The organism is Renibacterium salmoninarum ATCC 33209, assembly GCF_000018885.1.
GTDB lineage: Bacteria > Actinomycetota > Actinomycetes > Actinomycetales > Micrococcaceae > Renibacterium > Renibacterium salmoninarum.
Map to the genome: position 1 here is coordinate 2846565 of NC_010168.1, position 228713 is coordinate 3075277.

The following is a 228713-nucleotide window of genomic DNA, read 5'->3' on the forward strand; positions in this document are numbered from 1 at the left end:
CTGAATAAGACAAGTCATCAAAGCCAGTGACAGCCAGCTTGCGGGGTACTTCCAGGTCCAGCGCCTTGGCTGCTTGAAGCACACCATAGGCGTGTGTGTCGGTACAGCACACGACGGCGGTTACGCCGGCTTTGAGCAGCTCGGGCCACGCGGCCAAAAAGGAACCAGCCGCCGCGCCCATATCGATTGTGCTAGCTGCCAAGACACCCTCGCAGATCTCGATGCCGCGTACCTGAGCCTGTTGAGAAAATGCTTCGCGGCGTAAAGCGAAAGTCAATGTTCCGGTGACCGAATCCAAATACGCAACTTTCCGGTGTCCTCGAAAATGCAAGTGCTCTGCGAGCTGAATGGCACCGGCCTCAACGTCCAAGTTGACTGTTGGCGCAGCAGTGGAAATTCCCTGCGCATCGAGTAAGACGATTGGACCCTCTACGGCTAGCTCGGCCAGGAACTGGGCACTTGGCGCATCCACTAAAAGGCCCGCCGGACGGAGCGCGAAGAGTTTGCGTACATCGTTGACATCAGGGAAATGTCCGTTATCCGTTACCGAGAGCAGGAGTTGGAAGTTCGGGCTAATTGCCTGCCGAATTCCGGTAATCACCTGCGAGTAAAACGCATTTGAGATATCAGGAGCAACTAAGATGACGAAGTTTCCCGCACCGGTGGCCAGCGAGCTCCCCGCGCTGTCCACGATGTAGCCAAGTTCCTCAATAGCACCTTGAACCCGGCTAACGATCTCCGCCGAAACCCGCCCTGCGGTTTTGCCGTTGACCACTAGCGACACTGTCGCGGTGGAAACCCCAGCCAAGGCAGCCACGGTTGCCGCGGTGACGGGCTTCGGTGGTTGAAGAGAAGCCATAGAGCGATGTTAGCCCGAACTTTGCATAAGTTAAGCGCTTGACGCGCTTCGTGCTCGAATGCGAAACTGCCAAAGGACTACCCCAAAGAAGTGGAAAGAGCGCAATGCCTGAACTGAATCTCAACCCGACCCCTCGAAAAATCATCCTGGACTGCGACCCAGGGCATGACGACGCCGTCGCCCTGCTCCTGGCGCATGGCAACCCGGAGATTGAGCTGCTCGCCGTAACCACCGTGGTGGGTAATCAAACGCTGGAAAAGGTCACCCGAAATGCGCTGTCAGTTGCCGCGATTGCCGGAATAACCGGCGTCCTTTTCGCCGCCGGAGCGGCCCGTCCACTACTGCGAGAAATCCAGGTAGCTCCTGACATCCATGGTGAATCCGGCCTCGATGGACCCGTGCTACCTGTGCCGGAAATCGAGCTGGATCCCCGGCACGCCGTCGACCTCATCATCGACACCGTGCTGGCACATGATCCCGGTACCGTCACACTGGTACCCACGGGAGGGCTAACTAATATTGCGCTCGCGGCGCGCCAAGAACCAAAAATCATTAGCCGAGTCAAAGAGGTTGTGTTGATGGGTGGCGGCTACCACGTGGGCAATTTCAGCGCCGTCGCCGAGTTCAACATTGCCATTGACCCAGAAGCTGCCCACATCGTTTTCAACGCTGGTTGGCCAGTAGTCATGGTCGGCTTAGATCTAACCCATCAAGCGCTGGCCACCCCCGAGGTTGCCACAAAAATTGCCGCGGTCGGCACCAAGCCAGCCAAATTCGTTGGTGAGCTTTTAGAGTTCTTTGGCAAGACTTACAAAGACATTCAGGGCTTCGACTCACCCCCGGTTCACGACCCTTGCGCCGTGGCCTATGTCATCGATCCGACCATCGTAAAAACTCGGAAGGTTCCGGTGGACATTGAGCTCACCGGCACGCTCACGTTAGGCATGACGGTGGCAGACTTCCGTGCGCCCGCGCCAGCAGATTGCAAAACGTCAGTCGCCGTCGAGCTGGACCATGAAGGATTCTGGGCGCTCATCGTGGACGCGCTGGAACGAATTGGGGAAAAATGAGTCTCACGATGAACACCCGAACTCGCTCCGTTGCTACCTTGATGGTGGCGCTGCTGACCGCTTGTATCGCTTTCCAGCTCAACGCCAGCATGCTCAGCCCCGCGTTGCTGAGCATGGGCCAGGAGCTGCACACTGACCAATCAGTCATTGGGCTAACGCAAACCTCGTTCTTCAACCGCGGCTGCGGTATTTTCACTCTTTCCTGCCCCGACTGAGCGACATTGTGGGCAGACGTAAAATCCTGGTCGCGATGATGGTGCTGATGGCCTTCGGTTCCGTGGTCAGCGCTCTTGCACCAGATGTCAGCTGGCTTTTTGTCGGCCGCATCATCCAGGGCGTCAGCGGGCCGACGGTACCGCTGTGTTTGATCATGTTGCGTAGCGAAGTCAAAGACGCCAAGAGCTACGGCACCTTGCTGGGCGTCATCACGGCCGTGAACGGCGGTGTGGCCGGCGTCGATTCGTTTATTGGCGGCTTTATGGTGGAGCACTTCGGTTTCCGTAGCATCTTCTGGCTGATGGTGGTTCTTGCCGCAGTGGCCGTGCTGCTAGTGCTGACTTTGACACCGGAATCAAAACCCGGCGCGGGCACCAGGATGGACTGGGTGGGCGTGTTCTTCATCGTGGTTGCCGTGGGCGCACTGCTGACCGCGCTCAACGAGGCGGCGAAGCTTCCTGGCGCGTTCGACGGCGGTACACTGGCGCTCGCCCTTGTGCTCTTGGTCATTGCCCTCGCTAGCTTTGCCGGATTCTGGCTAACCGAAAAACGCTCCTCACACCCGATGGTAGAAATTCAGCACCTCCGCCAGCGCGCAACGTGGGCACCGCTGCTCACCACCACACTCACCATGACCGGCATCTTCGCGATCATCAACGGAATCGTGCCCGCTTACGTCCAAGCGAGCAGCCCCGGATTTGGTGTTGGCCCAACCGAAATGCCACTGATGATCTTGACGCCGTACGCCCTGCTTGGCTGGATCGTGGGGCCCTTTAGCGGCCGACTCGCGCCACTATGGGGTTACACCAAAGTGTTGCGAATTGGCTTGATCGGCTCACTGATTGCCTTGGCCGTGATCGGAATCTTCGGCTTGAATAATCTGCCGCTGATGATTGTTGGCACTGCTCTGCTGGGCATCGCGTATGCCGGCTGTGTAAACATTATGCTCAACGGTTTGGGCGTACTGCTCTCGCCAAGTGGAAATCCCGGATTTTTACCTGGTATGAATGCTGGCGCGTTTAACCTCGGCGCTGGGCTGAGCTTCCTCGTGAGCCTGGCACCAGTAGGCGGCAGCGGCGCCTACCTTGCCGTCGTAACCGTTGGCATGGTGATTACCACGGTAGCGCTAGCTACCTCATTCTTGATCCCCCAACCGGCATCCGCCGAAGTACAGACCGGAGTAACTGCGTGAGCAAGAAAAAAATCCTAGTTTTTGGTTCACTCAATGCGGATCTGACCATCTATTGCGAGAAGTTACCGCAGCCTGGTGAGACCATCCACGGCTCCGATTTTGGCGTGAAACCCGGCGGTAAGATTGCCAATCAAGCAGTGGCTGCCGCTCGTCTAGGTGGGCAAGTAACTCTTATTGGCGCCGTGGGCGACGACGCCAATGGCCGAATGCTGCAGGATTCTGTTCAGGCGGCCGGCGCGGACATCAGCCAATTGCGCACCGTAACCGAACCAACTGGGGTTGCCGTGATTTCAGTGGATAGTCACGGCGAAAATAGCATCATTATTTCCGCAGGCGCTAATGGCACCCTGAGCCCCGCACACGTTGCCGCGGCCGACTTCTCCGGGGCCGGCGTCGTCTGCCTTTGTTTGGAAGTCTCATTGGAGACCGTTCTTGCTGCGGCTAGGGCCGGGCACGACGCCGGGGCCACCGTAATGCTCAATCTGTCCCCTTATGGTGCGGTACCGGATGAGCTGCTTGAGTTGACCGATATTTTGTTGCTCAACGCGCACGAGGCCGCCGACCTTCTGGGTGCCGACCATCAGGGCGATTGGATTGCCGCCGGTGCGCATTTCGCGGAACGTGGACTGCCTAAGGTCTTAGTAACGCTCGGCGGTGAGGGCTCGGTAGTGCTCGATTCGACGTCGGCCGAACCCGTAACAAAAATCGATCCGCTCAAAGTCTCACCTATCGACACCACAGGTGCAGGCGATGCCTTTACCGTTGCGGTTGCTGCGCAATTGGCTTCTGGAGCCTCGCTTGTGGCTGCCGCCCGCTTTGCCTCGGTTGCTGCGGCAATCGCAACTACCCGCAAGGGCGCTCAAGCTTCCTACCCGGACGCGGCCGAGGTAGCCGCAGAATTGAATCGCTAGCCGGAAGTGCCATCGATATTGGTGTTTAACCGGCGATGAGCGGAGTGTTGTCGATCAAACACACTGGACCAATTTTGGCCGCGAGTATCGCAAGTGCTTGCCCCGTAAAGGGAGTCTCCCGGCAATTCTCACCAAGCGCGGCGAAGGTCAACGGGTCAATGACCTCAAAATAATCAAGCTCCACTAATGGCTGGCTCCGCACCATTTCGACGACGGAGTCTAGCTCGAGCGGTTCGCGGTTCGAAGCCCGCGCGGCAAGTAAATTCAAGGCCCGGGAAAGCACCAACGAGGCTTCATGCTCGGCATCTGACAAGAAGCGATTCCGGCTAGAAAGCGCTAACCCGTCATTCGCCCGCACTGTTGGTACACCAACAATTTCCAACGGGAAATTCAGATCCGCCACCATCCTGCGCACCAAGGCCAGTTGCTGCGCGTCTTTTTGACCAAAATAGGCTCGGTATCCGCTACGCACCGCTGGTTGCGCGGCGTGCAGCAGTTTGGCCACCACGGTCAGCGCACCATCGAAATGTCCGGGCCGTGAAGCCCCTTCGAAGACTTCACCTAGCGCACCAGCAGATACCCGAACCATCGGTTGATCGCCTGGATACATTTCCGCTACCGACGGCGCAAAAACCAGATTGACCCCCACCGATGATAAAAGTTCAACATCGGTTTCCAGGGTCCGTGGATAACGTTCCAAGTCGCTGGGATCCGCGAACTGCAAGGGATTGACGAAGATCGACACTGCGGTAACAGACTCTGCGGCCACCGAGGTGGCCGCCAACCGAGCGTGCCCAGCATGCAATGCACCCATAGTTGGTACCAGGCCAAAAGAAGGTTGCTCGCGCTGGGACAACAAATCCGCCGAGGCCTCACGCAACTCCGCAATCGTGCGGACCACGGCAATACTCACGTGCTCTCCTGTTCATCATCGGAATCTTGCGACCCTGCATCCTCAAGCTCTTCGGCCTGAGCGGAGCTGCCGGCCAATGCGTTTTGCAGCAAACCGAGTTGCTCAATACTCAGTTTTCCCCGCTCCACGGCCCGCGCCGCCGTCGTGCTTGCCATCGCTCGGTAAGCGGCCAGGATCTCAGCTGATGACTCAGCCAGCGCGTCGATATGAGCGCGAACCGTACCTACGTCACCGCGGACCACGGGTCCGGTCAGGGCATTTTCACCTGACGCGAGCGCGTTATCCAAGGCTGCCCGAAGCAACGGCCCTAACAACCGTTCAGCTCCCACAACGCCAATGCTGCCGAGCAGCTCTGCGGATTGCGCCACTAAAGTTGCCAAGTGATTAGCTCCGTGCGCCAATGCTGCGTGATAAAGCGGCCGATCGGCTTCAGCAATTACTACTGGCTCAGCCCCCATCTCCACAACCAATGCTTGCGCGATAGGCAGCATTGCGGCATCGGCAGTCACACCAAAACTCGAATCTGGCAACCTGGCCAAATCCATGCTCAATCCGGTGAAAGTCATCGCCGGGTGAATAGCCAACGGGATCGCGCCCGCCGCGCGTATCGGCGAAAGAACGCCCACACCGAACCGTCCAGAAGTATGCGCAACAATTTGGCCAGGCTGCCAGGCACCGACGGCGGCTAAGCCGGAAACCAATGGCTCAAGCGCATCATCTGGCACCGCGAGTAACACTAGCTCCGCGCGTTCCACCACGTCTGGGATAGTCAGCACCGGAACCTGTGGCAGGAGCAGCTCAGCTCGTTCCTTTGACGCTTCGGAAACAGCAGAGACACCCACGACAGCGTGGCCAGCCGCACGCAACGCCGCACCAAGCACCGTGCCTACTTTGCCCGCACCGATAATTCCAATACCGAGCCGACCAGGCTTCTCTTGCGGCCCATAACTCATAGTGGTGGTTCCTATTCTTGCTCCTGCATCCAACGCTCCGGCTTAGCGATCCGTCGGGCTTTCGCTGCGCGCGCCGACTGGGCCACGAACAATTCGCGAGCTGTTGAAATATCCATGTGGTGAACCAGCGGCTTCACCGGCCCCGGCGTCGAATGCAGCACAAAGTCGGTCAATCCGAGCGCGCGCTGCAAAGGTCCTTGGTTTAGCTGCAAAGACTGCGTACGTTCGTGCGGCACAACCTGCAAATGTCGAGAAAACACGCTGTGCCGGCACAATAATGCAGTATCGGTTGCGCGGTAGGCATTGCGCCGCAAGGCTAAAGGATCGATCCAACGCGCCCGCCCAGGCGAATGCTGAAAACCGCCAGCCGTGCCCTTTCCATTCAAAGCAGCGGTAAAGACCTCTTCAGGATTGGCAACGCCCGGATCCGAAAAGATCAGCGATAGCACCGCGAAAACTTCTGGCATCTTTCCTACCGGCAGCAGAGTGCTCCGGCTTTCGTGTTCCGAATCTCCGTAACCGGCTACGTTCACGTGCACTCGATACCAACCAAACAGGCGCCAAACCGGACCCTGGCTAATCCCGACAGCTTGGATTCGGCCCGGCGGAATTGTTTGGGAACGAGTTTCTAACAATCCATAGTGCAACCTGATGCCGTCCGGTGAGGTGGCAATCCGGAAATTGAAGTCTTTTGAAAACCGCTGCCAATAACCACCGCCAAGACCCAAAATCACTGGCAATAAACCAATCAATGCGCCCCACCAACCAAGGGACGCCATCACGATCAACACGACCGCGACAATCATGAGCACCACGGTCAGTTCGGAAGCCACAATTGAGCCGAGAATCCGGGGTGGCGCAATCTGAAGTACTTGCTGTTCTGGGGCCTCTTCGACCGCAGTCGGATTTTCCGGGTCTACTTTCACGCCAGCGGCCCGGGCAAGGATCGCAGCCCGCAACCGATTCGCCTCATCGAGCTTCAAGAATGAGAGCTTCATCGCGGATTTTCCAGCATCCGCGACTTCAAACTTCAGCTCCGCCAGGCCAAGCAGTCTAGCCAATAGCGGTTGCACAACATCGATAGCTTGCACTCGGTCAATCCGCGCCTGGCGCTGCTGCCGGAAAATAAAGCCAGAGTTGATCCGCACGTGGTCATCGGTCACCTGATAGCGCGTGAAGAACCAGGAAAGCACAAAAACAGTGCCGAAAACGACGACAGCGCCGCCCACCACCAGCGCGACAACCCACCAGGGCAAACCCTCGCCGCCACCACGGCCGGAAATCCCCTGTTGGAAAAGTTGTTCGAAGAAGTTACGGCCAAACACCACCGCGACTGCGACTACCGCTACCCAACCACGAACCGCGGGCGACGCGGGATGCACCCGATGCCACTCTTCGACTGAATCCGTGTGGAATCCGCGACTATTTTGCGGGCCGGACTCGTTTATCGGAAGGGGTTGAACGGTCACAGCCCCGCCAATTTCGACTCTCCGAGCGCGGAAAGCTTCTCCCGGAGCCGAGCCGCTTCCTCGGTCGGTAAGCCTTCGATCAGCGCATTCGTGCCCGGCGAAGCAGTATGCAATTTGAGCGTAGCCAAGCCCAAGGCGCGTTCCAGCGGCCCCACGCCGACGTCGACGTACTGCATCCGTCCGTAGGGGACCACTAAAACTCGTTGAAAGAACAAGCCTTTACGAATCAATAAATCTTCATCGCATTCAGCAAAGCTGATCGCACGAACTTGGCGAGGCACCAACAACAATCGCCATATTCGAATCACCGCTGCGCCAATAAGCAAAATCCAGGCCAGCCAAAGCGGAAACCCTGGCCACCAACCGATTCGCTGGAATACCAGCGGCATGGCAAAGAGAATCAACACAAATAGCGGGCCCAGGCTTTCACGCAAGATTCGCAAAGTCACCAGTTTTGGCGAAACGCGCAACCACTGGATTCCGACCGGATCGATCGGCTCTCTCATGTTTTGCTCCTTCTGAATCGCCAACGGGGACTTCAAACAACCTTACCGGGCGAATTCTTCGCCATCTGCGCTGCCCTCTTCGCCCCGTGGGCCCTTAGCACTATCGCCGCCGTTCTCGGGTGGCACCCGGCAAAACCGCTCTGTCATCAACCCCGCAGCCACCATCAGCGCCGAGCCGCCCAGCAAAGCAGCTGGCAAAGCCAAAACCCCGGCACTTGCACCGTAAGAAATCACAATCAATCCGTCAATCAAAACGCCCAAATGCCAGCCAAACAAGAGCGCGCCGGCGTAGGTGCTTGCCTGCGCCAAGACTAAGGTCCTAGCGGCCATAATCGGATCCAGCGATCTATCTCGATTGCCGTTGCGCCAGCTGCGCACTCCTAACCCAAGGACCACAACAGCTAAAATCACTAGCCCTAAAGTAATCAAGGAACTATAAGGCAGGGCCGGCGTCGGCAAGCCAACTCGCCTCAGCAGCATCGATATCAGCCAGCCAGCCACAGCACCAAGCAGCACCACAACGGCTAGCCAGAGCGGCCGAATGGTGCGTAACTGCGACTTCATCTTTTCCTTCACAGATATCTACTGGGTCTTTGTTTCAACGGTACCAATGCCAGAAGACTCAGGAGGGATATCCGTCAAAGTCTTCGACGCCGTGCAAATCATCCGCTGCGGCAGCGAGCTCACGCACCGTGCGGCCAGCCAATGTTGCCTGTGGATTCATCAATAGCCACGGCACAAGCACAAAAGCTCGCTCGGCCGCCCGTGGATGCGGCAACGTGAGCTCCGGATCGTCCTGCTGCAAATCGTTGTAGGTAATGATGTCCACATCAAGAGTGCGCGGCCCCCAGCGCACAATTCGCTCTCGGTGATGCTGGGCCTCGACTGCCTGGCAATGAGCCAATAGCTCGGTCGGGCTTAGCTCAGTTTCAATTTCCATCACCATGTTGAGATACAGCGGCTGTTCCGCCGGACCACCTACCGGCTGCGTTTGCACCACTGGCGATACATCGACCAAACGAACCAAGGGATGCTCGACGACGTCTGCAACACCCTCGGCGAGCGTTTCAAGGCGCTCGCCAAGGTTTGAGCCGAGCGCCAGTACCGAGTGCACCGGCAGCTTACTCAAGTCCGCTCCCGGTAGAGCGTTACCGAAACATCACCGAACGGAACCTGAATCGGAGCTTTGGGTTTGTGCACCGTAATCTCTACGGCATCTACCGCGAACTCCTTGAGGAGCTTTTGCGCCGTCCGTTCTGCCAGAGTCTCAATCAGATCAAATGGCTCACCGGTGATCATCGCCTTGATTTCTTCAGCCACCTCAGCGTAGTTCGAGGTCTTTTCGAGCTCGTCGTTGGCCGAGGCTGGCCGAACATCAGTGAAAAGCACCGCATCGACAATAAACGGTTGACCATCACGTTTTTCCCGTTCAAAAACACCGTGATGACCAATAGCGCTCACACCGGTCAAAGTGATTCGATCAGGACGGTTTAGCGCCTTAGCTGCCACTTTCAGACTCCGCTGTCTGCGGCGAGAGATACTTTGGCCGAGCTAGCTGCGGCGGCGATCCGGGCCGCAACCTTAGCTGCGTGCAGATTGCCCACTACGTCATGCACCCGAACGGCCCAGGCACCCTGCGCGGCAGCTAGTGCGGTAGTTGCAATCGTGGCTTGATCTCGCTCAGCTGGTGCAGCGGCTTTGCCGGCGGTAGTCAATAAGGAGCCAAGAAAGCGCTTCCGTGAGGTGCCAACAAAAACTCGGTGCCCTAGCTCGTGGAAGCGGCTCAAATTGCCCAACAGTTCCCAATTCTGATCCGCGGTCTTGGAGAAGCCCAGGCCCGGGTCCACGATGATGTTCTCTTTGGCAACCCCGGCGGCATAGAGCTTCTCCAGGGCAGCCTTTAGCTCAGCTAAAAAGTCGTCAATCAGATTGTTGTAACGAATTAGCGAGTCCATGGTCTTAGCATCGCCGCGACGGTGCATCAGCACGTAAGGGACCTGGCGTTCAGCCACCAACGTGACCATCTCGGCCGAGACGCTCATGCCCGAAATGTCATTGATAATGGCGGCACCGGCGTCGAGCGCCTTCGCTGCGGTCTCAGCATGTCGAGTATCCACGCTGACCAACGCACCCGCTTTGACCATGGCCTCAACCACGGGCATGATGCGTTCCTGCTCAGTAGTCGGATCGACTTCCTCGGCACCTGGTCGAGTCGACTCGCCTCCGATGTCGATGACGTCTGCCCCGGCGTAAAACATCCGGAGCCCATGCGCGATCGCTGTGTCTAGCGAGTTGTATGAACCGCCATCACTAAACGAATCCGGCGTGACGTTGAGAATGCCAAAGATTACCGCACGATCGGTGGGCAGCTTGTCGTATCGGGCAGCTGCCCGTGGTGGCCGAAGGGTGGGCAGCGGCGAAGTGGCCGGGCCGGTTCCTGGTGCGGCGGCAAGGGAGTCCATAGTTACCTTCTGTCGTTTTGGGTCATTTGCCGAGAATCAAGCTCATGGCTTCGGCGCGAGTTGCCGGGTCGTGCAGTATGCCACACACCGCCGAGGTAACGGTCTTCGCGCCTGGTTTACGAACACCGCGCATCGACATGCACATGTGCTCACACTCGACGACGACAATAGCGCCGCGCGGCTTGAGGTGCTCGACAAGTGCATCCACGATTTGCGTCGTAAGTCGCTCTTGGACTTGCGGACGCTTAGCAAAGACATCAACCAAACGGGCAAGTTTGCTCAGCCCAGTCACTTTCCCGTCGGCTGACGGGATGTACCCAACGTGCGCTGAGCCGTGGAACGGAACCAAATGATGTTCACACGTTGAGTAAAACGGTATGTCTTTGACCAGCACAAGTTCCTGATGCGAGATGTCAAAGGTTCGTGAAAGAACTTCTGCCGGGTCTTGGTTTAGTCCGGAAAAGACTTCCGAGTAGGCTCGGGCCACTCGCTGCGGGGTTTCCATGAGTCCGCTGCGATCTGGGTTTTCACCAATCGCAATCAAAATCTCTCGTACCGCAGCTTCAATTCGCGCTAAATCCACAACCGATTTGGCGGGTACTTGCGCTTCTTCGTCGACATCACACACGACAGTGATCCTATCTGGAATCCCTGGAGCTTCGTTGCGCCAGCCTCACGATCCGCAATCTAGCACGGCGCGTTTAGCGACTTCGGAGGCTAGCTTCCTTTGCCATCCTGAGTTTGACCTTCACCCGAGGACTCGGACGAAGAACCGCCAGTAGCTCCCCCGCCTGGGTTACCCAGCGTTCCACCGGTAGCACCGCCGGGCGCATCAGAAGGACCAGAAAGGTTTGCGGAAGCGATTTGTTCCTGCGGCGTCACAGTATCCGGATCCGGTTCGCCAGCTTCGATTGCGTCGCGACGCTCCTTAGCTGAAACCACCGGTGGAATATTCGACACTGGACGAGAATCTGCTGATAGCCAAACGTCACGCAACTCGCGCTTGCGAATGTCGTGGAAAATCTCTGCGATCTCAGCTTGGTTGAGCGTTTCGCGCTCCAACAATTCCAAGGCCAGGCGATCCAAGACATCGCGATTCTCAATCAAAACCGCATAGGCCTCGTCATGAGCTTCTTCGATGAGCTTACGTACTTCCTCATCGATCATCGCTGCGACGGCCTCTGAGTAATCCCGGTCCCGGCCGGCGTCGCGCCCCATAAAGGGTTCGCTGCTGCCGGAGCCAAGCTTGACCGCACCAACGCGTTCGCTCATGCCGTATTGGGTGACCATCGAGCGAGCCGTTGCGGTGGCCTTTTCGATGTCATTTGAAGCACCAGTGGAAGGATCGTGGAAGACGATTTCTTCAGCAACTCGGCCGCCCATTGCGTAGGACATCTGGTCCAAAAGCTCGTTCCGAGTGATTGAGTACTTGTCGTCCTCGGGAACCACCATGGTGTAACCCAAAGCGCGGCCTCGGGGCAGAATGGTGATCTTGGTGACCGGCGCCGAATAGCGTAATGCAGCAGCAACTAGGGCGTGGCCGCCTTCGTGGTACGCAGTAATTTTCCGTTCGCGCTCTTTCATCAAACGAGTGCGTTTCTGCGGCCCCGCCATCACACGGTCAATAGCTTCGTCAAGGGCACGATCGTCGATCAGCTGAGCGTTCGAGCGCGCGGTCAGCAGCGCCGCTTCGTTCAAGACGTTAGCTAAATCAGCGCCGGTGTAGCCCGGAGTCTTTTTGGCGACTGCGTTGAGATCAATGCCAGGAGCCATCGGCTTACCTTTAGCATGTACATGCAAGATTTGCTCACGGCCAATTCGGTCCGGAGCCTCCACAGGAATCTGCCGATCAAAGCGGCCTGGTCGAAGCAAAGCCGGATCAAGTACGTCGGGGCGGTTAGTTGCCGCGATCAAGATCACGTTGGTTTTGACATCGAAGCCATCCATTTCAACCAGGAGCTGGTTGAGGGTCTGCTCACGCTCATCGTTACCACCGCCGATTCCGGCACCACGGTGACGCCCGACGGCGTCGATCTCATCAACGAAGATTATGGCCGGTGAGTTCGCTTTAGCCTGCTCGAACAAGTCGCGCACACGGCTGGCACCAACGCCAACGAACATCTCGACGAAGTCTGAGCCGGAAATAGAGTAGAACGGCACTCCAGCCTCACCAGCGACTGCGCGGGCAAGCAGCGTCTTACCTGTTCCTGGCGGGCCGTACAAAAGCACGCCCTTGGGAATTTTGGCGCCAACAGCTTGGAACTTTTGCGGTTCCTGCAAGAATTCTTTGATCTCGTGGAGCTCTTCAACGGCCTCGTCCGCACCGGCGACGTCGTTGAAGGTGACCTGCGGATTGTCTTTGGAGACAAGCTTCGCTTTGGACTTACCAAACTGCATGACCTTGGAGCCGCCACCCTGCATCCGGGAAAGCAAGAACCAGAAGATCACACCAAGGATCAGAATCGGCACGATGAGCTGCAGGAAGCCCACGAAGAAGTTGTTCTGAACGGGTTGGTCATCGAAGTTCGAGACCTTTGCATCGTTCAGCGCAGCGATGACGTCCTTTTCGCGAGCATCAACAACGTAGAACTGAACACTCTTGCCAAGGTTTTTATTGTCCTTGTTGAAGTCGTCCTTGAGCATCAGGTCTACTCGCCCTTCGGCGTAGACCTTCGCAGACTGGACTTTAGAGTCCTTGATCAACAACATACCGTCTGAGGTATCCACGCGCGACGAGCCGCCAGCGTTGAGCAGCGAGAACCCAATGGCCCCCAAAACCACCACAATGATTATCCAGACAATCGGACCCTTAAGGAGTTTCTTGATATCCATGTACCCCGGGGACTAGCCCCGTCCTTCCTGCTACGTTCTTCGGCGCCTTCGAGTTTGAACCCTACTTAGCTATACACCGTCCGCAGTCATTCACGCACAACGAGTCCCCGAAGTTCCATTCAGAGCCCGAATGTTCCCTCAGAGCAGAACGGCACTCCAGTAATTTTGCCACCGATATTGGACGGAGCCGCACAAATTTCAGCGGCTCCGTCCAATATCGGTGGGTTCTAGCCGGAACTTTGGCCGAGTTATCCACATTGGGTGCTAACGCTTCCCGGACCGATTCCGCTGATGTGAAACTCGGAACATGGACAGACCCACCATCATTTACGCCGCTGATCAAACCAGGACTGGCCGGGACCCAACGCGGCTGGCATTCCTTGCCAAGCGTGGGCACCTAGTTCGAATTCGACACGGCGCCTACGTGTTGAAGGAACAGTGGGAATTGTTATCCGAGCAGCAAAAATACGGGCTCAAAGCAGATGCCTTGGCAAGATTCGTCAAGTCTGAACCAGAGTTCTGCGGCTTCTCAGCGGCAATGCTTTGGGGACTTCCGCTGCTGAACATTCCCCATGAACTCCATATTCTGAGTAACGCACCGAGGCGCGGTCGATCGCGCAACGGCGTCCAAACTCATTACGCAGCGCTCACCGGAAACATCAGCAAACTGTCCGGTTATCAGCTGACCGATAAGGCCCGGACAGCAATTGAACTAAGCCTCGAATTGCCGTTTATCGAAAGCGTGGGAATTATGGACGCCGCTCGACGTCCTACCTGGTCCAAACCTGTTGACAATTGGTCGGCTTGGACGGAGTCTTTGCCACGGGGATTTCCCGTGTCCGTGGCCGAACTCATCTCTCTCGCCGAATCATTGCCCACCGCGGCCTCGCGAAAGCGGGCCCAGTTCGTCATCGAGTTCTCCTCGCCGCTCGCCGAATCGCTTGGCGAGTCGATCAGCAGGGCACAAATGCACCTTGAACGTTTTCCGCCGCCAACGCTACAAAACGTTTTCACGACGGCGTCAGGACGCCGGTTTCGACCAGATTTTTATTGGAAAGAAGCCGGTTTGGTCGGTGAATTTGATGGTAAAGAAAAGTACTTGCGGCAAGACTGGTCAGGCGGGCAAAGCCCCGGCGATCGGGTCTTTGCCGAGAAACGACGCGAAGATGCGCTCCGCTCAATGGGCCTCAAAGTCGTGCGGTGGACTTGGGCCGAGGCGATCAGTAGGCCACGGTTGCGTAAATGCCTACTCGACGCCGGTCTTGAGCCGGCGTGATGCTCGGTTACCGCAATTTTGCCATCGATATTGGACGGAGCCGCACAAATTTCAGCGGCTCCGTCCAATATCGATGGCAAAGAGCTAGCCCGGAGCAACCTTAGATGCAAATGATTCTCATTTAAGTTTAGACTTGATGGCATGTAACCACCTCGAACCCTTGTCCCAGCTGCGCTAGCTGCTGCAGCGCTGATCGCGTTGACCGGTTGTGGGACCGGCCAGCCAGCACAAAGTTCCGCACCAACAATCACCGCGGGCGAGCATAACCACGCCAAACCAGAAAATGCGAAAGAGCAGGCGGGTCCCACGGCGCGCCTGCTACTTACCACCTCGCAAGGCTTGCTTACCCTCGATGCCAAAACCCTCAAACCAGTAGGCGATCCCCTCTCCTTAGACGGGTTCATTCGCGTCAACCCGGCCGGAGATGGGCGGCACGTTTTGATCTCCACCGAAAAGGGCTTTGAAGCGTTCGACGCCGGAAGTTGGGAATTCCCGCACGGTGATCACTCACACTTCTATACGATGCCGCCAAAGCTAACCGGCACAGTGTTCCCTGCCGACCATCCCGGCCACGTAGTGACTCACGGCAAAACGGCGCTTTTTGCTGATGGAACTGGCGAAGTGACAGTTTTCGACCCCGCTGAATTAGGCGGCAAAGAGGAGCCAAAAACTGAGAAACACCGCACCCCAGAACCGCACCACGGCGTCGCCGTCGCGCTGAAAAATGGGAACCTACTGACCACCCGCAGCAACGGTAAGGATCGAGTAGGCATCACCGTTCTGGACAAAATCGGCGACGGCGCGAAGGAAATCGCGCACGCGGCAAACTGCCCCGGCACACATGGTGAGGCGGTTGCGCAGGGCGAGGCCGTCGTCGTCGGCTGCACGGATGGTGCCTTGGTTTATCAGGACGGAAAAATCCACAAGGTGCAGGCTCCCGATGCGTACGGCCGGATTGGCAACCAAGCCGGCTCAGACAAGTCACCGGTAGTGCTGGGCGATTACAAAGTCGACAAAACCGCGAAACTGGAGCGGCCTAGCAAAATCAGCCTGATTGACACCCGAACTGCGACGCTAAAACACGTCGATCTTGGCGCCAGCTACTCGTTCCACTCCTTGGGTCGCGGCCCGGCAGGTGAAGCTCTGGTTCTTGGCACGGACGGGTCTCTGCACGTCATTGACCCGGAATCCGGCAGCGTCCGCAATAAGATTCCAGTCATTCCAGCTTGGACTGAACCCGAAGCGTGGCAAGAGACGCGCCCGGCGCTATTTGTCGACGGCGCGACCGCTTATGTCACCGAACCTAGCCAGCAAAAAATTCACGCAGTAGATCTCGCGAGTGGTGCCGTGCTAAACACCGGAAATCTGCCATCAATCCCGAATGAACTGACCGGAACCAGCGGAAAATTTTACTCGTAAACGTGCGGGGCCAAGGTGCCCACGAAGTCGAGGTTGCGGTACTTCTCAGCAAAATCTAGACCGTAGCCGACCACGAATTCGTTGGGAATGTCATAGCCGACGTATTTCACGTCAATTTCCACCTTGGCCGCCGCAGGCTTACGCAGCAACGTGCAAATTTCCACCGAAGCCGGGCCGCGTGAAATCAAATTGGCGCGTAGCCAAGACAGTGTCAAACCTGAGTCGATGATGTCCTCGACGATGAGCACATGCTTGCCCATCAGATCGGTTTCCAGATCCTTCAGAATTCGCACCACACCGGAAGACTGAGTGCCTGAGCCATAGGAAGAAACAGCCATCCAATCCATCGTGACATGGCTATGTAGCGCCCGCGCAAGATCGGCCATGATCATCACCGCGCCCTTGAGCACACCAACCAGCAATACATCCCGTCCCGCATAATCTGCGTCGACCTGAGCGGCGAGCTCAATGACTCGACTTTGGATTTGCTCCTTGGTGTAGAGAACGTGCTTGAGATCTGCTTCGACGTCGCTTGAATCCACCCGATGCTCCTGACTGGGTTAGAACCTAATTGGCTTGGTTTGGCTGAGAAGGTCGTTTCAGTACTAGTTTCCCATAGCTTGGGCCGGAGTTTCGCGCCTGCCGATAGGCGCTGACTTTGCCCGCAAGTTGAACAGGCCCAGCCGAGCCATGCCGCCGCAATAACGCCTCCGCAGCTCGCAACCTTTCAAAGCTGGGCTGGGTTCCACCTAAGTGCACGACGGCGAGCGCTAAGACTCGGTGCCGCAACGCGGGTGCTAACTGGTTGAGCTCCGCTTCGGAGAGCAGTACCTGCTCGGGCGCGAGCTCAGCAATCCGGTCAAACTCCGCTTGCGCGAGCTGATCCAGGAAGTCTGCGTCTTGGGCCAGGATCGAAGCTGAGCGGTAAAACGACTCCGCAATTCCGGGGCCAAGCTCAACTTCGAGATACGGCAAAACATCGTGCCGGATTCGCGAGCGAGTAAAGCCCGGATCAGAATTACTGGGATCGCGCCAAGGCTCTAGCGATTCGACGGCGCAGATTGCCTCGGTCTCTTCGCGGCTTAGCGGCAAGAACGGGCGCAGGTGCACGCCACCGGGAAATTCACGCCGGGCGGGCATGCCGCTGAGCGATCGTGTTCCGGAACCGCGGGCCAGGCCAAGCATTACTTGTTCGGCCTGGTCATCCAGGGTGTGACCGAGCAATACTGCCACAGCACCGTGTTCGACGGCGGCCGCCTCCAGGGCACCGTAACGCGCCACCCGCGCGGAGTCTTCCGGCCCGCCCGGGCCAGCGACGACGTCGACCGTTCGGATCTCTACTGGCGCCAAGCCGAACGCTCGCAGCTTCGCAGCAGTCTGCTGTGCCACCGCTGCGCTGCCGTCTTGCAGGCCGTGATCGACGATGATGGCACCGACACGGAACGACTTCCGATTGTTGAAAAATGCGGCAACCGCCGCGAGCGCGAGCGAATCTGGCCCACCGCTGCAAGCCACCAGCACTAAGTCCGTTGCCTCCAACTCCGGCAATGCCTCGCGAAGGATCTTGCGCGCCTTACCCACCACTGGTTTGAGTCGACGGCGCGGGCCAGCGAAATCCGGTCGAGCCGAGACCGGACCGATTGATTCAGAGGATGACACGAATCAGATACCCATCCGCTGCACCCATAAGGCGGGCTCGTGGATCTCAGTCTCAGTGGGAAGGTTTTCCACTGACTCCCAGACCGCGTTGAATCCAGACATGCCAACCTCGGCAACGACGGCACGGACAAATCGCGCACCGTCGCTGTACTGGCGCATCTTTGCATCCAAGCCAAGCAAGTTGCGAATGAACTTCTCCACTGCACCGCGGTCTTTGCCACGCGCATTGAAGCGCTGCCGAATGGTTTTCACGGTAGGCACGATTGACGCATCAACTGCATCCATTACGACGTTTGCGTGCCCTTCAAGCAAGCTCATGACCGCGGTCAGATGCGATAACGCAGCCTTCTCTTGCGGGTCCTGCAGAAGCCCCAGCAGCCCCCCGGACTTTTGCGGTTCGCTGCTGCCGGAACCGCGCACCGCGGAACCCAGGCGCCCACCCAGCGTGTCGATGTTTCCCAATAATAGGCCGCTTAGCTTGTCTACTTCAGAGAGCATGTGGTCTCGAAGCCACGGCGCAGCAGCAAATTGCACCCGATGTGTTTGTTCATGCAGGCAGACCCAAAGCCGGAAGTCGCTGGGGTCAACGCCCAGCTCGCGCTCGATCGAAATAATGTTTGGTGCCACTAATAACAGCCGCCCAGCCCTGGGTGCTGTTGAGCCGGCAGCCATCGCGGCGAAGGGATCGTATTGCCCCAGCACCTTTGAGGAGAGAAACGCCAGAATTCCACCCAATTGCGCGCCGGTCACGGTGCCACTGACCGCACGAGCAGCAGGCTTCAACACTTTTTCGGTACTTGCTTTTTCTTCAAGCCTGGCCAGCGTGGAAGCCAGCATCACGGAGAAGCTCTGGGTATTGGCTTTAGCCCAAGACGCCCTGTCTACGATCAGCACTTGCGAATCCCGCAGATCTGCGGCGGCATCCAAGCCGGTGATCTGATGAACATGCGGCACTGATTTGTCCGCCATTCGGCGCAGATCTGCGACGGCAGCGCCGATTTCGCTGCTACTCAGGGTGGGTCCTGCTGGGGAGAGTCTTGCCGCCGTCGACGCTGCAAGCTCCCAGTTGATCAGATTCTGTTTCTGCAAAGCGTTCACGGAACCATCACATCACAGATACTTCCGTCCAGACCGTCCTGCCGCTATCGGCTGAATTTCAACGGCAGCCACAACCGGCTAGCACGGCAGCCGCCTTGTCTAAAAGTGGTTGCGCGGCTGCACTACCAGCATTGAAGTCGTTGGCCATCAAAGAGAAGATCAATAACCGCCCATCCAGATCGACCACGTAGCCAGTCAACGTCATCACGGTGTTGAGTGTGCCGGTTTTCGCCCTAATGAGACCTGCTGCATTTGAAGTTGCCGCGGTTCCATATCGGTTTTCCAAAGTCCCGCTCAAGCCTGCGATCGGCAAGCCGTCCACCGCGCGTCGAACATTCGCGTCAGGGCCCTGAGTCATGAGACGCATTACTTGGCCCAGAAGTGCCGCACTGACCCGATCAGCGGGTGCCAGACCACAATTGTCAAAGATTTTCAGCCCCTCGGTGGCCAGGCCCAGCCCCTTGACGGTTGATTCGGTCACGGCAATTGAGTCGTCGGAGCTGCCAGATTTTTGCTGCGAGATTGCGCTCATCCGAGCCAGCACTTCGGCAACGAAATTGTCCGAATTTTGCAACATGTAACCGACTTGCTCGGCGATTGTCGCTGACTGTACCGAGGCTAAGACATTCTTGGTCGTGTCATTGAGCGTCAAATCTGCCCCGGCGGCTCGAACAGAATCCACGCTGGCGGGCAGGCCAGCTTGGCTCAAGGCGGCGGCAAAAGCTTGTGCGGAGGCAAAAGCTGAGTCTTTTGGCCGGCCAGCGACTGATTTAACGTCAGCACGGGCCGAATTGACGGCAAGCGGAAAAATCGGTGCAATCTCGCCCACGGCAACATCGCCTGGATCCCACGCCGGGTTGAGTGCTGGACCGGTGAAGATCGAGTCATCAATTATTACGCGTAGCGGAGCTGGGCCGGCGGAACCAGCGAGCGCGGCAACTACTCGCTGCGCAAGCGTGGCTAATCCGGCATGGCCGTTGACCGCGCCAGCTACGGATTCACCGGCAGCCAAAAGCGAATCGCCACCGGCGCGGAGCACAATCGTGCCCGGCTCGGTACCGCGAAAAACCTTGGTTTCCAAACGTGAGTCTGCGCCAAGATTTTTCAACACGGCGGCGGCAGTTAGTAGCTTCAAGTTGGAAGCAGGAATCGACGGCGCCTCTGATTTACGATCAAAAAGCACCGCTCCGCTGGCCGCATCCAGCACTTGGGCGGTGAAATTCCCTTGATCCGACACCAAAATTGAATCCAGTAACGGGCCCAACTTTGCGGCATCCACCTTGGCAGCATCTGGCTTAAGCGATCCGGCAAGAGTTACTTGGCTGAGCGCGGACGGCGGCTGTTGCAAGGCAGGCAGGTTAGCGAGTTGAGCCTCTGCTGGCGGTAAAAAAGCTGGGATCGCGTTGACCACAACGGGGATTGAAAGCGCAGCGAGTGCCAATGTCAACAACCCGGTTTGCAGGATGCGGGCCGTTCGGCGCATCAACTGTCCTTACTTCAGGCCCTCTAGCTAAGTCGCGCAGAAGGTCAATTCAATTCTTTGGTGCGGCTTATACGCCTATATCCTCATAATAGACGGAGCCGAAGGTTCCCATGGCATTTTTCGAATCCTCAGAAGGAGCGCAAATGAAGCATGATGTGACAATCGAGATCCCCCGCGGCTCACGAGTCAAGTATGAAGTGGACCATGAGACCGGCCGAGTGCGCCTGGACCGGATTCTGTTCACGGCAATGCAGTACCCCACGCATTACGGCTTCTTTGACAACACGCTTGGCGAAGACGGCGACCCGTTGGATGCACTCGTTTTGCTGCAGGAATACGACCTGCACCCCGGCGTGGTCTTGGAAGCACGCCCGATTGCGGTCTTCAACATGACCGACGACGACGGCGGAGACGCCAAAGTTCTCTGCGTACTTGACGATCCGCGTTACGCGCACATTCAAGAGCTGTCCGACGTCGAAGAATTCTTGGTCAAGGAGATCGAGCACTTCTTCACGCATTACAAAGACTTGGAGCCGGGTAAGTGGGTCAAGGCTGAAGGCTGGGCGGACAAGGCAGCTGCCGAGGCAGAGCTTGAAGCTTCGATCAAGCGCTTCGCCGAGACCGAAGGTCACTAGCGCACGCTGAACGGGCACGCACGTCTAATTTGCACTTTGCGGGTAGGAAGGTTCCTGCCCGCAAAGTGCATCGATTGGGTGTGCGTGCCCGTTCAGGTTTAAGCGAATCTGGCTGGGAGAATTTAGAGCAGGCTGCGCAATACCTGGGCCGCGCCGTCGTCATACACAGTGCCGGTGATTTCGGTCGCCGCTTCCTGAACACCTTGCGGTGCTTGCCCCATGGCAACGCCTCGGTGCGCCCAACGAAGCATTTCGACGTCGTTGAACCCGTCCCCGACGGCGACAGTCGCTTCCCTGCCCAAAGCAAGATCTGCTCGGAGCTTTTCTAGCGCGGACGCCTTTGTTACACCTGCGGCGGCAATGTCGAGCCAAGACGACCAACCAACTGCGTAGTCGACGCCGGGCAGACCAATACCTTGCACAGCTGCCTCAAAATCCGCCAGTGGCAGGTCTTTGCTATGCACCACTACCCGCACGGCTTCTGCATCGAGAAGCTCCTCGAAATCAACGCTCCGCGCCTGGATGCCAAAGCTCGCGTCTTGAAAGCTGCTGGTGGAAAGGAACTCGCCGTCAGCAATTTCGACCGCAAACAGTGCAGCTGGCAGGATGCCCCGCAAAGCGGTCAGAGCTGTTCGAGGCGAAAATGTCTCCCTGCGGACCACTTCAAAACCTGAGGGCAGCTCGGGGTTTAGTTTGATGGTGACGCCACCGTTGCTGCAGACGCCATAGCCGGTTTGCAGGCCAATTTTCTCAATCACCGGCAACGTGGCTCCGAGCGAACGTCCCGTGGCGATAATTACCTGATGGCCGGCGTCGACGACGGCGCGCGCCGCATCGCGAACCTCATCCGTCATAGCGCCATCGTGGTCTACCAGCGTGCCGTCAACGTCCAAGGCGACGAGTTTTTGATCAGTTTTTCTCCGGTCTTCGATGCCAGAGGCTGAATATTCAGTCATAGTTTCCATAATCCCAGTGAAACAGATCGACGGGCGTGCTCCTAGGACTCAGGGCACAGCGACCGTGAACTAGAGGTGAATATTCACAGCTTCATCCCCAGTGTGAGTGTTAACCTTCGACACTTTTACACACCGGGTTCACCACTTTTAGACGTCCTCTGCCTCAGGTACAACCCAAAAAGGTAGAAAATTACTCAAACAGCCACAGAAAGTGGTGAACCCTGTTGCAGAAAATCCTTAGACCAGCTCGATGGTCGCCAGTCCGCCCAGGTAAGGACGAAGCTTTTCCGGGACGGTCACGGTACCGTCAGCGTTCTGGTGGTTCTCCAGAATCGCCATAATCCAGCGCGTCGTAGCCAAAGTACCGTTGAGCGTAGCCACTGCTCGGGTGCCTTTGGCATCTTCGCCGGGAATACGCTCGCGAATATTGAGCCTGCGCGCTTGGAACCCAGTGCAGTTGGATGTTGAGGTGAGCTCCCGGTACTGACCTTGGCTGGGCACCCACGCCTCACAGTCGAACTTGCGCGCTGCAGACAAACCCAAATCGCCAGCAGCAGTGTCAATTACCCGATACGGCACCTCCAGTTTGCCCAGCATTTCCTCTTCCCAAGCAAGCATTCGCGCGTGCTCCGCTTCAGCTTCTTCCAAGGGGATGTAAGCGAACATCTCAAGTTTGTTGAATTGGTGCACCCTAATAATCCCGCGGGTGTCTTTTCCAGCCGATCCAGCCTCGCGACGGTAGCAGGAGGACCAACCGGCGTAGCGAATTGGGCCTTTGCTCAGATCAATAATCTCGTCGCTGTGATAACCCGCAAGCGCAACTTCGGAGGTTCCAACAAGGTAAAGGTCGTCCTTTTCCAGCCGGTAAATTTCATCATCATGCTTGACATCAAATCCGGTGCCAGCCATTGTTTCCGGTCGAACCAAAGTCGGGGTAATCATCGGAATGAAGCCGTAGCTAGTCGCCTGATCTAGCGCCATATTCATCAGCGCGATCTCCAGCCGAGCAACCGGGCCCTTCAAGAAGCTAAAGCGTGCGCCTGAAACTTTTGCTCCGCGCTCCATATCGATGCCACCAATAAGCTCGCCGATTTCTAGATGGTCGCGCGGCGCAAAGCCAGCCGCGGCAAAATCGCGAGGCTCTCCGACTGTCTTAACCAGCGCAAAGTCGTCTTCGTCACCGGTGGGCACGCCGTCGATAATCAGGTTGGGAAACGCCCGCACCAACTCGTCTTGTTCGCCCTGAGCCAGATCCGCCGCCGCCGAGGACGCTTTCACTCGCGCGGCGAGATCCTTAACCTGGGCCAGCAATTCCTGTTTTTCCTCGCCTTTGGCCGCGGCCACTCTCTTGCCAAAGGCATTTTGCTCGGCCCGCAGTGCTTCGAACGAGGTGATAGCGCTTTTACGAGATTGGTCGGCGGAGATGATCGCATCCACCATAGATTCCTTGTCACCGCGCGCACGTTGGCTAGCACGGTACTTTTCCGGGTTCTCGTTCAAGTCTTTGACGTCGATCATGAGCACAAGCCTATAGCTTGGGCGGGCTATCGAGTCAGTCGTCATTTCAGGGCCCAGCACCCACTAAGGTTTAAGAACCATGACACCTACCCTTTGGATCGCGATCATCGCCATCGCTGCGATCGCCATATTCATCGTGAGCTGGTGGGGTGTGGGCAAGTTGCAGCAGAAACACACTCGAAGTGCCGTCGGCGAAGCCGCGCAGATAATACCGGCCGGTAAGCAAAAGGTCGCGGTAATTCTCAACCCGGTCAAAGCTCAAGCCGCCCAAGCTCAAGCCTCCATCCGCGAAGCCGTTGCTTCGGCCAATTGGCCAGAGCCGCTGTTCCTCGAAACGACCGTTGCGGACCCGGGCTACTCGCAGGCAAGAAAGGCCTTGAGCTGGGGCGCCGACGTCGTTCTGGTAGGCGGCGGCGACGGCACTGTGCGCGTTGTTGCTGAAGTGCTCAAACATACCGACACTGCGATGGGCTTAGTGCCACTGGGCACCGGGAATCTGTTGGCTCGCAATTTGGAGTTGAGCATCAATGATCTCGAATCCAACGTGCAGACCGCATTATTTGGGCTGCAAAGGCGCATCGACACCGCCACGATGGAACTGGAAAACTCGGTGTCAGGTGCACATTCGGTGCACACCTTCCTAGTTATTGGCGGCGTCGGACTCGACGCCGAGGTTGTTGGCGACACCAATGACGATCTCAAAAAGTCTGTCGGCTGGCTCGCGTATAGCGAAGCAGGCGTCCGGCATTTACCCGGGCGTCGGAAAAAGATCGCGATAGCAATGGACGGCGCACCGGCTCAGCAACGCAAGGTTCGCTCGGTACTTTTCGCCAACTGCGGACTTTTACCCGGCGGAATTGATTTCATTCCGGGTGCGCTAATCGACGACGGAATTCTTGACGTCGTCGTGATGAGCCCGCGCAGCGCCCTTGGCTGGATGGCCATGATGGGGAAAGTCGTCTTCAAACACAATCGAAAACTGCCAGTGATCGATTTCTATCGCTCACAAAACGTGGTTTTACGGACTGCCGTCCCGGAAGAGACACAGCTCGACGGCGACCCCTCGGGTAAAGCCACCAAAGTCACCGTAGCGGTTGAGTCACAAGCGCTCTTAATAAGAGTGAAGTCCTAGCGCCGTTATTTTTCCGGCGCACTCTCAGCAGCGCCAGCCTGAGCTTGATTTCGAATCAACTCTTCTTCTTCGGTGAAACGAAGATCATTGGCCTCATCCACGGCATCGCCTACCGCGTTAATAGTCCAGCTCAGGGTCAAATGTGGCGCCCGGGTTGACGATCGTTCCGTCGTCATTGCTGTCTGACATGATGCCTCCTAAGTTAGTGATACTTGAGGGCAAGCATAGGCCCACAGACTGTTCAGACCCTAACATTTACTCATCGGCGAGCAGGTCATCAAGCCAAAGCTGTGCCGAATCAAAAGCGTCATCGGTGGTATGCCTGGGAACCGTTGGGTACAAGGAGTCTGCGCGGGGATACGAGCCCATAAACCGAATTTGCGGGCTGAGCCGGTGCAAAGCGCGTAGCGCGTCAGCCATCCGGGAATTCGCAATATGCCCCTCAGCATCAACACTGAAAAAGTAGTGGCCCAAAAACTGTCCTGTTGGCCTGGACTCAATCCGGCTCAAGTTAACTCCGCGGGATGAGAACTGATCCAGAATCTCCATCAAGGCGCCAGGATGATCGGCAGGCAAAGGAATCGCCACCGTAGTCTTGTCCGAACCGGTGGCGGCCGGTAGCGGGCCAGGTCGGGAAACCAAAACGAATCTGGTCACCGCACCAACGTTGTCCTCGATTCCTTCTACCAGGATTTCCAGTCCCAGTTGCTGTGCCACCAGCTTCGCGCAGATTGCCGCTTCATAAGCCGGAACGGGCACGGACAACTCGTGCGCTGCTGCCGCCGTTGACGTTGCCGGAACATATTCTGCTTCCGGAATATTTACGCCCGCCCAGATTCTCGTTTGCGCCCAAGCGTGTGGATGAGTACCAACGCGCTTTACCTCGCTAAGTTCAACCCCAGGCCGGGCAGCAAAAACAAAACTCACCGGAACAATAACTTCCCGAATGATCCGTAGTTCTTGCCCCGTAGCAATCGCATCCAGTGTTGCCGAAACTCCACCCTCAACAGAGTTCTCGATCGGCAACATCGCGGCGTCAACCTCACCTGAACGAACTTTCACCAAAGCAGCCGCAGCGCTGGTAGACGGCACTCGATTCGCCTTATCGACGCCTGGGACCTGCAACAGCGCCATCTCGGTGAAGGTGCCTTGCGGGCCCAAATAGGTGTAACTCTGCATTGATATATTCCGATCAGAGGATGTTTCTATCTAACGTTTGGCGGTTCGCCATTTTCCGAAACCATTGGCTTCTCCGCATCTTGCCAAGCGCCCATGCCACCGATGACATTGAGCGCCGAATAACCCTGCGCATTGAGCCATTGCGTTGCGCGGGCCGAGCGGCCACCCGAGCGGCAGATCACATAGAGATCCTCATCAGGATCGAGCTCCTCGAAGCGAGTTGGCAATTCTTCGAGCGGAATGTGTACCGCTCCGGCAATATGGCCTTCATCCCATTCATAGTCCTCACGGACGTCGAGAATTTTCGTACCGTCATTTAGCTCAGTGACCGCTACATTTTCGAACTCGCTCATTGCCACGCTGCCTTCCGCTTTCTTCAGCCAGTTGAGGTTAGGCCCAGCTTATAGTGAGACGATCCACGCCTGAGAAACTGCATCGAAAGTGACGAGTCACAAATGCCAGCTCTTGAACCAACTATTTTGGCTACCTCCGGTGGCTACCGCGAGGGGCACCGCACCGAGCTTGAGCTCAGCGCGCTAGTGCAGTACGCCGTCGAACTCTCCGGTAGCACCGGCCGCGCGCCGAAGCTAACCCATCTGTGTACCGCATCCGGAGATCAACACGCCTTCGCTGGACGGCTTTCAGATGCCGCCCGCGTTGCCGGCTTCGAGCTGATCAACCTGAACCTCTTCGGCATGCCAAATGTCGACGACGTCGAGGCGCACCTACTGGATCAGGATGTGATCTGGGTAGGCGGCGGATCGGTAGTCAATCTACTTGCCGTCTGGCGTGCGCACGGCCTGGACCAGATCTTTCGACGAGTTTGGCAAGCAGGAGTTGTCTTAGGTGGCGTTTCAGCCGGATCGATTTGCTGGTTCCAAGGTGGGGCAACCGACTCATTCGGACCAGAATTACGGGGCGTAACCAACGGCTTAGCCTTACTTCCTTATGGCAATGGCGTGCACTATGACTCGGAAGCTCGCCGCCGACCACTCATTCATAGCATGGTCGAATCGGGTGAACTGGCTGAGACGCATTGCACAAACGACGGCGTCGGCCTGCTTTATCGCCGCACAAAGTTGGTAGAGGCGGTCACTGAGACAGAGAAAAGGGGTGCCTATATTGTGCGCAATGTTGACGGAACCGTGACGGAAGAGCGATTGGAGCCGCGCTTTTTGAGCTGAAATCGAGCGCAAAACTTCGTCAGAAAACGCAGTCAATATGACAGGTTCCTGCCGTAGTGCCAAAATAGAGCAAGTGAGTATCAACACAGACAACGCCGTCACGCCTGAGAAACCAGCTGGCCGCACCTTCTTTGGCCAACCGTTCCCGCTTTTCAACCTATTCAGCATTGAGCTGTGGGAACGCTTCTCCTACTACGGCATGCAGGCCATCCTTGCCTTTTACATGTATTTCTCGCTCACCGATGGTGGGCTGGGAATCGATAAAATCACGACCACTGGCCTGGTTGGTTCGTACGGCGGCGTGGTCTACTTATCCACAATTCTTGGCGCTTGGGTAGCCGACCGCATTCTGGGTTCGGAACGAGTGCTCTTCTTCTCCGGCGTGCTGATCATGGCGGGCCATATTGCGTTGACCCTGATCCCCGGCGCCCTGGGGCTGGGAATCGGCCTGTTGCTAGTTGCGATTGGCTCAGGTGGGCTGAAAGCAAATGCAACCTCGATCGTTGGGGCCCTCTATAGCGAGAAAGACGAACGTCGCGATGCCGGGTTCTCGATCTTCTACATGGGCGTCAACACCGGTGGTTTCATTGGCCCGCTGATCACTGGCTGGCTCATGAACGACTTCGGTTTCCACTGGGGCTTCGGTGCCGCCGCCGTCGGCATGGCACTCGGACTGATCCAGTACACCCTGAAGCGCAAGTCCCTGCCTGATGAAGCACGCGCCGTCCCCAATCCGTTGCCGAAGAAGCACCTTCCGCTGGTGTTTGGCATCGCCGTAGTCGTAGTGATCGTGCTTGCGGTACTTCTGGGCTGGATCACCGCGGGGAACCTTAAATGGGTAGTCGTGACGGTAGTGGTAGTGGCTGCGATTGCCTACTTCAGCGTGATTCTCAGCAGTGCGAAAGTCTCCGGAACTGAGCGCAGCCGGGGCTACTCATTTATTCCGTTGTTCATTGCCAGCGCGGCCTTCTGGTCGCTTTTCCAGCAGCAGTTCACCGTTTTGCCGATCTACGCAGACGAGCGCCTGAACCGCAGTCTGTTCGGCTGGGAGATGCCTGCCGCTTGGGTGCAGTCGATCAATGAATCGCCCCGGTGTGTCCGGAGGGTTTCTCAGACGATGAGCCTGTCGGCGGCTGCCGTGCTCTGGTAGTGATTGTAGTAGTGGTTTTCTAGCTCTACTGGTGGGATGTCTCCGCAGTACTGGTAGAGCCTTCGGTGGTTGTACCAATCGGCCCATTCAGCGGTGCCGATTTCGACTTCTTCTAGAGTCCGCCAGGGCTTGCCGGGTTTGATCAGCTCGGTCTTATAAAGCCCGTTGATGGTTTCCGCCAAGGCGTTGTCGTAACTATCACCCACAGAACCGATCGAGGGGCGGATACCGGCCTGGGCCAGGCGTTCGGTGAAGGCCAAGGAGGCGTATTGAGCCCCGGCATCGTGATGATGAATCACCCCGGAAATCTCAGCCCCGGCCCGTTCACGACTCCAGATTGCCTGATTAACTGCGTTGAGCACTAGCACGGTGTTCATAGAAGCACTCGCTGACCAGCCCAGGATCCTCCGAGAGTAAGCATCGATCACGAAGGCAACATAGACCCACCCGGACCAGGTCGAAACATAGGTGAAATCATCTACCCATAGCCGATCCGGTGCCGTTGGTGTGAAATCACGGCGGACCAAGTCCTTCGCTCGGGCCGCCTTCGAGTCTTTGATCGTGGTGCGTTTGACCTTGCCACGGACCGCACCCTGTATGCCAAGTAACCCCATGAGCCGTTCTACCGTGCACCTGGCCACCGGCACACCTTCACGGTTCATCGCCAACCAGACTTTCCTGGTGCCGTACACCCCGTAATTAGCGGCATACACCTTCTGGATCACGGGCTTGAGCACCTCATCACGTTGTTCTCGGTGAGATCGTGTTTTATCCACCCATTCGTAGTACGTGGACGGGGTGGTCTTCACCCCGTCCCAGTAAGCACCTGGCAGATCGACTCGACACCCCACCGCAATCCATTATTCTCGCGGTGACCGGCATGGTCCTTGATGTATTTCACGATCAGTGTTGTGGCGGTCGAGTTCGACCGCGAAAAAAGCTGAAGCACTCCGAAGGATCGCGTTCGCCCGTTTCAGCTCAGCGTTCTCACGCCGTAACCGTTTCAGCTCGGCCGATTCCGTGCTCGTTGTTCCAGTTCTAGTACCAACATCGATCTCGGCTTGCCGGACCCATTTACGCACCGTTTCCGGCACACCCACACCCAAAAGCTGGGCAACTTTTTGCATCGCCGCCCACGCCGAAGACGCACCCTCCATCTCCGCCACCATGCGCACCGTACGATCCTTCAACTCCTGCGGATACCGTGTCGTAGTTTTCCCTGCCATGTCCTGATCCTCTCAAACAAGAAAGTCTCCGGACACACCGGGGCGATTCACACCCATAAAGATGGTGACTTTATCTCGCTCAATGATCTCTAAAGCCTTCGCTGGATCAAACCGCGGCAATAAGGTCAGCGAAGATCCGGTTCGTATTGCGGCGTTGAGTCCACAGGTCAGACCAAAGATATGAAACAGCGGTAAACCTCCGAAGATCACGTCATTTTCGTTGATCTTGAACATGCCTACACTGACATCGCAATTGCTCAGCAAATTGTCGTGAGTTAGCTCCGCACCTTTGGGATTGCCGGTGGTTCCAGAGGTATAAAGTACGACGGCGGTGTCCCCGGCCGTCGTGTCGGCCATCGCTGGTAGCGCCTCCGTAGCGTCCAATAAAGTCATGAAATTTCCGTCAAGAGGCACTACCTCAACGGGTGTATGTCCTGATTCATCCGCTGCCCTGGCCGCGCCGGCTTGAACCTCCTCAACCACTCCTTCCCAGGCAAAGGCAATTGAGGCGCCCGAGTTTTCCAGATGGAAAGCGACCTCACGCGATTTGAGCAAAGGGTTCATCGGTACGACGATCGCACCAGCTCGCAACGCGCCATAAAAAACAACTGGCATGTACGGCAAGTTCGGGCAGATGAGGGCAATTCGGTCGCCGCACCCCACACCTTTTGCGGCTAGCAGCCCGGCAAGTTTCTGACTGAGCTGATCCAGATCGGTATAGCTGAGCTCGACGTCGTCCATCTTGATAGCCGTGCGATCCGGAAATTTTTCCGCAGAGGAGGTCCAAATTGAGGCGAGGTTCATTGGCTCATTCGGAGCCACTACAACTTCATTCACCGCTAAGCTCCTTTGCAAGCGAGAGACGTTACTGATCAGTAGCTTAGCGTTCACTGCAGAAAATTGCGCTAACCCGACGCCGCCGCTTGGCGCAATCTCAGGCTATGCCAGGGCTGCCACAGTGGCCGATTGATTGGAGCGTAGAAGCGATTGCGCAATGAATCCGCTGCCTTTCAAATCTTCAATAAACTCACGCAGGAACGCCACAGTTTCTGGCCGACGACTCTTACTAGTTCCGAGCGCTTGCTGGATTTCCATAAACCGCTCATCAAGTAATCGATACCCTGAATGCGAGGCGACAAATTCGGAAACGGGTTCTCTAATTCCCGCCCCCACTTCCAAGCCAAGGTTTTCAAAGACCTCAGTACCTTCTTCGTCGCGAACCACTTCAGCCCTTACTAAGCTTCGGCTCAGAAACAGGTCATAGGCCGATCCCTCTTTGACGCCGATCCGAACGCCGCGCTGGTCAACGTCCGCGAGCGAGGAAATCCTGGACTTTTCTGGCACCACATAGACTCCCTCAATCACCACGTAGGGTGCGGTGAAGGCTACTTCAGCCGAGCGAGCGGGATCAATCGCCAAGAAACAAATATCAGCTTGGCCCGAAGCCATCGCTTCAAAAGACTTCCTCGCCGCATCAAAACAGATCAGCTCCAGAGGAACCGTCAGCCTGCTAGCTAGCTCCCGAGCGATGTCCACGGCGACCCCCGTGGGGTGCCTAGCGGCTCCCTGGGCAAACACAGGGTTGCCCAAATTAATCGAAGCTCGTAATGAACCTTTTTGCGCCAAATAAGCGGAGATCGAGACAACATCCATAGCAGCCAGTCTAGACATAGGCCCCAGCAAGCCTTTGACTAATATGCCACCTCGCCAAGCATGTATAGACAACTATTGACAGGTGACTCAAATCACTTTACGGTTTGTTACTGGCTAGTAACTTACTAGCTCTTATCTCTGCAGCATCCTTCAACGACGAAAGATTCACCATGCGGAAAGATAACCAAGCTCGCTTGCTGGGCGCCATTGCACTAACTGCCCTAGTCAGTTCGCAACTCTTTGGCACACTGCCCGCGGAGGCTACAGCAGCAGCTGGCCTACGCGCACCCGCGTCTTTCCTAAGCAATCAAAAACCATTGACCGGGCCGATCGACCGATATGTCGCAATGGGTGATTCCTATGCGGCGGGACCATTGATTCCCAGCACCCGAAGCTCTAATTGCATTCGCTCCACCAACAACTATGCAACCTGGCTGGCCTACAACCGCGGACTCGTGGGTTGGTCGGGCTGGATGAATGATCAATTCCAGGACGTCTCCTGCAGCAGCGCAACCACCGATGCCGCAGCCAACCGTGCCGTCTTCAATCAAGCCAGCCTGCTTCCTGTCGATGAAGCACCCGAACTTGATGCGGTGACCGCAAATACCAATCTCATCACCATCACGATGGGCGGAAACGACGAGGGCCTCTTTGACTCGCTAGTCAGCCAATGTCCTGCAGTAAAAGACCGAGCTCCGGAGGGTTCGCCGTGTCGTGATTTCTTTCGGACTAAAGACGGTCATGATCAATGGGAAGGCACTTTAGCTCGAACCCAGGACCGACTAAGCGATGTTCTGGCAGCTATTCGGCTAAAAGCCGCGCCAGGCGCCAGAATTCTTGTCGTCGGCTACGGCCTACGTTTGCCGGACGACGGGACGGTCTGTAGCGCGGTTGATATTGCCAAGGGCGACTACAGCTACCTTAACGAGCAATCATTCAAGCTCAACCGAGCCCTAGCTGCCGCCGCTAGAGCGCAACAGGTTGGTTTCGTGGATACCTATACCGCAACAGCCGGGCACACCGCTTGCGACCCGAACCCCTTTATTCAGGGATCTTCAACCAACATCTTTTCGGCGGTGTCGAATCATCCGACCAAAGCAGCCATGGTTTCGACGGCGGACCTGATCGACCAGGTCTTACGCGGCAATGCTGCCGCCTCGCCGTCGCAACCAATTCCCATTCTGACAGGAACCCTTGGTCAACCTGTCAGTAGTTCGCAAGCCGAGGTAAATGAGCAGCTGGCCGATCGGCTCAACAACTCAACCGCTGAAAACAGCTCCCTACTGCCAAAATAGGCATCGCCTGGGCCACGTAATCAATGCAGCAGCCTTGCGCGGTTTAGGCGGAAGGAATTACCGGCAACAGCAAGTAGGAAGGCTGCTCGCCGCCGCTATGAATCCGGTGAGTACCGGCGAACACCGCTAAGTCACGATCAACTGGGTCGTTATGCAGGAATTCTGTTGGATCGTTTCGGTCGGCCGCTTGAAGCACTAGTCCCAAACGATGACCTTTGCCAAAGACCCTGCTTGTCGGCAAGATTTCCACGACCGCTGGAACTATTTCATCCGGCACCAAGAGCTCAGGGACTTCGTGTCGGTGCATCGGACGGTACGGCAGCGATCGCTCTTCATCCCAAGCTCGATGCGAGAGCCGCAACCATCCGCGAGCTACCGGGTCACCTAATTGCCCCAAGGTTCCCTCGGACGTTACTTCCTTGCCTTGCTCGTCCAGATCAATGATGATGACAAAAAGATCCATATCTTGCGTGTCAGCACTGACTCAAACGTAAAGCGCCGCCGGCCCGGTAATTTCGACATCGTGCTCAAATGGCGCAGTGAACAGCGTACTTCCACCAGCCGGCGCTGGGTAACTTGTGACAGCCGTTTCAGCCGGTGGCGTCGTATCGAGCGAACCACGAGCAACATCCAGGTGGGACTTCGTCCATTCAGTCCGCGCAATTGGCCATTCAGCCTCTGTTCGCTCAAAGGAACCATCGGGGCCGGAAATGGTTAGGCGAACCGGCGGTTCGTCCTGCCAAGCGGTCTCGTCTCCGGCCAGAAACCGATCAAAAAACCGCTTTTGATATTCACGACCGTGTTCAGAGTGAAATGGTGCATAGTGGTTTCCCTCGTGGATTTCCAGCCATTTATCTGTTGAACCAGCAGCCAGGTAGCCCTCAATATTTCCGCTTAGGTGAAGACCGTAAGCTCGCCAATTCCCAGACGATAACAATGGCACCGTACTCTGAGACAAATCAAGATCGCGCTCCTGGTAATACTCGTCCCGGACCCGATGCTCACGCAGCTCTTTGGTGATGTCTGCGTTGCCAGCAATTGCAGTACGGGGGTTTGGCTCACCAGCCGTCAGTGAAGCCATTACTGAGAATGCCACCGTGGTAGGCCCAATCACGGTAGATGTCCACAGCACCTTCCCACGGCACCATGGCAGCCAAGTGAGGCGGCTGCTTGGCCGCAACATGCCATTGTCCGATTGCGTAGTACGAGATGCCGAGTAAGCCAACCTTGCCGTGACTGCAACTTTGAACGCCGGTCCATTCGATAGCATCGTAGAAGTCGTCCCATTCTTGCGGCGAAAATAAAGCCATCCGACCAGCAGAATTCCCAGTACCTCGTTGATCTACTCGAACCAGTGCATACCCACGCGGCACCCACCAGTCAGGGTTTGGCGTCTCCCACGTCATGTATGGACCATGCTCCGCGATCGCCGCATATGCCTTCGGGTTGAAGTCCGAGAAATGAATATCTTTGCCATACGGTCCATGCACCAGAAGAACCGAATGGCCCAGGTCCGGTTGGGCGAAAGAAATCTGCGCGAAGCACGACGCCGTCACGCGTTGTTACTGCGAGATCTTTTTCGATGGTCAATGCTGTCTGAACTGGCATGAGATCCCCACTTTCGTGTATCAATCGTGATATCAATTCCTTATATACACTAATTGACTATAACGACAAAGGAGCACCCAACCATGGATGCTTTCGATGTCATAGTTGTTGGCGGTGGGCAGGTTGGCATGATGACCGCAGCGCTTTTGGATTCAGCGGGAGTTCGGGTGGCTGTTTTCGAACGCAATAGCGAACCAAGCCATCAAACCCGCGGTTCCACGATGCACCCACGCACGCTTGAGATGTGCAGTACCCTCGACGCCGGCGACGGCCGTCGGGTGAGCGATGTACTGCTCGCCCAAGGTCTAAAGGTCTCAGGTCTTCACTACGGAACGCTTCCAGACTTTCTCGACTATCACGGCCTGGACTCCCCCTTTCCTTTCGGATTGATGATTGCGCAACACCGCACAGAGGCCGCACTCGCAGCACTTCTACGCCACCGAGGGGTGCCGGTATATCTTGGCGCCGAGGTGACCGAGGTGGAACAAACAGAAGATCAAGCGCGAATTCGTTGCAATGATCTTTGGTACTCCGCGAAATATCTGGTCGGAGCCGATGGTGCACGCAGCACTGTACGCAACTTCGCAGGAATTGAATTTTCTGGCACCACGCCCGATGAGATCGGCTACGTTGCGGACGTGTTCATGACAAATCCGCCGCAAGAAACCATTCATTATTGGAATCAGGACTTCGGTCCAGCCAGTGTCGTCCCGCTAACTGACACCACAACTCGGGTATTTGGCATCCTGGCTCGCGACATCCACCTAACGGCTGAAGAGGTGCGCGCTCGGCAGGCCGTTCCGCTAACCACCTCCGATGTGCGTAACGCACTCATCGGCGTCACCGGCCAAGATTTTGGCATGCAAAGCGCGTCTTGGTTATCTAAGTCAAGCCATTCAGCTCGACTCGCGACGAGCTTCCGGAACGGTCGCATCTTTCTCGCTGGCGACGCTGCTCACGTTCACTTCCCAGCTGGCGGCCAGGGGCTCAATGTTGGCATTCAGGATGCTGCCAATCTTGCCTGGAAGCTGGCGGCCGAGATCCAGGGCTGGGCGCCAGAGCGCCTGATCTCAGGTGCCGAAAGTTACGACGCCGAGCGTCGCCCGATTGCCGAACACGTCGTGTTCGACACGCAGGTACAAGATGCCCTGATGCATACATTTAGCCCGGCCGGCGCCGCATTGCGTCAGCTGTTTAGCAGCTTTATTGCCCAAGGTGGCGAGGTTGCCCGGAAATTAGCGGGCTCGGTGTCCGGAATTGCGGTGGCCTACCCTCAGCATCATGACGTCCACGAGCTAGTTGGCACCCGCGCGCCTGACCTTGTCTTGACTGAAGGTAATCTGCAACGCCAACTACAGCCTGATCGTTTCCTGCTCCTCGATTTCGCTTCGAATGCTTCGTTGGAGAGCTTTGCTTCAACGCACGTGGAGGTACGGACTGCCCCACTACCGGCTGGCTCCCACCGAGCCAATTGGGCCGACGTGCAAGTGGCATTGATCCGGCCAGATGGATACATTGCGCATGCCGGGTCCTCGACGACGGGGCTAGCAGAGGTCATTGCGAGCTGGACTGAACCGAGCCTGCAGCCCCTGAACGGGCAGCTAGCGTAAGGCCACAACAGGTTGATCGAAAACAAGAAAACACTGGCCCGCCAATAGGCGGACCGGTGTTTTGTATCTATCGTATGGTGGAGGTAAGGGGATTCGAACCCCTGACCCCTTGCATGCCATGCAAGTGCGCTACCAGCTGCGCCATACCCCCATATTCAGTTGTTTTGCTGCCGGAGTAACTTGTCTATCTTAGAACAGTTCTAAGACCCTTGCCAAATCCAGCACCGGCTGATCCGAGCTATGCAGCTAGCCTTCTTGTTGCACGGGCCGCTCCGGTAACGAACCGGCATTATGCTCGGTAAGTCGCCAGCCAGCGAGTTCGGATCGTTCTTCGATAACAGACCAATGACAATTGGCCAGACCCGACAGAATTCCCCAAGATTCTGGGGCTAGGCCAAGGATCTTGGCTAATCCTGATCTTGCTGCGCCGCCGTGCGTGACCACGACGAGCAGGCCGTCGTTAGAGAGATCCTCTACCGCCGCCAAAACCACCTCGACCATCCGCTCCCCTACTTCAGTAGGGGTTTCACCGCCACCGGGCCGAACGTCCACCGCACCAGATTTCCATTGCGCGGATTCTTCAGGGAAGGCGAGGTCAATTTCAGCGAAGCTAGATCCTTCCCAGCTGCCAGCAAAAGTTTCTCGGAGCCGTGCGTCAACTCCAGGCGTCAGACCAACAGCCGTCGCCAGATACGAAGCAGTTTCGCGAGCTCGGGAGAGATCCGAGCTCAAAATAATCTCTGGCTCAAGTACCGCGAGCAAAGTGGCTGCCCGCTGCGCCTCTAACTTGCCGACGTCGTCAAGCGGGATATCTGCTTGGCCTTGAAACCGGCCACTAGCGTTCCACTCCGTCCGACCGTGCCGAAGATACAGGACTCGCTTCATGAATCGAGTTGCAGATCCACCACTGGGCAGTCTTTCCACAGCCGATCGAGGGCATAGAAGACCCGATCTTCTTCATGCTGAACGTGCACCACAACTTCGATGTAGTCCAGTAATACCCAACGTCCTTCAGAACGACCTTCGCGACGAACCGGGCGGAGGTTTTGCTTGAGCATTTCCTCCTCGATTCCGTCCACGATGGCGTTGACTTGCCTTTCGCTGGGCGCGGAGGCAATCAAGAAAATATCCGTGATAGCTAGTTGATCGCTCACATCCAATGCGACGATATCTAGGGCCAGTTTCTCGGAAGCAGCGTGCGCAGCGGCACGTGCTAGGGCGAGAGAACTATCAGTAGCGGTCAATGTGCTCCTCAAATGGGTGGCTCAACGAGCCATCAATGTAATGATGATCATGCTTACTCCTGCAATCAATGCGCCGAGGCCAATAACAGCCACACCCCATTGCAAAAATCGGTTTCGCTGGACCCGGCCAAGGCCTGCGGTAACGGCATCCAGCGGTTCTAAACCATGCGCGCGCTGCGCAGGCATTGGCGCAACTTCGCCGTCTTTCAAGGCAAGGGACTGATCAGCATTATTTTTGCCGATTACCGCTGGACGAACTCGCGCTGCCTGTTCCGCTAACCGCAGCACTTGCGCGCGGCTGCGTTGGTTCGATTCATCCGCAGCCGAAGCTTGGTCTGCGGTTGGCGCGGCCACCGCTGGCATAGATTTCGGTGGCCGATTGGGCCGAAGCAAGGTTGGATTGGATCTGGTCACAACCGGAACGTGTGAAGTTGCTGGCGCTTGTAAAACTGGACGCTCAACGCCGGGTACCTTCACAAACTGCAGTGGAGTCACCATCGCGAGGTTATACGCCGTTGTGGGGTCATTGAGTTTCTGTCTGGCGTCAGCGCTTTCTTCGGCGAGCCGAGCACGCGCTTGAGCCCGTTCGTTCAGAATAGCCGCCCGCTCTGCCAAAGCTTTTTGCTGTGCTAAAACTTCAAGATCTACCGTCAACGGATCCCCGTTTGGCGGCATCGACTCGAGCTGTGTTCGAGCATCGTTGACGAGCGCATCGCGCTCAGCTAGCGCGGTCGCCATCGACGACGATGCTTCTGCGTTATCGCTAGGCATTGGTTTCGCTGCCGCCAAGGAATCGGCGTCGAGAATTTGCAGCGGATTTGTGGCTGGCGCACGATCGGCGTCAATCTGCTGCTTCCGCAATAGCTTTCGTGAAGGTAGCGGTGCTTCAACTTCAACCGCATCGACAACTTCCCGATATGCTCTGAGCGCCGCTCGATCACGGGCTCTGACTTCGGAGCTTCGTTCGACACGATCTGGAGCTGTACCGTCTGCTGGCACATCGAGCGCGCGGCGGCTCCTTCGTTGTTCGTTGGCTGCCAGCTCGACCCCCTCGGGCAGGTCAGTACCGGATGAAGTAGCAACCGGCGACGCGGCAGCGGAGGTCGACGGCGGTTTTGTTGGAGCTTCAGGCAGCGCAAGTGGCAGTGGAGCTACCGCAGCATTTCGAGCTCGTTCTTCAGCCCGTCGAGTCTGTCTTGTTGACTCCTGCGCGCGTCGGCTTCGCGCGGTGCTCTGAGTGGACTCTACAAGCTGACCTTCGGCAGGCTCTGAATTGCCCGTCAAGGGGGCCGCATGCGAACCATGGTGGCGTACCGGAGCGACTTCTTGAACCGGTTCAGCAGAACTTTCAGGGCTGGGAAACAACGGCACCGAAGGATACGCCGGTGCCTCGACCTCGTTTGACGAGGTGGAAAGCTGCGCACGCCGCAAGTCTTTGCGGCTTCGTGGCTGCTCGGCGTCCTGGCTCATACTTGCGTCTTCCACTGTTCGTTCGTGCTGGTCACTGGTTTTCTTGATCTTCGCCCTGCTGGTACAGGCCGTGCTTGCCGATGTATTGCACGACGCCGTCTGGCACCAAATACCAGACGGGACGCGCCGAAGCCACACGATCGCGACAATCAGTCGAAGATATCGCCATAGCGGGCACCTCCAAAAGGCTTACGTCCTTGCGTCCTGCGTCATCCAATACATGCCCTGGTCGAGTGACGCCGACAAAGTGCGCCAACGACCAAAGCTCATCACTATCTTTCCATGACATGATCTGAGCCATAGCGTCCGCGCCGGTAATGAAGAACAAATCCGCATCCGGCCGCCTTTGACGCAAATCTCGCAAGGTGTCGATCGTGTAGGTCAACCCGGGTCGATCAATATCCACCAGGCTCACGGTGAAACGCGGATTTGCCGCAGTTGCAATGACCGTCATGAGATAACGATGCTCAGCTTCGCTGACCTGACGTTTAGCCTTCTGCCAAGGTTCCCCCGTTGGCACGAAGACGACCTCGTCCAGTTCGAACCTGGCAGCGACCTCACTTGCTGCAACCAGGTGGCCGTGATGAATCGGGTCGAACGTGCCACCCATAACACCCAGCCGCACCCGGCGATTCGGATCACCATGCGGAATCGTGCCGAGTCGCACTTGCTGCTCAGTGATTGGAGGTCGCCTTGACCTCGCCGTGATCGTGGTTATTCGTGTGTTGGCGATGCGGATCTGGCTCTTCTTCATGAGCTTCATGACGGTTACCGAGGTTGGTAAACGACATGGTGATGAACATGAGCAAGAGCAGCACCAGAATTGCCACCACGCCGAACATCCAGAACGGCATAAATAAGGGGGCCGGCTCCTCATGCTCGCTTGCGGCAATGACGGCTGCTCCGACGAGCTGGGTCAGCATTTTTCTCCCTGTAATCGATTCTGGGGAATTTTCTTATCGACACCATGTTACGCGGCTTAGCCGCGAACTTGGCCCTCGCCATGCACAATCCACTTGGTTGTGGTCAATTCGGCCAATCCCATGGGCCCGCGGGCATGCAACTTTTGGGTAGAAATACCCACTTCGGCGCCAAGTCCAAACTCACCGCCGTCGGTAAATCTGGTCGACGCATTCACGATTACTGCCGCCGAATCAATCTCAGCGACGAACTTCTCGGTGTTGAGCAGATTATTCGACAAGATTGCTTCGGTATGACCTGTGGTCCAGCGACGAATGTGCTTGATGGCCTGATCAAGCGAATCGACCATCGCCACGGCCAGATCAAGATCCATATATTCAGTGGCCCAATCATGATCGTCAGCCAGCACCGCCACTACCCCGGCTGGGAGCTTTGCCATGATGCGCTCATCGACGTGCAATCGCACGCCAGCAGCGGCCAAAGCGGACAGGACTGGCCCAAGTGCCTTGGAGCCTTCGTGCACCAAAAGTGTCTCTACCGTGTTGCAAACACTGGGCCGCTGTGTTTTGGAATTCAATAAGATTTCGACCGAAGACTCGACGGCGGCAGATTCGTCGATGAAAATGTGCACATTACCCTCACCGGTTTCGATCACCGGCACCGACGAATTGTCAACGACCGTCTGAATCAACTCATGGCCACCACGTGGAATCAGCACATCCACTCGTCCACGAGCTCGCATCAAGGCAGCAGCACCCTCGCGTCCAAAGGAATCGACGCTTTGGACCGCGTCAACCGATAGCCCCACCTTCTCCAAGGCATCCCGCATGACATTCAGTAATGCCGTGTTCGTTTGCGCCACCGCGCTACCGCCACGCAAAATCACGGCATTGCCGCTCTTGAGCGCCAAACCGGCAATATCTATCGTGACGTTGGGCCGCGCTTCGTAAATCGCGGCTATTACGCCCATCGGCACGTTGACCTGTTGCAGCCGAAGTCCGTTTGGCAGGGTCTGCCCGCGAACAACTGTGCCCACTGGATCAGGCAGTGCGGCAAGGTTTTCCAATGCCACCGCAAGTTTCTTTATCCGCTCCTGATTCAGCGACATCCGATCCAGCAATGCGTCCGAAGTGCCGGATTCCTTGGCCGCCGCGATATCAGCCGCATTCGCTGACAGCACATTGTCTTGGCGGGCCAACAGTTCATGAGCAATAGCTAACAGGGCACGGTCTTTCCAGGCTCGATTAGCGCGACTAAGTTTGCGGGCTGCAGTCCTTGATCGGTCCGCGATCGCAAAGACCGCAGCTTCGACCGGCACGTTATCCGCCGGAGACGAATTCTGCACGCCGTCCTGCTTGGCGTCATCTGCCGTGGAGGCGGTCGCTGAACTGATGAGCTCTGTCATGGATCAAGTGTAATCGCGCGCAGTAGACGAGCAGAAGTTGGGGATCAAATGAGAACTAAGTCATCCACATGGACGACGGCGCGGACGTAGTCTCGGCCCAATTCTCCGGCTAGATCCTTAGTTTTCTTGCCCAGCATCGTTGGCAATTCCGCGGCGTCATAATTGACCAAGCCGTGCGCAAACGTGCGGCCCGCTAAGTCAACTAATTCAACGGCGTCGCCCGCTTCGAACTCGCCGGACACTGCTTTGATTCCGGCTGGCAATAAGGATTTATGTCGTTCCCGGATGGCAGCAACGGCGCCGTCGTCCAGAGTTAACTTTCCGTGGGTGCTAGCCAGATGTGCCAGCCATAGCAACCGAATCGGACGTCGTTCGCCATGCAAACTAAACCAGGTGCCCACATCGGCACCGGCCAAAGCCGCCTCGGCATTCGCTGCTGAAGTAACTAAAGCTGGTGTGCCAAACCCTGCCGCGATGGACGCAGCTTGGACTTTGGTCGCCATTCCGCCAGTACCCACTCCAGCGGAACCGACCGAGCCAATCTTGATTCCGGCAAGATCCTCAGGGCTGCTTATCTGCTCAATTCGCCGGGCTCCGGTGTTTGGCGGCCCGTCGTAGACCGCATCGACGTCGGAAAGCAGCACCATTGCGTCGGCCTTGACGAGGTGCGCCACCAGAGCTGCTAATCGATCGTTGTCACCAAAGCGAATCTCGTGTGTTGCCACGGTGTCATTTTCATTCACGATGGGAAGTACACCGAGATTAAGTAGGCGCTCCAATGCTCTGTACACATTGGCATATTGGGTGCGTCGGGTGAGATCTTCTGCTGTGAGCAGCACCTGACTAACCGTGACATTGTGGCTACCAAAAGCGGCACCGTAGCGGGCCATCAACAGGCTCTGCCCCACGCTCGCAGCCGACTGCTGCGTCGCTAGATCCTTAGGACGTCGGGCCAAGCCCAAAGGGGCTAACCCGGCCGCGATCGCACCTGAGGAGACTAAAATAATCTCGGCGCCTTGCTTCTTTCGAGCCGCCAATACATCGACAAGCTGACTAAGCGCCTGCTCAGATATGCCGCCACTTACCGAGGTGAGTGAGGAAGACCCGACTTTAACGACGATTCGAGAGGCAGTTTTTAAGAGCTCTCGACCGCCGACGACGACGCTATCAGAGCGCATCGCCGTCGTCCGTGCTGGCAGCTTCTCGACTTTCATGCGCTTCGCGGTCACGGCGAGCAGACACAGATTCGGTCCAAATGCCTGCTTTTCGCTCTGACTCAAGCTCAGCTCGCGCAGCAGATTTCGCGTCCCGCCGCTCTTGATACTCTTCACGTTTTTGCGATCGGGTTGGACGGTCGCCCAGATCCGTAAAACGAGGATCGGTGCCACGAGGCCCGCTCAGCAATTCGGCACCGGCCATCATGGTGGGCTCCCAATCGAAGACCACGGCATTTTCGCCATCTTCACCGATTACCACGGTGTCGCCGGGTTTAGCGCCCTTTTTGAAAAGTCCGTCTTCAACACCTAATTTGTTCAGGCGCTCTGCCAAGTAGCCGATTGCTTCTTCGTTAGTGAAGTCCGTTTGCTTCACCCAACGCACTGGCTTAGCACCAAGAACTCGGAACAACGGCTCCAAATTGCGCTCTTCGGGGCGAATGGTGAATTCTTTGCGATTGACCGCACGTGGCCGAAGGACTGGCGGGGTAATTTTGGCTGTGACGACAGTTGCTCGCGCCCGCGCTGCGGTGACTAGTTCTGCCATGGCAAAGGAAAGCTGGCGCAATCCTTCATGGGAAGAAGCGGAAACCTCGAAGACGCGGTAGCCGCGACCCTCTAATTCGGCGCGAACGAACTCTGCCATATCTTTACCGTCAGGGGTGTCGATCTTATTCAACGCCACGAGCTTTGGCCGCTCGTTAAGCGGAATAACTTCGCCGTCAACACCCGCGTAGCTCATATCAACCGCGTACTTTTCAAGCTCCGCTTCAATAATCGCTAAATCGCTAAGAGGATCTCGATCTGATTCGAGCGTCGCAGTATCCAACACATGCACAAGTGCGGTACAACGCTCAACGTGGCGCAGGAAGTGGTGGCCAAGACCTTTGCCTTCACTAGCACCTTCAATAAGCCCAGGCACATCGGCAATGGTGAAGCGAACTTCGCCCGCTTCCACGACGCCAAGATTTGGAATCAAGGTGGTGAAGGGGTAATCCGCAATTTTGGGTCGTGCGGCGCTCATCGCAGCGATGAGGCTGGACTTACCAGCCGATGGGAAGCCAACGAGTGCGATGTCTGCAATCGATTTGAGTTCCAGTACGATATCGGAGGCTTCTCCGTCTACGCCGAGCAACGCGAATCCTGGCGCACGGCGTTTCTGTGAGGACAGCGAAGAATTACCCAAGCCACCTTGGCCACCGGCTGCAGCAACATACTCGGTACCTTCACCAACCAAGTCAGCCAAGACTTCACCGTCTTTAGTTTTCACCACGGTGCCGTCAGGGACCGGCAAGATCAGCGTTTCGCCTTGCTTGCCGCCACGCCAATCGCCCATTCCTTGGCCACCGTTACTCGCGTGTCGGTGCGGTGCGTGGTGGTAGTCCAAGAGCGTGGTTGTTTGGTGCGAAACCCGCAGGATGACGTTACCGCCGTCGCCACCATTGCCGCCGTCGGGACCACCCAGGGGCTTGAATTTTTCGCGCTTGACCGAAACGCAACCGTGGCCACCAGAGCCACCTGAGACGTGGAGCACCACTCTGTCAACAAAGCTTGCCATCGTGATCTCCTTGAATTCAGGGGGCTGGTATCTATAATCTAGGACCAGCTTAAAACAGCGGTGGAGCGAGCCGTTCGGCCCGCTCCACCGCAAAAAATTGTGCTTAGTGCCGAAATTACTCGGCTGCTGCAGCTACAACGATGTTCACAACGCGGCGTCCGCCACGTGCGCCGAACTCAACTGCACCAGCTTCCAGTGCGAAGAGAGTGTCATCCTTGCCACGGCCAACGCCTGCGCCGGGGTGGAAGTGGGTGCCGCGCTGGCGGACGATGATCTCGCCTGCTTTGACGACCTGGCCGCCGAAACGCTTCACGCCCAAGTACTGTGCGTTGGAATCCCGACCGTTACGAGTCGAACTCGCGCCCTTTTTATGTGCCATTGTTTTTCCTGCCTTGAGTCTCTAAGGATGCTTACGCGATCGAGGTGACTTTGACCTTGGTCAACGCCTGGCGGTGGCCCTGGCGCTTCTTGTAACCGGTCTTGTTCTTGAACTTCTGAATGACAATCTTCGGACCACGGAGGTCTTCGAGGATCTCTGCCTTTACCTTGACCTTTGCCAGGTCTTTCGCATCCGAGGTGATCTTCTCACCATCAACCAGGAGAACAGCAGGCAGCTCAATGGTGCTGCCAACTCCACCGGGGACGCGGTTCAGGGTCACGAAGTCTCCAACGGAAACCTTCTCTTGGCGGCCGCCTGCGCGGACAATCGCGTAAACCACTGGGTAACTCACTTCTCTCGACGATAAAAAACTAAAGTTTGCGTGCGGAAACTGATTGCTTCCGTTCTCAGGATCTGCTTGTGCCACTCGCCGAGGGAATCTGAGCATCTTCGCTGTGATTTTCACTGCGAAAGACACGACCCAATAACTGCGTATGCACCGACAGTCCAGAATACGCCATGAAGCGCTGACACTGCAAATGCACGAACTTCTCGATACTTCGAATTAACTCAGTTTCACCAAGAGCTCGAATGGCTGCGCGGCGAACCGTGCCTGTCCATACTACCGGGCGCTGAGCGCGCTACCAAGCAGGGCGCGCTGTGCGTCGAAGAAATCCAGTTCATGCTGGCTCGCTTCGAAGAAAGCGTTCCGCATGGATTCCAGCGATTTAGGGCCCGCTACTGCGGCTGCCTGCTCCGCATATCGAATTGCTAACGCGGTAGAAGCGAAGAACTCTGCATCGGAATACGTTGCCAACCAAGCTGCATAGGGATGGTCATCTTTTACCGGTGCCAGCGCGGATAGCTCTGCCCCAACCCAGGCATAGAGCCAAAAACAAGGCAGCACGGCAGCTACTAAGGTGCCATAGTCGCTGGCGCTGGCAGCCAATAGATGATCAACGTATCGCTTGGTCACCGGGCCCTGTACCAGCTGCGCGGGATGCTCACGCAACCACGTCCGATGCATTTCCGACTCGACACTCTAGCGCGTTGGCGGCGCTCTTGGCCAAAAACAGCTACTCCCCTTCGGTGGGCGCAAGGGCGCTTGCTCTGGCTAAAGCGCGAGAGTATTCCTTCAAATAAAGTGCATCTTGCGCCAAATAGTAAGCAAAGTCACTTTCGGCCAGCTCTCCGGAGCGCAGATCTTTGATCAAAGGCAACGCCAGAATGCCGGCTCGGATCGGTTCGATCTCCTGCCACCAACTTTCAGTCACCGACGCCGTTTGCCATTGATGAAAATGATGGACCGGGCCGTATCCATTGCCTACGTTGAGCTCCGAACCCCTACGAATTGCGCCGTGCAGCCAGGTTGTTGCTCCCCGAAGACTTTCGTGCCAATTACCAACAAGCGCCTGGCGAGTAGCTATCGCAGCGGAGAGCGAACACCCGGTGCCGTGTGTGTTGTTCGTCTCAATTCGACGAGCTTCAAAGACAACCGGCGCTTCTCCGACCGATATCAGTGCATCTTTGACAATTTCATCAGTGAAATGTCCACCTTTAAGCAGCACCTTAGTGTCATATGCTGCGGCTAAATCGAAGGCCATCTGCACCGCGGTGGCCCAGTCCTTAGGTTCAGGTTTACCGAGCAAAGCGCCCATCTCCGGCAAGTTTGGCGTGATTAGATCAGCTTGGTGAAGTAAGCCTCGTAGCGCGATCTCCGCCGCTGGGTCCAATAGTCGAGCACCACTGGAAGCGATCATGACAGGATCTAAAACTACGAGTGGTGGCTGAGCCTTTCGAAGCCAAGCACTGACGGCGCCAATCACCGCGGCATCTGCCAACATGCCGATTTTGACGGCGTCGACAGTAATGTCTTCGCTAATTGCTTCAAGTTGGCTAACCAAGAATTCGATCGGTGGCACGTGCACCGCCCGCACTCCCCTGGTATTTTGCGCCGTCAGAGCGGCGATAACTGCCATGCCGTAACCACCATTGGCACCGATACTTTTCAGATCTGCTTGAATCCCAGCCCCACCCGCAGGATCCGAGCCGGCGATAGTCAGCACTCTGGGTACCTGCTTTGTGGGCACTGGTTCTAATAGCAAGTGGTTTGGCGTGAGCGGCAGCATCTGACATCCCTCCGCCGGTGCTAACCGGACAGGTTCAACGGGTATCGATTCTCAGCCTGCCCTCCTGGCCTGGCACCCCGTGTCAGCTCTTGAGTCTACCGTTCGCCACGGCAGTGCAGAATTCTCAGCCGTAGATTAGATCCGAGATAGCAAGAGCGCTTTGCGTTAGCCAGAAAACCTGTTTTCTGGCTAACGCAAAGCGCTCTTGCTATCTGAAATCGAGGTTAGAGCTCTGAAGCAGGAACCCCTACGCCCAGAATCATTGGCTCATTAGCCGCCGGCTTCTTCGATTCCGGATCAACCTTTGCCGATGGCGCCTTAGCCACTGGCACAGTTTTTCCACCGGCCGACTCGCCCTCAATTGACTGAATCTCGTTGCTGTTAGCAGCCCCCTGCGCACGTCCAGCGGCACGATGACGACGCGGTCGCCGAGAGCGCGATTTTGGCTCTGAATCTTCTGGAACAAGGTGATTGAAGACATCTGCAAGACCATCAAGAGTGAGCTCAGGCATATGCGGAGCGTCATCAACGTGCTCACCGCGCGGAATCTCCACCTTTTCACCACCGATAGTCAAAACGGCGGCGTCATGGCTTGCTTGCGGCTTAACAACGCTGTCAACTGCATCGATCGGCTCTTCACCGTCGTGCTCATGGGCAGCTTGCGCCGCGGCAGCAATATTGGCCAAAGCGGCCCTAGCAGCTGAAGCCTTCGCGGATTTCTCATCCTCGGTCAATTCCTCGGCCTCAGGCTCAACCTGATTCTGCTGGCGATTCCGATTACGCTTGCGCTCTCCACGACTTGGCCGCTGATTTTCGGCGCGCGGATTGTGTTGCTCCGCAGCGATCGTGTGCGTGGTCCGTCGGTGTTCAACTGGCTCTTCGTGTGTCACCACGCCGCGTCCAGCACAAGCTTCACACTGCTCGCCAAATACCTCGAGCAGACCGGTACCCATCCGCTTGCGAGTCATCTGGATCAACCCAAGCGAAGTCACTTCGGCCACCTGGTGTTTAGTGCGATCACGCCCCAGGCACTCCACTAGCCGCCTGAGCACTAGATCCCGGTTGGATTCCAACACCATGTCAATAAAGTCGATGACGATGATGCCACCAATATCGCGCAAACGTAGTTGCCGAACTACTTCTTCGGCGGCTTCCAAGTTATTCTTGGTCACCGTTTCTTCAAGGTTTCCGCCGGAGCCAGTGAACTTCCCAGTGTTAACGTCGACGACGGTCATCGCCTCAGTACGGTCAATCACCAAGGATCCACCAGAGGGAAGAAAGACCTTACGCTCAAGAGCCTTGGAGATTTGCTCATCAATCCGATGCGCAGCAAAAATGTCTTCGTTACTGGTCCACTTTTCTAGCCGGTCCACCAAATCTGGCGCTACGTACGTGACGTAAGCCTCCACGGTGTCCCACGCTTCCTCGCCGGAGACAATCAACTTGGCAAAGTCTTCGTTGAAGACATCGCGAACCACTTTGATCGTCAGGTGAGGTTCGCCGTACAGCATTTCCGGCGCAAGCGTCTTGGTCGAGGAAGCTTGTGACTCGATGCCTTCCCACTGCACACGTAAGCGATTGATATCGTGCGTGAGCTCCTCTTCACTTGCCCCTTCGGCAGCGGTGCGAACAATAACGCCAGCATTCTCCGGCAGATTGTCTTTGAGGATCCGCTTGAGACGATTCCGTTCAACATCCGGCAGCTTGCGCGAAATGCCCGTCATGGACCCGCCCGGAACATAGACCAGGTACCGACCTGGCAAAGAAACCTGGCTGGTCAACCGAGCACCCTTATGCCCAACCGGATCCTTGGTTACCTGTACCAAGACCGTGTCACCTGATTTGAGCGCATTTTCAATTCGACGCGGCGCACCGTCAAGTTTGGCGGCATCCCAATTGACTTCGCCCGCATAAAGGACCGCATTGCGTCCGCGACAGATATCTACGAACGCCGCTTCCATACTGGGCAAAACGTTTTGGACTTTGCCTAGGTAGACGTTGCCAATGAGCGAATCTTGTTGCGTTTTAGAGACGAAGTGCTCCGCAAGAATTCCATCTTCCAGCACACCAATTTGAATCCGTTCGTCCCGCTGACGAACCACCATGACTCGTTCAACTGACTCACGTCGAGCTAAGAATTCTGCCTCGGTAATGACCTGGCGACGCCTTCCCGTGTCACGAGACTCCCGTCGGCGTTGCTTCTTGGCTTCGAGTCGAGTCGACCCGCGCAACGACGTTACCTTGTTGGAAACATTCTCCGAAGGCTGCCGCGGTGCGCGCACCCGGGTCACCGTGTTGGGCGGATCATCCTCTCCGCCACCAGTCAGCTCTAGATCTGCGTCACCGCGGCGCCGACGTCGGCGCCGGCGTGAGACCACGCCGTCGCCTTCTTCTGTTTCGGTTTTTTCGCTAGATTCGGCTTCAGTTCCGCTGTCTTCTGCTGCCGCTTCAACAGCCCGAGGTTTCCGCGACCGTGAACGACGACGACGGGGGCCCGAGTCATCTAGCTCAGCATCTTCATCGGGTTCAGCGGCCACAACTGGCTCACGAACTACCGGCGCGAGTGAAAGGTCGGGGGCTTGAAACAACAACGACGCCGCTGAAGCCGGCACCGAGAACGGCGAAGCAAAGGGACTTGAAGTAACTTCCTCGGCTTGAACCGGTTCAGCCTCGACTACCGCAACCGAGTCAACCGGCTCGGCAGTCACTTCTGAGTTTGCTTCAACTACGGCAGGCTTAGTTGCGGCCCGGCGCGGGCTACGTTGCCGGGTCGTTTTCTTCTCGGCCAAGGGCAGTGCTGCGTTGGCATCTTGGGCTGCTACCGGTTCCAAACCGGCTAGCGTCGGTTGATCTATTGACGCTTCTGCAACTGCCTTTTTGGCCCTACTTGCCCTTTTGGGCTTCTTTGCTGCTTCTAGTTCTGAGACTTCTACGACCTCTTCAACAGCAACTTCTAGGGTTACCGCAGCGGCTTTGCCTCGTTTTGCCGGAGCTTTTTTCTCCGAGGCTTTTTTCTCAACCGGCTTTTTTACCGTTGCCTTCTTCTCAGCGGTCTTCTTGGCTGGGGATCGTTTTGCAGCAGTGCGCGATTCTGTCTCGGCAGCCTCATTTGTTACTGCTGCAGTTTCATCAATGTCCATTTATGGCTGTGCTCCATCCCGTGCAGCGCCGCCACATCCGACTCCCGCAAGGGCTTAAGTGCCAGCACCCGCAGGCGCCGACCGAAGTCAATGAATTACGTCCCGGGTGGCACCAACGCTTGGGTGCTGCATCGCCAGGTCGCCAACAGCAGGGATTCTCAACAACTGGCAACGGTGGATGCCGAATTTGTGGTTTTCTGGACCGAACAAACCAATCATCAACACCTGCTGGCAGGAGAACTTACTGTCGGACCGAACGTTGCATATGGATCAAAGTCCAGCCAAAAACATTGTCTCATACCGTCTCACTACCCTGTGGTATTGAGACGGTAACTGTGCGGCGACCTCAGATCGACAGGCTAGAATCGGGCCATGGACAAGCCGAAGATACCCGCCACCATCGATCCTCGACCTGCTAAAAGGTCCGATGAAGATCGGATCTCTGCTAGCTCAGCGCAGGAAAGCGCGCTCCCTTGGATCACCAGAAGCAAACCCTTCGCTGGCTTGCTCTTGGTAACTAGCCTGGTTGCTTTTATTGGCGCTTTTGCCTTGGTACTAGACAAGCTTGAACTGCTTGAAAATCCCACCGCGAAGCTCGGCTGCGACGTCAATGCCTTTGTCTCATGTGGCGCAGTCATGGGTAAATGGCAGGCCTCGCTATTCGGCTTCCCTAATCCTTATATCGGAATCGTCGGATTCGGCATAGTGTTCGCCATCGGAATGTCAATCCTGGCCGGAGCCAAATTTGCTCGATGGTACTGGATCTGCTTTCAGCTGGGTATCACACTCGCCATGGTTTTCATCGTCTGGTTTTGGTCTCAAGCGCTTTATTCGATAACTATCCTTTGCCCCTACTGCATGGTTGTTTGGGCGATGATGATTCCGCTATTCATCTGGACCACGATTCGGAATATGGTACACGGCATTATTCCGGCACCGGCCGGTCTAGTGAAATTCGCTACCAGTTGGGGCTGGACGATCGTGGTGTTGCTGTACTTGGGTGTTATCGCCAGCATCTTCTTCCGATTCATCAACCTTTTCGTCGCCAGCAACGGCTAGCGCCTCAGTTATGCCCTTCTGGGATGTATTTTCGGCTTGGGGATGGGACTTTTGCGGCGAAAGTCCCATCCCCAAGCCGAAAATACATCCCAGAAGAGTTGAGGGTGAGCACGGCTTCAGTAGGACATCCCCATTGCCTTTCGAACACGGTCCAACGCCTGTTCGGCGATAGCATTCGCTCGAGCGTTTCCGGTGGACAGAATCTGCGTGACGGCCTCCGGCTCTAATTCAAATTGCCGACGTCGAGCGCGGAACGGCGCAAAGTAATCGTTAACCGCTTCGATGGCCAGCTGTTTCAGCTTTCCAGCCCCAGAATCGCCCAATTGCTCCGCCAAGGTTTCCACCCCCAAGCCCAGACAAACAGCAGCTGTGTCCAATAAGGCCGAAATACCGGGCCGCGCTAACGGGTCATAACTAATCAGTCTTTGGCTATCTGTGGGGGTCTTACGAATGGTTTCAGCAGTTTCATCTGCCGATAGTCTCAGCGGAATGCTATTTCGATAGCTTTTGGACATCTTCCGCCCGTCAAGTCCCGGCAACTCCGGAGTCTGCGTCAGGATCGCTTCCGGGATGGGAAACACCTCAGAATATCTATCGTTGAAACGCCGAGCAATACTCCGAGTCAATTCAACGTGCGGCAGATTATCCTTACCTACTGGCACCAGATTTGCGCGGCAGAACAGGATGTCTGCAGCTTGATGGACTGGATACGTTAGCAACAATCCGCTCAAGGCGCGCCCCGAAGCGGCAGACTCAGACTTGACCGTTGGATTTCGGCGCAACTCAGCTTCGGTCACCAAACTCAAAAATGGCGATATCAGCTGATTGAGCGCCGGTACAGCCGAATGCGTGAATATTGTGCTCTGCTCGGGGTCCATTCCCGCCGCCAGATAATCCAAGACGACTTCGTGTACATTCTCTCGAATATCGCCAGCGGTGTCCCGAGCAGTGATCACTTGATAGTCGGCGATCACTACAATGATTTCGACGCCGAGTCGTTGCAACCGGGCACGCTCAGCCAAGCTACCAAAGTAGTGGCCTAGGTGTAACGGCCCGGTGGGGCGTTCGCCCGTGAGAACCCGGTAGTAGTCAGCATGCGCAACAACGTCTCGTGCCAATTGTTGGCTTCTAGCGGCCGTAATTTGGAACGAATCCATAGTGTCTTTCCTTTATTCAAGGACTACATCTACAGCCGTCTCAGGATGCCAACTAGATTCTGGGCATGAAAAAACGGGCTGCAATGCAGCCCGTCAGCAAAAAAGCGTGAACGATAAAGCGGGCTGCTAAGGCAGCCGCCGCCACTGGGTAAGGTTTGTGTTCACCCCTTCATTCTAACCTGAAATTGGGTGGACGTTGCGCAGCCAGGAACTTCAGCCACGCAACGTCCGCCCAACGAGCAATCTAAAACCAAATACCAATTTCACGTTCTGCTGATTCCACTGAATCTGAACCGTGCACCAAGTTCTGCTGCACTTTCAGTCCCCAGTCACGACCAAAGTCACCACGAATAGTGCCAGGAGCGGCAACGGTTGGGTCGGTGGCACCGGCTAATGAGCGGAACCCTTCGATAACCCGCTCACCTTTGAATATTGCCGCAACTACCGGCCCAGACAACATGAACCCAACCAGCGGCTCGTAGAACGGCTTGCCTGCATGCTCTGCGTAGTGTTCTTCGAGCTGCGCACGAGTCGCTTGAGTCCTTTTCAACTCAGCCAAGCGATAGCCTTTTGCTTCGATTCGGGCCAAAATGGCGCCGGAAAGGTTGCGGGCCACGCCGTCGGGCTTGACCAGAACAAGGGTGCGTTCGAGGCTCATAGATGTCTCCTGAAAATTGAAAATGGATTGAGTTCAGTCTAAGCGTTACAAGGAGTCACTAGACAAACCATCGGACTCCCCCGGGTGCTCCTTGTCCCATTGCAACTGATCTTGCTCGCGTTTGAGATTTTCTCTGTCCAGTCTCGCTCCTGTGCGCAGCGCGTACCACCAAGAGATGGCAAACAATGGGCCAATCACAAACATCATTGGCTCCAAGAAGCCGACGGCGATCAGCACCAGTTGCAAGATCCAGCCAAGCCAGAGTCCCCATTGTTTGGTGAGAAACGCACAAGTACCAATAAGCACCACGCTCAGCGCAATCCCGACAGTCAGGATTGCGATCGGAGAAATTTCTCTTGAACGCAGACCAAAAATCACCAAAGTGGCAAAAAACGCTACGAACCCTTCTAAGGCAAGCACCGTCGAGGCAAACATGACTTTGGTTGAACGGCGTTTCTTCGGGGTACCCGGCCGCCAGCCGCGTTGCGCCTTCGTCTGCCGCGCCATCCTATTCCTTGCCTAACAGGATTCGAGCCTCGGCCACAAGCGTGATCGAACCGGTTACTAACACGCCACCAGCCAAATCGTCGTTAGCCTCCGCCCGCTGCACAGCCCACTCCAGCGCGTCGTCGAGCTTTTCAGCGATGTGCACGTTTTCTTCTTCGAAACCCGCGTCCAAAGCCAATTCCGCCAGCTCTCCCGCCGGAATGGCTCGTGGAGAATTCGATTGCGTGAGGCAGATTTCCTCCGCATTTTCGCCCAACGAAGCGCGCAATTGAGTCAAGATCTCTAAGGCGTCTTTCTCACGCAAAATGCCAATGACCAAGACCAATTTGCTGAAGCTGAAGGCTTCGTCAATCGCCGCAACGGTAACTTTGATCCCCGCAGGGTTGTGCGCGGCGTCGACAATAACAGTAGGTGCGGTACGGACTACTTCAAGCCGACCCGGCGAAGTTACCTGGGCAAAACCTTCCTGGAGCACTTCCAAATCAAGTTCTTTGCTACCGCCGCCAAAAAACGCTTCCAAAGCCGCTACCGCTACCGCGGCGTTTTCTGCTTGATGTTCGCCGTGCAATGGCAACATCAGATCCGGATATCGCCCAGCAAGACCGCGCACGGTAAGAATCTGGCCGCCCACCGCAATCGATCGATCTTCTACGCCAAACTCAACGCCTTCGAAGCGATATTCAGCGCCTACCTCGCGAGCCTTTTCCAACAAGACCTGGGCAGCATCGCTTGGTTGCGCCGCTGAGACCATAAAGGCACCCGGCTTGATGATGCCTGACTTTTCCACGGCAATTTCTTCAGTGGTATCGCCGAGCAGCTCCGTGTGATCTAAGGAAATTGGCGTAATGACCGCCACCGCACCATCCGCGACATTGGTGGCATCGGTAATTCCGCCAAGCCCCACTTCGATGACGGCAATATCAACTGGTTCATCAGCGAAGATCGCGAAGCCAAGAATCGTCAGTGCTTCGAAATACGTCAGTCGTGGCTCACCGGCGGCATCCAGTTCGGCATCAACCATCTGCAGATAGGGATGAATCTCTTGCCAAATCCGCACAAAGGTCTCATTTGATACCGACTCACCGTCAATGCTGATCCGTTCGGTGACCGAGCTCAAATGCGGGCTAGTCAAGCGGCCAGTACGTAGATTGTGTGCGCGCATCCCGGACTCGATCATTCTGGCTGTCGAGGTCTTCCCGTTTGTACCGGTCAAATGGATCACCGGGTAAGCCTTTTGTGGCTCACCCAAAAGCTCCATTGCCCGCCACAACGGGGCCATCCGGGGCTCCATCTTGTTTTCTGGCGCGCGGCTCAATAGATCAGCATAAACACTTTCAACGGAAAACTCTTCGCTCATGCTTGCGCTCCTTCAACTTTCTCAAACGCACTGCGTGCCACAGTGATCAGCGTTTCTTCATCGCCAGGCACTAGCTCTAACCGCAGCGACAAAGTCTCCTGTCGCACCAGTTCTGCATTGACTTCCAGCGCATCGATGATTTCTTGCGGTGCACTGATCGTGGTGACAATCCGATCGCTGACCATCAAGTCTGCATCTTTTCGGGCTTGTTGGATGCTGCGCACCATATCCCGCGCAATGCCCTCCGCTTCAAGGTCAGCGGTAACTTCAGTATTCAGTACAAGGAATCCGCCCGGCAACAGGGCCACCGAGAAACTACCGTCATGGCTTTCGGATACCGCCGTCTCTAGGCTGTACTCGCCAGCCACTAAGGCGAGCCCGCCCGAGGTAACCACGCCGGCGTCGTCAACTGACCAGTCGCCATTCTTGGCGCCCTTGATCGCCAGCTGAACATCCTTGCCCAAACGCGGCCCGGCGGCCCGGGCGTTAACTGTCAGACGCTGCTCGATGCCAAACTCAGCAAGCGAAGCATCCGCCGCATCTTCGAATCGAACATTCTTCAGGTTCAGCTCATCCGCGATGATTTCGGCAAAGGGCAGCAAGGAAACCGCCGACGGCACGACGACGGTTAGCTCCTGCAGCGGTAACCGAACCCGAAGCTTGGCAGCTTTACGCAACGACGAGCCGACCGAACAAACCTGCCGAACAACTTCCATCGCTGAGACTAGCTCGGCATCGGCATGGAAATCTGCTGGCGAGGGCCAGTCAGAAAGGTGAACTGAGCGCTCACCAGTCAGGCCGCGCCAGATTTCCTCGGTGACCAGCGGCAGCAATGGCGCAGCAACTCGGCACAGTGCTTCTAATGCTGTGTAGAGCGCGTCGAAGGCGTCCTGATCCTCGTCGAAGAAGCGCTGGCGAGAACGTCGTACGTACCAGTTGGTCAGCATGTCCAGATAATCGCGCAAGGCGTCACAAGCATCAGAAATCTCGTAGCCGTCCAGCGCAGTGGTCATAGCTTCAACCATTGAGGCAGTGTTTGAGACCAAGTAGCGGTCCAAACTATCTTGATAGCCGTCGTAGCGGAGCTTGGCCACATAGCCTTCGCCATTATTTGCCGCGTTGGTATAGAGCGTGAAGAAGCTGTAAACGTTCCATAATGGCAGGATCACCTGACGAACGCCGTCACGAATGCCTTGTTCGGTGACCACCAGATTTCCACCGCGCAAAATGGGTGACGCCATCAAGAACCAACGCATGGCATCGGAGCCGTCCCGGTCCAAGACATCGTTGACGTCCGGGTAGTTTTGCAGACTCTTAGACATCTTTTGTCCATCTGAACCCAGCACAATTCCGTGGCTGATCACGTTCTTGAATGCTGGTCGATCAAAGATCGCGGTTGCCAAGATGTGCAACATGTAGAACCAGCCGCGAGTCTGACCGATGTACTCGACAATAAAATCTGCCGGGTGATGCGTGTTGAACCATTCCTCGTTCTCAAATGGGAAGTGCACCTGGCCATAGGGCATCGACCCGGAGTCAAACCAGACGTCCAGCACGTCTTCGACGCGACGCATCGTTGATTTACCCGTTGGATCGTCTGGATTTGCTCGGGTCAGTTCGTCGATGAATGGTCGGTGCAGATCTACATCGCCCGCAGTGTTTCGGGGCAGTCGGCCAAAATCAGCTTCGATTTCGGCCAATGAACCATAGACGTCAGTACGAGGGAATTCCGGGTCATCCGATTGCCAGACCGGAATCGGGCTCCCCCAATAACGGTTCCGACTGATCGACCAATCGCGCGCGTTAGCCAACCACTTACCAAATTGACCGTCTTTGACGTTGCCCGGAATCCAGTTGATTTCCTGGTTGAGCTCCAGCATCCGGTCTTTGAACTGAGTAACTTGAACGTACCAAGAGGAGACAGCTTTGTAGATGAGTGGGTTTCGGCAACGCCAGCAATGCGGGTAGCTGTGTTCGTAGCTGGCTTCACGAATCAATCGACCCGATTCGCGGAGCACTTTGATGATGGGCTTATTCGCTTCAAACACCTGGAGCCCAACAATTCCAGCCAGTGGGGTCTCACCGTTGACCGGGTTGCTAAACATTGGCAAAAAGCGCGCGCCTTCATCAACTGAAACGATCACCGGAATGCCGTGCTCTTCGCTGCTGCGCTGATCCTCTTCACCGTAGGCGGAGGCTTGGTGGACAACTCCGGTACCGTCGGTGATGGTCACGTACTCTTCAACTAGCACCTCCCAGCACGTACCAGTCCCCCACTTTTCGACGTCGGCGTAGTACTCCCAGAGCGGCTGATACTTCAGCCCGCCCAGCTCTGCGCCCTGGTAAAGCTTAACGACGGCGTCGGCAGCCGCTTCGGCGGATTCGAAACCGAGGTCTTTCGCGTAACCAGCCAAAAGCGCCTCGGCCAGCAGGTACTTTGATCCGGCGCTCTCGACGACCACATAGTCAATTTCCGGCCCAACAGCGACAGAGAAGTTGGTCGGCAGCGTCCAAGGCGTGGTGGTCCAAGCCAACATCTGCACGCCTTCAAGCTCGCCGCTCAAGGCATGTTCCGTTTTGGTGATAGGGAACGAGACCGTGACAGTAAGATCCTGACGCATCTTATAGACGTCGTCGTCCATCCGCAGCTCGTGATTAGACAGCGGCGTCTCGTCTTTCCAGCAATAGGGCAGCACCCGGAAGCCCTGATAGGTCAAACCCTTGTCATGCAGCTGCTTATAGGCCCAGATGACGGATTCCATGTACTCAACGTTGAGCGTCTTGTAGTCGTTGTCGAAGTCCACCCAACGAGCCTGGCGGGTTACGTACTCGCGCCATTCTTTGGTGTATTTCATCACTGACTCGCGGACCGCATCGTTAAACTTATCGATGCCCATGGACTCGATTTCTTGCTTCTCGGTCATGCCGAGCTGCTTCATCGCTTCGAGTTCAGCGGGTAGTCCGTGCGTATCCCAACCAAAGCGGCGCTCAACTCTGCGGCCGCGCAGCGTTTGATACCGGGCGACTAGGTCCTTGGCGTAACCGGTCAATAAGTGTCCGTAGTGCGGCAGACCGTTGGCAAAAGGTGGACCGTCATAGAAGACGAATTCGTTGCTGCCGTTTTCACCGGCCGGGCGAGCATCGATGCTCGCTTGAAATGTGCCGTCTTCCTGCCAATATTTGAGGATGCTTTCCTCAAGGCCGGGGAAGGATACATTTGCGGGCACGCCGCCACGGTCGGCGCTGGTCTTCGGGTAGTACGGCATCATGTCATCCTGCGGCTCGGATCCAGTATGCAAGGACGGCGTTTGCCCATGAGGACAATCTCCGCGGTACCACCTCGCTTGCGGGATCGTTGACATTCGCCAACGATCCCGCCGCTCTTTGCTGCTATGACGGGCTTACCCGTCCGGTTCTACTTACTTCGTTGCACTAGCTTCGAAGCGTTCTTCCGGAAGCTCACCGGTGATTGCCGGATCATTGCTGATAACAAATATCCTAACGCCTCTGCGGCTAAGCCAGCCACTCAGCGAGCCGAGTTTACCCTCAGGACTCCCTGATGACCTTATGTGCGGCAGCTTGCGCAACCGGTCGCATCACAATTTCGTCCAGATTGACGTGGTGTGGCAACGAAACCGCAAATCTAACGACCTCGGCAACATCTTCAGCCACCAACGGCGCAGTAACACCCTGGTACACCTTTTGCGCAGCCTCAGCGTCTCCGCTGAGTCGATTCAGCGCGAATTCTTCGGTCTGGACCATGCCCGGCAGAACTTCAATGACTCGGAGGTTGTGTTCGGCTTCCTCAAGTCGAAGCGCTTGCGTCATCGCTCGTTGTCCGAATTTAGCCGCGTTGTAGCCAGCTCCACCTTCATACGCGACGAGCGCCGCCGTCGAGGTCAAATTCAGTACCGTGCCTTTTCGCCCCTGGCGAAGCATCGGCAAAAAGGCCTTAATGAGGTTTAGCGTACCCAAAACGTTCGTGCGGAACATCCAGTCCCAATCTGCACTGTTTCCCGCGCCAACTCTATCCGCTCCTCTTGCGCCGCCAGCAATATCTATCAGTGTATCGATGCCCCCCGCGGCCGAAATCGTTGCCAACAGGTCCACGACCTCAGCGTCGTTGGTGATATCGACAGCCAACGGCACAACACCGGTCTCTGCTGCCAATTTTTCCAACCGATCAAGACGCCGCGCAACGGCAAATACAGTCCATCCTTGGCTAGCTAAAGCTCTGGCTGTCGCCTCACCAATTCCGGTGCTAGCGCCGGTAACTAGGGCCCGTCGAGCACCCTCGCCGGGCAAGTTTCCGGCAGCTGATCCATTTTGTCCATTTTGCTGATCCACAGCGCCAGCTTAGTCGGCTTTGGAATGAATTCTGGCTCAGTACGTTTGCGCAAAATGTTGCCGGCATCCCTTGCAGGCAGAAAATTCAGAGCTCACGAAGGAGAAGACATTGAGGATCTTATTGATCGGCCACACCGGAACCGTGGGATCGAATGTGGCGTCCACGCTTGCAGCACGAGGGCACGAAGTCCTTGGAGCCAGTCGAAAGACTGATCCTGCATTAGACATCTCAGATCAAGCTTCAATCGAAGCCTATTTTGCCGAGGCCAGGGCAAAGGGTGATTTATTCGATGCAATAGCAATCGCCAGTGGAAATGCACCATTCAAACCGCTTGCGGAGCTCAAAGCCGCAGATTTTGCAGTCGCGTTGGGCAGTAAAGGGCTGGGGCAGATTTCAATTGTTCAAGAAGCAACGAATTTGCTCGTTGATAACGGCTCCTTCACGCTCATCTCCGGAATCCTCAGCGAGCACCCGGTCCCCGATGGCATCGCCGCTTCCACCGCCAATGCAGTAGTTGACACTTTCGTTCGAACGGCCGCTGGTGCGCTCCCCCGCGGTCTACGAATCAACTCGGTTAGCCCAAACCTTTTGGCCGAATCGTGGCAGGCTTACGGACCGTCATTTCCTGGCTACACCGCGGTGCCAGCGCGGTTGGTCGCGGAGGCATATGTACGTTCCATCGAAGGAATAGATACTGGCCAAGTTCTCAAAGTCTGGTGAACCCTGGCGGCGGCCGACTGGCAGTTCCGCGTTGATGCACGTAAAAGCGCAAGCAACAGTTTGTAGCTCGCGATTCCGCGAGCACCCGGTTTTTAGCCGAGCAGCCCTCGCACATGGAACAATTGAGGCATGGCTGAAAACATATCGGGTACAGACACGCCCGCATCGACATTTGAATCCGGTTCTCGCAACGGAGTACCTGACAAACCAGTATTAGAAGGTTTGGAGAAAAAGCTCGCCGCACGCTGGCGTGAAGGTGGCACCTACGTCTTTAATCCCGAGACCAGCAGGTCCGAAGTTTTTTCAATTGATACTCCTCCGCCCACAGCATCCGGCTCGCTACACGTCGGCCATATGTTTTCCTACACTCAGACCGACGTCATCGCTCGGTTCCAACGCATGCGCGGAAAAAACGTCTTTTATCCCTTGGGTTGGGACGACAACGGACTACCCACTGAACGCCGTGTGCAGAACTTCTACGGCGTTCGATGCAATCCGGCGACTCCTTACGACCCTGATTTCACTCCGCCAGCAGAACCAGCAAAAAATGATCGCGACTTCATTCAAGTATCGCGCCGAAACTTCATTGAGCTCTGCGAGGAACTCGCGGTCGATGACGAGAAGATCTTCGAAGACCTTTTCACAACTCTTGGCCTCTCAGTCGATTGGAATCTGACCTACCGCACGATTGACGACGTTTCACGCGCGGTTAGCCAGCGGGCGTTCTTAGCCAACTTGGCTCGCGGAGATGCGTATATGGCCGAGGCGCCGACCCTTTGGGACGTCACCTTCCGCACTGCCGTGGCACAGGCAGAGCTTGAAGACCGTGAGCGGCCAGGCGCCTTCCACCGAGTAGCTTTCCACAAGCCCGACGGCGAACGCGTCTTCATCGAGACCACGCGGCCAGAACTGATCCCTGCTTCAGTGGCATTGGTTGCGCACCCTGACGACGTTCGCTATCAGGCGCTTTTTGGCACGACAGTCACCTCACCCTTGTTCGGCGTCGAACTCGAAGTGAAAGCGCACCCGCTAGCTAAACCTGATAAGGGCTCTGGGTTGGTTATGGTTTGTACGTTTGGTGACCTGACAGATGTCACCTGGTGGCGCGAACTTGACTTGCCCACGCGCGCCATTGTGGGCCGTGATGGCCGAATACTGGCTGACACGCCAGAATGGATTACCGGCGACGGCGTAGCCAACTATCAAGCGCTCGCTGGCAAGACTACTTTCAGCGCAAAAGAGACAATTGTTCAGCAGCTCCGTGAGAGCGGCGACCTCGACGGTGAGCCGAAACCGATTGTGCACGCGGTCAATTTCTACGAAAAGGGCGATAAGCCCCTTGAAGTAGTGACTAGCCGGCAATGGTATTTGCGAAATGGTGGCCGGGACGCTCAGCAGCGTGAAGCCCTTATTGAACGCGGCAAAGAGATTTCCTTCCATCCGGCGTTCATGCGCTCTCGCTATGAGAACTGGATCGAAGGCCTCAACGGCGATTGGCTCGTTTCTAGGCAACGTTTCTTCGGTGTACCCATTCCGGTTTGGTATCCGCTGGACGCTTCTGGCGAGCCCGACTACACCAATCCGATTCTGCCGGGCGATTCAGCACTTCCGGTTGATCCAGCGGCAGAACCTGCCCCTGGTTTCAATGAAGAGCAGCGTAATCAACCTGGTGGCTTCAGCGGAGATCCCGATGTCTTGGACACCTGGGCCACTTCGTCGTTGACTCCGCAGATCGTTGGCGGCTGGAGCCGTGACGAAAAGCTATTTAGCTCGGTCTTCCCATTTGACCTCCGTCCACAGGGCCACGACATTATTCGGACGTGGCTGTTCTCGTCGGCGGTTCGGGCGGATTCGCTGCAAGCAACTGCGCCCTGGCACAACGCGGCGATCTCCGGCTGGATTCTAGATCCGGATCGCAAAAAGATGTCTAAGTCCAAGGGCAATGTTGTTGTGCCTGATGCGGTTCTGCATGAATTTGGCGCGGACGCGGTTCGTTATTGGGCTGCATCTGCAAAGCTGGGCGCAGATACGGCCTATGAAATCGCCCAAATAAAAATTGGACGCCGACTCGCAATCAAACTTCTCAATGCTTCGAAATTTGTTTTGAATTTGGGCGCAACGGAAAGTAATGTCGTCAATTCGGCTGACCCCGTTTTGACCAACCCGCTGGATAAAGCGCTCTTGGCGCAGCTTGCCGATGTGGTCGATCAGGCGACCAAGGCTTTCGATTCTTATGACTATGCCAAAGCACTCCAGCTGACGGAGAGCTTCTTCTGGTCCTTTACCGACGATTACGTCGAGCTCATTAAGGATCGAGCCTATGGCGCGGCTGGCGATGCCGAAAAGGCCAGTGTGCTGGCCGCCCTGGCCACAACGTTGGATGCCCTTTTACGCCTGTTTGCGCCGTTCCTGCCCTTCGCGACCGACGAGGTTTGGTCTTGGTGGCGTAGCGATTCTGTTCACCGCGCACCATGGCCCACAGCAGTCAGGCTCGGTGAAGGTGACTTGAGCATGCTCGCCACACTTGGTTCGGCATTGAGCGGCCTCCGCAAGGCAAAATCCGAAGCAAAGGTGAAACAGCGTACCGAGGTGCTCAGCGCGACCGTTTCGGCACCGGCAGGGCAGCTCCGGCAACTTGAAGACGGCCTCGGAGATCTCAAAGCAGCCGCGAACGCGAAAACTCTGCTGCTAACAGAAGGCGACGAGCTGGCGGTCACTGGTGTCACCTTGGCCGAACCAGAAGAAGCGTAGCCGCCCGGCCAATAACTCGTGAAATGAAAAGTGCGCCCGACATTTAGTTGGGCGCACTTTTCATTTCACATTGAAGCGATTCGCTATTAGTCGAATTGCGGCGATTCAGTACGAGTCCGCTTGATTTCGAAGAAATACGGGAAGCTAGCCAAGGTCACCGAGGTATCCCACAACCGGCCAGCATCTTCGCCGCGCGGAATTCGAGTAATCACTGGGCCAAAAAGGCCGTACCGTTAAAAGCCACAACCGGCGTGCCAACCTCTTGCCCGACCGGTAAAATACCATTCTCATGGCTAGCCTTGAGCTCAGCATCATAAGTATCTTTGTGCGCGTATTCGGCAAGCTCAGCAGGCAATCCAGCGGACGCTAGGCCCAACCGAATGGCCTCATCATAGTCCTCAACGCCATTGTTATGGATTTGAGCGCCAATGGCATCGTAGAGCGGCTTCACTACCGCTTCACCGTGCAGCTGCTGCGCTGCAATAACCACGCGAGCTGGACCCCAGCCCTTGTCCATCAGGCCTTTGTATTTCTCCGAAAGGCCGTCACGCCCCGAATTCAGCACGGAAAGGCTCATCACGTGCCAATCCACCTGAATTCCGCGAACCTTTTCAACTTCGCCAATCCAGCGTGAAGTCACCCAAGCAAAGGGGCACAGCGGATCGAACCAAAAATCTGCTTTGGCCGGGTTGGACACATTTTCGCTGGCAGTTGCTACCGCGGTTTCAGTCATTGGATCTCCTTGTGAGGAACTCTGTCAGTTTCATAACGCATTGCTTGGCCCACGCATTCCTGCCCGCAGTCTCTCAAAGAGAACGTCCAGAATTGCTTCAAGATGCACAGTACTACCGGTGGTCCTCAGCACTACAGCGCCACCCTGCACACCAGCAACAAGCGCTGCCGATTCATGCTCGACGTCGACGTCCGCGGCCAGCTCTCCTTGGTCACGAAGCGCAATCAAGCCGCTGCGCAGATAGTCTTGCCATCGATTCAACAGCACCATCGAAACAGCAGCAGCGCCCGGAACCCGACCAATTTGGCTCATAAGCGAAGACAACGCACAGTTCGGGCCCTGCGCTCGATAGCGCCGAATCACTAGTTGTCGCCATGCTTCCCATGATTGCCAAGAATCAAGTTGACCAAAATGCGGCTGTTGTTCGTCAAGAACAAGTTGTGCCTCATACTCAGCGACGGCAAGAAACAGCTCTTCCTTGCCTGCCGGGAAATAATGAAACAACTGACTTTTGCTCGTTCGCGTCGCTGCAAGCACGTCGTCTAACGTGACCTCTCCGCCATGCTCACTCCGGATAAGTGCGGCCGCTCCCGCGATAATCCGGCCTCGCGTCGCAACACCTTTCGGCGTGAAGTTCGTCATTGCCGAGTTCATCAAGAAAACATATCCTTTTTGGACTTGCTGGTCCAAAAATCCCTTTCTAAGGTCATTTCCATGACACAACGATTAGCAGGCCAAACAGCACTCGTCACTGGTTCCACCAGCAATATTGGACGTTCCATTGCACAGAGGTTCGCCCAGGAGGGTGCGAAGGTCATAGTTTCAGGCCGTGACGGGATTAAGGGCTCTGCGGTTGTAGCGGCGATCCGCAGCGCGGGAGGTGCGGCATATTTCATCCAAGCCGATTTGGACGGCACCCCATCAGCTAGCAGGCTCTTGGCCGAGGAGGCGTTGGCCGCAGGCGGCGGTCGGATCGATATTTTGGTGAACAATGCGGGAATCTTTCCGCCAGCGACAACATCAACCACCGATGAGCCCACTTTTGACCGAGTGTATGCCGTGAATGTGAAAGCACCATACTTCTTGGTCCAAGCGCTAGCCCCGGTGATGACTGGTGCCGGAGGCGGCGTAATCATCAATCTCGGCAGCTGGGTGGCGCGGCTGGGAGTTTCCTCAGGGGCGCTCTATGCCTCAACCAAAGGGGCCATGGAGACGCTCACTAGGTCTTGGTCTGCAGAGTTTGCGAGCCAAAACATTCGAGTCAATGCGATCTCGCCCGGCGTCATTCGCACTCCGGATTTGGGCGATGCAGTCCATCCTGCTGAGTTCATGATGCACGGTACTCCCGCCGCAAAGACTGGACACCCTGACGACGTTGCTGCCGCAGCGGCCTACCTGGCTTCTGACGATGCAAAATTCGTACACGGCATTATTCTCGACGTCGACGGCGGTCGTACCGGGGTCGCCTTTATCGCAAAACCCTAATGGGTGCCCCGGTCTACGTGGTGAGAGTTTCGCCCCCCCTTTGACGTTGATTATGCGGACTTATTCCGCCGTTTGGCCACAACGTCGTGTGGAATCAACGTCGGCTGACCGCCTTCACGAACAACCTCAGCAGTGACTACCGCCGAAGCAATATCTTCTCTGCTTGGCAGCTCAAACATCACCGGAAGAAGTACCTCTTCCATAATGGCGCGCAAGCCACGGGCACCGGTGCCCCGCTCCAACGCCTGATCAGCGATTGCCTCTAACGCATCATCTTCAAAGACCAGATCAACGCCGTCTAGATGGAACATCTTTTGGTACTGCTTGATCAAGGCGTTTTTCGGTTCGCTCAAAATCTGCATGAGCGCAGGCCGGTCCAAATGCGACACCGTGGTGATCACCGGCAAGCGGCCAATAAATTCTGGAATCAGACCAAACTTAAGCAAGTCTTCTGGCATGACATCGCCGTAGCCAAGTTCGTCGCCGGAGAGCGCGCCAAGCGGAGCACCAAACCCGATGCCCTTCTTACCTGCTCGAGCGCCAATGATTTCTTCCAAGCCGGCAAAAGCTCCAGCCACAATAAACAACACATTTGTCGTGTCAATCTGGATAAATTCCTGATGCGGATGCTTTCGGCCACCTTGTGGCGGCACCGAGGCAACGGTGCCTTCCAGAATCTTCAGCAGGGCCTGCTGCACGCCCTCACCGGACACATCTCTAGTGATAGAAGGGTTTTCGCTCTTGCGCGAAATCTTATCGATTTCATCGATGTAGATGATGCCCTGCTCAGCCTTTTTGACGTCGTAATCGGCGGCCTGAATGAGCTTCAAAAGAATATTCTCAACGTCTTCGCCAACGTAGCCGGCTTCGGTAAGCGCGGTGGCATCAGCTACTGCAAAGGGTACATTGAGCCGACGTGCCAATGTCTGCGCTAGATAGGTCTTACCGCAGCCTGTTGGACCAATCAACAAAATATTCGACTTGGCGATTTCAACATCGTCGTGGTGGTTCCCATCAGCCAAAGCCGAGCCCTTAGAGCCTGCCTGGATCCGTTTGTAATGGTTGTATACCGCTACCGAGAGCGAACGCTTGGCGGGTTCCTGGCCAATGACGTATTCCTGGAGGAAGTTGAAGATCTCTTTTGGCTTGGGCAACTCAAACTGTCCCAGATCAGCGACTTCGGCCAATTCTTCTTCAATGATCTCGTTGCACAATTCGATGCATTCATCGCAGATGTACACACCGGGACCAGCAATGAGCTTGCGCACCTGCTTCTGACTCTTTCCGCAGAAAGAGCATTTGAGCAAGTCTGTGCTCTCACCCATTCGAGCCATCGTTTTTCCCTCCAGAACTGTTGACGACTAGCTTCCACTCTATGGCAAAACGTCGCCGATGGAACGCCAAACGCCGGGGCGTCCAACAAATATAGACGGCCCCGGCGTTCGTTATTGACTAGTGCGCCTTATTACTTGGTAATCGCGCTTGCTTTGATCTTTCGAGATTCAAGAACCTGGTCAATCAAGCCGTAATCCAGCGCCTCGGCGGCGGTGAGGATCTTGTCCCGCTCGATGTCGTTATTGAGCTGCTCTGGAGTGAGACCTGAGTGCATCGCCAAGGTATCTTCCAGCCATGAACGCATCCGCATTACTTCATTTGCCTGGATCTCCAAGTCAGAAGCTTGGCCACCTTGACCACCAGAAAGTGCCGGCTGGTGAATCAAAACGCGTGCGTTCGGCAACGCCAAACGCTTACCCGGAGTACCGGCCGCGAGTAATACAGCAGCAGCACTGGCCGCTTGACCCAGACAAACAGTCTGAATTTCCGGGCGGATGTACTGCATGGTGTCGTAAATCGCCGTCATCGCGGTGAACGAGCCACCTGGCGAATTGATGTAAAGCGTAATGTCACGGTCTGGGTCGGTTGATTCCAAAACCAAAAGCTGCGCCATAATATCGTCAGCGCTAGCGTCATCCACCTGGACACCCAAGAAGATAATTCGATCTTCGAAAAGTTTCGTGTAGGGATCCTGACGTTTGAACCCGTACGGAGTACGTTCTTCAAACTGCGGCAGGATATAACGCGATGTCGGAAGGTTTTCTGCTGCTCCCCAAGCATTGGGCGAGCCTGCAGCGGTGAAATTGAAGCTCATGATGTTCTCCTGTTGTCCGGCTTGGCTGTCTTGCCGAGTTACTTCGCGTTAGTTCCGCCGCCGCCGGCAACCGAGCCCGCGTGTGCGCTGATCTTGTCGAAGAATCCATAAGCCAAGGCTTCTTCTGCGGTAAACCACTTATCGCGGTCGTTGTCTTTGAGGATTTGTTCCACAGTCTGACCGGTTTGTTCCGCTGTCAGCTCAGCCATGACCTTCTTCATGTGCAAGATCAGTTCTGCTTGGATCTTGATATCAGAGGCCGTGCCGCCAATTCCGCCAGAAGGCTGGTGCATCAGGATACGCGCGTTGGGCGTTGCGTACCGCTTGCCCTTCGCGCCCGAGGAAAGCAAGAACTGCCCCATCGAAGCCGCCAGGCCGGTCGCAACAGTGACTACATCGTTGGGGATGAACTGCATCGTGTCGTAGATGGCCATCCCCGCAGTTACTGAACCGCCGGGAGAGTTGATGTAGAGATAAATTTCCTTGTCTTGATCTTCAGATGCCAAGAGCAAGAGCTGGGAACAGATCAGGTTCGCATTGTCGTCCCGGACTTCTGAACCGAGCCAAATAGTGCGCTGCTTGAGCAACCGGTTGTAGACGTAATCGTCCTGACCACCCGGACTTACGGTGGCCATCTGCGGTGCTGCAAATTCTGAGTTTGCCCGTTCAGTCATGTTTACGCTTCCTTCATTCCGGACCAATGTCGCTATATGGACAGTAGCTGTTTCGCGGGCCGATATCTTCCGCAAAACCGCACTGTTCGCTGATGGCGCATAGCAACTGCTCTGAGCAGATCGGTAGAAGAATACTGTGAACAAAAACAGACGCCGTCGTGATCCACGAGGGAATCACGACGGCGTCTACACCTAAGACTTCAGTCTTAGTGAAAAGCGTTTCTTAGAAACGGGCTGCACCCGGGTCATCTGCTGATACGGTAACCCTCTCTTCTTCAGCCTCGGTGTCGTCATCTTCGCCGGTAACGCCAGCAGCTTCATTGAGCGCGGCTTCCAGCTCTGGATCAACGGCTGGCTTGACGAAGTCGCTCAAGTCAACGGCAGCGCCCTCGGTGTCGGTCACAGTGGCTAGACCAAGAACGTGAGCCAGAGCCTTACGACGTCGAACCTCAGAAACCACCATCGGAACCTGACCGGACTGGTCAAGCATCTGAGCGAACTGGTTCGGGTCCATGCCGTACTGGCTGGCCGAGTTCACGATGTAATCGATCAATTCAGCCTGCGAAACAGAGATTTCCTCTTTGTCCGCTACCGCATCGAGAATGATTTCGTTCTTGAAAGCACGCTCGGTGTTCTCTCGAACTTCAACTCGATGCTCTTCGGTGTCGTGATCTTCTTCGCCGTGTGCATTCGCGGGATCGAAGTGCTGTTCAAGCTGTTCTTCGATGACCGACTCCGGTATCGGAACCTCGATCAGTTCAACAAGTTTTTCCATTACCTTGTCGCGAGCCTCAACGCCCTGCTCAACCGTCTTGGATTGGTTGACCTGCTTGACTAGATCTTCACGCAGTTCAGCGATGGTATCGAACTCACTTGCCAACTGAGCGAAATCATCGTCGGCTTCCGGAAGTTCACGAACCTTGACCGCAGTCAGTTTTACCGTAACCTGAGCCGCTTCACCAGCGTGCTCGCCGCCAACCAACTTGGTGTCGAAAATTGCTTCTTCGTCAGTACTCAGGCCCTCAACGGCTTCGTCGAGACCTTCCAGCATGGTTCCTGCACCTACTTGGTAGGACAAGCCAGTGGCCGAATCGACGTCTTCATCGGCGATCTTCGCGTTGATGTCGATTGTGATGAAGTCATCTTTAGCTGCCGGGCGATCCGCAGGCTTGAGCGTACCGAAGCGGCCGCGCAGATCGTCAAGCGCCTTCTGCCGATCCTCATCGGACTGCTCGGCCGGTGCAACCTCGACGGTAATGCCAGCGTAATCAGGCAATTCAACCTCGGGACGAACGTCAACCTCGACCTTGAACTTCAGTTCGCCGTCGGTAGCTGCCGGGTCCGGAACCTCGGTGATCTCGACCTCAGGACGAGACAGCGGGCGCAAACCCGTTTCAGCAACTGCGTTTTGGTACCAGCCATTGAGGCCTTCGTTAATTGCAGTTTCCAGAACGTAGCCACGTCCCACGCGCTGATCAATCAGACGGTTAGGAAATTTTCCCTTGCGGAAGCCCGGGATTTGAACCTGCTCCGCGATGGTTTTATAAGCCTCGGCAATGCTCGGCTGCAGTTCCTCGAAAGGAACCTCAACGTCAAGCTTGACCCTGGTGGGTGAGAGGTTTTCGACAGCGCTTTTCACCGCTTAATACTCCTGAGATCAACTATGGATGGGGTGGTACAGATACTGCTGGTAATACCGAGTCGGGGCGACAGGACTCGAACCTGCGGTCTCCTGCTCCCAAAGCAGGCGCGCTAGCCACTACGCTACGCCCCGTAGTGCTCGAGATAGTCTACGGGTTCCTGGCGCTGGACGCACATCGGCCGGAAATTCGCGGCGATTCGCGCCTGCATTTGCCGTTCTCGGGCTCCGTATGATGTAGTTATATCCGGTCTTCCGGCAGCAGCGAAAGTTTCTGCGGGCTGGCACAGCGGGGATGTAGCTTAATGGTAAAGCCTCAGTCTTCCAAACTGATTACGCGGGTTCGATTCCCGTCATCCCCTCGCAAGAAAGCCTCGACTTCGGTCGGGGCTTTTGCATTTCCTGGCCAGACTAGCCGAGCTGGCAGCTTGGGCAAAAAAACAGGTTGCGGCCGGCTAAGACCGAACCCGCAATCTCAGTTCCGCAGCTGAAACATGGTTGGCCGACCCGTTTGTATACATAGTGCACATCCGCTGGTTCGTCACAATCTCCAGGCTCGGTAGTGATGATTCGGCCATCCGTCACGCCTCGGTTCAAAAGCACGACGGCGTCGAGCCACAGCTCTCGCGCTTTGGTAATGCTGAGCTGCTTACCGCTGAGCATCGGGTTAATTTTGGCCCGGAAGAGCAATTCCGCGCGATACACATTGCCGATCCCTGCTACAACGTTCTGGGCCATCAGCAGCACTGCTACCGGTCTTGCACTCGAGCGAACCCTACGCAGAAATTCTGCTTCGCCGGCCAGCGTTGCCTCCTGGCCGGAATTCAACGGATCTGGTCCAAGCTTGGCTTGAATGGCGCGTGCTTCAGCCGCTGTGAGCACCTCGCAGGCGCTTGGACCGCGCAGATCCGCCCAGCCGTGCTGCGAAACCAGTCGAAGCCGTACAGCACCTATTGGTTCCGGTGGCCCTTTATACGGCAGGTCCTCAGATGCTAGTTCCCGCTCGCCAAGCCGCCGTGGGGCTCCGATGCTCGACGCTCCCCGAAAGGTCGCGTCACCGCCAAAGTCCCAAGCTCCGTATAAACCTAGATGAACGCGCAAAATGGCTTGATTGCTAAATTGAACAAAAAGCTGCTTGCCGTGCGCCCTGGCTGCTACCAGAATCTCGCCATCAATTCTGGCGGCACCAGCCGCAAACCGACCTTGCGGGCTCATAGCGTTGAGTTTTTGTTGAGCGAAGACGTCCTGCAACTGGGTGGCTAAGCGATGAATAGTGTGACCTTCCGGCACTTTATCCGCCTTTCAGTTCGGTACAAAAAAGTCGATGGCGGACCAGATGATTTGGGTCCGCCACCGACTTTATCAACGCAGCTTAGATGCTGTTGTCTGTGTCAATTTCAAATCATGCTTCTCGACGCCGCCGAGCGAAGAAAACTGATGCTGCACCAGCAACCAACAGACCGCCGCCAACAGCGAATCCGATGATTGTTCCGGCTGCCCCGGTATTGGCCAATACCGCCGACGCCGGAACCATATCGACCGAGCCGCATCCCAGCACCTGAGAACCCTGTTTGAAGATGCCAACGTTCATTTTCAAATCTTGCCCCGAGTTCAAACTGAACACCGGTGTCACTCCGTTCACATCCGCGTCGGAACCTGGCTTACCTGTACTTGGGTCAATACACTGCGGCGAAAATTCATAGCCAGCAGGTAAACGAAACCGAAACTGGTAAGTAGTGGCGACCCTTAGATCTTGGTAGAAATAGATATCGGTAAATGACGACGCATTTACGCGGCTCCAGGGCTGGTCAGGTCCGGTCCGAACGTCGTAGTCCGGCGAATTAGCGCCGGCTTCCCCCGGATCGCGTTTCCCATTCCCGTTGTCATCAATGAAGTAGCTTCCCTGGATCGTTGCAAACCTCTTTACGCCGACTTCCCGCACCGTCGCTTGACCTTGGACTGGAACTTCAAACTTAGCCGTAGAAACGGACCCAGGTTCGGTGGTCAGGACCTCAGAACGACCTAGAAAAAATCCAAATTGATAATACCCAACTGGCAGGCCCGAGAAGGAAAAACTTCCATCCGCCCCGGTGGTCGTTTGGAAATCCATAAAAGGGCTCCCGCTCGAATCAAGCACATTAACTTCGACACCGGGAAGGCCACTCTCGACCTCGTTTCGAATACCATCACCATTTTTATCTTCAAATAGCAGACCCAAGGCGACAGGTGTCCTGGCCTTCACCAACGCGAAATTTACATTTTCGACCTTGCTGGGCGAACCGAGTGTCAGTTTTGCCTGGGCAGAGACCGGACTAAGAAGGCTAATGTAGCTGCCTTGAGCCGCTTGATTGAATTCATACCCGGTCGGCGCTAAGGCAGTTACCCAACAAGCGTCAGGAGCCAGGTATTTGAAGCCATAGAATCCGTCTGCGTTAGAAACTTGCCAAGGCAACCCTCGCCCAGCAACATCAGTTGCCGAATCACCAACCTGTTTGCTCGCGTATAAAAGTGTTTTCACGCCTGCCACAGTTGGCTCACCCAAGTCCAAGACACCGTTGCGGTTCAAATCTTCAAAATAGACACCGCCGAAAGCCACATCTCCCAGAAGTGCTGGGTAATTGATCTTTCCTGTTTCACCAGCCTTGACGTCCAGGAAATTAATGATGCCCTTGTAGCGCTCATCGCCAGGATCCGTATATTCCGGAGTGGTATAGGTGTCGCTGACCGGCAACACGGTTTTCACGACGTAACTGCCTGGCGCTAAGTCTGGAAAGTGGTACCTGCCATTGTCATCAGTTAGTTGCTCAGCAACTGGATTCTTTTTAGTGTCGAGTGCCGCATTCCCCTGGCGATCGATAGGCAAAACTCTCGACCCTGCGATTCCTGGCTCTCCAGGATCAGGATCGCCATTTCCATTTTTGTCATCAAAGACAAATCCGGCAATCGATGCTGGTGTTTCCGCAGCGCTGGCGCTCGGCGTGGCCTCATCAAACTTCGCCGAAACATCAGTAGCCGGCGGCTTCTGAACTTCAGGTTGCATGGAAGGAGACGGCGATTCCGTTGCGCTAGCGCTCGGCGTAGCCTCATCAGGTTTCGCCGATGCATCAGTGGCTGGCGCCGTCGCGGCCTGCGACGTGCTCGACTCTCCCAATGGTGGAACCTCCGCCTCGGCAGGGATCGCGGCTCCCATCAGAGAAAACGCTACCCCCAACGAAGCAACTAAAACTGTGGCCCGACGGAATCCTTGTCCGCAACGCCCCTCGCTGTTCAAGCTTTCGTCTTCTCGACGGTAAAAGAGGGATTTCATATCCCGCACTCCTGTGCTCTTATTGCGATACCAAGGCCTATCCAGCTCATATCGCGTACTTGATATCGGTCCTTGCTGGTCCGACTCTTCAATTATCCATCGAATTTATCAAACGATTTGATAACGACTTGGGCGAAATTTCTCAGCTTTTATTCCGTCAAAATCAGAGGGAGTGCAAGTTGAGCCAGTCAGGCCAGCCGAGGATTAACCACTCGGGCAAAACACCTAGCCTGCGCACGCCAATTACCTGAATCATCCACCGATGATTCAGGTAAAGCAATCTTATTTAGAAAACGATTTGATAAAGGCCCAGCTCCACCATCAGCATGGCTGGGACACAGCTAGTCTTGGACCTGACCGGTTTGTTCGAAATGAGCGATTTTGCCGATGCGCCGCACATGCCGCTCACCATCGCTAAACGGCTCCGCAAGGAACGCTTCGATGAGGCCAGTTGCTTCATCGACGCTGTGTTGACGCCCACCAACTGCGACCACATTTGCATCATTATGTTCGCGGGCCAGCTTTGCGGTCTCTAGGTTCCAAACAAGCGCCGCTCGGATGCCTTCGACCTTGTTAGCCGCAATCTGTTCACCATTTCCAGAGCCACCCAGAACAATTCCTAATGCGAAAACACCAGCTTTAGTGTCCGCCATCGCTGCCTGCGCCGCATGGATACAAAACGCCGGGTAGTCGTCCTCCGGGTCGTAGGAACTTGGTCCGTGATCAATCACTTCATAGCCGCGATCGCCAAGATGCGAAATCAGGTGAGCGCTAAGCTCAAGGCCGGCGTGATCAGTGGCAATGTGAACGCGGGGGGTAGACATAGTTCTCCTCGGATTAGTAATTGATTCTGTATCGAGCGTACTAGCTTTCGGCACCAGTCGTCCCGCGCCGTTTCAGTAAATAACTGGCGAGCTCGTTTGCGCCCTGGCTCCTTGGCACGCTGACAAGCAGCCCGGGCCCAGCGCTCAGCTTGATGTGCAATGCCAAGCCATTGGTGGTGAGGAATTGACGCGTGCCGTTGATCCAACGCCAGCCTGGGCCGCCCCGCTGCCAAAGCGCCACTTCTTCCGCCTCGGCGCTCTCAATCTCTTCGAGCCCGAGATGGACCACGGTGAGAACTCCAACCAGCTTCAGCCGTAGTTGAGGCCGCTGGCGCTCTCCGCCGTCGATAGTCACACTGCCAAAGAGCAGCAACGCCAGTAACAGCAGGATCAGCACTAGCGTCAAGGAAATCCAAGGGCTCATTAGCAGCAGTAATCCCCCGACCAAAAAAGCGATCATCGCCAGCAGCACAAAGCTAGAGCTTCGCATATGGACCCAATACTTTATTCGTGGCATACCAGCGAGTGCGGCGCTCTCTGTCGCAAGCGCTCGTTCATCATTTTGATTCCAGCGCGGGATCGGTTGAAAGACAAAGAACATTACGATGCCGAGCGCTAAGGCAGCGCCCGAACCTAGCGCAAAAACTGTGGCATCGAAACCGCCATCATCAGCAGAACTAACTCCTTGCTGACCCATTAGTAATCCGGCCGAAATTGAGGCAATAAGCAAGCTCCAGAAAATAGCCGCCGCCATAAAAACCCTACGCAACCACCGTCTGTGCAATCTTGCGCCCGCCAGAGCCCCCAAAACTGAACCAACGACACCTATCAATAGTGCGGCGAGCAGCACAAATGCCGGAAAGGCGACGCTCCAATCGGCACGGTGCCCTTGCCAGTGCACTCCCATGGGTTCCGGTGCATTGCGTCGTAATATCAAGGCAACCGCGGCAAAGCAGAAAGCCACGGCCCACGGAAATCCGATGCCGAAGGCCGTGAATCGCCTGTCGAAACGTTCGGTCATCAGATAAACATCCCATTCGGCTGAGCTAATCGACGAAGCCCTGAATAGAGCGAACGCGCCGTCAGTCCGCTGCTGCGCGGCTGCTCCGGATCTGGCTCATTTCGAATAAGAAACTGATACTCACCGGCGCTGCCCGAGGCCGAAATTCGATGCTCAGTCAACACTGCGGCAGGATCGGCCAGCAGTTCAATTTCTACCGAGACTTTTGGGCCAACCGCAAGCGATAAGGCGAAAGCCACATTGAGCGAAGCAGGAAATTTACCCACAGCCTGTTCGGGAGATCCGTTGAAGAGCCGAATAGGCGCCGTTGCCTCACGTAGTTGTGTCTGTTCATTGGCGCTCATCCAGCTCTGAAGTAAGGCACGCGGCAATTTACGTGTCTGCAAGGTGACGTTTTCGAGACCACCCGAGGCAGAGGCAGCCTGTAACAAATCTAAGCCGCCAATCGCGCCGATCGTCGGAAAATGTCGCCCGGGACCTGCCGAAAGTTTCATGCGTAAATCTTGGTTCGCCAGCGCGCCAATCGAGCTAATGAGAAAGTCGTTACCGTGAGCGATGACCGTCGGACCGAACTCAGCAACCGCGTCGATGCCGGCCGCTTCCACTACTGTTTCCGCGCCAGCTAACGCGGCATAAACATCCGGCGAAAGGGCGCCTGAAGACTGGCGGCTAAGTACCGCAACGACGTCGAACGCGGCGTCCGAGGCAAGGTGACCGCGCAGTCTTCTGGAAATCGCACCGTCACCGATGATCGCAACAGAATGAACCATGGAATCAGTCTGTCAGGTCAACATGACGCAGCGGCTCTTTTGACTGCAAAGCCGTGGAAGAATGGTCCAATGTCAGCCCGGTCACATTGCGGGAGAATTCGGTATGCCCCGGAGGCCCACTTTGCCAGGAATGAACCTGACCCGTTCGGAAGCACGTACCCGTGCCGAAAATATCGTCGTCGAATCCTATGCCGTCGAGCTCGATCTGACCCGCGGTGCGCGGGTCTTTGGTTCCACCACCACCGCGCGGTTTACCGCTACCGCTGGCAGCGCCAGCTTTATCGATGCCATTACGGACGCCGTGCACTCAGTTACTCTCAACGGCACAGAACTTGACCCGTCGGAAGTTTCCGACGGGGTTTTTATCAAGCTTCCTGGTTTGGCCGAGCACAACGAGCTCACCGTTGTTGCCGATGCGCTCTATACCAATACTGGTGAAGGCTTGCACCGATTCGTTGACCCGGTAGACGACGAAGTCTATTTGTACAGTCAATTTGAGGTACCCGACTCGCGTCGAGTTTTTGCTGTGTTTGAACAGCCAGACCTCAAAGCGACCTTTCAATTCACCGTAACTGCGCCGGCTCACTGGGACGTTGTTTCCAATTCAACAACGCCGGAGCCTTCCGAAACCAGCTCCAACTCTCAGGGCGGCGCTAAGCGAACTTGGGCATTTGAACCAACTGCGAAAATCTCCTCGTACATCACTGCCTTGATCGCCGGACCGTACCAAAGCGTACGTAGCGAACTAACCAGCTCGGACGGACGGATCATTCCACTCGGCGTCTTTGCCCGCAAGTCACTTATGCAATACCTGGACGCAGAGAATATCTTCGAATTGACTCGCCAGGGCTTCGAATTTTACGAAAAGCAGTTTGGCGCTCCCTACCCGTTCAGCAAATACGATCAGCTCTTTGTGCCAGAATTCAACGCTGGCGCAATGGAAAACGCTGGCGCCGTGACTTTCTTGGAAAGCTACGTCTTCCGTTCCAAAGTTACCGAAGCTTTGATCGAACGCCGTGCTATTACCATCCTGCACGAACTGGCGCACATGTGGTTTGGCGATCTGGTCACCATGCGTTGGTGGAACGATTTGTGGCTCAATGAGTCCTTTGCAGAGTTCATGTCCACGCTGGCCGCTGCCGAGGCGACTGAATTTACCCAGGCCTGGACCACCTTCACTTCAATGGAAAAGTCTTGGGCCTACCGGCAGGATCAGCTTCCGTCCACGCATCCAATCGTCGCGGAAATCCGGGATTTGGAAGACGTTCAGGTCAATTTCGATGGCATCACCTACGCCAAGGGTGCCTCAGTCTTGCGCCAGTTAGTTGCTTGGGTGGGCCAAGAAGAGTTCATGGCGGGCGTGCGCGCTTATTTCGAAAAGCACTCTTGGGGTAACACCGAGCTCACAGATCTGCTCGGCGAGCTAGAAGTCTCTAGCGGTCGCGACCTCAAAGAATGGTCCAAACTTTGGCTAGAAACCGCGGGCGTAAATACCCTACGCGCACAGTTCGACGCGGATGCCGACGGCGTCATTACCGCTTTCGCAATCTCGCAAACTGCGATTGCTGACTACCCAACAATTCGCCCACATCGCCTGGCCGTTGGCTTTTACAACTTGGACGCGACGGGAAAGCTTGTGCGAACCCATCGCGTTGAACTAGACATCGACGGCGAGCGTACCGAAGTTGCCAAGCTAGTCGGCTTGGCTCGACCAGATCTAGTGCTGCTCAACGATGATGACCTTGCCTACGCAAAGATTCGTCTCGATGAGCACTCGCTGGCCACCGCGACTAAGCACGTCAAGGATTTTGCCGAGTCCTTGCCCCGGACTTTGGCTATGGCCTCGGCTTGGGACGCTGCGCGTGACGGTGAGACGCCAGCTCGGGCCTATGTCGACTTGATCCTGGCCAACATTGGCGCAGAAACTGACTCCTCCGTGATCACAGTCCTGTTGCGCCAGTTGGCTAAAACTTTGACTTTCTACGTCGCACCCGAGGCGCAGCATGAAGCCAAAATCAATGCTGCCGAGCGGTTGTGGGCGTTATTCACCGCAACCGCACCAAGCTCCGACTCACAGTTGCAGTTTGTGAAGACTTTTGCTCAGCTAGCCCAAATCTCTGGGCACTTGGACTTGGTCACTGATCTGCTGAGCGGTGACTATCGCGTAGATGGACTCGATATCGATCAAGATCTGCGCTGGGAACTGGTGAGTTCACTGGTCGCTGGCGGCCGTCTCGACCAGACCGGAATTGACGCCGAGCTGGAGCGAGATCATACCCAAACCGGGCAACTCGCTGCCGCCAGCGCAACTGCCGCGATTCCCACTGCCGAGGCAAAACAAGCCGTCTGGGACGCCGTTGTGGTTGATGGCAGCATGCCAAATGCGGCTCAGCGGGCGGCCATCGGCGGATTCGGCCGGGTACATGACAGCGCCTTGCTGGTACCCTTCCGCGCAAAGTACTTTGCCTCGATCCGCACGGTTTGGGAAGAGAAATCTCACGAAATCTCCTCATCCATTGTCAACGGGCTCTTTCCCGCGCTGCCGGTCTCGGCGGAGACTATCGCTGCCACTGACCAGTTCCTGGCTGAATTGGGCACTCAAACACCGGCGCTACGTCGTCTGGTCCTAGAAAACCGGGATGGTGTGGCCCGCGCTTTGAAAGCACAAGCTGCGGATAACTAAGGTCTATCCAGCAAATTGTTTATTTGACTAGACTGCTGCAATGACAAACGCAGGCCAGCTCCGCCCCCGATCATCGTCGGGGTTGCGAGCTGGCCTGCGTTCGTTGACAACCGTGAGTCAGGCGGCTGGCGCATTTTGTCGGACTCGGTGGGGCTACAGATTCGGATCCCGCGCTAGATTCTTGACCTGGCAGCATCAAAAGCTGAGACGAATGCTCGCAGCTCGCGCTGGCGGTATTGAACTTGCCAAGCTGCCGATTATCGACAAGTCCGTAATGCTTGCCAACTTTGAACGCTATAATTCGCTGGGTATTGAGCTCAACCAGGCACTCACGGTTGCGACGGCGGCCGAGCGAAGCCGAGACTTTAGCGCCGAGATTGACGGTCTCACTGTGGGCCTATCCAGTGGAACCTCAGGTCAGCGTGGCGTTTTTCTTATTAGTCGCAACGAACGCGCTATTTGGGCGGGTACCATTTTGGCTCGACTTCTGAGCAAAAAGGCCTTACGTCAAGTCATTTTGCCGTGGGCTAGACCATTGCAGATTGCCTTTGTCTTGCGCGCTGACAGCAAGCTTTACCAGCAAGTGCGCAGCCAACGGGTCAACTTCGAGTTTTATGATCTGTTGGAGCCTCTTGGCAAAAATATCGCGGCTTTGGTAGAGCAACAACCAGATTTACTTGTTGGGCCGGCATCGGTTCTCGGCGAATTCGCCCAGCGAAAGCTCCGCGGCGAGCTACAGATTTCGCCCACGCAAGTGATATCTGTGGCAGAAGAACTTTACCCAGGCGATGCCGCCCGGATTCGGCTTGCCTTCGGCATTGACGCCGCACAGGTCTATCAAGCGACTGAAGGACTCCTCGGATTCAGCTGCAAATACGGCTCACTGCATTTGAACGAACAGCACGTCTATGTTGAATTTGACTGGCTTGATGACGCGCGCACCCGGTTCCAGCCCATCATTACGGATTTCAGTCGTAGCACTCAGCTGATGCTGCGATATCGCCTAGACGATGTCCTACACTTAGCAACCGAACCCTGCCGCTGCCACAATCTTGGCTTACGACTTGCCGGCGTTGATGGTCGCGCGGACGCCGTCTTAAGATTCGGTGATAAGCAGCTCTTCCCCGATGTTCTTCGGTGCTCGATGGCGATAGTCAGCGAGCATTTTCGAGACTGGAGCGTCGAACAGCGCCTTGAGGATCAAGAAGATAGTTGTTTGGTCGTGCGGTTGCGTGAACCCGATGTGCACGCAACCGACGTGGTGCAGGCTGAAATCGATGTCTTGCTTGCGAGCTTGACAATACCGCGGCAAAAACTCCAGTTTGCTCCTTGGCAAGAGCCTGCTCCTGGCGCAAAATTGCGTCGAATTCGTCGCACCGATCTGGCGGCGCGTCTATGACCGCCGTCGTCATCACCGGCGGGCGGGCGCCAGTTGCGGTGGAACTAGCGAAATCTTTCTCGGACGCCGGTTTTAAGGTGATCGGTGCCGAAAGCCGAACTAACTTACTGTCCGGTTCCAAGTTCGCCAACAAGTCTTATCGAGTTCCTGCGCCGCGCTGGGACCCGCTCGGATTCGCCGACGCGATAACTGGCATTGCGCGCCTATATAAAGCCGAGTTAATCGTGCCATGTTGCGAAGAGGTCTTTTGGCTTGCCGAGGCAGCGGATCGCCCCGGCTTTGAAGAACTGGCACAAAAGCTTTTCGGTGCCAAGATCAGCACGCTACGCAGATTGCATCAAAAGGCCGATTTCGTGGACCTGCTGCAAGATCTAGACGAACCTGCACCGCAAGGATCGGTGGTTAGCTCGCGAGCTGAGCTGGTAGCCCTACGGCGAGGCAAGCAGACAGCCGCCATTTTGAAACCAGTTTTTCCCGCTTTGCGGCTGACACGATCCTGCATGAGCCTGGATCGCCAGTACCCAAGAAGCTCACCATTGGCGCGACGCGGCCTTGGCTAGTTCAGGAGTTCTTGGCTGGTGAGGAACTCTGTCTAAGCAGCGTCTTCCAATCTGGCCAATTGCGCGCTGCCGTGGTTTATCGACCACTATGGCGCGCGGGCCAGCGCAATCGGGGCTCCGGCACGCTATTCTCTCCGTTGGCCCTTGACGATCCACTCGCCATTGAAACGATTCGGATCGCTCGCAAGATCGCCGTCGAACTTGGATACACCGGATTCCTAGGTCTGGATTTGATCAATACGTCACGGGGTCTTGTCGCCATTGAGTGCAATCCGCGGCCCACCAGCGGAGTGCATCTCTTTGAATCAGGCCTGGCCCAGGCTGTTTTTGACAAAATAGAACCGACAAACTTGATGCTGCCGAGCATCAGCACCAAACGCCGTCGGCTCAGCTTAGTTTCGCCGGCCCGGTTAGTGACAGACTATAGAGCCTGGCGCGAATCCGCAGATGTGCTCGCTCCGCTGGTGCCATTGCGGCAGCAAGTTCGGGTAGCGACGAGTTTGCTGACAACAGCAGTACGGCAGCGAATCAGTCCGCTTGCGGTTTCAACGTGGGACTTGGAATACAACGGAATCAAACCCGGCCCCCAAGAAGCCGAGTGCAGCTATCCCGCAGAACCACATGAGGACGACGGTTGGCCAGGTCAAGCAGTAAATACGCTGACAGTTCAAACCAACGGTGAAATCAGCAATGTGTGCAGCACCGTGGCCAGCTTACGAATCGACGGCGAACTGCTCCCGGCAACCGTCCCGGCTTCGCCTGCCTTCACTCAGGCTTATGTGGTCTCGCCGTAGGCGCATTACATTGGCTTCGCTCGCGATGAACTTGGCGAACTTCACTCCCCTGTGTGGGAACAAGCACTCCGTCCGGTAATTTCCGGGCTAGGCGCAATCTTGCGCAGCGGAAGCATCGATGATGCCGTGATCGTCAACAACGCTCTCATTTCCACCAATTTGCACCCAGATCTCAGCGCTGTCGCATTAGCTAAGATAACCCGAGTTCTCGTTGAGGCGCATCCGGACTGCGCTATCGCTTGGCGGAGCGTGCACGGCCGAGATTCTGAACTTCCCGAGCGATTGCGAGCAAATGGATATCAGCTAATTCCGGCTCGATCCGTGCTGTTTGTGCCAACCAAAGATCGGCAGTTCGAAAGTCATCGCGACTATCGGAAAGATCTGAATCTTTGGCATTCGACGCTGGCAGACCCAGATGGTTATCGACTAACTGCTCCGAGCTGTCTAACCGACGAACAATGCCTAAGAATTGCCGAGCTTTATCGAATGCTCTATTTGGAAAAATACTCCTGGCATAGCCCGCAATATCAGTCCAGCTTTTTCGAACAAACTGCTCGAACGGGCATGTTTAAGTATTTACTCATCGAACGCGCCGGCCGAATAGATGCAGTAATCGGCTACTACACGAACCATCAACATCTCGCCGCGCCAATTATCGGTTATGACACGAGTCTTCCGCGCGAACTCGGTCTGTACCGGATGATTAATCTTCAGATCACTGAGACAGCGTGGCAGCGTGGCCTTGAGGTACATGCCTCATCCGGGGTCGCCAGCTTCAAACGATCCCGCGGCGCTGAAACCGAAATTGAATATACCGCGGTGTACGCCCAGCATCTTTCCCGACGTCAACGCTTTGCCTGGCATACCCTGGATGCCGTCATTAATTCGGTGGCACCAACTCTTATCGATCGGTTTGAACTATGACCTTCAAGGAAGAGCAGTGCCGAAAAGTAGCCGCTCGAATTTCTGCAATTGGCGTCTTTTTGCCCGAACAAACCCGCAGCACCGAAGAAACCGAGGCAGAACTTCGCCGGCTCAATCCAGGGCTTGATTTACCGTTCGGCTTGATCAAACGGTTGACCGGCGTCGAACGAGTTCATCTTCGGCCGGAAGGTTGGCAAACCTCAGATCTAGCCGTTGCCGCGGCAGCAGATGCGCTTCGTGGCCAGGATCAACCCATTGAATTACTCATTTTCGCTTCGGCCAGCCAGGACCTTATTGAGCCAGCAACAAGCCATATCGTGGCGGCCAAGCTGGGGCTCACCTGCCCTGTGCTGGATGTGAAAAACGCCTGCAATTCAGTGCTCAATGCAATTCAGATAGCAGATGCGTTGATCAAGACTGGACAATATGGTCGAGTTCTCATTGTCAGCGGCGAACAACCAAGCCATGCTGTTCGTTGGCAGCTAGCCAATAAGTCCCAGTTCCTCCGGGCTTTTCCGGGCTACACGATGAGCGACGGCGGGGCCGCCGTGGTGCTGGAACGCACCGAGCTGCCTGCCTCCGCGATAGGCAGCGCTCCGGCTACCGTGCCACATGTCCTCGGCTCACACTTTGTTGCTGACTCCAAGCACTGGCAAGTTGGCACCTTAGGCACGGGCGGATCAATGGATCCACATGCCGAGCACAGCAGCTATTTCGACATGGACGGACGCGCCCTTCGCGACGCATTTATGCAACTTGGACCGGAGCCAATCTTCAAGGGCTTGCGCAATATGAACGTGCAAACTTCTGATCTGGACCTCATTGCAATCCATCAGGTTGCCACCACAATGTTGACACCAATAATGGAGGTCTTTGTCCTACCCCGGGAACGTTGTGTGGATACCGTTGCTGAACACGGAAATCTTGCCTCGGTGACCTTACCGCTCCAGCTAAAAACCGCGCTGCGCGATGGTCGACTGCGCGAATCTTCAGATACTACGCTCGGCAGCTTAGTTGGCCTGGTTGGCCTAGCTGGCGGCATCAGCCTAGGGCTTATGGTGGTGCGGCTATGACTAGCGCCAGACTAGCTGCCCGATGGGAATCTCGCGTACAGCGGGCTGCTCACCCCTTCACCTATCCAGCGCTGCGGCTTGCGCCCGCACCTTTGCTTCGGGTGCCGGGTCTTGGGGTTTTAGTGCGAGACCCAGATACGGTCCGGCAAATTCTGGTTAAATCGGATGCCTTTGCCAAGAATGGGCCGGGCACTTCCTCGGATCTATGGACACCTGTGCTGGGCCAAAAGGTCTTGCTCAACATGTCCGGCGTCGAACACGCCGAAATGCGCCGCAAACTCGCACCACTTTTCGCGCCCTCCTTCGTCGAGGCGCTTAGCCGCAAGTCGCTCAGCGCACCGTTAGCCGAGTTTGCCGCGCGGCTGCGTTCCGGCGAGTCGATCGATTTTGTTCAAGAAGCTCATCGATATTCTTCGATTGTCATTTCTCAACTAGTCGGCTTACCCGCCTCATCAGTCCACGACAATTCGCTTTATCAAAAAATCCACCAAATTAGTGGCACCGTCAGCTTGAGAAATCTTTCGCTGGCAGCTGAGCAAATCCAAGCCGCGCGGGAAATTATGTCTGGCCTCAGCGCTCAAGCGAGCCAAGCGTATCTGGCGGCCGATCCCAACACGGTGCCGGGCCGAATGCGCGAGCTAGGCCTAGATCAAGATGAAGCGCTGGGAGCAGTTGGCGCTTTCGCACTCACTGGCACCGAGACGCTCACCTCGTATCTACCGCGGCTGCTTGCCCTGCTACTTGATTCGGGCTGGCTAAACCGGCTTGTGCTTGATCGCTCGCTCACCGAGGCTGCAATCTCCGAAGGATTAAGAATTAGCACACCGGTGCTAGTGATGCTTCGCCGCGTGCGTTCAGCAACTGTGATCAATCAGCATCGGTTTCGCGCCGACGAAAGAGTGATCCTTTTAGGATTCAGAATCAACCAAGCCGCGGGGAAGTTTGATCCGAGCAAAAACCAATCCTCGGATCTGAAACAACTTTGGTTTGGCGGAGGGGCCCACTTTTGCCTAGGTGATCCATTAGCCATGAGTCAGATCAGATTGGTCCTCAACGCTATTCTTGACGCGCTGGCAGAATCAGGCGCACAGCTGCGCGTTGTTAGCAGACGCCCGGCACGAAACGTGCTCATTCCGGCCTACGCAAAACTGATGGTTTCGCAGTGAAGATCCTGGTAACAGGAGCCAGCGGATTTATTGGCGGCGCGATCGCAACTAGCCTAGCTACGGCTGGGCACCAAGTTCTTGGTACTGGCCGGCGCTCTCCGGGTTGGCTAGCGCTTAGCGGCTCAAGGTACCAATATTGGGACTTATTTAGCGCAGCACCAGATTGGCAACCGGATGTAGTAGTACATTGTGCCGGCCTGGCTGAGGATCGAGTTAACTTGGCTGCGGCGATACGCGCCAATCGAGACGGGACTGTGGCGGTTCGCAACGCTTATCCCGCTGCAAAATTTGTGCACCTCTCCTCTTCAAGTGTTTATCCGTCAAAAGATTCAGCATCATTTTGTACCGGAAGCAGCTGCCCAAGGCGCGGCTTTGATCGGTGCGTATGCAATCTCAAAGGCGGCCGCTGAGACCGCGCTAGCTACCCTTGAGGCATCCGGACCAACGATCATCTTGCGCCCACATGCGGTATATGGTCGCGGGGATAACACACTACTTCCGCGGCTAGAACATGCAGCTGTATCTGGCATACTGGCGCTGCCAGGCGACGGCCGGGCAATGCACTCGCTGACACATATCGACAACCTAGTTCAAGCAGTCCATCTAGCCTTGCAGCACAACAGCAACGACGTTTTCAACATCTGTGATGCCGCACCGGTCGAGCTTAGTGCGGCCATTATTGAACTCCTGGCTAGGCGGGGTCGGCCAGTTCGAATTCGATCGGTGAACTACCAAATGGCCCTGGCTGCTGCCAGCCTTGCCGAACGCTTCTCCGGCGTCCTGGGTGCGAGAAAATATCCACTGACCCAATATTCGGTTGCTCAATTGGCGCTGGAACGCACCTATGATCTGTCCGCGGCTCAACTCCGGCTTGGCTTTCGACCATTAGCCACCGACTTCACTGGCGCTGAAACATGGTGACTTAGGTGGCAGGTTCACAGTGACAAATTAGACTCGATATATGGACCTCAAGCATCCGAACGAGCACCATTACGCAATCAACACCGTCTGGACCGGAAATCGGGGCACGGGCACCTCGGGCTATCGCGACTATGGGCGAGATCACTTGGTTCGTGCTGAAGGCGTGCCAGACCTACTCGGCTCTGCCGATCCAACGTTTCGAGGTGACAAAGACCGTTGGAATCCCGAGCTATTATTGCTGACTGCGCTGAGCCAATGCCATATGCTCTCCTACCTTCATGCTGCGGTAGAAAATAACGTAATAGTCACCGGATATCAGGACGCAGCCATTGGCACGATGGTGCTTAACCACGATGGAAGTGGCCAATTCGTTTCGGTTACCTTGCGCCCTCTAGTGCAACTTGCCGACGAAAGCCAAACAGAGCTTGCCCGAAGTCTCCACCACCGGGCGTCTCAATTATGTTTCATCGCCCGCAGCGTAAATTTCCCAGTGCTTCACGAGCCGCTCTAACTTCAGGTCTCGTGCGGCGGCGGCTAGCTACTAGCCGCCTCAAGGAGCGCAAGAAGTTCCTTCTCCTTGGCAACGCTGAGCCCCGCGCGCCGATCCCGATCAAGCCCGCGAGACTTTTCATCAGCAAGCACTGCAGCCAAGGTCTCGTCATACGGGCGCAGTTTCAAGCCAGCAGCCTGCGCAGCTCTGCCACTCCGATCCATCATTCCGAAAAGATCCTCAGGCAGCCATAACGGCAGCGAGTCAGGTCCAGCCCACTGATTTACGCCTTGATCTAAAAGCCATTCCGGCGCGGCTAGCTGTATGCGGCCCGTGTAGCCAGTAGTTTCCATCACCGCTCCGATCAATACCGGCCAGCTGACGTTAGGGCCGACGGCGTCGAGAGTGCCAGTTAGTTGATTTTCAACCCCCTGGAGAATCCAAGCTGCAAGATCTCTCGAATCAATAACTTGCGTGGACATTTGACCCAAGTCCGGCAGCAACGCTGGTCCTTTGTCACGAGCAAACCGCGCCGGCCAGTAGCCATAACGATCGCTGGTATCCCCCGGGCCGCAAATCAGGCCAGGACGCACAATCAAAAGTTACTCAACCTGCTCAACCAATATCTGTTCACAAGCTATTTTGGCCTCGCCATAATGTGTTGCTGGATCTTCGCCCTCGGCTAAGGCAGGCAGCAGCTCAGCACTTTCATCGTCGCCCAACCGTGATTGTGTGGCGTAGACCGAAACAGTGGACACAAAACACCATTGCCGAACCCTGCCCGCCAGCGCCGCCGCTGCAGCCTTGACGTGCTCAGGAATCCGTCCGACGTCGATAACTGCATCCCACTCACCGTCAAGGCCATCGAAAGCTGCCCGGCCCTGATCTCGGTCAGCGCGATGCAAATTGGCACCTCGCGGAACACTGCCGTTCCCCCGGGCCAAAACAGTGACCTCGTGCCCCCGTTCAAGAGCCTGCTTTACGAGTGTCTTTGACAGGAATACCGTTCCACCGAGAACCAGAAGTCGCATGTGTTCAGCCTAGTCAATGAGACAATGCCAGAAGAGTATTTATCTTCTGCTGTGAGAGGAGCGCTGCCTGCAGTGCCTAGCTGGACCAAAGATTTCCTTGTCGATTGCTGGATCAACGCCGGGCTGAGCATCCTGATTGGCCTCGCTGTTTGGGGGCTGGGTAGATACGTCATTTCCCGCCTGGTCAGACGCGTCCGCAACGGTAGCTCAATCTTTCAGACTCGAGCATTGCGCTGGGCGCACCCCGTGCTATGCCCCTTAGATTCCGAACGTCGAGTGCAACGGGCCGAGACGATTGGTTCGATTCTGTCCTCGCTACTGAGCGTCATCATCGTGATCATCGTCTTTGTCTATGTTCTGCTCTCATTCAGAATTGAGATCGCGCCGTTGCTCGCCAGCATTGGTATTTTAGGCGTGGCAATCGGCTTCGGTTGCCAGCAATTGATTCGCGACTTTTTGGCCGGGATTTTTATTACGTTAGAAGATCAGTATGGAATCGGCGACGTCATCGAGACTTCAGAGGTCATCGGAACCGTTGAATCAGTAGGATTGAGGATCACCCGAGTTCGGGCTGAAGACGGCACCATCTGGTATCTACGCAATGGTGAAATTTTGCGCGTCGGCAATCGATCACAAGGCAACTACCAGACATCAAACAGCACTGACGATCAAGGAACCGGAATCTAATGACATCGCCGACGCCAGAAAATCCGCTTGGCCAAGAAATCCCTTCTAGGTTTGGCCAGCCGTTGGCACGATTGATTCCAACCTCCGGAGCAGCCAGTACCTTTACCGCTCCGCCGGAGAACTTCTACGAAACGGTTGGTGGGCACGCCACCTTTGTGAAGTTGGTACACGAGTTCTACCTCAGAGTGGCTCAGGATGAGATTCTGCGTCCTATGTACCCGGAGGATGATCTTGCACCCGCTGAATGCCGGATGCTGATGTTTTTGGAGCAGTACTGGGGCGGTCCTAAAACATATTTGGAGGAGCGCGGCCACCCAAGGCTGCGAATGCGGCATGCACCATTCGCCGTTACCCCTGCGGCGCGTGACCGTTGGCTAGACCTTATGCGCGCTGCATTGGACGCTACGGAGCTCTCCCCTTTGCACGATGGCATGCTCTGGGATTACCTGGACCGTGCTGCGCATTCCATGGTTAATTCTGCCTAGCGTGCCAAGAACCACCAGAGTCTAGAGCGGATTACCCGGCCGAATCAGCACATGGCCGGAACCGCTACTCAACCGACGCCAGCGACCCGCTCTGAACAGAGCCACCGGCTCTCCTGCCGCCCAAAACCCCAAGGCGTAGCCAGCAAAGGCTGCACCAGCAGGGATTTCAGGCAAGTCAACAAGGCCGCGGCCCCACACTGAAGCTCGGGCATTGTTCACGATGAGCGCGCCAGGGTTGACCGGAATGATTTGCGCTATCTCACGCACACCGGTTTTCGCGGCGTCGATCAATTGCTCTGCCGCCAACAATTGGACCTGCTGCCATTGCGAACGTGGCGGACTAATTGCGGTCCAGGACTCGTTAACGTAAACCGGCGGTACCGCAAACCGTTGCCGAAGCTCTTCTCTAGCTAGTCGATCCGCAACTGATGCCAGCGAAACCGTGACATCAAGCTCTGCCGGCTCGGCGAGAGCCATCGTGCGCAAGCCCAAAATAGTCGGGGTACTTTCGCCCAGTAGTCGCGGTCGCATAAGACAGACCCAGGCAGCTAGTACCGCGCCCGAAGCCTGAAGTCGAATCGCGCCATCATCGGCTGCTCTTGCGCGTGATACGAAAGTTCGCAGGTCTGAAAGCGTTGCGTCGTCGCTAAAGATAAGTTCGCTGGTCATGAGACAAATTTTTCTGCCGCTGGGCGACGAGTAAAGTCGATGCTACTGCCAAGCCAAGTCTCCAAGGCATGACGTTGATTGCCGCTCAGCGCTACCGGCTTGCCCGAGGTTCGCGAAACCAGCACCATTCCGGAGGCAGCCTGGACATAGACACTGGACCCATCTTGCTCGGCAACGGTGTAACCAAAATCAAAACTCGAGGTGCCTATTCGAGTGATCCAGATATTGACGAAAACCGGTTGAGTGCGGAAAGTCAGCGGAGCAAGATACTCAATTTCATGACGACCAACCAGGGTGAGTTGATCGGCATCCAGCAGATCGTTGAAGCATTGATCAGAACTCGCGCCTGCTCCAGCCGCAGTACCCAGCACCGCATGCATGAGTTGAACTCGGGCATCTTCCAAGAACTGAATGTATTGGACATTATTTACGTGTCCGTACGAATCAATGTCGCCGAATCGGATCTGTAGAGGAATTTGAATAACCGAGCTCATGGGCTCATCTTCGCAAAGCCTTGTCCAGAGCCCAAATAGTGTGTCGGAAAACACCCTTATTTGGGCAGTGCTCAGAAGCGCAATAGAGTCTGATCATGACTGACTCCGCGCATAATCCGCTGGACGACTTGCTGCAGATGCTCAACCTCAGCGATGCAGATGGTGCTCGCACCGATGAAGAGCTATTTGTTGGTATCTCGCAGACCAGGCCATCACAACGAGTCTTTGGTGGCCAAGTTCTTGCACAATCACTCGTTGCGGGGTCTCGCACTGTTGATTCTTCACGAGCGGTCCATTCCATGCATGGATATTTTCTGCGTGCTGGTGACGCCAATCAGCCCATCACTTTTGGCGTGCAGCGCTTACGCGATGGACGCTCATTTTCTGCCCGGCGGGTGCACGCGTATCAAAATGGTGCACCAATTTTGTCCATGATTGCTTCCTTCCAAGAACCCTCTGAAGGAATCGACCATCAAGACCACATGCCTGGCGGCATTCCCGATCCAGAATCCTTGCCGCACGCCTCAGAGTTGTTAGGCGACTTCGACCATCCGGTGTCGCAAGAGTGGGCTTTCGGTCGCCCTTTCGACATTCGACATACTGGAAGCAATATCTATCTTCAGGTCGATGACACGGACCGCGAACCGCAACAGGCCGTGTGGATGAAGGCAATCGGCCCGATGCCAGATGATCCGGTACTGCACCGAGCTGCCTTGGCTTATGCCAGTGACTACACCTTGCTTGAACCTGCGCTGAAACCGCACGGCTTAGCATGGATCACGCCAAAAATGAGCGTCGCTAGCCTTGATCATGCCATGTGGTGGCATCGTCAGGTCCGCGTTGACGACTGGCTTTTGTATGTAGCCAACTCTCCGAGTGCCTCCGGTGCACGAGGATTGAGCATTGGCAAGTTTTTCAACCGTGCTGGTGAGCTGGTCGCTTCAGTTGCGCAAGAAGGCATGATCCGGATTCCGAATGACCGATTGGCACAAGCCTAAAGTTCTTCCTCGGAGTCAATGGGGTCAATCCGAGTAGAGAAGTTCAAGACAGCGAAAAGTCCCGACGTCGGCTGCTCCAGATTTTTATCTGAATCAGCCGACGTCGGGACTTTCTTGAGGCGCAATTGGCTAGTCGCGTGTGAGCTTACGGTAGGTAACCCGGTGCGGTCGGGCCGCATCGGCGCCTAAGCGCTCGACCTTATTCTCCTCGTACGATTCAAAGTTTCCTTCGAACCAGTACCAGTTAGCCGGGTTATCTTCGGTGCCTTCATAGGCCAAGATATGGGTAGCTACCCGATCGAGGAACCAGCGATCGTGCGATACCACCACAGCGCAGCCGGGGAATTCGAGCAGCGCATTTTCCAAGCTCGAAAGCGTCTCCACGTCCAAGTCGTTAGTTGGCTCATCAAGAAGCAGCAGATTGCCACCTTGTTTGAGCGTCAAGGCAAGATTGAGCCTGTTCCGCTCACCACCGGAGAGCACGCCGGCTTTCTTTTGTTGATCCGGTCCTTTGAAGCCAAAGGCGGCAACATAGGCTCGGGAAGGCATTTCAACCTGCCCCACCTGGATGTAATCCAGGCCGTCTGAGACAACTTCCCACAGAGTTTTCTCTGGGTCGATGCCGCCACGGCTCTGATCTACGTAGGAGATTTTGACCGAATCACCGATCTTGAGTTCACCGCCATCGAGCGCTTCTACTCCGGTAATCGTCTTAAACAACGTGGTCTTGCCGACGCCGTTCGGACCGATGACGCCAACGATGCCGTTACGCGGCAAAGTGAAAGTTAAGCCGTCAATCAGGGTTCGATCGCCGAAGCTCTTTTGCAGGTTCTTAGCTTCGAGGACCACACCGCCCAGACGCGGACCCGGCGGAATTTGGATCTCTTCGAAGTCCAATTTTCTGGTTCGATCCGCTTCAGCGGCCATCTCTTCATAACGCGCCAACCGAGCCTTGGACTTGGTCTGACGGCCTTTAGCGTTGGAGCGAACCCACTCGAGCTCTTCGGTAAGGCGCTTTGCTTGCTTAGCATCCTTTTTACCCTGCACCTCAAGGCGTGCGCGCTTCTTCTCCAAATAGGTGGAGTAGTTACCTTCGTACGGGTAAAGGTGACCGCGGTCTACCTCTGCGATCCACTCAGCCACGTGATCCAGGAAGTACCGATCGTGAGTCACCGCTAGGACTGCGCCGTGATACCCAGACAGGTGCTGCTCAAGCCAGAGCACACTCTCAGCGTCGAGGTGGTTAGTGGGCTCGTCAAGGAGTAACAGGTCTGGCTTCTGCAGAAGAAGTTTGCACAGCGCGACTCGGCGACGCTCGCCACCTGAAAGCACCGTGACATCGGCTTCCGGCGGCGGGCACCGAAGTGCGTCCATCGCCTGTTCTAGCTGAGAGTCAAGATCCCAGGCGTCTGCGGCATCGATTGCTTCTTGAAGCTTGCCCATCTCGTCCAAAAGCGAATCGTAATCTGCGTCCGGATTGGCCATCTCCTCAGAGATCTGGTTGAAGCGCTGAATCTTTTCGTAGATCTCGCCAACGCCTTCTTGAACGTTGCCAAGAACCGTCTTTTCTTCGTTTAGCGGCGGCTCCTGGAGCAAAATGCCCACTGTATAGCCGGGGCTAAGTCGGGCTTCGCCGTTGGATGGCGTATCCAGGCCCGCCATTATTTTCAGGATGGTTGATTTGCCAGCACCGTTGGGGCCGACGACTCCGATTTTGGCACCGGGGAAGAAAGACATACTGACATCGTCGAGGATGACCTTATCGCCCACCGCCTTGCGGGCCTTGGTCATAGTGTAAATAAATTCCGCCATGCCTCAAGGCTAGTGCTTGCAGGCCGAGAACTCACATTCGCCTGAGCCCCGGAAGCACGGAATCAGCGTTGGTCTCCGACGAAGCATAGGCCGGTGGCGAGCGTAGGTTGCGTAGTCATGGCAACTTGTCCGTCTCGCACTTGTCCAATCACACAGCTCTTATCAATTTTTACTGAGCCTTGAATCGCATCAACGTCAAGCCCCGTGGGCGTTTTCGAGATTGAAACTTCAACGTCTGTCGGAGCGGTGGTGAGGCCTTGGAGCGCGGTTCTGATCTGTTCTTGAGATGGCTTAGGGCTCTGTGCCGCCAATGCGCCCAATGCCGATTGCACTTTGCCGAACATTGCCGCGACTGCTTCTGACGCAGCATCGGATGCTGCAGGTGTTGCCGTCGCTGATGCACTGAGACTGCTGACGGCAGGTTGCCCGCTGCTATTTGCGCAAGCCGAAAGCAAAACAGCAAGCAACCACAAACCGCCGGCTGTTAGACCTTTTACCGTCATTGCTTTCATCCCTTGCTTTCCACTCACGCTTTCATTCTGCCATGACTGTGCCACTAGCTTTTAGCGGTATCACCCGACGAGCAGTCAAGACGGCACCGATAGCAAATACCGCAGAGATGGCCAGCGCGGCCGCTATTGGCAAAAGGCCATCTGGACCAGGCCGAACAGGGTTTATCGCAGCAAGCATGCCATAGACATCGCGGAGCCAATTGACCCTTGATTGCCCGGAATAGCCTCACCCAGGGTCAATGTACTCAATCTTGGCAGCCCAAAGCCCATGCCTGCACCACCTAGAAACCACGCCGCAATCAGCACAGCGGGTGAAAGAATCAAGGCAGATGCCGTAGCAGTAATGGCCAAGGCAGCGCGCAGTGAGAACGCGTCCAACAGGATCGCGTTGGGGTGCGAGATCTTTTCGCCAAGGCATGCTTGAAGTTGCGAAGCCAAGCTCCAGGAGATGGCGCCCACTGTGAGCGATAGACCGGCCAGAGCTGGGCTAAATTGATAGAAATTCACTAAAGCCAGAACGATATAGACGTCTGCACTAGTGAAGGCAGCAGAATAAAGCGCTCGGAGCAAAACCATGCTGGGCAACCCTCTGCGCGCTCGTAATGCACCAGCGGGCAGGAGGTGGTGAATGGCAAACAGCGCCACGACTAAGCCCGAACCGGCCAAAATGGCCGAAAGTAGCCCGCCAAATTCGGCAGCCATCCCCAGTACCAACATGGCTACGCCAGCCAGAAATGACCAGCCCAGACGCCTAAGCCAGGGTTCAACGGCTTTTTGCGGCGTCTTTTGTGTATTTTTTTGCGGATCTTGTGGCGACGATTTGAGGCTAGGCAACATCATGACCGTAACAAGAGGCAGCAGCACCAAAACACCGAGGAAAACCCAGCGCCAGTGAAACTGCTGCGCGATCAAGCCTGCAATAAACGGCCCAATGATCGCGGGCAGTACCCAGGCCGCTGAAAACACGGCAAAGATTTTCGGTAGTAAGACTGCAGGATAAGTTCGGGCCAAGACCACGTAGATCACGACGCTCAAGGCACCGCCGCCAACACCTTGCACCGCTCGTGCCGCTACTAAAAACAGCATCGATTGCGCAGCCCCAGCCATCAGCAAGCCCAGCGCAAAGGTCCCCAACGAAACAAAGAGCGGTAGTTTCGGACCAAATCTATCCGACCAAGACCCTGCCGCCACCATGCCAATAATGCCGGTAGCAAAGCTCATGGCGAAGGTCAGACCGTATAGCGCCTCGCCTTGTAATTCTGCACTGATCACTGGCATAACGGTGGTTACGGCAAGAGATTCGAAGGCCGGTAGCAAGATGATCGAAAACATTGCTAAGGTGGTCATGAAATATTTCGGCGACCACACCGACAGGGATGCCGTTATCTCAGCCGAACCTCCGGAACTCGTCGTTTCATCAATTGCCATACCGCTAAACTAATCCCTCAACCTTTGTTGAGGTCAATGCGGCTTTTTGCAAAATCCATCGGCACTCCCGACGCGGCGACCGAACTCAAGGCATTCCGCCCGGCGGTAAACCCTAATCTGGCCTTCGCATCAGAACGGCGGAGCCCCCTCAACCCTGGCGAATGGCAACGCGTCGACTTTGGCCGAATCAGACTCATCAGCCACTGCCGCTTGTTCAAGCTCGTGTTCGGGCGGAAACTCGCCGTCGTCATTGCCATCTTGGCCTTCCTCGCTTGGCGCATCAACGCCAGATTTCAGCTCGATTGCTGCAAGATCTGCAACTGGCACAGCTTGCACAGCTCGCCTGAACTGCGCCGTGCCCCAACCCAAGTCATGCCCTACCGCGTCGGCGTCGATCTCTGGGGCAATGCCGCGTCGACCGTCCTCTATTACTCCACTGCCGAAGCTTTAGCTTGCCAGTGACAATCACTCGCTCCCCCTTGCTCACACTCGCAGAGGCATTTTGAGCTAAAGACCTAAACATTGAGACCGAGTACCAATTAGTAGCGGCATCGATCCATTGATTTTGCGTGCGATCGAAACGACGCTCGGCAGAGCCTAATCGAAAATTTGCTACTGGAAGGCCGGATGCGGTCAAGGTCATTTTCACTTCACTCGCAACGAAGCCGCGAACGGTTACTACGTCGGTCATTTTCCCTCGCTCTGAATCGTCATGATGGCACCGGATTGGCGCCTTGAGATCAGTCTCCAGCGGCGGTTATTTCTTGACAAGATGGTTCCTTGTCAATGTGCGGAAAACGGCCTAGGTAAGCCGATGTGGAGGAAAAGTCGGGAGTTTGGCTTCCTATTCGGTACAGTAGTCACGATGCTTTCGCGATGCGACGGTATCTCAGCCTCGGTAGCTCAGCGGATAGAGCAGGAGCCTTCTAATCTCTTGGTCGCGGGTTCGATTCCCGCCTGGGGCACATTTCAGATGGTTATTGACATTCAATCTGCGTTTGCACCGATGAATCAGCAGGAGGCGGCGCGATGCACCGCGATTTAGCCTTAAGCCAGTCACTGATTTATGCCGCCAACGGCCTAGCCTATTCGCCCGCGATATCCGAGCCTGAGGGGCAAAGTTACGCTGCCCATTCGTTTTCCGTAGCGTCCCAGCAGATTCAGTTTCGAGTTGCCAAAACTACGCCGACAAAGCCCGGTCATTTCGTCACGCTGTGGCGGCGAAGCCAGCACCGGCCGATCAGACCTTTTCAACTTTCCGACCAGGTGGAATTGTTCGTCGTCTGTGTTCGACACAAAGGACAATTCGGACAATTCGTCTTTCGATGGGAGACACTGCAGCAACATGGCATCGTCGCCGCCAGCAATTCAGCTGGCAAACGCGCTTTTCGCGTGTATCCCCCCTGGTCAGAAGAGATGACCCCCAGCGGACTCAATAAACAGGCAAAAGCTTCGCAGGACTGGCAGTTAGCAAGTTTTCTGCCAATTGACGAAGCAACCGGAAGCGACCCGGCCCGGACGAAATCCCTCTACCTGGGCTAGCTAAAGCAAATATGCAACCACCTCACGGCAGCGTGAGAACCAGCGGGCCGTCCGCAGTAATCGCTACGGTGTGTTCGGAATGCGCCGCTCGGCGACCATTGCGCGAACGCAAAGTCCAACCGTCTTGGTCATGCTGATAATCGTCAGAGCCGCCAGCAATAAGCATTGGCTCAATGGCAATGACAAGACCTTCTGCTAATTTTATCCCGCGACCTGGCCGGCCGTCGTTTGGTACATGTGGTTCCTCGTGCATGGCGTGGCCGATGCCATGCCCGCCGTGATCGGCCAATATGCCATAACCTGCGCGACGAGCTTCGCCGGCAACCGCATAGCTAATGTCGCCCATTCTGTTGTCGATTCGAGCTTGATCGATCCCTCGAGCGAGCGCCGCGTCACATGCATCAATCAAAGCTTGATCTTCTGGATCGACGTTTCCGACAATAAAGCTGATAGCGGAGTCACCACACCAACCTGCCAAAAACGCACCACAGTCAATTGAGACCAAGTCGCCATCGGCAAGTCGGTATTTGTTAGGCAAACCATGCACAATGGCGTCGTTTACGCTGGCGCAGATCACGCCAGAAAAGGGCGTAGGTGCCAAGCGAGGATGATATTTGTCAAAGGCAGAAACTGCCCCGGCTGCTGATATTACCGATGCCGCGACCTCATCGAGTTCTCCTAACGATGAACCGATCTGCGCCTCAGCACGAACTGCGGCTAACGCGTTGGCAACTACGCGTCCGGCTTCTCGCATGGCAGAAATTTCACTCGGAGTTTTCAACTCAAACATTTGAACATCCTGCGCAGTACGCTATGGCCATGTTCAACGACTCCTTCACCGGTACAGTGCGGGACGCTCTCGAAGCACAAGCAGATGCCGAGCGCGCAAAGTCGATGGCGGCCTATATGAAATCATATATGCCCTATCGAGGCGTACCAAAACCACAAGTTCGAAAAATCATGATGACGGCGGCCAGAGCATATCCGTTTGCCGACGCCGCCGATTTACTGAGCACCGCAACGAAACTCTGGCGTGAAGCCAACTGTCGAGAAGAACGGTACATTGCCACGGCGCTAACAGAATTTAAATTGGCCAAAGGAAATCTCGATTTTTTACCCTTCTATGAAGAGGTGGTCTCTGCTGGCGCTTGGTGGGACCACGTCGATGAAATGGCCCACCGGATCCTCGACCTCTTATTAGCACATGGCAAAACCATGGATCCGAAAGTTCGACAATGGAGCACAGACTCTGGCTTCTGGTTCCGCCGGCTAGCCATCATCAGTCAGCTTCACGCTAAAACCTCAACCGATCTAGGGCTGCTCAGCGACGTCATTGAGCCTAATATGGCCGACCCAGAATTCTTCGTCCGGAAGGCCATCGGCTGGGCCTTGCGGGACTATGCCCGCACCGATCCGGATTGGGTCCGACGGTTCGTCGCTGAGCGAAGTGCAGCACTTAGTCCGCTATCCCAGCGCGAGGCTCTCAAACACTTGAGCTAAGCGCGGATAAGATGATCTCGATCATCTTGCGAGTCAGACCACCGCTCTGACAGCTTTGAGTCCAGAAGGAAGCAGCATCTTGTCAGTATCGCTTAGCACCAGATTCCACCAGCCGCGCTCACTTTGGCTGACCTTTGGCGTGCTTCATTTGCTCATACTGATTTTGTTGCTACCGCTTATTGTTAGCGGCCAAGTTCTGAGCGATATTAGCTTTTATCGGCTCTGGGCTTTTGATGGCATTAACCTTGGGATCTGGCGCGGAATCTCGGTTGAATGGGTCTACCCAGTTGGCACAATGTTGCCTATCCTGCTGGCTGCCTTATTCGGCTCGTACCTTTACCAGCTTGCCTGGCTCCTACTGTTTACCGGGCTGAACTTGATCGCAGTCTTGGTGTTAACTCGCGCAAAGAACAATCAGGGCTACTTCGCCGCGTATTGGTGGCTCGGCGCCACGGCAATTTTGGGTACGGTCGCCGTCGGACGAATTGATGGTCTCACCGCGCCCATGGTGATTGTGGGACTGCTTTTGCTCAATGCCAGGCCCTATCTTGCCTCTGCAGTGCTTAGCGCGGCGACCTGGATTAAAGTTTGGCCTGCTGCGGTGCTCTTTGCGATCGTGGTCGCCAGTAAACAGCGGTTCAAAGCCATTATTGCCGGAATCGCCGTGACCGCCGTCGTCGTTGCGATCGTGCTAGCCGGTGGTGGGGCAAAGTATTTGCTGGGCTTCCTTGGTGCCCAAGGTGACCGTGGCATGCAACTTGAAGCGCCGTTCACTACCCCGGGGCTTTGGCAGGCAATCTTCAATCAAAACGGCACTTACGTTTTCGAAGACAAGATCATCAACACCCGTGAAGTTCGCGGTGGCATGAGTGACGTTGTTGGCGCCGTGATGAATCCCTTGCTCGCGATTTCGGCAATCGTGGTAGTGATTCTGTTGCTCTGGGCATTACGTCGCGGGGCACCCGCGCAGCAACTAATTTTGGCGGGCTCACTTTCCTTGGTCTGCGCCTTCATTGTTTTCAACAAAGTCGGGTCGCCGCAGTTCCAACTTTGGCTGGCTGCTATCGTTGCCGTCGGACTTTACTATGGCAAGAAGGAATGGCGCTTTCCCGGTTTCCTCATGCTGGCAATCGCGGTTCTTACAACGTTGGTCTACCCAATATTTTATGTTCAGCTCTATGAGCTGAATCCTTGGATAGCGATCATCTTGTCGCTTCGAAACGTTGCGCTCTTTGTCTTGTTCGGCTGGGCCATCCGGGAAGTGATTACGCTTGCCCGCCGCGGCGGCGTTCGGGCGGTCAAAGCCGCTAAATAACGTCCTTGACTTGGCTGTCAGTCTGTAGAAACAGCTTGCGGGTCTTGCGGTCAATCAAGACGATGTAAAGCGCAAAGCCCAAGCCGATGACGGCGGCGGCCAGGCGAAGATTGTCCAGCGTGATCCAGGCATCGCGTTGCTGCAAGTAGGGGTAGACGTTTAACTGATCGGAGATGGCATAGATCATGAAGAACGAGAGCACGAAGTAAAGCGATTTAACTTGCCAGTCATTACGAATGCCAGTCACCGCGAAAAGTGGGATGAGCCAAACAACGTACCAAGATTGAATCATTGGCGAAAGAAGGACGACGGCGGCAAACGCCAACGCCATTCGACGAATGATTCGTTCATAGCTGCCACGGAACATCAACCACGCCACGATACCTACCGCAATAACTTTGCCGGCGTCCCAAACATGCTTCGCCGTACCCCAGCCATCCCAGCCAAAAGCGTTCATGACGGTCGCCACAGTCAATCCGATGGCACCAATTGGCGCGTACCAGATCCATACACTGCCGGGCGCGGAAAGCCCGTTAATCCAGCCAAACCCGAAGCCGTTTAGCCAGCCCATGAGCGTGAGTAAGCCCAGCGACAATGCTGCGGTTAGGCCCCAAAAAGCAAATTTGCGCGGCCATCCAGCTTTTTTACCGGCCCAGAGCAGTCCCGCAAATGGCAAAAGAATCACGGTAATGGGCTTGACCGCGATCGACAGCGTTATCAAAACAATGCCAAAAACGGAGCGCTTAGTTGCACAGTAGTACAGCCCTGCGACCGCCAGTCCGATCATCAGTGCGTCATTGTGTACCGCCGCAATGAAATTCACCAGTAGCAGTGGGTTTGCCACGCTCAGCCACAGTGCGCGGTGCGGATTGACTCCGTGTAATACCGCCAGCCGAGGCACGTAAATTGCGCAAAGCAGCACGCCAAATGCCGAGACTAAACGAAACAGAAAGACGGCTAGTTCAGGATTTCCACCAGTGACCGCGACTACGGCTTGCTCGATCCACAAAAACACCGGACCATACGGCGTTGGTGCCTCTGCCCATAGTTTGTCCGCACCTAGACCAAACCAGTTTGAGATTGCCGAGATGCCATTGACATAGGGGTCGATATTGGCTTGCACTAGTCGGCCTTGGCCGATGTAGGCATAAACATCGCGGCTAAAAAGCGGAATTGAAACCATCAGCGGCCCGCCCCAGAGCAAAATTGCTTGCCGAACGATTCGGCCCGATGCCGGCGGCCAACCTTTAGCTCGCTGTCCCAGTCGAAGCCAAGCACGGACCAGCAGCATGCCGCCGATGGCCAAGCTGCCCACCGAAAGGACAATGCCAATCGGTTCTGCACGCATCCAAATGAAAACTGGGTTTCGCAACAATGCCGAAGATTGAGCAAGCCAACCAATTCCGACAGAACCAAAAACCAACAGCAACGAACCAATAAATCCGGCAATCAGCGGCACCCAGGCGTCATACAAGCCATGGTCAGGCTTCGCTGAACCATTCTTTGCCATCACTTGAGTCATTGCCGGCCCAGACTCCGGGCGCTCACCAAGGCCGGTGGTGGACTCAGGCGTCGTCATAGATTCGATTCCGATCTGGCTTTCGATAGCTGCAGCCAATGGCGCGGCATGATGGAGATTTATCTATTTTAGACCGGCAGAGCTCTTCTGGAGGCATCCACACCGAATCGAAAGGTACATTTGTCCAGTGTCTATTTCTTCTGAACGAATCGTATGGATCGATTGCGAGATGACCGGCTTGGATTTAGAAGCCGATGCGCTGATCGAAGTCGCCGTGCTGATCACTGATTCTGAGCTCAATATCCTTGACGACGGCGTTGATGTGGTGATCAAGCCGGACGCTGCGGCCTTAGCGCAAATGAACGATTTTGTTCGCAACATGCATACGACGTCGAAATTGCTCGACGAACTTCCCAACGGACTCACCATGGCGGCGGCGCAAGATATTGTGCTGACTTATATCAAAAAGTTTTTGCCCGATCCCGGTAAAGCCCAACTTGGCGGCAATTCTATTGGCACCGACAAAATGTTCCTGGCCCGAGATATGCCGGAGCTCATTGAGCATCTGCACTATCGAGTAATTGACGTGTCCACCATCAAAGAACTGTCTAGACGCTGGTATCCACGAGCCTATTTTCAGTCTCCGGCAAAGCACGGTGGACACCGAGCGCTCGGTGATATCCAAGACTCAATCAATGAATTGCGTTACTACCGAGAAGCAGTTTTTATGCCATCTCCAGGCCCCGATACCCCGACAGCACAGCAAATTTCTCGAAATATTGTCACAAGTGGGCACGTCGATGTCGCGAGCACCCCAACGGATCCTGTAGAGTAGTTACCGCTGCAAAACGTACTTGGTGGGATTAGCTCAGTTGGCAGAGCGCCTGGTTGTGGTCCAGGAGGTCGCGGGTTCAACCCCCGTATCTCACCCCAAGTAACCGATGAGGGCTGTACCGGAAATTTCGGTGCAGCCCTCATCGCTGTATTACGGTTGTTTTTGAAAGCTGCCCATGCCGAGGATGTCCGACGGCATCGAAATGACGGAGTACCGGAGCATGAAGCGTTCCCTCTTTGAAGAGGATCACGAGCTCTTCCGTGAGATCGGGCCTCACGATGTGAGGGTGGGCACTGCCCGCTTCTTTGGCTACTCCCCTTCGTCGGCTGCCGACAGCCAAAGCCTGCTTGGCATGGCACCACCTAGCGAATTCCACGGCCCATCAGCGGCCAGTCATCCAGCTCGAAAGGTTCCCCAAACATGAGCGTGCATCCCATAGTCATTAAGGGCGAACCGGTGCTTCACCGGCGTGCAACAGAAGTAAAAGATTTTGACGATGCTTTGCGAACGCTCGTCGTTGATATGCATGAAACGAATGCCGTTGCTAATGGTGCAGGCCTTGCCGCGCCCCAGATTGGCATCGGATTGCGGGTTTTCGTTTATGCCATGGAAAACGACGATGACGTTCCTGCCAAGGGTGTTCTGGTCAACCCGACTTTGGTACTCGGCAAAGTCTCTGGAACGGCTCCCGATCCAGATGAGGAATCTGAAGGTTGCCTCTCCGTCCCGGGTGAACATTTTCCGCTCAAACGGGCCGAGTGGGTTAGGGTCAGCGGATTTGATGAGTTTGGCAACCCAGTTCAATTTGAAGCTACGGGTTGGTTCGCCCGGTGCATGCAGCACGAATATGATCACCTTGATGGCAAACTGTATGTTGACCGCCTGGTTGACCGATATCAACGAAAAGCTCGGCGGATCGCAAAAGACAAGGGGTGGGGCGTACCAGGGCTTAGTTGGATGCCAGGGGTAGATCCCGACCCGTTTGGCCACTGAACTATGGAAAAGGTCTCGATGGAAAGCGCCTCGCCAGACAGTGACTCAGCAGAGTATGTCGATTGGCTGATAACACTTGCCAACATTCATGACGAAGACCTTGCTGAGGTACGCGAGCTTTTACTCCGGACACCGGATGCGGCAGTAGAAGAGACGCTCATGGTGCTGCGCTCTCGTCTGGGCGTTTTCGATCCACCTGACGTAATTAGCACAAAGGACGAATTGGTTTGGTTGGAAGCCTTGCTACGGTTTCTGCCCGAGCAATTGGCTTGGTACCAGAGCCGCGGTATTCCAGAGGCGATTTTGCGAGCGACCGTGGCAGACATTGACCGACACGTTGCTATTTCACGAACCACTAAAGGTCGATTCAGCCTGGACACTTGGAAATGGCTTACTGAGCATGCAACAGGCACCTTGTATCAGCTGGGCCGACTGCAATTTCAACTAATTTCCGGACCCGCGCAGATCCCCGGGCTAAAGCCGGAAGAAGCCATTCTTGGCGCGCATATCCCGCAAGAAGGACCGATTCTTCCCGCGGCAGTTTCTGATTCTTTGGCTCAGGCCGCGAAGTTTTTCCAACAATATTTCCCGGAGAATCCAGTCCGCTTCGCCAATTGCATTTCGTGGCTTTTGGACCCGTACTTAGCTAAACATCTTGACCCACGCTCCAATATCGGGCAGTTTGCTGGGCGCTTCGAAAGTTACGACCTGCCCTTAGATTCACCAGGCGACGCCATGTACTTCACTTTTCGAATTCGAGACGCACAAAGCACGCAAAATTTGCCTCGTGAAACCGCGCTACAGCGACTGGTTCTGGACCGGATTGAATCCGGAGGCACTTGGCAAGTAGGTCGCGGGTACCTAACCCTGCCTGCCCTTGCCGGGATTAGCTAGTTTTCTCGCACAACTCGGTGGAAGTCCTCGGCACAGATGTCCCGCAGCTTTTCGAACTGCCGCAGTCGATTTTCGTCGATGTCCCCCAAGGCCAAATCGGCTTGAGCTTTTCGCAATTGGCGATCCGCCTCATCCAGGTTGTGTTGTGCCAATTCCACCGGATTCGTTATCTCGTTCATTGTTAAAGAATCTTCCTGCCTGCTGTGTAAATCCAGTATTTTCAACCTTGTGTTGCTGTATTGCAACTATCCATCAGGATCCTCACAAGGCTGAACTCTGGCTGGCTTGCCAAGGACAGCTGGCGAGCACTCGCTCCATTGATTGCTTTTCTGCGTCCGTAATCCACAGCTCGTATGCCGCTTTGACCGAAACCTGCCGGGCTACATATTCACATCGAAAACTCGTATTGGGCGGCAGCCAAGTTGCCGCATCGCCGTCGGATTTTTTCACATTTTCTGGACCATCGACCGCTAGTAAATTGAGTGGGTCGTTCGCCAGTGCAAGCCGTCTTTGCGGGCTTAGCCCCTGAGCGCCCTTCTGCCAGGCATCGCCGAGAGCAACTATATGATCAATTTGAACCGCGCTAGAGCTGTCCGCCCCGCGGTGAAACTCGATCCGCTTTCCGGTATACGGATCCTGCAGTACACCATTAGAGACCAGACACAACGAGTTTCGGCCGAGGACAACTTCAACCAGGTCTCTGCGCAGAATCTAATTGCGGGTATCGCAGCCGTTCCGATCCGCATCAGTCCAAGCGAGGCCAAATTGCTCGCGTTTATAGGCATTTTTTGGCGCCCGTCCTTTGACCGGCAACGTTTGTAATAACGCAAGTGCCGTGGTCTGCCGAATATGGGAGGACGGGCCGCCAGGTAGATTTCCAGGATCAACTTGGATCGACGCAGCCGCCGCGTCCCGCCACTCGATTCCTTCAGCCCAGGAAAGCCCACCACCCACTAATCCGCCAAAAACGAAGCCAAGTGAAACTACAACGACTAGCCGTTGACGCCGGTACAGCAAATCTTTGAGCCAACTCATAGCATTGAAGTTAGCCCAGGAAAAGGAGTGCCCCCAGTGAAATCCGGCGGCCCAGCAGCCGATGTGGATAACTCGGAAAAATACCGATCAAGACGGAAACCAAATTTTCGATTGATTGCCTTCGCAATCCGATGTGGAAAATCGCCTGGGGCAACCTGCGCGAAAGGTTCTGCGAAACAAGCCTTTGAACCATGTTGTTTCACTCCATCCGCTTAAGCTCCAGACAATGTGTCCTTACTACCGGTGAGTGCCCCCCATTTGTCAGCGAGACGAGTTCCTGTGCATAGCTCTGGTTATTCTGAAAGACTAAATCTGAACCTGTTGCGAACCGGCTGATGTATTTCAGCAGGGCTGTGGATAGCTAGCTGAGGCCACTGGAATGGGGGGCTCTTCCGGTGACCCGTGACCAATTTTCCATCCTATTTTTAGATTTACCATTGTCGCTCGTTGAAGTTAGCATTGGAAAGTGACGTGTGGACGATAGGCAAATGCCGCTGATGCGATCGCACATAAAAATGTCGCTACCGGCACACATCAGTTGCGATACCAACGAATTTTGGCGTCGTAGAGCTGACTTACGCGCTAGTTCGTTGATGCGTCGTTTTCAGTTTTGGAACCTTGGCCCGATGATGCGGATGGTCAAGAATTTTATGGGTACTTGTAAACACTGATGCTCGGAAAAGCTCACGCCTCGAGGTCTTTCAGGTGTTGGAGCGTAGGCAATCCGTGCAACAGACTACGTTCCATAGCGATATCGTGTTTACGGACGCGCAAATGGTCCGCACCCTGAATGTTGAAGTTCACGAGCAATGAGGCGCTTTTTGAGTAAGAAGAAATTGATCAGCAAGTACGAGGCGATGGCATTGTTTTCGGCATCTATCGTGGCAGCGGTGACCGTTTGGGCCGCATCAATTATTGCAACCAGGGTGCTCGATGTTCCTGGATTCGCTCAATTCCAGGGCGTATTTTGGCCGATTGTCTTTGCGATATTCGGCATCATTTCAGGCATTCAGCAGGAGACAACGCGGGCCGTCGGAAATCAACTACAAACCGATTCAGACACGAAGAGGACCTTGGTCGTCCCACCCGCGCTCATGTTTGGCCTCGGCGGCGGACTACTAGTGTTGATATCGGCACCGTTTTGGAGTGCCACTTATCTGCCGCAATTCACTTGGCCCTCGGTGCTTCTCATTTCGCTCACCGTGGTGTTGTTCTCAGTGCAAACTGCGCTTGCGGGCGCTGCGGCTGGGCTGGGAAAGTGGTTCCTGTTTGCTGGATTGGGCGGCGTAGAGGCGGCCTGGCGATTGTTGGCTTTAGTCCTAGCCGCAGTCTTTGCAGGCTCAGTCTTTGGGCTAGAGGTTGCCGTGGTATCCGCCAGCTTCATCTGGGTCGTTTTTGTCTTGTTGAGCCGTGATGCGCGAAACCTGTTCAGAGCCAGAGCCGATGTACCCGCAGGCAGATTTGCCAGGAATATCGGGCTAGCCACGGTCTCATCATTCGGGTCGGCGGTGCTGACAGCTGGGTTCCCCTTCGCTCTCCTGATCATTTATGGATCTGCAACCCCTGAATTGAACGCCTTGATTGCGGTCATTGGCATAACGCGATCCCCAATTATGATTCCGCTGCTGGCGTTCCAGGGTGTTGCTATTGCGGCATTCCTAAGACACAAGGAAGCGCCGTTTAGAGCGATGTTCAGGCCACTAGCTGCGATTTTCGGGCTGGGCATCTTCGGGGCCATCTTGGCTTTTTTCCTTGGGCCAACACTTTTTGACTTGCTTTACAAAAACTACGCCGGATTGGTGCCGGGGGTGGTACTTGCTGCCTTGACCTTCGGCGGCGTCTTCATGGGCTCGTTGGTGTTGTCCGGGACCGCCGCGCTAGCCGTAAACGTGCATAAGGTCTACACGACAGGCTGGGTTACGGCAGTGGTGGTTTCCATCGGACTATTGTTCGTCCCCATTGGCCTTGTCGAAAGAACGCTTCTTGCTCTGTACCTGGGCCCCCTGATTGGGGTAGTCATACATCTGCTGGGTATCAAATCGAAGGTCGCTACACGAGAAAATTCGTGAAATTGCAACTCAATACCTATCGGTTGGATCAACCGGGCGGCATAGCGCAATCTCATCGCTTGCCGCAATTTTACCGGTATTATTCTTGCGCCTTGATGATCAATTGCGCTTACCGGACGAGACAAGTCGGCCAGGTTCGCGAGCACGCGAGCTCTAGTCCCGAGACCTAAAGTGCGATTCAAGCTGCGATTCCTTGCCGGGAAGTCGGATGGGGCAACCTGTACGCCGGGTTCTGTCTTACTACGCCGTTACCAGCATAGAAGCGACGATCATCCATCTACGGACGCCGTTGCCGACGCCCTCTAGCAGCCTACCCGGACACTCGGGCGAGCAGCCCTCAAACGTGCCCTGTCTGGCCTTGCTCCCAGTGGGGTTTACCTTAGCCTTTCCGGTCACCCGGAAAGCGGTGGTCTCTTACACCGCCGTTTCACCCTTACCTCTGCATGCAGAGGCGGTCTATTTTCTGTGGCACTGGCCTGCGGGTTACCCCGAGTGGGTGTTACCCACCACTGTGCTCTTCGGAGCCCGGACGTTCCTCGGGTTGTTTGCACAACACGCGATCGCCCAGTTGCCCCATCCGACCCTCAAGTCTACCGGATCAAGGCGCGAGCGTTCGTCAGTCGCGTACGGGCTTTGTGCTCCGGAACAGGCCGAACCTGGCTCGACGGGATGCTTTAGCGGACTTCTCTGCCTCAGCCCAGATTTCTTCGACCACGCGCGGATCAGACAGGTCTGGGAGCTTTGCGGGAGCCGGGTGCTTGAGCTTGGCGTGCCCGAACGGAATCGATGTCATCGTCGCCCTTTCGTCATCACTATTCTATCCCTCGGTAGCGAGGATGTGTGGAGCCTGCTGCAGCAACATGGCCAAAAGCAACAGCGAGCAAGTTCGCGAACATTTGGACTACTTTGACATCGTCTTGGGTAAGTTCACCGACACGCGCAGCGTCCAAGGTGAGCATGCCATACGCCTCTGATCCATCGTGGATTCGCAACGAGATAAAGGTGCCATAACCTTGCCCGCTGCCACCATAATAATCTGGCCGCTCTTTAGCAATGTTGGGAATGAATAAGCTAGCTGGCGAGGAATCGAGGACGAAACTGAGTGCTTTCTGCCCTCGGCCAGGATCTGTAGCCAGAAATGGTCCGGAGGGTTCACGCAAGCCCGCGTGCCGAAATACTTCCAAGCTGTCGTTACTCGCAGCTAAGGTGTAGGCGATCGCTCGAACATCTTTCACCCCGTGATAGACATTCACCAATACATCCACCGTGTAGCGTGCAAGTTCATTTAGCATGCTCACGCGCGCAGCTTCACCTTGCCGCGGCATCGCGGCTAAAAACGCTGCCATTCGAGCCACATCTGTGTTGAGCACATTATTGGTCACTAAAGACTGCGCAGACAAACGGCGTTCCCAGGCGAAACTTGTTAATTGCAACAGCAGACTTAGCAATAAAGTTCCGGCAGCCCACCAGAATAGATTCGGTGATTCCCTCGCCAAGAAAAAGATGATCTTAGCCAAAACTGGCGCGGCAATACTCAAGATCTTTGCACCAGAAGCCGACCAGGCAGCAAATCGAGAAAATCGATTGGCTTTGCGGCCCAGAACGGGAAATCTAGATCCTGACACGGCTAAATAGTATCGTCGGGCACCGACAGTTTCGCTGCCCGACGATACGGTTTTTCAGAGCTCATTAAGCCTTGGGAAATGCCTGCGGGTGAACCCCAGCCATCTCTTCCATGACGCGAACTACTTGACAGGAATAGCCGAATTCATTGTCGTACCAAAGGTAGAGCACCAGGTTCTTACCGGACGATATTGTTGCCAATCCGTCCACGATGCCAGCACGACGTGAACCAACAAAGTCGGTTGAAACAACCTCTGGAGAGTCAATGTAGTCGATCTGTCGGTGTAGATCCGAATGCAACGAGACATCGCGCAGATAGGCGTTGACCTCTTCTTTACTAGTCTCATTTTCCAAATTGAGGTTCAGAATCGCCATTGAGACATCCGGCGTGGGTACCCGAATTGAGTTACCGGTCAGTTTGCCGAGCAATTCCGGCAAAGCTTTTGCAACCGCTTTCGCAGCCCCGGTTTCAGTGAGCACCATGTTCAAAGCCGCTGAAAGACCCCGACGATCCCCCTTATCGAAATTGTCTGTAAGGTTCTGGTCATTCGTGAACGAGTGCACAGTCTCAACGTGGCCATGGACGATGCCAAATTTATCGTTAAGCACTTTGAGCACTGGCGTAATCGCATTTGTGGTGCACGACGCGGCAGTGACAATTTTATCCGTGTCCGAAATTGCTGAGTGGTTGATCCCATGCACGATGTTTTTCAGATCGCCCTTGCCAGGTGCGGTCAACAGGACTCGGGCCACGCCCGCACTTTGTAAGTGCTGCGCCAAACCATCTGCATCGCGCCAACGGCCGGTATTGTCCACCACTAAGGCATCTTTAATGCCGTAGGCGGTGTAGTTAACCGCTGCCGGGTTATCCGCATAAATCACCTGGATCAAGGTGCCGTTAGCCAAGATCGTATTATGCTCTTGATCCACGGTGATCGTGCCATCGAAAGGTCCATGCACCGAGTCGCGACGCAACAGGCTGGCACGTTTGACTAGGTCCTGCTCAGAGCCTTTACGCACCACTATCGCCCGCAGCCGTAAGCCATTTCCGTCGCCGGCGTGTTCGATCATGATTCGCGCTAGCAATCGACCAATTCGGCCAAAGCCGTAAAGAACCACATCGGTGCTGTTGCGGTCGTCGGTTCCTTGACGATCCACTACTTCAGCGAGTTCAGTCCGCAAAAAATCTTCGAGATTGTCGTGTTCGCCATCGGCTTGCTGAGCTTTGAAGCGCAGGCCGAGCCGAGCGAGATCGATTGACGCAGCGCCAAGATTGAGCTGATCCAGAACCTGCAACATCGGCAGAGTCTCTTCCAACGGGAGCTCGACATCGTCAATCTGACGGGCCCAGCGATGCGCTTTGAGTAGATCGACCACAGATTGGTTGATGAGGGACCGACCGTAAACGCTCGTCACCACATTGTTTTCCCGGTAGAGTCGGCCGATCAAGGGGATCATGGTCTCGGCCATCGCCTCGCGTTTTGCCCAGGTCTCGTGGGCAGCTTCGGGGTTCACAGTCACGGGTTTTCCTTCCTGGATCGAAACTCCGTTGGTTCAGATCCGCTGACAATTCTAGGCGTTCTTTCAGCAAAGAATTGGCGACAAGGCTAGCATCGTGTCGAATCTCACGTTGAAACACTTTTTCAACAGCTCGGCCCGATCACCTAGCAATTGATTGCTGGGTGGTCGGGCCAAGCTGTTAGTGGAACCGCTTAGGTCTGAATTTAGGCGCTCAAAAGCGGGTAGTCGTTATATCCGACGGCGTCTGTGGTGTAGAAAGTTGAGGGATCAGGCACATTCTCTGGATGATCTAATTCCCAACGTCGAACCAAGTCAGGGTTGGCAATAACCGGCCGCCCGACGGCCACGACGTCAGCTAGGTCCTCTGCCACAAGGCTGATCGCTTCATCACGGTCGGTAACCTCGGCAAAGCCGGGGTTCAACATAAAGGTTCCTCCGAAACGCGAACGCAAATTCTGCACCAAATCGCTCTGAGGTTCCCGGTGCAAAACACTGACGTAAGCAAGGCCCAAAGGCGCCAAACCATCGATAACCGCCTGATAGGTGGCTGCGACGTCGGCCTCATCGGTTTCCAAGACATCTTGAATGTTATGGGCCGGCGAAAGCCTGATGCCCACGCGGCCTGCACCGATCTCGGCGGCAATTGCTTCTGCCACCTCAATCGCAAACCTCGCCCGGTTTTGCGCAGTTCCGCCGTATTGGTCTTCGCGAACGTTTGAAACCGGTGACAGGAACTGATGCACCAAGTAACCGTTTGCGCCATGAATCTCGACTCCGTCGAATCCGGCATCAACAGCGCGACGGGCGGCTGCGACGAATTCATCGCGTACACCGGCAATCTCTGCTTCGGTCAGCGCATGCGGAACTTGATGCGGCCCTTTGTCGCCACCAAGCCTGACAAGTCCATCAATTGCAATCGCGCTTGGTGCTACGATTCTTTCGGTGCCGGTGATGGCAGTGTGCGCTGTGCGGCCACCATGCATCACCTGCATGAAGATTCGGCCGCCTTCGGCGTGAACCGCGTCAGCGACTTTAGCCCAACCAGCAGCCTGTTCGTCAGAGGCGATTCCCGGTTGCCCAGGGTAAGAACGCGAGTCGTGGCTGGGGTAGGTTCCGTCGCTGATAATCAACCCCAGACTTGCTCGTTGCGCATAGTGCTCGGCAATTAGCTCGCCGGGGATGCCGTCCGCACCAGATCGGAGTCGAGTCAACGGCGCCATCACCATCCGGTTGGGCAGCGTGAAGTCTCCGACGGTTATTGGGGAAAATAGTTCCATGTTCTCGTTCTTTCAATGCCTGGCGATGTCTTTGAGGTGTCTTTTCTCGGCAACGCCAAGATCTACTTTGGCATTCCTGAATGAGCCTGGGGGTTCGCTGAGCGGGAACTTTTTCGCCTAAATTGGGCCAAAGAGGCGCCGAATGGTGAGCTAAATCACAGCCTGCGAATGCGACCGTACCGAAGCAGCTAAGCTCAATCCGTGCTCATTCTGCTGCCACCCTCCGAAGGCAAGACCGCCGCGCTGCGAACTGCGTCGATGAACCTCGCGGAACTGTCCTTTCCCGAATTGAGCGAGGCCCGCTCACTCGTTCTTCGTGAGCTAGCGGAGGTCTCCTTGCACCCGCAGGCGCTGCAAAAACTCGGAGTTGGCGCTTCCCTTGCCACTGAAGTAGCTCGCAACATCAAGCTGGCCCACGAGCCAGCTGCGGCAGCACACAGTGTCTACAGTGGAGTCCTGTTCGACGCTCTGGGATATCGCAGTATGACGCCGACGCAGCGCCGAAAGGCCGATGAGTCGGTGGTGGTGATATCGGGCCTGTGGGGCGCGGTTCGGTTTGCCGATCGAATCCCGGCGTACCGACTTTCGATGTCTGTGTCGCTGCCTGGCGTCGGGCGGTTAGCCTCGTTCTGGAAGCCATTGCTCAGTCGCGCGTTGGCGGAACTCGCCGAAGATCAGCTGGTGATTGACTGCCGATCCAGCACGTACAGCACCGCCTGGACGCCGCCAAGCGCGCAAACTGTAGAGATCAACGTATTTCAAGAACGTGCTGGCGAGCGAAAAGTCGTTTCGCACTTCGCCAAACACACTCGTGGCGAACTTGCCCGCCATCTGCTAACTCGCCAGGGAAAAGCTGCGCAGACTCCTCAGGAGCTCTTGGTCATTGCACAAGAAAAATGGCAAGCCGGGATGGTGCCCGGAACCTCGAAAAAACCGCACGGACTCAGCTTGATCTTGCCCGAGGGTATTAGCTTTGCGGCCGCCAAGAATTAATGGGTACGCTCTAGCTGAATGAAAACCCTTTGACCGCTCAGCTCCAGTCTGAAGAGCGGACTAGGATGCAGCCAGAATCCGGGCAAAACACGATTTCGTCGGCTGCAGTCTTAGCGAGGTCGGCCAGGTCTCCTGGGCTCAATTGCATTCCTGAGCCCTCTGAGGTGCCGTGGAACAACCGCGCAGCTCCAATTCCGCGACGTTCTAACGTTCTGTCGTAAATTGCCAGCAAGCCAGCGTCAAAAGTACTCGCCAGGTTTAGACGTTGATCCAGCACTGTTGCGTGGTCAGCAGCAATTACCGCCAGTTGGGCATCGATCTCTGCTTGAACTGCGGCAAGCGCGGATTGCGCTTTCTCCGCAATGGCAAGTTGCCCCTGCTGCCTAGCGCTAATTTCCTCGACCCGCTCCATAACTTCCAGCTCGGTATCTTCAAGGTCTGAGCGACGCTTGGCAAGCGAAACCAGATCGGCTTGCAGCGCCATGAGGTCTTTTGAGAGGCCACCTGCTTTTAGTCTGGCCTCATCGCGATCAATCCGAGAAACTACCTGTTCGACGTCGGCCTCGGCTCGCTTGAGCTCCGACTGCGCATCTGCAAGTTCCACATTGAAGTGGCTCAACTCTGATTGCACACCGTCGAGTTCGGTTTGGAGTGCAGTCAGGCGCGGATCGGCCCGCAAAGTCTTGGCCTGCACATCCAAGTTTTTCGCCCGGCCGTCCAAAGCCTGCAATTCCAATAAACGCAATTGCTCAGCCGGTGCTGCTTTCGCCATCAGTTACCCCTCCATCGTGTGAGTCGATCAGACTCGATCATCCAAGCCTATGTCCTGTTCGTCTCAAGTTCAGTCACTTCCCGGAGTGAGGACAAAGTCCCAGGGGTCGGTATTGATCTGACTAACCCGTAATTCGACGTCGAATCCCTGATCCCCCAGAACATTTCCCAGCGCCGAAGCCGCCGCCGGCAGCCATAACCATTCCGAAGCGAAGTGTGAGAGATCGATGAGGAAGGGCCGGCCATCGGCTGCGGATTCACGAGCTTCCGTTGCTGGGTGGTGGCGCAAATCCGCCGTGATATAGACATCCGCGTTAGCCGCACGGACGGCGTCGAACAGTGAATCACCTGCGCCGCCGCACAGCGCAACTTTGCGGACCAACGCCTGTCTATCCCCTGCTACTCGGACCCCACCAGCAACTGCTGGCAAAACGCTGAAGATGAGCTCAGCCACATCTGCCAGGCTGCGTAATTGTGGAAGCTCACCCACCCGGCCCATTCCTTCTTCTGGCAGGCCGTGTTTGGCAGCCTGCAACGGCTTGACGTTTGACAGCTCCAAGGCATCCGCCAGCACATCAGAAACGCCACCTACCGCACTGTCCGCGTTGGTATGCACGGTCAGCAGCCCACAGCCGCCCTCAATGAGCGCGTGCACAACCTGACCTTTACCCGTAGTCGCGGCTACGGTATTGACGCCGCGCAATAGCAAGGGATGATGCGTAATCAGTAAATCTGCACCCCATTCGAGCGCCTCGTCACCCACTTCAATACTTGGATCAACGGCAAAGAGAATTTTTTGCACGGAGGAAGTTGGCCTACCAACGACCAGCCCAACTGCATCCCAATCTTCGGCCAAAGACTCCGGCCACAATTCTTCGACAGCCAGGAGCACTTCCGCAAGAGCTGGTACTGCGATCTGCTCTACCGGCTCAGGTTGCTCCTGATTTCCGTTCGCCTCATCCATGGACCCATCCTATGTTGCACTTTCGTAAGGTCTGCTGGGAATCATCTTCGCCCGCCAAACATTGAATCAAACGTGAAAACATTTGTATTGGGCGGAGGCTGCTTCTGGTGCCTTGATGCCATCTACCAGAAAACCAAAGGCGTGTCCGAGGTCGTCTCCGGTTATACCGGCGGCCACACGAGGCACCCTGACTACGAATCCGTCAGTGCCGGAATCACCGGACATGCTGAAGTTGTTGCGGTCACCTTTGACGAGACGGTCATCCCCGAAGAGGTCATCCTCGATCTGTTCTTTGTTTCGCATGACCCAACTACTTTGAATCGGCAGGGATACGACGTCGGGACCCAGTACCGGTCCTCAATGTTCTATGTCGATGCGGAACAAGAAGAAGCGTTCAACGCGGCGATTATGCGAGCTCAGCCGCTCTGGTCGGATCCGATCGTTACCGAGATCACACGGTTGCCCGATTTTTACCGGGCAGAGGAATATCACCAGGACTTTTATGCCAAGCATCCAGAACAGGGATATTGCCAGGTGATCATCAATCCAAAGCTGGCTAAAGCTCGGAAATATTACTCTTCATGGCTCACTACTTAATCTGAAGTCATCTGCACGGTTAGGCTAGCTAGGAACTTCTTCCTGCATAAAGGCTCAGCAGGCTTCGACTCAGAACAGGACCTTGTCATGGCACCTATTTACAACGATGTGACCGAGCTGGTTTGCGGCACCCCTTTGGTCAAACTAAACCGGCTGACCGAAGGACTTGACGCTACGGTGGCGGTAAAGCTGGGGTTTTACAATCCGGCAAACAGTGTCAAAGATCGAATCGGTAAGGCAATCATCGATGCGGCTGAGGAAGCTGGTGCGCTTAAGCCCGGTGGGGCTATAGTCGAAGGCACCTCCGGCAATACTGGTATTGCCCTAGCTATGGTCGGTGCCGCACGTGGTTACAAAGTCATCTTGACCATGCCAGAGACTATGTCTACTGAACGCCGCATGATGCTGCGGGCCTATGGAGCCGAGATTGTCTTGACGCCTGGCTCCGAGGGAATGCGCGGCGCAGTTGAGAAAGCGAAGGAGATTGTTGGGCAAACGGAGAATTCCATTTGGGCCCAACAGTTCGCCAATGAGGCTAATCCTGCAGTGCACCGCGCCACGACCGCGGAAGAGATCTGGGCAGATACTGACGGCAAGGTGGATATCTTCGTTTCCGGTGTTGGCACCGGCGGAACCATTACCGGTGTCGGTCAGGTGCTTAAGAAACGCAAACCCGGTGTGCAAATTGTTGTCGTTGAGCCAAAAGATTCGGCCATTTTGAACGGTGGCGCTCCTGGTCCGCACAAGGTCCAGGGCCTAGGCGCGAACTTTGTGCCTGAGATTTTGGACACCGAGGTTTACGACGAAGTTCTTGATGCCACGATCGAAGACTCCGTGGCGGTCGCTCGCACTTTGGGTACCCAAGAAGGAATTTTGGGCGGTATCTCCTCAGGCGCGATTGTGTGGGGCGCACTTGAATTGGCAAAGCGACCTGAAAATGCTGGCAAGCTGATTGTCGCAGTGGTGTGCGACTTCAGCGAGCGGTACATTTCAACTGTGCTTTATGACGATATTCGCGGCTGAGCTAAACCGGCTACAACCCGGAATGCATCGAAATTAACTGAAAGAGGTCCATGGCCTTTCTTGCCAGGCTCCGTGAAGACCTTACAGCTGCCGGAGCAAACGATCCGGCAGCTCGCAGTGACGTAGAAAACTTCTTCGTCTATTCCGGATTGCACGCAATCTGGATGCAACGGCTGACGCACAAAATGTGGCAACGCCCCGAGCTGCGATTCCCTGCTCGGGTGCTATCTCAGTTGACTCGTTGGCTGACCGGCGTAGAGATTCATCCCGGTGCGAAAATTGGCCGTCGCTTCTTTATCGATCACGGTATGGGCGTGGTTATCGGAGAAACCACCGAAATTGGCGACGACGTAATGCTCTACCAAGGCGTCACCTTGGGCGGCCGGTCGCTAGAGAAGATCAAACGTCATCCGACGTTGGGCGACCGTGTGACGGTTGGCACCGGTGCGAAGATATTGGGCCCGGTCGTCATTGGCCCAGACTCTGCTGTTGGCGCCAATGCCGTGGTCGTCAAAGACGCACCCGCGGAGTCGATTGTTACCGGAATTCCGGCCACCTGGCGGCACCGTGATGCAAAGCGGGAAACTGCGCCCGCGGTTGATCCGGCCGAGTACATCGACCCAGCAATGTACATCTAACGATTTCAGATAGTAAGACGAAGGGGCGTTAGCAAGAAGACTGGTCTTCTTGCTAACGCCCCTTCGTCTTACTATCGCGAATCAGCTCACAGGATTCTTCAGCTTAGTGACTATCAACAGCTTCGATGTCGGACTTATCTTCGCCCCACAGCGTATGAAAAGTACCGTCAACGTCAACCCGCTGGTAAGTATGCGCACCAAATAGATCGCGCAGGCCCTGGGTTAGCGCAGCCGGCAACCGCTTGCGACGCAATCCGTCGTAATAAGCCAAAGATGAAGAGAAGACCGGAACCGGGATTCCCAGCTGAACTGCCGTGGATACCACCCTGCGCCAGGCCGGCAATGCTTCAGCAATGGCCTGAGTGAATGCTGGTGCAAAGAGCAAATTGCCGGGCTTGTCCGTGGCGGAATAGGCCTTGGTAATGTCTTTGAGCAGCTCTGCCCGAATGATGCAACCGCCACGCCAAAGCGAGGCAATTTCATCAAGTTTTAGATCCCAGTTGTATTCCTTCGCGGCACCAGTGAGCATATCCAGGCCCTGTGCGTAGCTAACCAGCTTCGAGGCGAAGAGTGCTTGGCGTACGTCTTCAATGAAATCGTTACCGAGCTCCAGCTGCACTTCTGCCGAGGCAAGCGTGCCTTGCGCTTCCACGCGTTGCGCGCTCTGCGATGAGAGTGCGCGAGCGAAGACCGACTCTGCGATGCCGGACGTCGGCGAACCGAGTTCGAGGGCCGAAATAACCGTCCAACGACCGGTACCCTTTTGACCCGCAGCGTCTACGACGACGTCGACAAAAGGTTTGCCGGTTTTCGCATCGACATGGCCCAGTACCTCGGCGGTAATTTCGATCAGGAACGAAGAGAGCGTGCCCTTATTCCATTCCTTGAAGATTTCTGCCTGTTCAGCTGGCTCAATGCCTGCACCGCTCCGGAGTAGATCATAAGCTTCACCGATAACTTGCATATCGGCGTATTCGATGCCGTTGTGCACCATTTTGACGAAGTGGCCTGCGCCGTCCGGACCGATCCAAGCGCAGCACGGCTGACCATCTACATGGGCTGAGATCTTTTCGAGCAACGGGCCGAGCGCTTGGTATGACTCTTTCGAGCCGCCCGGCATGATTGACGGGCCGTTAAGTGCGCCTTCCTCGCCACCGGAGACTCCGATGCCAACGAAATGAAGACCTTTTGTGGCCAAGTCAGCTTCGCGTCGTCGGGTATCGGTGTAGTGCGAGTTGCCAGCGTCAATGACGATATCGCCCTCTTCAAGAAGAGGGACGAGCTGATCAACCACAGAATCTACTGGCGCACCTGCTTTGACCATAATCAAAACTCGGCGCGGCTTCTCTAGAGAGTGAACCAGCTCCTGCAAAGTTTCAGTGCGGACAAAATTGCCCTCATCGCCATGCTTCGCCAATAGCTCGTCGGTACGACTGACCGAACGATTATGCAAAGCGACTGTGAAACCGTTTCTGGCTAGGTTCCGCGCCAAATTGGCACCCATAACAGCGAGGCCGGTAACCCCGATCTGTGCAGACATTCTTCCTCCGTGACTGGTACGAATCCTGATATCCCTAGCCTAGTCGCTCTGGAGAGCAGGCCAACTTCGTGACCGCTCAAAGTGACAACGGAGACCACTCCGCGCTCAATTTGGCAAGAAATTTCCCCGTCACCAACAGTGATTTGGCAGCCTATACATCTGGTTGTATATTTATTGAAGGCCTCCAGGTCTGGCATCCCCCAATAGTCAGAGCTGGAGGCCACACTTTATGCCCAAAAGCGGCTATCGTCTCCAGCGCTGAGCTTCTAGGCCAAACAAAAGATAATCTTTTTGCAACACGCCTGATGCATCTTGCGCGCCTGATGTGTGTGGTTTATATTTTTCATTAATGGCTCCCGGCCGTCGTATCCCCCAATGACGACGGCCGGGAGTCATGTCTTAATGCTTGAACAACTGCCGACCACGATTATTTGATCGTGCAGCCCAGGCTTTACTCGATAGTCTGATTTGGTGAACCGAATCATCGCCCGAGTTATCACTGAAATATTCGCCCCTACTGTTCTAGTCACGGTCTTCCTCATCGGCACAGGTGCCGATGAGGAAGGCTGGAATGGTGCAGGATTTGGCCTGCTCGCAGCTGTCTTCGCGGTGCTGATCCCCCTTTGCTGGCATAGTATTCGCTACCCGCAAAGGCAAAGTATCTGATCATCATGTGCGAGATCGACGACAGCGTCTTCCGATCATTCTGGCGGCGATGGTTAGCGCCATCATCGGTTTCGCCTTGCTGTTGATTTTGCACGCACCCAAAGTCATCATCGTCGGCCTAGCCGGAACACTTCTGGGCATGATTGTGGTCGGTGCAGTCAATTCCTTTTGGAAACTTTCAGTCCATAACGCTGTCGCTACCTTTGTGGCCGTCGCCGTCGTCGGCTCATTTGGCTGGATGTGGTGGCCGCTTCTGCTCTTACCCATCGCTGTGGGTTGGTCTCGGGTGGTGCTGAAGGACCACACCATCGGCCAGGTGATCGCCGGAGTGCCGGCTGGCGCGGTTGTTGCTATTCCCTATTTGCTCGTGGGAGTTTGACGGCGACGATAGACTTTGCTGTTTTGTTGCTACTTCAGATTGCCAGAACAAATTACCAAAATAGAACCGGTTTTCTTTGAGATGCTTTGTCCATCAATAAAGATCTCGCAGCTCAAATTGCTCTGCGTTGAAAAATCATCGACTGAAACGCTTACCGTGGGGAAAAGAAAGCTACCTTTCATGGTGACTTCTTTTTCCCACGTTCCGGATACTGCTTCATTAGAAGTACCGGTCTCATTGGAAAAGTCAGCCTTGGCGGCCACATTTGAGGTCGCAACATATTTAACGGTGTGCACCTTGGCCGAGTCATTGCTGTACTGCGCTGCGGCGCTGCTGGCTTCAGAAGCTGCGGAACTAATCTTCGAGGCAGCGCTGCTGTATTGATCGTCAACGTTGCTCTTGATGTTATTGACGAATGCGATACCAATGACCGTGACGATGATCGCAATAATCAAAGCAAGAACGCCAAGAACGCCACCAACTATCGGCATGACCTTTGATGCACCCTTTTTGGCGAATCCGATAATCCCCAAGATAATCGCTGCAATGGCTAGCGGGTACGACACGAAATTGATAATCGGAAGAAAAGCTAAAACAAACGCCACGATGCCAAGCACCAGTGCCGTAATGCCTAGGCCTTTGCCCGGCGCACTCGGCGGAAACTGACCGCCGTAAGGTTGCTGGTACTGTGGCTGGCCCGGGTACTGCTGGCCGGCGAACTGCGGCTGATCCCCCACCGGCGGCTGCCCTCCCGGCTGACCCGGCGTCGGTTGCTCCGGCGTCGGGTCAGCCGGATACCGTGGCGGTTCTGGAGGCTGAAAGCCGTTGTTTTCAGACATTCAAGTCTCATTTCTCTGCTGGGAGCGATAGTTGCTGACCTGATGCTACCTGTGCGTAAGCTGTATAACCATATGCAGGTGAAACTGTTATCAATCGGTTGTCCTAAATTCTTAGCTGGAACGTCAACAACGATTATTGGCCACACACAAGAAAATCCCCGCCTCCAGGTTTTTAAACCTTGGAAACGGGGATTTTCGTACTGTGGGCCCTACCGGGATCGAACCGATGACATCCACGGTGTAAACGTGGCGCTCTACCAGCTGAGCTAAAGGCCCTTCTGCGGGTTCACTCAGCAACCCGACGAAGAACTACTCTACTGAGCCAAAGGGGCATCCGGCAAATTCTGCGCAAAATAGCGAAGTACGCTGCCAACTCCAGCATCAATCTTGAGCGTTGCAAGGTCGTCTCCACGGGTCACTCCCCTATTGACTATCAGCACCGGTTTGCCATCTTTCACCGCCCGCCGGGGAAATCTCAGCCCACTCATCACGGTGAGCGAGGAACCCGCGACTAACAAGGTCGAGGCAGACTCCAGCATCGCAAAACTTCGTTCGACTCGATCTTTCGGCACATTTTCACCGAAGAAGACGAAATCCGGCTTGAGCATGCCGCCGCAAATCTGACACGGAGCAATTCGGAAAGATGCGATAAATTCCGCACTGTCAAGATCTGCATCAGCATCTGGCGCAAGATTAATCGTTCCGGTCGCATGTGCTCGAGCCAAGAAATCTGGATTGAACTGATCCATCAGCTCGGCTATCTGATCACGGCTGAACTCGGTTTTGCAGCTTAAGCACACCACCCGGTCAAATCTGCCATGCAGATCAACAACATTTCGTGACCCTGCTTCTTCATGCAGACGGTCAACATTCTGCGTAATCAGACCACTAAGAAGTCCCCGATTTTCCAACTCAGCTACAGCAAAATGCCCGGCGTTCGGCGCAGCACGCCGCAAGTGCCGCCAACCGAGCTGGTTCCGGGCCCAATATCGACGGCGCAGATCTTCGTCCGCAATAAATTCTTGGTAGGTTAATGGGTTTCGCTCGGGCGCTCTCGGTCCCCGCTAGTCCGGGATACCGGAATCGGTGCTCAAACCGGCTCCAGTGAGTGCCGCAATTGGACCACGACTCAATAGTGAATCGCCCCGGTGTGTCCGGAGACTTTCTTGTTTGAGAGGATCAGGACATGGCAGGGAAAACTACGACACGGTATCCGCAGGAGTTGAAGGATCATACGGTGCGCATGGTGGCGGAGATGGAGGGTGCGTCTTCGGAGTGGGCGGCGATGCAAAAAGTTGCCCAGCTTTTGGGTGTGGGTGTGCCGGAAACGGTGCGTAAATGGGTCCGGCAAGCCGAGATCGATGTTGGTACTAGAACTGGAACAACGAGCACGGAATCGGCCGAGCTGAAACGGTTACGGCGTGAGAACGCTGAGCTGAAACGGGCGAACGCGATCCTTCGGAGTGCTTCAGCTTTTGTCGCGGTCGAACTCGACCGCCACAACACTGATCGTGAAATACATCAAGGACCATGCCGGTCACCGCGAGAATAATGGATTGCGGTGGGGTGTCGAGTCGATCTGCCAGGTGCTTACTGGGACGGGGTGAAGACCACCCCGTCCACGTACTACGAATGGGTGGATAAAACACGATCTCACCGAGAACAACGTGATGAGGTGCTCAAGCCCGTGATCCAGAAGGTGTATGCCGCTAATTACGGGGTTTACGGCACCAGGAAAGTCTGGTTGGCGATGAACCGTGAAGGTGTGCCGGTGGCCAGGTGCACGGTAGAACGGCTCATGGGGTTACTTGGCATACAGGGTGCGGTCCGTGGCAAGGTCAAACGCACCACGATCAAAGACTCGAAGGCGGCCCGAGCGAAGGACTTGGTCCGCCGTGATTTCACACCAACGGCACCGGATCGGCTATGGGTAGATGATTTCACCTATGTTTCGACCTGGTCCGGGTGGGTCTATGTTGCCTTCGTGATCGATGCTTACTCTCGGAGGATCCTGGGCTGGTCAGCGAGTGCTTCTATGAACACCGTGCTAGTGCTCAACGCAGTTAATCAGGCAATCTGGAGTCGTGAACGGGCCGGGGCTGAGATTTCCGGGGTGATTCATCATCACGATGCCGGGGCTCAATACGCCTCCTTGGCCTTCACCGAACGCCTGGCCCAGGCCGGTATCCGCCCCTCGATCGGTTCTGTGGGTGATAGTTACGACAACGCCTTGGCGGAAACCATCAACGGGCTTTATAAGACCGAGCTGATCAAACCCGGCAAGCCCTGGCGGACTCTAGAAGAAGTCGAAATCGGCACCGCTGAATGGGCCGATTGGTACAACCACCGAAGGCTCTACCAGTACTGCGGAGACATCCCACCAGTAGAGCTAGAAAACCACTACTACAATCACTACCAGAGCACGGCAGCCGCCGACAGGCTCATCGTCTGAGAAACCCTCCGGACACACCGGAGCGATTCATATCTTGTACAATACGGTTTGATGTCACGTCCAGGATTAGAGATACTATTAGAGTAGCGATTCGCTACATATACGACCTGTCCTGTTCGATCTCTCAGGAGAGCATCTGGTCTGGAGCCAGTGTGGTTGGCAACGTTACCGACTAATTTTCGCAATGCCACATCAACAATAGAGACATTTCATAGATACATTATCTGATATGAAGAGTTTTTTATCATCAGCCGAGATCTGCGAAGCCCTAGGACCCGAACCTTTATATCCTGAGACTGTTCCTACTTCTCGGTTGCTTGAGGTGTCAATGACACTGACACTGTTACTATCGTGGTTTCCAACGAATAATTTTTTACCGTCTCGTGTAACCACTGCTGAATCTGGAGCCGATCCAGCGTAACCATATACCGTACCAACTTCTTTTTTGATACAAGATCAATAATTGAGATCGTATTAGTGGCAGAGTTTGTTACATAGCCAATTTTCCCATTCGGCATTATCGCTATAGCACATGGCGCAGACCCAGAGTATCCAGCCACATTAGTTACTTCAAATTGCCGGGGAGAATAATCATGAAGACCAGCGAAAGCAGGTGGACAAAAAACAAGTTAATTGAAAATGTGACAAGCAAAAAAGAAGCACTTCAACATTTTTATCCTCAATATATTTTGCACTTACATCTCTAATAGATCTTAATATTAAACCATTCCCGGAAGAGTGTGCCTTTAAACTCGTAATGTGCAGTTTTTCCATTTTTGCAGTAAGTAACTACGGAGGGCAGATTTGTAGTGTTCCAGCCATTTCCGTCCACTTGTCGGTAATCGTAAGAGGCATAATCCATGATCTCTGGAATCCACTGCTTCTGTTTTGTAGAAGAGGAGTACATCGCGGTATAGCCCGCCTGATTCATCAATAAACTTGAAGGCGGGTAGCTACTGTTGTTAGAGTAAGGCCTAATATATGCAGTGAGTTTCTCCGATATTTTTAGCCCTAACTCCCCCAAATCATAGAGATTGCTTGCTTGGTTGAGCGTAAAGGTTATATTTTCGCGTATAAGCCTCCCACCGTTAGTGAATGGGTAGTTATCTACCACAAAGTCAGAAGTGTTCTCCCAGGCATAATTATTATATTGAACATATTCTGCACACTCACCATAGCCACCTACGGAATTCTCAGCTGAAGCTGGGGCGGCTAAGCCAAGCGCTGAAAAAGATACCAGTGCGACCAGGGAGACTAATCTTTTAATCAATTTACCCACCTAAATCTAATTAATTATTTTTTTATAAATATCTTATGTTGATCATCTAGCTTAACATCCTGGATCCTGAGAACTGCAGACCACCAAACCTGACTTTGGGTCATCTGGCTTTGGTGTTACCACCGGAGCCCAAAAAGTTCCATGTACTTCCCTCGTGCCATCCGGGTAGGATGCGATCAGTTTTCCCGTAACCTGCTGTTGAACTGTTGCTCTCGCAACCCAGCTGGTAGTGGCAGGAGGAATAGTGATGCTGATTGATGAAGATTCAGTTTTACTGCTTGTCCAAGTATGTGAATAACTCGCCCTGATAGCCGCTGTGATGAAGCCGCTTGTGGCCTGAAATGACGCAGACCCGCCCAATTCGTCGCTTATTGAAGTGGTCTGTGACCATGAAAGCTCGTATGTCACGATCCCGAGACTAAGATTTGTTACGGCTTCGCTAACATTGGCGCGGGGGCCCAGCCTAGTCTCGCCTAGAGATTCGACAACATAATTACACTGGACAATTTTTGCGAGGCATTGTTGTTCGATCTGGTAGGGAGACTGCGCAACGGCTAAAGATGGGGAGAGAACTCCAAGTAAGAAGACGCAAATTAAGCTCATTGCCATCATCCTGATCAGTTTTTTCACTGCAGATACCTCCAACTATGATACGTAATACTATACAATCACATTTATGTAATATGAACCGCTCCGGTGTGTCCGGAGGGTTTCTCAGACGATGAGCCTGTCGGCGGCTGCCGTGCTCTGGTAGTGATTGTAGTAGTGGTTTTCTAGCTCTGCTGGTGGGATGTCTCCGCAGTACTGGTAGAGCCTTCGGTGGTTGTACCAATCGACCCATTCAGCGGTGCCGATTTCGACTTCTTCTAGAGTCCGCCAGGGCTTGCCGGGTTTGATCAGCTCGGTCTTATAAAGCCCGTTGATGGTTTCCGCCAAGACGTTGTCGTAACTATCACCCACAGAACCGATCGAGGGGCGGATACCGGCCTGGGCCAGGCGTTCGGTGAAGGCCAAGGAGGCGTATTGAGCCCCGGCATCGTGATGATGAATCACCCCGGAAATCTCAGCCCCGGCCCGTTCACGACTCCAGATTGCCTGATTAACTGCGTTGAGCACTAGCACGGTGTTCATAGAAGCACTCGCTGACCAGCCCAGGATCCTCCGAGAGTAAGCATCGATCACGAAGGCAACATAGACCCACCCGGACCAGGTCGAAACATAGGTGAAATCATCTACCCATAGCCGATCCGGTGCCGTTGGTGTGAAATCACGGCGGACCAAGTCCTTCGCTCGGGCCGCCTTCGAGTCTTTGATCGTGGTGCGTTTGACCTTGCCACGGACCGCACCCTGTATGCCAAGTAACCCCATGAGCCGTTCTACCGTGCACCTGGCCACCGGCACACCTTCACGGTTCATCGCCAACCAGACTTTCCTGGTGCCGTAAACCCCGTAATTAGCGGCATACACCTTCTGGATCACGGGCTTGAGCACCTCATCACGTTGTTCTCGGTGAGATCGTGTTTTATCCACCCATTCGTAGTACGTGGACGGGGTGGTCTTCACCCCGTCCCAGTAAGCACCTGGCAGATCGACTCGACACCCCACCGCAATCCATTATTCTCGCGGTGACCGGCATGGTCCTTGATGTATTTCACGATCAGTGTTGTGGCGGTCGAGTTCGACCGCGACAAAAGCTGAAGCACTCCGAAGGATCGCGTTCGCCCGTTTCAGCTCAGCGTTCTCACGCCGTAACCGTTTCAGCTCGGCCGATTCCGTGCTCGTTGTTCCAGTTCTAGTACCAACATCGATCTCGGCTTGCCGGACCCATTTACGCACCGTTTCCGGCACACCCACACCCAAAAGCTGGGCAACTTTTTGCATCGCCGCCCACTCCGAAGACGCACCCTCCATCTCCGCCACCATGCGCACCGTATGATCCTTCAACTCCTGCGGATACCGTGTCGTAGTTTTCCCTGCCATGTCCTGATCCTCTCAAACAAGAAAGTCTCCGGACACGCCGGGGCGATTCAGACACGGCGCGCTGCGCACCTCTTTCCGCTTGATTGACGGTCAAGTAATGCAGCAAGTGGCTTCGCCCGCGGCGGTCACGGTTCAGTTTGAACACTGCAGCCTCACAGCGATCGATTCTGCAACAGAAACAGCTCCAGAGGTGGCAGACTTTGCCGCCCGAGTGTTTGCTATTGACCAAGCGCCCTTGCTACGCGTGCAACTTGCTGACTGTGCCAATGATCAGCAGCTATTGACGATTGCCACTCATCACATCGTCGCTGATGGCTGGTCGCTAGGCGTTCTGGTTCGCGACTTGGGCACCCTTTATGACGCCGCCAAATCTGGCCGGCCCGCTGTTTTCCCGGCGACGATTGATTACCAAGAACATCAACTTGATCAAGCGGTCTTGAGCGAAACGAATTCCGAAAGTTCTAGCGCTTATTGGCTAAATCAATTTTCCGACGTTCCGCAAGCTTTGGCACTCTCTGCGACCACGGTTGACCGCACAAAATTTGCCGGATCTTACGCAAATTATTCCTTGGCTGAACCGTTATGGGCGCAGTTGAAAGACTTCACGAAGACCAATAAGACCACCGTGTTTGTGACGGTAATGAGTGCCTTTACGGCAGTATTCAGTCGGTTTAGTGAAAATGGCGATTTAGTCCTGGGCACCTCGGTGGCTGGGCGTAATACCGAGCTTGTGGAAAATCTGGTCGGCATGCTGGTCCGCACGGTTCCGTTGCGGTTGAATGCGGCAGCGGGTATCGGCTTCGAACAGCTGGTAAAGGACGTGCGAACAACCTTCCATAACGCGCTTCGTCACGCCAATTACCCCTATGAAGAACTCGTTTCTGAGTTACAAACACGAGGAATGAAAGGTCGTTCTGACCTCTTCGATGTACTGGTCGAGTTCCAACAATTCGGCGGAGATTCGGCCGGCCCGCTGGAAGGATTGGCGAATAACGGGCTCGTTGTGACGCCGGTAGAACTGACGTTGAAGACGAGCGTCTTCCCGCTGAACATCATGTTGGCGGAGGAAGAAAACACGCTCGGCGCTGCCATTCGCTTCGACACTGAACAGTTTGGTCTAGCTGCCTGGACCAACTGTGGCAGAGCTTCGAAACCCTGTTGGACTTTGTGCTCAACAACGCACAAGAGCCGCTTAAACTCGCACCGCTGCTATCGGTAACGGAATCGCACCGAGTCCAGAACCTTGGCTACCACGAAGTGCCGTTCGACCAAGAACATCAAATTCATACTCGAATCGAACAAATAGCGGTACAGCAGCCAGACAGAATTGCTTACCGCTCGGCCGACGATCCAGGGCAGCGACGCACGTGCCGCGAGCTCAATGAGCGAGCCAACCGGCTAGCGCATTACTTAGTGGCCGAGCTCAAGGTGGCTCCCGGTGACGTCGTCGCACTAGGCATGGATCGGTCAATACTCACCGTGGAATGCATCATCGCGCTGTGGAAGTGTGGCGTCGCGTATATGCCAATCGATCCGAAATACCCTTCGGCATTCCTTCGTTCAATTCTTGAGAGCGCCAAAATTCGGGTAGTGCTCCTGGACCCCCGCCAAGTTCCGGATTCGCTCCGATCCGAGATTCCGACAGAATGCGTTGCCGTGGACGTTGACGAGTTCACCGGAGACGACTTTGGCAACGAAAATCTGAGCCTACCCATTTCGGTGCGCGGAATTGCCTACGTCATTTAAACCTCAGGCTCCACCGGTAAGCCAAAGGGTGTGATGGTGGAGCAGCTAGGAATGCTCAACCACCTATATGCGAAGATTCGCGACCTTGGTCTGAATTCCGAAAGCGTTATTGTTCAAAATGCCTCAAACAGCTTTGATATCTCTTTGTAGCAAATGTTTGCCGCACCGTTCATGGCCGGCCGAACCGTGATTGCCTCGCAACAGCTGCAGCTCGATCCAGTTCAGTTTGGCCAGCGCATTGACGCCGAAGGAGTCACCGTACTCCAAGTAGTTCCTTCCTATCTTGACGCGATGCTCGACGCTTGGGAGCACCATCAAGCAGAACCCAGCTTGGAGCTTCTGAAGTATCTGAGCGTCACCGGGGAGGCTTGCCTGCCCAAACAAGTAAACCGATGGCTAACGCTCCGGCCCCAGGTCCTGGTAGTAAACGCTTACGGACCAACCTAAGCGTCCGACGACGTGACTCACCACATCATGACCGCGAAAGTCACTACCGAAGATGTTCCGCTTGGTAAGCCGATCCCCAACACCTTGATTTATGTGCTCGATGAGCACCTCCGCCCGGTACCGCAAGGGGCAGCGGGTGAAATCTATGTTTCCGGAATCTGCGTCAGCCGAGGCTACCTCAACGCACCCGAGCAGACCGCGAAAGTCTTTGGCACTGACCCGTTTGACCCGTCACGATCCATGTACCGCACCGGGGACAACGGATTCTGGGACAACGAAGGACTACTGCACTACCTGGGACGGACGGACAGTCAGGTCAAGGTCCGGGGCTTCCGGGTAAGCCTTGCCGAAATCGAGCGCGTCGTTGACGAGGCGCCCGGAGTGAAGCGGGCCGCCGTCGTACTTAAACAGCTCAACGACGGTGACAAACAGCTGTTCGCCTACCTTGTCCTCCATGCCGGCGGCAGCGTAGAGGCTTGCCGGCAACATGTTCAAGAGCAGCTGCCACACCACATGGTTCCCAGCGAATTCATGGTCTTAGAACAGCTACCACTGACTTCCAACGGCAAAATTGATCGTAAGTCGTTGACCAGCCTGGCAGCTCCGGAACAAATCACCTCGGTAGTGCAGCCCAGCACTGAAACGGAAATTGCGCTCGCGGCAATCTGGCGTGAAGTATTGGGCCGCGAATTGATCGGTGCCGAGGATCAGTTCTTTGAAATCGGCGGCAATTCCCTGCGTGCTATCCAGGTTCTAGCATTGATTCACCGCCGGATGGAGGTTGAAGTTCGGCTGGAGCAATTGTTTTCAAACCCAACGGTGGCCGAGTTGGCAAAAATGTTAGATAATGCCAGCAACTCCGTGCTGGAGACCTCAATTAGTTCGATCGGCGGAGCGGGCAGCTACCCCGTGGCCGCTACCCAGCGACTGCTCCTAAACATCGAACGAGAGTATGCCAGTCAGCAGCTTTCTGCGTTCAATCGCAATGATCTTTTTGAGATTACCGGCCCCTTCGATCCGACTCTGCTGCAGCGCGCATTTTTGCTAGCTACCGAGCGCCACGAAGTGCTCAGAACGACCTTCGATATCCGCGCAGAGCGCCAGCGAATCCATCAGCCTGGCGAGATCACACCTGAATTTGTTCGGCATGACGTGAGCGGTAATTTTAGCCAGGAAGCGCTAGATAAACTCATCGAAGCCCGGCTCAAGGTTCCGTTTGAGGTTGAATCGCAATCACTCGTTCGTGCAGATCTATTCCAGACCGGAGCAACGCAGTTCAGCTTGCTGACGTCGATGCATCAACTGATTTCTGATGCTACTTCAGCGATGGTGCTGCACCACGATATTCAGGAAATATATGGTGCGCTGGTTGAGGATCGTCCCGCGGCACTCAGTGAGCTCAGTTTCCAGTTCAAAGACGTCTCGGCATGGGGTGAATCCCGCCGCACCGCGGAGCAGCTCAGCAGCGACCAAAACTTTTGGCGAGAGGCAATCCGGGATGCTTCTTCCATGGTGCCGGTGGCTACAGATTCTACGCGACCGATGCAGGCAGCCCTGACGGGAAGACGCCTCGAACTTGCAGTTCCAGCCGAGCTCACCGGAAATTTTGCCGCTCTAGCCCAAGCGCATAAGGTCACCAAATTTGTGGTTGGCCAAGTTGCCATTGGCCTTCTGCTTCAGGAACAGACCTCGCGCTCTGAGATCACCATGGGCACTTACTCCCGAGGCCGGGATAGCGTAGATATGGATGAGCAGATCGGCTTCTACATTAAGACCATTCCACTAACGTTCCGCACCTCGCCAGACCAGAGCATTGCTGAAGTATTACAAAGCAGCCAACAGCAACTAATCGATGCGCTGGCCCACCAGGAATACCCCTACGGCGAGATCATGAAGGACGTTGGCTGGCACCGAGGAATTGACCGCAGTCCGCTCTTCGACGTGATGGTTGCCTTCGATCACGTGGACTCAGTGGAACTAACCACGCAAAGCGGCGGAGCAACGTTCACGGTGCAAAATCTGCCTCGACGCTCGAAGGAAGCTGACCTGCAATTTGTCTTCCTCAAAAACTCGGAAAAGTTGGACTTGGGTTTGACCTACAACACTGAGATCTTCAGCCAAGATCGCGCCAAAAGTTTCCTCAATCGACTTCTGGAAATCCTTGAAGCGATGTCGCAAAATCGGCCAGTATCTGAACTAAACCACCTGACAGAAAGCACCCCTCATGTCTAAGCAACCTCTTGCTCTTCTCGATGCAGAAAGACAAGCTCTGCAGACTAGTACAGAAGCCGACCCGTTGACTCGGGAATTCTCTGCCGACGGCTCCGAGTGCCGCATCGTCTTCACCGCATGCGCACCGGAGGCCGTTGAAGAAACAATTGCGGCAGAAAAGCAACGCGCGCAAAAAGCCGGGTACACCTTGGAGTGGAAGGTTTACGGTCATGACTCGTTACCAAAGCTGCCGGAGCTACTGACTCAGGCTGGGTTTGAGCCTGATGACCGTGAGACCGTCTTAGCGCTGTCAGTGGATCAAGCCATGCTGCCAGCCGACGAAGCTCTAGATATTCGCCAAGTCACTGATGCGCAGGGCTTCAATGATTACGAGGAAATCGCGCACCCATTAGGACGCCGGAACGCAGCGCAGGAACGGCAAAGACTTGCCGCGGAAAGGGAATCTCATCCGGGTGAGATTAGCATTCATATTGCCTATGTTGATGGTGTTCCACGGGCTTGCGGACGGCTCTATCTTCGAGCAGGCGGTCATGTTGCCGAGCTCGCGGGCGGCCGGACGCATCCTGACTTCCGACGCAAGGGGTTGTTCACCGCCCTGGTGGCGAGCAGGGTCCTTGAAGCGAGCGACCAAGGACGTGAACTGGTGCTTGTCGATGCTTTACCCACCTCAGAACCGATACTTACCCGACTTGGCTTCGAGCCGATCACGTGGACAATGCCTTTTGTCTTTGAACCAGACGAGAACGCCTAGCAACTGGAGGGATTCAACGATGCCAACGCAACAAGATTACAGACGGCACAACCGGTCCAGACCATGGCCAGACTTCCGTCATCTTGGCTTACTACCGACTTGTCGATTCGGGCGACCTCAGCCTGCTTGAGCTTTTTCATCCGGAGGCCGAATACAAAAGGCCGGGATATCCGGTCTTCAAAGGTCAGCAAAGCCTCAAAGATTTCTACGCGAACGATCGCATCATCGCGGCTGGGAAACACGAAATTGAGCGCATGTTTAGCCAGGATAAATTCATCGCGGTAGAAGGTACGCTTCGAGGTTCGCTGAAATCCGGTGAAACCGTAATGGTGAAATTCAGTGATTTCTTTGATCTAGAGCAGCAGCCCAATGGTTATCTGATCCGCTCACGCAGAACCTACTTCGATGACGTCAAAGTCTAGGCAAAAAGGCAGTTAGAAGCTGGCTTTGACCGCTGCGGGCGCTTTGCTGAATTTCAACTCTGGCGTATCAAATTTTGCTTTGCGCAAAGCGGCACGGTCCGAGAGATAGCTCATTCGTACTTCCCACGGCCTGGTGGATCCCTGCCGCGGGAAGTTCTGTGCACTGCGTTGCATGTAGCCAGCGCCGAAATCGAGCATCGGTTTGAGCGCCATGGTTGGGTCGGTAACTTCCGGTTTCACCATGTCATAGCCGTGCGCATCCATGTACTTGAGTAGCCGGAGCGTGAATTGCGCGGTGATATCTACTTTCAACGTCCAAGAAGAATTGATGTAGCCGAAAGTGAAGGCAAAGTTCGGCACGCCGCTAGCCAAGGTGTCTCGGTAGACCACAACCTTCGACATATCAATTGGCTCACCATCAACCGTGGCCTTGATGTTGCTCAAGGCAGACATATTCAGCCCGGTGGCAGAAACGACAATATCTGCTTCAAGCTCCTTGCCGGAAGCTAAGCGAATCCCGGTGGGCGTGAAGGTTTCAATGGTGTCTGTCTCCACCGAGGCGGATCCCGAGCGGATCGCGGTGAAGAGATCGCCGTCGGGCACTAAACATAGCCGCTGGTCCCAGGGATTGTATTTTGGCCCAAAGTGCTTTTCGACGTCGAAGCCGGCCGGGAGCTGTTTCTCCACCCTGCGGATCAAGCCGGACCGGACCACCTTGGGCATTGCCTTGCTGGCCTTGAAAATCGCTACTTGTTTGAGCACGTTTTTCCACTTGACTAAGGGATACGTGACTGAAAGCGGCAGCACCTTACGCAAGGCGCGGTCCACCGGGTCTTGTTTAGGTTGCGCCGCAATGTAGCTAGGCGAGCGCTGCAACATGGTCACGTGGCCTGCGGTGGCCGCCATCGTTGGCACCAGCGTTACCGCGGTTGCGCCGCTACCAATCACTAGAACCCGTTTTCCGGCGTAGTCCAAGTCCTCGGGCCAATGTTGCGGGTGGATGAATCTGCCCTGGTAGTCCTGGAGGCCGGGGAACTCCGGTTGGTACCCGGCTTCGTGGTTGTAGTAGCCGGTGTTCATCATGAGGAAGTTGCAGCTGATCTGTTCCGTAGCGCCGGTGTCTAGCCGCTCAAAGTCCACGGTCCAGGAGGCGGGTTCCGATGACCAGGAGGCAGCGGTGACCCGGTGCCGGTAGCGGAGGTGTTTGTCAACGCCATATTCTTCAGCCGTCTCACGCAGATAACTCAAGATCGCCGGGCCATCAGCGATCGAATCTTCAGATTTCCACGGTTTAAAGCCGAAGGTCTGCATATCTGAATCGGAGCGGATTCCTGGGTAACGAAAGAGGTCCCAGGTACCGCCGCTGACCTCGCGCGCTTCCAAGATGGCATAACTGCGGTCAGGTAACGTTCTGCGGAGATGGCAGGCGGCGCCGATCCCGGAAATTCCTGCGCCCACGATCAAAACGTCCACATGGTCCGTAGCCATGAACACCTCACATGTGTTCGGTAAACCGGAAATATTACTCGTGAGTAACAAAGATACACATCGCATACCTTTGTTTCAATGGGCGCTTCACCCTAGGGTGTTTTGGCTCGAAACAAGCCGCGCCAGAATCCTGGCGATTTCTTCGGCTGCTCAGCCGACGACGGCATAGCCCGCCCCGAGCGGCGAGCTCGCCAACGCTGGATTTCCTGGTCCACATCGCGCAATTTGGTCACCACCGGCGGGCCACCAAGCAACTGCCTTCGAGCTTCAACGACTCGAGCATTGAACTCTTCCAGGGCATCCCGCACCGCACGCTCGGCACTAAGTTTGTCCAAAACGCCGTCGAGCTCGGCGTCTTCTTTGCGGAGCATAATTGCGGGCGGGCCAATGCCGGTAAGATTTTCGCGCTGGATGAGGCCCTGAACCCACCAATCTGGGTCCAAAGTGGTGCCCAAATTCGACAGCGGCTTGCCCGCATAAGCGAGGTTGTCGAAATCTCCACGCGCAACAGCTAGGTCTACTGCGGCATCTGCCCGAGCGGCAACGTCGTCAGGCCGGAAGGGCGGGATCTCAATTTCAGGCTCAGCGGCTGCTTCTTGCGCCTCCTGGTATCTGGCCGCTCGAGTGGCCGGGTTATCGAACTCGTCAAGTTCCTTCTTGGGCATCGTCACCACTCGTTCCACGCCGTCGTCGAGGGTTCCAGTCTAGCGAAGCCTGCCAGGCGGTGCTGGTCAGGAAGCAGAAAACCCGGCCCAGACTTTCGTCTGGACCGGGTTTCATACTGCGGAGGATGGGGGATTTGAACCCCCGAGGGCGTTAACCCAACACGCGTTCCAGGCGTGCGCCATAGGCCGCTAGGCGAATCCTCCTTGATTGCAATTCACTTGCCAGTTAGTGCCAGGCCAGAGAAGAGCAGACTCCAGAATACCCGAAGCTGAGGGTGCCACGAAATCACACCCGTTTTGCCAACAAAATAATCAAATAAACCCCGCCAATAAGCCCGGTCACCACACCCACCGGCACCACTAACGCACCAAAGGCCCACTGCGAAAGCAGGTCGGCCGCACACAACAACAACGCGCCCATCAGGGCAGAAAGCCCGATCGGCACCGCTGCTGACTTGGCCATCGGTCGCACCAATTGCGGAGCCGCCAAGGCAATAAAGGAAATCGGACCAGCGGCAGCAACAGCCGCGGCAGTCAGGCCCACGCCAAATATCAGCGTCAGCACACGCGTTCCCTCCACTCGCACGCCCAGCTGGCGAGCGGCGTCGTCGCCCATTTCCAGCAGCGAGAGCCGCCGCCCCAAGCCAGCTAGAAACGGGAACAGCACAAATAGGCACAGCACTGTCATGCCCGCTTGCCCCCACGAACGGCCAACCAATGAGCCGGAGAGCCAGATGTTTGCCGACGCAGCCTGATCAATGCCGCCCCTGGTCAAGAGATAGGAGTTCAACGCGGCAAGCAAAGCGCCAACGCCAATCCCGGTCAGAATCAGCCGGTAGCCTCCGCTCACGCCACCGCGACGGGAAATGCCATAGACCACCATCGAGGCGATCAGGCCACCGCCAATGGCCGCCAAAGCAACTTCAAACGGACCACCGCCAAACAAGATGATCTGCGCAACTGCACCAGTGGCCGCGCCAGTGCTGAAACCAATAATGTCCGGTGAACCCAGCACATTGCGGGAAACGCTTTGAAAAACTGCACCGGCAGCACCCAAGCTCGCACCCACCGCGAGTGCAGTTACCAGACGCGGCATCCGCACGGACATAATGACCAGTTCATTGCGGCCAGTCCCCCGACCCAGTAATACATCGACGATTTGGCCCGGTGGAATGTTGATTGAGCCAAAACCCAGTAGCGCAACGCTCACGACGACGACCGCCAAGAAAAGCGCTAAGCCCACCAGGAGCACACGCAAATTCAGCAGCATCGACCAGCGGCCCAGCCGAACCGGCCGGACCCATCGCCGGAGCGGCGCGCCAGCCCGTGCGGATACCGGCCTCGCAGCCCGCAGACTCATAGCGAAGCCAACTTTCTGGATCGAACCAGCGCAATGAATACTGGCGCGCCAAGCAGCGCGGTAAAAATTCCGGTCTGCAGCTCGTCCGGCGGCACAATCACTCGACCCAAAACATCTGCGCTCAGCATCATCACCGGCGAAATCAGTAAGACCGTAGGCAGCAGCACTCGATGGTCCGGGCCCACCAGCATCCGGGCAATGTGCGGCACCGCAAGGCCGATAAAAGCGATCGGACCCGCAGCCGCCGTCGCCGCACCAGCCAGCAGTACCACCGCGATGGCAACCCAAAACCGAGTCGCCCGCAGCGATACCCCGAGCGCTTGCGCCGCTTCTTCGCCCAACGCCAGCGCATTCAGCGGGCGAGCCAGCAGCAAAGCAATAACTACCCCCACCACCGCGAACGGCAATAGCGTCGAAAGACCTCGTAACCGCGGCCAAGCAGCGAACCCACATCCCAGTAACGGAATTTGTCGAACGCCTGCGGGTAAGAGAGCAAAATTGCGCGAGTTGCCGCACCGATACAAACCGCCACGGCGGCGCCCGCGAGCGCCATTCTGGCCGGCGTCGCGCCGTTCTTCCGCGCCGCGCCCAAGGCATAGACCAAAACTGCGGCACCAAGCGCGCCCGCAAAGGCGAACCAGACATAGCCCAAGGGATGAGTGATGCCAAAAAAGGCAATCACGGCGGCCACGGCCAACGCTGCACCCGCGCTAATACCCAGTAGCCCGGGGTCCGCGAGTGGATTACGAGTCAGCGATTGCGCGAGTGCACCCGCCAGACCCAATGCGGAACCAACCATGAGACCTAGCAAGGTGCGTGGCACTCGCAACTCATTGACCAAAAGGTGATCGTTATTTCACGGATCTGGCGCGGTCAGGGCTTGCCAAACCGTCCCGGGATCGATCGAACGCGAGCCCCAGCCGATGCTCAAGGCAACGACGACGACTAGGACCAAGAGCACGAGCGCCACGAGGACAACGCGCTTGCTCTTGGCCCCACCCGGGGTTCGAGCCACCAGGATGACTCGAGATTTTGCGGACTGTGTAGGCACTTTTTAGCTGAAGGCCTTCACAACTTTGTCCACCAGATTTTTCGCGCTGAAGTAATCCAGCCGGAAGGTGTCTGCGCCCAGCGCCCAAACCCGCTTGCCCACAACAGCTGGCTGATTTGCCAATACCGCGGTGCCAGTGAAGTCTGAAACGTCTTTGTCTCCGCCGGAAACGAGTAAGATGGTCTTACCGGTTAGCGCGGTAGGCAGGTTCTCCAACGTCACCGCAGCCATATCGTCACGCTTGGGGTTATTAGTATCGAACTTTTCATCAGCCTGCTCGACTTTGAAGCCCAAAGCGGTCAGCAAGCGACCTTGCGCGCTGTTTGTCTTGAAGACCGAGCCGGACTGGCCAGCGTTGATAGAGCAACGCGTTGACCGGTTGCTCAGGAAGCTTCAGCTTTTTGGCCTGCTCGGTAACAAAAGTGTCGAATTCGGAGACGGTCTTTTTGGCATCACTTTCATGTCCGGTAGCAACGCCCAGCGCACTGGCTAGGTCTTCCCACGACTTATTGCCGTAATTGAACATCACGGTGGGGGCAATCTTGCTCAGTTGGTCATACTGATCTTTAGTTGAATCTGCGCCAACGGTCGAGCCAACAATCAGGTCTGTCTCGGCCTTGATAACGTCTTCGATGTTCAAGGTGAGCTTGGGGTAGAGCACCTGGACTTTGCGATCATCAGCCACTTTGGCCCACTGCGAGAAGAAGCCCTTGTCGTCGGTGATTGACGACGGCGTGGTGGCCGCGGTTGCTGTGATCGGTGCCTCGATTGCCAGCAGAGTTCCGGTCAACGTAAGCGACGTTGACACAATCTTGAGCGGCTTCTTGGGGATAGTGGTCTCACCGGCGTCGTGTTTGACGGTGCGCGGCCAGGTGCCCTGATCGGCAGAACTGGAAGAGTTGTTATCTGCGGCAGCCGGCGTGCTCGAGGCACCACAGGCAGATACCGAAAGCACGGCAGCGAGCGCGACGGCGACGACGCCCCAGGCGCGCCGATCCCCTTTGGCTTGCCGAAGAACAGTGCGAGGTTATTGTGCAGGCTTCATAGGGTCTTTCTCGTTGAGTGTGGTGCATCTAACATGCGAATTCAGTTAGGCAAGCCTAGACTAACTTAGGTAAGGCTTGCCTTTTCCTTTATGTGACGTATGTCATTTTCGCTATCACTCAATTTCAGGAGAACTACCCATGCCATTCGGAGCCGATTCAGACAGGGCCGGCGAAGTGCGCCGATTGGATCTCGACACTGTGCTCAGAATGCTCCCGGGAGACCCGGCCGCACTGCGCACTAGTCCAATTTGCCTGCGGGCAACTGATCACACCGACTTTCTGGTCTTTGTTCATCACGACGCGAACGCCGAACATCTCTAAGTCGATGTCAACTCGATCACGGATCGGACCAACTTGTACCTGGGCCTGATGGACCGAGCACCAGAAACCAGCACCTGGTTGGCCGGACTCGAAGTCCCCTCCGACTGGCGCGGTAGCTACTCGTTCATCCCGTTACAAGAAATTCCGGTAGCACCGGCCGAACGGAATCATCCAGAAACTCGCGCGTGGTGGGTACGAGTGTTGGAAAGCTCCGTTGCTGATCCGTTGAACCCGCACGGTGACTACGCTGCCCGGCTCGGCGGTAGGCGCTCAATCACTCAAGGACGCACTGCCGCGCCAGCCCCCGAACACTCTCGGGACGCAGGCAAAGGTAGCGTTCGCACTCTGCAATGGACGCCGTCGAACTCCGCTCATCCGGCCCGTAGTTGCTGGGTTTATCTCCCTGCCCAACAGCGGAGAAAAACTCCCACTCGTGATTCTCTTTGACGGGCAAGTCTGGGCCCAAGACTTGCCCGTCGAACATACCTTAGACACGCTGATAGACAACGGCATGTTGCCACCAGTTGCCGTGCTAATGATTGATTCCCTCGACGGCGGCACTCGCTCCGTTGAACTGCCTCGAAATAGCGCCTTCATCAACGATGTGGCTGATTCGCTGCTTGCCCATGGTGCACGGCGCGGTGCCTCATGACATTACCTCCAACCCGGCTCAAAGAGTTATTTGCGGTCAGAGCTTTGGCGGTCTCGCGGCATTCTTTGCAGCGCGGCTACGACCAGAAGTGTTTGGCTCAGTACTGAGCCAATCGGGCTCGTTTTGGTGGCCACAGATTGACGCCTCAGACGGCGGCGAAACCTTGACTGAATTGCAGAATGGCCCCCGCCTTGAAGCACGCGTGATCTTGCAATTCGGCTCCCTAGAGGGCTCCCTGACCGATTCGAACCGGCTGCTAGCCACAGCGTTGTCAGAGCTGGAAACAAACTCTGAAAGTCACGAAATCTCTGGCGGACACGACTGGGCTTGGTGGCACGCTGAGCTGGGTTCCGGCTTGCGCTCAGCGCTCGCTTCCGCCTCGCTAACCCCGGCGTCTTAGGCCTCCCGCCATACCTGGACATCTCGGTTCGTCACCACCGCTTTGATCCAGTAGAATAGACGGCAGCCCCTCGTGTGGCGTCACCCTGTGAAGTCCCCCCAGGACCGGAAGGTAGCAAGGGTAAGCTGGCTCTGGCGGGTGCACGAGGGGTCCTTTCATTTTAAGGAGCGTTATGGCTGCCAATGCTGCGGGCCGCTTCGCGCCAAGCCCTTCCGGGGAACTCCACCTTGGCAACCTACGCACCGCAATTCTGGCTTGGCTTTTTGCGCGCAGCTCTGACCGACGCTTTCTGCTGCGAATCGAAGATCTAGATCGGGTCCGGGCTGGCTCCGAAGCCGAACAAATCCGTGATTTACGCGTAATCGGCCTGGATTGGGATCAAGAACCAGTGCGGCAAAGCGAGCGTTTGGCGTTGTATTTGAACGCGATTGATTCCTTGCGTGGACGCGGTTTGCTCTACGAATGCTTCTGCACCCGGCGAGATATTGCTGAAGCGGCAAGCGCACCGCACACGCTACCGGGTCACTATCCTGGAATTTGTCGCAATCTTTCTGAAGCTGAAAAAGTTCGACGGCGAGCGGATCGTCCAGCGGCCTGGCGATTGCGTTCCGCAGTGCAAGACTTTGGCATTTTGGATGTTTTGAGCGGACCATTTCAGGGCCCGGTAGACGATTTTGTGGTGGTCAGGAACGACGGCGCTCCGGCGTATAATTTGGCCGTCGTCGTCGATGATGCGCTACAACGCGTCGATCAAGTAGTCCGGGGTGACGATTTACTCTCTTCTAGTCCCCGGCAAGGCTATTTAGCGTCGCTTTTGGGCTTCACTTTGCCGGAATACGCTCATGTGCCACTCGCGGTGAATTCGGCCGGCCAACGTTTGGCTAAACGCGACGGCGCGGTGACCTTGGCCGAAGTCGGCCCGCAGAAAGCACTCGAGATGATTTTCGGCTCCTTGGGGCTGCCACCTTCGTTGACGGAATCGCTTGCCGTTTTTGATCCTGCCGCGATACCGCGGGAGCCTTGGGTAGTGCTCTGATTCGCTGTTACAACCAGGTCTACCACCAGCTCATAGTTAAATTGTCAGCGCATCACGATAGGGTTTCACAGTGACCACAGCTCTCTACCGCAGATACCGCCCGGACACGTTTGCGGACGTGATCGGGCAAGAGCATGTCACCGAACCGCTTATGACGGCGCTGCGTAAGAATCGCGTCAATCACGCATATTTGTTCTCTGGCCCTCGTGGTTGCGGTAAAACGACCTCGGCTCGGATCTTGGCTCGCTGCCTCAACTGTGCGCAAAGCCCCACTGATACACCTTGTGGGAGTTGCGATAGCTGCGTGGAATTAGCCACCGGCGGCCCGGGCAGCTTGGACGTGATCGAAATAGATGCGGCTAGTCACGGTGGTGTGGATGATGCGCGCGATCTCCGCGAACGTGCAACCTTTGCACCGGTTCGCGATCGCTACAAAATCTTCATCATCGACGAAGCACATATGGTCACCAGCGCGGGCTTCAACGCACTGCTGAAAATCGTCGAAGAGCCGCCGGAGCACATCAAGTTCATCTTCGCGACTACCGAGCCGGAAAAAGTCATTGGCACCATCCGCTCGCGAACACATCATTATCCGTTCCGGCTCGTTCCGCCGGAACCACTAATGGCGTACCTCCAGTTGCTCTGCGACCAAGAAAAAGTTCCGGTTGCCCCGGGTGTACTTTCGCTGGTTGTCCGGGCTGGCGGCGGCTCCGTTCGCGATTCGCTCTCAGTTTTGGATCAGTTGATGGCTGGTGCGGGCGCCCAGGGTCTTGACTACGAACTAGCTGTCTCGTTGCTGGGTTACACCCACGCCTCCTTACTAGATGACGTTGTGGATGCTCTGGCCGCCTCGGACGCGGCAACCGTATTCCGGGCCGTCGATCGGATTATCCAAACTGGTCTGGATCCGCGCCGCTTTGTTGAAGATTTGCTTGAACGATTCCGCGATTTGATCATTGTTCAAGCCATGCCGGAAAGTGCGCAAGCGATTCTTCGCGGTATGCCCGAGGATCAAATTGCCAGAATGCAGACTCAGTCGACGCAATTGGGCCGTGCCGAACTGTCTCGAGCAGCCGACGTCAGCAATACCGCGCTGACAGAAATGACCGGCGCCACCTCGCCTAGGCTGCATTTGGAGCTACTCTGCGCTCGGCTACTGCTGCCCGGTGCCGAGCAGACTGAGCGCGGCATGGCCGCACGTTTAGATCGGGTTGAACGACGGTTGTCGTACGCCGGATCGGCTACGGCCGAGCAAGGTGCGCCTGAACGTCCCGCACCGGTGGTTCCGGTATCTACCCCGGAACCTGCACCTGCAGCACCACCTGCAGTGGAGCCTCGGGAATCGGCAGCGTCAGCCGAGACGGCCGATATGCCAGAAAATCTACAAAAATCAGCACCGGCCAGCGCTAGCCCTGAATTGGATGACTGGGGCATCCCGGTTCAAAGCCCCCCGGCAAGAACTCAAGCACCAGCGCCACAGACACCAGCGCAACAGGCACCAGAGCACCAGCCAGCCGCACCGGAGCCACAAACACTGGCAGCACAATCACCTGCTCAGCGAGCAGTTCCGCCGACGAGTTCTGCACCAGCAAACTCGGCGGACGGCATCGACATGTTGCGCCGGGCTTGGCCGGATGTTCTTGAGCAGCTGACCAAAGTGAAACGCTCAAGTTGGGCGTTGATCGCACCTAATGCGACACCACAAAGTTTCGATGGCAAGGCCTTGGTGCTCGGATTCGGTACCGAGGGTTTGGCATCCGCGTTTTCCCGTGGTGAGCATGCCGAGAACCTCAGAGCCGCTATCAAGGCGACCCTTGGCTTAGACTGCCAAGTCACGGCAACGGCGTCCGGTGCCCCGCCGGCAAACTACAATTCTGGGAGCTCTGAGCCAAACCCAAAAGGACCGGCCCAAGCAGTTGATTGGGCCGGACCAGCTGAACAATCGACGCCAGCCGAACCAGACTGGGCTATTGAAGATCCCCGCCCAAGCGAAGAACAGCCAGTCGAGCAACACCCGATCGAGCAATACCCGGCCGAAAAAGTCCGTCCTTCAACTGAGCCAGATCCTCGAGAGAAAATCTGGCAGCGCCCAGTTTCTGCACAACCTGCTGCCGTTGTGGAACCTGGCTGGGGTTCAATTTCCGCTGCACCGGATTGGATTAGTGGCGCTAGCGACGATTCGCAAACGTCCGCGGCCCGGGCACCAGCAAGCTCAGAACCAGTCGCGAAGCAGCCAGTATCTGCAGTACCTGTCGCGACAGCGGCCGTGCGCGAAAAAGCCAGTGCGGTTGATGAGCCGGTTGTGGCAAAGACCAGCCTGTTCCAACGGTTGAGTGAACAGGCTAAACAGTCTGCACCACCGCCTGTGGCGACGCCGGAAACCTATGTTGAAGACATTCCTAGCGCCGACGATGAGACTATTGAAGAGTCTGGTCTGGTGGGTCGAGCAGCCGTGGAACGGATCTTGGGTGGCAGGATGATTGAAGAACGCCCGCTCAACAGGTCCTAACCTGCACTGTTGAGTAGATTCACCTAGTCACGCATCGAAGAGAAGAGCAAAACAGACCGTGTATGAAGGCGCAGTTCAAGATCTGATCGACGAATTAGGGCGCCTGCCCGGGATCGGTCCCAAATCCGCGCAACGGTTGGCTTTCCATATCCTCGAAGCAGACCCGGAAGATATGAAGCGCTTGGTCACTTCAATCGTCACGGTCAAAGAACGCGTCAAGTTCTGTTCAATTTGTGGCAACGTCGCAGAACAAGACACCTGCAGTATTTGTCGCGATCCACGCCGAGACCCAACAATCATTTGCGTTGTCGAAGAATCTAAAGACGTGATCGCCGTCGAGCGGACCCGAAGCTTTCGCGGCCTCTATCACGTGCTGGGCGGTGCGATTAACCCAATCGCCGGCGTAGGCCCCGACCAGCTGCGCATTCGTGAGCTACTCAATCGCCTCAGCGACAGCCAAATCGAAGAAATCATTATCGCCACGGATCCCAATCTGGAAGGCGAAGCGACCGCAACCTATCTCGCCCGGATGCTCAAGTCGATTGGCATCACAGTCACTCGTCTTGCCTCTGGACTGCCAGTTGGTGGCGATCTGGAATATGCCGACGAAATCACGCTGGGCAGGGCCTTTGAAGGTCGCCGCAACGCCTTGGCGTAGGCCCGCGCTGAGCCTACGCCAACTGAAAGCTAACTAGCAGCCGAACCAGCAATATTGACCAACCAGCTAACGCCAAATTTATCTTTGCATTCGCCGAAGTGGTCACCCCAGGGCGCCTTTTCCAGCGGCATCCCAACAACGCCACCGGAAATCAGTTTCTCCCAGTATCCGCGCAGTACATCTTCGTCATCGCCACTGAGTGAAACTGTGCCATTATTGCCCAGCTCCATGCTGTTGGGCGTATCAGCCCCCATCAACACCAAACCGTTTTCTGCGACGAGCATTCCGTGCATGATTTTGTCCAGCTCAGCCTCAATCTTCGCTCGCGTGGAATTCGCGAAATGTAGACAGGGTCAGCTCGCCGCCAAAAACGGATTGGTAAAAGGTCATGGCCTGCTTGGCGGTGTCTTGGAAGCTTAGGTAAGGGTTCAGGCGCACAGCCATGGCAATTCTCCTCCGTAAACAGGAACCAATGGCTGGCCCCTTCTGCGCTCATCCTAAGCGCGATGCGGTGAGACCGAAAGAGCCCAGAGCCGGAACAACCAATGACACCTAAGATGAATTTCCGCGCAATCTTTACGCACGAATTCAAGGAAGATGACCTCGGCAGATAAACTGGCGGGAGTCTTGCCCCACCTTCAGGAGTCATCCAGTGCCAGTCCGCCGCTTGAGCATGCCCGGTTTCTCATCATGAGCCTCATTGTGCAAAAGTACGGCGGCTCCTCAGTAGCCGATGCCGCCGGAATCCGACGCGTAGCCAAGCGAGTAGTTGCCACGCATCAAGCCGGGCACGACGTCGTCGTAGTAGTTTCCGCGATGGGTGACACTACTGACGAGCTGCTCGATCTTGCCGCACAGGTCGCCGAACACCCGCCCGCTCGCGAGCTAGATATGTTGATGACGGCCGGCGAGCGAATTTCGATGGCGCTGCTGGCAATGGCAATTAGCAGCCAAAACGATGTGGCACAGTCCTTCACCGGCAGCCAAGCCGGCATGATTACCGACGGTATCCACGGCAAGGCTCGAATCATTGACGTTGATCCGCACCGCGTGCGCACCGCCCTGGATAAGGGGCAAATTGCGATTGTTGCTGGTTTCCAAGGTATGAGCCGAAGCACCAACGAGATCACTACGATGGGTCGCGGCGGCTCGGACACCACCGCCGTCGCACTGGCTGCCGCCTTGAATGCTGATGTCTGCGAAATCTATACCGACGTTGACGGCGTCTACACGGCAGACCCGCGAGTGGTACCCAGCGCGCGGAAAATCGACAAGATCTCTAGCGAAGAAATGCTTGAGCTCACAGCATCTGGCGCAAAGATTCTGCATCTGCGCAGCGTTGAGTATGCACGCCGATTTGGGCTTCCGATTCACGTCCGCTCCTCATTTAGCGACCACGAAGGTACTTGGGTCTTACCCAGCCCCGACGACAAAATCATCAGAGGCGAAGGAGTCGCTTTGGAACAGCCCATCATCTCCGGTGTTGCACACGATCGGTCCGAAGGTAAGGTCACCGTCGTCGGTGTACCGGACATTCCCGGCAAGGCCGCAGAAATCTTTGGCATTATTGCCTCCGCACACTCAAATATCGACATGATTGTGCAGAACATTTCCACGCACGGATCTGGCCGTACCGACATTTCCTTCACGCTGCCAATGGTCGAAGGTGCTGACGCTTTGCAGGCGCTCAAAGACGCACAAAGTACTGTTGGCTTCGAAGACATAATCTACGACGACAGCATTGGCAAGCTCTCACTCATCGGCGCTGGTATGCGTTCACACCCCGGAGTTTCGTTCAAATTCTTCAAAGCATTGTCAGATGCCGGTGTGAACATTGATTTGATTTCCACCTCGGAAATCCGAATCTCGGTCGTTACCCGGGCAGACCTTTTAGATACCGCCGTGCGTGCTGTGCATAAGGCCTTCGATCTGGATGGCACCGAAGAGGCGACGGTTTACGCCGGCACCGGCCGCTAACGTCTGGTTTGGGTACTCACCCCCGCGCTACGAGGTCGTAGCTGGGCGGGAGCTAGTCCTGCCCACGTAGCAAGCTACTCGGCTGGGGAGGAGCCCCCGGGCGCAAGCTTCTGGAACACCAGGTGATCCTGCCACTTGGTGTCCTGGGCAAACAGTAAGCTGATTATCAGACGATTCTGACGGCAGCTGGGAGCACCGATGGACCTCGAGCAACTTCTGATACTGCTGGTAGCGGCTTTGGCGGTGACCGCCTTTGCCCGCAAAGTCGGCTGGCCTGCACCACTTTTGGTCACCGGCGTGGCCATTCTGGTTTCTTTCTTCCTAGTGGATGAAGTCAAAATCGACTCTGAAGTCATTCTGACCATCGTGCTGCCACCGCTACTTTATTCAGCAGCTTTAGACGTTTCGTTCCAGGATTTCCGCACCTCGCTGCGCCAAATCCGAAGGCTCGGCATTGGCCTGGTGGTCATTACCGCGCTTGTCGTCGGCGGCGTCGCGAACATCTTAATTGGCGATATTTCGCTTGCTGCTGCCCTGCTCTTGGGCGCAATTGTCGCGCCACCGGATGCGGTTTCCGCAACGGCAATCGGCAAGAAGCTGGGCCTGCCCCGTCGTGTCATGACCGTGCTCTCCGGCGAAAGTCTGATCAATGACGCAGCAGCCTTGACCATGTTTACGCTGTTCCTCAACGGCGCGACTAAAGGTTCTTCTTTTGGCTTCAACGACGGCCTACTGCTACTGCTCATCAACATCGTCGGCGGCGTGGGCGTCGGGCTGGTCCTTGCCTTCATCGTGCAATTCGTTCGGACCCGGATCAAGGATCCGCTGATTGAAACGGTTATTGGCCTGCTGGTCCCGTTCGGCGCCTATCTGATTGCGGAAGAATTGCACGGCTCTGGCGTCCTCGCTGTTGTCGCGGCTGGACTTCACTTGGGCTATAACGCACCAAAGGGCAGCTACGTGATGCGGCTGCAGGAACAACCTATTTTGGCTTCGCTAGATGTGCTTCTGGAAGCTTTTGTTTTTGCCCTGATCGGTCGGCAATTCAAGAACGTACTCTTCGAAACCATCGATAGCCCGCGCGGTCTCGGCGTGAGTTTGGGCATTGCTGACATCCTGCGCGCGATCACTATTCTGATCCGGCCCGCTTATGTCTTCGTCTCCTACTACCGACGCCAGATTCCGGTCTTCAAGCGACGTCGCCAACGCCGCGGTCGGGATGAACCGGAGATGAGTTGGCGCGATTTGACCGTGATCTCTTGGACCGGCATGCGCGGAGTAGTCACGCTTGCCGCGGCGGCTTCAGTAGTCGCCAGTTCGGACGTCGAAGCCAAAGATCTCATTTTCCTCACCGCCTTTGTGGTCACCATCGGCACCCTGCTCCTGCAAGGCCTCACACTACCCTGGCTGATCAAAAAGCTTGAGGTTTCTGATCCGAACCAAGAACAGCGCGATCAAGAAGCCGAGCAGGCACTCATGTCTCGCACGTTCAAAATCGCGATGGAGCAGATGAAGCCTACGTGGCAAAAGCTTGCCGCAAAGGTCGGCCCCGAAAAGGCCGAAAAGCTCATGGCCCGGATTCAAGGCTCGGCGGCGGCCAGAATGTCAGCGATGCAGGACGTTAACGACGACGCGTCTGTTGCGAAAACAGCGCCATTCGGTAAGGGTGGCATCGCCAAGCCAGAGATGGCCCAATACATGACCGACATGCGCCGCCAAATGAACGAACTTCGCCGAAAAGTCCTGATCGAAGAACGAGATAAGGGCAATCTCGATGACGAAGTGATGCGGACGGTACTGATGGAACTCGACACCGAAGAATTCGCCTTAGACAAATCGTGGCAGTCCCGGATGCGTTCCTAGAGCTGGGGCAACTGCCAGACTTGCTGCAGCTCGCGTTGATAGCTTTGGCCTGCTGAGGTGTCTAAGAAGAAGTTCATTTGCTGCTGCCAAGCTTGATCCACTGGTTCCTGCGCCATGGCCATTTTGAAGGCCACCCAATCAACAACTTCCACCTCGTGGAAAAGATCCGTACCAGAACGCCAGATTCGCCATTCGGTCACGCCATGCTGGCGGAGCAGTTGATCCAGCTCGCCGGGGATCAGCGCATGTGCTTGCTCGTAGGCGAGTTCCTTCCCAGGCTGAAGTTTGGTGTGCAGGGCAATTCGTTGCATCGCAGTTCCTTTCAACGGCTTTTACATCAGATGAATCGGATCAATTCAGCAAGAGATATTCAACCTACCAAGCAAAAATGCTTGACAGCAGATGAACAGTAGATAATCGTTGAATTTTAAAGATCCGATGTATAGCTCGAGGAGTGCTCATGCGCAAAAAGCAGTTTCGCCGCGGCCGTATGCTTTGCGCCAGCCTTGCGATCGGGTCCCTGCTCATTGGAGGGTTAGTGCCTGCTGCTATTGCCGACGACGCCGCGGCACCGCCGGACGATCTTAACGTCCGCTTCGCTGGATCCCTTGTGGGCAGTTCCGCCTACACCACGGCAGGCGATGAATCACTTCGGGGCAGCCTTCGACGCAACCAAGGTGACGAACAACAAATCGTAGGCACCTGCGTCGAACTCAAAGGAACCCGTCAAGGGCTAACTTTCGTCCCGAGTGATTGGTCCTTAGGCCAAGGAACCGCGAACAAAAACTTCATCGCGGAACTCCAATTCACACCAACCTCAGCACCAAAAAACCTAAGCACGCTCTTTTCTGCCGGCGGAAATTTCTACGTCAGAGCTGAAGCTGGAAAGTTCAGCTACGGCTTCGACTCATTCGATGGCCAGAGCTGGACAAAGAACTCAGCCACTGCGCCGTACCCAGCACTCAACCAAAAGCACACTTTGTCATTGCAGTATTTGCCCGGCGAGCATAATGCCTCGTTATATGTACTCCTCGACGGCAAGCAGCTCCCCACCGTGACGGGGACAAAAGGCTTCGCGCTGGCTGCTGGAGCTGAAAACTCAATCGGGTTCGGTAACGACGTGCACCCCCATGGTGGCGACCGGCCCCGCCACCTTTGACCCCAAAGCTTTTCTCTTCCGCTCGGATAACGGGCCCGGGCCAAACCCTGGCGGAAATTGCACCGATCTGAGTCGAATCGCCCCTGGCAACTACATTCCGGTCAGCGCAAATGATTGCGATCAGGACATTGTCACAAAATCGACTCTAGTTCGGCCAACGACGCAACAATGGCAGTGGCAAGACGACGGACTCAGCGCCTTCGTTCATTTCGGCATCAATACCTTTTACAACCGAGAGTGTGGTCATGGCACAGAGGACCCGCAGTGCTTCAACCCGACCGGCGTCGTCGATACCGATCAGTGGGTGAGTAACCTGGCTGCGGCGGGCTTCAAACGCGTCATTCTTACCGTGAAGCACCACGCTGGCTTCCTGCTCTACCCGAGTAGATATTCGGACTATTCCGTCGCCTCGTCGCCATGGTTAGCAGGCAAGGGTGATGTGCTTCGGCAGCTCACCCATTCGGCACACAAATACGGGCTCGACGTCGGAGTTTACCTCTCACCGGCAGACTCCAATCAGGAGGTCCGCGGGGTTTATGGCAATGGCAGCACGCCCAGTGCTCGAACGATTCCCACGCTGCTCCCCGGTGATTCTCGCGCAGACCAAGCGGGACTACCCAGCTTCAACTATCAAGCGACCGACTATGGCGCCTATTTTTTTAAACACGCTCTACGAAGTAGAGACCCAGTACGGCAAGATCAGCGAAGTTTGGTTCGACGGTTCAAGCGGTAACACGGCTAAGTCAGAAAAATATGACTATCCAGCCTTCTACGACCTAATTGGCAAGCTACAGCCAGATGCCGTCGTTGCCGTTGGTGGCCGAGATGTCCGTTGGGTTGGCAATGAAGCAGGCCAAGCCCGCGCGGATAATGAATGGAGCCGGCTGGCGGTCGGCGACCCGGCAGACAAAGGGAAATTCACCGAAATCATACCGACTGATGCACAAGATCTTGGTGATCGAACGTCCTTAATTTCAGCGGTGCGGCAAGGCGCCAATACGCTGCACTGGTGGCCCGCTGAGGCGGATTTCAAACTTACCCAAGGCTGGTTTGCGCATCCGAACGATCAACCGCTCAGCGGCAACCAGCTTCTGCAAAAATATGAGGAAACTGTCGGCCGCAATGCAGTGTTCTTGATGAATGTGCCGCCGACTACCGACGGCAGTATCTCTGCGGCTTCGATTCAAGCGCTCAAAGACTTCAAAATCGCACGAGATAAGGCTTATGGCACGGATCTGGCCAGCGCAGGCCGCACCACGACGACGGAAAGCGCAGTCAACATTGACCTAGGTTCAGCCAAATCGGTGAAGCGAATTTCACTCAGCGAAGATGTGCTGAACTACGGTCAAAGTGCTGAAAAGGTCAGTGTTGAGGCAAAAGTGGACGGCAGTTGGCAGAGCATCGCGGAAGCTGGCGCAATTGGCCAAATGCGGATTCTGGTTTTGCCAACTGCAGTGACTGCGCAAGAGTTCCGAATCACCGTCAAAGAATCGCGCGCGCCCGTCCACTTCGCTGGAATCTCACTCTGGAGCAATCTCACGTGAGCGGCAAAAATCCAATCCGACGGATTGATGCGCACCACCACCTTTGGAATCTGAATGATCGGCCGCAAGACTGGATTACCGGACCGAGTATGGCCGCGATTGACCGAAGCTTTCTGCTGGAAGAATTTGAAGCACTCGCGATTGAGTCGGAAGTGGACGCGAGCGTTCTGGTGCAAACGGTCTGCGAATCTGAAGAGACCCCAGAGCTGCTAGCCATTGCCGCATCCTCCTCAATTGTGCAGGCAGTAGTGGGATGGGTCGATCTAGAAGCCCCCAGTGTTGCTGATCAGATTTCCGCGCTCAAGGAGTCCCCGGGCGGCGGATACTTACGCGGCATTCGGCACCAAGTGCAAGGCGAAAACGATCCCGAGTGGTTAGCGCGCCCAGCGGTGCGACGCGGCTTAATTGCCGTTGCCGAGGCGGGCCTGAATTACGAATTCATCGTCCGCTCGGATCAGCTGCCAGCGGTGGCAAAAACTGCACACGATTTCCCCGAGGCATCATTCATCCTGGATCACGCAGGGAAACCACCGATCGTCGCCGGCGAGCTAGAAGCTTGGTTCACTGACATCGCGGCGGTTGCTTCGGCGTCGAATATCACGTGCAAAGTCTCTGGTCTGCTGACCGAGGCTAACTGGTCTTCTTGGACGATCAATGATGTGCAGCCAATTGCCGATCGCCTACTTGAACTTTTCGGCGTCAATCGGCTGATGCTTGGCTCCGACTGGCCGGTAAGCACGCTAGCTGCCAGCTACCCGTCGACTTGGTCGATGAGCGAGGAGCTGATCGCAACGCTCTCCGCTGCGGAGAAATCAGATCTTCGCCAAGGCACCGCAGCAAAGGTGTATCGAATTCCTGGGACAATGGATGCGTGACCGATAAGCTCCGTAAGCTCAGCCCCGACGAGTGGCTGCCGCTTGCGCAGGCACACGGGGCAAAGGTGGATGTTTATGCGAAGCCTTATTTACAACGCCGCTCTCATGGCGAGAAGCATCCGGTAGAAGATTTCCTCTTTACCTATTACACGCTCAAACCTGCCCAGCTACGGCGCTGGCACCCGGGCAGCGGCACGGTCTTGCTTGGCGATGCGGCTTTGGAACGGCTGGGCTGGAAGTATTACCGGGCTGCTCACGACGGCGAACGTGCGACTTTAGGGCTGAGCGCAGCTGAGCCGGCGGTAGTCGTCGACGCAGCAGAGTTTTTGGCCGCGCGACGCAGCGCGGTGGACTTTGCTGTCGTCATTCTGGCCGGCACTGCGGCTCGGCCCGCCCAGTTGGGCTGCTTCGGATTGCATGAATGGGCAATGGCCTACCGAAGCGACGAGAACGGCATTCGGCACGAGTATCTACCATTGCGCCTCGGGGCTGAAGGCACTGACGAGGTTGTGGAACAGAACCGAATTCGTTGCTCGCACTTTGATGCCTTCAGGTTTTATACGCCGCAAGCAGTGCCACTCAACGAGCTCGCGCCAAACCGGGAAAATCAGCGCTCGATGGAACAGCCAGGGTGCCTGCACGCAAATATGGATCTGTACAAGTGGACGTACAAACTGTTGCCAATCTTGCCTAGCGAATTATTGATGGAAGCTTTTGAGCTGTCCTGGCGGATTCGAGCAATGGATATGCGGGCTGCGCCGTATCAGCTCAGTGACTGGGGGTACGAACCAATCCAGATTGAAAACGCTCAAGGTAAAGCCCAATACGTGACGTGTCAAAGCGAATTCAGTGCAGAAGCTGCGGTTTTGCGGTCACGGTTGTTGAACGATCTAAGTCAGCGCCTAGAACTAGCAGGCTAGTAGGCCTAGGCTGAAAGAGCCTGATTGGAGGCAGAATGAACCGACGAACTTTAGCCCCCACCTTGATAGCTGTGGCTGCCGCGATTGTCCTGAGTGGTTGCGCAGGGACCCCGCCCGCTGATCCAGGTATCACATCTACTGGAAGTTCACCAACATTCCCGCCCAGCGCCACAGCTGGCCCTTCCTTGCCTTCCGGCGTGGCCAGCCCATTGCCTGCTGGGGCAGATATCTCGCTCGCCATCACGATCAAGGACTCCCCCGAAGCAGCAAACCGCGATTTCACCGTGTTGTGTCAGGGTGCCAACGTTTCCGCCGGCAGCTCCGTTGCCGACCCTGCTGCGGCTTGCCAGGCACTGGAACGCTATGGCGCGGCAATCTTTTGGCCAACCGTTCAGAACCGAAATTGCACGATGCAAATGGGCGGACCTCAAGTAGCTAGGGTCACCGGAATTTTCAAAGGTCAAGGCGTGGACAAGGCTTTCGACCAGAGCAATGGTTGCAATATCTCAGATTGGAATGCGCTTTCTGCACTATTCGGTAACAAATCGGGTGTTCTCTAAGCTCGGCTAGGCGATAGCTATCATCACCACGCCGGCCACGACGATGCCAGCACCAATCAATCGTTTGCGCGGCTCGGCCTCGTGCAGCAAAAAAGCTCCCTCCAAGGTCACAAAAACCACTGATAGCTCGCGCACTGGCGCAACCATCGCTACCGGAGCCATTTGTAGCGCGAACAACACCAAAACATAAGCTAGCGGGGAAATCGTGGCGACAATCAGCACTTCTCGCCCGTGCTGATGCCAAACCGAATGAACCTTGGCGCGTGAACTGCAGCGCGAACGGCGCGAGCAGAACTACCTCGGTCATTGAGGATCCCCACATCAGAGCAATTGGGAAGACAGCTAGGCCGCTGGCAAGCACTGAATGCGCATCCCAAAGTGTGTAGGCGGCAATAGTGACTCCGGTAAGCACCCCATAAAGTACTCCTGCGCCAAGCTTTCCGCGGCCGCGCCCCGGCGTCGGCGTCGAGCCTGACAGCCCAATCAAAACCACACCGCCCACCACTACGGCCGCGCCAAGCACCGCGAGCCATCCCGGCCGCTCGCCCAAAATCAATAACGCCAGTAGCACGCTCAGCGCGGGTCCGGTGCCGCGGGCTAAAGGGTAGACCACCGAGATATCACCCTGCGCATAGCCATGCTGCAACAACACGAAGCCGGTATGGAGTATGCCGCTGACCACACCGTCTAAAAGCCAAGGCAATCACTGTCCGCTAAAAGCCAGAATGCCCCAAATTCCCAGCGGGGCCAGAATCACCGCGGAGCACAACGAGGCGAGCCAGAGGAAGGGCACGCCGCCAGTGCCCGCCTTTTTAGCGGCGAGATTCCAGACGGCGCGTGCAACAGCAGCTGCCAGTACCAAGCCGAGCGCAAGAAGATTCACCTTGCGCATTGTGCCACAGCTCTATGAACAGTTGTCTATACACGTATCCGAGAAATTCACTTTCAAAAAGACCTTGCCGCGCGGCAGCGTTGCTGCAAGAATCGGTCGCAAAGGGCTGTGAATGGTCCATTGGGGTTCTCAACTGATTGCGCACCACATCGCCAGATATCTAAGGAGACAAAATGGGACTTTTCGACCGGGCAAAAAATGCTTTCGGCGGCGGAGACAACGATTGGGCAGCCCAAGCCAAGGCAGCGCAAGATCTAGCAAACCAGCACCTCCAGGCCGCTGGCTATACCGACGGCAGCCCGGTAACCATGGCGAACGCTGGCCAAGTATCGCAGGCAGCGCAAGCAGATCACGATGCGCTCAATGCCTATGGTCAAGAACTCAATCGAATCATCGCCATTAGGCACCCTGGCAGCGCGGTCATCACCAATTCGGTGGACACCGGCGAACGAACCGCTGGAAACCCTTGGCATCAGCTTGAAGTTCAAGTTTCGCTTCCCGGCGCTGAACCCTATCTGGTCAGCAAACGCGAAATGGTTGCACCACAGTTTTTGGCTAGCTACGCGCCGGGCACCAATCACGACGTCAAAGTTGATCCAGCAGACCCGAACAACATCGCCTTTACTAGCTAGATAGCACTATGGGCGTCATTAACGATGTTTTCCGGCTTATGCGAGCGGGACTCAAACAGAGCGCACAAACCAACTATGCGGAGAATCTGCGCCAGTCTGCGGATTTAGCCGAACAATTCAGCAATGGGATACCAGTGACTCACGGCGCCGCTGGCGCTAATCCTTTTGCCAATATGGCCGCCTATGCTGGCATGATCCAAGGCTCCGGCACGGTGCGCGGGCTGCGCGCACCTGGGCAGGTTATTGCTGGTACACCGGTCTACCTTGTTGACTTCGAAATCACGCTGCCAGACCGCGCTGCGTATCAAGCGCAGTATCAGACCGTGATCGCGCAAGCTGCCTTACCCAATTGGCAGCCGGGCGCAATGTTTCCACTGCGCGTTAGCCCTGAAGATCAGAACGCAATCATGCTGGGTTGAAGCAAGTATTTGTGCTGTGAATACTGAGTGGAAATCACCGGTAGAATGGTTCTGCAAGCTCGCGGAGCGCTGATGCCTCCGGCTCGGAGAACCAGCGTGAGACGGCACCGTTTTACGGCTGTTCAACAGCCTCCGCGACCCTTTCGTCTGTCAGAACGAAAAACAGGAGTCACCGGATGCCCCGGATCGTTGTCGATGTCATGCTCAAACCCGAAATCCTCGACCCGCAGGGGAAAGCCATTGTTGGGGCGCTGCCCCGACTGGGCTTCACCGAGTTCAGCGGCGTCCGCCAAGGCAAACGCTTTGAACTGACGGTCGACGGCGAGGTTACTGAAGCTGTCCTGGCCAAAGCCCGTGAAGCTGCTGAAACACTACTGTCCAACCCGGTCATTGAAGATGTGGTCAATGTCGAGGTTGTCAATGACTGAGCTGGCTACTGATCTGTCCGCTACTGATCTGTCCGCTGCGCGGGTGGGGGTAGTCACCTTCCCCGGCACACTTGACGATCGCGACGCTGCGCGCGCCGTTCGGCTCTCGGGTGCGACCGCCGTCGAGCTTTGGCACGCCGATGCCTATCTCAAAGACGTGGACGCCGTGGTGATTCCTGGCGGTTTTTCTTACGGTGATTACTTGCGCGCTGGCGCGATTTCCCGGTTTGCTCCGCTCATGGCAAAGGTCATTAACGCAGCGAACTCGGAGGCGAGATTGCCGGTTCTGGGCATCTGCAACGGTTTCCAGATCCTCACGGAATCGCATTTACTTCCTGGCTCAATGGTTCAAAATGCCCACCTGAAGTTCATCTGCCGTGACCAGGTGCTGCGTGTTGAAAACGCATCGACCGCGTGGACCAATGCTTTTGAAGCTGGGCAAAGCATCACCGTCCCGCTGAAAAACCAAGATGGCCAGTACATCGCAGATGAAAAGACACTTGATGCACTCGAAGCTGAAGGCCGGGTAGTGTTCCGCTACTCAGGCTTCAACCCGAACGGCTCACGCCGGGACATCGCTGGCATCTCGAACGCGGCGGGTAACGTTGTGGGGCTCATGCCGCACCCCGAGCACGCGGTTGAAACTGGCTTCGGTCCGGACCACTCCGGCATCGATGGTGCTGGATTCTTCTCGTCTGTTTTGAACACGATCCTTGCAGGAGCAAAAGCGTGACCACTTCTCCCAGCGAAAAGACCAGCTTCAATATCGATACGGTCGCCAACGCGGCCACCACTCCAGAGACTGAACTCCCTTGGGCTGAGCTGGGTCTAAAGGACAATGAGTTTGCCCGGATCAATGAGATTTTGGGCCGCCGCCCGACTGCCGCCGAATTGGCAATGTATTCGGTGATGTGGAGCGAGCACTGCTCGTACAAATCCTCAAAGGTGCACCTGAGCCAGTTCGGCGAAAAGGTCACTGAGGAGATGAAGAAACACCTATTGGTTGGCATTGGCGAAAATGCTGGCGTGGTCGATATTGGTGACGGCTGGGCCGTGACCTTCAAAGTCGAATCGCATAATCACCCCTCTTTCGTGGAGCCTTATCAAGGTGCAGCTACCGGCATCGGTGGCATCGTACGCGACATTATCTCGATGGGCGCCCGCCCGGTTGCCGTGATGGATCCGTTGCGGTTCGGCGCGATTGACCACCCGGATACCGCACGGTTGGTGCACGGCATCGTTTCCGGCATCGGTGGATACGGTAACTCTTTGGGCCTGCCGAACATTGGCGGCGAGGTCGTCTTCGACTCGGTTTACCAGGGCAATCCGCTGGTCAATGCTTTGGCTGTTGGCGTACTGCGGCACGAAGACATCCGGCTAGCTAACGCTTCTGGCGTGGGCAATCGCGTAGTGCTGTTTGGCGCCCGGACCGGTGGCGACGGCATTGGCGGCGCTTCGGTACTGGCCTCCGAATCCTTCGACTCCACCAAGCCGTCCAAGCGCCCGGCCGTGCAGGTTGGCGATCCCTTTGCCGAAAAAGTACTCATTGAGTGCTGCTTGGAATTGTTCAAAGCCTCGATCGTGGACGGTATTCAAGACCTCGGCGCGGCTGGTATTTCCTGCGCTACCTCGGAATTGGCTTCCAACGGTGAAGGCGGCATGCACGTCGAACTCACCTCGGTACTGCTGCGCGACCCAACGCTGACCCCGGGCGAAATTCTGATGTCCGAGTCGCAAGAGCGCATGATGGCGGTAGTTACACCTGAAAACGTGGCTGCTTTTGAGGCCGTCATGGCCAAATGGGACGTTGAATATTCCTGGTTGGGTGAAGTGACGGACACCGGCCGCTTGATCATCGATTGGGACGGCGAGACGATTGTCGACGTCGATCCGCGCACCGTGGCGCACGACGGCCCGGTATACAACCGACCGTTCCACCGCCCGGAATGGCTCGACGCCTTGCAGGCTGACTCGTTCCTTGCCTCTGGCGTTGCTGAGGTACCCGCCGATTTGGGTGCCGCCGTCGTCGAACTGATGTCCTCGCCGAATATGGCCTCGAAGTCGTGGGTCACCGATCAGTACGACCGGTATGTACAGGGCAATACCGCGCAAGCCATGCCCGACGACGCCGGAGTGATCCGAGTGGATGAAACCACTGGCCTTGGCGTTGCGTTGTCCACCGATGCGAATGGCCGTTACTGCTACCTGAACCCTCGTGAAGGCGCTAAATTGGCCCTTGCTGAGGCATACCGGAACGTGGCCACCTCTGGCGCGCGTCCGCTGGCGGTCACTGACTGCTTGAACTTTGGCTCCCCCGAGGATCCCGAAGTGATGTGGCAATTCGCTGAGTCCGTCACTGGCTTGGCTGATGCTTGCCAGGAACTTGGCGTGCCAGTGACTGGTGGCAATGTCTCGCTGTACAACCAGACGGGCGGGGTCGCGATTCACCCGACGCCCGTAGTTGGCGTGCTGGGCGTGTTCGACGACGTCGCCCGGAGCACGCCGTCCGGCTGGCGGGTAGACGGCCAGGCCATCTACCTACTCGGCACCACGCGCGCTGAATTGGATGGCTCGGAATGGGCTAACTTGCGTGGACACCTTGGCGGTCAGCCGCCGGTTGTTGATCTGGGCCGCGAAAAGGAACTCGCTGAGATTCTGATCAACGCTTCGCGTGACGGCATGGTCGATGCCGCACACGACCTCTCCGAAGGTGGTTTAGCTGCCGCACTGGTTGAGTCCTCACTGCGCTTTGGCGTGGGCGCTCGAATCGGCCTGGATGAGCTCGCTGTCCGTGACGGGATTTCGATCTTTGAAGCCTTGTTCTCGGAATCGCAAGCCCGCGCACTGGTTTCCGTGCCACGCTCCGAGGAAGTCCGCTTCAACGACATGTGCACTGCCCGGGGCTTTGAGCACTTACGTCTTGGCGTGGTTGACGCTGAGTCCGGCGCGTTGGACGTACAAGGCGCGTTCACGCTGAGCCTGGACGAACTACGCGAAGCCCATGAAGCGACCCTGCCGAAGTACTTCGGTTAGGGTCTAGAGCCTACTCCGCTGCGAAACGCTGCACCACTTTTCGGCCTTAAACAGGTGGTTTAAGGCCGAAAAGTGGTGCAGCGTTTCGGGTTGGGATCAGTCACAACGGGCCGATCTGATCAGTCAAGACAAGGTAGTTTCCGGACAAGGCATCGTGGTTTTCAGGAAGGCTTCGATAACTCGGGCTCGGAAGGACTTCAGACGAACCTGGCAACCGAATATCCGTACCAGATGCCATGGGCAGGACGCAGCAAGACCGGCTGGCAGAACGTCACTAATCCAATTCACTCGGCGCCGTGGCGCACAGGCGGTCAGACATTCACTGGTTACTCCGACAACTACCCAGTTTTCGCTAGTAAGTAGCTGTTTCTGGGTATTCGATCCGCGGGCTAGGCCAGGACCCTTAGCATAAATTCGCTGAGCGTCCTGGCCAGCTCGCCGTCCGGGTCTAGCTCTGGGTCAAAGACCGTCAGACTCAGCCCTGAAATACTCGGCAGCAGAATAAGAAGGAGCGCTTCTACCTGCGACCAATCAATACCATCCGGATCCGGGCCGTCCACGGCAGGCATAATCCGCGGATCTAAGATGTCAATATCGAGCTGCAACCATATTCCTGCCAAGCCTTCCGGAAAAACAGCCAAAATTTTCGCTGCCACTGATGTGGGAGATTCCCTTATACCACCGCTCGTAAAGAGACCAGCAACATACGCGCGGACTTCGTCGATCTCGCCGTCATCCTCGCGGCATCCGGCGTGAACCACATCTGCAACGGCAAAATAGGGCCCCAGCCAATCCACGTCTGCTAGCGCAGGAAAATGTCTGCCGGTAACCACGGCAAGATCTTCGCCTGCAACTGACGCGCACTCGGCGGAATTCCACGGATTACGGAAATCGGTATGGCCGTCAAGGTGGATCAAGCCATAATGCCCACGTCGCTTCAGCGCCGTTCCAATACCCAATAAAATTGAGCAATCACCACCAAGAACCAGCGGCCAATAGCCGCCGTCGAGCACCATACTCACCCGCTGATCTAGTCTGTGGGCATGCGCCAACAGTTCTGCTTGATTACGGACTGTTCCTGTGCCAGCTTGCCAATCGTCGCGATATCTTCCCGAAAGCACGACGCCAGCTTCGACCGCGCCACGCGAAATCAACCCAGTTTGTAAGCCAGCTTCTCGCAATGCTTCCGGCGCTTTGGCAACTCCTGGAGTTGTACCCATCTCCGGCGGACGGAGGCCTAGGTTGCTTGGTGCCGAAATGATCGCGATCTGCCGAAATTTCATTAGATACCTCCTCTGAAATGCGTCAGCCGACAATAGCTTTTGCTGCCGCCAAATACTTTCGCGTCACTCGCGCCTGCATAAACCGACTTGCTGGCGCTGTCATCGCGAAAATTCCAGGCGAGGGTTTGCTGAACGCCAACACCGAAAACCAAACTGCGCCGTCGTCTGCCAACTGAGCAATAAAAGCCTCCTCGCCGCGAGCCGGATGACCGGGTAGAGTCCCATAACCAAAACCACCGACACTCGCGCCCTGCTCAGACCAAACAACCTCACACGGCACAGACAATCGCAGCGGTCCCAGGCCAAAACTGCAAACGACCTGCGCGCCCGGCACTGCGCGGGTAGCCGACCGTGGCCTTAGCCCCGCTTTTCGCTGAATCTGCCAATCTAGGATGCCATCAGTCAACCGGTTAAAAGCTTCGACTCCGTGGCCAATAAGGATTCGTTCAAAAACCCGTCGGGAACCTGCCGGCCAACCCGCGGCCGATTCAGGGCCATTCTCGAACAGCTGACGGCTCAGGCCAATCTGCGGATATGTCAGTTCACCCACGTTGCACTAATCCTGTCCAACCAAGCGCCTCACGTTGCTGCCTAGGCAGCGAAGCGACGACCAAATCATATGAATCCTCAATCAGATCCCGAATAGTTTCTGCCGCGAGTCCTGCGGAACAGTCCACGGAATTCCAGTGCTTTTTGTTCATGTGATAACCCGGGGTAATTTCCGGGTGCGCTGCACGCAATTGCTCAGCTAAAGCAGGGTCACATTTCAGATTGACCGTGAGCGGATTCTTGTCGCCCCAAAATAGTGCGAAGACCTTTGGTCCAGAGGCACCAACCTTCATCACGACGGTCTCCGGGCCAAAGGGATAAACCTCAAAGGCGCCAGGAAAACTAAGGCAGATTGCCCGTCATGTTTCGATTTCCATCAAGGAACCTTCAAATAGTCTTCAAGTAAAACAACCTCTAGGCCAGCTGCATTTTTCGCTTCGATGAAGGCCTGAAGATCCTTGGCAAACTCTGGTCGGAAATGCATAAGGACTATTTCTCCCGGGCGTAAGGCCGTGCCGGTCTGGTAATCGACTCTGCCTGCATTGGCCTTGGCTTCCCAATCGATAATGGCTTTCATGCCACAGTCTGCTGCGGCCTTACGAGTCACGCTGCTGTAGGGCCCACCCGGCGGACGGAAGAATACTGGCCTACGTCCGTACGTTTGCTCTTCAAAGTCTGCCATCTGACAGATTTCGTCCTTTTGCTGCTGGTAGCTCATCTTGACCAGGTTAAGGGGGTGCGAAATTGAGTGATTCTCGATCTTATGCCCGGCCGCCAGGAACGGTTTGAAGTAGTCAGGCTTATCTGAAATGAACAATTTTGCCAGGAAAAGCGAAGCTTTGATCTTGTTTTCCTGAAGCAGCGCCAGATTCTCTGGGAGTTTGCTCGCTCCGTCATCGATGGTCAAAAAGACAACTTTTTGCGCGGTAGGAATTTTAGTAATCACCGGCACCATACCATCTTGAATTGGCGGCAATACGTAATCTGGGCTGAGTGCTGGAACACTCGGTGCGACGGTTTTGATCGGGGTGTTCGACGGCGTGGACGCGGGCGGAGAAACCGTCGATTCGGTGCTAGCCGCAGCAGGTTGCGGTGGCTCCAAAATAGCTCTGGCCGCCCAAAAGCTGCCTATGGCAAGCACGACGACGAGCACGAGCGAAGCAGCGACCCAGAGCCATCTGAGCTTCAAGTGTGACAGTGTGAGGTGACGTGGCACCAGCGGACCTCAAAACGAGTGGTGTGAACTGTAGATTCCCCCTACTTCAGCAGAGTAGCAGTCGGCTACGACAGTTCATGCGATTCCCAGCCGTGGCGCTTCAATCGCTGGGCAAGTGTCCATAACTACGTCAAGCCCCGCCGCGGAAGCGCGGGCTGCAGCGGCTTCGTCGATCACGCCCAGTTGGAGCCAAACTGCTTTAGCCCCGATCTCGATGGCTTGGTCTACAACTTGACCGACGCGTTGCGAGTTCACAAAGCAGTCAACCACATCCACTTTTGCAGGAATATCGGCGAGCGTCCGGTAACCCTTCGCTCCGTGCACCTCGTCGCCGTGCGGATTGACAGGGATAATTTCCATCGCCAAGTCGCGCTGCAAAAATCTGGCTACCGAAAATGCTGGGCGAAGCGTATTCATCGACAATCCGACAACTGCCCAGCGCCCTTTTTCGCTCAACAAGCGACGGACTATTTCCTGATCGTTTTGGTGGTTCATCTGCCCAGCATACGCCGGAATTCACCCCTGACTCTTCCTCCCCAAAGCGATCTCAGAAGCGATTCTCCACATGCTTATCGAACCGCCGGATTTGGCGGTTTAGTGCCGTGACCTGTTGGCAAAGTGAAGGCATTAATTCATTTCTCGACGTCTTCGAAAGGCAACATATGAAGAGCAAAATCGGAGTAGCCCTTGTGGCCATATGGGCATTGGTCGGGCTATCCGGTCTGGGTATCTCCCCTGCCCAAGCCCTGACGCCTTCTTGGAGTTTTGGGGCAGGCCTTGGAAATAGGCAAATATTTGTCGGCCAACAGAAGAACTCGGATGGCCTGATTACCTATTGCACCGACTATGAATTGCTGGCGCCAAACTACGCCGGTAATTATCGGCCCGCGCAGGCCGGCGGTTTTATCCGCAACGATGGTTCCGCGCTCTCCGCCGCAGAGAACGGCGCCTTGTCCTATCTGCTCTATCGGTGGGGCGCCTCCCCGGAGAATGAAACCGCCGCGGCCGTGCAGTTATCCATCTGGGCACTGAGCTCCTCCGGCCGCGCTTGGGGTAGCCCAGGAATGGCTGAGATCCTCAACAAAGCGAAGCTGCCCGATTCGGTGGTTTCTCTAGGCAAGTCACTTACTGAGATGTCTTTAAAATACGCCGGACCATATCGAATTTCGGTTGATGTTGGTGGAAAGGTTGCCGCAACGATTGGGGTTTTGAGTGGCCAAAATACCTTAGTGCCAGGCCTAGCAGTTGCCGCTTCAGTGAGTGGTGACCTCAAACTGTCTGACCCAGATTCCACCGGCAAGACATCCTGGGTAAGTGAAGAACAGCCTCGAAGCTTCGGCATTCAGCGAACTGGTTTAGGCCAAGGTAGTCTCACCGCCGTTATTGACAAGGCACCCTGAATCGCCCCGGTGTGTCCGGAGGGTTTCTCAGACGATGAGCCTGTCGGCGGCTGCCGTGCTCTGGTAGTGATTGTAGTAGTGGTTTTCTAGCTCTACTGGTGGGATGTCTCCGCAGTACTGGTAGAGCCTTCGGTGGTTGTACCAATCGGCCCATTCAGCGGTGCCGATTTCGACTTCTTCTATAGTCCGCCAGGGCTTGCCGGGTTTGATCAGCTCGGTCTTATAAAGCCCGTTGATGGTTTCCGCCAAGACGTTGTCGTAACTATCACCCACAGAACCGATCGAGGGGCGGATACCGGCCTGGGCCAGGCGTTCGGTGAAGGCCAAGGAGGCGTATTGAGCCCCGGCATCGTGATGATGAATCACCCCGGAAATCTCAGCCCCGGCCCGTTCACGACTCCAGATTGCCTGATTAACTGCGTTGAGCACTAGCACGGTGTTCATAGAAGCACTCGCTGACCAGCCCAGGATCCTCCGAGAGTAAGCATCGATCACGAAGGCAACATAGACCCACCCGGACCAGGTCGAAACATAGGTGAAATCATCTACCCATAGCCGATCCGGTGCCGTTGGTGTGAAATCACGGCGGACCAAGTCCTTCGCTCGGGCCGCCTTCGAGTCTTTGATCGTGGTGCGTTTGACCTTGCCACGGACCGCACCCTGTATGCCAAGTAACCCCATGAGCCGTTCTACCGTGCACCTGGCCACCGGCACACCTTCACGGTTCATCGCCAACCAGACTTTCCTGGTGCCGTAAACCCCGTAATTAGCGGCATACACCTTCTGGATCACGGGCTTGAGCACCTCATCACGTTGTTCTCGGTGAGATCGTGTTTTATCCACCCATTCGTAGTACGTGGACGGGGTGGTCTTCACCCCGTCCCAGTAAGCACCTGGCAGATCGACTCGACACCCCACCGCAATCCATTATTCTCGCGGTGACCGGCATGGTCCTTGATGTATTTCACGATCAGTGTTGTGGCGGTCGAGTTCGACCGCGACAAAAGCTGAAGCACTCCGAAGGATCGCGTTCGCCCGTTTCAGCTCAGCGTTCTCACGCCGTAACCGTTTCAGCTCGGCCGATTCCGTGCTCGTTGTTCCAGTTCTAGTACCAACATCGATCTCGGCTTGCCGGACCCATTTACGCACCGTTTCCGGCACACCCACACCCAAAAGCTGGGCAACTTTTTGCATCGCCGCCCACTCCGAAGATGCACCCTCCATCTCCGCCACCATGCGCACCGTATGATCCTTCAACTCCTGCGGATACCGTGTCGTAGTTTTCCCTGCCATGTCCTGATCCTCTCAAACAAGAAAGTCTCCGGACACACCGGGGCGATTCACTGGGCCGAACGAATTGAAGCCTCTAGTGTGCGCCCTGTGTCAGCCAAAGACTACGTCAAACCATGGCAGTCGCGGTTTGGTGTAGCTGCAGAAACAACGCTTAGACCGTGGCAACCCAGAATCGACACAGAGCTTTCAGCCCATAAAATCGCGCCCGGCGCTTCCGTCGCAGATCGCATCTCTGTTACCGGCATGCCGGGCCTGGGCGGCTCGAAACTAGGCTCCGACTCCACCGACAATGTGGACCTGGTGATGTACGGTCCGCTGCCGGGCATTCCGCAGAAAGCCGCTGAGATTCCACCGAATAGTCCGGTATTCCAACAAACTAGCGCAGCCTTAACCGGCAGCGCAGAAACTCGAATTACCAGCGTCGATTTCAAACCTTTTCAACAGGCAGGTTGTTACACCGTGGTGGCAACGATCAAAGCTTCCACTTTGGCGCTCGAGGCGCGGAGCGCATTTGGCGAACAAAGCGAAACCGTCTGCGTCGAAGCAAGTACGCCGCCCAGCCCGGCAGTTTCAGCTGCTACAACCGCTGCAGTTGGAACCGAACTAGCGCTAACTGGCCCGCAAAATCAACAGAACATCCTGGCGTGGGCAGCAGCATTACTGGGAATAGGAACAGCTTGCGGAATCTTAAACTTGGCGACGCCAGCGTACTCACCGGTCGCAGCGCAGCTAAATCTCTCCGCCCGGAGATCAGCGAGCTTTCAACCCGTGCAAAATTAGGCTAATCACGGCTTCAAGTTCATCGCTGATCTCCGGACGGGACCATCGATCGGCAAAAGTCGGCGAATGAAAAGCAATCGTGGCATAGAAAATCGCCTGCGCGGCGCTCTTGGCATCCAGTTCGACAAATCCACCGTCACGGATCCCGGCTAAAACCAAGGCTTCCAGCTGAGCTATCAAATCGGCCAGGTGTTCTTCCACCACAGCTGCATTCTGCTCCTGAACCAGAGCTGAATAATTGTGAAAGAGTTCCGGGTCATCCAAGGCTTTACGTTTCTTCGCCGCTGCTAGCGTCCGGATCCATTGCGCTAATCGATCCGCTGCTGGTCCATCCGCATCAATCAGCTCAGCCAATCCTGCGTGGGCCCGTTCAAGCCAGCGTTCGGTCACCGCTTCACGTAAAGCAAGCTTCGAAGGGAAATGACGATAGACACTGCCATGACTCACGCCCAAAGCACGAGCAACATCGACGACGGTCGCCTTACTAGGGCCGTACTTACGCAGGACATCTTCTGTCGCCAGCAAAATTGCCTCTTTTGTCAGCGGCCCATCGTCGGTCATTGCCTAATCGTGCTCCCTCAAATATTTAGCGTTCGCTGTCCAACATTGCCATCTGCGATTCGTCATACCGGCTTCCGGCTGCTGCATCTGCAGGGATCGCAGCCTCAATGGTCACAATATCCTCGGCGCTCAATACCAGCTCCTTCTCGCCAAGCGATTCGTTCAATCGTTCCCTGGTACGCGCGCCCACCAAAGGAACAATATCGGCACCTTGAGCCGCCACCCAGGCAATGGCGATTTGGGCGACCGAAACTCCACGGGCCACCGCAACTCCACGAAGCGCCTCAACTAGCCGGAGATTATGGTCGAGATTATCGCCTTGAAAGCGGGGCGAGTAAGCTCGGAAATCCGTCTCATCGGCCGTACGATCCGCACGCCAGTGCCCTGAAAGTAGGCCTCGAGAAAGGACTCCATACGCGGTGACCCCAATGCCTAATTCTCTCAATACCGGCAAAATTTTAGCTTCGATGCTGCGTGAAATTAGTGAATACTCAATCTGCAAATCAGCAATCGGATGCACTGCTGCGGCTCGACGAATCGTGTCTACGCCTACCTCAGATAAGCCAATGTGTCGAACAAATCCTGCTTCGACTAACTCGGCCATGGCCCCAATCGTGTCTTCGATCGGCACGTTTGGATCGAGTCGGGCGGGTCGGTAAATATACATAATCTGTACCGAGACGCTGCAAGCTATGCGCCAGGAAGTTCTTGAGCGCGGCTGGACTAGTGTCCATTCCAGCCCAACCACCAGCAGGGTCGCGTAGCACGCCAAATTTGACGCTGATTTGCAGCTTCTCGCGCGGCAGCTCACGCAGCGCCTCACCGATAAGCATCTCGTTATGCCCAGAACCGTAAAAATCTCCAGTATCTAGGAGCGATATGCCGGCGTCGACCGCGGCATGAATCGTAGCAAGGGATTCAGCTCGGTCTGACGGGCCGTACATGCCGGACATACTCATACAGCCGAGACCGATCGGTGAAACTGTAGGTCCGGTGTTGCCAAGTTGACGTAATTCCATGAATTGACTCCTGAGCGAAGCGGAAAGGGTACGTCAACAAGACTAACCATTGGACTGACAGGAATCAATATCTGTCAGTCCAATGGTTGACGCCTATTTTTTAGTGAGCTGGAACGATCTCCCGCACTGACTTAATCCTTCGATTCTTCAGCACCGGCAAAAACTCGCGCACTTCTTCGATGCGTTTCACGGTGACTTCAGCTGTAGCAAGGCTTTCCGGCTCTTCGTCAAGGAACGCAGCGGGCACACCCATCGGATCGAGAATCACCGAATGACCAATGCAATGTGGGCTCATCGAGCCTGCCGCAGCCACCCAACAAGTGTTTTCAATCGCCCGGGCTTTCAACAGAGTCTCCCAGTGATCTACCTTGTGTTCGCCTTTAAACCAGGCAGCCGGAACGCAGATAAGGTCAACATCTTGCTCCGCAAGCGCACGGGCCAGTTCCGGGAACCGCAAGTCGTAGCAGGTCATCATGCCCACGTTGAGCTCGCCGACCCGCACAACTGTCAGCCCGCTATTGCCAGGCATGATGCGTTTGGACTCCTGATAGGAAAACGCGTCATAAAGGTGCAATTTCCGGTACGTTCCAAGAATCGCACCATCAGACCCAACCGCAACCAAGGTGTTGAAAGGTCGTTCCTCGCCACTGGACTCGTAGCCGCCAGCGATAATTGCAATCTTGTGCTCCGCCGCGATAAGTGTCAGCTGTTGCACGAAGACACTCCAGCCAGCATCTACCGCGCTACGAAAATCACCCGCCACTTTGCCAAGAGTAAACATCGCTTCTTCCGGGAAAAGGATGAGTTCGCTACCATCTTGAGCTGCCTCAGCTGCCAGACGGCGCATCGCTTCGATGTTGCCGTCAACATCCCCTACCGGACTAAACTGACCGACGCTGACCTTCATCTGATGACCTCTTCCCCTATAGGTTGCGCTCAGGTGAGCTTTCCTGAGGCCAGAATAACCAATAAAACTGGCAAGCCGCTTGTTGATTACCCGTCGATCAAGTCGTGCACGACGATTGTTTGATCTCGATCCGGACCAACACCAATGGCTGAGAATCTAGTCCCAGACATCTTTTCCAACTCCAGCACGTAATTTCGCGCATTCTCCGGCAGATCATCCAGCGTTTTAGCCCCGCTGATGTCTTCAGTCCAACCATCTAAGTATTCAAAAATTGGCTTCGCGTGGTGGAACTCAGTCTGAGTCATCGGCATTTCTTCGTGCCGTACGCCGTCGACGTCGTACGCGACACAAACCGGAATTTTTTCAATGCCAGTCAGCACGTCCAGCTTGGTGACAAAGTAGTCCGTGAACCCGTTGATTCGCGCGGCGTGCCGAGCCAAAACGGCGTCATACCAACCACAGCGACGTGGCCGCCCAGTGTTGACGCCAAACTCGCCGCCAGTCTTTTGCAGGTACTCGCCCATCTCATCGAAGAGCTCAGTAGGAAACGGACCGGCGCCAACTCTCGTCGTGTAAGCCTTGATGATGCCGACCACACGCGTAATCCGAGTCGGACCAATGCCTGATCCCACCGAAGAGCCGCCCGCGGTCGGATTCGATGACGTGACAAAGGGGTAAGTGCCATGGTCAACGTCAAGATAGGTCGCTTGGCCACCCTCCATCAACACAACTTTGCCGTCGTCGAGCGCGTTGTTGAGTTCAATCGTGGAGTCAATCACCAACGGCTGCAAGCGCTCAGCAAAGCCCAGGAAGTACGCAACGATCTCTTCAACGTCAATGGCTCGGCGGTTGTATACCTTGACCAATAGCTCATTCTTCTGAGCTAGCGAGCCTTCAACCTTTTGCCGCAGGATTGATTCATCAAAAACGTCCTGCACACGAATGCCAAGGCGGGCGACTTTGTCCATATAGGCTGGGCCGATTCCACGACCGGTGGTGCCAATGGCACGCTTACCCAAGAAGCGCTCGGTTACCTTATCTAGCACTTGGTGATACGGCGCAACGAGGTGCGCATTAGCGGAGACTCGAAGCTTCGAAGTATCCGCGCCACGAGCCTTAAGCGCGTCGATCTCATCGAAGAGCGCTTCCAAATTCACCACGCAACCATTTCCAATAATCGGAATGGCATTCGGGCTCAAAATACCGGCGGGAAGGAGCTTGAGCTCGTACTTCTCACCATTGACAACGACGGTGTGGCCGGCATTGTTTCCGCCGTTGGGTTTGACGACGTAGTCCACGCGCCCACCCAGTAGATCTGTTGCCTTGCCTTTGCCTTCATCGCCCCATTGGGCTCCGACGATCACGATAGCTGGCATGGGTATCTCCCCCATTCATTGCGTGCACCTTCGGCATCGGCCAACTGGCAGCCGATGAATCCTGCAATGCCCGCACACGAAAATGCCCCTGCGCTCTTTGACTGTCCGTCCAAACTGTTCAGCTTGGACGAGCTGTCCGTAAGAGGTTCGGGGCTCTTACTCACCAAGTTTAGCCGAAACTGTGCTGCGGAGTTGGCAGCTAAGTGCGGATTGGCACTTATTCCTTGGTAATCCCGGTGAAATCCTGCTGACGGCTAGCGCTCAGCTAACTCTCGGCGGATTAACATCACGGCTAAATAACCTCTGAACCGCGGTCACCTCCAACGGCAACCTCAGGCTCACAAAGGAACTCATCATGCGATTTAGCGCAATCAGCTCAGTTCTGCTCAGTGTTTCAGCACTTGCTCTAGCAGCTGCCACCCCGGTATCTGCTTCGCCCGTGCAATCCACGCCGACGGCGTTTGCCCCCACCCAGGTTTCCGAGACGAAATCTTCGGCTGGATTTGGCTCCACCAGCACAGTTTGGGGCGGCTACACCGTGAGCAACGGCACGACCAGAGCTGTCACTGGGTCACTGAGCGGCAGCGATTTCTCCATCAACTACAAACACGGCTGACTTCAGCGATTAAGTTCGATGCCGAGAGCCCCAGGCTGGCAAGGGTCAGGTACTCTCGGCATCGGTTCATTGGCAGGTCTGAACCTCGCAGCACCGACGGCCAAACCACCGACTTCTGGATTGAGCGGCTAACATTTTGCACAGGAACGAATGATGGGGGGACGGTATGTCGAATGCAACACACAGCCTTAGTGGCAATCTTTCTCGGGTACTGCCGCGCCTGATGCGCCGCGACCCGCACGAGTCACACCGAACAGCCACCCTGTGCGTGCCAGTGGCAATATTTTTTTCTTTGTTTGGCTACTCATCGTTCGTCCGCAATGCACCGCGCTGACCAACGTCGCGATGCCTGCCGCCGTGCTCATCGTGCTGAGCGTTTTTGCACCCTACTCATTGCAAATTACTGCCGCGGTGCTCGTTGTGCTCGTCGCCTTGCTGACCGTGCATACCGCGCCAAGGCGGACGATGCATCTTGCCTGATTTCTTCCCACTGAGTCAGCGAGCTCAGTGGGAAGAAATGACTATGTCCCACCGAGTTCGCTGACTCAGTGGGACATAGTTTTGATTCTCAGAACTGAACCTAGCCTTCGAGGGCGGCAATCGCCTTCGGATCGGAATCATTCAAGAACACGGTAATCCGTTCGGCTTCCTCAGCTTCGCCAATCGCCCGAGCATCACGGCCCAAAGCGTACAACGCGCGCAGGAATCCCCGGTTCGGCTCGTGCGACCACGGCACCGGCCCGACGCCGCGCCAACCGTTGCGGCGCAAGGCGTCCAGACCGCGATGGTAACCGGTCCGAGCATAGGCGTAGGACTCGATAGTGTTGCCTTCGGAAAACGCCTCGTCTGCCAGAATTGCCCACGGCAAGGACGACGCCGGGAAGGCCGCAGCCAAATCGACGGCCTCGTCCCCAGCGGCAAAGCGGGCTAGAAGATCAGTCTCTTCCGGAAGCAAAGTCGCATCCGGCCCGAGCAGATTTGTGCGGAATTCGTCCGACATGATCAGAACGTCTTACCGGCAGAGCCGAGCTCCTGCGCGGCTAGCACCACGCGAGCTGCTAAACCAGCTTCAGCCGAAGCACCCCAGACGCGCGGATCGTAGAGCTTCTTATTGCCAACTTCGCCGTCGATCTTCAGCACGCCGTCGTAGTTCCTCAACATGTGAGCAACCACCGGGCGCGTGTAGGCGTACTGGGCATCAGTATCGATGTTCATCTTGATTACGCCATAGGACACCGCATCGGCGATTTCCTGCGGCGTGGACCCGGACCCACCGTGGAAGACCAAGTCAAACGGATTGGCTTTGCCGAGTTTTGCGCCAACCTGTTCCTGGATGTCCTTGAGGATCTCCGGCCGGAGCTTCACATTGCCCGGCTTGTAGACGCCGTGCACATTGCCGAAGGTTAGCGCGGTGATGTAGCGACCGTTCTCGCCTGATCCCAAGGCTTCAACGGTGGCCAAACCGTCAGCCACTGTGGAGTAAAGCTTGTCGTTGATTTCATTGTCAACGCCGTCTTCCTCGCCACCGACTGCGCCAATTTCAACTTCCAGAATCATCTTGGCTGCCGAGGTGCGGGCCAAAAGTTCGCGGCCAATACGTAAGTTTTCTTCAAGCGTCTCCGCGGAACCGTCCCACATATGCGAGTTGAAAATCGGATCCTTGCCGACTTTCACCGCGGCTTCAGACTCGGCAAGCAAGGGCAAGACAAAGCCATCAAGCTTGTCTTTGGGGCAGTGATCGGTGTGCAGCGCAATGTTCACCGGGTACTTTTTAGCCACTTCACGGGCAAAAGCTGCGAAGGCAAGTGAGCCCGTCACCATGTCCTTCACTGAGGCTCCGGACCAGTAAGCTGCACCACCAGTGGATACCTGGACGATGCCGTCGGACCCAGCCTCAGCAAAGCCCTGCAAAGCCGCGTTAAGCGTTTGCGAGGAGGTGACATTTACCGCCGGGTAGGCGAATCCGCCAGCTTTGGCGCGGTCGATCATTTCTGCGTACTGATCAGGCGTAGCGATGGGCATACAGGCTCCTTGGCGTCTCTTCCGGTTGCAGGCGCCGCGCCGGGCGGCCGCCGCTCTCGCCACCATCCTAATGCGGACAACAGAGAGGGAGCCAGCGGCTCGCAATGAACCGCTGGCTCCCCCGTCATAGTTCAGCTAACAACTAGCCGGTTAGTAGGAAACTAAACCTAAGAACAAGGCCAACTTGAAGTTGACACTGCCCAAGCCAGTGACGTCGTCATAACCCTTGGTGGTTTTGAGCGAGGTGTCCTGATCCAGGGTGTTCAGGTACTTATTTCCGGAGATCGCGCTGGTGTAAGCCAGTGCGACCGGCGCCTTGGGCGGCTGCACATCGGTGAATACCGATGGCACGAGCTTGCTCAGCTTGTACAACGCCGGGTTAGCGAAGCCAGTCACCGTATGGTTGATTTGCTGCGCGACGGCGGCCTGGCCCGCAGCCAGCGGAGTGGCCAATGAGGTACCACCAATCGATTCGGTCAGATAGTCACCGGTCTGGAGCGTGTCACCATCTATGATCGGGCTCAAGCCGATGAAGAATCCGGTGTAAGGATCAGCTAGTGAGGCGAGACTCGGTGGCCGTTGGCTAACGAGTCCGGCACAATGCCCTTCTGATAAACCGGCTGATCGAAGACCGCGCTCACACCGCCACCGGCGCCGCCGCCTTGAACCGGTCCTGGTTGCGGACCAGCATAGGCTTTGCTTCCGTCAGGATTAGTGATCACCTTGTTCAACCGGTTACCCCAGCCGGTCTCGAACAAGTACCGGTTGTTCTTATCTACCTCGAGTGAAGTGCCGCCAACCGAGGTGACCCACGGTGAGCTGGCCGGGAAATCGGGCGAAGCGTAACCAAGCTTGGCAGCCTGATCCCCATTGTCTCCGCTAGAGAAGTAGAGGCCAATTCCTTCACCAGCTGCTTGCAAGTGAATATTCAGCGTGCCTTCGATTACGTCCTGAGGTAGCGCTTCGCCAACATTTCCGTAGCTATTCGACACGATGTTTGCGAGCTTGCCGTCAAGGATCTTGGACATTGCTACATCGAGGCCACCACCGCAGTTGAAACCACCGACATACAGAATGTTCGCCTCAGGAGCTGTCGTGTGAACCGAGTCGACGTCGAACGATTGCTCGCCTTGCCATCCGCTGGGGAACTGGCAGGCCGCCTCATCGCTGAACTCGGCCGGCTTGGCCCCGATATCGCGGTAGCTCTTATTGTCCATCGCAGGTAGACCGTTGTCTTTGGAGTACTGGTTGATGTCTGCGAGCATGGTCGGCGAAGCGTAGGCTGAATCGCCCCGGTGTGTCCGGAGGGTTTCTCAGACGATGAGCCTGTCGGCGGCTGCCGTGCTCTGGTAGTGATTGTAGTAGTGGTTTTCTAGCTCTACTGGTGGGATGTCTCCGCAGTACTGGTAGAGCCTTCGGTGGTTGTACCAATCGGCCCATTCAGCGGTGCCGATTTCGACTTCTTCTAGAGTCCGCCAGGGCTTGCCGGGTTTGATCAGCTCGGTCTTATAAAGCCCGTTGATGGTTTCCGCCAAGACGTTGTCGTAACTATCACCCACAGAACCGATCGAGGGGCGGATACCGGCCTGGGCCAGGCGTTCGGTGAAGGCCAAGGAGGCGTATTGAGCCCCGGCATCGTGATGATGAATCACCCCGGAAATCTCAGCCCCGGCCCGTTCACGACTCCAGATTGCCTGATTAACTGCGTTGAGCACTAGCACGGTGTTCATAGAAGCACTCGCTGACCAGCCCAGGATCCTCCGAGAGTAAGCATCGATCACGAAGGCAACATAGACCCACCCGGACCAGGTCGAAACATAGGTGAAATCAGCTACCCATAGCCGATCCGGTGCCGTTGGTGTGAAATCACGGCGGACCAAGTCTTTCGCTCGGGCTGCCTTCGAGTCTTTGATCGTGGTGCGTTTGACCTTGCCACGGACCGCACCCTGTATGCCAAGTAACCCCATGAGCCGTTCTACCGTGCACCTGGCCACCGGCACACCTTCACGGTTCATCGCCAACCAGACTTTCCTGGTGCCGTAAACCCCGTAATTAGCGGCATACACCTTCTGGATCACGGGCTTGAGCACCTCATCACGTTGTTCTCGGTGAGATCGTGTTTTATCCACCCATTCGTAGTACGTGGACGGGGTGGTCTTCACCCCGTCCCAGTAAGCACCTGGCAGATCGACTCGACACCCCACCGCAATCCATTATTCTCGCGGTGACCGGCATGGTCCTTGATGTATTTCACGATCAGTGTTGTGGCGGTCGAGTTCGACCGCGAAAAAAGCTGAAGCACTCCGAAGGATCGCGTTCGCCCGTTTCAGCTCAGCGTTCTCACGCCGTAACCGTTTCAGCTCGGCCGATTCCGTGCTCGTTGTTCCAGTTCTAGTACCAACATCGATCTCGGCTTGCCGGACCCATTTACGCACCGTTTCCGGCACACCCACACCCAAAAGCTGGGCAACTTTTTGCATCGCCGCCCACTCCGAAGACGCACCCTCCATCTCCGCCACCATGCGCACCGTACGATCCTTCAACTCCTGCGGATACCGTGTCGTAGTTTTCCCTGCCATGTCCTGATCCTCTCAAACAAGAAAGTCTCCGGACACACCGGGGCGATTCATCCGTTCAACAGACCGGCCCGTTCGCGCATTCCCACCAAGCCCATGCCGCCAGCATGTTGCGTGGGACTTGGCGTGGTAGCGGGTTCGTTATGCACGCTCAATAGAATCGACTCAGGACTAAACGTCAAGATAAGCCGCACGGCGGCGTCCGGCGCGTATTTCTGAGCATTTGTTAGTGCCTCTTGCGCCGCTCGGATGAGCGTCTGCACGGTCTCTACCGGGACAGGCCATTGCTGCCCCGAGACCCTGAACTCCGCTCGCGCACTCGTTGCCATTGCAGCTAAGGAATCGGCAAGCGGTAGGGTATCTTCGCGCAGCGCCTGGACTGCGCGGCGCGTCTCGGCCATCCCGCCAACGGCCAGCGAGCGCGCCTTGAGCACGGCCTGATTCGCTTCGCTTTTCACGTCCGCGCTGATGCAAGGCATCTGCCATATCCAGCTGCAAAGCAATTCCCGAAAGTGAATGGCCGACGACGTCGTGAATGTCCCGGGCGATTCTGGCCCGTTCGGTCAAGGCTGCCTCGCGCGCCTCGGCATCGGCAGCACGCCGTGATTCGTTGAATGCGAGCCTCGCTTGATAAAAGGCTTCCCGCCCATTGCGTTCTGCGAGTCCGGCATAAACCGGCAGACCAACAGCAAGGGCCGTCCAGGTCATCGGAATTCCAGACTGGCCAGCCGGGCCAACCATGATTGACGCACCCACGCAGATCAGGGTGTTCAACAATGCCAAGATAATTGCTGCTCGACGAGAAGCGAGCCGCTCACCGACTATTCCTGAAACCAGGAAAGCATAGACGATCGCTAAGAGGTGCGTGCTGAGCGCAAATAGGACGCCCGCTAGCACTACCAGCAACGTAAGCAGCGCCACCTGAGACCATTGCGGTAGTCGGGTCCAAGGAAACATGGTCGCGGCGAATATCAGTACCACCGGCCAAAACCCGATCCAGAACCGTGGATCGGCGGTGCCACTTCCTGTCCATTGCTGGGCCAAACTACCGCCGGTGAGCACCAGTAAGCTGAATGGCCGAATCAAGCGGTCGCGAAACGTGTGCGACCAGGGTGTGCGCAGCTCAGAGGTGGTGCTCAACGCGATCCTTCCTGCTCAGCTGTTGCCTGGGCCACGGTCGAATCCGCTAACGGTTCCCTTACCTGACCGGGATTTTGATTGCTGTTGCAATTGGTCAATCAGGGGCGAAGTGGAGTACGCCTGGCCGTCCTGGCCCTTCTGCCACATGATACGGCTATCCGTGCTAATCGCTTTGAGCATCACGACCAGGCCTTCAGCAAGCAAACCAGTACCGAGCGAGAGCATGGTGCTGTTTGCCGCGAGCTGTGCGGCTTGAGCGTCGATGCTGTGCCAAAGAATTGAACTGCCAAATTTCACAAGCAAACTCACTGCCCACACCCCGATCGTGAACCAGGTGTAGTGCAGGAAGGCAACACCGTCGCGATCCTTGACCCGGATGGTCAAGCCACGAAATATGCCAATAGCAATTCCAAGCGTCACGGTAATGACTAAGAACAGAATCGAGTCTGCCGATTGCGGCGAATCATTCAAGCTGAAGAGGCCAATAATGCTCAGAATTACCGGCAGTAGAAGCATTCGCTTCGCTTCTACCGGCTCGCCGAGGAAACGACGAATCATCACGTAGGCCACCACTCCAATGACGATGACGATGCCCACCGGACCGCTCAAAAATGACTGCATGTCTTCCTCCAAAACCTAGAAATGAACTCACTTCTAGGCTATGGACGCGTTGTGCCTGGGTCTTGAGGTAATTGGCATATTTTCGGGTGGAGAAATCCTCTACACCCTCGTCCAACCGCTGTGCCGACGACGCAGCTATTCGCCGTAACCTGGACGCTCCTGCCCGGCTAATGCAGCGTTTTCATGGGGAGAGACGTCTCTGCCCATGAATCGGCACTATTGTACGGGCAGGCACGTCCAGCCGACGACGGCCAGTATCCACCCGCTAAACCGGCTGGCTGAAAACGTGGCGGCGGATCCACGCGTGCATCGCGATTGCCGCCGCGGCGGATGCATTGATTGATCTAGTCGAGCCAAACTGTGCAATCGACAAGGTCGCTTCAGCTTTTTCATGGACCGCGTCCGTCAAGCCCGGGCCTTCTTGGCCGAAAACCAAGACACATTTTCGCGGCAAATCGTAGGTTTCCAACGGCACCGAATCGGGAAAATTATCGATGCCAATGACCGCAACATCCTCTGCCTCGGCCCAGGCGACAAAGTCCTCAACTGTCGGGTGATGCCGCACGTGCTGGTATTTGTCGGTGACCATTGCGCCACGACGGTTCCAACGACGTCGGCCGATGATGTGCACCTCTTGGGCCAGGAACGCGTTGGCGCACCGCACCACAGAGCCAATATTCAGATCGTGCTGCCAGTTCTCAATTGCCACATGGAATTCATGCCGACGTTCATCGAGCGCGGCAACAATTGAGTCGTGCTTCCAGTAACGGAACTCGTCAACGACATTTCGTCGGTCACCTTCAGCGAGTAATTCCGGGTCCCAGTGCTCCCCTGCCGGCCATTCACCTTGCCACGGGCCCAGCCCAACTGGCTCTCCCGGAGGATCCGCAATCGCCGGAACTTCGCCGTCGTCTTTTATGTCTTCGCTCACCTGACTACCCTACTGGCTACCAAACGGAGGAAGATTGTAGTTATGGCACACGAAGAACCGCGCAAAGCGGCAGATATTGAATGTTGGCTCACCGATATGGACGGCGTTCTCGTCCATGAAAACCAGGCAGTCCCTGGTGCTTCGGAGCTGATTCAACGGTGGGTGGATACCTCAAAGCGGTTCTTGGTGCTCACCAATAATTCGATTTACACACCGCGCGATCTTCGTGCTCGATTGCGCGCCTCCGGCTTGGAGATTCCGGAAGAGAACATTTGGACGTCAGCACTAGCTACCGCGGAATTCCTCAAATCGCAGATGCCGGCAGGCAAGGCATTTGTGATTGGCGAGGCGGGATTGACCACGGCGCTGCATGAGGCCGGGTTCATCCTCACCGACCAGAATCCGGACTACGTGGTGCTGGGCGAAACACGGAATTATTCTTTTGAAGCCATCACTCAGGCGATTCGCTTGATCGGTGACGGCGCCCGGTTCATTGCCACCAATCCGGATGCCACCGGCCCGTCGAAAGAGGGACCAATGCCAGCTACCGGCGCGATTGCGGCCTTGATCACTAAAGCGACTAATCGTGAACCGTACATTGTTGGCAAGCCCAATCCGATGATGTTCCGCTCCGCGATGAACCAGATCGAGGCGCATTCAGAGACCACAGCGATGATCGGTGACCGAATGGACACTGACATCATCGCGGGTATGGAAGCTGGACTGCACACGGTGCTGGTAATGACTGGAATTACCCAGCCTGGCGACGTAGATACCTTCCCCTTCCGCCCCGATCAGACACTCGATTCGGTAGCGGACCTCATCCCACTCATCTAAACCAGCCCTCCACCGCAAACGCTGCACCACTTTTCGGCCTTAAACAGCCGGTTTAAGGCCGAAAAGTGGTGCAGCGTTTGCGGTGGAGGGCTGGTTTAGCTTCTTGAGCTCCAGGGAATGTCCGCGGCTTTGTTGTAACCGATACCCAGCACGTCCCAACGTTTGGAATGCGCCAGGGTGCGCTGAACAAGATCCTGGTAACCGGCGTCAGAACTGCGGTCTACTGAGGGGCTCCAGCCAAGTTCGGCAACTGCAGGAAGCCGTGGGAAAAGCATGAAATCGGTGTAATCCTTGGCAGAGGCGTAAAGACGAGTTGGCCCAAAAGGCTGATCACCAAATTGATTGGCGCTATCACTCCACAACGATGCTTCGACGCCGAGCACCGTCGTCGGCTCCCAATTCCAGGCTGTCCGAAGGTTGATGAGGCCAGCCCAGCGCCGTCCATAAGCCGTTGCGGCGTCGTACTTCATGTCCAAATAGGACCGGTTTGCCGGCGAGAGGATCAATTGATGCCCGGAATCGACGGCTTTCCTCGCCATTGCGGCGTCCGCGGATCCCGGCTCGGTCCCCCAATACTGCATCACGGCGCCATCCGGCAGTGCTGCACCTTTGATCCACTCGTGCCAAGCGATCACGGTCTTGCCGGCCGCAGTAGCTGCCTCATTCGCCAGCGCGGTGTACGCGGTGTACTGCTCTGCAGTGGCCTTAGGCGATTCGTCACCACCAACGTGCAGATAGCGTCCAGGGTTTTGCGCGGCCACCTCGTTCAGCACCGAGGTGAGGAAGATTTTGACTTGGTCTCGATGCGGCTGATCCTGCAATCCCACCAACGAGATGCCGACGTCGAAGCCTGAGTAGGGTGCAATGGCTCGACCGTCATTGTTGATCTCAGGCACCGATGCCAGTGCAGCCGAAGTATGTCCGGGACCATCAACCTCCGGCACAATCTCAACAAACCGGCTTGCCGCGTAACTGATGAGCTCGGCGTACTGGGCCTTGCTGTAAAACCAGGGCCCACCGCCAGCAACCGGATCAACAGTTCCCGGCGCAAAGCCACTCTGTGTGCTGGCCCCGGTCTTGGTCAATTCCGGATAGGCCTCGATGGCGATGCGCCAGCCTTGATCATCGGTAAGGTGCAAATGCAAAATATTGAGTTTTTAAAGCGCCATCTGATCGATAACCCGCTTGATAGCCGCCAGCGGCACAAAACGCCGAGCCGGATCCAACATCAGCGAACGGTAGCCAAATCTGGGCGAATCCGTGATTTCAACCGTCGCAGCAATTAATCCGGTTGTCACTGCTCGGCCAGATTCTAGCTGCCAAGGCAGTAACTGACGCAGCGTTTGGACGGCACGAAACGCGCCTTCGGCACCGGCCGCCCCGGTACGGCAACCTCCAGCGACTTGCCTAGCGCTGGCTCCAAGAGCTGCGTTAGGTAGTCCGCCACGGGTTTGAGCTCTTGCTTCGAAACGATCCGGGTCTTTGCCGACAGCGCAAACCCAGCCCCCTTGCCCCAGTGAACCTTTTGCGGCACCGGGATCAGCGCTGGCTGCGGCGCCGAACTTTCTACTGCCGCAGCCGAACCTGCTGGAACAACCGTGCCCAGCAGCACCGCCGCTGAGCCGACCGCTAAACCACTCAAGAGCTTTCGTCGTGAAGGATCTGGCACCATACTAATCGACTCCGATTCATCATGCTTATTTATGACGTAAATCTATTGAAGTCGATCATATTTACTCAATGATGGCTTGGGTAGAGCGAGCCGAGTATTTCAGTCGAGACCGAGTTCATCCTTAGAGAAAGCAGCCAGGTAACGGACGCCGGTTTCCTTTTCGATGAGTGCTTGCGCGCCGGTTGCCCGGTCCACGATCACCGCCACGGCCTGGACATTCCCGCCGGCATTACGCACGCCCTCAACGGATTGCAACGGCGAGGCACCAGTGGTTGAGGTATCTTCAAGCACGACGACGGCGCGACCGTCTACGGACGGGCCCTCCACCTGACGCTTCATGCCGTGCGCCTTCTGCTCCTTGCGCACCACGAAGGCATCAATTGCCCGACCGCGGGCGGCGGCAGTGTGCATAATTGCGGTGCCAACCGGATCCGCGCCAAGCGTCAGGCCACCAGCGGCCTCAAACTCAACGCCGGCGTCGTCGAGCAGATCTAACATGACCTGGCCAACCAAACCACTAGCTTCGTGGTGCAGCGAGATCCTACGCAGGTCGATGTAGTAGTCCGCTTCCTTGCCGCTGGAAAGCGTCACCTTGCCGTGCACCACGGCGAGCTCCTTTATTAGTTCCAGTAATCGGGCGCGGGCAGCAGCAGAGTCCAAAGTTGAGGTCATGGCTTAAGCCTAACGCGGGGCACCCTAGCTCCGCGTTCGACGACGAAGCAGCAGTAAGCCAGCGCCGGCAGCTAACAAGAGCAGGCCAAGGAACAACGGCCATAATTGCGCCCCAGTTGCTGCCAACGGATCCTGCGAACCCACCGAATCAGGATTAATCGAGTTACCGGCGCCTGGTTGACCAGTCCCAGGCTGAACTTCGCCTGGTTGAACACTGCTAATCAGAATCGCGCTACTGGCCACCGTTGTTCCGTTGAGCACGGCGGTCAGAGTGTGCGCACCATCTGGAACATCGGTAGGGATCGTCAGCTGGGCCGGACCAGCGCCGTCTGAGCCGACGCTAACGTTCCCCAGTTTGACCGGCGTGGAATGCAACCAGATTTCTACCGTTGCGCCGGCGTTGAACCCGCTCAGCGAAACCTTGATCTGTGCTCCGGCGCTAGCGTTTTGCGGAGCTTCGATCTTCGGCGTGCCCGGCTGGACTGAGACTGGCGGGACTACCACTGCGGCCGCAGCAGCCGAAACGTTTCCGGCCACATCGCTTGCCCGGTACAGCAAGGACACGCCACCCTCGCCTGCGGCCACCGGCGAGCTGTATGCCTGCCAGGTCTTGCCGCCGTCGAGCGAATACTCGGTGGAGCCAATCCCAGAACCACTATCACTCGCAGTAACCGAAATTTTTCGATCTGCAACGGTCGCGGAAACCAGTGGTAGCACGGTATCTACTTTGAGCGGCAGGGACTGAGCGGTCTCCACATTGCCAGCCTTATCCGTCGAGCGGTATTCGAAAGCCAGAGCACCATCGGGAACTGAAACCGGCGCGGTGTAATCGGTCCACGCACCATCAGCCAAGCGATATTGCGTCGAGGCAACCGCTACATCGTCAGTGGCGCTCAATGACACGGTCGGCGTACTCACATACCAGCCAGAACTGGACGGCGTTCCGCTCACCGAGGCGGTAGTCACCGGTGCTTTGCTATCCGGCGGCGAACAGTTGAACTTCGCATTGCCCCAAATGCCGTGCGCACCGTTGATCGCATCCGCGTTTGCCGGATCGAGCGAAAGCTCCAGATACTGCACCCCGGTCAAGTCTGTCTTGATCGGCTCCGGCGCGAATCCTGGCGTAAATGTCCGGCTCTGATAAAGCTGACGGCCATCGCCGTTCACGGTGAAAATGATCTTGCCGCCAAAGTCCTTCTCTAGGCCCACCTCCGCGCTAAACGAGCTGCATTGACCGCCCAGATAATAAGTAATCTTGCTCGGCGCGTGCGCACCAAGACCCTTGGTGTAGCTAGGGTTGGTGCCGGTTGCCGGATCGGTGTAATTGATCGCAAGCGGCAAATCGGGCGAGTCTGCAGCGTCCTTATTAGCCACATCTTTACCGATCACGCCGTAGCCATTGCTGGCACTAACCCACGGCAAATCCGAGGCGAAGACATCTTTATTCGGCGCAGTGGGCAGTTTTTGCGTGACCACCTTCCAGTCGAAGAACTTCACGTTCGTCGCGACCGGCAGCGTGACTGAAGCCAGTTCTTTACCAGGGATCAATCGCAGCGAATTCGAAAATGCTTGGTACTTGTATTGCGTGTACTCGGGAGATGGGCCATTGGCGTTGTTACGGCCCTGGCTTGAAACCGCAAGCACACCGCCGCCCAGATCCTTGGGCTGCAGCCAGTTCGGGAAGAACACGGTCTGCTTTTGCTTCGTTCCATCCGCATAGGTCAGCGTCAGCTCAGGGCTCACACCCTTTGCGCTTGCTGCAGACGCCAGCACCGCCAAGTGCGTGCCAGTTCCCTTTAGCGCAATAGTCTGGCCATTGAGTGCAACGGAGTTGTTGACATCGGGCCCGGCCGAGGGCCAGCTGTAGTTAATCACCGTGCCGTCAGCGGTGGTCACCGGCACCGGGCTTCCGGGCTTTACCCCACCTGCTGGTACCGAAGCGGAAGCCAGTTGTTCAGAGGAGAAGGTTGCGCCGCCGTCGAAATTTCCGCTCGCCTTACCTGCAACGGTGGTCACCGAGACCGCGTTATAGGCTCCAGAAAGGCTGCCATAGGCTACGTCGATCTGGTTTGCGCCACTCACGGTTTGTGCGGCTCCAGTGGAGTCTTGATAACTAGCCGCGGCTTCAAGCGTCTGCGCGCCAGCTGCAGAATCCTTGCCGGGAATCACCACAAACTTCGCGCTCACCGCAGCCCCAGCTGGCACACTCGCTACCGAATCGCCGCTGCTGGATTCCACCGTCCAACCAGCAGGAGTCTTGATGCTCAGCTTTACCTGGGTCTTTGCCCGGTCGCCATTATTAGTAAAGCTCGCAGTTGCCGTGCTCTTCGCACCCTGGAAGACCTGCTTGTCCAAGCTGAGCTTGACCTGCGCAGCACCGGCATCGGAATCTTTGCCACCTACCGCACTGCTGTCCTTCAGCACGACGACGGCGCTGGCGTCTTTAGCAACTTGGCCGGCTTTGACCCGGACTACTCCGGCGGCGCCGTCGTAAAACCAACCGGTCTGCGCGGCGTCGAACGCTGCTTGGTCCACGACCGTGGCCAACTCAGCCCCGTCTTTGAGTACTGACGCCGGCTTCGAGCCGGAGTGCACGCTCAATTCGTACGGCCGGGAGGCCGCAATACCGGCGTAGTCGCCCTTCCGGGCGCCGATCATTACCGTGACATCTCCCGCGTTCTTGACTGGCGCTTGCACTGCTAAGTCTTGAACGGCGCTTTTGCCTTGCTGGTAAGCGCGGCTAGTTTTATCGTCCTCGTTAAAGGCTGAAGGCTGAAGACCCGCTCGGGTAAACGTTCAAAGTCAGCGCGGAGTCTTCCGGCACTAGCGAAGCATTAAGTGCCACGATGCCTTGCGGCACCAAGGCGCCGGCCCGAACAAAAAGCGGCAACGTCTGCAACGGTGCTTTGTAACCGTTGAGCTTCTGGCCGCCTTGGTAAACCGTGCCGGTCCAGTAATCAGCCCACTGACTGCCAGCAGGCAACACAATGCCGTTGCGAATATCGGTGCTGGCAGAAACCGGTGCGACGCGATAATCCGGGCCGAGCATAAATTGATTATTGGCATCTGCACTGTAAGAGGCAGGGTCCTGCGGGAATTCAAGCGCCATGGTGCGGGCCATTGGCATACCAGTGGCATTTGAACCCGCGGCGAGCGAATAGATGTACGGCATCAATTGCTGACGCAGCTGCAAGTACGAGCGATTGATCGCGGTAGCGGCATCGCCGTAGAGCCACGGCCGCTTATCAGTTGGTGCCAAGCCGCTCATTGAGTAGAGCGCTGGCGCAAATGCCTTCCATTGCAGATCGCGAACATAGCTTTCTGGCGAGCCACCAAAGATGCCGTCCACATCGGCGGTAGTGAAAGCCAGACCGGAGTTGCCAGAGCCAGCAATCGCCGGAACTTCCCAGCGAATCGCGTCCAAGCTGCCAGTGTGGTCACCGGCCCATTGAATGCCGCAACGTTGCGAACCGGCCCAGCCCTCGACCATAAGGGCCACGCCGCGATTTGCCGAGTACTGTTCAATGCCGTTGTGCGCCGATTCGCAGCCGGTCAGCGCCATCCGGTAGCCCTCGCCAACCCAAGCCACATCGAGCTTACGCAGCGCAATCCCGTCCTGGCCTACTTCGGTGGGCTGATTAGTGAGTGAACGCTGGGTCCAGAGACCAGTTTTAAGATCGGCAGACTTCTGAATCTGCTGCACGGTGCCGCCCAAGCCTTTGCCCGGATTGGCCGGGTCGTACGGGCTTGGGTCCTTGGTGTACTCGCAACCGTAGCCGTCGTTGACCAGCATCCAGGCACCGGGCATGTCGTTGGTGTTGAATTGTTCAGCAGTTTGCACCGCGTCGAAGGTGTGCTGCTTAGGTGCGTTGGGATCGTTGAACCCTGAGGAGTAGTCGGGGTTAGAGCGGTTGTAGCAATCGGCGTCGCCATATTCCAGCGCGTAGACCGGTGGCATCATCGGCCGCCCAGTGAGTTTGGTGTAGCCATCCAGAGCCTGTTTGTAATCGCCAACAAAGTAGTAGGCGTCAAAGCGCTTTTCCTGATGAGTGCTGGTTTCTACCGGGCCAGTGCTGCCAAAATCGTAGCTGCCTGGCGCAAAGGTATTGCGGAAGACGCCATAGCCAGCGCTAGACATGTAGTACGGCACTGCATTGGGGTTGCCGCCGTCGGCCCAGTTGTAATCTTTGCTGATGTTGATGGTCTGCCCGGTGTGCACCGAGCGACCGTTCTGCATGCCGCCGCCAAGGAACTGCTCGCCCGGCTGGCCCGTCAGTTGCTGCGTCGTCGAATCGCCAAAGCTCAGCGGAGCAGCTTCAGCCCAAACCACGGATCCATCGGCCCGGCGCAAGGTGAATTTTCCGCTGGCTTTCTCTACCTCAAGTTTCAGGGCATAAGTGGAAATAGTGATGGTTGCGCCGTCTTTCACTACCACTGATGCTGCGGTGAATTTGTCTGCTCCGACGACAATATTGGCGGATCGAGCCGGGTCATTTTGCGTAGTGTTAGCCGGATCCGTCAGTGTTCCGCTCGGGTCGGCCTGAATGCGGAAATTCTTCGCGTCCAAAAAGCTCACTCGCAATGCGCCGGTAGCCGGTTTGAGCGTCACGGTCGCACCGTCTTGTTCAAAGCCGGATATTGCGCCGAGCGAGGTCCCATTCGCGGCAACCGGCACTTGGGCTTGGGTATTGCTACTGATAGGCGCCGCTTGCGCTTGCGTGGCACCAAACAACGGGCCAATAAGAGGCACCGTCCCTACGGTAATAAGTGCGGCCAAGCCCAAAGCAATTGAGCGGTTCGACTTCAAAGCAGAAAAAACAGCACGGTGCCCCCATCAGGTCATCGTTGACTTTATCTGATCGTAATCACAACATATTGCTCAAGATAAATCAATAGCTGGCTACTCCATGACAACACTGCACCACTTTTGGTCACTATTAAGCACTCATAACCTCGAAAAGTGGTGCAGCGTTTCGCAAATGGGGTGTTGCGTTGATCACATTCTGGTGTACCTTGTTTTAATCGATAGGTAAGTTTCCAGACGATTGATTTGGGTGAATGCGATGTCTCTACCGGACCCAGCAAACTCCGCATCATTAATGACCGAGCCGCGCTAAGCCGCATTTTGCGCGCCGGCGAAATCTCGCGCTCCGAACTAGAAGATCTCACCGGCCTGTCCAAACCCGCCACCGCGGACCTGCTCAGCCGACTTGAGTCCGCAGGCTTAGTACAAAAACAAGGCATGCGATCTGGCGGGCCAGGACCTAAAGCCCCACTCTGGGGAGTTCGCCCGGAGGTCGGCTTCGCTGCGGGGGTCCACGTAACCCCCGGTTTCATTGATGTACAAATCACCGATCTCTCCGGAACCGTCGTCTCGCAGCATCAATTCGCGGCATGTGCTTCCGCTGGCAGTTGGGTGCGTCGCGCAATCCAGGCCGCCTGCGTTACCGCGAAAATCTCAGAAAAACAGATTTTGCATACGGTGATCAGTTTACCAGGAGCGCTTGACCCGCGCAGCGGCCTGCTCAAGTTCGCCCCGCACATGCCCGCTTGGAGCAATTACGATCTGCTCGCAGCTCTGGATCTGGAGTTAGATATGCCGGTGACGGTCGAGAATGACGTCAACCTGATGGCGTTGGCAGAGCTCGACAGCGGCCTGGCCGCTCATGCCGAAAACTTCGCCTTGGTCTGGATTGACTCTGGATTGGGTGCGGCAATCGTGATCCGGCGCGAGCTATTTCACGGCTTCACTGGTGGAGCCGGCGAAATTGATTACTTACCAATACCGGACCGCGCCCAAGCCGAAACCGGCATGGGCAGGCAGGGCGGCAAATTTGGTAATTTGCTCAGCCCCGATGCGATATCTGCACTCGCCCAGGCGCACGGACTGGAAAAACAAAATCCAGCACAGGCCGTCCGGACCGCAGCAGCCAACCATCAAGACCCGCACCATGCAGCCTTCCTCGACGATTTAGCCCTACGCATCGCCACAGGCCTTTCAGCCATAGTGACTGTGTTAGACCCGGAACTGCTGCTGCTCGGCGGCAGCTTCGGCGTTGCTGGCGGCGAGTATTTGGCTGATTTGGTGCGGATAAAAATTGGCGAAGTAATGGAAGCTCCGCATGGCTCAACCGCGGAAGTAATCGCGCTTGGCGGTTCTGCCGCAGCGGGTTCTGCCGCATCAAGTTCCAACCCCACAAGCTCAGCCGGTGATGCGCTGGCTGGCGCAAGTTCACTCGCCCTCAAACATGCCCGCGAAAAGGCCTTCGAAACCGGTTCAGTGATGACCGGCTAGCTCACACGGTCGAAAGGCCGAAAACTTCATTCCCCACCATTGCGCAACACCTCAACAAGGCCTTGCGGCGATGGCTCGCACCCAAAACCGGTCCAGCAGGCTAACTTGCTGGCCCAGTCACCCACCAGGAGGAACCATGCAACACAAACGCAAGTTCACCACCTCGTCGCTGTTGCCGGGGTTTACCATCGCCTTAGTCAGCACACTCGCGCTCACCGCTTGCGGCGGCGTCGGCAATAGTAACGGAACCGGATCGTGGCAGGCCGCGGCAGCGCCGTCGTCGTCGGACGAAAAGGTCAGCATCACTATCTGGAGCAAATTCGCGGACCGGGAACTCGCCGCGGTCAATTCAGTACTGGATAAATTCCACCAGCTGCACCCAAATATCAAGATCAAAAGTGAAGGCAATCAAGACGACGACAAGATCACCCAAGCTATTCGGGGCGGCAATGCGCCAGATGTCGCGATCTCCTTCACTACAGACAATATTGGCCAGTTCTGCAGCTCCGGTTCTTTCCAGAACTTGCAACCGTACTTGGACCGGGACAAAGTCGATCTGAATCAGATTCCGCAGGCCACCCGCGACTACACCTCCTTCCAAGGCACTCGGTGTGCGATGCCAATGCTCGCCGATGTTTATGGCCTGTATTACAACAAGAAAATGTTCGAAGCAGCTGGCATCAGCTCGCCGCCGAAGACCCTGAGCGAACTTGCCGCAGACACAAAGAAACTCACCCAGTTGAACGCCGACGGCAGCATCAAGGTGGCCGGGTTCGTACCCACACCGGGTTTCTACGAAAACACCGTGCAGACGCTGACGCCGCAGTTCGGTGCAAAATGGCAGAAATCAGACGGCAAATCTGCGCTCGCGAGCGATCCGGCTTGGTCGAACATGCTGAACTGGCAAAAGGACCTCACGAATTTCTACGGCGCAGATAAGCTCACGCAATTTACGGCGTCCGCTGGCCAGGAATACTCGGCCGATAACAACTTCGAAACTGGTAAGACCGCGATGATGGTCGATGGCGAGTTTCGCACCGCGTTTATCGCCGCCGAAGCGCCAGACCTCGACTACGCGACGGCACCATTTCCAGTTCCGGACGATAAGCCTGAACTCTATGGCACCGCGTACACCACCGGAACGATCATCGGCATCCCGAAGGGCGCCAAAAATGCCGGCGCAGCCTGGGAACTGATCAAGTACTTGAGCACGGACACCGACGCGTTGGTTGATCTTGCCAATGCGCTCAAGAACGTCCCCACCACGGCAGCTTCCGCGAAGTCTCCCAACCTCAAACTCACTCCGCAGTTCCAGACCTTTCTGGATCTATTCAACGGCGGGAAATTGCAGAATAACCCTTCTTCCAACAACGGTGGCGCTTACATTAAAGTCGCTCAAGATTTTGCACTCAAATACGCCAATGGCGGTGCGCCGGATCTCGCTGCTGGGCTCAAAGAAGTCGATAGCCAGATCGACAATCTCTCCACGCTAGGTCATTAAGCGTGGCAACAATTACTGAGGTGGCAACGCCACAACAGAAGGCGCCAAAAAAGAAGAACAACAAAGCTCGACGCCGACTCACCATTTTGGCCTTCATGTCACCGTGGATTTTGGGGCTCAGTATCTTCTTTCTGTACCCGCTGCTCACTACGGCCTACTACTCGCTCACCAATTTCGATCTGATCAACGATCCAACCTGGGCTGGCTTCAACAACTTCATCTACATGTTCACCAAAGACCCGCTGATGTGGAAAGCCATTGGTAATACTGTCTGGCTGACCATCGCGATCACGGTAGGACGAGTGGGCTTCGGCTTGTTGACCGCGATCGTGTTGACGAAGCTCAAACGGGCATCTGGCGCCTTTCGGACGCTGTTCTATTTGCCCGCACTGGCACCGCCAGTAGCCGCGGCTTTGGCCTTCGTGTTCATCCTCAACCCTTCCACCGGGCCGCTCAACCAGTTCCTCGGTTTGTTCGGCATTCAAGGCCCGCTCTGGTTCAACGACCCAGCTTTCGCGAAACCCGCGTTGACCGTGATGGCCCTTTGGACCTCAGGCACCGTAATGGTGATCCTGCTGGCCTCACTCTTGGACGTGCCGGGCGAGCTCTACGAAGCTGCTGGCTTGGATGGTGCTAGCGGCTGGCAGCAATTCCGGCACATCACGCTGCCGTCCATCGCGCCAGTTCTGACCTTTGCGGTGGTCAACTCGATCATCGTCGGCTTGCAGTTCTTTACCGAAGCCGTGGTGGCTGGTTCGGTGGCTTCCGGGAGCTCCGCCGTCGCGGGTTCTTCGCTTTCGATCGGCTACCCAGATAACTCAACGATGACCTTCCCCATGCGGCTCTACGAACAAGGCTTCCACCAATTCCATATGGGCTATGCCTCAGCAATGGCCATTGCGTTGTTCCTGGTCAGCGCAATATTCACTGTGATTCTGGTCCGCCGGATGCGTTCGGCCGGCATTGGGGAGGAAGCATGAGCGTCCTAGAAGCTCAGCAGAGCACCACACCGAAATTGCCCAAACTGCGAAGTTTTCGGCAACAAAATGCCCTGGCCTGGATTGGCAATCACGCGATCGCGATCGTGCTGGCTATCGGCTTCATCGGACCGATTCTGTTCATTGTGCTCACCGCGCTCATGAGCGACCAGCAAGCACTAACCAAGAACCTCTGGCCTACCTCCTGGCACTGGGAAAATTTCGGTGAAGTGTTCGAAAAAGCACCAATGCTGGCGTACTTTGGCAACTCGCTGCTCTACGCAGGATTAGCGACGGCGTTCATGCTGCTTTCCAGCGTGCCGGTGGCCTACGCGCTGTCCAGGCTAAAGTGGCGCGGCCGGAACACCATGTTTTATCTGGTGATCGTGGCGATGCTGTTGCCACCGCAGGTGATTGCGGTTCCGATGTACGTCATCTGGGCCAAAATGGGCCTCACTGGCACGCTCTGGCCGCTGATTCTGCCGAACCTGCTCGGTGACGCCTTCAGCATCTTTTTGCTCCGGCAATTCCTGATCACCATTCCGCAAAGCTACTCGGACTCGGCCCGGGTGGACGGCGCCTCGGAGCTTTCCATTCTTTTCCGAGTGATCTTGCCCATGGCCAAGCCAGGCATGGCCGCAGCCGCGCTTTTCAGCTTCCTCAACGCCTGGAACGACTACTTTGGCCCGCTGCTTTACACCGGGGAAAACCAAGGCAATTGGACGCTATCACTAGGGCTTGCCTCTTTCAGAAGTGTGCACCAAGTGCAATGGAACCTGACCATGGCAGCCACCGTGCTGGTGATGCTGCCGGTCATCATCTTGTTCTTCTTAGCCCAAAAACAATTCTATCGAGGGCATCAAGTTCTCCGGCGTGAAAGGTTAGACCAGCGTGAAAGTGACTGTAGTAGGCGGAGGATCCACCTACACCACCGAGCTAATTGATGGCTTCGCTAGGCTTCGCTCCGTATTGGATATCACCGAGCTGTGGCTGGTTGATCCAGACCCGCAGCGGCTAGAACTAGTTGGCGGCGTATCGCAACGGATCTTTGCCCATGCTGGGCACCCTGGCACCATCCGGACCACCTCAGACCTTGAAGCTGGTGTGGCAGATGCCGACGTCGTCCTAATCCAGTTACGGATTGGCGGCCAGGCCGCACGCCAAGGTGATGAGACGTGGCCGCACGAAGCGTGTTGCATTGGCCAAGAAACTACTGGACCGGGCGGCTTCGCCAAGGCCTTACGCACCGTGCCGGTAGTGCTTCGGGTTGCTGAAGCAGTGCGTCAGCATGCCAAACCAGATGCTTGGATTATCGACTTCACCAATCCGGTGGGCATTGTCACCCGCGCCCTGCTGGAAGCCGGGCATCGCGCCGTCGGGCTGTGCAATGTTGCTATTGGTTTTCAACGAAAGTTTGCTGAAATGCTTTCAGTGGATCCGGCCGCGGTTGCGCTGGAGCATGTGGGTTTGAATCACCTAACCTGGGAACGCGGCGTACAAGTTGCTGGCCAGGATGTATTACCCACGTTATTGGCTGAACGCCGGCCGGAACTAGCTGAACACGTGCACATGCCGTCCGAGCTTTTGCGGCTGCAGGGCTCGGTTCCGTCCTACTACCTGCGCTACTTTTATGCCCATGATGTGGTGCTCGCCGAGCAGCTGAAAGAGCCTACTCGCGCTGAAGCGGTGATGGCGGTAGAGAAAGCGCTTTTGAGCAAATACGCCGACCCGTCAGTGGTAACAAAGCCGGCCGAATTGGCTGAGCGTGGCGGCGCGTACTACTCCGAGGCCGCCGTTGACCTGATGGCGTCATTAGTCGGCAACCGTGGCGATGTGCAGGTGGTCAACCTACGCAATGACGGCGCATTGCCGTTCCTGCCCGACGATCATGTGATTGAAGTCCCGGCAAAAATCAGCACGTCTGGTTTAGAAATTCAGCCCGTTGCCGAGGTGCCTGAGGAGATGGCAGGCCTGATTTCTGCCGTGGCGCGCTACGAACGGCTTGCCCTAGAAGCCGCCACCTTGTCTACCGCTGCCGACGGCCGGGGTCGAGTGTTGCGCGCGATGCTGGCGCACCCGCTAGTTGGTCAATTCGACAAAGCAGAAAAGCTCACCGATCTGCTGATCGCCAATAACAAGCAGCACTTGGCGTGGGCACAATGAGCGCTCCGAACATAAACTCCGCGGCGGTCCGCGGTGTGCTGGCCGTCGACGGCGGCGGCTCCAAGACCGACGTCGTGCTGCTTTCGCTTGAGGGTGACTTGCTGGCTCGCGAGCGTTGGCCTGGATCGAACCCACAAATCACTGGCCTCACTGAATCAATTGCCGTGATTGATGGATTGGTTCGCAAAGCCCTGACTTCTAGTTCGGTGGAATTAGTGGGCAGCAGTGTCTATTTGGCGGGGATGGATCTACCAGCGGAGATCGCCGCATTCAGGAATGCTGTTTCTGAACTGAGTTGGTTTGACGACGATTCCGTGGTGGAAGTTGATCTGCTGGCGCTGCTACGCGCTGGGACAAGTGAACCGAATGCGGTCGAAGTGGTCTGCGGCACCGGTATCAACGCCGTGGGCGTGCGCGCGGACGGGGCAACGTCGCGGTTTCCCTCCTTGGGTCGGATTTCCGGTGACTGGGGCGGTGGCGGAGATTTGGGCGCTGAGGTACTTTGGCACGCCGTGCGCGCCGAAGACGGCCGCGGCCCCGGCACAGAGCTGCGTGACTTGATACTGGCCCAGTTCTCGGTGTCTTCGGTTTCTGAAGTAGTGGAAGCGTTGCACTTTGATCGGCTACCGGACCGCGCGGTAGTTGAGTTGACCCCGCTGCTGTTTACCGCCGCTGCCTCTGGCGACCAGGCGGCCTCCGAGCTGGTGCGGCGTCAAGCAGAGGAAATCGTCACGATGGCGGTGACTTCGCTACGTCGGCTTGGCCTGCTCGAAGAGCCAGTGCCGGTGGTTCTAGGTGGCAGCGTGTTGGCCGCCGCGCACCCTGAGTTGATGACCGCCGTCGAACGAGGCTTGGCACTCTGGGCACCGAAGGCTAGGACCGAACTGGTTACCGCGTCGCCGGTGCTTGGTGCCGCGCTGCTAGCGTTGGAGCAGATTGGCGCTTCGCGTGGCGCCGTTTCCCGGGCAGCGGCGGCACTCGCGATATAGCGCTGCTGATACACAGCTATTTTGTCGGGGCCAGCGAGTACGCTTTCGATGGAATCAGTCGTAGGAGCGGAAGCGTGAGTCGGAAACTATGAGCAAAGAACAATAGAGACGCCATTGACCAAATGTTGCGGCAAGCACCAAAAGGATTCGGCTCGCAACCGATCGAGGAAATGCGAGCTAATTTCGCAACCATGATGGCGACGTTCGCGGTGCCCACCAACATTCGAACGTCGCCGACGACGCTGGTTGACCGGCCTGCACTTTTGGTCGAGCCAGAAGCAGATGCCCGTCCAGGCACGATTCTGTACTTTCACGGTGGCGCGTTTTCGCTCGGCTCGCCAGAAACCGCAATCGGCCTCGCCGCTAATCTGGTCACCCGAACCGGTTTCCAAGCACTTTCGCTTGATTACCGGCTGGCACCGGAACACCCCTTCCCAGCCGCAATCGAGGACTGCCTGGCGGCCTATCGATCGCTTTTAGACGCTGGCACTGAGCCAACCTCAATCGCCTTCGCGGGCGACTCGGCGGGCGGCGGACTCTCGGTGACCACCTGCCTAGCAGCTCGCACGGCAGGCTTGCCAATGCCCGCAGCGGTTCTCGCGTTCTCTCCGGGTCTTGATCACACGCGCAGCGGGGCTAGTATGCAGACGAAGGCCGGGATTGACCCGTTCTTCACCCAGGAGAGCCTCGCTTTTACTGGCTCGATGTACCTCAACGGGCAGGATCCACATCAAGAGCTGCTAGCACCGGCTGTGTTAGCTGACCTGACCGGCTTCCCGCCAATACTCTTGCAAGTCGGCGCGAATGAGTTGATGTTGGACGATTCCGTGCGGTTGGCAGAACGTGCGCGCGATGCCGGCGTCGACGTCATCCTGGACATCACCGCGAATGCTCCACATGTCTTCCAGTCCTTCGTCGGCCTGCTCGATGAGTCCGATCAGGCGCTGGACCGTGCCGCTCTGTTCCTCAAACAACAGCTCAGCTAGTCGGAAGCGCGGTACGGGGATGAGGCCGGCACCCTACCAGGGCACATCCTAACCGTGTCGATCTAAGAACTGCAGGCCGCCGGCACCTAACTGAGCTTCTAAAACGTCGACGACGGCTGGGATGCTCTCTTCCGGTCGTAGCGGAGCATCAAAGCCGACGAGGCTGGTCCGATTGTGCCCGGGATCAATGAGCAACTTTGTCTGTCCGTCTTCGCCCGTGCGATTGACATAGCTGCGCATCAGCTGATTGAGCGCGGCCTTGCTAGCTTTGTAAACTTCATAGCCGTCATCGGTGTTGAGCGAGATACTTCCTTGGCCAGAGGACATTATCGCGAGCGTTCCATCTGAGGTAACCAAACTTCGCAATGATTCCAAGACCCGCAACGGGCTCAGCGCGTTCGTAACCATTACTTCGGTGAATATCTCGGTACTCACCTCGCCGATTAGCTCGTTGCCCAGGTTGATTCCGGCATTGATGAAAAGGAGCTCGAATTTTGTCCCTGCCAGACGGTCCCGGAGCGCGACTAATTGTTCCGAGCTGGTCATCTCCAGCGATTCAATAGTAAGCTGCCCGTTTGAAGCATCCGCGCTCATGCGTAACTCGCCGCCCTGCTGGCGCGTAGTGGCGGTAACCTGCCACCCACGCCGGACCAGTTCTTTAGTGAGGATCAGCCCTAGACCTCGATTGGCTCCGATGACGAGCGCCCGGCGGTTCGAATGTACAGACATGTTCATTCCTTTACAGGGAAGATATTTGATTTGACGAGACGTTGCGTCTAGACAAAAACTATTCTAGCACCGCGAGTATTATGGCTAGCATGCCCACCGCAGATTCCCCGACTACCAGAACCAGATCTGGCAATCGGCGCAATGAGACTGCCCGCCTTGCGGTACTCCATGCGGCAGATGACCTACTGGCCGAGCATGGTTTTAGCGGGCTGACCATTGAGTCAATTGCCCGAGAAGCTGGCGTCGCCAAGCAGACGATATATCGCTGGTGGCCCTCGAAGGTGGAGATCCTGCTGGATACGCTCATTGAGGACAGCCAAAAAAGCATTCCGGTACCGGCAAGCAAACCTGGCATTGAGGCTATCCGCAGCTATCTGCGCAGCTTTGTCCGATTCTTGACCAGCGATCCCGCAGGCAAGGTTTTGCTTGCCCTTATTGCCGAGGCTCAGCACAACCCGGCCACGGCGAAAAAACTACACGATCGCTATCTTGAGCCGCGCCGCAACCAGGAACGTGAACTGATCGACAAGGCCATCGAAGCAGGACAGATCTCACCTCGACTCAGCTCTGAGGCAGTGATCGACGCCCTTACTGGGCCAATTATCTACCGCACTCTGATCGGTTCTGGCATTCCGCGAGGTTTCGTCAACACGCTCATCGACGACCTTCTCGAACCCGGCCCCAGCTGAAGTTTTCACTCAACAAACCGTCTGCACCGCCACAGAGCAATCTCCGCCACATCATTCGAACGCTGCACCACTTTTGGGCCTTAAACAGGCTGTTTAAGGCCCAAAAGTGGTGCAGCGTTTGCGTTGGGAGGTTACCAGTCGTGCACGGTCCCATCCGCAAGCCGGTTGTAGGGCAGATACGCCTGCTGGTACGGATAACGTGCTGCAGCTTCTTCATCAAGTTCAATACCGAGTCCCGGCGCATTCGGGTCAAGCCGAATCAGCCCGCCACTGAAGCTCAGCGACTGCTGGAACACCTCGTTGGTTTGCGGTGAGTGCAGCATGTATTCCTGGATGCCGTAGTTATGGATCGCCAGCCCCACATGGCATTGCGCAGCAAATCCCACTGGCGAGATATCAGTTGGGCCGTGGAAGCCTGACTTGATTTGGTATTGCGCGGCGTAGTCCATCACCTTCTTGAGCGGCGAAATACCGCCGAAGTGCGTTGAGGCCGCGCGCACGTAGTCAATGAGCTGCTCTCGGATCAGGGTCTGGAAATCCCACACGGTATTGAATACCTCGCCAATAGCCAACGGCGTGGTGGTGTGCTGGCGCACCAGCCGCAATGCTTCCTGATTCTCTGCCGGGGTGCAGTCTTCGAGCCAGAACAGGTCATAGGGCTCCAGCGATTTACCGAGTTTTGCGGCTTGAATCGGCGTCATCCGGTGATGCCCATCGTGCAGCAGCGGCAAGTCCGGGCCGAATTCATTTCGCACAGCTTCGAAGACGCTCGGCAAATGATTCAAATACGCTCGAGTGTCCCAGTCTTCTTCAGCTGGGAATGCGCCACGACCCGCGGGCTCGTAATCGTAACGCTCACCTGAGGACTGTTCCTGCGCGGCGATGCCATAAATAGCTTTCAACCCGGGCACGGCCGTCTGAATCCGCACCGAGGTGTGACCCTCAGCTAAGTTTTCCCGCACCGAGTAAAAAAGCTCGGGTAAATCGCGACCGGAAGCATGCCCGTAAGTGCGCAATCCAGTTCGCGAAGCACCGCCCAAGAGTTGATAAACCGGCAGCCCGGCCGCTTTACCTTTGATATCCCATAACGCCATATCGACGGCGGCAATCGCTGCCATGGTCACCGGCCCACGCCGCCAATAAGAACTGCGGTACAAGAACTGCCAGGTGTCTTCAATCCGATGCGGATCGCGACCGATTAACAACTGGCACAAGTGGTCGCCCAAATAGCTCGCAACCGCAAGCTCGCGCCCGTTCAGAGTCGCATCTCCCACCCCAGTGAAGCCTTCATCGGTGGTGATTTTGAGCGTCACAAAGTTCCGGCTGGGACTGCTGACAATCACATCAGCGGCGATGATTTTCATCGGGTTTCCTCCACTACATCAGGGTCAATCAAGGTCAAAAGGGCCGTACTGCTATCGCTAGATTTCAACGCGATATCGATCTCAGCGTCGTGAACATCAGGGCTACGCCTTCCGCTTGGCATGGCCCGAACCCAGGCTTCGAGCACTGCCCTGGATGCTGCACCGGATCGGCCCGCCATTTGTTCAACCCGCAGCACCGGCGGCACCCGGACCCTTAATTTAGCCACTGAGTCGGCTGCGATTTGGCTCAGTCGGTGCTCGATCCGACCATTTTCAAAACGTTCGATCAGCTGAGCGGCGTAATTTTCGGCCTCAACCTCGGCCGGCAAATGTGCCGCCACTTCGGCCCAAAGCGCCTGCACTCCCGCACGCAGCTCTGGGTCGGAAATCGCCTGAGCTACTGTTTCCAGCCCACGAACCAATCCAGCGTTGGCCAAGTAGCTGTGCGCACCATTGAGCATCCACAGCTTGCGCTGCTCCCAAGGCGTCACGTCCGCCACAAACATCGCCCCGGCCGGCTCCCACCGAGGCCGCCCCGCGGGGAAGTCTCCCTGCAGAATCCAACTCCGGTAAGGCTCGGTGACCACGGGGGCGGCGTCTTCCCGCCCGGTGGCGGGCAAGACCCTTTCTTGATCTGCCGACGTCGAACGCGGCGTGATTCGATCTACCGACGTCGAGATAAAACTCACGCCATCAGCGCGGCCGGCCGGAAAGATTAGCGAGGCTAGCAGGTCACCGTTGCCGCTGAGATTGTCGCAAGGCACGACGGCGATCGGCCCAGCTCCCGCTGCGGCCCGCGCCGCCAGCCCGGCACGGAGCAGGGTCACCGCGACCGAGCCTGCAACGTAGCCCGCCTCGGTAATGGTCAGCGTGACGACGGCGGTACTCGGCGCCGCGATCAGCTCGATCATCCGTAAGGCCCCAGCATCGGCGGACGCATCGCCAACTTCGAGAATCGGCCAAAGCAGCTCGAAACTGTCCGCGGCGCCGCGTTCCACGAGCGTAAATAACCCGTCCTGCGCTGCAAGCAAATCAGCCGCCGCGGCGGAGCGCATACTGAACGCGGTAATCCCCCATTCCGCACCATCAGCGGCATGCTGGGTGTACCAAACCTGATGTGCGCGGTGAAAAGCACCCAAGCCCAGGTGGACTATTCGTACTGCCGGGGCGGGCAAGTTCAGGACGGAACGCGACAAGGCAGTTGGGCCCGGATTCATAGCTTGAAGACCCGTCGCGACGCAGCATCAACTAGGTCCACAATAATTTCAGCCGCCCGCGATTCCGCGAGTCGATGCTCGGCCACCAATCGAGCCAGGAACGAAGCCTCTACTCGGCGAGAAGCGTCGTGCCGGGCCGGAATCGAACAAAAGGTACGCGTGTCATCGACAAAGCCAGCGCTTCGGGAAAAGCCAGCGCTTCGGGAAAAGCCAGCGGTTTCAGTGACTGCGGAACGGAACCGCAACATTGCGTCCGGAGCGTCAAGGAACCACCAGGGCGCGCCAAGGTACACGGACGGAGAATCCCGCTAACGGTGCCAATTCACGTGAAAACACCGTCTCGTCCAAGGTGAACAGCACTCAAAGGAACCCCGCGGCAGCGCCAAATTCGTTGAGCAACGGCTGCAAGCCCTCGGTATATCCCACGGCGAAGGGAATATCGTGCCCGGTGTCCGCACCAAATCGCTCGAATGACGGTCCCTAGTGGTTTCGCAGCGAGCCTGGGTGCAGCGTCATAACCAAGCCGTCCTCCACAGACATCCGGGCCATCTGATAAATCATTTGACCCTCAAAGACATCCCGTTCTAACGCAGATAGCTCACCGCGCAGCGCAGAATCGAATAGCCGCTCGGCCTCTGCGAAAGGCAGCTTAACCGTCAGTGGAATGCGCACGCCGTGATCCGCCGAGACCGCTCCGTGTTCAATAAAATACCGACGCCGGTTAGCCAACGCGACAAGGTAGCCCCGGTAACCCACAGCACCTTCGCCCGCCTCAACAATCAACCGATCGACCCGATCGGAGAAACCCGGCGCGTGCGCGTTCAAATAGGCGTCAGGCCGAAAGGTCGGTAGAACCCGGCCATTGAACGAAGAATCCGCGGCCAGCGCGGCGTGATCGGACAACGAGTCAAGCGGGTCATCGGTAGTGGCGAGCACTTCAATGCCAAAGGAATCAAAGAGCGCACGCGGCCGGAAACCGGGCGTTGCCAGCACTGAACCGTTACCGGTTTTATGCCGCTTCCTTTTGAGTTTGGAAGGAAGTATTGATGGTTATGAATCGGAAGTTTTCGCGGGAGGTTCGGGACAGGTCGGTGCGGCTGGTTTTGGATCATCTCCAGGAGTATCCAGCGTTGATGGCTGCTTGTGCTGCTGTGGGCGGCAAAGTCGGGGTTGGGAAGGAATCCCTACGTCGTTGGGTGAGGCAGGCCTAAATTGATGCCGGGACCAGGGTAGGGATGTCCACGACGGAATCGGAGCAGGTACGTGCGCTCAAACGTGAGAATCGTGAGCTGCGTGAGTCGTTAGAGATTGTGAAGGCTGCGTCGGTTTTCTTCGCGGGGGAACTCGACCCCCGCGAAGCATTGATCAGGGGATTCATCGATGAACAACGCTTCCTTGGCTGGGCAGTCGAGGTGATCTGCAAGGTCCTGCGTGGCCAGGGCTTAACGGTCACTGCCCGGACCTACCGTAGTTGGAAGGTCTCCACCGCTTCGGTCCGGGACATGGCAGAGGCTTCGGTTATGGATGCGTTGCTAGGAACGGTAGGGACACCGGAGGGAATGTACGGGAGGAGGAAAATGACGGCTTGGCTGCGTCGGAAAGGATTCGAGGTCTCTTACCGGCAGGTGAACCGGCTCATGAGCTTGTTGAGTTTGAAAGGCCGGGTACGGGGCAAAGGTGTGCGCACCACGGTGCCGGACCGAAACCATGACCGTGCCCCGGATTTATTGGATCGGTGCTTCACCGCAGCTGGCCCAAATCAGCGCTGGGTTGCGGACTTCACCTATGTGCGCACCTGGGCAGGTTTCGTCTATGTCGCGTTCATCATTGATTGTTTCTCCAAGTACATCGTGGGCTGGAACATCTCCACGATCAAGGACACCGCCCTGGTGAGCACAGCACTCAGGATGGGCTTATGGCAGCGGACACGCACCAGGCATCCGGTCGCAGAAGGGCTGATCCATCATTCCGCCGCCGGGTCCCAGTACACTTCCTTGCATTTCGGGGAAACCCTGACTCTGGAGGGCATCGCAGCATCAATCGGCTCTGTCGGGGACGCCTACGATAACGCCTTGGCCGAGTCCACCATCGGCCTGTTCAAGACTGAAGCCGTCCGAGAAGATTCTCCCTTCCGCAACGGGCCGTTGAAAACCATCGATGAGGTTGAATGGGCCAGCTTGGCCTGGATCGATTGGTACAACAACGACCGCCTACACACCAGCATCGGAGACATCCCACCGACAGAACACGAAGTAGTGTATTACGCTAAAGAAACCATCCCGGCCCAACCGGTGCAGGGACTCGCATAAAAGCGGCAAGAAACCGGTAACGGTTCACCAAACAATTCGCGAATACTTCTGCCCCGGCTCATCGCACCTGGGGCGCCAAACGTGCTCATTGCTTCAGCCTAGCGAGCTTGACCGACAAACAGCTGAGACTGCCCGGCGTTCAACATCAGGTGTACTGTCAGCACTACGGAGTCGACACGGCTCCCCTATGAGGGAGCTGCAATGGGCGATAAATCTCCGAGACAAAGCGCATCTAAAAAATCCAGCAAATCGATTAAGGAGAAGCGTGCGGATAAACGCGCTACAGAATCTGATAAAAACGCCCCTACACTGAAAGAAAAACTTGCCCAGCCCAAGAAACGCTGATTGCCAATGTCAGCACTGAAACTGGGCGTCATAGCAAGTTCCCGTAAGCCCGATGAGCGCAGGGTGCCGCTCCACCCTTTGCATTTCGAAAAAATCGCTGCGAACCTTCGGCAAAACATGCTAGTGGAGACCGGCTACGGTACTCGTTTTGGCATCTCCGATGATCAACTGGCACCTCTAGTTGATCGGGTCTGCTCCAGAGAAGAACTAATCGGCGCTGCTGAGGTGATCTTGCTACCCAAACCACAGCCTTCCGATTTGCTAGACCTCCAAGATGGCCAAGTCCTCTGGGGCTGGCCGCACTGTGTACCGGATCAAGAAATCACCCAGATAGCGATCGAGAAGAAGCTGACTTTAATCGCGTTCGAGGCGATGAATCACTGGGCCTCTGACGGCGGCTTCGGTTTGCATGTTTTTCATAAGAACAACGAACTTGCCGGTTATTGTTCGGTCCTGCATGCTTTCGCACTGCGCGGGATCACCGGCGACTACGGCCCACGTCTGCGCGCCGCCGTCATTGGCTTTGGCGCCACCGCGCGTGGCGCCGTCACTGCACTCAACGCCCATGGCGTTCACGACGTCCAGGTATTGACCAATCGCGGAGTTGCCGCGGTCGGCTCACCAATCCACTCGGTTAAGATCGTGCAATTCGACCATGACCCAAAAGCTCCGCACTTAAGCCATGCCATGACCGATGCCGGCAGGGTTCCGCTGGCTGCCTTTTTGGCTGACTTCGACGTCGTCGTCAATTGCACTTTGCAGGACACCTCCGCGCCGCTCACTTACCTCAACATCGATGACCTAGCTGGTTTTCAACCCGGCAGCCTGATTGTGGACGTCTCCTGCGATGAAGGCATGGGATTCAGTTGGGCGCGCCCCACCTCGTTCAAAGATCCGATATTTCAGGTTGGCGAGCACGTGAGCTACTACGGCGTAGACCATAGTCCCTCTTATTTGTGGAATTCGGCCAGCTGGGAAGTTAGCCAGGCATTACTGCCATTTTTGGCTCCGGTGATGGCTGGCCCAGCAGCCTGGGCGGACGATGAAACCATTAGTCTCGCCATTGAAATTCGGGCGGGAGAAATCGTCAATCCGGCGATTCTAGCCTTCCAGCAAAGATCAGCAACGTACCCGCACCCGATGCTGAGCTGAGCGGCATAGAATCTTGGCATGCCGAATCCCGCGATTATTCTCGTCTCCGAAAAATATGCAGACGTTCTAGAGGACCAGTTCTGGCGTTATCAGCGCGAATACGACCTATATACCGCTACTGGTGTGGTGGAAGCACTTGAGGTTACTCAACGAATTCGCTACACCGGCGGACTAGCAGCTCTTTATGTTGCCGATTCCAGATTGGCCGACGTGAATGTGCTCAAAGCCTTCCACGACTGGCGCGCTCTGGTGCCCACCGCTCGGCGAATTGTCACGGCGCATTGGGATAATTTTCGCGAGGATTCCGTGGCGCTACGCGCAGGCCTTGCGAAGGGTAAGTATGACGCTTTCTTGCTGCTTCCGCGCGGGGTTCGTGATGAAGAGTTTCACACTGCGATCACTGAGATCCTCTCTGATTGGGACTCAACGGTGGCCGCACCAGAAATGGATACGGTCCGAATCATCACCCCGCTCCTCGACGGTTCCACACTTGCGATTAGAGACTTCCTATACCGGATGGGCATGCCGATACGTACGTTCACGCCAGATAGCCCGGAAGGGCTGGAGGCTTTGGAAAAACTCGGTACGGTTGAGCCAAAGTATCCGATCGTGCAGCCGTTCAATGGCGCTCCAGTCAGTGCTCCCACAGTCCGTGATGTAGCAATTTCCATCTACGGCGCTCCTAGCGATATTGACGTGGATCAAGTAGTTGACCTGGCAATCGTTGGCGGCGGCCCAGCAGGTCTTGCCGCAGCGGTTTACGGTGCTTCCGAGGGTTTGAGCACGACCGTGGTGGAAGCCGAAGCAATTGGCGGCCAAGCTGGCACCAGTTCCATGATCAGAAACTATTTGGGCTTTCCACGTGGCATCTCCGGTATGCGTCTAGCGCAACGCGCGCGAAGCCAGGCGATACGTTTTGGCACTCGGTTCTTTACCGGTTGGCCAGTAGAAGGCCTGGTACCGGGAGTCGGCGAGCACGTCCTCCAGACCGGAGGCGGAAACATTCGGGCCCGCGCCGTCGTCGTCGCCAGCGGTGTTTCGTATCGAAAGTTGCGCATCGAATCGATTGATTCTTTGGTCGGTTTGGGCGTCTTTTATGGTGCCGCCATGACGGCGGCGCGTGAGATGGAAGATCGGGATGTCTTTGTGGTCGGTGGCGGGAACTCGGCGGGCCAAGCCGCGGTTCATCTGTCCCGTTTTGCTCGCTCGGTGACCATCCTGATTCGTAGGCCTTCGCTCGCCGAGACGATGTCGAGCTATCTGATCAACGAAATTGAGTACAACCCACGCATCTCGGTACAAACGTGCGCGGAAGTCGCCGATGGCGGTGGTGAAGGCAGACTGGACTGGATCGAGATCCGCGATACTAACACTGGAGTTCTGAGTAGACACGAGACTGGTGGCCTCTTCACTCCTTCTTGGTGCTGAGCAGCGATGTGAATGGTTACCGGCAGAAGTGTCCCGAGATGACAAGGGCTTTGTGGTCACTGGCCGCGATGTGCCGAAATCAACGTGGGTTGATGGACTGCCACCGGGAAACCTTGAGACCACGACGCCGGGCGTTTTCGCAGTAGGCGATATTCGCGCCGGTTCGATGAAACGAGTTGCTTCGGCAAGCGGTGAGGGCGCAAGCGTGGTGCCTCTAGTCCACGCCTGGTTGGACCCGCAGCAATAGGCAGTTTTAGCGATCAGCCCAGGTCCGTCTCGCTAGTAGCCAAGACACTCCTGTAAGCTACATTCTGTATGTTTTATCTGGACTGGCGGCCGTAGATCGTCGGTCCTGGCCTCTGTAGCTCAGTAGGATAGAGCGTCCCTCTCCTAAAGGGAAGGTCGCCGGTTCGAATCCGGCCAGGGGCACTTGTTAGAAATATCGGATCTGGCCGCGTTCCTCCGTGGCAGTTGGCGGATAGAACGCACTGTTGTGGACCGCAAACATGGTCAAAACGGAACTTTTTCTGGCACCGCTGAACTGAGCTCGCTGGCCGACGGCGGTCTGCATTATCACGAGTTCGGAATCCTGGATTGGCGTGGAGCCAGCGCGCAGACGCAGCGAGACTATCGATTGCTACCCACCGGAGATCCCGCCGTTTTGGATTGGTCTTTTGTCAATCCAGACGGATCCGCCAGCTATTTTTTTCACACGATGAATCTGGGCTCCGGGCTCTGGCGGGCAAACCATCCGTGCGCTGCGGACACCTACCAGGTTGAATATCAAGCACTGAGCCAAGATGAGCTATCCGTCGTCTGGGACGTAACTGGGCCGAGCAAAGACAACTTACGGACTAGCAGTTGGCAACGCATCCTATGATGCTTCGAAATCCACGGTCTTGTTAGTCTGCGAAAACTGGGTGAGATACAACTCCGAGTAGCGACCTTGGGCAGCAAGCAATTTCTCGTGCGTCCCCTGCTCTACGATTCGACCCGCCTCAATAACCAAGATTGCATCTGCCTCTCGAATGGTGGAGAGGCGGTGTGCAATCACCACAGCGGTCCGGCCGCGCAACGCCTCGCCTCGCCTAACGCAGCTTGAACCGCTGCCTCATTCGTTGAGTCAAGAGCAGCGGCGGCTTCGTCAAGACTCACTACAGCAGGTTGGACTAGAAGCAGGCGAGCAATTGTTAGCCGCTGACCTTCGCCACCAGAGAGCCGGTACCCTTGTTCGCCCACCACGGCGTCAAGGCCATCAGGCATTGAAGCAATCACGTTCTCGAGCCGTGCCCGTCGCAAAGCAGACCACAAGTCGGCTTCGCTGGCTGCCGGCTGAGCGAGCAACAAAATCGACCGGATCGTCTCGTGAAATAGGTGTCCATCTTGGGTGACCATGCTGAGCGTTGCCCGCAATGAATCGAAGGTTGAATCCCGGACGTCCAGGCCACCAATCCGCACCGCGCCCGAGTCCACGTCGTAGAGTCTGGACAAAAGCTGCGCAATCGTCGATTTCCCGGCGCCTGAGGAACCAACTAAGGCAATCGTTTGGCCGGGTTTCGCCGTGAAGCTGATGCCGTGCAGCACATCTTCACCGCCACGGGTATCCAAAGTGGCGACGTCTTCTAGCGAGGCCCGCGAAACCTTATCTGCTGCTGGGTAGCCAAAATGAACATTGTCGAACTCAACACCAAGCGGACCGGCGGGGAATGCCTTGGCATCGACCTTCTCAGCAATTAGCGGTTTGAGATCCAGAATTTCAAACACCCTGGCAAAGCTAACCAGGGCAGTCATCAGATCAACTCGGGCGCTAGCTAAAGCGGGGAGTGGCGCATACAGTCGGGTCAGCAGCAAGGCCAGCACTACGACGTCGCCCGCCGCCAAATCGCCACGAATAGCGTAATAACCGCCCAAGCCGTAGACCAGGGCCAAAGCCAGTGCCGAAACAAACGTCAACTCCGTGACAAAAACGAATTGCATCATGGTCGCTTTGACGCCGATGTCTCGCACCCTTGAGGCGCGCACAAAGAACTCACGCGATTCGTCCGCGGGGCGACCGAAAAGCTTGACCAGCGTTGCACCGGGTGCAGAGAACCGCTCAGTCATTTGCGTACTCATATCGGCATTGAGGTTTGCGGCTTCTTTGCGCATCCCTGCGATTCGCGAGCCGAATCGCCTAGCGGGCAAGAGGAAAATTGGCAGCAAAACCAGCGCCAAAACCGTGACTTGCCAAGAAGTCCCTAGCATCACAATGAGCGTAAGTATCAAGGTCACTAAGTTGCTCACGATGCCAGATAATGTTCCGCTGAAGGCCTGCTGCGCACCAATGACATCGCTGTTGAGTCGGCTGACTAAAGCACCCGTTCTGGTCCGGGTAAAAAATGCTATTGGCATCTTTTGTACGTGATCGAAAACTGCGCGGCGCAAATCCAAGATCACATCCTCGCCTAGCTGAGAAGAAATCCAGCGCACGACTAAGCCAACTCCAGCGTCAGCCACCGCGACTAGCGCAATCATGCCCGCCAAAAGCAAAATCAATTGGAGGGTGGTGCGAGCAACGATCGCATTCACAATTTGGCCAGCCAAGAGCGGGGTGGCCACGGCGATAAACGCGGAGACTATCGAGAGTAAGACGAAGACCACCAGCCGGAGTCGGTAAGGCTTTGCGAAGGTAATCGTGCGCCTGACCGTGTCTTTGCTGACGCCGCCGTCGTCCTTTTTCGCACCGGCCGTACTCCAGAGCGATTGCCAGGCAGCGCCTTCCATGCTCATAACTGAAATTCCTCCTTGGCCGCCCCAATGGTTGCTCTCTTTGTACCTTAGCGCCAGATACTGACAGTTTGTTCCCAAGCCGAGTTATCCACAGGGTAGGTCTGCCCATATACGAGGCACTTTGGAGATCGTATCGTTGGACGAAAAGTTGCTCCCTTTGGAAAGCGGTATCAGTGCTCAACCAATCAACGTCACCGTTGCGGGTGCTTCATCTAAGCACCGAAGCGTGGGCTGTATTGCAGCAAAATGCGGCAAACGACCTAGCGGCCAATCCTGACCAGGCGGAGCTCGCCGGTCTGTCCATGACCATCGATCGCGAAATGCTTGAACATGATTGGCTCGACGCTATTTTACTTTATTTGTCCGCGCCAACGCGGCTGATCATGGACGCTCGAATCGCCGGGATTTCCGGGCTAAGCCAATTTAGCTTCGCTGGCGGGCATTGCGTCGCCAGTTTCCAGCGCCGTCGCACATACACATTCGAAGGAAAAGAAGTGATCTCTGGCGAAGAAGACCTCATTGAGTTGATGCTTTTCGACGAGAAAGATTTCTGGGCCGCCGCACGTCGCACGCTGCCACCGCTGAACCAATTGCGTGCATCAGCAGGCTCAACCGACGCAGCACCCGAATCGAATTCTGCCGTGGACGCTGAATCGAGCGTGTCAGCTTCGGTGCTTACCCGTTCAACTGGCGAAGATCTCATCTGGTCTGGTCACTGGCTTGTCACGATGGGAAAGTTACATGCGCTGCAAAGGTTTGACGATCGCCTGATTGCCAAGCCTTAGCCGGTTGGTGCCCTCGCTCGAGAGCTGATATTCGCTTTAGTGGGCAGTCACGAAATTCTCGCTATGGCAGGGGTTTGACCGTGTCCGAGTCGAGATTAGGGCTCGATCCGCTGGATGCGGCAAAGCTAGCCGAGCTGCTCAACCAATCCTCGGAGCGGCTCCGGCAAGCTGGTGACGGAGTAGCTGCTGTGTTGCGGCATGCGCTCTGGCATGGTCCCGACAGTGTCAGATTTCGTGGCCGCTGGCCAGCACATCAGTCTGCATTGCAGACCGTGGCCACCGGATTAAGCTCCGCGGCCGAAGAAGTGCTGAAAAACATCAAAGAACAAGTAGCCACCAGCGCAGTAGACCGCGCAGAAGGACAGTCGCCCGGTTTCACCGGCTCAATGATGACAGGAACAATCATCACCGGCGCAAAAACAGTCAATTCCAGCAATGTGATTCAGGACGGGTTGTCTTGGGTAGCGGATCAAATTCGCGTCAAGCCGATCTCTCGTGAAGCAGATAATGCTGAACAACAGTTGTTTCACCTCGGCGGGGTAATTGGCGACATGCTCTCGGGACGGTCCGCGACGATCTCCGAGCTGATAGCGGCAAGCACGCTGGCCGCCGGGACGCTAATCTCCGGCGGGATCTCGTTTGCCACGCTTGGTCATCTGAGCCCCAATTGGTTTGCGGACGGCAAGGCCCAAGTTGGTGCACCTCTTACAGTGTCCAGTGGTACCGAGCTTCGTAATGATCGCCGCCCACTGACCCGGCCCGAGTCGATCGCAGATATTTTCCAAAGTGTGGTCAGCGCTTACGATGCCAAGAACAGCCCGGATGCTGCTGCTGGCGACATTCGAATCGTAAAGATTGAACACCCCGAAGGCTCCGTCGGCTACACCGTAAATATTCCAGGAACTGAGGATTGGGGAGCTTCCGGCGGCAGTAATGGCCGCGATATGACCGGGAATCTCAAAATCATTTCCGGGCAGCTGAGCACGGGAAGTGAAGAAGTACTTCTCGCGATGAGAAAGGCTGGTATCCGGCCCGATGATCCGGTGATGTTGGTTGGGCATAGCCAAGGCGGGATGATCGCCGGGAATTTGGCTTCTGATCCAGCGGTCCTGAAACAATTCAACGTGACCAACCTCATCGCGGTCGGCTCGCCAATTGATGGCATCAACATTGACTCGCGGATTAATGTTCTTAGCGTCGTTCACCGGGGAGATATCGTGCCAAAACTCGATCTAGCCGGCATTAAAACTGATGGAACGCTGCTGCTGCCGCGCACAAACATCAGCTCCATCACCATGGACGATCCAGCCCTTGATCCCGCGGCGCTCAAACAACGAACGGAAAATGGCGGAGCGTTGGGCGGCGATGGCTATTTGATTGAAAATAATCATGACTTCCGCTTGTATCGGACCGATCTAGCCAAGGTTTCGCAATACCTCGGTATTCTGAGCTATCAGAATCAATCCGCAACTCAGCAGTTCATCGCGGGAAAAGGCGACTCCGTGAGCGCCGTCGATATTCCGGTTCAAGGAGCAGTTCATGACAATTCGCCGAAAGCTGATGGTCGTGCGGATCATTGGAGTCGTCGCCTGGCTATCAACTTCATGCTCCGCTGCCGGACCGAAGCCCGACGATGCCACCATTTCAGCAAATATGAAGGCTGCGCTCACCAAAATCACTGGCGTGGTCGACGTAGTAGCCAAATACGCCGGTTCAGCGGGGATGGGGTCCACCATGCTCGTCACGGTCAACATTGCCTCTGCCGACAAAGCCGCGGCCGTCCAAACCTTGAAAGCGGCAGTTAAAGCGGTTGTGGAAAATTCCACGGCAGCCAGCCCAACAACGGATGTGGATCTGGGCTGTAACTACGGCGGAACAAACGGCCAGTCCATTGACCTCACCGCAATCAGCCTGAGCCAGAATCCGACGCTTTCCGAGTTACGTGACTATGTCAAGAATTCCTGAGCCACAGAAAGCCGAAACATCGGGAAATACAATCGAGTCCTCTAAACGTTGCGACTGGTAGTCTTCAGCAAGCTAGAGCCCCTAAGAACAGGATTTTCAGATGAATCGCCGCAAGATCACCCTCGTTGGCCTACTCGCCAGCCTCGCACTCGTCGTCGCCGGTTGCGGCACGGGCGGTTCAACTAATTCAAATTCCGGTGGCGACACCTCGTTAAGCGCAGTCCAAAGCAAAGGCGAAATCGTGATCGCCACTGAAGGTACTTACAAGCCTTTCAGTTTCCACGAGAACGGTGGCTCAGGCGCGCTCACCGGTTACGACGTCGCAATCGCCCAAGCAGTTGCCGGCAAGCTCGGAGTCAAAGTTAACTTTCAAGAAACACAGTTCGACGGCATTTTCGCAGGCTTGGACGCGAAGCGTTTCGATGCGATCGCGAATCAGATTTCCATCAATCCAGACCAGCAAAAGAAGTACGAGCTCTCCACACCGTACACCGTCTCTACTGGTGTGATCGTGACCAAAGCAGACAATAACTCGATCAAGTCACTTGAGGACCTCAAAGGCAAAACTACCGCGCAGTCCCTGACCAGCAACTGGTACAAACTTGCCACGGACGCCGGCGCAAACGTTCAAGGCGTTGAGGGTTGGGCCCAATCAGTGGCGCTACTGCAACAGGGCCGGGTGGACGCCATCGTCAATGACAACCTGACCTACCTCGATTTCGCCAAGACCTCTCCTGACTCGGGCCTGAAAATCGCGGCAGAAACCACTGATAAGTCATCAAGTAAGTCATCAAGTGCCTTTGCGCTACCTGAACCGTTACCGGTTTTATGAATCGCCCCGGTGTGTCCGGAGACTTTCTTGTTTGAGAGGATCAGGACATGGCAGGGAAAACTACGACACGGTATCCGCAGGAGTTGAAGGATCGTGCGGAGATGGAGGGTGCGTCTTCGGAGTGGGCGGCGATGCAAAAAGTTGCCCAGCTTTTGGGTGTGGGTGTGCCGGAAACGGTGCGTAAATGGGTCCGGCAAGCCGAGATCGATGTTGGTACTAGAACTGGAACAACGAGCACGGAATCGGCCGAGCTGAAACGGTTACGGCGTGAGAACGCTGAGCTGAAACGGGCGAACGCGATCCTTCGGAGTGCTTCAGCTTTTTTCGCGGTCGAACTCGACCGCCACAACACTGATCGTGAAATACATCAAGGACCATGCCGGTCACCGCGAGAATAATGGATTGCGGTGGGGTGTCGAGTCGATCTGCCAGGTGCTTACTGGGACGGGGTGAAGACCACCCCGTCCACGTACTACGAATGGGTGGATAAAACACGATCTCACCGAGAACAACGTGATGAGGTGCTCAAGCCCGTGATCCAGAAGGTGTATGCCGCTAATTACGGGGTTTACGGCACCAGGAAAGTCTGGTTGGCGATGAACCGTGAAGGTGTGCCGGTGGCCAGGTGCACGGTAGAACGGCTCATGGGGTTACTTGGCATACAGGGTGCGGTCCGTGGCAAGGTCAAACGCACCACGATCAAAGACTCGAAGGCGGCCCGAGCGAAGGACTTGGTCCGCCGTGATTTCACACCAACGGCACCGGATCGGCTATGGGTAGATGATTTCACCTATGTTTCGACCTGGTCCGGGTGGGTCTATGTTGCCTTCGTGATCGATGCTTACTCTCGGAGGATCCTGGGCTGGTCAGCGAGTGCTTCTATGAACACCGTGCTAGTGCTCAACGCAGTTAATCAGGCAATCTGGAGTCGTGAACGGGCCGGGGCTGAGATTTCCGGGGTGATTCATCATCACGATGCCGGGGCTCAATACGCCTCCTTGGCCTTCACCGAACGCCTGGCCCAGGCCGGTATCCGCCCCTCGATCGGTTCTGTTGGTGATAGTTACGACAACGCCTTGGCGGAAACCATCAACGGGCTTTATAAGACCGAGCTGATCAAACCCGGCAAGCCCTGGCGGACTCTAGAAGAAGTCGAAATCGGCACCGCTGAATGGGCCGATTGGTACAACCACCGAAGGCTCTACCAGTACTGCGGAGACATCCCACCAGTAGAGCTAGAAAACCACTACTACAATCACTACCAGAGCACGGCAGCCGCCGACAGGCTCATCGTCTGAGAAACCCTCCGGACACACCGGAGCGGTTCACTGCGCTTGCGATTCGGAATGGTTGGTTTCACACCGGGGATATGGTGCGAAGAGATGCAGACGGGGTCTATTTTATTGTGGACCGCAAGAAGGACATGATTTTACGCGGCGGCTATAACGTGTATCCGCGTGAGGTTGAAGAAGTGTTGTACGAACATCCTGCGGTTGCTGAAGCTGCGGTAATTGGCCGGCCCGATGAGCTGCATGGTGAAGAAATCTACGCCGTGGTTGGTATCAAGCCAGAAGCTGATGGTGACCGTGAAGCACTGGCCATCGAAATCAAGGAATTCGCTAAGGAACGCCTTGCCGCCTACAAATTTCCGCGGCACGTGCTGATCATTGATGCGTTACCCAAGGGACCCACAGGGAAAATCTTGAAACGCGAAATTCAGGTCTGAACAAAATGGCGCCGATTTTCGGAGCCGTAACAGAAGCCCGTCAGATAAATGCAAGGAGCAATGGTGACTGAAACGACAGACAATCCAGCAACAGATAGCTTGGCTGGTAAGACCATCATCATGTCCGGTGGCTCGCGTGGTATCGGTTTAGCAATCGCGCTTCGGGCGGCGGCCGATGGTGCCAATATCGTGTTGATTGCAAAAACAGATCAGCCTGACCCGCGGCTCGAAGGGACCATCCATACCGCAGCCTCGGCAATTGAGGCCGCCGGCGGTAAAGCACTGCCTATTCTGGGTGACATTCGCTCTGACGAAACCATTGCGCAGGCAGTCTCCGCCGCCGTGGAAAACTTTGGTGGCATAGATATTGTGTTGAACAACGCAAGTGTTCTGTACTTGGCAAAAACCGGCGAAGTGCAGCCTAAACGATACGATCTGATGCAAGGTGTGAATGTGCGCGGTACATTCATGCTCACGCAAGCGAGTCTGCCGCACCTACTCAAGGCAGAGAATCCGCACATTTTGACACTCAGCCCACCGCTGAATCTTTCCCAGAAGTGGCTGGCCGCACATCCGGCTTACACGCTGGCAAAATATGGCATGACGCTAAACGCGCTCGGGTTTGCGGCTGAATTTGCCGATCGCGGCATCGCATCAAATGCGTTGTGGCCACGGACCGGCATCGCGACTGCCGCCGTCGCCAATCTTTTGGGCGGGGACGAGATGATCCGTCGCGCTCGGAAGCCCGAGATCATGGCCGACGCCGCGCATGTTGTGTTAACGTCGCGGGGTCTGACCGGACAAACGTTAATTGACGACGAGGTCCTTCGCACTGTGGGAGTCAAGGATTTCAGCCACTATGCGGTTGATCCAACGGCAGAGCTTTTTATGGATATCTACATCGACAACTAAGCCGATCCTGGGATGCATTTTCGGCCCGGGGTGATCGATTCGACCTACCGAATCGATCACCCCGGGCCGAAAATGCATCCCAGGACGGAATCTTGCGCTAGCGACCGACCTTGCCGGTTAGGGAAGCGATCGGGCGCAGGAATAGCGGTTGAGCTAAGACCCAGGCTGCCGCCATCACAATCAGCGAAAGCGCAAAGATGCCAAAGCCCCACCAATTGACTTCATCGGATCCGCCATACATGTGGTTGAGGTTACGCAGTGCTCCGGTTGCCAGCACCAAAGTGACATGCACGATGATAAACAGCACGAAATAGAGCATTACCGGGAAATGCACGGCCCGGGCGACTTCAATCTTGTAGAACTTATTCAGCTTCGTCGCATTTTTTGGCCAGGCACCAGACATCCGCAGTCCAGTGATGAAGGCTAACGGCGCCGCGATGAAGACGGTGATGAAGTAGGTCAACAGTTGCAGTGCATTGTAGTTAACCCAGCCATCGTCAGTCGGCCAGTTCAACGACAGGTACTGAAGGCCAGCTGAGATTGCATTAGGGAAAACATCCCAGCTAGTTGGCACAATACGAGTCCACTGACCGGTTGAGAACAGCACGATGACAAAAATGATCCCGTTGAGGAACCAGAACGCGTCCAAAGTCAGATGGAACCAAAGTTCCAGGCTGATCTTTTTTGGCGCGTTCTTGGTCTTAATGAAGCCTTTATTGTTTCGAGTCCAATACGCTGCTGGCCTGGCGGTAGTGCGAACTTGCCAGCCAGTGCGAATGATAAGCAGCAAAAAGAAGCCGTTGAGAAAGTGTTGCCAGCTAAGCCAGGCCGGGAACCCCACGGGCGCGCCGTCTGGCAGCTCAGACTGACCGGGGTAGTCGTGCATGAAACTCTTGACCGAATCAAGCTCTATAAACCAACGAGCGGCAAAAACCAGAATGACCAAAACCACTAAGGCGGCTGGAACAATCCAGACGAGCCTGGCCCATTTTCCCTCTTGCAGCTTTTTATACAGCGCAGACATGAATCCTGCTACCTTTCCGACGGTACGACGTTCAGTTGGAGCGGGATTTAATGGCGTCAATCAGTTGCGGCACCACTTTGAAAACATCGCCAACAATGCCAAAATCGGCAACTTCAAAAATGGGGGAGTCAGGGTCCTTGTTGATCGCAACGATCGTTTTGGAAGTCATCATGCCGGCGCGATGCTGAATTGCGCCAGAAATACCCAACGCAATATATAGCTGCGGAGAGACGCTCACACCAGTCTGGCCAACTTGCATTGGCTGATCGACGTAGCCAGCATCAACGGCTACCCTAGCGGCTCCAACTGCCGCGCCGAGGGCATCAGCAAGCTGTTCTACTAAGACAAGATTTTCCTTGGAGCCGAGGCCACGGCCACCAGAGGCAACCTTTTCAGCGGTGCGCAACTCTGGGCGAGCAGAAACTGTTGCTGGGTTGAACTGATCGATCAGCGCAACCGCAACATTGCTTACCGAGATATCCAATGCTTCAACTGAAGGTTGGGCGGCAGGCGCGTGCGTTTCAACGGCCCCTTGCCGGATTGTCAAAATTGGCAATCCAGCCTCAACCGATGATTCGACGGTGTACTCGCCACCAAAGACTGAATGTGTGGCGATGATGCGATCTGCTTCAGATCGCACGGCAACGACGTCGGCCGCAAATCCAGCATTAGCGCGCACGGCTAGCCGTCCAGCGACTTCCCGGCCATCAATTGAGTTTGCAATCGACACTGCGGCGGGCTGCAATGCGGACACGGCCGCAGTCAACGCTTCCAGCTGTGGTGCGACCAATACCGTGCCGCTTTCCGGCGCGACGGCGCTATAGATCTGCGCAGCGCCAAGAGCGCCAAGATCGCTGACGTTCTGTTCGGTGAGCGGTGCTGCCGAGGCGAGCACCGCGATCGGGGTCCCAAGCTCTGATGCCGCGCCCAAAAGTCCGCGCGCGCTTCCGGCTAGTTCGCCGCTACGGTTGATTTCAACAAGTACCAAAATGTTCGACATTATGCAGTCCTCCTAGACCAAGCGCCCAGCAACAAGGAATTCGGCCAACTCAGCCGCAGCATTCCCGTCATCAACAATTTTCTTACCGGCGGCGCGCGGCGGGCGTTCGCCAACGCTGACAATCACGGAGCGTCCCTCAGCGGGCGCGCTGATTCCCAGCTCACCAAGCGAGAGGACAGTGACCGGCTTCTTCTTAGCCGTCATGATCCCCTTAAAATTTGGAAAGCGCGCTTCTGCAGAGCGTTCGGTCACGGTAACGACGGCAGGCAACGGTGCGTGCACGTTGAAAGTGCCGTCATCGCCTTGCCGCTCACCGGAAACTGAGCCTTCTTGGATGTCTGCTGAAAGCAGTGAACCCAGCAAGGGCAAGCCCAGATGTTCAGCAATCATGGCCGGAACTACACCAGCGCGTCCGTCGGTCGATTCATTGCCAGCAATGACGACGTCGAATCCGGTCAGTTTCACCGCCGCCGCAAGTGCTGCTGCGGTGCGAGTTACGTCAGCTCCCGCGAGGCCGTCATCGAGCACATGAACCGCTGAATCTGCACCCATGGAGAGTGCTTTACGCATCGCTTGTGTCGCATCGGTTGGCCCCATGGACAGCACCACGACTTCAGTCTTCTTGTCTGAATCTTTGTATTGCAGTGCAACTTCCAGCGCTCGTTCGTTGATTTCGTCGGCGATGGGGTCGCTGGCCTGGCGGTCTAGCCAGCCTGTGGTCGGATCCAGCTTTCGTTCTTCGCCGGTATCTGGGACTTGCTTCACAAGCACGATGATCTTCATTGATTCGTTCCTTTTGGGTCGAAATTTTTCAGCTGTTCCCTCAGGGGCGGCCTGGATCCGCACCGTGATTGTTTCACGAGATTGGACCGCGTTGATGCTTTGCCAATTATCCTACGAACAATTCGCCGGCCTCAGCTTTTGCTACTAAGGACTCCGGCGGCGCGAATTGTGGACCGTAACGCTCCGCAAGCTCGCGAGCTCTTGCGACAAATCCTGCCAGCCCACCCTGATATCCATTGATGTATTGAATAACGCCGCCGGTCCACGCTGGGGTTCCAATGCCAAGGATTGAACCAATATTGGCATCGGCAACCGAATGTAGAACACCTTCATCGAAACACTTAACGGTTTCGAGCGATTCAGCAAACAGCATGCGTTCCTTCATATCTTCGAAAGGGATCTGTTGGCTTCCACCGAAAACTTCTGTCAAACCAGACCAGAGACCCGTGCGGTTACCGTCGAGGTAATCATAAAATCCAGCGCCCTTCAGCCGACCGCCTCGAGACAATTCCAACATTTTGTCGAGAACTGCATAGGCGGGGTGCTCGAAGTACGCCGGCCCGCTCGGATCAGCGTGCGAGGCGTCCCTGCTGGCAAGGCGAATCTTATTCATCAGCTCCAGGTTCAGCTCGTCGGCCAACTGTAACGGCGGTGCCGGGTAGCCAGCTTGCGATCCCGCTTGTTCGATCGAAACCGCGCTGATGCCTTCACCCAGCATGCCCAGGGCCTCGTTCATAAACGTCGCAATGACCCGACTGGTGAAGAAGCCACACCGGTCACTAACGACGATGGGCGTTTTGCGGATTTGCATCGCGAGGTCAAAGGCGCGGGCCAGGGTGGTCGGGGAAGTATTGGCCCCGGTGATAATTTCCACCAACGGCATCTTGTCCACGGGGGAGAAGAAGTGCAGGCCGATGAAGTTCTCTTGGTTCTGAACGCCTTCAGCTAGCGAGGCGATCGGCAGCGTGGAGGTATTTGAAGCTAGCAAAGCATCAGCAGCTACGATGCTCTCGATTTCTTGGAACGCTTGTTGTTTGACTTCGACACTTTCGAAGACCGCTTCGATGACCAGATCGCAGCCAGCTAAATCTGCAGCTTCCGTGGTGGGAACAATTTTCGCCAACAGGGCTTGAGCCTTTTGAGTTGTTGACTTTCCCCGAGCGATCTCCTTTTCCAGCAGCTTCGCTGAGTAGGCCTTACCCCGTTCTGCTGCCTCAAGAGATACATCTTTGAGTACCACGTCGATTCCCGCTTTGGCGCAGACATAGGCGATGCCCGCGCCCATCATGCCAGCACCCAGAACCGCTACCTTTTGTGCGACAGCTTTTTCGATGCCCTTGGGTCGGCTAGCGCCAGAACTGATTTGAGCTAGATCAAAGAAAAAGGCTTTGGTCATTTTTTTCGACACTTGACCGGTGACTAACTCAACGAAGTAACGCGACTCGATGTGTAATGCGGTTTCGAAATCTACCTGTGCTCCCTCAACCGCAACCGCCAAAATGGCGCGGGGTGCCGGATAGTTAGCGCCCTTGAGTTGTTTGCGGAGATTTGCCGGAAATGCTGGCAAATTCGCAGCTAGCGCTGGCGTAGCAGGGGTGCCGCCCGGAATTCGGTACTTTGGCACATCCCATGGTTGCGTCGCGGACGGGTTCGCCTTGAGCCAAGCCTTTGCCGCTGGGAGTAGCTGCTCAACGGATCCAACTACTTCATGAATCAAGCCAATTTCCAAGGCTTTCGCCGGGGCGTATTTTTGCCCCTGTAACAAGACCTTCATTGCCGCATCCGCAATACCCAGCATTCGTACCGTGCGGACTATTCCACCACCACCGGGAAGCAGCCCAAGCGTCACCTCTGGTAGCCCGAGTTGCACACCCTTGACGTCCGCCGCGATCCGATAATGGGTAGCTAGGGCAATCTCCAAACCGCCGCCAAGGGCAGTGCCATTGAGGGCAGCAACCACTGGCTTGCCGAAAGTTTCCAGGATGCGCAACTGCGATTTTATCTCGGTAGCTAAGTCCAGGATTTCCTGGGCTTGCTCCGGCTGCGCGGCAGAAAGCTGGCTGAGGTCTCCGCCGGCAAAGAAGGTCTTCTTGGCAGAAGTTAGCACTACGCCGGAAATTGAATCCTTCTCTACGACTAACCTGTCCACCGTTGCGCGCATTGATTTGGTGTAGGAGTCGTTCATGATGTTGGCGGATTGGGCCGGATCGTCGATCGTGAGAATCACGACGCCGTCGTCGTCTTGTTGCCAGCGAATGATGTTCGGTTCGATGCTGTTCTGCTCGGTCATTATCAGAGATTCCTTTGGCCTAGACGCGTTCGATCAAAGTGGCAACACCCATACCGCTGCCAATGCACAAGGTGATGACAGCGCGGCGGAGATTTCTACGTTCCAACTCGTCAACCATCGTGCCCAGAATCATTGCGCCGGTTGCTCCGAGTGGGTGCCCCATGGCAATTGCTCCACCATTGACGTTGAGCTTCTCAGAAGGAATGTTCATATCGCGTTGATACTTCAGCACCACAGAAGCGAAAGCTTCGTTGATTTCGAATAGATCAATGTCATCCACGCTAAGCCCAGCTGTCCTTAGCAATTTTTGGGTGGCCGGAGTTGGCCCGGTCAGCATAATTGTCGGGTCAGCGCCACTTGTTGCGGTAGCGACAATTCGTGCTCGCGGCGTCAAGCCTAAATCTGCGCCGACTTGCTCGGAACCGACCAAAACAAGTGCAGCACCGTCCACGATTCCAGAGGAATTCGCGGCGGTGTGTACATGGTCGATCTTTTCTACCTGGTGATATTTCTGCAGCGCGACCGCATCGAAGCCACCCATCTCGCCCATGGTGGCAAACGCTGGATTCAGCGAACCGAGGGATTGCACTGTAGAGCTGGGGGGGCGATGCTCGTCATGATCCAGAATCATTAATCCATTCTGATCTAGAACCGGAATGACGGAGTTGCTGAAGTAGCCTTGCTGCCAGGCATTTTCGGCACGTTGCTGTGACTGCACGGCGTAGCCATCCACATCGTCGCGGCTAAAGCCCTCAATGGTGGCAATCAAATCCGCACCAATTCCTTGCGGTACAAAGTAGCTGTCGAAGTTTGTTGCCGGGTCCATCGCCCAGGCGCCGCCGTCTGAGCCGATGGGAACTCTGGACATCGATTCGACGCCGCCGGCGATGATCAAGTGGTCCCAACCGGAGCGAACTTTCTGGGCCGCAGTATTTATTGCCTCCAACCCCGATGCGCAAAAGCGGTTGAGCTGAACGCCACCGACTGTATTGGGCAAACCGGCGGCAAGCACAGCGGTGCGGGCGATGACCACACCCTGATCTCCGACCGGAGACACGACGCCAAGAACAACGTCATCAATCCGATCTACGTCCAGGTTGGGATTGCGTTGGCGAAGGGCGTCAATTTGGCCCACCAGAAGTAAAATCGGCTTAGCCCCGTGCAGGGCACCATTCTTTCCGCGCCCGCGCGGGGTTCGAATTGCGTCGTAAATAAAAGCCTCTGTGCTCACGCTTACCATTCCTTTCATCGGTCCGTCAGCTGGCCCGCAAAGCCAGTTCCGACGACGTTCTTGTCGCTAGGGCAATCGTGCAAGACTATTGGCGCAGCGTCAATAGACTCGCATTGGTTCTTATTTAGTCGATAGAGTTTCGAGAGTTTTGAGATGTTCGCCGCCAGATTGCACGGTTTGCGGAATAGCTTCACTGATAATTGCGAAGAGCGCGCCCGCTAGCAGCGAATGAGTTTGTTTTCGGCTGAGTGTCTTGCGGACTAACCACTCACGGCCACCACTTCGAGCGAGTTGACCAAAGACCCGAAGCATGGCTCGGATTTGCGTACGATTGCCACCAGCGCTGCTAAGTCCCATGGAGGCCATGAGTCGATCAACTGAGACGTTTTCGGCGGTTATTAAAATCTGTTCCAGCTCAGGGTCCTTACCTAATCCATTGGAGCTCATGGCTGAGAGCCAGGCGAGGCCCGCATTTTCCAGGTAGTCCAAGAACCAAGCAACTCCGGCGTCAACCCGCTCCGCCATTGTTCCTTCGGTGGAACTGCGGAAATCCATCGCCGGCATCGTGGCAGTATTGCGAATTACCTCAAGATAGATTTCTCGTTTGGAGCCAAAATAATGGTTTACCAAGCCACGAGCGACGCCGGCCTGGCTGGCAATGTGACTCAGCGAGACTTCGGCGTAGGGTAGCTCTGAAAATAGCTGTTTGGCGCAGGCGAAAATTTGCTCGCGCCGTTCATCGGGGCTTAGCCGTTGCCAGCGTGGTTCGGACTGCTCTTGCGGGGCAGGCAGATTACTCATGCAAACGACTCCTTAACCAACGATGAGGGTATTGCTTATTGACGCTCTGCCAATTATTGCGGATTATTGACGTTGTGCCAACTGTTTTCCGGTACTAATTGTCCGACTCGATGAAAGTGAAAACTCGGTGATCACTGTTACTGGCACAGCCCAGCATGAAGCGTGGCAGCAAAAGAGCATGCCTGACGTCGAAGAAGTGCGGCCAGGTGTCTGGTCGATTCCGGTGCTCTTTCCTCGAAACCCGCTTCGCTACACCTTGAGCTATCTTTTGCTTGGCACTGCTGGTGCGGTCTTGGTTGATCCGGGTTGGGATAGCGACGAAGGCTGGCAGAAACTGCTCGCGGGCCTTGAGCATGTTGGATTCCCGGTTGAGGATCTCACCGGGATTGTGGTTAGCCACTTCCATCCCGATAATTTGGGCATGGCGGCCCGGCTAAAAGCGGCCTCCGGTGCTTGGATCGGCTTGGGAAGCAAGGAGGGCATTCAGCGGGGCAACGTTGATCGACCGGAAGATTTTGCCGCCGCAGATCTGGCTAAGTTTGCACGTTGGGGTGTGCCCGAACCGAAATTGGCCGAGGTTACCTTTTCAGCCGCTGCTTGGGCTGCGACTAGCGCTAGTCACGAGCCGGACTTACGTTTCGACGACGGTGATTATTTACCTCTTGACGGCACCCGAATTCAGGTGCTGTTCACGCCAGGACACGCCCCAGGGCACATTTGCCTTTGGGACGAAAAAAATCGTTGCTTTTGACGGGAGATCACGTTTTGCCACGAATCACGCCGCACATTTCCTTGGAGCCGTTTGGTGCGCCAAATCCTTTACAGGAGTACTACGAGTCGCTAGCGCGGGTTGATTTGCCTGCGGAACCTGACGAGATAGAGGTTTTGCCAGGACACGAGTATCGATTTAGCGGTTTACATGAGCGAATCGCGGAGATTGTGGCGCACACAGATCAACGCTCCGCTGAAGTTCGGCGGGTACTCAGTAACAATAATCCGGTAAATGTTTGGGAAGTTGCCCGTTCGCTGACTTGGTCTCGGGGCTGGGAGTCTTTGGCTGGATTTACCTTGCGGCTTGCGCTGGCTGAGACCGCCAGCCATTTGGTCTATTTGCGCTCCCAAGGAGTTGCGGTCAATATCGAGGCGCTGGAGGCGGACAGCCGAGGTTGATTAGCTGTCGCACTATGATCGTGAACTATGAAGGTAACGATCCTTGACGACTATTTCGATACGCTTCGAAACCTGCCCTGTTTCAGTAAACTTTCGGCGCACGAAGTCACGGTGTGGTAAGACCACGTCCAAGATGTCGATCAGCTTTCTGAACGGCTAAAAGAGACAGAAGCTTTGGTCTTGATTCGGTAGCGGACCAAGATTGACGCCGCACTTTTGGACAAACTGCCAGCATTGAAACTGATAAGTCAGCGCAGCGTTTACCCACACGTCGACGTCGATGCATGTACCCGCAATGGCGTCCTACTTTCCTCGAATATGCACTCGGATACGCCGCAGCGGAACTTAGCTGGGCGCTCATCTTGGCGAGCGCGCGACAGATCCCACAACAAGTTGCATCGCTCAAAGCCGGTGCTTGGCAAATGGGTGTTGGACGTGCCTTGCGTGGGCGGACGCTCGGGATTTTTGGTTACGGCAGGATCGGCAAAGTAGTTGCCGGTTACGGTCGAGCCTTCGGGATGAAAGTGCTTATCTGGGGTCGAGAAAACTCCTTGAATCGCCCCGGTGTGTCCGGAGGGTTTCTCAGACGATGAGCCTGTCGGCGGCTGCCGTGCTCTGGTAGTGATTGTAGTAGTGGTTTTCTAGCTCTACTGGTGGGATGTCTCCGCAGTACTGGTAGAGCCTTCGGTGGTTGTACCAATCGACCCATTCAGCGGTGCCGATTTCGACTTCTTCTAGAGTCCGCCAGGGCTTGCCGGGTTTGATCAGCTCGGTCTTATAAAGCCCGTTGATGGTTTCCGCCAAGACGTTGTCGTAACTATCACCCACAGAACCGATCGAGGGGCGGATACCGGCCTGGGCCAGGCGTTCGGTGAAGGCCAAGGAGGCGTATTGAGCCCCGGCATCGTGATGATGAATCACCCCGGAAATCTCAGCCCCGGCCCGTTCACGACTCCAGATTGCCTGATTAACTGCGTTGAGCACTAGCACGGTGTTCATAGAAGCACTCGCTGACCAGCCCAGGATCCTCCGAGAGTAAGCATCGATCACGAAGGCAACATAGACCCACCCGGACCAGGTCGAAACATAGGTGAAATCAGCTACCCATAGCCGATCCGGTGCCGTTGGTGTGAAATCACGGCGGACCAAGTCCTTCGCTCGGGCCGCCTTCGAGTCTTTGATCGTGGTGCGTTTGACCTTGCCACGGACCGCACCCTGTATGCCAAGTAACCCCATGAGCCGTTCTACCGTGCACCTGGCCACCGGCACACCTTCACGGTTCATCGCCAACCAGACTTTCCTGGTGCCGTAAACCCCGTAATTAGCGGCATACACCTTCTGGATCACGGGCTTGAGCACCTCATCACGTTGTTCTCGGTGAGATCGTGTTTTATCCACCCATTCGTAGTACGTGGGACGGGGTGGTCTTCACCCCGTCCCAGTAAGCACCTGGCAGATCGACTCGACACCCCACCGCAATCCATTATTCTCGCGGTGACCGGCATGGTCCTTGATGTATTTCACGATCAGTGTTGTGGCGGTCGAGTTCGACCGCGACAAAAGCTGAAGCACTCCGAAGGATCGCGTTCGCCCGTTTCAGCTCAGCGTTCTCACGCCGTAACCGTTTCAGCTCGGCCGATTCCGTGCTCGTTGTTCCAGTTCTAGTACCAACATCGATCTCGGCTTGCCGGACCCATTTACGCACCGTTTCCGGCACACCCACACCCAAAAGCTGGGCAACTTTTTGCATCGCCGCCCACTCCGAAGACGCACCCTCCATCTCCGCCACCATGCGCACCGCACGATCCTTCAACTCCTGCGGATACCGTGTCGTAGTTTTCCCTGCCATGTCCTGATCCTCTCAAACAAGAAAGTCTCCGGACACACCGGGGCGATTCAGCTAGCCACTTACGTGCTGCCGCGGGTGCTGCAGACGACGGCGTGGAAAGAGATGGGGCGACGACTGCGAATTCGGGTCGGCGAACCGCCACAAACGGTGCACGGACTGCGCCAAGGTGGTGAGCTAGATATTGCTCTGGTGTACCAAATGGGCCAGAGCGGCTTGGCCTGGCCACACACTCTGCACCGGCAATGGGTCGGTGACGATTTGTTCAAAGTCGTCTTACCGCGCGGCTGGGGAATGAGCGATGGCGCTCGAATGTCCGCCACGCAGCTCACCGAAATGCCCTGGATCATGCACCACCCTGGCACCTCAGATGCCACCGTAATCGAACGGCTTTTTGCCTCGTGCAATCTGCACCCGCAAGTAGTCGCTTATAGCGATGATTTCAACGCAAGCCTGGCTTTGACCGGCGCAGGGCTAGGCGCTTCGCTGGTTCCTGAACTAGTGCTGCGAAATAGTCGCGAAAAGTTTGTGGTGGTTGACGTACCAGAAATTCGGCTAGCCAGAAGAATCTTTGCGCTCCGAATGCAGGAAAACTCGCAAGATCAAGGTTCCGCAAATACCGATAATTCAGACGAAACCGTGGCCGGACTATTCGTTGATCTGCTTGCTAATGCCTTTGCGGAGGCGGTTGCTGATTGACGCCTCCGCAGCGGGAACGCTATTTACCAGCCGGCGCAATCACCTTGGTGATGACCTGATGTTTTACCCCGTTGAATGGCGGGTAGATCATTTTCATGGTGTCCGGCTTAAGCGGCTTATCTAAAATTGCCTTCCGGTGCGTGAAGACATCAATCGAGTTTCGGCCGTGGTAGGCGCCCATCCCACTGGGTCCGACGCCGCCGAAAGGCAGGCCCGGGACCAAGAGGTGCGCGGCTGGTACCGAGAAACACAGCGCTCCCGAAGAGGTGCGTTCGGTAAAGTTTTTCCGAGTGGCCTTATTCTCGCTAAACACATAGAGCGCAAGCGGCTTATCTCGTTCGTTGATAAAAGAAAGAGCCGCCTCTTCATCGGCAACCTCGACGATGGGCAAGATCGGTCCAAAGATCTCTTCTTTCATCACACCATCGTCAGCTGTTGCCCGAACCACGGTTGGTGCTAGATACAGATCGTCTTCTTCAGACTGACCGCCAGTAACAACGTCCAATCCCTTCAGCAGACCGGTCAGCCTGCCGAAATGTCTGCCGTTGATGATTCGCCCATAGTCCGAGCTCTTTCGCGGATCGCGGTCAAACAGTCCTTATAATCGCCTCGGGAAGGACCTTTGCCAAGTTCGCTGCCACTGCGGGAGTAGCTAAAACATAATCTGGTGCCACACAGGTTTGGCCAGCCTTGAGATATTTTCCCCAAGCCAGTCGTTGTGCTGCAGCTTTCAAATCGACAGAATCGTCAAGATAAACGGGCGATTTCCCACCCAGCTCTAAGGTGACCGGAGTCAGGTATTCCGCAGCAGCTCGCATGATGACCTTTGCCACCTGGCCATTGCCGGTATAGAAAATATGGTCGAATCGCTCCGCCAGCAATTCGGTAGTTTCAGGCACGCCGCCTTCAACAACCTGAACGACGTCGCCCAAGTATTCCGGAATCCAGCGCGCCAATGCCGCTGAAGTTGCCGGCGCCAACTCACTTGGCTTCAAAACTACGGTGTTCCCACCAGCAAGCGCCCCCATCACGGGTACTAATGAGAGCTGTACCGGGTAGTTCCACGGCGCGATGACTAGTACTACGCCCAGCGGATCCCGAACAATTTTGGCGCTAGCTGGCATCAACGAAAGCGGAACGGAAGCCCGCTCAGGAGCTAACCACTTGCGTAAATGCTTGGCAGTATGAGTAATTTCATTGCAAACAAAGCCAATCTCGGTCATCCAGGCTTCATCGGGGTGTTTGCGTAGATCTTGCGCCAGCGCTTCAGTGAACTCCCCCGTGCGCTCCACCAACATTCGACGCATCGCGTCCAATCGTGCCAGCTGAACATCGATATCCAGGCCTTCGCCGGTTTCGAATTGTTTCCGTGCCATGCTCACAGCGTCATTGCTCATGGAGCCAACTTACCCGCCAGTAACATATTTTGAAAGCACTTAACCTGGGTGAATTCTGGGACTTTTCTCGGCGAAGACCGGACGGTCGGCGAAGTTAAACTGAGGGCGGGGACCCTCGCCAATCCTAGGATGACGAAAATCCCCGCCCACGGCGGCTCAGTTCTAGCCCGTTAGCTAACTCAGAGCAATTGGGCTCGGACTTCGCGAGTTGCTGCCACTAGATTCCGCAGCGACTCTTCCGTCTCTAAATATCCTCGGGTCTTCAGACCACAATCAGGGTTCACCCAAAGTTGGCGGGCCGGAACATGCGCAACTGCAGTCTGCAAAAGTTCGGCAACTTCAACTTGTCCTGGCACACGCGGGGAACGAATATCGTAGACACCCGGCCCAACGCCACGGCCAAAGCCATGCGTCTCCAGATCATTAACAACTTCCATCCGGGACCGCGCTGCCTCAATCGAGGTGACATCCGCATCCAAACCATCAATGGCGTCGATAATGACGCCAAAATCGGAATAACACAGGTGCGTGTGGATCTGGGTACCGCTAGCTGCACCAGAAGTGGCCAAATGGAACGCCTTAACTGACCAGTCCAAATAGCTCGGTTGTTCGGCTTTACGCAACGGCAGAAGTTCACGAAGTGCTGGCTCATCAACTTGAATGATCTTGATACCGGCAACTTCCAGGTCAGCAATTTCATCGCGTAAGGCGAGAGCCACCTGGTTGGCTGTTTCCTTCAGCGGCTGATCATCTCGAACAAATGACCAAGCCAGAATGGTTACGGGACCGGTCAGCATGCCCTTCATTGGCTTCGAGGTGAGCGACTGCGCGAATGCCGCCCACTCAACGGTGATCGCAGAGCTACGGGTTACGTCGCCCCAAAGAATTGACGGTCGGGTATAACGGCTGCCATAGGACTGGACCCAGCCATGCACTGTGACGTCGAAGCCGTCTAGATTCTCCGCGAAGTACTGCACCATATCGTTGCGCTCAGGCTCGCCATGTACCAGAACATCAAAGCCCAAGTCCTCCTGCAGCTCGACCACGCGGCGTATTTCATCCTGCATGAGCTGCCGGTAGTCGTTCTGGCTGAGCTCACCTTTAATAGCTCTAGCACGAGCTGAACGAATTTCGCTGGTCTGTGGGAATGAGCCGATCGTCGTCGTCGGAAGCGGCGGCAACTGCAGCTCCTCCTGCTGGGTGGCTGCGCGTCGGGCGTATTCATCGCGACTGAAATCCGCTTCGGTCAAAGCCGCAGTGCGCTCCCGAACCTCCCGGCGTCGAACGCCGGCCGCTTCGCTCCGCGAGGCAATGATTCTGCTTGCTTCGGCAATCGCCGGAGCTGCTTTGGCGGGATCCTGTAAGTAGCCAGCTAAGGTGGCAACCTCTTCAGCCTTCTGATCTGCAAAGGCCAGCCAGCTGCTCAATTGCGCATCCAGCTGAATCTCTTCAGCGGCGTCATGCGGCACATGGAAAGCAGAGGTCGACGTCGAGACGGCCACCTCAATACCCGCAGTTTTGAGCGCGTCGAGCTTCGCGGCCGAAGCCGCTAAGTCATTCCGCCAGATATTCTGTCCGTCAACCAGCCCGGCGACCAACGTCTTACCGGCCAAGGCGCTGGCGAGCCCGGACAGGTCTTGCGGAAGATCGCCTTTGAATAGATCAATGTGGAGCGCATCAATCGGCGCTGCCGCAACGGTATTCAGCAAGCCACCTAGCGTGCCATAAGGCGTGCTGACAAGAATTTGCGGCCGCTGAGCTGCCGCGCCGAGTACCTCGTACGCCCGGCTGAATGCAGCGCCCAGTTCGTCTTCGCTGAGTGCACCGTCAACCACCAGAGCTGGTTCATCGAGCTGAATCCAGGAGGCACCTGCCGAGGCGAGGCTTGCCAAAATCTGGGCATAGACCGGCAAAAGTTCATCGAGCTTACTGAGCGGCGAGAATCCTTCGGGTGCACCCTCTTCAGCCTTGCTCAGCAGCAGGAAAGTCACCGGGCCCACCAAATACGGACGGGTTTCAATTCCCTCGGCCAAAACAGTTTCAAAGTCGCGAACGATCTGCCCAGAGCTCAGGGCGAATTCTGTCTGCGGGCCAATTTCTGGTACCAAATAGTGATAGTTGGAATCAAACCATTTGGTCATTTCCAGCGGTTGTTGCTCCTTGTTACCGCGCGCCAAGGTGAAATATCCGTCTAGACCAAGCTGCCCATTCGCGTCCAACAAATTGCCAAACCGTTCGGGCACGGCATTGACATGAGCGGCAGCGTCAAGGACCTGGTCGTAGTAAAAAGGTGCCGGGAACGGCAGCAGCATCTTTAAGTCCAAGCGACTCGAGACGCTTCGCCGTGGACAGTTGAATTGTCTGAGCCACCGAGTTGAGCTGATTCAAATCGGCACGGCCAGCCCAATAGGCTTCGACCGCCTTTTTAAGTTCGCGGCGCGGCCCAATCCTCGGGTATCCGAGTAACGAAGCAGCGGGAAATGCAGTCTTTTCAGTCATAATGATTCCTTTGTGATCTTCGGCTGAGAGCTCAGTTGGTACGGCTGAAGTGACGCAGCCGCCCTGCCGGTCGAGTTGGGCGGAGTAAATTGAGGTTGTCCAACACATCAAGCGCGGCCTGGTGCTGGTTGAAGGTATAAAGATGGATGCCTGGGGCGCCGGCATCGAGCGCAGCATTGGCCAGTTTGACTGTTGCTTGGACACCAACTCGGCGACGTTCACTATCGCTACTCGCTGACGCCAGCGAAGCCATCAGCTCAGGCGCTGGTTCCACGCCAGTCAGCTGGCCCAGCCGTTCTAACCTGCGCAAACTGGTAAACGGCATCACCCCAGGAATAATCGGAATGCTTACGCCGGCGCGGCGCGCTCGCATGACTAGATCTGCGTACTGTTCCGCATGAAAGAACACTTGCGTAATCGCAAAATCGGCCCCAGAACGCTGTTTCGCCAGCAGCACTTCAATATCGTGCCGTTCACTCGGCGACTCAGGGTGCTTGGCCGGATAGGCCGCCACACCAATGGCAACCTTGCCGGCCGCCAGCATCGCAGATCGGCGTTGCTCAACCCGACGCACTAATTCTATCAAATCTTGTGCGTAATTTAGGGCGCCGGTTGGGTGTGCCTCTGATTCTTCGGCGGGCTTGTCTCCACGCAAAGCAAGAATGCCGCGCACGCCGTGTTCCAGCAGATCGGTAATGATTGCTGCAAGCTGATCTGCGGTGTTTCCAATGCAGGTCAAATGTGCCAGCGGTCGTAACGAAGTTTCTTATAATAACCATATGCAGCAGCTCGACCGCGGTATCCCGATTGGAGCCGGAAGCACCATAAGTTACCGAAACATAGTCCGGGTTTGTGCTTTCAAGCTCGCGAATCGTTGTCCAGAGATCTTCGGTGGCCGCTTCGCTGCGTGGCGGGAACAATTCATAAGAAAGTGCGATTGGTGCGCTCTGCTGTGCGGCATTTTGCGCAGATTCTAAAGGGTCGGTAATAGCGCTCGGTGGGGACATTTGCTGACCTTGGTCTTTACGCCGGCTAAGTCACCGGCAGACATTATCGGGACAACAGCACGCCACGCCGTCAGCAAATATTGGCAAAACGGCAGCTGTGCTGTGCAAATGTCAGGCCCAGATGGAGGTACCCACACCCTCATATTTCTGAGGATCGCTGACATGTTACGTTCAGTAACTTGCCTCTACTGTAGGAAAACTCAGCAATCCAGGCAAATCCGCACGCAATATTGCGCCGAATTAAGTCATAAAGAACTGCGACTAGCCAGCCAAAAATACGGCTTAGGCCGCGTGAATTCCAATAAAACCGAATAAAGCAATGATTGGCGCCACGCCCTGGATCAACACTGGCACAATAAAGCCAGGTTTACTGATTAAAAGAACGACGGCGGCTACGACCATGGTGAACGAAGCAGCAGCGACTAGTCCAGCTCCAAACAAAACGCTGGCACCGTTACCGGTACAAAGCAGTATTGCGCCAACAAGATTCGCGGCAGCAAGCGCTAAATTGTAGTAACCCTGGTTGAAAGCCATCGGGGCAAGGACTTCGGCCTCAGCCTGATCATTGACGCCAAACCGCTTCCAAGCAGCATGCTGCCGCCAACGAACAGACTCAATCAGCCAGAAAAAGCAATGAATCGATGCGGCGATAATTGCAAAAATTACCGTGATCCACGGCAGCGTCATCGTTGTCATGGGCCAACTCCATGCCTCAAGGTAATGATTTTTCACCATTGCTTGCCGTTGGGATCAAAAGGCGGCAGGTTTCCCGCATCGCCACCAATTTGTTGACCGTCGTTGCGATCTTGTTGCGCGCCTTGATTTTGTTTATTTAGCTGATCAAGTTTGGATGAATCCGATGATGGGGAAGGGCTTTGATCGCCCGGAGTTTGATTTGGCTGCCCTTGAGCTTGGCTACCTTTGGACTTCTCCTCCAATCGCCCCTTTGAATCTTGCAGCTTCTCCCCCTCCCCTTGCTGCTTGCCGTTGCTGCCCTTCTGGAAGCATCCTTGTGGCGCGTCGGCAGCTATCTTGACGCCGCCGTCGTAAAGCGCTTTCGCGGCAGTAGGATCTGCCGAGGCCTGTTTTGCATCGCCAAGTTTTTCCAAGGTGAGAACTAAGTTGACGCGTACTTTGCAAGACTCATCTGCAGATGCCAAAGATAGCGCCTGCTCAAACTGGGTTCGTGCTGACGCGAAATCTCCACTAAGCACATAGCCATCACCATCGTTGAACCAAGCTTTATAGGGTTCGATGACATTGACTACTTTCAGCACGCCGGCTGCCGCGTGGACGCCCGCTGCATCATTTTTTAGAAAAGCAGAATTCGCTTGCACTGAGGCAATCTGCACACTAAACAATTTCGCAGCCACCAAAAGCGCAATGATGGCAAACGGCAGCAGCCAAAAAATCAATTTTCGCCGACGAGCTAAGCGCGCATCGCCTTCCTGGCCCTCGTCTGGGCCAGGAAGAGCCCCGGCTTCTACCGCAGGTGGAATCGGTGGAGCGTAAGAATTGCTCATCGAGAATTTTCCTCCTGTCTCCGGGAAAACGGCCATAACTTCGTCTTGAAGCCTCGTGGAGCGAGCGTACGCCATTCCCGGATTGAATCGAATAGTTCCCAGCCGGCCAGCGCAAGAATTCCGATGGCTAACATCCGATACAACTCGAATTGCGCCTGCACATTGCTACTGCAATCAATGGTCAATGAACCTGAATTGACCCCACCCAGCGCAGCATCTATGTCATCTCCAGCATTACGGTGAACGTAGTTGACCTCGATTTGCTTTGCAATACTGGACAGCATCCCTTCATCAATTTTCGAAACCGCTGCGCCACCCGTCGAATAATCTTGGATGTATCCCGGGCCAAGACTTCCGGAAAGTCCAGTATTCTGCTTCATCTTGCCGCCCTGCGCAGTGCCGTAGCCTAGTACTGCGCCACCTGAGATCAGGCCCGGTGGAATCTCGAACGGTTCCGGTTGACTATTTGCGGTTTGCTCGCCATCACCGAGGTAATAAACGACACGCGCCCGGTTTGGGTGGGTTTGTTGCGCAGCTTGAAGACGACTTACTAAGACCTGACGTGCTTGGGTTACCGAGGACCCTCGGGAGTACAAGGTGATTTCGGGCCCCAGCGTTTGCAAACTATTTTCCAGCGCATTGGTATCGCTGGTGAGCGGCAATCGCACGGCGGCGTCTTTGTCAAAGGTGATCATCGAAAAATAGGCGCCAGGCAACTTCGAGGAAATCGCTTGTACATCGGCTTTGACGCCAGACAAACGAGGTTGTGCATTGCCATAATCCTCGGCAACTACTGAGCTCGTGGTGTCGACAACAAACACCACGTCCAGCTGAGCGGCTGCGGAACTCACATTGGCGCCGCCTAGACCGGGCCGCAACAGCGCTGCCATCAGGAGAAAAGCGATTGCGGCCCGGCGGAACCAGCGAAGTTTCTCACCGGATCGGGGCGCAAGACGAGTGCCTTTCGATCTGGAGTACCCCGGTCGCCCGAAGGCGAACCAAACACAGCCATAGATGAGGACTGCGGCGACCGCGATGATGAGCCACCAAGGAAACACCGGTGCAAAGCTCATCGACTCAACCGCCAAGCGGCCAAGAGAAGGCCTAGTAGGCCCAAGCCTGCGACACTCAGCCAAAGTTCCGGTCGATCCCTGGCAACGATCTGAGCCATGCCCTGAGATTTTGTGGTTTCGGTCGCCTGCACTTTATTCACAATGTCTTTCGCTGCCGCGTCATCGGCTAGAACATAGTAGTTTCCGCCAGTGGACTCGACTGCGGCTCGCATTTGTTTTGCTGCGGCACCCTTGGCGCCAGCCACGTCAGAGCCGTTTGGGTTAATTCCATAAACCCTTATCGAGTTCTTCGTGGCCAGACCAGCAGCATCAGTTAGCGAAAAAAGCGGCTTGCCTAAGAGAACGTTATCGGTAGCAAAGACGATTGAACGGGAGCGTTGCTCGGCACCAAGTTTCGGGAAACTGTTGACACAAGTGGCCAGGCCGTCGCCAATAAGCGAAGAACCTCGACCGCTATAGGTACCGCCAAAGAACCCCGTATCGTCACTTTGATCAGTCATTGCCTTCAACGCAACGTTGAGCTCGTCTTTGATGTAGCCATAATCTTCGGTCAGCGGGAAAACTTGCACCGCGGTCGAATCAAAAATGACCAGCCCAAGTCGCTCACCATGAAATTCTTGCGCCAAGTTTGCAAAGACATCAACAATCTTTGCGTCGGTATCTACCATCGAACCAGAAACATCCAGGCATAACATGATGTCTCGATTATTCTGCTCTGGGCGATTCGCATTTTGCTCGGCTGGCCTGCTCGCAGCCAGCAAGGCTCCGACGCTCAAGGCGAGCACCGAAACGATGCCCACAATCGACCAAAGCCGTCTCCTAGCAAGTGCTTTTGCTTAACCAGGCAACGCAGTCAGACGCTCGGCGTGCGCTACTGGCAGTCGATCCGGCGCCTGCCGTAGTCGTCGCCAAGCAAAAAATATCAGTATTGCTAGAAACACCAGGCCTACCGGCAACAGCCACCAAAAGACTAGGACCATCTCTGAACCACCTGCCGGGCCACAAAGACCGAATGGTCCAAAGTCTGCGTTGAGTACACGCCAAACTCGGCTGGATAAAACAAGGCCACGGCATCGCCGACCATCGGCATGCCGGTGGCGTTCAACTCGGCAAGTGTCATTTTGTCCGCTGAAACTCCAGTGACCGCCTGCGCGAATCCTCGCACAACAAGGCTCAACCCCTGATGTGCTGACCTGGCATCAAAGTGTCCGGCACGGTAGCCCGCTTCGATCCGATCAATTTGACCAAGATATTTCGCTCGGGCTGATGGCAATTTTCGTGGCGGTAACGGATAAGGACCGGCCAAAGCTGGCTTCCTGGTCAAATAGAAGATCCAAATAAATCCGCCAACCACCGCCAGAAAAATTACCAAAGCTAGCGCTACCCAGATCGGCGCATAACCCTGCGGAGGGAAAAAGCCACCACTATCGCCCTGCACGCCGGTGCCTCTCCAACAATCGAAATATCGCCGGCAATACATCATCTTCTTCGCCGAGCCACTCCGCGGAAATTCCTTCTTGGCGAAGAAGCGCGGAAATCTCCTGTTTTCGTGCGTGAACTGCGGAACTGTATTCAGCCGCCAGCTTAGGGTCGTGGGTCAAAAGCGAAATTACTGGATCCGACGCTTCGACGTCGAAAGTCTCGTTAGCTAAGGCCAGCCCCTGCGCTAAGTCAGCATCTTCCAAAACCAACCACAAAATCTCGTGCTGTGCACGCAACCGGCGTAGCATTTTTGCCATTTCTGGCGCCACCGGATGGTCATCGGCAACAACGAATATTAGTCACCGCGTGCTGACATGTTGCGCAATATAGTTCAGCTGTGCCAGCAAATCGGACCGACCCGATTCAAGGCTGGTCTGGGCGTTCACGGTCTACAACAACGATTCCAGATGACCTTCGCTGCTACGTGGCTCAACTGCCGCCGTGCTTTCGTTGTCACCGTAAACCAATCCCACACGGTCACCATGCTGAAGCGCCAAGTACCCAATGACTCCCATGGCCAAAACCATGATGTCTTTTTTATAAGCACCGTTGCGCGACACCGCGGCCATATTGCGTCCAGTGTCCGCAACGAGGAGCACCGTCTGCTTTCGCACCGCGACGTACCGCTTGATCAGGGGCGAGCCGTGCCGCGCTGAGGCTTTCCAGTCAATATCCCGGACCTCGTCGCCAGGCACATAAGCGCGCAAGTCATCGAAGTCCAAACTACGGCCGCGAAATATTGCCGCGTACTCACCATCTAACATCCCGCGCGCTCGGCGATGCGCGAAGATAAACATCTTCGACTTCACCTTTTGCAGCAAAGTAGCCATCAGCGCCTACGGGGTTTGTACGGAGCCAAGCACCGCTTCAATGATGGTTTCAACGGCTACTTGCTCAGCTACCGCGGCAAAGCCAAGAATGATGCGGTGCCGCAGTACTCGGGCGGCTAGGCTCTTGACGTCTTCCGGAAGAACATGGTCTCGCCCATCCAATAGGGCCACCGCCCGGGCTGCCTGCGAGAAGGCTATCGAGGCACGCGGGCTAGCACCGAATTCGATGAACTCTGCAAGCTTCGGATCAATGTACTGCTCTGCATGTCGGGTGACGTAGACAAGGCCCACGATGTAGCGCACGATGGCCGGGTCGATGTAAACCCGCTGGGTCAAAGCTTGTAGGCGACGTACGTCGTCGAGACTCGCGACCGCGGTTGGCTTCGATTCGGCCAGGAAGACGCCAGCATCAATACGGCGAAGCACTTCAGCTTCTTCAGCCGGCGACGGATAATCTAGAACATCTTTGAGCATGAACCGGTCCATTTGAGCCTCCGGCAGCTGATAGGTGCCCTCTTGCTCAATCGGGTTTTGGTTAGCCAGGACAAGAAATGGATCTGGAAGTGGGTAGACCACGCCGCCAATACTGGTCTGGCGTTCCTGCATGGCTTCCAACATCGCGCTTTGGGTTTTGGCACTTGAGCGATTAATTTCGTCCAAAAGCACCAGGTTTGCGTGAACCGGGCCCAACTGAGTGTTGAACACTCCCTTGCTGGCGTCGTAGATCTGAGTTCCGACAATGTCACTTGGCAACAAATCAGGAGTGCATTGGATTCGGTGGAACTGCGCGCTGACGGTATCTGCGAGCGTTTGCGCTGCGGTGGTCTTCGCCAGCCCCGGCACACTCTCAAGTAGCACGTGTCCGCCAGTCATCAGGCCGATCAGCAACGTTTCGCGAAGCCGCACCTGGCCAACGACCTTCGACTCGAAACTGCGCGAAATTCCAGCCAAAAGCGCCTGCGCCCCTCGAAGGTCGTTCGGATCAATTCGCGCTGCGGCGGTCATCTGGTTCATTCGCGGCTCCACTACTTTCCTTTAGATAAGAGTCGGTTCTTATCCAATCCAATCATGCGATTCTGTGCAATGGGCAGATGTACCCATCGCTTGCCTACCCATCATGGAGCGAGCGAGATAGCCTGACATCCATGACTAGCCTGCTCAACTCGGATCTACCGTCTTATACCTCTGGAATCTCTGATCAGGAGTGAATTGGCGAGACTATTGGTGCCAATTTCAGTCGGATCGTGCGCGAACATCCTGATCGAGAAGCGCTTATTGATTTAGCAACGCAACGTCGTTGGAGCTATTTTGAGCTTCAATCCGCTGTTGACGAATTAGCGCTCGGACTTTTGGCTCGAGGTATTGCGAAAGGCGATCGGGTTGGCATCTGGGCAGTTAACTGTACCGAATGGGTCATTACCCAATACGCAACCGCGAAAATTGGCGCCATCCTAGTCAATGTCAATCCGTCATACCGGCAACACGAACTGGCCTTTGCCATTAAGCAATCCGGCATGCGAATGATTATTGCGCAGATCGAGTTCAAAGCTTCGGCCTTTCGCGAACTCATTAAAGCGGTCCGGAGCGAGTGCCCGGAGCTTACCGAGGCAATATTTATCTCGGACCCCAGTTGGGAAGATCTTATTGCCGCTGGGCGTCATGTGCCGGCGTCTGTGCTGGCCGAGCGAATGGCACAGCTGTCCCCCGATGACCCAATCAATATTCAGTACACCTCTGGCACCACCGGATATCCCAAAGGCGCGACGCTAAGCCATCACAACATTTTGAATAACGGTTTTTTGTCACCGAAACCATCCGACTGACCGAACAGGACAAAATCTGTGTGCCGGTGCCGTTCTATCACTGCTTCGGAATGGTGATGTGCCACTTGGGCGCAACCAGCCATGGCGCAGCA

General features: G+C 56.0%; 218 protein-coding genes, 8 tRNA genes, 2 other RNA genes, 22 pseudogenes and 1 riboswitch (2 of these 251 cut by a window edge). Of the genes and pseudogenes, 105 read left to right on the plus strand and 145 right to left on the minus strand.

The genetic code is table 11. The features are described 5' to 3' along the window. Nucleotides 1-859, minus strand: partial view of a LacI family DNA-binding transcriptional regulator gene (locus RSAL33209_RS14065; RefSeq protein WP_012246560.1) — the 5' portion only. 161 nt of this gene lie to the left of the window's left edge; 859 of the gene's 1020 nt are visible here — the first part of the coding sequence; the start codon lies at nt 857-859; the stop codon falls past the left edge of the window. 104 nt (nt 860-963) lie between these two features. On the opposite strand from RSAL33209_RS14065, the gene uriH reads away from it, so the two are divergent. The 3 genes and pseudogenes from uriH to RSAL33209_RS14080 all read left to right on the plus strand — a co-directional run bounded on the left by uriH (nt 964) and on the right by RSAL33209_RS14080 (nt 4248). Beyond that, nucleotides 964-1929, plus strand: a complete 966-nt coding sequence (gene uriH, locus RSAL33209_RS14070; RefSeq protein WP_041684841.1) for a uridine-preferring nucleoside hydrolase UriH — start codon at nt 964-966, stop codon at nt 1927-1929. Then, nucleotides 1926-3337 (plus strand): annotated as a pseudogene (gene uriT / locus RSAL33209_RS14075) (uridine transporter UriT). Before uriH ends, uriT begins: the two are co-directional and overlap by 4 nt. Continuing rightward, complete coding sequence (locus RSAL33209_RS14080; protein WP_012246564.1) at nt 3334-4248, plus strand: ribokinase; 915 nt, start codon at nt 3334-3336, stop codon at nt 4246-4248. The pseudogene uriT and the gene RSAL33209_RS14080 overlap by 4 nt, the downstream one beginning before the upstream one ends. 25 nt (nt 4249-4273) lie before the next feature. Here the strand turns inward: RSAL33209_RS14080 and panC are convergent, their stop codons facing one another. The 10 genes from panC to ftsH form a co-directional block, all read right to left on the minus strand. Then, nucleotides 4274-5161 carry a pantoate--beta-alanine ligase gene (gene panC, locus RSAL33209_RS14085; protein ID WP_012246565.1) on the minus strand — a complete coding sequence of 296 codons (888 nt, stop codon included), beginning with the start codon at nt 5159-5161 and terminating at the stop codon, nt 4274-4276. Continuing rightward, nucleotides 5158-6114: a Rossmann-like and DUF2520 domain-containing protein gene (locus tag RSAL33209_RS14090; protein ID WP_041684842.1), complete on the minus strand. Its 957-nt coding sequence runs from the start codon at nt 6112-6114 to the stop codon at nt 5158-5160. The genes panC and RSAL33209_RS14090 overlap by 4 nt, the downstream gene beginning before the upstream one ends. An 11-nt stretch (nt 6115-6125) precedes the next feature. Then, nucleotides 6126-7583: a PH domain-containing protein gene (locus tag RSAL33209_RS14095; protein ID WP_012246567.1), complete on the minus strand. Its 1458-nt coding sequence runs from the start codon at nt 7581-7583 to the stop codon at nt 6126-6128. Continuing rightward, nucleotides 7580-8089, minus strand: a complete 510-nt coding sequence (locus tag RSAL33209_RS14100) for a PH domain-containing protein (protein ID WP_041684843.1) — start codon at nt 8087-8089, stop codon at nt 7580-7582. Before RSAL33209_RS14100 ends, RSAL33209_RS14095 begins: the two co-directional genes overlap by 4 nt. Nucleotides 8090-8131: 42 nt before the next feature. After that, a complete protein-coding gene (locus RSAL33209_RS14105) occupies nt 8132-8653 on the minus strand; it encodes a DUF3180 domain-containing protein (RefSeq protein WP_041685855.1) in 522 nt (173 codons plus the stop codon). Between the two features lie 58 nt (nt 8654-8711). Beyond that, a complete protein-coding gene (gene folK, locus RSAL33209_RS14110; protein ID WP_012246570.1) occupies nt 8712-9218 on the minus strand; it encodes a 2-amino-4-hydroxy-6-hydroxymethyldihydropteridine diphosphokinase in 507 nt (168 codons plus the stop codon). Next, nucleotides 9215-9598, minus strand: a complete 384-nt coding sequence (gene folB / locus RSAL33209_RS14115) for a dihydroneopterin aldolase (RefSeq protein ID WP_012246571.1) — start codon at nt 9596-9598, stop codon at nt 9215-9217. Before folB ends, folK begins: the two co-directional genes overlap by 4 nt. Before the next feature lie 2 nt (nt 9599-9600). Next, complete coding sequence (gene folP / locus RSAL33209_RS14120) at nt 9601-10551, minus strand: dihydropteroate synthase (protein ID WP_012246572.1); 951 nt, start codon at nt 10549-10551, stop codon at nt 9601-9603. Nucleotides 10552-10573: 22 nt separating this feature from the next. Further along, nucleotides 10574-11179 (minus strand): GTP cyclohydrolase I FolE, encoded by a 606-nt coding sequence (gene folE, locus RSAL33209_RS14125; RefSeq protein ID WP_012246573.1) that lies wholly within the window; start codon nt 11177-11179, stop codon nt 10574-10576. Nucleotides 11180-11268: 89 nt separating this feature from the next. Further along, nucleotides 11269-13383: an ATP-dependent zinc metalloprotease FtsH gene (ftsH, locus tag RSAL33209_RS14130; protein WP_012246574.1), complete on the minus strand. Its 2115-nt coding sequence runs from the start codon at nt 13381-13383 to the stop codon at nt 11269-11271. A gap of 307 nt (nt 13384-13690) precedes the next feature. On the opposite strand from ftsH, the gene RSAL33209_RS14135 reads away from it, so the two are divergent. Then, entirely contained in the window at nt 13691-14659 is a 969-nt protein-coding gene (locus tag RSAL33209_RS14135; RefSeq protein WP_012246576.1) for a PDDEXK family nuclease, read from the plus strand. A gap of 198 nt (nt 14660-14857) precedes the next feature. Next, on the plus strand, nt 14858-16078 hold the full coding sequence (aztD, locus tag RSAL33209_RS14140; protein ID WP_012246577.1) for a zinc metallochaperone AztD: 1221 nt from the start codon (nt 14858-14860) through the stop codon (nt 16076-16078). On the opposite strand, the gene hpt is transcribed toward aztD, so the two are convergent. From hpt to dacB, 4 genes are read right to left on the minus strand one after another with little or no spacing between them, the layout of a single operon-like run. Continuing rightward, nucleotides 16069-16620, minus strand: a complete 552-nt coding sequence (gene hpt / locus RSAL33209_RS14145; RefSeq protein WP_012246578.1) for a hypoxanthine phosphoribosyltransferase — start codon at nt 16618-16620, stop codon at nt 16069-16071. The two genes, aztD and hpt, sit on opposite strands and share 10 nt — an antisense overlap. A gap of 25 nt (nt 16621-16645) precedes the next feature. Beyond that, entirely contained in the window at nt 16646-17737 is a 1092-nt protein-coding gene (gene tilS / locus RSAL33209_RS14150) for a tRNA lysidine(34) synthetase TilS (protein ID WP_012246579.1), read from the minus strand. A gap of 3 nt (nt 17738-17740) precedes the next feature. Further along, nucleotides 17741-18835 (minus strand): zinc-dependent metalloprotease, encoded by a 1095-nt coding sequence (locus tag RSAL33209_RS14155; RefSeq protein WP_012246580.1) that lies wholly within the window; start codon nt 18833-18835, stop codon nt 17741-17743. Nucleotides 18836-18893: 58 nt separating this feature from the next. After that, nucleotides 18894-20318: a D-alanyl-D-alanine carboxypeptidase/D-alanyl-D-alanine endopeptidase gene (gene dacB / locus RSAL33209_RS14160; protein WP_041684844.1), complete on the minus strand. Its 1425-nt coding sequence runs from the start codon at nt 20316-20318 to the stop codon at nt 18894-18896. Nucleotides 20319-20461: 143 nt separating this feature from the next. Here dacB and RSAL33209_RS14165 point away from each other — a divergent pair, with 143 nt between their 5' ends. Further along, a complete protein-coding gene (locus RSAL33209_RS14165) occupies nt 20462-20953 on the plus strand; it encodes an inorganic diphosphatase (protein ID WP_041685863.1) in 492 nt (163 codons plus the stop codon). A gap of 122 nt (nt 20954-21075) precedes the next feature. On the opposite strand, the gene RSAL33209_RS14170 is transcribed toward RSAL33209_RS14165, so the two are convergent. Both RSAL33209_RS14170 and serS read right to left on the minus strand, forming a co-directional pair. Next, nucleotides 21076-21918: an HAD family hydrolase gene (locus tag RSAL33209_RS14170; protein ID WP_012246583.1), complete on the minus strand. Its 843-nt coding sequence runs from the start codon at nt 21916-21918 to the stop codon at nt 21076-21078. A 228-nt stretch (nt 21919-22146) separates the two neighbouring features. Next, entirely contained in the window at nt 22147-23427 is a 1281-nt protein-coding gene (gene serS / locus RSAL33209_RS14175) for a serine--tRNA ligase (protein WP_041684845.1), read from the minus strand. A gap of 79 nt (nt 23428-23506) precedes the next feature. On the opposite strand from serS, the gene RSAL33209_RS14180 reads away from it, so the two are divergent. Continuing rightward, nucleotides 23507-24559, plus strand: a complete 1053-nt coding sequence (locus RSAL33209_RS14180; protein ID WP_012246585.1) for a diacylglycerol/lipid kinase family protein — start codon at nt 23507-23509, stop codon at nt 24557-24559. Nucleotides 24560-24564: 5 nt separating this feature from the next. On the opposite strand, the gene RSAL33209_RS17660 is transcribed toward RSAL33209_RS14180, so the two are convergent. The 3 genes from RSAL33209_RS17660 to RSAL33209_RS14190 all read right to left on the minus strand — a co-directional run bounded on the left by RSAL33209_RS17660 (nt 24565) and on the right by RSAL33209_RS14190 (nt 26091). Beyond that, nucleotides 24565-24735: a hypothetical protein gene (locus RSAL33209_RS17660; protein WP_012246586.1), complete on the minus strand. Its 171-nt coding sequence runs from the start codon at nt 24733-24735 to the stop codon at nt 24565-24567. Nucleotides 24736-24814: 79 nt separating this feature from the next. Beyond that, nucleotides 24815-25738, minus strand: a complete 924-nt coding sequence (gene pheA, locus RSAL33209_RS14185) for a prephenate dehydratase (protein WP_012246587.1) — start codon at nt 25736-25738, stop codon at nt 24815-24817. Nucleotides 25739-25764: 26 nt separating this feature from the next. Further along, nucleotides 25765-26091 (minus strand): rhodanese-like domain-containing protein, encoded by a 327-nt coding sequence (locus tag RSAL33209_RS14190; protein ID WP_041684847.1) that lies wholly within the window; start codon nt 26089-26091, stop codon nt 25765-25767. A gap of 102 nt (nt 26092-26193) precedes the next feature. Here RSAL33209_RS14190 and RSAL33209_RS14195 point away from each other — a divergent pair, with 102 nt between their 5' ends. Next, nucleotides 26194-26922 carry a Type 1 glutamine amidotransferase-like domain-containing protein gene (locus RSAL33209_RS14195; protein ID WP_012246589.1) on the plus strand — a complete coding sequence of 243 codons (729 nt, stop codon included), beginning with the start codon at nt 26194-26196 and terminating at the stop codon, nt 26920-26922. Nucleotides 26923-26959: 37 nt separating this feature from the next. Next, nucleotides 26960-28003, plus strand: a pseudogene (locus tag RSAL33209_RS14200) (peptide MFS transporter); the annotation flags it as partial. A gap of 29 nt (nt 28004-28032) precedes the next feature. Here RSAL33209_RS14200 and RSAL33209_RS14205 read toward each other — a convergent pair. The 3 genes and pseudogenes from RSAL33209_RS14205 to RSAL33209_RS14220 all read right to left on the minus strand — a co-directional run bounded on the left by RSAL33209_RS14205 (nt 28033) and on the right by RSAL33209_RS14220 (nt 30969). Then, nucleotides 28033-29298, minus strand: a pseudogene (locus RSAL33209_RS14205) (IS3 family transposase). A gap of 12 nt (nt 29299-29310) precedes the next feature. Then, nucleotides 29311-30135, minus strand: a complete 825-nt coding sequence (locus tag RSAL33209_RS14215) for an AMP-binding protein (RefSeq protein WP_233494218.1) — start codon at nt 30133-30135, stop codon at nt 29311-29313. A gap of 102 nt (nt 30136-30237) precedes the next feature. After that, a complete protein-coding gene (locus RSAL33209_RS14220; RefSeq protein ID WP_080503836.1) occupies nt 30238-30969 on the minus strand; it encodes a transporter substrate-binding domain-containing protein in 732 nt (243 codons plus the stop codon). A gap of 152 nt (nt 30970-31121) precedes the next feature. Here RSAL33209_RS14220 and RSAL33209_RS14225 point away from each other — a divergent pair, with 152 nt between their 5' ends. Continuing rightward, nucleotides 31122-32246 carry an SGNH/GDSL hydrolase family protein gene (locus RSAL33209_RS14225; RefSeq protein ID WP_145962096.1) on the plus strand — a complete coding sequence of 375 codons (1125 nt, stop codon included), beginning with the start codon at nt 31122-31124 and terminating at the stop codon, nt 32244-32246. A gap of 43 nt (nt 32247-32289) precedes the next feature. On the opposite strand, the pseudogene RSAL33209_RS18985 reads toward RSAL33209_RS14225, so the two are convergent. Together RSAL33209_RS18985 and RSAL33209_RS16615 are read right to left on the minus strand one after the other, a co-directional pair. Beyond that, nucleotides 32290-33327, minus strand: a pseudogene (locus tag RSAL33209_RS18985) (CocE/NonD family hydrolase C-terminal non-catalytic domain-containing protein). Further along, on the minus strand, nt 33305-33802 hold the full coding sequence (locus tag RSAL33209_RS16615; RefSeq protein ID WP_049759010.1) for a CocE/NonD family hydrolase: 498 nt from the start codon (nt 33800-33802) through the stop codon (nt 33305-33307). The pseudogene RSAL33209_RS18985 and the gene RSAL33209_RS16615 overlap by 23 nt, the downstream one beginning before the upstream one ends. Nucleotides 33803-33937: 135 nt before the next feature. Between RSAL33209_RS16615 and RSAL33209_RS14235 the strand changes: the two genes are divergently transcribed. Continuing rightward, complete coding sequence (locus RSAL33209_RS14235) at nt 33938-35464, plus strand: FAD-dependent oxidoreductase (protein ID WP_049759011.1); 1527 nt, start codon at nt 33938-33940, stop codon at nt 35462-35464. Nucleotides 35465-35539: 75 nt separating this feature from the next. Here RSAL33209_RS14235 and RSAL33209_RS14240 read toward each other — a convergent pair. From RSAL33209_RS14240 to RSAL33209_RS14300, 14 genes are all read right to left on the minus strand, one after another. Further along, nucleotides 35540-35615 (minus strand) — tRNA-Ala (locus tag RSAL33209_RS14240). A gap of 95 nt (nt 35616-35710) precedes the next feature. After that, on the minus strand, nt 35711-36349 hold the full coding sequence (locus tag RSAL33209_RS14245; RefSeq protein ID WP_012246596.1) for a histidine phosphatase family protein: 639 nt from the start codon (nt 36347-36349) through the stop codon (nt 35711-35713). Beyond that, nucleotides 36346-36708: a ribosome silencing factor gene (gene rsfS, locus RSAL33209_RS14250; RefSeq protein ID WP_041684849.1), complete on the minus strand. Its 363-nt coding sequence runs from the start codon at nt 36706-36708 to the stop codon at nt 36346-36348. Before rsfS ends, RSAL33209_RS14245 begins: the two co-directional genes overlap by 4 nt. 21 nt (nt 36709-36729) lie before the next feature. Continuing rightward, complete coding sequence (locus tag RSAL33209_RS14255; protein ID WP_012246598.1) at nt 36730-38178, minus strand: hypothetical protein; 1449 nt, start codon at nt 38176-38178, stop codon at nt 36730-36732. A gap of 31 nt (nt 38179-38209) precedes the next feature. Further along, nucleotides 38210-38887, minus strand: a complete 678-nt coding sequence (nadD, locus tag RSAL33209_RS14260; protein WP_411741001.1) for a nicotinate-nucleotide adenylyltransferase — start codon at nt 38885-38887, stop codon at nt 38210-38212. After that, nucleotides 38853-39101 (minus strand): hypothetical protein, encoded by a 249-nt coding sequence (locus RSAL33209_RS14265; protein ID WP_012246600.1) that lies wholly within the window; start codon nt 39099-39101, stop codon nt 38853-38855. Before RSAL33209_RS14265 ends, nadD begins: the two co-directional genes overlap by 35 nt. Before the next feature lie 56 nt (nt 39102-39157). Beyond that, on the minus strand, nt 39158-40504 hold the full coding sequence (locus RSAL33209_RS14270) for a glutamate-5-semialdehyde dehydrogenase (protein ID WP_012246601.1): 1347 nt from the start codon (nt 40502-40504) through the stop codon (nt 39158-39160). 44 nt (nt 40505-40548) lie between these two features. Further along, nucleotides 40549-41682: a glutamate 5-kinase gene (gene proB, locus RSAL33209_RS14275; RefSeq protein WP_012246602.1), complete on the minus strand. Its 1134-nt coding sequence runs from the start codon at nt 41680-41682 to the stop codon at nt 40549-40551. Further along, nucleotides 41672-43276 carry a GTPase ObgE gene (obgE, locus tag RSAL33209_RS14280; protein ID WP_012246603.1) on the minus strand — a complete coding sequence of 535 codons (1605 nt, stop codon included), beginning with the start codon at nt 43274-43276 and terminating at the stop codon, nt 41672-41674. Before obgE ends, proB begins: the two co-directional genes overlap by 11 nt. 115 nt (nt 43277-43391) lie before the next feature. Beyond that, nucleotides 43392-43655 carry a 50S ribosomal protein L27 gene (rpmA, locus tag RSAL33209_RS14285; protein ID WP_012246604.1) on the minus strand — a complete coding sequence of 88 codons (264 nt, stop codon included), beginning with the start codon at nt 43653-43655 and terminating at the stop codon, nt 43392-43394. A 31-nt stretch (nt 43656-43686) separates the two neighbouring features. Next, nucleotides 43687-43995: a 50S ribosomal protein L21 gene (gene rplU / locus RSAL33209_RS14290; RefSeq protein ID WP_041685877.1), complete on the minus strand. Its 309-nt coding sequence runs from the start codon at nt 43993-43995 to the stop codon at nt 43687-43689. 282 nt (nt 43996-44277) lie between these two features. Next, nucleotides 44278-44682 (minus strand): thiaminase II/PqqC family protein, encoded by a 405-nt coding sequence (locus RSAL33209_RS18990; protein ID WP_012246606.1) that lies wholly within the window; start codon nt 44680-44682, stop codon nt 44278-44280. Nucleotides 44683-44731: 49 nt separating this feature from the next. Continuing rightward, on the minus strand, nt 44732-45784 hold the full coding sequence (thiD, locus tag RSAL33209_RS14295) for a bifunctional hydroxymethylpyrimidine kinase/phosphomethylpyrimidine kinase (RefSeq protein ID WP_012246607.1): 1053 nt from the start codon (nt 45782-45784) through the stop codon (nt 44732-44734). Beyond that, a riboswitch (TPP riboswitch) is annotated at nt 45774-45874 on the minus strand. It overlaps the preceding gene by 11 nt. A 134-nt stretch (nt 45875-46008) precedes the next feature. Continuing rightward, the gene (locus RSAL33209_RS14300) at nt 46009-48924 is read right to left on the minus strand and encodes an Rne/Rng family ribonuclease (protein WP_012246608.1); all 2916 of its coding nucleotides are present in this window, start codon (nt 48922-48924) and stop codon (nt 46009-46011) included. Nucleotides 48925-49296: 372 nt separating this feature from the next. On the opposite strand from RSAL33209_RS14300, the gene RSAL33209_RS14305 reads away from it, so the two are divergent. Then, the gene (locus RSAL33209_RS14305; RefSeq protein WP_012246609.1) at nt 49297-49983 is read left to right on the plus strand and encodes a vitamin K epoxide reductase family protein; all 687 of its coding nucleotides are present in this window, start codon (nt 49297-49299) and stop codon (nt 49981-49983) included. Nucleotides 49984-50099: 116 nt separating this feature from the next. On the opposite strand, the gene trpS is transcribed toward RSAL33209_RS14305, so the two are convergent. From trpS to RSAL33209_RS14335, 6 genes are all read right to left on the minus strand, one after another. Continuing rightward, the gene (gene trpS / locus RSAL33209_RS14310) at nt 50100-51140 is read right to left on the minus strand and encodes a tryptophan--tRNA ligase (protein ID WP_012246610.1); all 1041 of its coding nucleotides are present in this window, start codon (nt 51138-51140) and stop codon (nt 50100-50102) included. A 244-nt stretch (nt 51141-51384) separates the two neighbouring features. Next, nucleotides 51385-51798 (minus strand): nucleoside-diphosphate kinase, encoded by a 414-nt coding sequence (ndk, locus tag RSAL33209_RS14315; protein ID WP_012246611.1) that lies wholly within the window; start codon nt 51796-51798, stop codon nt 51385-51387. 45 nt (nt 51799-51843) lie between these two features. Continuing rightward, the gene (locus tag RSAL33209_RS14320) at nt 51844-52305 is read right to left on the minus strand and encodes a DUF4233 domain-containing protein (protein ID WP_012246612.1); all 462 of its coding nucleotides are present in this window, start codon (nt 52303-52305) and stop codon (nt 51844-51846) included. Between the two features lies 1 nt (nt 52306). Continuing rightward, nucleotides 52307-53662 (minus strand): bifunctional folylpolyglutamate synthase/dihydrofolate synthase, encoded by a 1356-nt coding sequence (locus RSAL33209_RS14325; RefSeq protein WP_012246613.1) that lies wholly within the window; start codon nt 53660-53662, stop codon nt 52307-52309. After that, nucleotides 53659-56928, minus strand: a complete 3270-nt coding sequence (gene ileS, locus RSAL33209_RS14330) for an isoleucine--tRNA ligase (protein WP_041685882.1) — start codon at nt 56926-56928, stop codon at nt 53659-53661. The genes RSAL33209_RS14325 and ileS overlap by 4 nt, the downstream gene beginning before the upstream one ends. Before the next feature lie 280 nt (nt 56929-57208). Next, nucleotides 57209-58009: an SDR family oxidoreductase gene (locus RSAL33209_RS14335; RefSeq protein ID WP_012246615.1), complete on the minus strand. Its 801-nt coding sequence runs from the start codon at nt 58007-58009 to the stop codon at nt 57209-57211. Between the two features lie 109 nt (nt 58010-58118). Between RSAL33209_RS14335 and RSAL33209_RS14340 the strand changes: the two genes are divergently transcribed. Together RSAL33209_RS14340 and valS are read left to right on the plus strand one after the other, a co-directional pair. Next, nucleotides 58119-58730: a short chain dehydrogenase gene (locus RSAL33209_RS14340; protein ID WP_041685887.1), complete on the plus strand. Its 612-nt coding sequence runs from the start codon at nt 58119-58121 to the stop codon at nt 58728-58730. A 129-nt stretch (nt 58731-58859) separates the two neighbouring features. Continuing rightward, on the plus strand, nt 58860-61481 hold the full coding sequence (gene valS / locus RSAL33209_RS14345; protein WP_012246617.1) for a valine--tRNA ligase: 2622 nt from the start codon (nt 58860-58862) through the stop codon (nt 61479-61481). Between the two features lie 86 nt (nt 61482-61567). On the opposite strand, the pseudogene RSAL33209_RS14350 reads toward valS, so the two are convergent. Both RSAL33209_RS14350 and RSAL33209_RS14355 read right to left on the minus strand, forming a co-directional pair. After that, a pseudogene (locus RSAL33209_RS14350) lies at nt 61568-62214 on the minus strand (mycothiol-dependent nitroreductase Rv2466c family protein). A gap of 30 nt (nt 62215-62244) precedes the next feature. Beyond that, nucleotides 62245-62904 (minus strand): TetR/AcrR family transcriptional regulator, encoded by a 660-nt coding sequence (locus RSAL33209_RS14355; protein WP_233494219.1) that lies wholly within the window; start codon nt 62902-62904, stop codon nt 62245-62247. A gap of 24 nt (nt 62905-62928) precedes the next feature. Between RSAL33209_RS14355 and RSAL33209_RS14360 the strand changes: the two genes are divergently transcribed. Continuing rightward, nucleotides 62929-63699 carry an SDR family NAD(P)-dependent oxidoreductase gene (locus tag RSAL33209_RS14360; RefSeq protein WP_041685889.1) on the plus strand — a complete coding sequence of 257 codons (771 nt, stop codon included), beginning with the start codon at nt 62929-62931 and terminating at the stop codon, nt 63697-63699. A 50-nt stretch (nt 63700-63749) separates the two neighbouring features. Here the strand turns inward: RSAL33209_RS14360 and clpX are convergent, their stop codons facing one another. The 5 genes from clpX to RSAL33209_RS14385 form a co-directional block, all read right to left on the minus strand. Further along, the gene (clpX, locus tag RSAL33209_RS14365) at nt 63750-65033 is read right to left on the minus strand and encodes an ATP-dependent Clp protease ATP-binding subunit ClpX (RefSeq protein WP_012246622.1); all 1284 of its coding nucleotides are present in this window, start codon (nt 65031-65033) and stop codon (nt 63750-63752) included. A gap of 131 nt (nt 65034-65164) precedes the next feature. Then, a complete protein-coding gene (locus RSAL33209_RS14370) occupies nt 65165-65848 on the minus strand; it encodes an ATP-dependent Clp protease proteolytic subunit (RefSeq protein WP_012246623.1) in 684 nt (227 codons plus the stop codon). Between the two features lie 38 nt (nt 65849-65886). Further along, nucleotides 65887-66522, minus strand: coding sequence for a ClpP family protease (locus tag RSAL33209_RS14375; protein ID WP_114597663.1), 636 nt, complete (start codon nt 66520-66522; stop codon nt 65887-65889). Between the two features lie 223 nt (nt 66523-66745). Next, nucleotides 66746-68161 (minus strand): trigger factor, encoded by a 1416-nt coding sequence (gene tig / locus RSAL33209_RS14380; RefSeq protein WP_012246625.1) that lies wholly within the window; start codon nt 68159-68161, stop codon nt 66746-66748. Between the two features lie 62 nt (nt 68162-68223). Beyond that, nucleotides 68224-68296, minus strand: a tRNA-Pro gene (locus tag RSAL33209_RS14385). Nucleotides 68297-68452: 156 nt separating this feature from the next. On the opposite strand from RSAL33209_RS14385, the gene RSAL33209_RS14390 reads away from it, so the two are divergent. Continuing rightward, nucleotides 68453-68523 (plus strand) — tRNA-Gly (locus RSAL33209_RS14390). Between the two features lie 49 nt (nt 68524-68572). Here the strand turns inward: RSAL33209_RS14390 and RSAL33209_RS14395 are convergent. Continuing rightward, entirely contained in the window at nt 68573-69451 is an 879-nt protein-coding gene (locus tag RSAL33209_RS14395; protein ID WP_012246626.1) for an Fpg/Nei family DNA glycosylase, read from the minus strand. Nucleotides 69452-69563: 112 nt separating this feature from the next. Next, nucleotides 69564-71201, minus strand: a complete 1638-nt coding sequence (locus RSAL33209_RS14400) for an SdrD B-like domain-containing protein (protein WP_041684851.1) — start codon at nt 71199-71201, stop codon at nt 69564-69566. Here RSAL33209_RS14400 and RSAL33209_RS17825 point away from each other — a divergent pair. After that, the gene (locus RSAL33209_RS17825) at nt 71200-71454 is read left to right on the plus strand and encodes a hypothetical protein (protein WP_041684852.1); all 255 of its coding nucleotides are present in this window, start codon (nt 71200-71202) and stop codon (nt 71452-71454) included. The genes RSAL33209_RS14400 and RSAL33209_RS17825 overlap by 2 nt on opposite strands. Before the next feature lie 355 nt (nt 71455-71809). On the opposite strand, the gene RSAL33209_RS14410 is transcribed toward RSAL33209_RS17825, so the two are convergent. From RSAL33209_RS14410 to RSAL33209_RS14420, 3 genes are read right to left on the minus strand one after another with little or no spacing between them, the layout of a single operon-like run. Beyond that, a complete protein-coding gene (locus RSAL33209_RS14410) occupies nt 71810-72292 on the minus strand; it encodes a ribose-5-phosphate isomerase (protein ID WP_041684853.1) in 483 nt (160 codons plus the stop codon). Nucleotides 72293-72332: 40 nt separating this feature from the next. After that, nucleotides 72333-73313, minus strand: a complete 981-nt coding sequence (locus RSAL33209_RS14415; protein WP_012246630.1) for a hypothetical protein — start codon at nt 73311-73313, stop codon at nt 72333-72335. Then, a complete protein-coding gene (locus RSAL33209_RS14420) occupies nt 73313-74083 on the minus strand; it encodes an aspartate dehydrogenase domain-containing protein (protein WP_012246631.1) in 771 nt (256 codons plus the stop codon). The genes RSAL33209_RS14415 and RSAL33209_RS14420 overlap by 1 nt, the downstream gene beginning before the upstream one ends. A gap of 130 nt (nt 74084-74213) precedes the next feature. Between RSAL33209_RS14420 and pepN the strand changes: the two genes are divergently transcribed. From pepN to RSAL33209_RS14465, 10 genes are read left to right on the plus strand one after another with little or no spacing between them, the layout of a single operon-like run. Then, a complete protein-coding gene (gene pepN, locus RSAL33209_RS14425) occupies nt 74214-76766 on the plus strand; it encodes an aminopeptidase N (RefSeq protein WP_041684854.1) in 2553 nt (850 codons plus the stop codon). A gap of 40 nt (nt 76767-76806) precedes the next feature. Further along, the gene (locus RSAL33209_RS14430; protein WP_012246633.1) at nt 76807-78165 is read left to right on the plus strand and encodes a F390 synthetase-related protein; all 1359 of its coding nucleotides are present in this window, start codon (nt 76807-76809) and stop codon (nt 78163-78165) included. Further along, nucleotides 78162-78725, plus strand: a complete 564-nt coding sequence (locus tag RSAL33209_RS14435) for an ATP-grasp domain-containing protein (RefSeq protein WP_012246634.1) — start codon at nt 78162-78164, stop codon at nt 78723-78725. The genes RSAL33209_RS14430 and RSAL33209_RS14435 overlap by 4 nt, the downstream gene beginning before the upstream one ends. An 11-nt stretch (nt 78726-78736) precedes the next feature. Beyond that, nucleotides 78737-79519 carry an ATP-grasp domain-containing protein gene (locus RSAL33209_RS14440; RefSeq protein WP_012246635.1) on the plus strand — a complete coding sequence of 261 codons (783 nt, stop codon included), beginning with the start codon at nt 78737-78739 and terminating at the stop codon, nt 79517-79519. Nucleotides 79520-79570: 51 nt separating this feature from the next. Next, nucleotides 79571-80443: a hypothetical protein gene (locus tag RSAL33209_RS14445; RefSeq protein WP_012246636.1), complete on the plus strand. Its 873-nt coding sequence runs from the start codon at nt 79571-79573 to the stop codon at nt 80441-80443. Then, entirely contained in the window at nt 80440-81516 is a 1077-nt protein-coding gene (locus RSAL33209_RS14450; RefSeq protein WP_012246637.1) for a 3-oxoacyl-ACP synthase III family protein, read from the plus strand. The genes RSAL33209_RS14445 and RSAL33209_RS14450 overlap by 4 nt, the downstream gene beginning before the upstream one ends. After that, nucleotides 81513-82682: a cytochrome P450 gene (locus RSAL33209_RS14455; RefSeq protein ID WP_012246638.1), complete on the plus strand. Its 1170-nt coding sequence runs from the start codon at nt 81513-81515 to the stop codon at nt 82680-82682. Before RSAL33209_RS14450 ends, RSAL33209_RS14455 begins: the two co-directional genes overlap by 4 nt. After that, nucleotides 82679-83092, plus strand: a complete 414-nt coding sequence (locus tag RSAL33209_RS20130; protein ID WP_080503840.1) for an NAD-dependent epimerase/dehydratase family protein — start codon at nt 82679-82681, stop codon at nt 83090-83092. The genes RSAL33209_RS14455 and RSAL33209_RS20130 overlap by 4 nt, the downstream gene beginning before the upstream one ends. Continuing rightward, a complete protein-coding gene (locus RSAL33209_RS14460) occupies nt 82992-83603 on the plus strand; it encodes an NAD-dependent epimerase/dehydratase family protein (RefSeq protein ID WP_233494220.1) in 612 nt (203 codons plus the stop codon). Before RSAL33209_RS20130 ends, RSAL33209_RS14460 begins: the two co-directional genes overlap by 101 nt. Before the next feature lie 40 nt (nt 83604-83643). Continuing rightward, nucleotides 83644-84114, plus strand: coding sequence for an OsmC family protein (locus tag RSAL33209_RS14465; RefSeq protein WP_012246640.1), 471 nt, complete (start codon nt 83644-83646; stop codon nt 84112-84114). 23 nt (nt 84115-84137) lie between these two features. Here RSAL33209_RS14465 and RSAL33209_RS19850 read toward each other — a convergent pair whose 3' ends face one another. Together RSAL33209_RS19850 and RSAL33209_RS19855 are read right to left on the minus strand one after the other, a co-directional pair. Then, entirely contained in the window at nt 84138-84686 is a 549-nt protein-coding gene (locus RSAL33209_RS19850) for a Rossmann-fold NAD(P)-binding domain-containing protein (RefSeq protein ID WP_325050070.1), read from the minus strand. Nucleotides 84687-84695: 9 nt separating this feature from the next. After that, a complete protein-coding gene (locus RSAL33209_RS19855; RefSeq protein ID WP_012246642.1) occupies nt 84696-85124 on the minus strand; it encodes an NAD-dependent epimerase/dehydratase family protein in 429 nt (142 codons plus the stop codon). On the opposite strand from RSAL33209_RS19855, the gene RSAL33209_RS14475 reads away from it, so the two are divergent. Together RSAL33209_RS14475 and RSAL33209_RS14480 are read left to right on the plus strand one after the other, a co-directional pair. Next, nucleotides 85125-85811 carry a mechanosensitive ion channel family protein gene (locus RSAL33209_RS14475; RefSeq protein ID WP_012246643.1) on the plus strand — a complete coding sequence of 229 codons (687 nt, stop codon included), beginning with the start codon at nt 85125-85127 and terminating at the stop codon, nt 85809-85811. After that, nucleotides 85811-86296 (plus strand): globin, encoded by a 486-nt coding sequence (locus RSAL33209_RS14480; protein WP_012246644.1) that lies wholly within the window; start codon nt 85811-85813, stop codon nt 86294-86296. Before RSAL33209_RS14475 ends, RSAL33209_RS14480 begins: the two co-directional genes overlap by 1 nt. Before the next feature lie 21 nt (nt 86297-86317). Here the strand turns inward: RSAL33209_RS14480 and RSAL33209_RS14485 are convergent, their stop codons facing one another. Together RSAL33209_RS14485 and RSAL33209_RS14490 are read right to left on the minus strand one after the other, a co-directional pair. Further along, nucleotides 86318-86965 (minus strand): DUF8185 domain-containing protein, encoded by a 648-nt coding sequence (locus RSAL33209_RS14485; protein WP_012246645.1) that lies wholly within the window; start codon nt 86963-86965, stop codon nt 86318-86320. Then, the gene (locus RSAL33209_RS14490; protein ID WP_041684855.1) at nt 86962-87459 is read right to left on the minus strand and encodes an acyl-CoA thioesterase; all 498 of its coding nucleotides are present in this window, start codon (nt 87457-87459) and stop codon (nt 86962-86964) included. The genes RSAL33209_RS14485 and RSAL33209_RS14490 overlap by 4 nt, the downstream gene beginning before the upstream one ends. A gap of 95 nt (nt 87460-87554) precedes the next feature. On the opposite strand from RSAL33209_RS14490, the gene RSAL33209_RS14495 reads away from it, so the two are divergent. Next, complete coding sequence (locus RSAL33209_RS14495) at nt 87555-88457, plus strand: acyl-CoA thioesterase (RefSeq protein WP_012246647.1); 903 nt, start codon at nt 87555-87557, stop codon at nt 88455-88457. 129 nt (nt 88458-88586) lie between these two features. Here RSAL33209_RS14495 and ettA read toward each other — a convergent pair whose 3' ends face one another. From ettA to RSAL33209_RS20135, 5 genes are all read right to left on the minus strand, one after another. Continuing rightward, a complete protein-coding gene (ettA, locus tag RSAL33209_RS14500) occupies nt 88587-90269 on the minus strand; it encodes an energy-dependent translational throttle protein EttA (RefSeq protein WP_012246649.1) in 1683 nt (560 codons plus the stop codon). Nucleotides 90270-90331: 62 nt separating this feature from the next. Next, nucleotides 90332-90799 carry a DUF6993 domain-containing protein gene (locus tag RSAL33209_RS18995; RefSeq protein WP_233494221.1) on the minus strand — a complete coding sequence of 156 codons (468 nt, stop codon included), beginning with the start codon at nt 90797-90799 and terminating at the stop codon, nt 90332-90334. Nucleotides 90800-90943: 144 nt separating this feature from the next. Further along, a complete protein-coding gene (locus RSAL33209_RS14510) occupies nt 90944-92128 on the minus strand; it encodes an MFS transporter (RefSeq protein ID WP_158539323.1) in 1185 nt (394 codons plus the stop codon). 210 nt (nt 92129-92338) lie between these two features. After that, nucleotides 92339-92536: a hypothetical protein gene (locus RSAL33209_RS14515; RefSeq protein WP_145962097.1), complete on the minus strand. Its 198-nt coding sequence runs from the start codon at nt 92534-92536 to the stop codon at nt 92339-92341. A 43-nt stretch (nt 92537-92579) separates the two neighbouring features. Continuing rightward, nucleotides 92580-92900 (minus strand): single-stranded DNA-binding protein, encoded by a 321-nt coding sequence (locus RSAL33209_RS20135; RefSeq protein WP_012246653.1) that lies wholly within the window; start codon nt 92898-92900, stop codon nt 92580-92582. Between the two features lie 201 nt (nt 92901-93101). Between RSAL33209_RS20135 and RSAL33209_RS14520 the strand changes: the two genes are divergently transcribed. Together RSAL33209_RS14520 and RSAL33209_RS14525 are read left to right on the plus strand one after the other, a co-directional pair. Next, nucleotides 93102-93174: transfer RNA gene (locus RSAL33209_RS14520), tRNA-Arg, on the plus strand. Nucleotides 93175-93238: 64 nt separating this feature from the next. Then, nucleotides 93239-93751 (plus strand): MepB family protein, encoded by a 513-nt coding sequence (locus RSAL33209_RS14525; RefSeq protein WP_012246654.1) that lies wholly within the window; start codon nt 93239-93241, stop codon nt 93749-93751. Nucleotides 93752-93773: 22 nt separating this feature from the next. On the opposite strand, the gene map is transcribed toward RSAL33209_RS14525, so the two are convergent. Next, nucleotides 93774-94541 carry a type I methionyl aminopeptidase gene (gene map, locus RSAL33209_RS14530; protein ID WP_012246655.1) on the minus strand — a complete coding sequence of 256 codons (768 nt, stop codon included), beginning with the start codon at nt 94539-94541 and terminating at the stop codon, nt 93774-93776. 29 nt (nt 94542-94570) lie between these two features. On the opposite strand from map, the gene RSAL33209_RS14535 reads away from it, so the two are divergent. Together RSAL33209_RS14535 and RSAL33209_RS14540 are read left to right on the plus strand one after the other, a co-directional pair. Continuing rightward, nucleotides 94571-95251 carry a DNA alkylation repair protein gene (locus RSAL33209_RS14535; protein ID WP_041685897.1) on the plus strand — a complete coding sequence of 227 codons (681 nt, stop codon included), beginning with the start codon at nt 94571-94573 and terminating at the stop codon, nt 95249-95251. Between the two features lie 79 nt (nt 95252-95330). After that, the gene (locus tag RSAL33209_RS14540) at nt 95331-96566 is read left to right on the plus strand and encodes a glycosyltransferase 87 family protein (RefSeq protein ID WP_049759013.1); all 1236 of its coding nucleotides are present in this window, start codon (nt 95331-95333) and stop codon (nt 96564-96566) included. Here the strand turns inward: RSAL33209_RS14540 and mptB are convergent. After that, nucleotides 96559-98145: a polyprenol phosphomannose-dependent alpha 1,6 mannosyltransferase MptB gene (mptB, locus tag RSAL33209_RS14545; RefSeq protein ID WP_145962098.1), complete on the minus strand. Its 1587-nt coding sequence runs from the start codon at nt 98143-98145 to the stop codon at nt 96559-96561. The genes RSAL33209_RS14540 and mptB overlap by 8 nt on opposite strands. A 127-nt stretch (nt 98146-98272) precedes the next feature. On the opposite strand from mptB, the gene orn reads away from it, so the two are divergent. From orn to RSAL33209_RS14570, 4 genes are all read left to right on the plus strand, one after another. Further along, nucleotides 98273-98920 carry an oligoribonuclease gene (gene orn / locus RSAL33209_RS14550; protein ID WP_012246659.1) on the plus strand — a complete coding sequence of 216 codons (648 nt, stop codon included), beginning with the start codon at nt 98273-98275 and terminating at the stop codon, nt 98918-98920. 22 nt (nt 98921-98942) lie between these two features. Beyond that, nucleotides 98943-99018, plus strand: a tRNA-His gene (locus tag RSAL33209_RS14555). A 322-nt stretch (nt 99019-99340) separates the two neighbouring features. Continuing rightward, a complete protein-coding gene (def, locus tag RSAL33209_RS14565) occupies nt 99341-99913 on the plus strand; it encodes a peptide deformylase (protein WP_012246660.1) in 573 nt (190 codons plus the stop codon). Nucleotides 99914-99916: 3 nt separating this feature from the next. Further along, complete coding sequence (locus RSAL33209_RS14570; protein ID WP_012246661.1) at nt 99917-100807, plus strand: acyltransferase domain-containing protein; 891 nt, start codon at nt 99917-99919, stop codon at nt 100805-100807. Here the strand turns inward: RSAL33209_RS14570 and RSAL33209_RS14575 are convergent. From RSAL33209_RS14575 to RSAL33209_RS20145, 3 genes are all read right to left on the minus strand, one after another. Further along, a complete protein-coding gene (locus RSAL33209_RS14575) occupies nt 100804-100986 on the minus strand; it encodes a hypothetical protein (protein ID WP_041684859.1) in 183 nt (60 codons plus the stop codon). The two genes, RSAL33209_RS14570 and RSAL33209_RS14575, sit on opposite strands and share 4 nt — an antisense overlap. 82 nt (nt 100987-101068) lie before the next feature. Next, nucleotides 101069-101473 (minus strand): HNH endonuclease family protein, encoded by a 405-nt coding sequence (locus RSAL33209_RS20140; protein WP_012246663.1) that lies wholly within the window; start codon nt 101471-101473, stop codon nt 101069-101071. Nucleotides 101474-101518: 45 nt separating this feature from the next. Further along, a complete protein-coding gene (locus tag RSAL33209_RS20145; RefSeq protein ID WP_012246664.1) occupies nt 101519-101842 on the minus strand; it encodes a hypothetical protein in 324 nt (107 codons plus the stop codon). Between the two features lie 821 nt (nt 101843-102663). On the opposite strand from RSAL33209_RS20145, the gene RSAL33209_RS14590 reads away from it, so the two are divergent. Next, nucleotides 102664-103911 (plus strand): hypothetical protein, encoded by a 1248-nt coding sequence (locus tag RSAL33209_RS14590; protein WP_145962099.1) that lies wholly within the window; start codon nt 102664-102666, stop codon nt 103909-103911. A 205-nt stretch (nt 103912-104116) separates the two neighbouring features. Here the strand turns inward: RSAL33209_RS14590 and rnpB are convergent. From rnpB to RSAL33209_RS14605, 5 genes are all read right to left on the minus strand, one after another. Next, nucleotides 104117-104487: RNase P RNA component class A (gene rnpB, locus RSAL33209_RS16735), an RNA gene on the minus strand. Between the two features lie 40 nt (nt 104488-104527). Next, nucleotides 104528-104704, minus strand: a complete 177-nt coding sequence (locus RSAL33209_RS17665; RefSeq protein WP_155116088.1) for a hypothetical protein — start codon at nt 104702-104704, stop codon at nt 104528-104530. A 19-nt stretch (nt 104705-104723) separates the two neighbouring features. Next, nucleotides 104724-105536, minus strand: a complete 813-nt coding sequence (locus RSAL33209_RS14595) for a GAF domain-containing protein (RefSeq protein ID WP_012246668.1) — start codon at nt 105534-105536, stop codon at nt 104724-104726. Between the two features lie 64 nt (nt 105537-105600). After that, on the minus strand, nt 105601-107055 hold the full coding sequence (locus RSAL33209_RS14600) for a glyceraldehyde-3-phosphate dehydrogenase (RefSeq protein WP_012246669.1): 1455 nt from the start codon (nt 107053-107055) through the stop codon (nt 105601-105603). 203 nt (nt 107056-107258) lie between these two features. After that, nucleotides 107259-108332, minus strand: a complete 1074-nt coding sequence (locus RSAL33209_RS14605) for an alkene reductase (protein ID WP_012246671.1) — start codon at nt 108330-108332, stop codon at nt 107259-107261. 201 nt (nt 108333-108533) lie between these two features. Between RSAL33209_RS14605 and RSAL33209_RS14610 the strand changes: the two genes are divergently transcribed. Continuing rightward, nucleotides 108534-109325: a YaaA family protein gene (locus RSAL33209_RS14610; RefSeq protein ID WP_012246672.1), complete on the plus strand. Its 792-nt coding sequence runs from the start codon at nt 108534-108536 to the stop codon at nt 109323-109325. A 37-nt stretch (nt 109326-109362) separates the two neighbouring features. Here RSAL33209_RS14610 and RSAL33209_RS14615 read toward each other — a convergent pair whose 3' ends face one another. Further along, nucleotides 109363-110097 carry a zinc ribbon domain-containing protein gene (locus tag RSAL33209_RS14615; protein ID WP_012246673.1) on the minus strand — a complete coding sequence of 245 codons (735 nt, stop codon included), beginning with the start codon at nt 110095-110097 and terminating at the stop codon, nt 109363-109365. A gap of 69 nt (nt 110098-110166) precedes the next feature. Next, on the minus strand, nt 110167-111060 hold the full coding sequence (locus RSAL33209_RS14620; protein WP_012246674.1) for a Nif3-like dinuclear metal center hexameric protein: 894 nt from the start codon (nt 111058-111060) through the stop codon (nt 110167-110169). A 72-nt stretch (nt 111061-111132) separates the two neighbouring features. Between RSAL33209_RS14620 and msrA the strand changes: the two genes are divergently transcribed. From msrA to epsC, 3 genes are all read left to right on the plus strand, one after another. After that, nucleotides 111133-111657, plus strand: a complete 525-nt coding sequence (gene msrA / locus RSAL33209_RS14625; RefSeq protein ID WP_041684860.1) for a peptide-methionine (S)-S-oxide reductase MsrA — start codon at nt 111133-111135, stop codon at nt 111655-111657. Nucleotides 111658-111744: 87 nt separating this feature from the next. Beyond that, on the plus strand, nt 111745-112680 hold the full coding sequence (gene cysK, locus RSAL33209_RS14630) for a cysteine synthase A (protein ID WP_012246676.1): 936 nt from the start codon (nt 111745-111747) through the stop codon (nt 112678-112680). A 50-nt stretch (nt 112681-112730) separates the two neighbouring features. Next, nucleotides 112731-113318 (plus strand): serine O-acetyltransferase EpsC, encoded by a 588-nt coding sequence (epsC, locus tag RSAL33209_RS14635; RefSeq protein WP_012246677.1) that lies wholly within the window; start codon nt 112731-112733, stop codon nt 113316-113318. A gap of 103 nt (nt 113319-113421) precedes the next feature. On the opposite strand, the gene gndA is transcribed toward epsC, so the two are convergent. Next, the gene (gndA, locus tag RSAL33209_RS14640) at nt 113422-114858 is read right to left on the minus strand and encodes an NADP-dependent phosphogluconate dehydrogenase (RefSeq protein WP_012246678.1); all 1437 of its coding nucleotides are present in this window, start codon (nt 114856-114858) and stop codon (nt 113422-113424) included. 68 nt (nt 114859-114926) lie between these two features. Here gndA and RSAL33209_RS17830 point away from each other — a divergent pair, with 68 nt between their 5' ends. The 3 genes from RSAL33209_RS17830 (at nt 114927) to RSAL33209_RS16625 (ending at nt 115903) form a co-directional block, all read left to right on the plus strand. Then, a complete protein-coding gene (locus tag RSAL33209_RS17830; RefSeq protein ID WP_158539324.1) occupies nt 114927-115208 on the plus strand; it encodes a hypothetical protein in 282 nt (93 codons plus the stop codon). 121 nt (nt 115209-115329) lie between these two features. After that, complete coding sequence (locus RSAL33209_RS16620) at nt 115330-115524, plus strand: hypothetical protein (protein ID WP_145962100.1); 195 nt, start codon at nt 115330-115332, stop codon at nt 115522-115524. A gap of 7 nt (nt 115525-115531) precedes the next feature. Beyond that, nucleotides 115532-115903 carry a phosphatase PAP2 family protein gene (locus tag RSAL33209_RS16625; protein ID WP_012246680.1) on the plus strand — a complete coding sequence of 124 codons (372 nt, stop codon included), beginning with the start codon at nt 115532-115534 and terminating at the stop codon, nt 115901-115903. A gap of 29 nt (nt 115904-115932) precedes the next feature. Here the strand turns inward: RSAL33209_RS16625 and RSAL33209_RS14650 are convergent, their stop codons facing one another. The 3 genes and pseudogenes from RSAL33209_RS14650 to RSAL33209_RS17255 all read right to left on the minus strand — a co-directional run bounded on the left by RSAL33209_RS14650 (nt 115933) and on the right by RSAL33209_RS17255 (nt 117875). Next, nucleotides 115933-116742: a hypothetical protein gene (locus RSAL33209_RS14650; RefSeq protein WP_012246681.1), complete on the minus strand. Its 810-nt coding sequence runs from the start codon at nt 116740-116742 to the stop codon at nt 115933-115935. Between the two features lie 203 nt (nt 116743-116945). After that, nucleotides 116946-117018 (minus strand) — tRNA-Val (locus RSAL33209_RS14655). Between the two features lie 38 nt (nt 117019-117056). Beyond that, nucleotides 117057-117875, minus strand: a pseudogene (locus RSAL33209_RS17255) (NAD-dependent protein deacetylase). Nucleotides 117876-117928: 53 nt separating this feature from the next. Here RSAL33209_RS17255 and RSAL33209_RS17260 point away from each other — a divergent pair. Continuing rightward, nucleotides 117929-119194: pseudogene (locus RSAL33209_RS17260) on the plus strand (IS3 family transposase). Nucleotides 119195-119386: 192 nt separating this feature from the next. On the opposite strand, the gene RSAL33209_RS20150 reads toward RSAL33209_RS17260, so the two are convergent. From RSAL33209_RS20150 to RSAL33209_RS14680, 3 genes and pseudogenes are all read right to left on the minus strand, one after another. Next, nucleotides 119387-119587, minus strand: coding sequence for a YncE family protein (locus RSAL33209_RS20150; RefSeq protein ID WP_158539325.1), 201 nt, complete (start codon nt 119585-119587; stop codon nt 119387-119389). A 310-nt stretch (nt 119588-119897) separates the two neighbouring features. Then, entirely contained in the window at nt 119898-120473 is a 576-nt protein-coding gene (locus RSAL33209_RS14675; RefSeq protein ID WP_145962101.1) for a hypothetical protein, read from the minus strand. Between the two features lie 714 nt (nt 120474-121187). Further along, nucleotides 121188-122453, minus strand: a pseudogene (locus RSAL33209_RS14680) (IS3 family transposase). A gap of 61 nt (nt 122454-122514) precedes the next feature. On the opposite strand from RSAL33209_RS14680, the gene RSAL33209_RS14690 reads away from it, so the two are divergent. From RSAL33209_RS14690 to RSAL33209_RS14705, 5 genes and pseudogenes are all read left to right on the plus strand, one after another. Beyond that, nucleotides 122515-123672, plus strand: a complete 1158-nt coding sequence (locus RSAL33209_RS14690) for a condensation domain-containing protein (RefSeq protein ID WP_080503842.1) — start codon at nt 122515-122517, stop codon at nt 123670-123672. A gap of 38 nt (nt 123673-123710) precedes the next feature. Further along, a pseudogene (locus tag RSAL33209_RS19860) lies at nt 123711-125477 on the plus strand (non-ribosomal peptide synthetase); the annotation flags it as partial. A gap of 6 nt (nt 125478-125483) precedes the next feature. Further along, a complete protein-coding gene (locus tag RSAL33209_RS19005) occupies nt 125484-126878 on the plus strand; it encodes a condensation domain-containing protein (RefSeq protein ID WP_233494352.1) in 1395 nt (464 codons plus the stop codon). Next, entirely contained in the window at nt 126871-127629 is a 759-nt protein-coding gene (locus tag RSAL33209_RS14700; RefSeq protein WP_012246690.1) for a GNAT family N-acetyltransferase, read from the plus strand. Before RSAL33209_RS19005 ends, RSAL33209_RS14700 begins: the two co-directional genes overlap by 8 nt. Nucleotides 127630-127712: 83 nt before the next feature. Next, nucleotides 127713-128051 carry a nuclear transport factor 2 family protein gene (locus RSAL33209_RS14705; protein WP_012246691.1) on the plus strand — a complete coding sequence of 113 codons (339 nt, stop codon included), beginning with the start codon at nt 127713-127715 and terminating at the stop codon, nt 128049-128051. Nucleotides 128052-128063: 12 nt separating this feature from the next. On the opposite strand, the gene RSAL33209_RS14710 is transcribed toward RSAL33209_RS14705, so the two are convergent. The 8 genes and pseudogenes from RSAL33209_RS14710 to fepB form a co-directional block, all read right to left on the minus strand. Further along, on the minus strand, nt 128064-129539 hold the full coding sequence (locus RSAL33209_RS14710) for a flavin-containing monooxygenase (protein WP_041684865.1): 1476 nt from the start codon (nt 129537-129539) through the stop codon (nt 128064-128066). A gap of 92 nt (nt 129540-129631) precedes the next feature. Continuing rightward, a complete protein-coding gene (locus RSAL33209_RS14715; RefSeq protein WP_041685907.1) occupies nt 129632-130204 on the minus strand; it encodes a DnaJ family domain-containing protein in 573 nt (190 codons plus the stop codon). 119 nt (nt 130205-130323) lie between these two features. Then, nucleotides 130324-130408, minus strand: a tRNA-Ser gene (locus RSAL33209_RS14720). Nucleotides 130409-130490: 82 nt separating this feature from the next. After that, entirely contained in the window at nt 130491-131564 is a 1074-nt protein-coding gene (locus RSAL33209_RS14725) for a FecCD family ABC transporter permease (RefSeq protein ID WP_012246694.1), read from the minus strand. Next, a pseudogene (locus RSAL33209_RS20155) lies at nt 131561-132363 on the minus strand (FecCD family ABC transporter permease). Before RSAL33209_RS20155 ends, RSAL33209_RS14725 begins: the two are co-directional and overlap by 4 nt. Before the next feature lie 57 nt (nt 132364-132420). Continuing rightward, entirely contained in the window at nt 132421-132579 is a 159-nt protein-coding gene (locus RSAL33209_RS19020; RefSeq protein WP_233494224.1) for a hypothetical protein, read from the minus strand. Between the two features lie 39 nt (nt 132580-132618). Continuing rightward, complete coding sequence (locus tag RSAL33209_RS18270) at nt 132619-132921, minus strand: hypothetical protein (protein ID WP_199533226.1); 303 nt, start codon at nt 132919-132921, stop codon at nt 132619-132621. Beyond that, nucleotides 132884-133570, minus strand: a complete 687-nt coding sequence (gene fepB, locus RSAL33209_RS14735) for a Fe2+-enterobactin ABC transporter substrate-binding protein (RefSeq protein ID WP_012246698.1) — start codon at nt 133568-133570, stop codon at nt 132884-132886. The genes RSAL33209_RS18270 and fepB overlap by 38 nt, the downstream gene beginning before the upstream one ends. Before the next feature lie 460 nt (nt 133571-134030). On the opposite strand from fepB, the pseudogene RSAL33209_RS20160 reads away from it, so the two are divergent. The 7 genes and pseudogenes from RSAL33209_RS20160 to recR all read left to right on the plus strand — a co-directional run. Beyond that, nucleotides 134031-134225 (plus strand): annotated as a pseudogene (locus tag RSAL33209_RS20160) (enterochelin esterase domain-containing protein); the annotation flags it as partial. A 4-nt stretch (nt 134226-134229) separates the two neighbouring features. Next, nucleotides 134230-134634, plus strand: a complete 405-nt coding sequence (locus tag RSAL33209_RS19385) for an alpha/beta hydrolase-fold protein (protein ID WP_411741006.1) — start codon at nt 134230-134232, stop codon at nt 134632-134634. After that, a complete protein-coding gene (locus RSAL33209_RS14745) occupies nt 134609-135034 on the plus strand; it encodes an alpha/beta hydrolase (protein ID WP_049759020.1) in 426 nt (141 codons plus the stop codon). Before RSAL33209_RS19385 ends, RSAL33209_RS14745 begins: the two co-directional genes overlap by 26 nt. Nucleotides 135035-135095: 61 nt before the next feature. Further along, an RNA gene (ffs, locus tag RSAL33209_RS17280) (signal recognition particle sRNA small type) lies at nt 135096-135192 on the plus strand. Between the two features lie 14 nt (nt 135193-135206). Next, nucleotides 135207-136070, plus strand: a complete 864-nt coding sequence (gene gluQRS / locus RSAL33209_RS14750) for a tRNA glutamyl-Q(34) synthetase GluQRS (protein WP_012246702.1) — start codon at nt 135207-135209, stop codon at nt 136068-136070. A 70-nt stretch (nt 136071-136140) separates the two neighbouring features. Continuing rightward, a complete protein-coding gene (locus RSAL33209_RS14755) occupies nt 136141-138579 on the plus strand; it encodes a DNA polymerase III subunit gamma and tau (protein ID WP_012246703.1) in 2439 nt (812 codons plus the stop codon). 58 nt (nt 138580-138637) lie between these two features. Further along, nucleotides 138638-139237 (plus strand): recombination mediator RecR, encoded by a 600-nt coding sequence (recR, locus tag RSAL33209_RS14760; RefSeq protein WP_012246704.1) that lies wholly within the window; start codon nt 138638-138640, stop codon nt 139235-139237. A gap of 29 nt (nt 139238-139266) precedes the next feature. Here the strand turns inward: recR and RSAL33209_RS14765 are convergent. Beyond that, nucleotides 139267-139681, minus strand: a pseudogene (locus RSAL33209_RS14765) (VOC family protein). A gap of 246 nt (nt 139682-139927) precedes the next feature. Between RSAL33209_RS14765 and RSAL33209_RS14770 the strand changes: the two are divergent. Further along, nucleotides 139928-141214, plus strand: coding sequence for an aspartate kinase (locus RSAL33209_RS14770; RefSeq protein WP_114597758.1), 1287 nt, complete (start codon nt 139928-139930; stop codon nt 141212-141214). A gap of 198 nt (nt 141215-141412) precedes the next feature. Then, the gene (locus RSAL33209_RS14775) at nt 141413-143077 is read left to right on the plus strand and encodes a cation:proton antiporter (RefSeq protein ID WP_012246708.1); all 1665 of its coding nucleotides are present in this window, start codon (nt 141413-141415) and stop codon (nt 143075-143077) included. On the opposite strand, the gene RSAL33209_RS14780 is transcribed toward RSAL33209_RS14775, so the two are convergent. Continuing rightward, entirely contained in the window at nt 143074-143388 is a 315-nt protein-coding gene (locus tag RSAL33209_RS14780) for an L-rhamnose mutarotase (RefSeq protein ID WP_041685915.1), read from the minus strand. The genes RSAL33209_RS14775 and RSAL33209_RS14780 overlap by 4 nt on opposite strands. Nucleotides 143389-143537: 149 nt before the next feature. On the opposite strand from RSAL33209_RS14780, the gene RSAL33209_RS14785 reads away from it, so the two are divergent. The 6 genes from RSAL33209_RS14785 to RSAL33209_RS14805 are packed head-to-tail and all read left to right on the plus strand — an operon-like array spanning nt 143538 to nt 148135. Further along, nucleotides 143538-144236 (plus strand): hypothetical protein, encoded by a 699-nt coding sequence (locus tag RSAL33209_RS14785; RefSeq protein WP_041684867.1) that lies wholly within the window; start codon nt 143538-143540, stop codon nt 144234-144236. Further along, nucleotides 144208-144969, plus strand: coding sequence for an alpha-L-fucosidase (locus RSAL33209_RS19390; protein WP_049759021.1), 762 nt, complete (start codon nt 144208-144210; stop codon nt 144967-144969). The genes RSAL33209_RS14785 and RSAL33209_RS19390 overlap by 29 nt, the downstream gene beginning before the upstream one ends. Beyond that, complete coding sequence (locus RSAL33209_RS19395; RefSeq protein ID WP_049759022.1) at nt 144881-145780, plus strand: alpha-L-fucosidase; 900 nt, start codon at nt 144881-144883, stop codon at nt 145778-145780. The genes RSAL33209_RS19390 and RSAL33209_RS19395 overlap by 89 nt, the downstream gene beginning before the upstream one ends. Continuing rightward, nucleotides 145777-146655 (plus strand): amidohydrolase family protein, encoded by an 879-nt coding sequence (locus tag RSAL33209_RS14795; protein ID WP_012246714.1) that lies wholly within the window; start codon nt 145777-145779, stop codon nt 146653-146655. Before RSAL33209_RS19395 ends, RSAL33209_RS14795 begins: the two co-directional genes overlap by 4 nt. Next, entirely contained in the window at nt 146652-147575 is a 924-nt protein-coding gene (locus RSAL33209_RS14800) for a hypothetical protein (protein ID WP_012246715.1), read from the plus strand. Before RSAL33209_RS14795 ends, RSAL33209_RS14800 begins: the two co-directional genes overlap by 4 nt. A 35-nt stretch (nt 147576-147610) precedes the next feature. Further along, nucleotides 147611-148135 (plus strand): hypothetical protein, encoded by a 525-nt coding sequence (locus RSAL33209_RS14805; protein ID WP_114597665.1) that lies wholly within the window; start codon nt 147611-147613, stop codon nt 148133-148135. A gap of 6 nt (nt 148136-148141) precedes the next feature. Here the strand turns inward: RSAL33209_RS14805 and RSAL33209_RS18275 are convergent, their stop codons facing one another. Both RSAL33209_RS18275 and RSAL33209_RS18280 read right to left on the minus strand, forming a co-directional pair. Then, the gene (locus RSAL33209_RS18275) at nt 148142-148357 is read right to left on the minus strand and encodes an EamA family transporter (RefSeq protein WP_199533180.1); all 216 of its coding nucleotides are present in this window, start codon (nt 148355-148357) and stop codon (nt 148142-148144) included. 481 nt (nt 148358-148838) lie between these two features. Continuing rightward, the gene (locus tag RSAL33209_RS18280) at nt 148839-149027 is read right to left on the minus strand and encodes a hypothetical protein (RefSeq protein ID WP_012246718.1); all 189 of its coding nucleotides are present in this window, start codon (nt 149025-149027) and stop codon (nt 148839-148841) included. 173 nt (nt 149028-149200) lie between these two features. Here RSAL33209_RS18280 and RSAL33209_RS14815 point away from each other — a divergent pair, with 173 nt between their 5' ends. The 5 genes from RSAL33209_RS14815 (at nt 149201) to purL (ending at nt 153539) form a co-directional block, all read left to right on the plus strand. Then, nucleotides 149201-149659: a hypothetical protein gene (locus RSAL33209_RS14815; protein ID WP_012246719.1), complete on the plus strand. Its 459-nt coding sequence runs from the start codon at nt 149201-149203 to the stop codon at nt 149657-149659. An 8-nt stretch (nt 149660-149667) separates the two neighbouring features. Further along, nucleotides 149668-150078, plus strand: coding sequence for a hypothetical protein (locus RSAL33209_RS14820; RefSeq protein ID WP_012246720.1), 411 nt, complete (start codon nt 149668-149670; stop codon nt 150076-150078). Between the two features lie 176 nt (nt 150079-150254). After that, nucleotides 150255-150506 carry a phosphoribosylformylglycinamidine synthase subunit PurS gene (gene purS / locus RSAL33209_RS14825; protein WP_012246721.1) on the plus strand — a complete coding sequence of 84 codons (252 nt, stop codon included), beginning with the start codon at nt 150255-150257 and terminating at the stop codon, nt 150504-150506. Continuing rightward, nucleotides 150499-151239: a phosphoribosylformylglycinamidine synthase subunit PurQ gene (gene purQ / locus RSAL33209_RS14830; protein ID WP_012246722.1), complete on the plus strand. Its 741-nt coding sequence runs from the start codon at nt 150499-150501 to the stop codon at nt 151237-151239. Before purS ends, purQ begins: the two co-directional genes overlap by 8 nt. Continuing rightward, the gene (gene purL, locus RSAL33209_RS14835) at nt 151236-153539 is read left to right on the plus strand and encodes a phosphoribosylformylglycinamidine synthase subunit PurL (RefSeq protein ID WP_012246723.1); all 2304 of its coding nucleotides are present in this window, start codon (nt 151236-151238) and stop codon (nt 153537-153539) included. The genes purQ and purL overlap by 4 nt, the downstream gene beginning before the upstream one ends. Nucleotides 153540-153928: 389 nt before the next feature. On the opposite strand, the gene RSAL33209_RS14840 is transcribed toward purL, so the two are convergent. From RSAL33209_RS14840 to RSAL33209_RS14860, 5 genes are all read right to left on the minus strand, one after another. Further along, nucleotides 153929-154822 (minus strand): arginase family protein, encoded by an 894-nt coding sequence (locus RSAL33209_RS14840; protein ID WP_041684869.1) that lies wholly within the window; start codon nt 154820-154822, stop codon nt 153929-153931. Nucleotides 154823-154844: 22 nt separating this feature from the next. Continuing rightward, nucleotides 154845-155372 (minus strand): DUF1990 domain-containing protein, encoded by a 528-nt coding sequence (locus tag RSAL33209_RS14845; RefSeq protein WP_012246726.1) that lies wholly within the window; start codon nt 155370-155372, stop codon nt 154845-154847. Continuing rightward, the gene (locus RSAL33209_RS14850; protein ID WP_233494353.1) at nt 155365-155724 is read right to left on the minus strand and encodes an MmcQ/YjbR family DNA-binding protein; all 360 of its coding nucleotides are present in this window, start codon (nt 155722-155724) and stop codon (nt 155365-155367) included. The genes RSAL33209_RS14845 and RSAL33209_RS14850 overlap by 8 nt, the downstream gene beginning before the upstream one ends. Nucleotides 155725-155747: 23 nt before the next feature. Beyond that, nucleotides 155748-156560, minus strand: coding sequence for a polysaccharide deacetylase family protein (locus RSAL33209_RS14855; RefSeq protein ID WP_233494225.1), 813 nt, complete (start codon nt 156558-156560; stop codon nt 155748-155750). Between the two features lie 102 nt (nt 156561-156662). Next, nucleotides 156663-157082, minus strand: a complete 420-nt coding sequence (locus RSAL33209_RS14860; protein WP_012246729.1) for a CoA-binding protein — start codon at nt 157080-157082, stop codon at nt 156663-156665. A 167-nt stretch (nt 157083-157249) separates the two neighbouring features. On the opposite strand from RSAL33209_RS14860, the gene RSAL33209_RS14865 reads away from it, so the two are divergent. Continuing rightward, nucleotides 157250-157987: a hypothetical protein gene (locus RSAL33209_RS14865; RefSeq protein ID WP_041684870.1), complete on the plus strand. Its 738-nt coding sequence runs from the start codon at nt 157250-157252 to the stop codon at nt 157985-157987. 27 nt (nt 157988-158014) lie between these two features. Here the strand turns inward: RSAL33209_RS14865 and RSAL33209_RS14870 are convergent. After that, nucleotides 158015-159280 (minus strand): annotated as a pseudogene (locus RSAL33209_RS14870) (IS3 family transposase). 87 nt (nt 159281-159367) lie between these two features. Here RSAL33209_RS14870 and RSAL33209_RS14880 point away from each other — a divergent pair. Beyond that, nucleotides 159368-160060: a hypothetical protein gene (locus tag RSAL33209_RS14880; protein WP_041684871.1), complete on the plus strand. Its 693-nt coding sequence runs from the start codon at nt 159368-159370 to the stop codon at nt 160058-160060. On the opposite strand, the gene RSAL33209_RS14885 is transcribed toward RSAL33209_RS14880, so the two are convergent. From RSAL33209_RS14885 to RSAL33209_RS14900, 5 genes are all read right to left on the minus strand, one after another. After that, nucleotides 160031-160621 (minus strand): TetR/AcrR family transcriptional regulator, encoded by a 591-nt coding sequence (locus RSAL33209_RS14885; RefSeq protein WP_012246733.1) that lies wholly within the window; start codon nt 160619-160621, stop codon nt 160031-160033. The genes RSAL33209_RS14880 and RSAL33209_RS14885 overlap by 30 nt on opposite strands. 25 nt (nt 160622-160646) lie before the next feature. Continuing rightward, nucleotides 160647-161225 (minus strand): aldo/keto reductase, encoded by a 579-nt coding sequence (locus RSAL33209_RS19400; protein WP_267895911.1) that lies wholly within the window; start codon nt 161223-161225, stop codon nt 160647-160649. Further along, the gene (locus RSAL33209_RS19405) at nt 161176-161640 is read right to left on the minus strand and encodes an aldo/keto reductase (protein WP_267895912.1); all 465 of its coding nucleotides are present in this window, start codon (nt 161638-161640) and stop codon (nt 161176-161178) included. Before RSAL33209_RS19405 ends, RSAL33209_RS19400 begins: the two co-directional genes overlap by 50 nt. A gap of 100 nt (nt 161641-161740) precedes the next feature. Further along, entirely contained in the window at nt 161741-162547 is an 807-nt protein-coding gene (locus RSAL33209_RS14895) for a carbon-nitrogen hydrolase family protein (protein WP_012246735.1), read from the minus strand. 86 nt (nt 162548-162633) lie between these two features. Beyond that, nucleotides 162634-163923 (minus strand): adenylosuccinate synthase, encoded by a 1290-nt coding sequence (locus tag RSAL33209_RS14900; RefSeq protein ID WP_041685919.1) that lies wholly within the window; start codon nt 163921-163923, stop codon nt 162634-162636. Between the two features lie 355 nt (nt 163924-164278). On the opposite strand from RSAL33209_RS14900, the gene RSAL33209_RS14905 reads away from it, so the two are divergent. Both RSAL33209_RS14905 and RSAL33209_RS14910 read left to right on the plus strand, forming a co-directional pair. Next, nucleotides 164279-164539 (plus strand): hypothetical protein, encoded by a 261-nt coding sequence (locus tag RSAL33209_RS14905; protein WP_012246737.1) that lies wholly within the window; start codon nt 164279-164281, stop codon nt 164537-164539. A 264-nt stretch (nt 164540-164803) separates the two neighbouring features. After that, nucleotides 164804-165019, plus strand: coding sequence for a hypothetical protein (locus RSAL33209_RS14910; RefSeq protein WP_012246738.1), 216 nt, complete (start codon nt 164804-164806; stop codon nt 165017-165019). 100 nt (nt 165020-165119) lie between these two features. On the opposite strand, the gene RSAL33209_RS14915 is transcribed toward RSAL33209_RS14910, so the two are convergent. The 8 genes and pseudogenes from RSAL33209_RS14915 to RSAL33209_RS14950 form a co-directional block, all read right to left on the minus strand. Next, the gene (locus RSAL33209_RS14915; RefSeq protein ID WP_012246739.1) at nt 165120-165539 is read right to left on the minus strand and encodes a DUF3151 domain-containing protein; all 420 of its coding nucleotides are present in this window, start codon (nt 165537-165539) and stop codon (nt 165120-165122) included. Between the two features lie 2 nt (nt 165540-165541). Then, complete coding sequence (fbaA, locus tag RSAL33209_RS14920) at nt 165542-166561, minus strand: class II fructose-bisphosphate aldolase (RefSeq protein WP_041684872.1); 1020 nt, start codon at nt 166559-166561, stop codon at nt 165542-165544. Nucleotides 166562-166711: 150 nt separating this feature from the next. Further along, on the minus strand, nt 166712-167086 hold the full coding sequence (locus tag RSAL33209_RS16675) for a peptidase (protein ID WP_012246741.1): 375 nt from the start codon (nt 167084-167086) through the stop codon (nt 166712-166714). 29 nt (nt 167087-167115) lie between these two features. Next, on the minus strand, nt 167116-167826 hold the full coding sequence (locus RSAL33209_RS16680; RefSeq protein WP_012246742.1) for a S8/S53 family peptidase: 711 nt from the start codon (nt 167824-167826) through the stop codon (nt 167116-167118). Between the two features lie 48 nt (nt 167827-167874). Continuing rightward, a pseudogene (locus tag RSAL33209_RS17285) lies at nt 167875-169140 on the minus strand (IS3 family transposase). Between the two features lie 168 nt (nt 169141-169308). After that, a complete protein-coding gene (locus RSAL33209_RS14940; protein WP_012246743.1) occupies nt 169309-170277 on the minus strand; it encodes a histidine kinase dimerization/phosphoacceptor domain-containing protein in 969 nt (322 codons plus the stop codon). 15 nt (nt 170278-170292) lie between these two features. After that, nucleotides 170293-170898 (minus strand): CcdC protein domain-containing protein, encoded by a 606-nt coding sequence (locus RSAL33209_RS14945; protein ID WP_114597666.1) that lies wholly within the window; start codon nt 170896-170898, stop codon nt 170293-170295. Nucleotides 170899-171163: 265 nt separating this feature from the next. Further along, nucleotides 171164-171817: a TrmH family RNA methyltransferase gene (locus RSAL33209_RS14950; protein WP_041685923.1), complete on the minus strand. Its 654-nt coding sequence runs from the start codon at nt 171815-171817 to the stop codon at nt 171164-171166. A gap of 54 nt (nt 171818-171871) precedes the next feature. Between RSAL33209_RS14950 and RSAL33209_RS14955 the strand changes: the two genes are divergently transcribed. Next, nucleotides 171872-172666: an HAD-IIA family hydrolase gene (locus RSAL33209_RS14955; protein WP_012246746.1), complete on the plus strand. Its 795-nt coding sequence runs from the start codon at nt 171872-171874 to the stop codon at nt 172664-172666. A gap of 95 nt (nt 172667-172761) precedes the next feature. Here the strand turns inward: RSAL33209_RS14955 and RSAL33209_RS14960 are convergent. From RSAL33209_RS14960 to RSAL33209_RS19035, 5 genes and pseudogenes are all read right to left on the minus strand, one after another. Further along, nucleotides 172762-173964, minus strand: a pseudogene (locus RSAL33209_RS14960) (family 20 glycosylhydrolase). 14 nt (nt 173965-173978) lie between these two features. Then, nucleotides 173979-174338, minus strand: a complete 360-nt coding sequence (locus RSAL33209_RS16685; RefSeq protein ID WP_012246749.1) for a glycoside hydrolase family 20 zincin-like fold domain-containing protein — start codon at nt 174336-174338, stop codon at nt 173979-173981. A gap of 99 nt (nt 174339-174437) precedes the next feature. Next, a complete protein-coding gene (pyrE, locus tag RSAL33209_RS14965) occupies nt 174438-175010 on the minus strand; it encodes an orotate phosphoribosyltransferase (protein ID WP_012246750.1) in 573 nt (190 codons plus the stop codon). 24 nt (nt 175011-175034) lie between these two features. After that, nucleotides 175035-177707, minus strand: a complete 2673-nt coding sequence (locus RSAL33209_RS19030) for an NPCBM/NEW2 domain-containing protein (protein WP_012246751.1) — start codon at nt 177705-177707, stop codon at nt 175035-175037. Between the two features lie 61 nt (nt 177708-177768). Then, on the minus strand, nt 177769-179817 hold the full coding sequence (locus RSAL33209_RS19035; RefSeq protein WP_012246752.1) for a TIM-barrel domain-containing protein: 2049 nt from the start codon (nt 179815-179817) through the stop codon (nt 177769-177771). Between the two features lie 243 nt (nt 179818-180060). Between RSAL33209_RS19035 and RSAL33209_RS14975 the strand changes: the two genes are divergently transcribed. The 7 genes from RSAL33209_RS14975 to RSAL33209_RS15005 all read left to right on the plus strand — a co-directional run bounded on the left by RSAL33209_RS14975 (nt 180061) and on the right by RSAL33209_RS15005 (nt 187921). After that, entirely contained in the window at nt 180061-181305 is a 1245-nt protein-coding gene (locus RSAL33209_RS14975; protein WP_012246753.1) for an ROK family transcriptional regulator, read from the plus strand. A gap of 136 nt (nt 181306-181441) precedes the next feature. Then, nucleotides 181442-182806 (plus strand): ABC transporter substrate-binding protein, encoded by a 1365-nt coding sequence (locus RSAL33209_RS14980; protein WP_041684873.1) that lies wholly within the window; start codon nt 181442-181444, stop codon nt 182804-182806. A gap of 2 nt (nt 182807-182808) precedes the next feature. Next, nucleotides 182809-183786, plus strand: coding sequence for a carbohydrate ABC transporter permease (locus tag RSAL33209_RS14985; protein WP_012246755.1), 978 nt, complete (start codon nt 182809-182811; stop codon nt 183784-183786). Continuing rightward, nucleotides 183783-184727, plus strand: coding sequence for a carbohydrate ABC transporter permease (locus tag RSAL33209_RS14990; protein ID WP_012246756.1), 945 nt, complete (start codon nt 183783-183785; stop codon nt 184725-184727). Before RSAL33209_RS14985 ends, RSAL33209_RS14990 begins: the two co-directional genes overlap by 4 nt. Next, the gene (locus RSAL33209_RS14995) at nt 184681-185946 is read left to right on the plus strand and encodes a 6-phospho-beta-glucosidase (RefSeq protein WP_233494226.1); all 1266 of its coding nucleotides are present in this window, start codon (nt 184681-184683) and stop codon (nt 185944-185946) included. Before RSAL33209_RS14990 ends, RSAL33209_RS14995 begins: the two co-directional genes overlap by 47 nt. Beyond that, nucleotides 185943-186935, plus strand: a complete 993-nt coding sequence (locus RSAL33209_RS15000) for an N-acetylglucosamine kinase (RefSeq protein WP_041684875.1) — start codon at nt 185943-185945, stop codon at nt 186933-186935. Before RSAL33209_RS14995 ends, RSAL33209_RS15000 begins: the two co-directional genes overlap by 4 nt. Nucleotides 186936-187057: 122 nt before the next feature. Then, complete coding sequence (locus RSAL33209_RS15005; RefSeq protein WP_012246759.1) at nt 187058-187921, plus strand: alpha/beta hydrolase; 864 nt, start codon at nt 187058-187060, stop codon at nt 187919-187921. Between the two features lie 48 nt (nt 187922-187969). Here RSAL33209_RS15005 and RSAL33209_RS15010 read toward each other — a convergent pair whose 3' ends face one another. After that, entirely contained in the window at nt 187970-188650 is a 681-nt protein-coding gene (locus RSAL33209_RS15010; RefSeq protein WP_041684876.1) for an SDR family NAD(P)-dependent oxidoreductase, read from the minus strand. Between the two features lie 89 nt (nt 188651-188739). Between RSAL33209_RS15010 and RSAL33209_RS15015 the strand changes: the two genes are divergently transcribed. Further along, entirely contained in the window at nt 188740-189339 is a 600-nt protein-coding gene (locus RSAL33209_RS15015; RefSeq protein WP_041685928.1) for a TetR/AcrR family transcriptional regulator, read from the plus strand. A 131-nt stretch (nt 189340-189470) separates the two neighbouring features. Here the strand turns inward: RSAL33209_RS15015 and manD are convergent, their stop codons facing one another. From manD to RSAL33209_RS17295, 3 genes and pseudogenes are all read right to left on the minus strand, one after another. Further along, the gene (gene manD / locus RSAL33209_RS15020; protein ID WP_012246762.1) at nt 189471-190703 is read right to left on the minus strand and encodes a D-mannonate dehydratase ManD; all 1233 of its coding nucleotides are present in this window, start codon (nt 190701-190703) and stop codon (nt 189471-189473) included. Then, nucleotides 190700-191920, minus strand: coding sequence for a mannitol dehydrogenase family protein (locus tag RSAL33209_RS15025; RefSeq protein ID WP_012246763.1), 1221 nt, complete (start codon nt 191918-191920; stop codon nt 190700-190702). Before RSAL33209_RS15025 ends, manD begins: the two co-directional genes overlap by 4 nt. After that, a pseudogene (locus RSAL33209_RS17295) lies at nt 191917-192910 on the minus strand (glucuronate isomerase); the annotation flags it as partial. The pseudogene RSAL33209_RS17295 and the gene RSAL33209_RS15025, both read right to left, overlap by 4 nt. Before the next feature lie 245 nt (nt 192911-193155). Here RSAL33209_RS17295 and RSAL33209_RS15045 point away from each other — a divergent pair. The 7 genes from RSAL33209_RS15045 (at nt 193156) to RSAL33209_RS15065 (ending at nt 198034) form a co-directional block, all read left to right on the plus strand. Continuing rightward, complete coding sequence (locus tag RSAL33209_RS15045; RefSeq protein WP_012243778.1) at nt 193156-194229, plus strand: IS3 family transposase; 1074 nt, start codon at nt 193156-193158, stop codon at nt 194227-194229. 201 nt (nt 194230-194430) lie between these two features. Then, nucleotides 194431-194574 (plus strand): hypothetical protein, encoded by a 144-nt coding sequence (locus RSAL33209_RS17840; RefSeq protein ID WP_169305785.1) that lies wholly within the window; start codon nt 194431-194433, stop codon nt 194572-194574. Nucleotides 194575-194580: 6 nt separating this feature from the next. Beyond that, complete coding sequence (locus RSAL33209_RS15050; RefSeq protein WP_041684877.1) at nt 194581-195726, plus strand: N(5)-(carboxyethyl)ornithine synthase; 1146 nt, start codon at nt 194581-194583, stop codon at nt 195724-195726. An 18-nt stretch (nt 195727-195744) separates the two neighbouring features. Then, nucleotides 195745-197154: an NAD(P)/FAD-dependent oxidoreductase gene (locus tag RSAL33209_RS15055; RefSeq protein WP_012246767.1), complete on the plus strand. Its 1410-nt coding sequence runs from the start codon at nt 195745-195747 to the stop codon at nt 197152-197154. Further along, a complete protein-coding gene (locus RSAL33209_RS19865; protein ID WP_325050073.1) occupies nt 197126-197401 on the plus strand; it encodes an NAD(P)/FAD-dependent oxidoreductase in 276 nt (91 codons plus the stop codon). The genes RSAL33209_RS15055 and RSAL33209_RS19865 overlap by 29 nt, the downstream gene beginning before the upstream one ends. A 108-nt stretch (nt 197402-197509) precedes the next feature. Next, a tRNA-Arg gene (locus RSAL33209_RS15060) sits at nt 197510-197583 on the plus strand. 1 nt (nt 197584) lies between these two features. After that, on the plus strand, nt 197585-198034 hold the full coding sequence (locus RSAL33209_RS15065) for a DUF6314 family protein (protein WP_012246769.1): 450 nt from the start codon (nt 197585-197587) through the stop codon (nt 198032-198034). Here the strand turns inward: RSAL33209_RS15065 and RSAL33209_RS15070 are convergent. Next, nucleotides 198029-199923 (minus strand): annotated as a pseudogene (locus RSAL33209_RS15070) (ABC transporter ATP-binding protein). The gene RSAL33209_RS15065 and the pseudogene RSAL33209_RS15070 overlap by 6 nt on opposite strands. A 173-nt stretch (nt 199924-200096) precedes the next feature. Here RSAL33209_RS15070 and RSAL33209_RS15075 point away from each other — a divergent pair. The 7 genes and pseudogenes from RSAL33209_RS15075 (at nt 200097) to RSAL33209_RS15105 (ending at nt 206143) form a co-directional block, all read left to right on the plus strand. After that, the gene (locus RSAL33209_RS15075) at nt 200097-200708 is read left to right on the plus strand and encodes a hypothetical protein (protein WP_041684878.1); all 612 of its coding nucleotides are present in this window, start codon (nt 200097-200099) and stop codon (nt 200706-200708) included. A gap of 80 nt (nt 200709-200788) precedes the next feature. Continuing rightward, entirely contained in the window at nt 200789-202513 is a 1725-nt protein-coding gene (locus RSAL33209_RS16695) for a lipase family protein (RefSeq protein ID WP_049759025.1), read from the plus strand. Between the two features lie 7 nt (nt 202514-202520). Further along, nucleotides 202521-202673: a hypothetical protein gene (locus tag RSAL33209_RS17685; protein WP_158541154.1), complete on the plus strand. Its 153-nt coding sequence runs from the start codon at nt 202521-202523 to the stop codon at nt 202671-202673. Nucleotides 202674-202773: 100 nt separating this feature from the next. After that, the gene (locus tag RSAL33209_RS15085) at nt 202774-203505 is read left to right on the plus strand and encodes a transporter substrate-binding domain-containing protein (protein WP_012246774.1); all 732 of its coding nucleotides are present in this window, start codon (nt 202774-202776) and stop codon (nt 203503-203505) included. 47 nt (nt 203506-203552) lie between these two features. Further along, nucleotides 203553-204803 (plus strand): annotated as a pseudogene (locus RSAL33209_RS17300) (IS3 family transposase). Between the two features lie 71 nt (nt 204804-204874). After that, a complete protein-coding gene (locus RSAL33209_RS17305) occupies nt 204875-205231 on the plus strand; it encodes an AMP-binding enzyme (protein ID WP_012246775.1) in 357 nt (118 codons plus the stop codon). 60 nt (nt 205232-205291) lie between these two features. Next, entirely contained in the window at nt 205292-206143 is an 852-nt protein-coding gene (locus RSAL33209_RS15105; RefSeq protein WP_041685937.1) for an SDR family oxidoreductase, read from the plus strand. A gap of 97 nt (nt 206144-206240) precedes the next feature. Here the strand turns inward: RSAL33209_RS15105 and RSAL33209_RS15110 are convergent, their stop codons facing one another. From RSAL33209_RS15110 to RSAL33209_RS15135, 6 genes are all read right to left on the minus strand, one after another. Beyond that, nucleotides 206241-207167: a cytochrome b/b6 domain-containing protein gene (locus RSAL33209_RS15110; protein ID WP_012246777.1), complete on the minus strand. Its 927-nt coding sequence runs from the start codon at nt 207165-207167 to the stop codon at nt 206241-206243. A 31-nt stretch (nt 207168-207198) separates the two neighbouring features. Then, nucleotides 207199-208167: an electron transfer flavoprotein subunit alpha/FixB family protein gene (locus RSAL33209_RS15115; RefSeq protein WP_012246778.1), complete on the minus strand. Its 969-nt coding sequence runs from the start codon at nt 208165-208167 to the stop codon at nt 207199-207201. 12 nt (nt 208168-208179) lie between these two features. Then, a complete protein-coding gene (locus RSAL33209_RS15120) occupies nt 208180-208950 on the minus strand; it encodes an electron transfer flavoprotein subunit beta/FixA family protein (RefSeq protein ID WP_041684879.1) in 771 nt (256 codons plus the stop codon). A gap of 106 nt (nt 208951-209056) precedes the next feature. Further along, nucleotides 209057-211240, minus strand: a complete 2184-nt coding sequence (locus RSAL33209_RS15125) for a 3-hydroxyacyl-CoA dehydrogenase NAD-binding domain-containing protein (protein WP_012246780.1) — start codon at nt 211238-211240, stop codon at nt 209057-209059. Nucleotides 211241-211259: 19 nt separating this feature from the next. Beyond that, entirely contained in the window at nt 211260-212480 is a 1221-nt protein-coding gene (locus tag RSAL33209_RS15130; RefSeq protein WP_244862356.1) for an acetyl-CoA C-acetyltransferase, read from the minus strand. Nucleotides 212481-212591: 111 nt separating this feature from the next. Continuing rightward, on the minus strand, nt 212592-213272 hold the full coding sequence (locus RSAL33209_RS15135; RefSeq protein ID WP_012246782.1) for a TetR/AcrR family transcriptional regulator: 681 nt from the start codon (nt 213270-213272) through the stop codon (nt 212592-212594). A 127-nt stretch (nt 213273-213399) separates the two neighbouring features. Here RSAL33209_RS15135 and RSAL33209_RS16700 point away from each other — a divergent pair, with 127 nt between their 5' ends. From RSAL33209_RS16700 to RSAL33209_RS18285, 3 genes are all read left to right on the plus strand, one after another. Then, nucleotides 213400-214023 carry an MBL fold metallo-hydrolase gene (locus RSAL33209_RS16700; protein WP_012246783.1) on the plus strand — a complete coding sequence of 208 codons (624 nt, stop codon included), beginning with the start codon at nt 213400-213402 and terminating at the stop codon, nt 214021-214023. 14 nt (nt 214024-214037) lie between these two features. Then, on the plus strand, nt 214038-214442 hold the full coding sequence (locus tag RSAL33209_RS16705; RefSeq protein ID WP_145962102.1) for an MBL fold metallo-hydrolase: 405 nt from the start codon (nt 214038-214040) through the stop codon (nt 214440-214442). 284 nt (nt 214443-214726) lie between these two features. Next, nucleotides 214727-215035 carry an NAD(P)-dependent oxidoreductase gene (locus RSAL33209_RS18285; protein WP_012246785.1) on the plus strand — a complete coding sequence of 103 codons (309 nt, stop codon included), beginning with the start codon at nt 214727-214729 and terminating at the stop codon, nt 215033-215035. On the opposite strand, the pseudogene RSAL33209_RS17315 reads toward RSAL33209_RS18285, so the two are convergent. Next, a pseudogene (locus RSAL33209_RS17315) lies at nt 215025-216291 on the minus strand (IS3 family transposase). The gene RSAL33209_RS18285 and the pseudogene RSAL33209_RS17315 sit on opposite strands and share 11 nt — an antisense overlap. A gap of 51 nt (nt 216292-216342) precedes the next feature. Between RSAL33209_RS17315 and RSAL33209_RS15160 the strand changes: the two are divergent. Continuing rightward, nucleotides 216343-216987 (plus strand): annotated as a pseudogene (locus RSAL33209_RS15160) (LysR substrate-binding domain-containing protein); the annotation flags it as partial. 19 nt (nt 216988-217006) lie between these two features. On the opposite strand, the gene RSAL33209_RS19410 reads toward RSAL33209_RS15160, so the two are convergent. The 12 genes and pseudogenes from RSAL33209_RS19410 to RSAL33209_RS15210 all read right to left on the minus strand — a co-directional run bounded on the left by RSAL33209_RS19410 (nt 217007) and on the right by RSAL33209_RS15210 (nt 227812). Further along, complete coding sequence (locus RSAL33209_RS19410) at nt 217007-217582, minus strand: aldehyde dehydrogenase family protein (RefSeq protein ID WP_325050147.1); 576 nt, start codon at nt 217580-217582, stop codon at nt 217007-217009. Next, a complete protein-coding gene (locus tag RSAL33209_RS19415; RefSeq protein ID WP_267895915.1) occupies nt 217575-218363 on the minus strand; it encodes an aldehyde dehydrogenase family protein in 789 nt (262 codons plus the stop codon). The genes RSAL33209_RS19410 and RSAL33209_RS19415 overlap by 8 nt, the downstream gene beginning before the upstream one ends. Nucleotides 218364-218563: 200 nt before the next feature. Continuing rightward, nucleotides 218564-220883 (minus strand): annotated as a pseudogene (gene metE / locus RSAL33209_RS15170) (5-methyltetrahydropteroyltriglutamate--homocysteine S-methyltransferase). 31 nt (nt 220884-220914) lie between these two features. Continuing rightward, nucleotides 220915-221890, minus strand: a pseudogene (locus RSAL33209_RS15175) (methylenetetrahydrofolate reductase). 282 nt (nt 221891-222172) lie between these two features. Then, complete coding sequence (locus tag RSAL33209_RS15180) at nt 222173-222586, minus strand: DUF1304 domain-containing protein (protein ID WP_233494227.1); 414 nt, start codon at nt 222584-222586, stop codon at nt 222173-222175. 32 nt (nt 222587-222618) lie between these two features. Further along, entirely contained in the window at nt 222619-223263 is a 645-nt protein-coding gene (locus RSAL33209_RS15185; RefSeq protein ID WP_145962103.1) for a hypothetical protein, read from the minus strand. Nucleotides 223264-223409: 146 nt separating this feature from the next. Next, nucleotides 223410-224486: a vWA domain-containing protein gene (locus tag RSAL33209_RS15190; protein ID WP_012246794.1), complete on the minus strand. Its 1077-nt coding sequence runs from the start codon at nt 224484-224486 to the stop codon at nt 223410-223412. After that, complete coding sequence (locus tag RSAL33209_RS15195; RefSeq protein WP_012246795.1) at nt 224483-225286, minus strand: vWA domain-containing protein; 804 nt, start codon at nt 225284-225286, stop codon at nt 224483-224485. The genes RSAL33209_RS15190 and RSAL33209_RS15195 overlap by 4 nt, the downstream gene beginning before the upstream one ends. A 170-nt stretch (nt 225287-225456) precedes the next feature. Beyond that, on the minus strand, nt 225457-225924 hold the full coding sequence (locus RSAL33209_RS16715; protein WP_049759027.1) for a hypothetical protein: 468 nt from the start codon (nt 225922-225924) through the stop codon (nt 225457-225459). Further along, nucleotides 225911-226225 carry a hypothetical protein gene (locus tag RSAL33209_RS19870; protein WP_325050075.1) on the minus strand — a complete coding sequence of 105 codons (315 nt, stop codon included), beginning with the start codon at nt 226223-226225 and terminating at the stop codon, nt 225911-225913. Before RSAL33209_RS19870 ends, RSAL33209_RS16715 begins: the two co-directional genes overlap by 14 nt. Before the next feature lie 132 nt (nt 226226-226357). Continuing rightward, nucleotides 226358-226798 (minus strand): DUF58 domain-containing protein, encoded by a 441-nt coding sequence (locus tag RSAL33209_RS19875; protein WP_012246799.1) that lies wholly within the window; start codon nt 226796-226798, stop codon nt 226358-226360. Nucleotides 226799-226804: 6 nt separating this feature from the next. Beyond that, nucleotides 226805-227812, minus strand: a complete 1008-nt coding sequence (locus tag RSAL33209_RS15210; protein WP_041685954.1) for an AAA family ATPase — start codon at nt 227810-227812, stop codon at nt 226805-226807. A gap of 230 nt (nt 227813-228042) precedes the next feature. Between RSAL33209_RS15210 and RSAL33209_RS19880 the strand changes: the two genes are divergently transcribed. Beyond that, nucleotides 228043-228621: an AMP-binding protein gene (locus RSAL33209_RS19880; protein ID WP_012246801.1), complete on the plus strand. Its 579-nt coding sequence runs from the start codon at nt 228043-228045 to the stop codon at nt 228619-228621. A 26-nt stretch (nt 228622-228647) separates the two neighbouring features. Then, nucleotides 228648-228713 carry the 5' portion of an AMP-binding protein gene (locus RSAL33209_RS19885; protein ID WP_325050148.1) on the plus strand. 876 nt of this gene lie beyond the right edge of the window, so 66 of the gene's 942 nt are visible here — the first part of the coding sequence; it begins with the start codon at nt 228648-228650; its stop codon lies beyond the right edge, outside the window.

Excerpts from the sequence above, each read along its gene's own strand:
- RSAL33209_RS19395 (WP_049759022.1), top strand. The coding sequence starts at position 144,881 with ATGGCGCCTATTTTTTTAAACACGCTCTACGAAGTAGAGACCCAGTAC.
- RSAL33209_RS14265 (WP_012246600.1), bottom strand. The coding sequence starts at position 39,101 with ATGCTGACCCAGCTCGTCGGAGCAGCCGTCATTGCCGCAAGCGAGCAT.
- RSAL33209_RS14225 (WP_145962096.1), top strand. The coding sequence starts at position 31,122 with ATGCGGAAAGATAACCAAGCTCGCTTGCTGGGCGCCATTGCACTAACT.
- RSAL33209_RS14905 (WP_012246737.1), top strand. The coding sequence starts at position 164,279 with ATGCGATTTAGCGCAATCAGCTCAGTTCTGCTCAGTGTTTCAGCACTT.
- RSAL33209_RS15045 (WP_012243778.1), top strand. The coding sequence starts at position 193,156 with ATGTCCACGACGGAATCGGAGCAGGTACGTGCGCTCAAACGTGAGAAT.
- map (WP_012246655.1), bottom strand. The coding sequence starts at position 94,541 with ATGTTTGAGTTGAAAACTCCGAGTGAAATTTCTGCCATGCGAGAAGCC.
- RSAL33209_RS14840 (WP_041684869.1), bottom strand. The coding sequence starts at position 154,822 with ATGAAATTTCGGCAGATCGCGATCATTTCGGCACCAAGCAACCTAGGC.
- RSAL33209_RS15050 (WP_041684877.1), top strand. The coding sequence starts at position 194,581 with ATGTCAGCACTGAAACTGGGCGTCATAGCAAGTTCCCGTAAGCCCGAT.
- RSAL33209_RS16680 (WP_012246742.1), bottom strand. The coding sequence starts at position 167,826 with ATGCTCGCAGACATCAACCAGTACTCCAAAGACAACGGTCTACCTGCG.
- RSAL33209_RS20145 (WP_012246664.1), bottom strand. The coding sequence starts at position 101,842 with ATGAGTTGGCTCAAAGATTTGCTGTACCGGCGTCAACGGCTAGTCGTT.
- RSAL33209_RS14945 (WP_114597666.1), bottom strand. The coding sequence starts at position 170,898 with ATGCAGTCATTTTTGAGCGGTCCGGTGGGCATCGTCATCGTCATTGGA.
- RSAL33209_RS19390 (WP_049759021.1), top strand. The coding sequence starts at position 144,208 with ATGGTGGCGACCGGCCCCGCCACCTTTGACCCCAAAGCTTTTCTCTTC.
- RSAL33209_RS14370 (WP_012246623.1), bottom strand. The coding sequence starts at position 65,848 with ATGAGCTTCAATTTCACCGCTGCAGGCTCGCCCAATGCTTGGGGAGCA.
- RSAL33209_RS14815 (WP_012246719.1), top strand. The coding sequence starts at position 149,201 with ATGGGACTTTTCGACCGGGCAAAAAATGCTTTCGGCGGCGGAGACAAC.
- RSAL33209_RS14535 (WP_041685897.1), top strand. The coding sequence starts at position 94,571 with ATGTTCAACGACTCCTTCACCGGTACAGTGCGGGACGCTCTCGAAGCA.
- ftsH (WP_012246574.1), bottom strand. The coding sequence starts at position 13,383 with ATGGATATCAAGAAACTCCTTAAGGGTCCGATTGTCTGGATAATCATT.
- RSAL33209_RS14770 (WP_114597758.1), top strand. The coding sequence starts at position 139,928 with ATGAGCCTCATTGTGCAAAAGTACGGCGGCTCCTCAGTAGCCGATGCC.
- RSAL33209_RS14785 (WP_041684867.1), top strand. The coding sequence starts at position 143,538 with ATGCGCAAAAAGCAGTTTCGCCGCGGCCGTATGCTTTGCGCCAGCCTT.
- RSAL33209_RS14170 (WP_012246583.1), bottom strand. The coding sequence starts at position 21,918 with ATGGAAACTATGACTGAATATTCAGCCTCTGGCATCGAAGACCGGAGA.
- obgE (WP_012246603.1), bottom strand. The coding sequence starts at position 43,276 with ATGGCAAGCTTTGTTGACAGAGTGGTGCTCCACGTCTCAGGTGGCTCT.
- RSAL33209_RS14775 (WP_012246708.1), top strand. The coding sequence starts at position 141,413 with ATGGACCTCGAGCAACTTCTGATACTGCTGGTAGCGGCTTTGGCGGTG.
- RSAL33209_RS15180 (WP_233494227.1), bottom strand. The coding sequence starts at position 222,586 with ATGACAACGATGACGCTGCCGTGGATCACGGTAATTTTTGCAATTATC.
- RSAL33209_RS14270 (WP_012246601.1), bottom strand. The coding sequence starts at position 40,504 with ATGACAGAGCTCATCAGTTCAGCGACCGCCTCCACGGCAGATGACGCC.
- RSAL33209_RS14575 (WP_041684859.1), bottom strand. The coding sequence starts at position 100,986 with ATGAACGAGATAACGAATCCGGTGGAATTGGCACAACACAACCTGGAT.
- cysK (WP_012246676.1), top strand. The coding sequence starts at position 111,745 with ATGGCACCTATTTACAACGATGTGACCGAGCTGGTTTGCGGCACCCCT.
- ileS (WP_041685882.1), bottom strand. The coding sequence starts at position 56,928 with ATGCCGTACTACCCGAAGACCAGCGCCGACCGTGGCGGCGTGCCCGCA.
- RSAL33209_RS14900 (WP_041685919.1), bottom strand. The coding sequence starts at position 163,923 with ATGCCAGCTATCGTGATCGTCGGAGCCCAATGGGGCGATGAAGGCAAA.
- RSAL33209_RS14400 (WP_041684851.1), bottom strand. The coding sequence starts at position 71,201 with ATGCAACCTGAAGTTCAGAAGCCGCCGGCTACTGATGTTTCGGCGAAG.
- RSAL33209_RS14320 (WP_012246612.1), bottom strand. The coding sequence starts at position 52,305 with ATGGCGCGGCAGACGAAGGCGCAACGCGGCTGGCGGCCGGGTACCCCG.
- RSAL33209_RS14955 (WP_012246746.1), top strand. The coding sequence starts at position 171,872 with ATGGCACACGAAGAACCGCGCAAAGCGGCAGATATTGAATGTTGGCTC.
- gndA (WP_012246678.1), bottom strand. The coding sequence starts at position 114,858 with ATGTCTGCACAGATCGGGGTTACCGGCCTCGCTGTTATGGGTGCCAAT.
- RSAL33209_RS15115 (WP_012246778.1), bottom strand. The coding sequence starts at position 208,167 with ATGTCGAACATTTTGGTACTTGTTGAAATCAACCGTAGCGGCGAACTA.
- RSAL33209_RS14105 (WP_041685855.1), bottom strand. The coding sequence starts at position 8,653 with ATGAAGTCGCAGTTACGCACCATTCGGCCGCTCTGGCTAGCCGTTGTG.
- RSAL33209_RS14245 (WP_012246596.1), bottom strand. The coding sequence starts at position 36,349 with ATGAAGCGAGTCCTGTATCTTCGGCACGGTCGGACGGAGTGGAACGCT.
- epsC (WP_012246677.1), top strand. The coding sequence starts at position 112,731 with ATGGCCTTTCTTGCCAGGCTCCGTGAAGACCTTACAGCTGCCGGAGCA.
- RSAL33209_RS17665 (WP_155116088.1), bottom strand. The coding sequence starts at position 104,704 with ATGACATCGATTCCGTTCGGGCACGCCAAGCTCAAGCACCCGGCTCCC.
- RSAL33209_RS14375 (WP_114597663.1), bottom strand. The coding sequence starts at position 66,522 with ATGACTGAACGGGCAAACTCAGAATTTGCAGCACCGCAGATGGCCACC.
- RSAL33209_RS14455 (WP_012246638.1), top strand. The coding sequence starts at position 81,513 with ATGACTAGCGCCAGACTAGCTGCCCGATGGGAATCTCGCGTACAGCGG.
- manD (WP_012246762.1), bottom strand. The coding sequence starts at position 190,703 with ATGAAAATCATCGCCGCTGATGTGATTGTCAGCAGTCCCAGCCGGAAC.
- RSAL33209_RS14450 (WP_012246637.1), top strand. The coding sequence starts at position 80,440 with ATGACCTTCAAGGAAGAGCAGTGCCGAAAAGTAGCCGCTCGAATTTCT.
- RSAL33209_RS19405 (WP_267895912.1), bottom strand. The coding sequence starts at position 161,640 with ATGGAATTACGTCAACTTGGCAACACCGGACCTACAGTTTCACCGATC.
- RSAL33209_RS14100 (WP_041684843.1), bottom strand. The coding sequence starts at position 8,089 with ATGAGAGAGCCGATCGATCCGGTCGGAATCCAGTGGTTGCGCGTTTCG.
- RSAL33209_RS15000 (WP_041684875.1), top strand. The coding sequence starts at position 185,943 with ATGAGCGCTCCGAACATAAACTCCGCGGCGGTCCGCGGTGTGCTGGCC.
- purQ (WP_012246722.1), top strand. The coding sequence starts at position 150,499 with ATGACTGAGCTGGCTACTGATCTGTCCGCTACTGATCTGTCCGCTGCG.
- folP (WP_012246572.1), bottom strand. The coding sequence starts at position 10,551 with ATGGACTCCCTTGCCGCCGCACCAGGAACCGGCCCGGCCACTTCGCCG.
- RSAL33209_RS15055 (WP_012246767.1), top strand. The coding sequence starts at position 195,745 with ATGCCGAATCCCGCGATTATTCTCGTCTCCGAAAAATATGCAGACGTT.
- RSAL33209_RS19870 (WP_325050075.1), bottom strand. The coding sequence starts at position 226,225 with ATGGCAAAAATGCTACGCCGGTTGCGTGCACAGCACGAGATTTTGTGG.
- ettA (WP_012246649.1), bottom strand. The coding sequence starts at position 90,269 with ATGGCGGAATTTATTTACACTATGACCAAGGCCCGCAAGGCGGTGGGC.
- rpmA (WP_012246604.1), bottom strand. The coding sequence starts at position 43,655 with ATGGCACATAAAAAGGGCGCGAGTTCGACTCGTAACGGTCGGGATTCC.
- RSAL33209_RS14485 (WP_012246645.1), bottom strand. The coding sequence starts at position 86,965 with ATGACCAGCGAACTTATCTTTAGCGACGACGCAACGCTTTCAGACCTG.
- RSAL33209_RS14490 (WP_041684855.1), bottom strand. The coding sequence starts at position 87,459 with ATGAGCTCGGTTATTCAAATTCCTCTACAGATCCGATTCGGCGACATT.
- pheA (WP_012246587.1), bottom strand. The coding sequence starts at position 25,738 with ATGCAGAGTTACACCTATTTGGGCCCGCAAGGCACCTTCACCGAGATG.
- RSAL33209_RS14570 (WP_012246661.1), top strand. The coding sequence starts at position 99,917 with ATGGAAAAGGTCTCGATGGAAAGCGCCTCGCCAGACAGTGACTCAGCA.
- proB (WP_012246602.1), bottom strand. The coding sequence starts at position 41,682 with ATGCGCTCTGATAGCGTCGTCGTCGGCGGTCGAGAGCTCTTAAAAACT.
- RSAL33209_RS14305 (WP_012246609.1), top strand. The coding sequence starts at position 49,297 with ATGGACAAGCCGAAGATACCCGCCACCATCGATCCTCGACCTGCTAAA.
- RSAL33209_RS15085 (WP_012246774.1), top strand. The coding sequence starts at position 202,774 with ATGAATCGCCGCAAGATCACCCTCGTTGGCCTACTCGCCAGCCTCGCA.
- RSAL33209_RS18280 (WP_012246718.1), bottom strand. The coding sequence starts at position 149,027 with ATGCGCAAGGTGAATCTTCTTGCGCTCGGCTTGGTACTGGCAGCTGCT.
- RSAL33209_RS18990 (WP_012246606.1), bottom strand. The coding sequence starts at position 44,682 with ATGCATCGGACGTGGTTGCGTGAGCATCCCGCGCAGCTGGTACAGGGC.
- RSAL33209_RS14360 (WP_041685889.1), top strand. The coding sequence starts at position 62,929 with ATGACACAACGATTAGCAGGCCAAACAGCACTCGTCACTGGTTCCACC.
- RSAL33209_RS14415 (WP_012246630.1), bottom strand. The coding sequence starts at position 73,313 with ATGACCGAACGTTTCGACAGGCGATTCACGGCCTTCGGCATCGGATTT.
- RSAL33209_RS15105 (WP_041685937.1), top strand. The coding sequence starts at position 205,292 with ATGGTGACTGAAACGACAGACAATCCAGCAACAGATAGCTTGGCTGGT.
- RSAL33209_RS14435 (WP_012246634.1), top strand. The coding sequence starts at position 78,162 with ATGACCGCCGTCGTCATCACCGGCGGGCGGGCGCCAGTTGCGGTGGAA.
- RSAL33209_RS19855 (WP_012246642.1), bottom strand. The coding sequence starts at position 85,124 with ATGCGACTTCTGGTTCTCGGTGGAACGGTATTCCTGTCAAAGACACTC.
- def (WP_012246660.1), top strand. The coding sequence starts at position 99,341 with ATGAGCGTGCATCCCATAGTCATTAAGGGCGAACCGGTGCTTCACCGG.
- RSAL33209_RS15010 (WP_041684876.1), bottom strand. The coding sequence starts at position 188,650 with ATGTCTGTACATTCGAACCGCCGGGCGCTCGTCATCGGAGCCAATCGA.
- RSAL33209_RS14895 (WP_012246735.1), bottom strand. The coding sequence starts at position 162,547 with ATGAAGGTCAGCGTCGGTCAGTTTAGTCCGGTAGGGGATGTTGACGGC.
- RSAL33209_RS16685 (WP_012246749.1), bottom strand. The coding sequence starts at position 174,338 with ATGGTGCCAGATCCTTCACGACGAAAGCTCTTGAGTGGTTTAGCGGTC.
- RSAL33209_RS14325 (WP_012246613.1), bottom strand. The coding sequence starts at position 53,662 with ATGAGCGAAGAGTTTTCCGTTGAAAGTGTTTATGCTGATCTATTGAGC.
- clpX (WP_012246622.1), bottom strand. The coding sequence starts at position 65,033 with ATGGCTCGAATGGGTGAGAGCACAGACTTGCTCAAATGCTCTTTCTGC.
- RSAL33209_RS14710 (WP_041684865.1), bottom strand. The coding sequence starts at position 129,539 with ATGGCTACGGACCATGTGGACGTTTTGATCGTGGGCGCAGGAATTTCC.
- RSAL33209_RS14220 (WP_080503836.1), bottom strand. The coding sequence starts at position 30,969 with ATGTCTAGACTGGCTGCTATGGATGTTGTCTCGATCTCCGCTTATTTG.
- RSAL33209_RS17660 (WP_012246586.1), bottom strand. The coding sequence starts at position 24,735 with ATGACGACGGAACGATCGTCAACCCGGGCGCCACATTTGACCCTGAGC.
- RSAL33209_RS14615 (WP_012246673.1), bottom strand. The coding sequence starts at position 110,097 with ATGGCGAAAGCAGCACCGGCTGAGCAATTGCGTTTATTGGAATTGCAG.
- RSAL33209_RS14410 (WP_041684853.1), bottom strand. The coding sequence starts at position 72,292 with ATGTCTACCCCCCGCGTTCACATTGCCACTGATCACGCCGGCCTTGAG.
- RSAL33209_RS14725 (WP_012246694.1), bottom strand. The coding sequence starts at position 131,564 with ATGAGTCTGCGGGCTGCGAGGCCGGTATCCGCACGGGCTGGCGCGCCG.
- RSAL33209_RS15015 (WP_041685928.1), top strand. The coding sequence starts at position 188,740 with ATGCCCACCGCAGATTCCCCGACTACCAGAACCAGATCTGGCAATCGG.
- RSAL33209_RS14860 (WP_012246729.1), bottom strand. The coding sequence starts at position 157,082 with ATGAACCACCAAAACGATCAGGAAATAGTCCGTCGCTTGTTGAGCGAA.
- RSAL33209_RS14195 (WP_012246589.1), top strand. The coding sequence starts at position 26,194 with ATGCCAGCTCTTGAACCAACTATTTTGGCTACCTCCGGTGGCTACCGC.
- RSAL33209_RS17840 (WP_169305785.1), top strand. The coding sequence starts at position 194,431 with ATGGGCGATAAATCTCCGAGACAAAGCGCATCTAAAAAATCCAGCAAA.
- RSAL33209_RS18285 (WP_012246785.1), top strand. The coding sequence starts at position 214,727 with ATGTACCCGCAATGGCGTCCTACTTTCCTCGAATATGCACTCGGATAC.
- RSAL33209_RS15210 (WP_041685954.1), bottom strand. The coding sequence starts at position 227,812 with ATGAACCAGATGACCGCCGCAGCGCGAATTGATCCGAACGACCTTCGA.
- RSAL33209_RS14090 (WP_041684842.1), bottom strand. The coding sequence starts at position 6,114 with ATGAGTTATGGGCCGCAAGAGAAGCCTGGTCGGCTCGGTATTGGAATT.
- RSAL33209_RS14700 (WP_012246690.1), top strand. The coding sequence starts at position 126,871 with ATGTCTAAGCAACCTCTTGCTCTTCTCGATGCAGAAAGACAAGCTCTG.
- RSAL33209_RS14780 (WP_041685915.1), bottom strand. The coding sequence starts at position 143,388 with ATGCAACGAATTGCCCTGCACACCAAACTTCAGCCTGGGAAGGAACTC.
- fbaA (WP_041684872.1), bottom strand. The coding sequence starts at position 166,561 with ATGCCCATCGCTACGCCTGATCAGTACGCAGAAATGATCGACCGCGCC.
- RSAL33209_RS15135 (WP_012246782.1), bottom strand. The coding sequence starts at position 213,272 with ATGAGTAATCTGCCTGCCCCGCAAGAGCAGTCCGAACCACGCTGGCAA.
- RSAL33209_RS15190 (WP_012246794.1), bottom strand. The coding sequence starts at position 224,486 with ATGAGCTTTGCACCGGTGTTTCCTTGGTGGCTCATCATCGCGGTCGCC.
- RSAL33209_RS14190 (WP_041684847.1), bottom strand. The coding sequence starts at position 26,091 with ATGAGCGAGTTCGAAAATGTAGCGGTCACTGAGCTAAATGACGGTACG.
- RSAL33209_RS14300 (WP_012246608.1), bottom strand. The coding sequence starts at position 48,924 with ATGGACATTGATGAAACTGCAGCAGTAACAAATGAGGCTGCCGAGACA.
- RSAL33209_RS14820 (WP_012246720.1), top strand. The coding sequence starts at position 149,668 with ATGGGCGTCATTAACGATGTTTTCCGGCTTATGCGAGCGGGACTCAAA.
- RSAL33209_RS17825 (WP_041684852.1), top strand. The coding sequence starts at position 71,200 with ATGGAAGGAGACGGCGATTCCGTTGCGCTAGCGCTCGGCGTAGCCTCA.
- RSAL33209_RS14915 (WP_012246739.1), bottom strand. The coding sequence starts at position 165,539 with ATGTCGGACGAATTCCGCACAAATCTGCTCGGGCCGGATGCGACTTTG.
- pepN (WP_041684854.1), top strand. The coding sequence starts at position 74,214 with ATGAACCTGACCCGTTCGGAAGCACGTACCCGTGCCGAAAATATCGTC.
- mptB (WP_145962098.1), bottom strand. The coding sequence starts at position 98,145 with ATGACGACGCCTGAGTCCACCACCGGCCTTGGTGAGCGCCCGGAGTCT.
- gluQRS (WP_012246702.1), top strand. The coding sequence starts at position 135,207 with ATGGCTGCCAATGCTGCGGGCCGCTTCGCGCCAAGCCCTTCCGGGGAA.
- RSAL33209_RS14605 (WP_012246671.1), bottom strand. The coding sequence starts at position 108,332 with ATGGAACTATTTTCCCCAATAACCGTCGGAGACTTCACGCTGCCCAAC.
- RSAL33209_RS14650 (WP_012246681.1), bottom strand. The coding sequence starts at position 116,742 with ATGTCTGAAAACAACGGCTTTCAGCCTCCAGAACCGCCACGGTATCCG.
- pyrE (WP_012246750.1), bottom strand. The coding sequence starts at position 175,010 with ATGACCTCAACTTTGGACTCTGCTGCTGCCCGCGCCCGATTACTGGAA.
- RSAL33209_RS15110 (WP_012246777.1), bottom strand. The coding sequence starts at position 207,167 with ATGTCTGCGCTGTATAAAAAGCTGCAAGAGGGAAAATGGGCCAGGCTC.
- RSAL33209_RS14805 (WP_114597665.1), top strand. The coding sequence starts at position 147,611 with ATGAACCGACGAACTTTAGCCCCCACCTTGATAGCTGTGGCTGCCGCG.
- RSAL33209_RS15120 (WP_041684879.1), bottom strand. The coding sequence starts at position 208,950 with ATGAAGATCATCGTGCTTGTGAAGCAAGTCCCAGATACCGGCGAAGAA.
- thiD (WP_012246607.1), bottom strand. The coding sequence starts at position 45,784 with ATGCTGCCGCTCACGCCAAACCACTTGCTATTAGAACCAGTGCCCACA.
- RSAL33209_RS14620 (WP_012246674.1), bottom strand. The coding sequence starts at position 111,060 with ATGGATGAGGCGAACGGAAATCAGGAGCAACCTGAGCCGGTAGAGCAG.
- RSAL33209_RS14715 (WP_041685907.1), bottom strand. The coding sequence starts at position 130,204 with ATGCCCAAGAAGGAACTTGACGAGTTCGATAACCCGGCCACTCGAGCG.
- RSAL33209_RS14165 (WP_041685863.1), top strand. The coding sequence starts at position 20,462 with ATGAAGCATGATGTGACAATCGAGATCCCCCGCGGCTCACGAGTCAAG.
- valS (WP_012246617.1), top strand. The coding sequence starts at position 58,860 with ATGGCTGAAAACATATCGGGTACAGACACGCCCGCATCGACATTTGAA.
- purS (WP_012246721.1), top strand. The coding sequence starts at position 150,255 with ATGCCCCGGATCGTTGTCGATGTCATGCTCAAACCCGAAATCCTCGAC.
- RSAL33209_RS14980 (WP_041684873.1), top strand. The coding sequence starts at position 181,442 with ATGCAACACAAACGCAAGTTCACCACCTCGTCGCTGTTGCCGGGGTTT.
- RSAL33209_RS14235 (WP_049759011.1), top strand. The coding sequence starts at position 33,938 with ATGGATGCTTTCGATGTCATAGTTGTTGGCGGTGGGCAGGTTGGCATG.
- trpS (WP_012246610.1), bottom strand. The coding sequence starts at position 51,140 with ATGGATTCGTTCCAAATTACGGCCGCTAGAAGCCAACAATTGGCACGA.
- RSAL33209_RS19415 (WP_267895915.1), bottom strand. The coding sequence starts at position 218,363 with ATGGCACGGAAACAATTCGAAACCGGCGAAGGCCTGGATATCGATGTT.
- RSAL33209_RS14465 (WP_012246640.1), top strand. The coding sequence starts at position 83,644 with ATGGACCTCAAGCATCCGAACGAGCACCATTACGCAATCAACACCGTC.
- RSAL33209_RS14420 (WP_012246631.1), bottom strand. The coding sequence starts at position 74,083 with ATGGTTCATTCTGTTGCGATCATCGGTGACGGTGCGATTTCCAGAAGA.
- RSAL33209_RS14990 (WP_012246756.1), top strand. The coding sequence starts at position 183,783 with ATGAGCGTCCTAGAAGCTCAGCAGAGCACCACACCGAAATTGCCCAAA.
- uriH (WP_041684841.1), top strand. The coding sequence starts at position 964 with ATGCCTGAACTGAATCTCAACCCGACCCCTCGAAAAATCATCCTGGAC.
- dacB (WP_041684844.1), bottom strand. The coding sequence starts at position 20,318 with ATGCGCCGAACGGCCCGCATCCTGCAAACCGGGTTGTTGACATTGGCA.
- RSAL33209_RS19005 (WP_233494352.1), top strand. The coding sequence starts at position 125,484 with ATGTTAGATAATGCCAGCAACTCCGTGCTGGAGACCTCAATTAGTTCG.
- RSAL33209_RS14430 (WP_012246633.1), top strand. The coding sequence starts at position 76,807 with ATGACAAACGCAGGCCAGCTCCGCCCCCGATCATCGTCGGGGTTGCGA.
- RSAL33209_RS14745 (WP_049759020.1), top strand. The coding sequence starts at position 134,609 with ATGGTGCACGGCGCGGTGCCTCATGACATTACCTCCAACCCGGCTCAA.
- RSAL33209_RS17305 (WP_012246775.1), top strand. The coding sequence starts at position 204,875 with ATGGTGCGAAGAGATGCAGACGGGGTCTATTTTATTGTGGACCGCAAG.
- RSAL33209_RS14525 (WP_012246654.1), top strand. The coding sequence starts at position 93,239 with ATGCACCGCGATTTAGCCTTAAGCCAGTCACTGATTTATGCCGCCAAC.
- RSAL33209_RS20135 (WP_012246653.1), bottom strand. The coding sequence starts at position 92,900 with ATGACCGACGTAGTAACCGTTCGCGGCTTCGTTGCGAGTGAAGTGAAA.
- RSAL33209_RS14495 (WP_012246647.1), top strand. The coding sequence starts at position 87,555 with ATGACTGACTCCGCGCATAATCCGCTGGACGACTTGCTGCAGATGCTC.
- RSAL33209_RS14480 (WP_012246644.1), top strand. The coding sequence starts at position 85,811 with ATGACATCGCCGACGCCAGAAAATCCGCTTGGCCAAGAAATCCCTTCT.
- RSAL33209_RS15025 (WP_012246763.1), bottom strand. The coding sequence starts at position 191,920 with ATGAATCCGGGCCCAACTGCCTTGTCGCGTTCCGTCCTGAACTTGCCC.
- RSAL33209_RS14180 (WP_012246585.1), top strand. The coding sequence starts at position 23,507 with ATGACACCTACCCTTTGGATCGCGATCATCGCCATCGCTGCGATCGCC.
- serS (WP_041684845.1), bottom strand. The coding sequence starts at position 23,427 with ATGATCGACGTCAAAGACTTGAACGAGAACCCGGAAAAGTACCGTGCT.
- RSAL33209_RS14135 (WP_012246576.1), top strand. The coding sequence starts at position 13,691 with ATGGACAGACCCACCATCATTTACGCCGCTGATCAAACCAGGACTGGC.
- ndk (WP_012246611.1), bottom strand. The coding sequence starts at position 51,798 with ATGAGCCTCGAACGCACCCTTGTTCTGGTCAAGCCCGACGGCGTGGCC.
- RSAL33209_RS19400 (WP_267895911.1), bottom strand. The coding sequence starts at position 161,225 with ATGGCCGAGTTAGTCGAAGCAGGATTTGTTCGACACATTGGCTTATCT.
- RSAL33209_RS19875 (WP_012246799.1), bottom strand. The coding sequence starts at position 226,798 with ATGGCTACTTTGCTGCAAAAGGTGAAGTCGAAGATGTTTATCTTCGCG.
- RSAL33209_RS14255 (WP_012246598.1), bottom strand. The coding sequence starts at position 38,178 with ATGAGCCAGGACGCCGAGCAGCCACGAAGCCGCAAAGACTTGCGGCGT.
- RSAL33209_RS14510 (WP_158539323.1), bottom strand. The coding sequence starts at position 92,128 with ATGACCACCTTAGCAATGTTTTCGATCATCTTGCTACCGGCCTTCGAA.
- RSAL33209_RS15130 (WP_244862356.1), bottom strand. The coding sequence starts at position 212,480 with ATGGTAAGCGTGAGCACAGAGGCTTTTATTTACGACGCAATTCGAACC.
- RSAL33209_RS15005 (WP_012246759.1), top strand. The coding sequence starts at position 187,058 with ATGTTGCGGCAAGCACCAAAAGGATTCGGCTCGCAACCGATCGAGGAA.
- RSAL33209_RS14865 (WP_041684870.1), top strand. The coding sequence starts at position 157,250 with ATGAAGAGCAAAATCGGAGTAGCCCTTGTGGCCATATGGGCATTGGTC.
- RSAL33209_RS15125 (WP_012246780.1), bottom strand. The coding sequence starts at position 211,240 with ATGACCGAGCAGAACAGCATCGAACCGAACATCATTCGCTGGCAACAA.
- RSAL33209_RS14885 (WP_012246733.1), bottom strand. The coding sequence starts at position 160,621 with ATGACCGACGATGGGCCGCTGACAAAAGAGGCAATTTTGCTGGCGACA.